Source organism: Blastococcus goldschmidtiae (assembly GCF_031845325.1).
Lineage (GTDB): Bacteria > Actinomycetota > Actinomycetes > Mycobacteriales > Geodermatophilaceae > Blastococcus > Blastococcus goldschmidtiae.
On the sequence record NZ_JAVREI010000008.1, the window covers coordinates 1 to 169,761 of the forward strand.

Below are 169,761 nucleotides of genomic sequence, written 5' to 3' on the forward strand. Positions count from 1 at the left end.
AAGGCCTCCTCTGGTGGCGGAGCGGTTCCTCGACAGCTCCACTCCACACCGGGAGGCCTTCGCCCATCTACAACTCAGATCGTGTCCTCGCAGGTCCTCGACCAACGTGCCTGGTCATCACATCTAGCGGCGCGCGAAGACGTAGGGCCGCAGCGGGGGCTCCTCGGCGACGTCGGGGGCGTTGCCCTCGGAGTTGCCGGCGTAGGCGAGCAGTCCGGCGAAGTCGGCGGCGAAGGTCGCCGGGTCGACCCCCGGCTGGAACGGCTGCGCGCAGGTGGTGAGCGGGATCCGGGCACGCGCCGCGGGACCGGGGTGGCCGAGGGCGTCGGCGACGATCGCGAATCCGATGGCATCGAAGCTGCCGATGGCGAAGTGGTCGGCGACGTTCGTCGGACAGACGTCCTGCAGCGCGATGTTGGCGATGCGCCCCTGTCCCGTGCGCAGGGCAGAGCTGGGCATCGGCCCGACGTTCGGCACGACGACCTCGTCGAGGCGGGTGTAGGCCACGGTGTAGTCGATGCCGGCGAAGGTCTCGGCACCGCTGTTGAGCGCGCGCAGGAACTGCGACTGCGAGGCCTGCTGGTGGAAGGCGGGGTTGCAGTCCCCGCAGGTGATGTCGGAGAGCACGGTGCCGTGGTTGGAGGGGCTCAGCCCGACGAGGTCGTCGACGACCTTCCGGGTGTCGGGCCAGAACCGCAGCGCCCAGCGGGGCACCATGCCGCCCTGACTCCAGCCGACGACGTCGACCTCGCGGTGGGACTGCCGGCTCATGGTGCGCAGCGCGTGGACGACGTACTCGCCGGCGACCTGGATGTCACCGGTGGCGTCGAACGGGAGCGTGATCGCGCACCAGCGGATGCCCATGGCGGTGAAGGCCCGCTGGTAGTTCCAGGAGAAGTTGGGCTCCGGCGTCACGGTGGTCCCGGGCACCAGCAGGACGGGGTCCTGCCGCAGGTGCTTCAGCGGACCGTTGCACGTCAGTGCGGCGTCGAGCTGCGCCCTCGGGACGCTGAGCGCCGGGCCGGGACGGTCCAGCGGCGCGAACTCGCCGGTGGCCGACGGCTTCGGCGCAGGCGTGGCCGCCGCCGTTCCGGCCGTGCCCACCACCAGGACGGCTGCGGCTGCCGCCACCAGCCAGGACCGGACTCCGCGCACGGGCACTCCTCGAGATCCGGACGCGCTCCGTCGCGCGCCGTCGGGGGCTCAACGAGCCGCACCACAGAAGGTTGTGCACTCACATCGTAGCGAAACCCGAGATACGGAGCGCATCACAAGCTTCCAGCACCAAACGGAATTGCCGGCTCACTGTTAGCGGAATCTCTATTCCAATTCGAACCAATCCGTGGAGCCGTCGGCCTTCTTCCGGAAGTAGCTGATCCGGCGCGATGCACGCAGAATCGTGCCATCAGGCAACTGGATTGAAGGGCCCGTGCCATCGAGATCCACCGACACATCTTCAGGCCCCATGATCCGACCCGGGTCGGCTCCGAACTCGCTAAGCACGGCGAGTGCTTGGCGCGCTGAAACACCCTCTAGTGCGTCACCTGAGCGACTGAACCAGACTCGCAGCCTTCGAACAGAACCCGACCAAGCAGCAGCGTTGGCGATGGCAGTCATAGGTTCCGAAGCAAGTACAGCGACCAGGGCGCCTACGGCTTCGAGCAAGAGCAACGATGAACCTGGTTCCGAGGCAACCAGCTGGAGACTGCTCTCGTTGGGCATGTCGGGTCTTACGCCATGAAGCGAGCCCCGCAACTCCGTTGGTCGCGCCAGAGAGCCTCTTTCACCACTAGAGACGTACTCGTAGTAGCCACCACCATCGCGCCGCTTCGCTGCAATAGATTCAGCCAGCGCCTGCTCCACGGGAAGCGAGCCGATCTTCGCTGTAGCCGTCGTACGACGAAGCTCGCGGTCGAACTCTTCAAGCGCTTGCGTGACGTAATAGGCTCGCGGGTCGCTCAGGGCGAGGATAAGTCCAGATTGCTCAACCGGGGATTGGCTTTGCCAACGCCGCTCAAGTTCACGAATCATCGGCATTTTGTTATCGACGAAAGCGCGGGACTCTACTAGGTCCGGAACGTACTCGCTCACTCATGCCTCCGCATGCATCTAAACGTCTCTTCATCGGGAGCCGTGCCGGCAGCAACATACCCATAGGCCGGATGGAACTGGCGTGCACATCGGCCGTGGCGTGCACTGCGGGTGCGAGTCTTACGACATACGGCTTGGCCGTCGGACGGGCGCCCGCCCCGAAACAGCTGTCTAGGTAGGTCGTTGACAACGATGGCGAATCGCTGGGGGCGTGTGGTGACCATGCCTGGGCTCCGGACGCCTTCATACGAGCGACATCCCACTCGACAACGATTAAGCGGTCTGCGGATCTGAGTAGCTTGACGCCTTGACGATCTATCCGTGCACGGAGGGCGGCAGCGCGCGCAGCATCCGGTCGACCGATTCGACCCTTCTAACGTCGAGATGGCGCTAGTGGGCAAAGCGGCCCAACTGGTCCCGCGCCGCAAGGACGACGACCCCGACGTCGTCGATCGGCGGAGGCGCCGAAGTCAGCCATCACCGACGGACCTTTTCCTCCACGAGTTCCAGCGCGCTCTCCACGACCGGGACGGCTAAGGAGCGGGCCAGTCCGAGGCCGGGACGCAAGGCCTTCCTGTGGACGACGAGCCGCAGGTCCGCCTAACTGGTGCATGCATCCAGGCGCGACTGAGCGTCCTCAGTCCATCAACGGGTCGGCGTCCTCGTCCGCGGTGAACGCCGCCCACAGCGCGGCGTACGCGCCCCCCGCGGCCAGCAGCTCGGCGTGCGGCCCGATCTCGACCAGCCGCCCGTGGGCGAGCACCGCGACCCGATCGGCGCGCGCCGCCGTCGTCAGCCGGTGCGCCACGACCAGCGTCGTCCGTCGCCGGGCCACGGCGTCTGCCGCTCGGGTCACGGCGGCCTCGGTGGCCAGGTCCAGCGACGCGGTCGCCTCGTCGAACAGCAGCACGTCCGGGTCGACCAGCTCCGCGCGGGCCAGGGCGAGCAGCTGCCGCTGACCGGCCGACAGCGACCGACCGCGCTCCCCCACCCGCGTCCGGTAGCCCTTGGGCAGGCCTGCCACCATGTCGTGCGCGCCGACGGCTCGGGCGGCGGCCTCCACCTCGGCGTCGGTGGCATCGGGCCGGCCGTAGGCGATCGCGTCGCGCACCGTGCCCGCGAAGAGGAACGCCTCCTGCGGCACGACGCCCAGCCGCGCCCGGTACTGCAGCAGGTCCAGCGAGCGCAGGTCCGCGCCGTCCACGCACAGCGCCCCGGACGTCGGGTCGTAGAACCGCGCGACCAGCTTCACCACGGTCGACTTCCCGGCCCCGGTCTCCCCGACCAGCGCGAGGGTCTCCCCCGGCGCCACGGTCAGGGTGACGTCGCGCAACGCCGGAGCGGACGCGCCGTTGTAGGCGAAGGTGACGTCGGCCAGCCGGACCTCGCCCCGCAGCGGGCCCACGGGTGCTGGGGCGACGGCGGCCGGGGTCGACGTCGGGGTGCGCAGCAGGTCCCGCACCCGGCGCAGCCCGACGGAGGCCTGCTGGTAGCTGTCGAACACCTGCGAGAGCTGCTGGACGGGCGCGAAGAACGTGTCCACGTACAGCACGAAGGCGATCAGCACGCCGGTGGTGATGTCGCCGGAGGTGAGCCGCGCGGCGCCCACCGCCAGCACCGCGGCGGCGGCCACCTCGGACAGGAACTCGACGAACGGGAAGTACGTGGCGATGTAGCGCTGGGCCCGCAGCCGGACGTCGCGGTAGCTGCGGGCGTACCCCTCGAAGACGGCGGTGGAGTGCTCGGTGCGGTCGAACGCCTGGGTCACCCGCACCCCGGCGACGTCCTCCTGCAGGCGGGCGTTGACCGCGCTGACCCGCTCGCGCGCCTCCGTGTAGGCCGGCACCGACCGCGAGCGGAACCAGACGGTGGCGATGACCAGCACCGGCAGCACGGCCACCAGCACCAGCGCCAGCTCCGCGTCGAAGACGAACAGCGCGACCAGCACCCCGATCAGGGTGAGCACGCTGACCACCGCGGTGGTCAGCCCCGTCTGCAGGAACGCCGACAGCGCGTCGACGTCGGTGGTCATCCGCGTCATGATCCGGCCGCCGAGCTCGCGCTCGTAGTAGTCCAGACCCAGCCGCTGGAGCTGGGCGAAGGTCTTCACCCGCAGCGTGTAGAGCAGCCGCTCGCCGGTGCGCCCGGCCAGCCAGGCCGAGCCGCGGGACAGCGCGAAGCCGACGGCCACGACGGCCAGCGCGATCCCCGCCACGGTCAGCAGCAGGCCCAGCGAGCCTTCGGTCACGCCGTCGTCGATGCCCTTCCGCACGAGGGCCGGGATCGCCAGCTGGGCGGCGGTGTCCCCGATCACCAGCAGCAGGCCGGCGGCCAGCGGCCAGCGGAAGGGCCGGATCAGCCGCCACAGCGAGAAGTCGGGGTCGGCGGCCCGGGCCCGGTCCGGCGGCACGTCGGGGAGCTCGTTCGCCGGGGGCAGCCGCTCGACCAGCTGCCGCAGCACCGGGGTCGGGGCGGCCGCGGCGGCCATCCCCGCGCCACCTCCCCCGCCCCCGCCTGGGGCACCGATGGAGCCGGCGGCGGCCCGCGAGGGACCGTCGTCCTCGGCTGCCGCCTCCGGCGCGGGCCACGCCTCCGGTGTCGTGCTCCCGGACGGCAGCTCGTCGGCCGGCGGCGGGGCATCTCCCTCGGCACCGGAGAGCAGCAGCCGGTACAGCGGCGAGCGCGCCTCGAGCTCGGCGGCGGTGCCGACGTCGACCACCCGGCCGGCGTCCAGAACGGCGATCCGGTCGGCCAGCGCCAGGGTCGAGCGCCGGTGCGCGACCAGCAGCGTCGTGCGCCCCTGCATCGCTCCGCGCAGCGCCTCGTGGATCCGCGCCTCCACCGCCGCGTCGACGGCCGACGTGGCATCGTCCAAGACCAGAACGCGGGGATCGACCAGCAGCGCGCGGGCCAGCGCGACCCGCTGCCGCTGGCCGCCGGACAGGGTCAGCCCCTGCTCCCCGACCACGGTGTCGTAGCCGTGCGGGAGCTCGCTGATGAACCCGTCGGCCTGCGCGGCGCGGGCGGCGGCGCGCACCTCGTCGTCCGTGGCGTCCGGGCGGCCGAAGGCGATGTTGGCCCGCACCGAGTCGGAGAACAGGAAGCTGTCCTCGAAGACGACGCCCAGTGCGGACCGCAGCCCTCGGGTGTCCAGGTCGCGGACGTCGACCCCGCCGATCCGCACCGCGCCTTCGGACACGTCGTAGAACCGGGGCAGCAGGTTCACCACGCTGGACTTGCCCGACCCGGCGGTGCCGATCAGCGCGAGGGTCTCCCCCGGCTCGATCCGCAGCGACACCTCCGACAGCACCGGCCGGTCGTCGTCGTGGCCGAAGGTGACGTCGTCCAGCTCGACGGCCAGCGGTCCGTCGGGCACCGCGCCGGTGCCGGACACGAGCTCGGGCCGGGCGTCGATGATCTCGAGGACCCGCTCGACCCCCGCCCGGGCCTGCTGCCCGATGGTGAGCAGGGCGGCCAGCTGACGGACCGGGGATACCAGCGCGGCCAGGTAGGTGGCGAAGGCGAGGAACGTGCCCAGGGTGATCGAGCCGCGCAACGCCAGCCAGCCACCCAATGCGAGCACTCCGACCTGTCCGAGCGCCGGTATCGCCTGCAGCAGCGGGTTGTAGCGCGAGGTGTACCGGACCACCCGCATGCGGGTGCCGTAGAGCCGGCGGGCGCCGGAGTCGATCCGGTCGAGCTCCCGGTCCTCCTGGCCGAAGCCCTTGACCACGCGGACGCCGGTGACGGCCGCCTCGACGTCGCCGACGACCACGCCGGCCTGCTGCTGAGCCGCCCAGTTCGCCGGGAAGAGATCGCGCCGCGAGCGCAGGGCCACCCACCACAACGCCGGGCCGACCGCGAGCGCGACGAGGGTGAGCAGCGGGGACAGGTACGCCATCACGCACAGCGAGACGACGAAGAGCAGGGCGTTGCCGGTCAGGTTGGGCAGGAAGGCCAACAGCCCCTGCACGAGCGTCACGTCGCTGATCGCCCGGCTGACCGTCTGGCCGGTCTGCATCCGGTCCTGGCCGGGCCCGTCGAGCCGGGCGAGGGCGGCGTGGACGTCGTTGCGCAGGTCCATCTGGACGTCGAGGGACAGCCGTCCGGCCAGGTACCGGCGGACGAAGCCGGCGGCGAACCGCAGCGCCCCGGCACCGACCAGTGCGAGCACGAACGGGGTGATGTCGACGGCGCGGCCGGCCTCGACACCGGCGACCACCCGGTCGACCACTTCCCGGACCAGCAGCGGCGCGAGGCCGGCCACCACCGAGGCGACCAGCGCGGCGGCGAACGCGCCGATCAGGTCACGGCGGTGCCGCAGGCAGTAGCCGACGAGCCGCTTGAGCCAGCCGCCCTCGGGCGGTGGGGGCTCGGCGTCACCGCGGGTGCCGGTCGGCTGGAGTTGGGTCGCCGTCACGAGGTGGCCGCCGCCCCCGGGAGGACGACGGAGAGAGACGGCACACCCTCAGTGTGCGACGAACCGCGAGGCCCTGCGCCACCCGCGTCAGCGGCATGCCGGAACAGCGACTGGTCAGCCGTTGGGCCGGAGCTTCCCCCCGGGCGCGCCGACCATCAACGTGACCAGCGTCCGGACCACCTCGGGCTCGAGGCCCTCGGTGTGCCCCTTGTCCTTGCGCAGCACGTCGGCCACCACCCGGTCGCCCTGCAGCCCCGGGTAGACGTACACCTCCGCTGTGCCCGGCCCGGGCGGCCCGCCCCACGCCCGGGTCGGTCCGCCGGGCCGCGTGTCGTGGATCCGCCCGGGCTGGTCGTCGACGACGTCGTCCAGCCGGACGCGGTTCCCACTGCCGAACCGCTCGGCCCACGGCGAGGTGTCGGGGAGCGAGACGATTTCGTGCTCCCCCGCGGTGTAGATGAAGGAGAATTCCGCCGACGGCAGGCCTTCCGCAACGGAGAACATCCGGGCCCGCACCTCCGGCGGAAGTGGCTGCTGACCCGGCTGCAGCGGCGGACCGAACCCCTCGACCAGCGGCGCCTGTCCCAACCGCCCGCCGGAGAGGCTCAGCCAGCCGTCGACCCGGTCGGCCCACCAGTCGCTACGCAGCAGCCGGTTCGACGTCATCCCGCCCTGCGAGTGGCCGGCGAGCCAGAACGACCGGACCTGCCCGGGGTACCGGGCGAGCACGTCCGCGACGACGGCCTGCAGGTACGCGTCGTCGGCCTCGGAGACCCACCTGCGGAAGGGGACCTTGGTCTGCGCGGTCGGGGTGGCGACCACCAGCCCGAACTCGTCGACGTGGTCGTGCACGGGGAAGTACTCGCGCTGCCAGGGCCCCAGCGAGCCGGCGCCGTGGAGGTTCAGCACGAACACGACGCCGTCCTGCGGCGGAGCATCGGGCCGGTCGAGGGTGAACGGGCGGCCGTCGAGGTCGACCTTCTCGGTGATCACGGCCCGACGCTAGAGGCGGTGGAGCGCCACCGGAAGGTCCACATCCGACCGCCTCTGCGCACGAACCGTCCGCTACTCGAAGTAGCGCCGCGGCGCCTCCACCAGCATCTGCCGGATCTGGTCCTCGGTGACACCCCGGTCCCGCAGCATGGGCAGCACGTCGCGACTGATGTGGGTGAAATTCCAGTTCGGCGCGATCTGCTCCTTGGCGGCCTGGGCCTCCACACCGGGGAAGTAGTCGATGTAGCAGCTCGCGTCGTGCGCCAGCACCATCCGGTCGGCGTAACCCCGCTCGGCGAGCGCGACGATCGTGTCCACCCGCGACGTCGTCGGGTTGTAGATGTCGAGCCCGAAGCGGTCCATGCCGAGCAGACAGCCGGCCTCGGCCAGCTCGCTCAGGTAGTCGAGGTCGTTGCTGTCGCCGGCGTGCCCGATGACCACCTTGGTGAGGTCGACGCCCTCGTCGCGGAACACCTGCACGGCCAACTTGCCCGCCTGGTTGCCGACGGAGGTGTGCACCGTGATGGGCGCCCCGGTCGCGCGGTGGGTGGCCGCGCAGGCGCGCAGGTTGCGCTCCACCCCGGGGGTCAGGCCCTTGGCCTCCACCACGCACTTGAGGAACGCCGCCTTGACCCCGGTGCTCGCGATGCCGTCGGTGAGGTCGGAGGTGAAGTCGTCGACCATCGGGTCGCTCGGCAGGTCGAGGAGCAGGCCCGGACCGCGGTACTCGTACTGGTGCGGCAGCTCGTCGTAGGTGTAGAGACCGGTGGCCACGATGATGTTGAGATCGGTCTGCTCGGCGACCCGCTGCACCCGCGGGATGTAGCGGCCCAGCCCCCACACCGTGGGGTCGAGGATCGTGTCGATGCCGAGCGCCTTCAGCTCGTTCAGCTTCTCGACGGCGTCCGCCACCCGCTCGTCCTCGTCCCACCAGTCGCCGTCGCCGTAGTTCTGCACGTGCTCGGTGGAGAGCACGAACACGTGCTCGTGCATGAGGGTCGGCCCCAGGTCGGCGGTGTCGATCGGGCCACGGACGGTCTCGACGGTGGGCATGGCTGTCCCTTCGGGTGGGTGGGCGGTGCTCAGCGCACCGGCTGCCAGTCGGTTCCTTCGCGCAGCGTCGGCTTGAGCACCTTGCCGCCGGGATTGCGGGGCAGCGGCTCGGACCGGACGTCGACGTACTGGGGGACCTTGAAGTCCGCGAGCCGCTCCCGGGCGAACGCGACCAGGCCTGCGGCGTCCAGCGTCCGGCCGGGCAGCGGGACCACGACCGCGCCGACCTTCTCGCCCATCATCGAGTCCGCGACGCCGATGACGGCGACCTCGCCCACGTCCGGATGCGCGGCCAGGGCGTTCTCCACCTCGACGCAGTACACGTTCTCGCCGCCGCGGTTGATCATGTCCTTCTTGCGGTCGACGATGTAGACCCGTCCGTCGTCGTCGATGCGGGCCAGGTCGCCGCTGTGCAGCCAGCCGTCGACGAAGGTCTCCGCCGTCTGCTCGGGCTTGGCCCAGTAGCCGGCCACGACGTGCGGGCCGCGGATCAGCAGCTCCCCCACCCCGCTCTCCGGGTCGGGATCCTCGACCTCGACGTCCACTACCGGGGCCGGGTAACCGACGGAGTCGGCGTGCTCGGCGGCGTCCTCGTGCGGCAGGTACGTGGACACCGACGAGGTCTCGGTCAGCCCGAACCCGTTGCCCACCCGCGCCGTCGGGAACGCCTGCTGGAGGCGGTGCACCAGGTCGGGGGCGATCGGCGCGCCGCCGTAGCTGAGCGACATGACCGAGGAGGTGTCTATGTCGGCGAAGTTCGGCTGCTGGAGCGCCAGCCAGTAGATGGCCGGCACGGTGGTGAGGACGTCGACGCGCTCGTCCTGGATCGCCCGCAGGAACTCCTGCACCTCGAACCCGGGCATGATCACCGACGTCCCGGCGACCGCGGTGACCACGAGCAGCTGGGAGTTGCAGCCGGTGACGTGGAACAGCGGGACGGAGATGAGCGTGGTGCGCGGCTCGCGGCCCAGGTCCAGGCAGCGCAGGCAGGTCTCGATGTTGGACAGGTAGTTCTCGTGGGTGGTCATCGCACCCTTGGGGAAGCCCGTCGTCCCGGACGTGTAGAAGATCCCGGCCAGGTCTGTGTGCTGCTGGTCGGTGGTCGCCAGCGGGTCGCCGTCCGGGAGCGGGACGCCCGGCTCGCAGACGAAGACGGCACCGGAGTCCTCGACGACGTACCGGACCTCGGGTTCGGCGAAGCGGGTGTTCACCGGGACGACGACGCCGCCGGCGAGCAGCGTGCCCCAGAACGCGTAGACCCAGTCGTTGCCGTTGGGTAGCCGGTTGGCGACCCGGTCACCCGGTTGCACCCCGGCCGCGCGCAGGCCACCGGCGACCCGGGCGGCGCGGTCCCACAGCTGCCGGTAGGTCACCCGCTCGCCGCCGAGCTCGACCAGCGCATCGGCGTCCGGCCGCTTCTCGACCGCCGACCGCAGGATCTCCGGCAGGTTGCGCGGCAGATCCCGGTAGCGGCGGATGCCGTCCGGGCCCGCCTCGATGCCGCTGCGGTCGAAGGGGTTCGGCATGCCGACCTCGCTGACGTCGTCGTCCGGCGCTGGTCAGCGGAGTCTGTCGCGGCCGAGGCCCCGCGTCCAGACGAGCGCGACCGGCCGGCGCGTTCAGATCCCCGGACCCGTCGAGGCACCGACGTCGCCGGTCAACCGTCCACGTAGCGGTCGCGCTCGACGACGAACTGGCCGGTCGCGGTGTTGGCGTCGACGAACTCCGGAAGCAGCGGGATGCGCACCGTCACCGTCACGCACACCGAGAACTCCTCCCCCGGCACCAGCGTCGGCGTGTACGAGCCGGCCGCGGCGCAGTCCGCGCCCGACGGCGCGTACGCCACCCGCACGTCGGTCGCGTCCACCGACTGGTCCTCCACCGCCAGCTGCGCGGCCCGCACTGCCTGCTCCTGACCGGTCGCCGGATCGGGCGCGGTCACCATCGCCCGGCCCGCCTCGCGCGCCGCCGCCGTCGCCGCAAACACCCCGCGCTGCACCGCCGAGAACCCCGCCACGATGTAGACCAGCGGCACGAACACCACCAGCGCGATGAACACGAACTCCACCAGCGCCGACCCGCGCTCACCCTCGACCTGCCCCAGCCGGGCGCGCAACCACCTCACGCGCCCTCCTTCACCGCGCGCCCGGTGACCTCCAGCGGCAGCAGGTTGCCCAGCGCCGACAGCAGTGAGGGCACCGACCCCGAACAGCGGACGACAACCAGCGTCATCCCGCTCGGGTCGGTCTCCTCCCCCGACGTGCACACCAACCCCTCGGCCGTCCGCTGGGTGGTCGCCCGCGCGACCACCTTCACCGTCCGCGCCGCACCCAGCGCCGAGTCGACGTCGGCGTTGGCCGCGAACCGGGCACCCTCCTGCGCGCTCGCCGTCACCACGTTGCGCACGTGCGCGTAGACCGCCACCTGCAGCACCGCCAGCAGCAGCGCCACGACCAGCAGCGAGACCAGCACGAAGTCGACGACGGCGCTCCCCCGCTCGCCGTCGCCGTCAGGAACGCGCCGATCAGCCACCGCTCGTGACAGAGGTGAGCGCGTTGCTCACCGCGTCCACGATCGCCGCCCGGAACGGGATGAGGATGGCCAGCACCAGCGCCGCCGTCATCACCGTGATCATCACCCAGCCCGGGACGTCGCCCCGCTCGGGATCATCGGCCTCGAGCCGCGCGGTCAGGGCCGCGAGGGCCGCCGTCAGATATGCGAACGAGCGCATGGCGCGTCCTTTCTCCGTGTCCACCGGCATCACTGCGCCAGCGAGACGATGCTGATCAACCCCGGGAACAGGGCGAAGAGGACGGTGACCGGCAGCACCAAGGAAACGACCGGGAGCAGGAAGGTCGACCCGAGATCCCCACTTCACGGCAATGACCGTGAGGCATCGAGGGCTCGCGCATCGTTACGGCACTCCCCTGTCGCGAGGGGGAGCAATAGGCCGGACGCCGACTCCCACACGAAGAAGCCATGATTCCGTTCCGCTGACCGGTACTAGGGGGGCACATGACGCAGCGTTGGGTGGATCAGGAGGAGTCCGAGGACTACCCGCCTAGGCATACCGGCACGAAGACGGGCCGCAGGTTCAAAACCGTCTTGGCGGTCATTGGGGCGTTAGCTTCGGTAGTCGCAATATTCACGGGCATCCTCACGATAGCCGAGAAGGAGGAGACGTACAGTCGGGCAGCCGTCGCCAACTTCGCTCGGCTGTACTTGGCCTTGGCACCTTCCGCTCCAGACCTATCGCTTGACACGCTCACGACGGAGAACTTTCGCAGCCTTGCTCAAGGATCGGAAAGCGAGTACGTCCCCTTTTGGGAGTCCGTCGAGACGTCAGCTTTAGAGTCAGTAAAAGTGGCAGAGCGCAAGAATTGGTACGAAGTGCGCTACACCATAACCTATCGAAACGGCCAAGTCGAACAAGTAGCATCGGCCTGGAACATTACATGCGAGAATGAAGTCCGCAGGTATGCGCCGTTTATCAATTGTGTGGGACGGGAGCTACTGCTTGACGACTTTGAGCCGCTGGACTAGCACAAGACTTTGTCGGACGAAAGCAGGTCGGTCTCAAGCAAGTTCCGGTACACGGGCTCGTTGCAGACGGCGCCGAACACCTACCTGTGCCCGCGCCTCCGCCGACCAGGTCGGACCTGCCGTTTAAGGTCAAGCGGCCCAAGCGGTGAGTCCGGCTACTCACCCGAGGGCCTTTTCCAGTAGAACTGCGCCTAGAGCTACCAAAGCCGAGATCGCAATCGGGGCTGTGACTGCAGATTGACGCCACCACGGGGTCGTGACTGAGTCGCTTTTCACGAACGGTTGGCGCTTGGCTCTTGAGGCAACGAAGTACCGCCCGCCCAATACGAGGTTCGTTAGAGCCATTACGAGAAAAAGCGCTGTGAGCGCCACCTTCCATGGTGTTGGTAGTGGCACCACCGCCACGGCCACGAGCGAATAGACCGGCAGCAGAACGAGCAAGAAGCGAAGCAGTCCGGAGGTGTAATCCCCCACCCTGCCGGTGCCGGGAGCGTTTCTCCACCATCGCTCGATGCGTGTCGCCCTGTCCTGCCCCGTGTACCCCTCCCAGATCAAAGACGCTGCCCCACGCCTGAAAGACATGGACAGGTTGTCATCTGTGCCATACCGAGCAGTGAGACGAATCTCTGCGAGGTCGTCGAACTCCTCGATCTCATCCAGGTCAGCGAACGACCTTCCAGGGCGTGCGGTGTGACCGCTTCGCCATTCCAGACTGAAGTGCTGCGACGCCGACTCGTCGCCGATCTGAGTGGCCAAGGAATGAACGTCGGCCTCAGTGACCTGCCGATAGGGCAGCCGAGTGTATCCAGTGACAATGCGCTTCTTGACAACCACCGCGGTACTCCACCTGTTCGCCTCGACTCCCAACCCGTCGAGGTTCGGAGACCTCGTGGGGGCAGTACGACGGCAGGCCTCGGTCCAGGGATGCTCCACCTGAAACGGCCCGTGGTTGGGAACGAACCGCCTCGTGGTGGAACTCGAGGACTGCCGACCCGGCTTGGGGAAGAAACCGGGACGCTGCATGAGTGCTCGTTCGGGAGCGCTCGTACAGGCGTTCGCCAGGGTACCCGCGCGTGAAGACAACTAAGCGATTCGTCACAACCTGGCGGCGTGTCGACTTGGCCGGAGGCCATCACCCCTGAGCGCCCCGCCGCTGGCCTCTGATCCGAGGGCGCCCAGCCGTCCTCACGCTGCGCGACAGTTGAGCCGCGCGAACGGCGAACGCCCGCGTACGGCGGCGCAGCCGTGACGGCGTAGCGACGACGCGTTCTCGCAGGTCAGGCCGCTACAGGCCCTCTAGCCGCGACGTTACCCATTCCAAGGGATCGGTTGCACGGAACGTCACCATCTCGTTACGTTCGGCCTGTAGGCGCTTGCAAGAGCAAGCACCCGACAGGAAGAGGAAGAAGGCGATGACCCTCAACTTGGTCGAGCAGGCACAGAAGGACGGGAAGCGCCGCGAGCTGCCCGGCCGGTTCAGCACCCAGCCGTACGAGGGGCGCAAGGGTCCGTCCGAGTACGGCACCGTGGCGAGCCAGCTCCACCGGGCCGCGCGCGCCGTCGGCTGCAAGGTCCAGGTGCGGCGCTTCGATCCTGACGCGACCAGCTGCCGGGTGACCTTCCGCGTCGCGAAGACGTGAGGCTGGTCGCCTACGAGCGCGTGAGCACGAACGTCCAGGCCGAACGTGGGTTCGGTCTGGACGTTCAGCACGCGCAGGTCCTCGAGTGGGCCGAGGCCAACGGGCACGACGTCGTGCTCGTATGCCGCGACGAGGGCGTCTCCGGCGCCACGGACGCGGCGGATCGGGCCGGCCTGGCGTGCGCCCTGGCAGCGATCCCCAGCGACGCGGACGTGATCGTCGTCGCCCGCCTCGACAGGCTGGCGCGCAGCCTCACGGTTCAGGAGGCGATCTTGGCGGCGATCTGGCGCGACGGCGGGCACGTCGTCGCGATGGACCAGGGTGAGGTTCAGCGTGACGATCCCGACGACCCCATGAGGACGGCCATGCGCCAGATGGCGGGCGTCTTCGCAGAGTTGGACAGGCGCCTGATCATCAAGCGCCTGCGCGACGGACGTCGGGCAAAGGCAGCCCAGGGCGGGAAGGCCGTCGGGCGCTACCCGTTCGGCTGGTGCAAGGACGGCGAAGTGGCCCGCGAGCAGCGCGTGCTCGACGCCATGCGCGACCTGCGCGGCGACGGCCACTCCTGGCGCGAAGTCGCGGACCGGCTCAACGCCGGCGGTCCGGTCTACCGACCCCGGAAGGCCGACACGTGGACGACGGCCGGGCTGGCGAAGGTCGGCCGGCGAGCTGGCGTCGCCTGACCGGCGCCATCAGGACGGCGAGCGCCCGTCCAGGCCCACGACGACGCCTACTGCGCGCAACTCGTCAGTGGGCCGAGTCGCATGGCGTCCAGGCCATCTCATCCGGAGCGCTGCCGATCTTGAGCAAAGCGTGAAGCGCACACCTGCGCCAGATCACCGACTGGCCCCGACGAGCGCGCGTCGACCGCGCTGGGGGAAGCGATCTCCTCCGTCAGAGCCCGAAGACGTCCTTCGGGTAGACGGTCTGGCACTTGGAGCACCTGAGCCGATTCGCCGAGATGGGGTGAACGGTCCACGTGTCGCAGACCCTGCAGTGGTGGCCCTTCGGCATGGTCGGTGCCTCGCTTCGACTGTCGACCGCAGTCAATCCACGGCCATTGAGGTGCCGAGTCTACTTTTCAGCCGCCTGACCAGGCAAGATGCCCGGCCCTCAGATTTATCCATCTCGATTGAGCTCCCGGAGGACCGCACATGACCACGTGCAGAGCCGTCGCCCGAGCGATCCAGCGCAACGAAATCACCATCGAGCAGGCCGAGGCACTGCTGCGCGACGTCACGGTCACCCGCCACCGCATGACCTGGGACGAGAAGATGCTCGGCGCCGACGGCTGGTGGGACGACAACGACCCTCAGCACCTCTCCGTGCTTCAGATGATGGACATCATCAGCTTGGACGAGGCGCAGCGGCTGTTCAGGTCGATGCGGAGGGCTTAGACCCTCAGTCGCTCGACGCCGTAAGCGTCAGCACCTCACCTAGCAAGACGTATGTCGCCAGGAACAAGTAGCGGGCCTCGTGACTGTCTACGTCCGAGTGCACGCCCGTCGAGACCCTGCCGTAGATGTCAGATAGTGACCTGCGGAGCCGGTCGGCGCGTCCGCCTCGCACACCACTTGTGTGCAGGAAAGCGTTGATGCGGTTCAGGACGGCATTCTTTTTTACACTCAGCTCCTGGCCGTTGAGGTCATAAGGCTCGTCGCGGGCAGGAAACACATGGTCCGCCACAGAGTCAATCAACCTTCGGCATGTGCTCATAGCTTGGCTGATGGCCTCGGGCTCGTCCGAGTGCAAACGCTCACTGACGCTCTCAACCTTCTTGAGCGCATCGCCGGCCAACGACGCCAGTGTCGCGTCTACGGCCACTCGGGATTGCTCGAAGAGGGATGCCTGAACCTCACTGAACTGCAGTTCGGCGTACACATCGCCCGCATACTCATAGAGCTGGGCATCGACTGCCGCCAGAATCTGCGCCATCTCACGCACGTTCTTGGTGTATCCGTTGATTGATCCCGCCCGCTCGCGCATCGCCGTGGCGATCATGTCGCCGGAGAGACTCACGCTGCTGCTAAATGCTTGGAGTGCGCCCTGGCTCGCATTCATCGTTGCCTCGACACTTGCCGAGGGCACCCAATAGCCGCGCTTCTTCTCGTCGTCCACCCAGCGACCGGTCCGCGTCATCCACTCCTGGCTCTTTTCAGTGCCAGGATTCGGCAGTCCATTTACCTCGAAACCAAGCCACTCCTGGGCCGCGGTATCGCGCATGAGCCGAGCCAGCCGCATGGCTTTCATGACCCGCTTCGGAGTAGACGTCTCCGACAACTCGATGTCGGAGAGCAGCGCCTCAGCCAGTCTCAGCGCTTCCTCCTGCCGATCCACCTCTCGAAGTCTGCCACCCGGTGTCCGTCACTCGCGGCGGTGGCCCCTGCCCCGCTCGTTACGATTGACACAGAGCGACGGCCTGGCGCCTACGAGCGAGGGCAGCAGCGGTGACTCCGGCGGCGCACCTGGCGCTGTGGCGGCCCTCCCGAATGCCGAAGTCGATCACCCTTCGTGATCACGCATCGGAGCGCCACCCATGGACAGAATCAAGGACCTGCTCGGCCGCATCACCGAGCTGGCCGACGACGAGCTAGAAGAACTGCGCGGGCTGATCCTCGACGCGGCGGACACCTTCAACGTGGACCCGACGCGCGTGCACGGCGTCGAGAGCACCGAGAAGCTGGAATCACTGGCCGCCGCCGCGACGACCGTCAAGCAGGAGGTGCGCCGCCGGGAGTCGAACGTCAAGGCCGCGCACGAAGCGACGCGCGTGCTCGCCAGCTTCCGCACCGAGCCGCTGCGCACGGCGGCGCGCGTTCCCGATGACCGGCTGCCCATCCCCCGGCGCTCCACCGGCGGAGCCGCCACACGCGCGCTGACTGCCAGCGGTACCGAGCTGGGCGGCACCCACGACTTCAGCGACGAGTTCCTGACGCAGCTGCGCACCTACCAGGGCACGCGCGGCACTCACGGCGACAAGGTGCTTGTGGCGACCGTCAAGGTCGATCGACCGTCCAGCCGCGTGCTGCGCACCACCGACAGCGCCGAGGTCGTGACGGCGGCGTTCGCAGCCGCCGCCGACGAGCACGCCGTCAGCCAGGTAGCCCTGACCGCCGCTGGCGGTCGAGGGCCGTTCACAGACACCGACTACACGTTGATCGGCTTCGAGTCCGCGGTGCGGCCCGTCAAGACGTCGCTGCCGACGTTCACGGTCCAGCGCGGTGGCGTGCGATTCGTCCGGCCACCGCGCCTGGGTGACCTCACCGGCAGCGTCGGGATCTGGACGATGCAGAACGACATCGACGCCCTCACCGACCCCGCGGTGCGCAAGCCCATGCTCCGCGTCCAGCCCGGCGGCGAGACCCTCGTGGACCTCCAGGCCATCACGTCGATCCTGGTCTTCGGCAACCTCATGCAGCGGGCCTACCCCGAGTTCGTGCAGCGGGTCATGGACCTGGCGACGGCCTTCCACGCCAAGATCGCGGAGCAGCAGCTGCTGACCCAGATCGGCAGCCTCTCCACCGCGGTCACCGGCCCGGCCAGCGACCTTGGCGCCACCCGAGTGCTCCTGCCGCTGCTGGACCGGACCGCGACCGCGATGCGGAACCGACTGCGGATGCCCGCCAACGCCGTGCTCCAGTTGATCCTCCCGGACTGGTCACGCGGCATCCTGCGCTCGGACCTGGCGCTGCAAGAGCCCGGCGACGCCACGCTCGGCGTCACCGACGCGGAGCTGATGACGTACTTCGCCACGCGGAACCTGTCGGTGACGTGGGCGATGGACGGCGAGGCCGGCCAGCACTTCGACCCGCAGGCGCCCGGCGCCGTCAACGACTGGCCCGGCGAGATCGTCTCCTACATGTTCCCCGCCGGAGCGTTCCAGTTCCTCGACGGCGGCACGCTCGACCTGGGCCTGGTGCGCGACAGCCAGTTGAACGCGGCCAACGACTTCTCGACGTTCATGGAGACGTTCGAGGCCGTCGCCTTCCGGGGTGGTGAGGCGTTCCGCATCTCGCAGGCCGTCACGCCGTCCGGCGTCGCACGGGCCGCCGCGTAGCCGATGGGCACCCGCGACCCGAAGTGCACCGAGGCCGGCTGCCGGTTCATCGCCGTGCCGGACCAGGACGTCTGCATCCGCCACGGCGGCGTCGTCCAGGTACGGCCGGTCGGCACCGCGCCGATGGACCACATGCCGCTATGCGGTGCGACGCGCCGTGACGGCGGGCTGTGCCGTCAGCCTCGCATGAAGGGCGCAACCCGCTGCCGTATCCATGGCGGGTCGACTCCCCAGGTGCGGCGCAAGGCGCAGGAGGTGGTCGCGCAGTCGATCATCGAGCAGAACGCTCGCTACTACGGGAGGCCGCGCAGCATCTCGGCGGTCGACGCGCTGACCGAGGAGCTCCACCGCGCCCAGGGGCACGTCGACTGGCTCGGCACCCAGCTCGCCGCGCGACCGCAAGACGCCAACCTGCTGGCGGTCTACGCCGCCGAGCGCGGGCACCTGGCGAAGCTGGCAGACGCGATGGTCCGAGCCAAGGTGGACGATCGGCGAACTGTCCTCACCGAGCAGATGATCGAGGGCCTAGATCTGGCACTGACCCGCAGCCTGCAAGAACTCGGCCACGACCCGAACTCGCCGGTCGTACGGAAGGTCGTCGCACGTCACCTACGCGGTATCTCCGGGCCTGGCCGCTCCCCCGAGGTCACCGCCATGGACGCGGAAGTCGTCTCCGACTACTCGCTACCGGAGCCTGTGCCTTTCTGATCCGACGGAACCGTCCCCGGACGCTAGGTTCATCTCGTGCGCCTACTGCGGTACCCACCGATCTTGCTCGCTGTCATATCGACAGTCGCTACGTCTTTTCTGGCGGCCCTCACGGGGCTCGCAGGATTTCTCGCCGGACGCCTGACCGATAGGGCCGAGAGCGCGGCCGATCAGGGCTATCGCGAGTCGGCGCTTGTACTAGTCGGTCTTTCCGATATCTTCGTGCAACTCACCTACGCTTTCTACGCGCTGGGCCTCGCCGCCATAGTAGTGACCGCTGCATCTGTCATATGGGTGCGCCTAAGGTATCGGCGATGGAGGGAGTCGCAAAGAATCGACACCGACGGAAGTATCCGCATCCTGGAGGATGTAAGTCACCACCTTGCTGGATTGAAGGCCGCACTCCATGACACAACCAGCTCCCTAGAGGATAAGACCGCTCAACTGGCCCGAGTAGACAGTCTCATCTCCCTCAACAAAGACCAGCTGGATGCTGTGACGAACACCGTCAAGAATGTAGCCGACGGCGCCGCACGACTAAGCAACAAGCTCGCAATTGCCCTGTGTGCAGTGAGCATTGTCGGCGGCGCAGTCCTGAGCTATCTGCTGACCGTACTCGTGTGAGCAGGCTCCTGAGAGGCCACGGCGCCGAGCCTTGATGCCGCGCTGAGCGGGAGAAGAACCGCGAACGCACCGCGATAGCCTTTATTTGATCGGTGCGACTGCGTAGTCCAGGCACTCTTCCTGGCGCACCTCGCCGACGACGGGTCCTTTCAGTCAGGGACGCCGGGCGCTGCCCCCGACAGCCCACCTTGAGAGGACTCCGGTTCCAGTCGCCGGTTGTGCCGCCAGACCACGGCCGACTGCAGGAGCGTGGCGATAGCGAACGCGCCGACGAGATAGGGCAGGTAGCCGAAGTAGCTGTCGTCCTCGTCCAACCTCCCAGCTGCCAGAGTCACCAGGGCGGAGCCCATCAGCAGGTCGCCCATCGTCCACCACGGCGGCGAAGGAGGGATGGAGAAACCGAGGCGAGGAATTCGCCGACCACCGGCGGCTCGCGTTCGGGTTCGTACGCCGGAAGACACCAGGAGCAGCGTGCCTGCGGCCAGCGCCAACCACCAGACCGCCGTGCTCGTCATGGTCGTTGTTCTACCGGAAGCGGTCCTTTCCAGCGAGCCCCAGCAGCAAGCCGCCCCGCACGGAACCCGGGCTACCGGTCCCTAGCGCGACGTCCATGCCCGTGGTCGTTCAGGCGTATTGCGTCGGGTCCAGGCACTCCTCCTGGCGCACGCCGCCGACGATGATCCGCGAGGGCCGTATGCGCTGCGCCTCCTTGACCAGCCGGCGCAGCGGGATCTCCCCGGCGCCCTCCGGGTTGGGCTGGCGGGTCTGCATCGGGACGACGTGGGGCGACGGCACCCGCAGCACGAAGCTAGCCTTAATGCACAGGTCGCCTTAGCGATTTCAGTCCTCGAAGGTGATAGCCGTGAATCCGCAGTAGTCAGCGTACGGATCGGTCGACAGGATAGACCTGCCGTCCTCGCCGGGAAGTAACGCCTCGCGTGCAACAGGGCTGCTCTCAATGCCCTCGACGTAGCTCTCATATAGAGCCACGCAACCATCCGGGGGTCCAGGCTCAATCGGATCAGGGATCCCCGTTACCGCGATAGCGGCAGCACCAATCGCCCCGAAGAATCCAAGGCCGGCGATACTAAGTGCGACCTTCTCGGTTCGTTTAAGCGCCACGCCGTCGAGCGTCTTCCTCGAGATCTGGCGGGTTTACCACATCGATGACGGCCCACATCGCAGCGTCTATTTGGTGGACTGCCCTCGTGGCACCAATTGCAAGCAGTACCCGACGGGCGTGCATCACCTCTTCCACCTGATCCTGAAAAGAGTGATCATCGAAGAGGAGCCGAAGTTGCACTCTCTGTCGCAGATTATCGCCCAGTGCCACGCTACGGCCAATGTAAGACTTTCGTTCGACATAGAGGGCAAACGAAAGGCATAGAGCCACTACTGCCAATGCGACGACAACTAGTCCGACGGGGACAATGATCCGTTCTGCGTATAGGGTCGTCGGCTCTTGACCATGCAGCGCAAGTGTCGCGACAGAAGTGACTATCGAGACCAAGCCAAAGGTTGCGATTCCCGAGATAAACAATAAAGACGAGGGCTCGTTACGCCGAGGATCGGAACGCTCGCGCCTCATCCTGTCGATCACCGTAGTGATCACCTCGCTAGTCCCGTCAGCATCGTTAGCTCCTATCCAGGATCGCTGGTTGCTTCGGCCTCCGCCATAGCGGTCACTTCGGTGTCGCGCCGTCGAGGCGTCTCCATCGCGCAGTGAACGCGTCGGCAGGGGCTCCCACGGGATCACCGTAGGGGCCCTATTCAGGTCGAGGTGCTCGTCACTGCTCAAGCCTAAAGTATTTCGCTGACAGTCGGCGCGGTACACACGTGTTCAACAGCGGCTTTGGCGGACTGAACCCATGTCACTTCGTACAGTTGTCGAGCGTCGTCTTCCCGGCCTGCCTTCCGACCATCATGTCGAGATTGTTTGCTGCGATATACCTCCCGCGCGGTACTGAACACCCTGCATCAATGCTGCCGAGTTGCCGGGATCAAATTTGAGATGCGGTCCCAGCGGGTGCGTACGTGCCATTCGGTTGGCGCGAGTAGGTCATCCCACTCCCCCTGTCGTAGAGCACGGGAGGGCGAGGGGTTGGAACCGGTTCCCGAGTCCCCGCTTGCCATGCTTCCTTGATAACCCACGAGCCCCCGTTGTAGACAACAGTCGCCACTACCCCGGCGGCGACGGCTGCTACGAACGGGGCCACGCCACGTTGCCCTTCGAGGACAACCCGCTCAACTTCTATCAATTCAATCTCTGTTCCATCCGCAGGTTCTTCTGCGAGAGGCTCTAGGCCCTCGGGATACGGGTTAGTGGGCGGCGGAATGTCTGGCGTCGTCATCTGCGAGCTCCTTCTACGTGGGCGTCAAAGGACCCTGCGAGTCTCGCAGCTGCCGCCTGGCAGGCCAATAGGCGTGTGAGCGGCGCGCGATCGACGTGGTTTGCTACCGCTTCGGTGCCACCGGAGACCAGCACGTTGAGCCCCGCAGCGATCGCGGCCTCCAGGAACCGGGCCGCCTGCACGGTGATGGTGCCCAGCGCGATCAGCTCGTCCAGCGAGTGCGCCTGGAGCACGAACTTGCGGATGTTGACTGCCATGTGCCGGCGGGTGATGTCCGGGATGACCACGTGCAGCCGAGAGCCGTCCGGCATCGTCGCGTCCACGAATGGTGTCGACATGTCGATCCGTCGACCCGAGGTGCGCAGCATCCGCTCGACCAGGTCGGCCAGCTCTCCCGGCGCGAGGATCGTCGTCGTCAGCTCCGACCGGCCCCGGCGGGCGATGAACACCCGGCCGGGCTCGTTGACCCAGATCTCCTCGATCTCCGGGTCGTCCAGGTAGCGCTGCAACGGCCCGAATCCGGCCACCCGGTCCAGCACGTCGCGGACCACGGACTCGGCATCACCGATCGGCGGCAGCGCCGAGGTCAGCGAGCGCTCGGAGTAGTCGGCGACGACGTCGCGCACCAGCAGCCGCACCGGCCCCGGATCGGTGAACGGGTCCAGACCGCGACGACGGATCAGCTCACGGACCTCCCCGTCCACCACGTCCAGAGCGCTCGCCACGGGCGGACTGTAGGAGAACCGATCAGTCCGAGGCGGGCCTGCGAGGGCAACCTGTGGACGACGGGGCGCATCTCCACCCGCCCGGGTGAACGGCCGGCCGCCTCGGACCGCCCGACGTCAGCCGGCGCCCTCGGCGATCTGCTTGATGGTCTCGAGCGTGATCGGGATTCCCTCGTGCGCGGCACGGGTCCGGGTGGCGATCTGTCGCTCCGCGGCCTCGCCGTACGCCTCGTGGAAGAAGGCGATCCCCGCGGGCAGGAACGCCCACGACTCCGTCAGCCGCGTGCCGCCGTCGACCCGCTCCATGCTGAACGACCAGCGGACGTAGCCCTTGCCGACCTCCCAGGCGAACTCCCCGCCGCGGTCGGCGACCGTCACCTGGTTGCGGGTCTCCCACGTGCGGCCGGCCGCTTCGTTGCGGCCGGTGAACCACGCACCCACCCGGGGCCCTCCGTCGTCCTCCCAGGAGCAGGCCCGGCACTGCACGCTCCACTCGCCGGTGCGGGTCACGTCGGACACGAGGTCGTACACCGCCTCGGGCGTGGCACGGACGACGACGGACGACGAGTGCGCGAGGTTCTCCACGACCGCAGTCTGCCGGGCGCCGCGTGCCACGGGGCAGCCACGCCGCGCCCTCCGGCGCGTAGCGTCGCCCCACGGAGCCGTCCAGGCTCCCGACGAGCGGAGCACACGCCATGGGTGACAAGTCCCCGAAGCAGTCGACAGCGAAGAAGCCCGCCGGGAAGTCCATCAAGGAGAAGCGGCAGGACAAGCGCAACGCCGCCGACACGTCGTCCCAGATGGACAACCTGACGCACGGCAGCAAGAAGCACTGAGCCGGTGGACGGGCGGCGCACCTCGGTGCGCCGTCTCCTCCGGCGTCAGGAGGGCCGGGTGCCGTCCGCCCGGATCAGCACGTTCCCGTGGTCGTCCTCGACCGTGTAGTGGATCGTCTGCACCCGGATCAGGCCGCCCTCGATCAGGTACGAGTCGGCCCCGTCGCGCACCCGGAACGGGCCCTCGTCCACGATCCACTCCAGGAAGCCCATCCGGCCCTCGACGAGCTGGGTGACGTAGGTCCACCCGCCGCCCGGGATCTCGTCCGTCAGCTGGCGGGCGAGCTCGCGCACCCCGCCGATGCCGTGGAACACCCCGCGCCCGGTGAGCACGACGACGTCCTCGGCGACGTTGCGTGCGATGTCCGCCTCGAACCCGTCCGGATCCGCGGCCAGCCGGAGGTGGTCCTCGAGCACCTCGCGCGCGGAACGCGCCGCCAGGTCATTCGGATCGGTCATGCCGGTCAGCTCCCTCCCCGGACCGCGACGGCGAACGGCTCGCCGGACTACCGCAGGGTGGCGACGACGACGTGCGGGCCGGGCTCCGCGAGTGCCGAGCGCACCTGCTCGGCCAGCTCCTCCGCGGTCGACGCCCGGGACGCCGGAACACCCATACCCTGCGCGATCGAGACGAAGTCCAGGGCCGGCCCGGTCAGGTCGAGCAGCTTCCGCGCCCGCTCGCCGTCGCTCGCCGCGCCCACCCGGGTCAGCTCGTGCTCGAGGATCGCGTACGAGCCGTTGTCGCAGATGATCGTGGTGATGTTCGCCTGCTCGCGGGCGTAGCTCCACAGCGCCGAGATCGTGTACATCGCGCTGCCGTCGGCCTGGATGCCGAGCACCGGCCGGTCGGGGCAGGCCACGGCCGCGCCCAGCGCCATCGGCAGCCCGTCGCCGATGGCCCCGCCGGTCAGCGACAGCCAGTCGTGCCGCGGACCGGCCGAGGTCATCTCGGTGAGGCCCGCACCCGAGGTCAGCGCCTCGTCGACGACGATCGCGTTCTCCGGCAGCAGCGCACCGACCACGGCCGCCATCGTCCGAGGGTTCAGCGGCCCGGTGGGCAGCTCGGGGGTCTCCCGCTCCATCACCTGCGGCTCGGCGCCGGGAGCGGCCAGCTCGGCCAGTGCCTCCAGCGCGGCGACGCCGTTCTCCCCGGGGACGCTGAGCACGTGCACCGTGCAGTCGTCGGGCACCGGGTGGCCGGGCAGGCCCGGGTAGCCGAAGAAGTGCACCGGTGCCGTGGCGCCGGCCAGGACGAGGTGCCTGGTGCCCTTGAGCGCCGCGATGGCCATCTCCGGCGGGTACGGCAGGCGGGTCAGCTCTGGGAGCCCGGCTCCCCGCGCGGTACGCGCGGTGAAGGTCTCCGTCACCAGCCGCACGCCGGTGCCGGCGGCGACCCGTGCCGCGGCCAGCTGGCCCTCGGGGGACGCCATCACGTCGCCGCCCAGGAAGAGCACAGTCTCCTCGCCGGTCAGGACCTCGGCGATGCCCTCGATCAGCGACGGCGCGGCGTGCGGCCGGGGCCGGACGTTCAGCGGCACGGCGGGCTCGGCGCCGTCCTCCCACGACACGTCGGCCGGGAGGATCAGCGTCGCGACGCCGGCCTTCTTGGCCGCCGCGACCGCTTCCGCGGCGTCACCCGCGACGTCGGCCGGCGACAGCGAGCGGCGGACCCATCCGGAGACAGTGCCGGCGATGGCGTCGATGTCGGACTCCAGCGGGGCGTCCAGCCGCTTGTGCGAGCGGGCATGGTCTCCGACCACGTTGACCAGGGGTGCCCGGCCCCGGCGCGCGTTGTGCAGGTTGGCCAGCCCGTTGCCGAGACCGGGGCCCAGGTGCAGCAGCGTCGCCGCCGGCTGCCCGGCCATGCGCGCGTAGCCGTCGGCTGCGCCGGTGGCCACGCCCTCGAAGAGGGTGAGCACGCCCCGCATCTCCGGCACGTCGTCCAGCGCCGCGACGAAGTGCATCTCGGAGGTACCGGGGTTCGAGAAGCAGACGTCCACGCCCGCGTCGACCAGGGTTCGGATCAGTGCCTGTGCGCCGTTCACGGCTCCGACCATGGCATGGCTCACAGCTGGCGGCCACACCGGGGCGGCTCAGCCCTCCGGCACCTCCGCGCCGCGCCGGCGTGCCAGCACCAGGCTTCCCACGGCGAGCGCCGCGAGCAGTGCGCCGCAGACCACGAGCCCGGTGCGCGAGGAGTCCCCGATGCGGATGAGCGCGTAGATCATCAGCGGCAGCACGACCGGCAGCAGCATCATGGCCCGCTGCCGCAGACCGAACGGGGCGCGCCCGCCCGGCGGCCGCTGGGCGGAGGGATCGGGGATCACGGCGGTCATCCTCCCCTGCCCCGGCGCCGCGACCGGGGAGCACCGCCCGGCCACTCGGTCAGAAGGTCAGGACGAGCCGTCCGCGGACGCCGCCGGCCTCCAGCATCCGGTGGGCCTCGGCGGCCTGCTCGGCGGGGAACGCCCGGGCCACCCGGAGGGTCACCGCGCCGTCCTCCACCTGCTGGCGCAGCCGGTCGAGCGCCGCGCGGTCCTCGGCCACCTTGCGCACCAGGGTCGGGAACACGCGCAGGTCGCGCTGCCCGTCGCCTCGGTACCCGCGCACGGTCGCCACCGCGCCGCCGTCCTTCACCGCGGGCAGCACGAGCTCGTCCTGCACCGAGCCGTCGGCCAGTCCGTCGACACCCTCGGGGTAGTGCTCGCGGATGCGGTCGGCGACGTCGTCCCCCCGGCGGACGACGACGTCGGCGCCCAGGTCGCGCACCAGCTGCTCGTCGGCCTCGGAGGCGTCGGCGATCACGGTGAGGCCGTCGGCCTTGGCCAGCTGCACCACGTAGCCGCCGTACGAGCCGGCCGCCCCGGTCACCGCGAGCACCTGGCCGGCCGTGAGCCCCATGAGGTCCAGCGACAGCCGGGCGGTGAGTCCGTTCATCGGCAGCGTCGCGGCGGCCACGGCGTCGACACCCTCGGGTGCGCGGACGACGGAGTCGCCGGGCAGCACCTTGTCCTCGCGGTAGCCGCCGTACGGCCCGAAGGGGACGACGACGCCCATCGCGAGGTCGCCGACGGCGACGTGGTCGACGCCCTCGCCCACCTCGGCGACGACACCGGCGACGTCCATGCCCGGGACCCACGGCGGGGTCTTGACCGGGTCGCGCCCGGCGTAGACGCCCGACCGGGCGTAGGTGTCGGTGGGGTTCACGGTCGCCGCCTGCACCCGGAGGCGCACCTGGCCGGGCCCCAGCGGCTCGGGCTCGACGTCGACGATGTGGAGAACCTCGGGCCCACCGAACTCGGTCACTCCGGCTGCGCGCATGGGGTCTGCATACTCGACGCCACCACGTGACACCAGAGATGCCTGCGGTGCCGTCGACGTGGTGTCAGACCAGCTCCTGGGCCTCAAGAAGCGTGGCCCGCAGGACCTGCTCCATCTCGTCGAACTCCGGCTGCCCGCAGATCAGCGGCGGCGCCACCTGCACGACCACGTCGCCGCGGTCGTCGGGCCGGCAGTACAGGCCGTTGGCGAAGAGGGCTCCGGGCAGGAAGCCGCGGACGAGTCGCTCGCGCGCGTCGAGGTCGAACGGCTGTCGGGTGGCCTTGTCCTTGACCAGCTCGACGGCCCAGAAGTAGCCATCCCCTCGGACGTCGCCGACGATCGGCAGGTCCAGCAGCTTGCCGAGGGTGGCCCCGAGGGCGGCCTCGTTGTCCAGCACCCGCTGGTTGAGCCCCTCGTTCGCCATGATGTCGAGGTTGGCCAGCGACACCGCCGCAGCGACGGGGTGGCCGCCGAAGGTGTAGCCGTGCGGGAACGCCACGCCGGGGCGGAGGAACGGCGCGATGACCTTCTCCGAGGCGATCATCGCGCCGATGGGACCGTAGCCGGAGCTCATGCCCTTGGCGCAGGTGATCAGGTCCGGGAGGTAGCCGAACTTCTCGCAGGCAAAGGTCGCACCGTGCCGGCCGAACGCGCAGATGACCTCGTCGGAGACCAGCAGCACGTCGTGCTTGTCGCAGATCTCGCGGACGCGTTCGAAGTAGCCCGGCGGCGGCGGAAAGCACCCACCGGAGTTCTGCACCGGCTCCAGGAACACCGCGGCGACGGTGTCGGCGCCCTCGAAGAGGATCGCCTCCTCGATCCGGTCGGCGGCCCAGCGGCCGAACGCCTTGGGATCCTCGGCGAACTCCGGATGCCGGTAGAGGTTGGTGTTGGGCACCCGGAACCCACCGGGGGCCAGCGGCTCGAAGTCCTTCTTCATCGCCGGCAGCCCGGTGATGGCCAGCGCACCGTGCGTGGTGCCGTGATAGGCGACCGCCCGGCTGATCACCTTGTGTTTCTGCGGCTTGCCGATGAGCTTGAAGTACTGCTTCGCGGCCTTCCACGCGGACTCGACCGCCTCACCGCCGCCGGTGGTGAAGAAGACCCGGTTGAGGTCGCCGGGCGCGAGGTGCGCGAGCCGCTCGGCCAGCTCCGCCTGCACCGGGGTCGTGTAACCCCAGACCGGGAAGTACGCCAGCTCGGCGGCCTGCTTGGCGGCCACCTCGGCCAGCTCCCGTCGACCGTGCCCGACCTGGACGACGAAGAGCCCGGACAGGCCGTCGAGAATTTTCCGGCCCTGGTTGTCCCAGAGGTAGGCACCCTCCCCGCGGGTGATGACCGGCACGGGCGTCTCCGGATGACGTCCCTGGCGGGCGAAGTGCATCCAGAGGTGGTCCGCCGCGCGGGCTGCCGTGTCGTCGGCGACCCCTGCCGGTGGCTGCTCGATCGAGGTGGTCATGGCGTGGCTCCTGTCCAAGTCTCGAGATCGTCGGTCACGCTCGGCACCTCACGCCAGGGCCGTCGCGAGCGGGACGGTCGCGATGCCGTGGGCCGCGCCGACGGGTGCGCTGACCAGCTGTCCGTCCCAGGTGGCCAGGCCCTCGGCCAGACCGTCGTCCGCCCGGAGCGCCGCGCGCCAGCCCTTGTCCGCCAGCTGGCGCACGTAGGGCAGGGTCGCGTTCGTCAGGGCGTTCGTGGCCGTGTTGGGCACCGAGCCGGGCATGTTGGCCACGCAGTAGAAGACGGAGTCGTGCACCCGGAAGGTCGGCTGCTCGTGCGTGGTCGGGCGGGAGTCCTCGAAGCACCCGCCCTGGTCGATGGCGATGTCGACGAGCACGCTGCCCCGCTTCATCCGGGCGACGAGGGAGTTCGTCACCAGCTTCGGCGCTCGGGCGCCGGCGACCAGGACGGCGCCGATCACCAGGTCCGCGGCCAGCACCTCGCGCTCCAGCGTGGTGGCGGTCGAGGCGAGGGTCGTGACTTGGTTGCCGAACCGGAGGTCGATCTGGCGCAGCTTGTCCAGGTCGCGGTCGAGGATCGTGACGTCGGCCCGCAGGCCCAGGGCGATCTGCAGAGCGGCGACGCCGGAGACGCCGGCGCCGATGATGACGACCTTGGCCGGTGGCGTGCCGGGCACGCCACCCAAGAGCATGCCCCGGCTGTCCGCGCCCGTCCGGAGAGCCTCGGCGCCGACCTGCGAGGCCAGCCGGCCGGCGACCTCGCTCATCGGTGCGAGCAGCGGCAGCCCGCCGGTGGCGCCGCGCACGGTCTCGTAGGCGATGGCGGTCACCCCACGAGCGAGCAGCCCGTCGGTGCACGGCCGGGACGCGGCCAGGTGCAGGTAGGTGAAGAGTGCCTGGCCTCGCTGCATCCGGTCGAACTCCGGGACGACCGGCTCCTTGACCTTGCAGACCAGCTCCGACTGGCCCCAGACCTCGTCGGCCGAGTCCAGGATCTTCGCGCCGGCCGTGGCGTACTCGGCGTCGGGAAAGGCCGAACCGGCTCCGGCGCCGGCTTCGACGAAGACGTCGTGTCCCGACGCCGTCAGGTCGCCGACGGCGTCCGGCGTCAGGGCGACCCGGCGCTCCTGTGGCTTGATCTCCCGGGGCACTCCGATGTTCACGTGCGTCTCCTGACGGTGGGGGGTTGGGTCGGTCAGCTGTTCTCGGGGAAGCCCAGGTTGATGCCGCCGTGGCTGGGGTCGAGCCACCGGGAGGTCACGACCTTGCCGCGGGTGAAGAAGTGGACGCCCTCGGCACCGTGGGCGTGGGTGTCGCCGAACAGCGAGTTCTTCCAGCCGCCGAACGAGTAGTAGGCCATCGGAACCGGCACCGGCACGTTGATCCCGACCATGCCGACCTCGATCTCGTTCTGGAACCGGCGCGCGGCACCGCCGTCGTTGGTGAAGATCGCCGTCCCGTTGCCGTACGGGCTGCCGTTGACGAGGTCGACGGCCTCGGCGTAGCTCGCCACGCGGACCACCGACAACACCGGACCGAAGATCTCGTCGGTGTAGATAGACATGTCGGTGCCGACGTGGTCGAACAGGGTGGGCCCGACGAAGAAGCCCTCCCCGTCGGCGTCGACGTCGCTCCCCCGGCCGTCGACGACCACGGTTGCGCCCGCGGCCTCACCGGCGTCGATGTAGCCGACCACTCGGTCCCGTGCAGCGGCGGTGACCAGAGGTCCCATGTCGCAGCCGCGGCGGCCGTCGCCGGTGCGCAGCCCGAGCGTGCGCTTGGCGATCCGGTCGACCAGGTCATCGGCGATGTCGCCGACGGCCACGACCACGGAGATGGCCATGCAGCGCTCGCCCGCCGAGCCGTAGCCGGCGTTGACGGCCTGATCGGCGGCCAGGTCGAGGTCGGCGTCGGGCAGCACGACCATGTGGTTCTTGGCGCCGCCGAGGGCCTGCACGCGCTTGCCCTGCCCGGTGCCGGTCTCGTAGACGTAGCGGGCGATCGGGGTCGAGCCGACGAACGACACAGCCTTGACGTCCGGATGGGTGAGCAGGCCGTCGACGGCCACCTTGTCCCCGTTGAGGACGTTGAAGACACCCGCGGGCAGGCCGGCCTCGGCCCACAGCCGGGCGATCCACAGCGCCGCGGAAGGCACCTTCTCACTCGGCTTGAGCACCACGGTGTTGCCGGCGGCGATGGCGATGGGGAAGAACCACATGGGCACCATGGCCGGGAAGTTGAACGGGCTGATGATCGCGACCGGGCCGAGCGGCTGGCGCACCGAGTAGACGTCGACGCCGGTCGACGCGTTCTCGGTGAACCCGCCCCTGAGCAGGTGCGGGATGCCGCAGGCGAACTCCACGACCTCCTGACCCCGGGCGACCTCGCCGCGCGCGTCGGCCAGGACCTTGCCGTGCTCGGCGGTGATCAGCTGGGCCAGCTCATCGGCGCCGGCGTTGAGCAGCTCGCGGAAGCGGAACAAGATGTGGCTGCGCCGGGCCAGGGAGGTGTCGCGCCAGGCCGGGAAAGCCGCCTTGGCTGCGGCGACGGCTGCGTCGACGTCGTCCGCGGATGCCAGCGCCAGTCGTGCGGTCGGAACGCCCTTCGCCGGGTCGGTGACGGCGGAGAACCGGTCGCCGGCGCCCACGTGATCGGCACCGCCCACCCAGTGGTGGAGGGTGTGCACCGGGAGATCCTGTGCGGCCCGCACGGCGTCGGCGCCCGTCGTCGTCATGGCCTCAGCGTGGCGACGAACCCTTCCGACGTCAGGTGACGGTCTGTACCGTTCTTGCGACGTCACCTGACACTCTGACAACTATCGAGGAACCCGGTGTACCCGACCCTGGACGAGGTGCTGGACCTGCCCGTGATGCGGGCGGCGCTGCCGCGGGTCCGTGCCGGCTCCGCGCGCCTGGGCGTCCCGGTGCGGTGGGTGCATGTGAGCGAGCAGCGCGACCCTGCCGGCACGCTGAAGGGCGGCGAGCTCGTCCTGTCCACCGGGGTGGCGCTGGCCGACCCCGCGACCGACCTGCCCGGATACGTCTCGGCCTTCCGCGAAGCCGGCGCGGTCGGGTTGGCCGTCGAACTGGGCCAGCACATCGGGTCGCTGCCGGACAGGTTCGTGCAGGCCGCCCGAGCGCTGGACTTCCCGCTCGTGGAACTGACGCGCAGCGTCCGGTTCGTGGAGATCACCGAGGTGGTCCACGGGCAGATCCTCGACAGCCAGTTCACGCGCATGCGGTTCACCCAGGGCGTCCACGACGCCTTCCGGTCCCTGGCCGTCGAGGGAGGAGGGGTCGCCCGAGTGCTCGCGGAGGCGGCGTCCCTCACCGGCCATCCGGTCGTGCTCGAGGGCCTCGGCCACCGGGCGCTGTCCTTCGCCCCCGCGGGCGTGCCCGCGGCAACGCTGCTCGAGGACTGGGCGGCGCGCTCACGCCAGGTGCCCGTGACCCCCCATCCGTCGACGGGCGGACCCGAGGGGTGGACGACGACCCCGGTCGGGCCGCGTGCCAGGCGCTGGGGTCGGTTGGTGGTGCCACGCCGGGTCGTGGACGACGACGCGGCGGAGACGCTGGCGATGGTTCTGAAGCACGCCGCCGACGCCCTCACCGTCGGTCGACTGCTCGGTGACGACCCGGTGGGCCCGGAGCTGGAGGCGCAGGGCGAGTTGCTGCAGGACCTGCTGCGCAGCACCACGCTGGACGAGCAGGCACTGCGGGCCCGCGCTCGGGCGCTGGGACTCCCGGCCGGTGGCGTGCTGACGGCCGTGGTCGTCGACGCCGAGCACGATCGCGAGCGCGACACGGTGGAGGACGCGGTCGTCGCGGCGCGGACAGCAGGTGTGCCGGCCGTGGTGGGACGCCTGGCCGCGGGACGGGTCGGCCTCGTGCTCTCCTGCCGGTCCCGGGACGGCGAGCCGGCGACGGTCGATCGGGTCGCGGCGCTCCTGCCGCCCGGCGAGGGGACGGTGATCGGAGCCGCGGGCCCGGTCACCGCGTTCTCCGACCTCTCCTCGGCATTGGACGAGGCCGCGTTCGTCGTGGACGTCGCCTCGTCCATGGATGCCGGCCGACCCCGCCGGGTCTGGCGCAGCGCCGATCTCGGTGCCCGCGGCCTGCTGTGGCAGCTGCGGGACGACGGCCGGCTGCTGTCGTTCGTCGACGCCGAGCTGGGGTCGCTGCTGGCCCTGGCGGAGCCGGCCCGCGGGACGATGCTCGAGACGCTGCTGGCCTACCTGGACACCGGCGGCGTGGTGACGCACTTCGCCGGCGCCCTCCGGCTCAGCCGTCCGGCCGCCTACGCCCGACTGGCCCGACTCCGCATCCTGCTGGGCCGGGACCTCGATCAGCCGCGGACACGGCTCTCGCTGCACCTCGCCCTGCTCGCCCTCCACCAGGAGGCCGACGTCGCCGCACCGCCCGCTCGCCGGCCCGGGTGAGCGCGGGTCAGCCGACCGTGCGCAACCCGCAGCCGTCCAGCGCCTCCAGCAGGTGGTCGTGCGGCAGCGCGTGGGCCACCACCCCGTCGCGGCCGGTCATCGTCCGAGCTGCGACGAGCGCGTTCAGGATCGCCTCCTCGGTCGCCTCGACGGCGGCGTCGAACAGCGGATCGATGTGCCCGTCGGACAGCATCGTGACCGGTTGGATCCTCGGAACGGTGGCACCGTAGTCACTCGCCCGGAGGCGGTTGCCGGTCGCGAAGGCGATCGCGAAGTCGCCGCTGAAGTGCTCGCCGGTGCCGCCCGTGCGCGCGATCCCGAGGACAGCCCGCTGCGCCAGGCGGTCGCACTGGTGCGGGAGCAGCGGCGCGTCGGTGGCCACGACGACGATCACCGAGCCGCCGCCCTCGGCCATGGCGCCGGCACCGGTGCCGGCGCCGGCGCCGCGACGGAGCTCGGGAGGAATCGGCAGCGGCACGACGTCGGCAGGGATGTCGCGGCCGACCGGCGCCCCGTTGACCGTCAGGCGACTGCGCCGGCCGTGGTTGGCCTGGACCAGCACACCGACGGTCCATCCCCCTGCGTCCTCGGCGAGCCGGCGCGAGGCGGTGCCCGTCCCTCCCTTGAAACCGTGGCAAGTCATGCCCGTGCCCCCACCGACGTTGCCCTCGTCGACGGGACCGTCCCCGGCCGAGGCGTAGGCGGCCATCGCGTCCTCGGCCGTCACGTGGAAGCCGTTGACGTCGTTCAGGACGCCGTCCCACGTCTCGGCGACGACCGGGATCGCCCAGAACAGCTCCCCTCCCGGTCGCTCCCGCGCCTGCAGCCGGGCGACGGCGTCCCGGACCACGCCGACGCTGTGGCTGTTGGTGAGCGCGATGGGCGAGCCGAGCAGCCCGCACTCGCGCACCCATTCCATCCCGGTGACCTCGCCGTTCCCGTTCAGGCGGTGGGAGCCGGCGAACACCGGCGCGTTCCAGATCCCGTCGGCCACGGGCAGGATCATGGTGACCCCGGTGCGCACCGGCCCATGGCCGGGCCGCAGCGCTCCGTCCCCCCGGACGACGGTGCACATGCCCACCCGCACCCCGGCGACGTCGGTGATGGCGTTGTGCGGCCCGGGGCTGCCCGTGCCGATCCGGATGCCGAGATCGCGCGCTCTCACTGCAGTGCTCCTTGGGTCGGGATCGGGTCCGCCGCGGCGGCCGGGGTCGTGGTGTCCAGCGCCCGTCGAGCGCGTCCGATCGCCGCCGGGTCCCACCCCTGACGGGGCACGGAGGACAGCAGTAACCGGGTGTAGGGATGTGTCGGCCTCGCGAGCACCTCCGTTGCGGCGCCGCGCTCCACGACAGCGCCCCGGTGGAGGACGACGACGTCCTCGCACACGTGCCGGACGACCGCGAGGTCGTGGCTGACGAACAGGTACGCGATCTCCCGAGCCGCTCGGATGTCGGACAACAGGTTCAGGATCTGGGCCTGGATCGAGACGTCGAGCGCCGAGACCGCCTCGTCGAGCACCAGGACGTCGGGGTCGGGAGCCAGTGCTCGGGCGATGGCGACCCGCTGGCGCTGCCCACCGGACAGCTCGCGGGGCAGGGCCTGCCGCTCCCGCGTGCCCAGACCCACCTGGTCGAGCAGCTCGCCGACCCGATCGCGGCGCGCGCGTGCGCCGCCCGTGCCGTGCAGGCGCAGGACCTCCTCGAGGCTGTCCGTGACGCGTACCCGCGGGTCGAGCGACAGGTACGGGTCCTGGAACACGATCTGGACGGCACGTGCCCGGGCCAGCCGGCCGCGTCGGCCCCGCGGCGGCCTGTCGCACGCCGTCCCGCCGACGCGGACCGAGCCCGAATCCGGGCGTTCGAGGCCGACCACCATCCTGGCCGTCGTCGTCTTCCCCGAGCCCGACTCCCCGACCAGACCCAGGGCGCCGCCCCGAGGGACGGCGAAGCTGACCTCGTCGACGGCCCGGACCTCCCCGTAGGTCTTGGTGAGCCCCCGCACCTCGAGCGCCCAGTCAGGCCCGGAGGCGGTCATGCCGGCTGCTCCTCGAGCACGGGGTGGTCCGGGTCGGCGCGACCAGGCCCGGAACGGCGTAGTTCGTCGCGCAGCTCGTCGGCGCGCAGGCACGCGACGGCAATGCCGCCGGCGCCCGGCTGCGACACGAGGTCAGGTACCACCTCGGTGCACGTCGGGCGGACATGGGGACACCGGGCCGAGAAGGAGCAGCCGGGAACCGCCTCGTCCAGGCCCAGCGGCCGGCCGGGCACTGCCTCGAGCCGGCCGACGGGTCCGGCCAGCGACGGCGTCGCGTGCAGCAGGCCCGCCGTATAGGGATGCCGAGGGGAGGCGAACAGCGAGGCCGCCGGCTGCGCTTCGATGATGCGGCCCGCGTACATCACGTACACCCGGTCGCAGACGGCGGCGGCCAGCTCCAGGTCGTGGGTGACGAGGAGCAGACCGGCCGAGCGCTGTGCGGTGATGTCGAGCAGGATCGACAGGACCTCGGCCTGGATCGTGACGTCGAGGGCCGTCGTCGGCTCGTCGGCCAACAGGAGCGCAGGTCTGCCGGCGAGCGCCCCCGCGATGGCGACCCGCTGGAGCATGCCGCCGGAGAACTCGTGCGGCCAGCACCTCAGCGCGCGTTCCGGTTCGCGAATCCCGACGTCCCCGAGCAGCGTGACCGCCCGCGCACGTGCCTCGGCCTGGGGCACACCGGCGGCACGCACCGCCTCGACCAGGTAGTCGCCCACCCGGTAGAGGGGGTTGACCGCCGCACGCGGGTCCTGCGGCACCAGGCCGACCTTCTCGCTGCGCAGCCGGCGCAGCGCGCGGGCCGACAGCGCGAACACGTCGTCCCCGACGGTGCGCACGCTGCCCTCGGCCGATGCCCGCGGCGGGAGCGCTCCCAGCGCCGCGCGGCAGGTGAGCGACTTGCCCGAGCCGGACTCCCCCACGAGGCCGACGACCTCGCCCTGAGCGACGTGCAGGGACACGTCGGACAGCAGCGGGCGCGCCGCGCGGCCCGCGGGCAGCGCGACGGTGAGGCCGTCGATCTCCAGCACGTTCATCGCACGTTCTCCCGTCGGGCGAGCCGGTCGGCCACGCCTTCGCCGACCACCGTGAAGGCCACGACCGTGACCACGATCACCGCCGCGGGCGCCAGGGCCTGGACGAGTGCACCCTCGAGAATCGCGGTCTGCCCGTCGGACACCATGGCCCCCCAGTCCGCCGTCGGTGGCTGGACGCCCAGGCCGAGGTAGGACAGCGCCGCCAGGTCCATCAGGGCGTAGCCGAAGTTGACGACACCCTGCGCGAGCACGATCCCCGCGATGTTGGGCAGCACGTGCCGGACGGCCACGGAGAAGCCGCTGAACCCGGCCACCCGGTAGGCCGCGACGTAGGTGCGCTGCTTCTCCTGCAGCACGAGGCTGCGCACCAGCCGCCCGACGTACGGGACGTACGCGATCGCCATGGCCAGCACCGGCGCGACGCCTCCGGGCCCCATCACCGCCACGACGAGGACGGCGACCAGCAGGCCGGGGAAGGCGAAGACCACCTCCTGCGCGCGGGACAGCACCGCATCGACCCAGCCGCCGCGCCAGCCCGCCAGCAGGCCGATCGCCACGCCGAACAGCGTGGACAGCGCGACCACGGCGAGGGGGCCCACCAGCGAGGTGCGGGCGCCGTAGAGCAGCCGGGAGAGCACGTCCCGGCCCGAGTCGTCGGCACCGAGCAGGTGCTCCGGGCCCGGTGGTGCCAGCGAGTCCGACAGCACGACGGCGTACGGGTCCGACGGCGCCACCAGCGGCGCGAACACCGCCGTCGCGGCCAGCAGGACGAGCACGCCGACCGCGACGGCGAAGCCGGGTCCCGACGCCTTCGCCCACCGCAGCCCTCGACGCCGGCCGACCGACGACCGGGTCGCGGGGCCACCGGCCAGGCCCGGGGCGACGGCGGTCACGACGCGTACGCCCGGGTGCGCGGGTCCAGCACCGGCAGCAGCAGGTCGACGACCAGGTTCGCCAGCACGAAGGCCAGCACCACGAGCAGGCAGATCGCCTGGACGACCGGGAAGTCGCGGGTGACCACCGACTGCACGAGCATCGACCCGATCCCCGGCAGCCCGAACGCCGTCTCGACGATCGCGGTGGCCACCAGCAGGCCGGAGACGATCGTCCCGGTGATCGTCACCACCGGGACCAGCGCGTTGCGGGCGACGTGCCGCCGCACCACCTCACCCTCGGGCAGTCCCCGCAGCCGCGCCATGTCGACGTGGTCGCGCCGCAGCTCCTCCACCATCGACGCCCGGGTGACGCGGGCGAGCAGGCCGACGAGGGAGAGCCCGAGTGCGATCGCCGGCAGGGTAAGGGAGTGGACGGTCCCGACCAGCCCCTCCCCTGCCCCGAAGGTCGGGAACCAGCCCAGGCCGACGGCGAACAGCGAGATCAGCCCGATCGCGGCGACGAAGCTCGGCGTCGCCACCGCCGCCGTCGTCCCGAACAGGACGGCGCGGTCGACCTTTCCCGGCCGCAGGGCGGACAGGAAGCCCAGGAGCAACCCGCCCACGACCATGATCACCGAGGCGTAGGCCACCAGGGCCACGGTGGTCGGCAGCCGCGCACCCAGCAACCCCCCGACCTCCTGGCGGAACTGCACCGACCGGCCGAAGTCGCCGGTGAGCGCGTCCCCGATCCACCGGCCGTACTGCACCAGCACCGGGTCGTCGAGGTGGTACTGCGCCCGCACCGCGGCCACAGCCTCCGGCGAGGGCGTGCGGCCCGAGAGGAGGAAGGACGTCGGGTCCCCCGGTGCGACGTGCATGGCGCCGAACACCAGGAACGACGTCAGCAGCAGGGTGACGCCCAGGCCGTAGAGCCTGCGGAGGACGAACCGGGACATGACCGGCCCCTAGCCGCGGGCGCCGAGCTGGGCCGCCCAGGGGTAGTACAGGTAGGCGTTGGTCGCCGGGGCGCCGCTGATCCGGTCGCTCAGGAAGACGCTGTTGGCCGAGTGGTCGACCGGGATCCACAGCACGTTCTCGGTGACGTTCTCCTGCAGTCGCACCACCATCTCCGCTCGGGCTTCGGCGTCCCCCTCCTGCAGGGCCTCGTCGACCAGTGCGTCGTAGTCGGCGTCGCTCCAGCCGCCGTAGTTGGCGAAGTTGTCGGTCTGCCAGTTCACGTAGATCTGCAGCGGGTCGGCCACGTCGGCATACCAGGTGGTGTGGAACAGGTCGATGCCCTCGCGAGCCTCGGCATCGCCGAACAGCGCGCTGTAGGCCTCCGCGGCGATCGGCTCGATCTCCACCTCCAGGCCGATCCGCTTCCCGGCGGCCTGCACCTCGTTGGCGAGCACCTGCTGCACCGGTGCGGGGCTCTGCGCGATCACGATCGGTCGGTCGGGCGCGCCGGCCTCGGCGACCAGTTCCTTGGCCCGCTCGATGTCCTGCTCCGGAGCCGGGAGCTCCTCCCATGCCGCGGCGAAGGTCTCCCCCGCAGCGCCCTCGCCCCAGGTCAGCTTCGAAGCGACCGCGCGCGACGGTTCGCTCGGGCCGGGGATGGCCGCGTCCGCGAAGCCCTCGCGGTCCAGCGCGAGCGAGAGCGCCTGGCGGATGCGGACGTCGCCCAGCGGGCCCTCGAGGTCGGCCACGATCAGGTTGCGGGTCGAGGTCTGCCGCCCGTAGTAGACGTTCCCGGCGCCGCTCTCCAGCACCTTTCGCAGCGCCGACTCGGGCACGCCGTAGGTGCCGTCGACAGCTCCGGTCACCAGGGCGTTGGCCAGCGCGGCGGCGTCGGAGAGGAAGGAGAACTCGATCGTCTCCGCCTGCGCGGCGTTCGCGCCGTCCCAGTACCCGTCGTGCCGGGCGAGGGTGATCGACTCGCCCTTCGACCACTCCTGGAGTGCGAAGGGCCCGGTGCACATCAGCCCGCCGTCCGGCGTGCCGTGGTCCTCGCCGGCCGCCTCGATGAAGGACTGCTTGCCGACGACCCCGCCGGCCACGGCCATCATCTGGTTGAACAGGACGTCGGGCTGGGTGAGCTTCACGGTCACCTCGAGCGGGCCGGTCACCGCCACGGATTCGACGTTGCTGTAGAAGCCCGACCAGTAGGAACCGACCTCCTCGTCGAGGTGGCGGTTGAGGCTGAACGCAACGTCCTCCGCGGTCATCGTCGAGCCGTCGTGGAAGGTCACGTCGGGCCGGATCGCGTAGACCCACGTGGTGGGGTCGGGGTTGTCGAAGCTCTCGGCCAGCCCGGGGCCGGGGGTGAACGACTCGTCGATGCGCAACAGGCTCTCGCAGACGTTCGAGACGACGGTGTTGGGCGGGTAGTCGTAGCTGTACACCCAGTCCAACGACAGCGGCTCCGAGCCGAGGGCCCAGCTGATGCGGTCGATCTCGCCGGCGGCGGCCGGTGTCGTGAGCACCAGCTCGGCGTCGCGCTGCTGCCCGCCGCCGTCCTCACCGCCGGAGGACGCCTCCGAGCAGCCGGCCAGCAGCACCGCGGTGGCCAGTCCCGCCGCCGTCACCGTCCCGCGGGCGGTCCTTGGTCCGGTTGCCATGAGAAGCCCCTCTCGTCGACCTGCTCGCCCACCGCCGGCGGCGGGAGCTACCTACTTGGTCCCTTGAACAAGGGAGCAAAGAACTAGCGGGTCGCCCTGTCAATAGGCAGCGGCCTCCCAGTTGAGACTGGGGATCTCCTCGTCGAGGGGTGTTGCGTTTTTTTGCTTGCGCGAGCAACATCGGGTCGTGGCACGGAAGAAGGATCAGCAGGCCCGGCGCGACGACCTCATCGCAGCCACGCGGCGCCGGATCGTCGACCAGGGGCTCGCCCCGGTGCGCATCCGGCACATCGCGGCGGAGGCAGGGCTCTCCCCGGGGCTGGTCAGCTACTACTTCCCCGACTTGGAAGACCTGTTCCGCGCGGTCTACCGCGATGCCATCGACCGCTTCAGCACCCAGCGGCGCGAGATGGTCGAGCACATGGCCGACCCACGCGAGCGCCTGACAGCACTCGTCCGGTCCGGCCTGCCGACCGGAGCCGACGACGAGACCTGCATCCTGCTCTACGAGTTCCACCCGCAGGTCGTCCGCAACCCGGCGGTCACGGCCCAGCGGGCACTGCTCTACGAGCGCCAGGTGAACCTCTACGAGTCGGTGCTCGAGGCGGGCAGCGCCGCGGGTGTGTTCGCGCTGCAGAGCCCGGCGGTATCGGTGGCCAGCAACCTGGTCGCGCTGGAGGACGCCTACGGCCACCACGTCGTCGCGGGCATCTCGATCGCCCGGGAGCAGGCGGAGTCCCACCTCCTCGACTACGCCTCGACCGCGACGGGCTGTGACCTCCGCGGCGCATGAGGCCGCGGGCCGGATCGACTAGCGCCGGAGGCCCGGAACCGGGCCGGTTCCGGGCCTCCGGTGTGCGGGCGGCTATCAGCCCCTGATCTTGTACTCCCGGAGCAGACCGCGGCTGATGATCGTCTTCTGGATCTCGCTGGTGCCCTCGCCGATGAGCAGGAACGGCGCCTCGCGCATGAGCCGCTCGATCTCGTACTCCTTGGAGTACCCGTAGCCGCCGTGGATGCGGAAGGACTGCGTGGTCACCTCGGCGCAGTACTCGCTGGCCAGGGTCTTCGCCATGCCCGACTCGACGTCGCTGCGCTTGCCGGCGTCCTTGAGCCGGGCGGCGTTGACCATCATCAGGTGGGCGGCCTCGACCTTGATCGCCATCTCGGCGAGCTGGAAGGCGATCGCCTGGTGCTGGGCGATCGGCTTGCCGAAGGTCTCCCGCTGCTGGGCGTAGGCGATCGCGCGCTCGAAGGCGCGGATCGAGATGCCGCAGGCACGGGCGGCCACGTTGACCCGGCCGACCTCGACGCCGTCCATCATGTGCGCGAACCCCTTGCCGGGCTCGCCGCCGAGGATGTCGGAGGCCTTGGCCTGGTAGCCGTCGAACACCAGCTCGGTGGTGTCGACGCCCTTGTAGCCCATCTTGTCGATCTTGCCGGGGATGGTGAGGCCAGGCTTGACCTCGCCGAAGCCGGCCGGCTTCTCGACCAGGAAGGTCGTCAGGTTCTCGTGCGCCCGCTCGGCGCCCTCGTCGGTGCGCACCAGCGCGGCGACCAGGGTGGAGCTGCCGCCGTTGGTCAGCCACATCTTCTGGCCGTTGATCGTGTAGTCGCCGTCGGCGTTCTTCGTCGCCTTGGTGCGGATGGCGGCGACGTCGGAGCCCAGGCCCGGCTCGGACATGGAGAAGGCGCCGCGCACCTCGCCGGTGGCCATGCGCGGGAGGTAGTGGTCCTTCTGCTCCTGCGTGCCGTGCTGGCGCAGCAGGTAGGCCACGATGAAGTGGGTGTTGATGACGCCGGAGACGCTCATCCAGCCGCGGGCGATCTCCTCCACCACCAGGGCGTAGGTCAGCAGCGACTCACCCAGGCCGCCGTACTCCTCGGGGATCATCAGGCCGAAGATCCCGAGCTCCTTGAGCCCGTCGACGATCTCCTGCGGGTAGATGTCGCCGTGCTCGAGCTCCTGCGCGTGCGGGATGATCTCGCGGTCGACGAAGCTCCGAACCGTCGACAGGATCTCGCGCTGGATGTCGGTCAGGTCCGCGGTCTGGGCCAAGCGGGTCATCGGTCTCCTCCGGGGACTCCGGTGTCCGTAGTTGACGGGAAGTATGAGCCACCCCCGCCGGGCGCCCGCCGCGTGGTGGCCAGCGCGCCGTCACGGCCGGGGAACCGGTGGGCGTGGTGGAGTATCACGACCGCCCGCCGAGGAGCAGGAGGAGACCCGATGAGCACTCCCGACGACGGCACGGCGTCCCCGCACGACGGTGGCCGTTATCCCGGCGAGCAGCCGCCGGGGCAGCCCGGATACGGCCAGCCCGGCTTCGGCCCGCCCCAGTACGACGAGACGCGGTACGGGCAGGGCCAGTACGGGCAGCCGCCGTACGGGCAGGACCAGTACGGCCGGAGCCAGTACGGCCAGGGCCAGTACGGCCAGCCGCCCTACGGGGCAGGTCAGTACGGGCAGCCGCAGTACGGCCAGCCGGCCTACGGCCATCCCTACGGCCGGCCGACCAACTCCCTGGCGATCCTCTCGCTGGTGCTGGCGTTCATCTTCGCGCCGGCCGGGCTGGTCACCGGCATCATGGCGCGGCGGCAGATCCGCCGGACCCAGGAGGACGGCGACGGTCTCGCGCTCGCCGGGATCATCGTCGGCGGCATCGTGACCGCCTTCTTCGTCATGCTGATCGTCGTCTGGCTGATCGCCGTGATCGCACTGGCCGACGAGGGCTTCGCCCCCTGAACGTCGCTCGCGGCGGGCCCCCTTCAGGGACCCGCCGCGAGCTTGCGAGTGGTGGGGTGAAGGGGGTCCTTCTACTCGGGCGGCGTGAAGGACGACGTCCGGGACAGCCCGGCGGCGCGGCCCTTGCCGGCGATGACCAGCGCCATCTTGCGGCTGGCCTCGTCGATCATCTCGTCGCCGAGCATCGCCGAGCCCTTCTTGCCACCGGCCTCCGACGTCGCCCAGTCGTAGGCGTCGAGGATCAGCTCGGCGTGGTCGTAGTCCTCCTGCGACGGCGCGTAGATCTCGTTGGCGGCGTCGATCTGGCCGGGGTGCAGCACCCACTTGCCGTCGAAGCCGAGCATCGCCGAGCGCTTGGCGACCTCCTCGAAGGCGGGCACGTCGCGCACCTGGAGGAAGGGGCCGTCGATCGCCTGGACGCCACGGGCGCGGGCGGCCATGAGGATCTGCATGAGGATGTAGTGGAACGGGTCACCCGGGTAGTCGGGGTGCAGGGCGCCCACGACCAGCGACTTCATGTTGATCGAGGCCATGAAGTCCGCGGGGCCGAAGATGATCGTCTCGATGCGGTCGCTGGCGAACGCGATGTCGTTGACGTTGATCAGGCCCTGGGCGGTCTCGATCTGCGCCTCGATGCCGATCTTCCCGACCTCGTAGCCGTTGGCCTTCTCGATCTGGGTGAGCAGCATGTCCAGCGCCTTGACCTGCGCGGCGTCCTGCACCTTCGGCAGCATGATCGCGTCGAGGTTGGCGCCGGCACCGCCGACGACCTCGAGCACGTCCTGGAAGGTCCACTCCGTCGTCCAGTCGTTGACGCGGACGGTGCGGATCTTGTCGCCCCAGCCGCCCTCGTTCAGCGCCGCGACGATGTTCTTGCGGGCGCCGGGCTTGGCCAGCGGCGCGCACGCGTCCTCGAGGTCGAGGAAGACCTGGTCGGCGGGCAGGCCCTTGGCCTTCTCGAGGAACCGGGGGTTGCTGCCGGGAACGGCCAGGTTGGAACGACGTGATCGGAGCTCGGCCACAGTGCCTCCGCAGATTGCGAGTCGACGATTCGGTTGCGGGGAGCGTAACGACGGCGTTTCCCCCCGCTCACCCGCTGTTGATCATCGTCATCTGGTCGGTCGACACGCCGGCGGGCGCTGCCACATGACGATGATCAACTGGAGGGTCGGCGGGACGACGTCCTCGGCTAGGTCGCCGGTTCGACCAGCGTCGTCGGCCGGCTGCCGCGCACCACGAGGGCGACCCCCGCGACCACGGCGACCATCCCGGGCAGCGCGAGCAGCGGCGGGGCCTGCTGCAGGAGCACCAGCGCGACGAGCGTCGCGCCCGGCACCTCCAGCAGGATCACCAGGCTGACCATCGTCGGGCCGACCGTCGAGAGCACCAGGTTGAGCAGTGTGTGCCCGAGCAACTGGGCGCAGACGGTGATCCCACCGATGAGCAGCCAGTCGCGGGTGCTCAGCCCGCCCAGCGGCACCCCGGCGACCAGCGCGCCCACGGCGATGGCCGCCGCGCAGACGGAGTACGCGACGACGGCGTAGGCCGAGGTCGACAACCGCTCCCGGGCGCGCGCGCCGGCCAGCACGTAGCCGCCGGCGAAGATCGCGCCCAGCACCGCCAGCCCGTCACCGATGAGCGCCTCGACGCTCACCGTCACGTCCACACCGGCGATCAGGGCGGCGCCCCCGACCGAGAGCGCCAGCCCCCACCACACCGTGGCCGGCAGGCGCACCCCGGCGAACCGGGCGGCCAGCGCCGTCCAGATGGGGGTCGTGGTGACCAGCGCGGTCGAGGCGGCGACGGTGGTCATGGTCAGGCTGGGCAGCCAGGCGGCGAAGTGCGCGGCCAGGAACAGCCCGGCGACGACCGAGCTGCGCAGGTCCCGGAGGGTCAGGCCGTGCAGGCTCGCGCGCTCGCGGGTGAGCAGCACCGGCAGCAGGACGGCGGCGCCGGCGGCGTTGCGCCAGAAGGCGACCGCCAGCACCGGCGCCACCACCAGCGCGGTGAGCGGCCCCGACATCGAGACGCCGAGGACGGCCACCCCCATCAGCGCGACGTCGCGGCTCCCCGGACGCTGCATCGCCCACGACGAGGTGGGCGCGACGCTCTGCGACATGCTCAGCCGGGCACCCGGACCCGGCCGGAGGCGACCGGCACGACCGAGCCGCGGACCGTGGCGCCCGCGGCCCGGCCGGCCTGGGCGGTGACGGTGCACTCCAGGACCGACGGGCGGCCCATGTGCTCGCCCTGCCGGACGGTGTACGACGACGTCCCCTCCGCCGCCAGGAGCCCGGTCTCCACCAGCCAGACGCCGGCGCCCAGGGCCGCAGAGCCGGTCGCCGGGTCCTCGCCCCAGGCCAGGTCGGCGGCGAAGACGCGCGCGTAGGCGGTGGCCGACGCGGCGTCCCACGACAGCACCGAGACGCCCTCGCCCACGGCGAACCGGCGCAGCGCGGCAGGGTCGGGGACGGCGCGGTCGACCGCATCCAGGCACACCGAGAGGTAGCCGAAGGGCAGCCCGCAGCCGGCGACCTCCACGGGCACGCCCGAGACGTCGGCCGCATCCAGGCCCAGGGCGGAGGCCAGCTCCTCGGCGGCGGGGCCGTCCGCCAGGGTCGGCGTCCCACCGGAGAGGGTCGCGCCGTCCTCGTCGACGACCACGTCCAGGACCCCCGCGCCGCACTCCTGCCGCACCGTGCCCGCGGGCAGCCGCCCGGCCCGCACCAGCGTGTGCGCGGCCCCGACGCTCGGGTGTCCGGCGAAGGGCAGCTCGGCGTAGGGGGTGAAGATCCGCACTCTGTAGTCCGCGCCGGGCTCGGTCGGGGCGCACAGGAACGAGGTCTCGGAGAGGTGGAACTCGTTCGCCAGCGCCTGGCACTGCGCGGTGGTGAGCGCGTCGGCGTCGTAGACCACCGCCAGCGGATTCCCCGCGAAGGCCCGCGGCGCGAACACGTCGACGATCTCGTAATCCAGCAGCTCCGGGCCGTTCACGGCGCCGACGGTAGCCTTCGCTCGGCGACCGGGCGTGCGAGGGCGCGCAGAACAGGCCGGCCCCGGGCACGGGGGACGACGAACACCAGCGAGGAGGGCCCGTGACCACGGTGAGCAGGGCCTACGTCTCCCGGCTCGCCGGGCTGACGGTGTTCGACCCCAACGGCGACCGCGTCGGCAAGGTGCGGGACGTCGTCGTCGCCCTGCGCGTGGGCACCGCCTGCCCACGCGTGCTCGGCCTGGTCGTCGAGGTCGTCGCGCGCCGCCGGATCTTCGTGCCGATGGGCCGGGTCACCGCGATCGACCCGGGCGCGGTGATGCTGGCCTCCGGCACGATCAACCTCAAGCGCTTCGAGCAGCGCACCGGCGAGACCCTCGTGCTGGGCGAGCTGTTCGACCGCTCGGTGCACATCCTGGACGGCGGCAAGCCGGCACACGTCGTCGACGCCGGCATCGAGCAGACCCGCACCGGCGAGTGGGAGCTGGCCAAGCTGGCCGTCCAGGAGCCCGGTCGGCTGGGCCGCCGCGGACAGCTGCACACCCTGGCCTGGGACGAGGTCGCCGGGCTGGCGCTGCCGCAGACCGGGCAGGGCGCGGAGACGCTGATCGCCACCTACCGGGAGCTCAACGCCGCCGACATGGCCCACGCGCTGCAGGAGCTGCCCATCAAGCGCCGGCACGAGGTCGCCGAGGCCATGGACGACGAGCGCCTGGCCGACGTCCTGGGCGAGCTGCCCGAGGCCGATCAGGTGACCATCCTGGGCACCCTCCAGGAGCGCCGCGCCGCCGACGTGCTCGAGGAGATGGACCCCGACGACGCCGCCGACCTGCTCTCGGAGCTGTCCAACGTCGACCGGAACCGGCTGCTCGAGCTCATGGAGCCCGACGAGGCGGAGTCGGTCCGCCAGCTGCTGAAGTACTCCGAGGACACCGCCGGCGGGATGATGACCAGCGAGCCGGTGATCCTCTCCCCCGACGCCACGATCGCCGAGGCGCTGGCCCGGGTGCGCGAGCCCGAGCTCACGCCGTCGCTCGCCAGCCAGGTCTACGTCTGCCGCCCCCCGTCGGCCACCCCGACCGGCCGCTACCTCGGCCTGGCGCACATCCAGCGGCTGCTGCGGGAACCGCCGTCCAGCCTGGTGAGCGGCATCCTCGACGACCTGGAGCCGCTGCGGCCCGAGGCGCCGCTGGCCGAGGTCACCCACTACTTCGCCACCTACAACCTGGTGGCCGCCCCCGTGGTCGACGCCCAGGGCCGGCTCGTGGGCGCGGTCAGCGTCGACGACGTCCTGGACCACCTGCTGCCCGACGACTGGCGCGAGCGGGCCCGTCGTGGCTGAGAAGCCACGCCTCGACGTCCCCAGCGGCGGACCCCGGCGGTTCACCGGCTTCCTGCGGCTCAACCCCGACTCGGTCGGCGCCTTCGCCGAGGGGATCGCCCGGTTCCTCGGGACCGGCCGGTTCCTGGCCGTCCAGACGATCATCGTGATCGTCTGGATCACGCTGAACGTGGTCGCGGTCAACCTCCGATGGGACCCCTACCCGTTCATCCTGCTCAACCTGGCGTTCTCCACGCAGGCGGCCTACGCCGCGCCGCTGATCCTGCTGGCGCAGAACCGGCAGGCCGACCGCGACCGCGTCCAGGCCGAGGAGGACCGGGCCCGCGCGGCCTCGACCCGCGCCGACACGGAGTACCTGGCCCGCGAGCTCGCCTCGCTGCGCGTCGCGGTCGGCGAGCTGGCCACCCGCGACTTCATCCGGAGCGAGCTGAACCGCCTGACCGAGGACTCCGGCGACGACGGCGAGCGGCGCGAGAAGAAGGCGAAGAAGAAGCGCGACCCGGTCGGCTGAGCCGCCTTGTCGTCGGTGGGCCAGGAGTCGGCTCGATCCTCAGCCGGTGACGGTGCGCAGCACGTGGAGCAGAGTCCCGGCCACCACGGTCGCCGGGACGAGGAAGGCCACCGCCCACAACCTGGTGCGCGACGAGCACGGGAGGACGACGACCAGCACCACGGCCACGACGGCATCGACGGCGGCCTGCACCGGGTCCAGCCGGCCCGACCCCGCCGGGGTGCCGACCGCTGCGTGCCAGAGGTCAGCGAACTCCCCACCTGCGATCGGCAGCCCGGCCGCCCCGGCGATCACCGCACCGGGCCCGAGGCCGGTCCTCCGGTCCGCCCACCGCACGGCTGCGGCGAAGACCGCCACCGCGGTTCCGGACAGGACGAGCCACACCGGGAGAAGGCTGTTCCAGCCGAAGCCGAGGACCGCCGCCGCCCAGGTGTAGTAGGCGACGGTCATCGCGGCGAAGAAGACCGCCGACCGGATCGCCGCGGTCGCCACCGACGGCGCGCTCCGGGCGATCAGCGCGACGGCCAGTACCCAGGCCGCGGGGTACGAGCCGAGATCGGCCGCCCAGCGCCACCCCGACTCGTCGGCCACCTTCGCCGCGACCCCGGCGAGGACGCCGAGCAGCAGGAAGCTTCCGACGGCGGGCAGCTCCGGCCGCGTGCCACGACTCGTGGGGGTCCCGGTCATCTGCGTCGATCGTGCCCGCGCCGGGCGGCCGGTCGGGGACGACGCGCGGTCAGCCGGGCGGAAGCGACTTGGTGAGGTGCACCAACTCCACCTGCGGCGTCAGGCGTGCACGCCGCTCCTCGCGATAACCCTGCCGCTCGTACAGCCGCAGGTTCGCGACGCTCAGGTGGCCCGTGAACAGCGTCGCCTTCGTCGTCCCGGGTGGAGCGGCCGCCTCCACCTCGGCCAGGAGCGCGGTGCCGATCCCCTGCCCCTGCCGGTCCGGCGCCACGGTCAGCCGGCCGACGTGCAGGACGTCGCCCTCGATCCGGCCGCGGACCGCCCCGACGATCCGTGTGCCGACGGTCGCGGTGAAGCCCGGCCCCGTGGCCAGTTCGGCGGCGAGCTGGTCCAGGGTCTGCACCATCGCCGGCAGCCCGGGATCGCCGTAGATGCGCGCCTCCGTCGCGTAGGCGGCCCGCTGCAGGGTCAGCAGCTCACCGGCGTTCTCCGGCCTGGCCGGGGCCAGCACCGGGCGGTCGCGCAGCCCGGTCGCGGTCAGCTCCAGCCCGATGAAGGCGGTGATCATCGTGCGGTAGACGCGTTCGACGAGTGCGGGGTCCGCGCCTGCCCGCTCCGCCGTCGCACGCACGCGTCGGATGACCGCCGCGACGCGGTCGGGCGCCCGGACGGCCGTCGCGTCGCGCTTGAGACGGCCGGCCCGTTCCACCAGGCCCTGCCGGACGGCGAGCCGCGCGACGATCTCGTCGTCGATGCCGTCGATGGCCCGGCGGAGATCGGTCAGGGAGTCCTGCTGATCGGTCATGTCGGTCGTCCTCGGGTCGGCCCCGGACCGGCGGGAGGACTTCTGGTCCAGACCGGGCTCCCGGAGCAGCGGTCTGGTCGTGCGACGACGGTCCGCCTACGGGCGGATCCACCACGAACGGGGCGTCGTCACGCCCGGACCCTAACGGCTCCGCGAGGGCTCAGCCGGCCAGTCGGTCCACGGCCCGGTCCAGCCGGCCCGTGACCGGACGCGCGCCGGACGCCGCGACCAGCCCGCTCACCGGCAGGTCGACGTAGATGGTCTCCGCCCGCGCGACCTCGTAGGTCTCGTGCCAGACGCCGACCGCGCCGGGGACCCTCCGGGTGCGCCGGTTGAACGCGGTCCAGGCCGGGCGGTGCCGGGCGCCGGAGTCGGTCGCGTAGCGGTACACGTCCTCGGTCCGGCGCCAGTACTGGACGAGCAGCGGGCCGCGCGGGCCCAGCGCCATGCGGTAGCCCAGGAAGCCGGACTCCGGGTCCCGCGAGAGCTCGGCCAGCATCGGACCCATGGCGGCGAGGGCCGGCAGCCAGGCATCCGGTCGCCACCACCGGTTGATGCGCATGCCGATCAGGAAGACCGTCAGGTCTCCCTCGTGCGTGTGGGTCCAGCGACCCCTGACGATCCGCGCCATGCCGTCCTCCTGGTTGGATAGTGTGAGTACCCAACACTAGGCAGTGGCACTATCCAATGTCGAGGGGGATCCGTGCAGATCTCGAAACTGGCCCGCCGGTCCGGCGTCCCGGTGGCGACCGTGAAGTTCTACCTGCGGGAGGGCCTGCTCCCCCCGGGCGAGCTGACCGGGGCCACGCGCGCCCGCTACGGCGAACAGCACGTCGAGCGGCTGGGTCTCATCCGTGCCCTGCTCGGCCCCGGTGGCCTCTCGGTCGCCACGGCCCGCACCGTCCTGGAGGCCGTGGACGCCCCCGCGACGTCGATGCACCAGGTCCTGGGCACGGCCCACTGCACACTGCCCGCGGTGGGCCCCGACGTCCCCCACGACCTCGGCCAGGCTCGCGAACTCCTGCGCCGCCACGGGTGGCGGGTGGACGACGACTCCCCCGCACTGCACGCGCTGGCCGCGGCGCTCGAGGCGCTGCGCGCGGCCGGGGCCCCTCCGTCCGACGAGCTGCTGGACCGCTACGCGGAGGCCGCCGGCCGGCTCGGCGAGCAGGACGTGGCCGACGTCCCGACCGGCTCCCTCGCCGAGGCCGTGCGCTTCGTGGTGGTCAACACCGTGCTGCTCGAGCCGGTCCTGCTGACCCTCCGCCGGCTGGCCCACGAGGACGCCTCCCGCCGCCGCTTCCCGACGGGCGGCGACGCGGCCGCGGCTGGCTGAACGTCAGGGGCGGCCCGCTCGTCCACGGCGACCGGCTCAGCGCGGGGTCCGGCGCCGCGTGCCGACCAGCGTCACGCCGACCCAGAAGCCGAGCGTCTGGCCGAGCAACCAGGTCGGTGCGCCGGCCGCCGCTGCGCTCCCCGACCCGGCACCGTCCACGGCCGCACGCGCCGCCACGACCGCGCCCGCGACGACGACGACGCCCCAGCCGAGGGCGACGAGGAACCAGCGGTCCAGGTGGTCCCACCGCCGCACGAGCAACCATGCCGCCGTCGGCACCCAGGCGACCGCCGCCAGCACGGTGCCCAGCCAGAACCCCTCCATGCGATCAGCCGGCCAGCACGTGCACGCCGGCGCCGGTCGCCCCGGCCAGAGCGATCACCACGATGAACGGCGCCCGCAGCGCCAGGGCGAGCGCGGCCACGGCCAGGCCCGCCAGCCGGCCGTCGACCACGATGCGGTCGTCGGTGGTCACGGCCTGGACGGCGACGAGCGCGGCCAGCAGCGCGGCGGGCACGAAGTCGACGACGCGGGCCACCCACGGCTGCTCCACCCAGGCAGCCGGCACCGAGAGCCCGGCCAGCTTGAGCAGGTAGCAGCCGACCGAGGCGACGACGACCGCCACCCACAGCGTGTTGCCGCTCATGCCGCTCGCTCCGCGGTGCGCGGCCGGCCGGCCAGGGCGACGGCGACGACCGCGGCGATGACCTGCACCCCCACCGGCACGAACGGCGTCAGCGCCAGCGCCACCACCGCTCCCCCGAGAGCGACCCGTCGCTGTGCCGCGGGCTCGGCCGAACCCCGCGCCGTCAGCCGCGGCCACAGCAGGGCGAGGAAGGCGGCCGGGACGACCGCGTTCAGCGCCGCCGCGGCAGGGCCGCCGAGGCCGGAGGCACCGAGCGCGCCGACCAGCGTCATCGCGTTCCAGCCGAGGTAGATCGTCGCGCCGGTGGCCCAGAACGCCAGCCGGCCGAGCTCGCGGTCGGGGGCGGCCACGGCCATCGCCGTCGTCTCGTCGATGACCCAGTGCGCCGCACCCGCCCGGCCGAGCGCGCTCCGGGGAGCCAGGAGCGGTGCCAGCCGCACGCCGTAGACGGTGTTGCGGGTGCCCAGCAGCAGAGCGCTGCCGATGGCGGCCGGCGCGCTCCCGCCGGCACCGAGGACGCCGACCAGCGCGAACTGCGACGCCCCGGAGAACATGAGCGCCGACAGGGTCATGGCCTGCCAGACGTCGAGCCCGGCGGCGTCGGCGGCCGCGCCGAACGCGATCCCGTAGAAGCCGACGGCAGCCCCCAGCCCGACGGCGTCGCGGAGCGTGCTGGACCGGCCGGGCGAGGACACGTCCGCAGAGGTTATGCGCCCCCGCCGACGGAGCCGTTCCCGCCGCGCGACCGCCGCCGGCGCACCGTGCGGTCGAGGATGCCCAGCGTCCCCTTGAGCGCGCTCTCCGGGACGATCGGGAAGATGAGGAAGGGCCGGTAGTCCTCGCGCAGGTCCGACCAGTCGCAGTACGAGGTGACGCGGGTGCCGCCGTCGACCGGCTCCAGCCGGTAGCCGTAGACGTGCCGCAGCGGCGGGCGGATGGTGCCCTCGATGGTCCAGGCGATCTCGCGGTCGGGCTCGAAGGCGGTGATCACGACCTCGACGTCGTACCTCCCCATCGGCAGGTCGCCGAGCGCCTCCCGGTCCATGTGCACGAGGAACCGGTCGCCGACGGCGGAGACGGGCTCTCCCTCGGCGTCCATGAGCATCCCCGAGGCGTCGATGTCGACGTGCCCCTGCGGATCGCACAGCACGGCGAAGACCTCCGCCGGGGAGGCCGGGACGAGGCGGGTCGCCTCGATCCGCTCGGCGGCGGGTTCGGTGGGGGCGGGCGCCTCGTCCGGGATGGTCACGGGCCCGAGCATGGCACCGACCTGAGCAGCAGATCACCCCCACGCGCGGGCGGACGGCAGGACGGGCCGCCGTACAGTGGCTGACGACCCGTGTGCGCACGAAGCGCCGAGGCCCGGAGGCCGGACGGGTCCCCCGTCGAAGGAGACAGACGCACCGATGTCCGACACCCTGACCGGCACGCCGGCGCTCGACGCCATCACCGCCGCTCTGGCCACCGTCCAGGATCCCGAGATCAACCGCCCGCTCACCGAGCTGGGCATGGTCAAGGACGTCCAGATCGCCGCGGACGGCTCCGTGCGCGTCGAGGTCTACCTGACCGTCGCCGGCTGCCCGATGCGCGAGACGATCACCAACCGGGTGACCCAGGCAGTCGGCGCCGTCGCCGGCGTCACCGGCGTGTCCGTGGTGCTGGACGTGATGAGCGACGAGCAGCGCGCCGAGCTGCGCAAGACCGTCCGCGGCAGCGACACCCCCGAACCGGTCATCCCCTTCGCTCAGCCCGGCTCGCTGACCCGCGTCTACGCGGTGGCCTCGGGCAAGGGCGGCGTCGGCAAGTCCTCGGTCACGGTGAACCTCGCCGCGGCGCTGGCCAAGCGCGGCCTGGCCGTCGGCGTCGTGGACGCCGACATCTACGGCCACTCGGTGCCGCGGATGCTGGGCACCGAGGAGAAGCCGACCCAGGTCGACAGCATGATCATGCCGCCGCAGGCCCTGGGGGTGAAGCTCATCTCGATCGGCATGTTCACCCCGGGCAACACCCCGGTCGTGTGGCGCGGGCCGATGCTGCACCGCGCGCTGCAGCAGTTCCTGGCCGACGTGTGGTGGGGCGACCTCGACGTCCTCCTGCTGGACCTGCCCCCGGGCACCGGTGACGTGGCGATCTCGATCGCGCAGCTGCTGCCGAACGCCGAGATCCTCATCGTCACCACGCCGCAGCTCGCCGCCGCCGAGGTGGCCGAGCGGGCCGGCGCCATTGCGACGCAGACCCATCAGCAGGTCGTCGGCGTCATCGAGAACATGTCCTGGCTGGACCTGCCCGATGGCTCGCGCATGGAGATCTTCGGCTCCGGCGGTGGCGAGGCGGTCTCCGACGCGCTGACCAAGACCCTCGGCGCCCGGGTGCCGGTGCTCGGCCAGATCCCGCTGGACACCCGGCTGCGCGAGGCCGGCGACGCCGGTGCACCGATCGTGCTGGCCGACCCCGACTCCCCGGCCGCCCAGGCGCTCATCAAGATCGCCGACGGGCTGGCCAGCCGTCAGCGCGGCCTCTCCGGCATGTCGCTGGGGCTCACCCCCGTCAAGCGGTAACACCGTCGTCCTCCGGACGACACCGCGACCACGTGCCGTCCCCTGCGCCGCTGAGCGGCTACGTCGTGCCTGCGCGGAACCCTCCGGGCTCCACTCGGCACGACAGTGCTGCCCCTGCCCTACCTTCATCCGCGTGACCGACGAGCTGATCTCCGAGAGCATCACCATCGACGCCCCGCCGGAGACCGTCTTCGCGATCCTCGCCGACCCCCGCCAGCACTCGCGGATCGACGGGTCGGGCTCGGTCGGCTCGGTGATCAGCGCGCCCGAGCGGCTCACCGGAACCGGCCAGACGTTCACCGTCCGGATGAAGCTCTTCGGCGTCCCCTACGTGATCCGCAACCGGGTGGTCGAGTTCGAGCCCGGGCGGCGGATCGCCTGGCGGCACTTCACGGCCAACCGCTGGCGCTACGAGCTGGCGCCCACCGCCGACGGCGGCACGATGGTCACCGAGACCTTCGACGCCTCGCGTGCGGACGGCGTCACCGACGCCGTCGTCCGCTGGGCCAAGTTCCCCGAGCGCAACCGCGAGGGCATCGTCGCCACCCTGCAGCGACTCAAGCAGGCCGCCGAACAGGATCGGGCGTCAGCCGGGTCGTGACGAGTGGGGGCCGGAGGCTCCCGCGAGGAAGGGCGGAGTCGCTCCGCTCCCGCCGGGACGGCACGTGGTCACGGTGTCGTCCGGAGGACGACAGATCACGTCGCGTCGGGGTCGAACGGGGGCGGCACCGCGCGGTCCCGCGGGCGGGCGGCCACCGGTGCGGCCGCCGAGGCGGCCGTGCTCCCGCTGCGCCCGGGGACCGGCTCGTCGTCCTCGAAGAGCTGGCTGCGGATGAACGTCCTCGGGTGGTACTTGCGCAGGTCGAGGTCGCGCAGCTCGGGCAGGTCGTCGCCGAGGCTCTCGTTGACCTGGGTGCGGACGCCGGTGAGGGCCGCCCGCACCTTCTTCAGCCCGGTTGCCGCGTCCTTGGCCAGGTGCGGCAGCCGCTCGGGCCCGAAGATGAACAGCGCGGCGAGCCCCAGGACGATGATTTCGCCCCAGCCGATCGAGTCGAACACCGCCGCTCTCCGTTCCTCCGGCCCGCTGTGCGAGCCCGTTCCAGCCTAGGCGGCAGCCCTCACGCGGCGTCGAGCGTCGCCCGCAGCTCCCGCGAGCTGCCACCGCGCACGATCTCGACGGTGACCTCCTCGCCCGGGGCGTGGCGGTCGACGGCCACGACGAGCTCCTCGGAGCTGCCGACCCGTTCGCCGTCGACCGCGATGATCACGTCCCGCTCCCGGATGCCGGCCTCGTCGGCGGCGCTGCCCGGCTCGACGTTCAGCACCAGGGCGCCGTCACGCGTGCCGTCGGTCACCGAGCGGGCGTTCACCCCCAGCGAGGAGTGCACGGCGCTGCCGGTGGAGATGAGCTGCTCGGCCACGTCGCGCACGGTGTCGATCGGGATGGCGAAGCCCAGCCCGATCGACCCGCCGGTCGTGCCCGCGCCCCCGAGCGAGGCGATGGCGGTGTTGATGCCGACCAGCGCGCCACTGGCGTCGACGAGCGCGCCACCGGAGTTCCCCGGGTTGATCGGGGCGTCGGTCTGCACCGCGCTGATGACGGCGTTGGTGTCGCTGCCCTCGCCGGCCAGGCGCACCGGCCGGTCCAGGGCGCTGACGATGCCGCTGGTGACCGTGCCGGCCAGGCCCAGCGGCGAGCCGACGGCCACCACGGGGTCGCCGACGACGACGCTGTCCGACGTGCCCAGCGAGGCCGTGACCAGGCCGGGCTTCTCCACCTTGATGACGGCGAGGTCGCTGGCGGGGTCGCGGCCGACGATGCGGGCGGCCGAGCCGCTGCCGTCGGAGAACACCGCCCGGATCTCGGCGCCCTCGACGTCGTCGGCCCCGGAGACGACGTGGTTGTTGGTGACGATGTAGCCCTCGTCGCCGTCGATCACCACGCCGGAGCCGGTCGCGCCGGCCTCCCCGACGCGTACCTCGATCGATACCACCGCGGGGATGACCTCCTCGGCGATGGCCGAGATCGAGCCGGGCTCGCGGGTGATGCCCGGATCGACCTGCGACAGCGTCGTGCCGGGCGAGAGCAGGGGGGACTCGGGGGTGCTGCGGGTAAGGAACCAGCCCACGCCACCGCCGACGGCCCCGACGAGCAGGACGGCGAGCAGGGCCAGGGCCGAGAGCCGGACGGAGACGTCCCGGAGCCGCAGCCGCTTCCGTCCCTTGTCGTCGACGACGACCGGGCCGGTCTGCTCCGCGGGCACCTCCGGGTAGACCGCCGGAGCACCGAGCCCGGCGGGTGCGTACGGATCGCGCCAGGGGTCGCTGCGCGCGTCGGCCTTCCACCACGGGCCCGTGGCGGTGCGCCGGCGCCCGGGGCGGCCGGACGGCGGCTCCTGCAGGCCACGGTGCCCCGGAGCGGGGGGCCCGAACGCGCGGAGCACCGCCTCCGGTGGGGGCGGCGGGACGGGACGGGCGGGCGGCCGGGGGCGGTCGCCGGAGAAGCTCCCGGGCACGCTGGCCGGACGGCCGAAGGCGGCCTGCTGGCCGGCGGGGGGCTCCGGGGCGACTACCCGTCGCGGCTCGAGGCGGTCGGGCACCTCGCCGAAGGGCCCGTCCTGCCCGGACGGCCGGGCGAACGCCGGGTCGCCCTCCGGGGCCGGGGTGCCGCGGTCGTCGGGGCTGCTCAGGGGGTGCCGCCCAGCGGATCGAGCGGAGACGTCGTCCCGACGTCCAGGGTGCGCACGACCGGCGGGACCACCTCGGTGTGCTCGCGCACGGTGGAGTCGGCCACGGTTCCGGGGGCCGGCGGGACGTCGGCGGGAAGGTTCAGCGCGAGGGCGGTGACGCCCGCGCCGAGGCCGGCGAGCGTGCCGACCAGCCCGCGGCGCAGCCAGCGGGCGTGGTGGGGGCGGTGCGGGCGGTCCTGCGGCGAGAGGTCGACCTCCCAGGTGCTCGCGCCGTCCTGCACGGTGAGGCGGGAGGGATCCGACCCCAGCGAGAGCGGGCCGCCGCCGGCGCCCGGCACGTCCGCGGTGAAGGGGATGGCGCACAGCCGCGACATGAGGTCGCCGGGCACCGCCACCTCCTGGGAGCCGTGCAGGGCGTCCTTCGCCTCCCGTTGGGCCTGCACCGCCATGCGGCACTGCAGGCAGCCGGTCAGGTGGCGGGCGGCCCGTGCGGCGGGACCGGCGGTCAGCTCGCCGTCGACGAGCGCCGCGATCGCCTCCTGGGCCAGGTGGCTCTCCGGGATGCTCACGCGCTGCCCCCTCCCAGGTACGCGTCGTCCTCGGCGGGCACCCGGCCCGGGGCCAGGTGCGCCAGGGCCTGTCGCAGCTGCACCCGGCCGCGGTGGATGCGGCTGCGCACGGTGCCGAGCTTGATGCCGAGCGTGGCCGCGATCTCCTCGTACGTCAGCCCCTCGATGTCGCAGAGGACGACGGCGACGCGGAACTCCGGGGAGAGCGCGTCGAGGGCCGCCTGGATCTGCGGGTCCAGGTGCGTGTCGGCGTAGACCTGCTCGGGGCTGGGCGCGCGGCCGGGCAGTCGCTCGGTGTCCTCGGGGAGGGCGTCGAAGCGGATCCGCTGCCGACGTCGGACCATGTCGAGGAACAGGTTGGTCGTGATGCGGTGCAGCCAGCCCTCGAAGGTGCCGGGTGAGAAGTCGGCGAGGGAGCGGAAGACCCGGACGAACGTCTCCTGGGTGAGGTCCTCGGCGTCCTGAGGGTTGCCCGAGAGCCGGTAGGCCAGCCGGTACACACGGGCCGAGTGCTCGCGCACGACCTGCTCCCAGGTGGGCGCCACCCAGCCCTCGGCCTCGGGTCGCACGGGCTCGGACACGGCACCAGTATCGCCGACGCGCGCCGGCACGACCGGATCGGCGTCGGAGGGTCGCTCGGACAGGGGTCGCTGGAGGCGCACATACCGTCCAACGGGTGGTCGCGCGGGCGGTGTTCCCGCAGCACCCCCTTCCCAGTCAACTCACAGCTCGGTCACGTCCCGGGCGTCCGCACGGCGTTCCGGAGCCGGTGACCACTACCCTCGGCCGGTGATGAGCGCCCACCCACCGCCGCCGGGGAGCGGCCCGGAGGGCGCCGCCTACGCCGATCGCTTCGCCGCCGAGTCCGACGGGATGGCCGCCGCGCGGGAGCGCGCCGCACGGCTGCCGGGGCCCCCACCCGTCGAGCCCGCGGTGGGCGCCACCCTCGCCGTCCTCGCCGCGAGCGTGGGCGCGCGGTCGGTCGTCTCCATCGGCAGCGGTGGCGGGCTCTCCGGTCTGTGGCTGCTGCGCGGGATGCGTCGGGACGGGGTGCTGACCGCGCTGGACGGCGATCCCGAGCAGCTGCGCGCGGCCCGCGCCGCGTTCGCCGGTGCCGGGGTGCCCTCGGGCCGGACCCGGCTGATCTTCGGGACGCCCGCCGAGGTGCTGCCCCGCTTCTCCCCCGGCGCCTACGACATGGTCGTGTGCACCGGCCCTCCGCGGGACTACGCCGACCAGCTGGGCGGGCTGCTGGACCTGGTACGCGTCGGCGGCACGCTGGCCTGCCACGGCCTGCTGGCCGGTGGGCGGATCGCGGACCGCACCGCGCGCGACCCGCAGACGGTCGCCTGGCGGGAGATCACCCGCGCCGTGCGGGAGAACGAGGACCTGACGTCCGCCGTCCTCCCCATCGGCGAGGGCCTGCTCGTCGCCACCCGGCGCTGAGCCACCGGCGCGACGGCGCGACCGGTCAGCGGAACGGCGCCTCCGCCACCGGCTCCCACGGGCCGCCCAGGTAGCGCCACAGGCCGAGGCCGCGGGCGTGCACCGTCCACGGCACGAACCCCGCGAGCAGCCGCTCGTGCAGCGCGCGGGCGACGGCGGGCTGCACCTTGTTCTGCACGGTCACGTGCGGCGCGTGCCGCTGCCGGTCCTGCGGGGTGAGCCACGGCTGCCACGCCGCGGCCAGCCCGCCCCGGACCGCGGCCACCTCGGCCGACCGCAGCGAGTACGCGACCCCGCGGCCGAGGAACCGCACCCCGGTGACGTCGACGTCGAAGGCGGGGCGCTCGGCGGCCGCGGCGAGATCGGCGCGGACGGCGTCCAGGTGCTCCCCCGGCACCGCGTGGAACAGCGTCACGTGCGCGGCCAGGTGGTTGCGCTCGGCCGGGAAGTGCTGTGCCCGCAGCCGGTCGAACCGCTGCTGCGCCGCGTCGTCCAGCAGCAGCGTGACGACCAGCGGCTCAGAGGGCGGCCCGGGCACCCTTGCCCAGCACGGTCACGCCGCCGGCACTGACGTGGTAGCGCTCGCGGTCGAGGTCGGGGTCCACGCCGATGCGCGCACCGGGTGGCACGACGACGTTCTTGTCCAGGATCGCCCGGCGCACGACCGCGCCCTCGCCGATAGAGACGCCGTCCATGACGACGCTGCCCTCCACGCGCGCACCGCGCTCGACCCGCACCCCGGGCGAGATGACGGAGCCGTGCACCGCGCCGCCGCCGATGATGGCGCCGGCGCTGACCATCGACTCCTCGGCCCGGCCGCCCAGGACGAACTTCGCCGGCGGCAGCTGCGGCGGCAGCGTGTAGATCGGCCAGCGGTCGTTGTAGAGGTTGAAGACGGGCGTGACCGAGACCAGGTCCATGTGCGAGTCGTAGTAGGAGTCGATGGTCCCGACGTCGCGCCAGTAGCCGTGGTCGCGCTCGGTGGCGCCGGGCACGACGTTGGTGGAGAAGTCGTAGACCCACGCCTCCCCCCTCGCGGCGAGCATCGGCATGATCGAGCCGCCCATGTCGTGCACGGAGTCCTCGTCGGCGGCGTCGGTGCGCAGCGCCTCGAGCAGCGCGTCGGTGGTGAAGACGTAGTTGCCCATGGAGGCGAAGCTCTCCTCCGGCGAGTCCGGCAGGCCGGGCGGGTCGGCCGGTTTCTCCAGGAACCCCTGGACCTTGCCGTCGGCCGCGGCGTCGATCACGCCGAACTCGGTGGCCTCGCGACGGGGGACGCGCAGCCCCGCGATGGTGACGCCGGCACCGGTCTGCAGGTGCTGGTCGATCATCTGCCGCGGGTCCATGCGGTAGACGTGGTCGGCTCCGAAGACGACGACGATGTCCGGGCGCTCGTCGTAGATCAGGTTGAGGCTCTGGTAGATGGCGTCGGCGCTGCCGGTGTACCACCTGGGCCCGAGCCGCTGCTGCGCCGGCATGGGTGCGACGTAGCCGCCGAGCAGCTGCGACATCCGCCACGTCGTGGTGATGTGCCGGTCGAGGCTGTGGCTCTTGTACTGGGTCAGGACGGCGATCTGCCGGATGTCCCCGTTGACCAGGTTGGAGAGCACGAAGTCGATGAGGCGGTAGTTGCCGCCGAAGGGCACCGCCGGCTTGGCGCGGTCCTGGGTGAGCGGAGACAGCCGCTTTCCCTCACCGCCCGCCAGCACGATGCCGAGAACCCGAGGACCGCCACGCATGCTCGCAACGTAACCGCTGGCCGCCGCGGACACGCCATCGAAGGCTCCCAGGCCACCCTTCAGGGGCCCACGGCGAGCGTGCGAGGCGTGGGGGGAAGGGTGGTCCTTCTGCCTTCGGGGCCAGTGCCGGCCCGGTGCGGCGAGGGGACGGCGCCCGTGCAGGACCCCGCGGCGAGCCTGCGAGCGGTGAGAGGCAGGGCGTCCTCCTAGGGTGAGCCGCGTGCGCATCGGCATCGTGACCCGTGAGTGGCCGCCGGACGTCTACGGCGGTGCCGGCGTCCACGTCGAGCACCTGGTCGCCGCGTTGCGCGCGCTGCCGGCCGGGTCCGGCGGGGTGGTGGCAGTCGACGTGCACTGCTTCGGCGCGGACCGGGACGACGCCACCGGGTACGCGGTGCCCGACGGGCTGCGCGCGGCCAACGGCGCGCTGCAGGCGCTGGGCGTGGACGTCCAGATCGCCGCAGCCCTGGGCGACGCCGACCTGGTGCACAGCCACACCTGGTACGCCAACGGCGCGGGGATGCTGGCCTCCCTCGTGCACGGCGCCCCGCACGTGGTCACGGCGCACTCGCTGGAGCCGCGGCGCCCGTGGAAGGCCGAGCAGCTCGGCGGCGGCTACCGGCTGTCGTCGTGGGTCGAGCGCACCGCCTACCTCGCCGCCGACGCGGTGATCGCCGTGAGCCGTGGCATGCGCACCGACGTGCTCGACGCCTACCCCGACCTGGACCCCGCACGGGTCCACGTCGTCGGCAACGGCGTCGACGCCGAGGCCTACCGCCCCGTCGACGCGCCGGACACCGTCCGGGCCCTCGGCGTCGACCCGGACCGCCCCTATGCGCTGTTCGTCGGCCGGATCACCCGGCAGAAGGGTCTGCCGCACCTGCTGGCCGCGGCCGAGCAGCTGCCCGCAGACGTCGGGCTGGTGCTCTGCGCCGGCGCCGCCGACACCCGGGCCGAGCGCCAGCAGGTGGCCGACGCCGTCGCCGCGCTGCAGGCCCGCCGCGAGGGCGTGGTGTGGATCGAGGCGATGGTCCCGCGCGAGCAGCTCGTCCCCCTCATCAGCCGCGCCACCGTGTTCGTCGTCCCGTCGGTGTACGAGCCGCTGGGCATCGTGAACCTGGAGGCGGCGGCCTGCGGCACCGCCGTCGTCGCCAGTGCCGTGGGCGGCATCCCGGAGGTGGTCGACGACGGGCGGACCGGGCTGCTGGTGCCCTACGACCCGGACGACGCCGACGCGTTCGCGAGCGGTCTGGCAGCGCGGATGACCGAGCTGCTCGGCGATCCGGAGCGGGCCGCGCGGATGGGCGCGGCCGGCCGGGAGCGGGTGCTCGCCGAGTTCGGCTGGCCGGCGATCGCCCGGCAGACCGCCGACGTCTACTCGGCCGTTCTCTCGGCGCGCCCGTAGCGGCCGCGCTGGTACCGTTTCCGCGCCGGCCCGTGCGCCGGTGACGCAGCAGCAGCGAAGTCCGGTGGAGATCCGGCGCTGTCCCGCAACTGTGAGAGGCCACTGGGTGGCCCGAGCCAGATCGCCTGCTCTGCGCCATGCAACCGACCCTCGCGGCAGGGGTCGCGCATCGGGCGTCGGGTCAGCTCGGGGCCGACGCTCGCCGCCTCCGCTGGAGGCACTTCTCTTGTCCGGTTCCCTTCCCCGCGCGGCGCGGTCGACGTCGCGCGACCGCCGGCGGCGGCCCTCCCCCGCCGCGCTGCTGGCCCTGCTCACCGCCCTCCTGCTCGCCCTCACCGCCTGCGGCGACTCGTCGTCCGACGGCGACGACGACAGCGCGGCACCGTCCTCGTCCGAGGCAGCGGACTTCCCGGTGACGGTGACCGCCGCCAACGGCGAGGTGACGCTCGACGAGCGGCCCGAGGCCATCGTCTCCATGTCGCCGACCGCCACCGAGATGCTGTTCGCCATCGGCGCCGGCGACCAGGTCGAGGCCGTGGACGACAACTCCAACTTCCCGGAACAGGCGCCGACCACGGACCTGTCGTCGTTCACGCCGAACGCCGAGGCGATCGCCGGCTACTCGCCGGACCTGGTGGTGCTCAGCAACGACACCAACGGCATCGTGGACGCCCTCGAGACCCTCGACGTGCCGGTGCTGCTGCTCGAGGCGGCCGAGGACCTGGACGACACCTACGCGCAGATGGAGCTGCTCGGCGAGGTGACCGGCCACGTCGAGGAGGCCGCCGACGCCGTGGCCGACGTGCAGGACCGCATCGAGGCCGCCGTCGCCTCGGTCCCCGCCGACGTGGAGGGCCAGCGGGTCTACCACGAGCTCGACCCGACCCTCTACTCCGCGGACAGCTCCACCTTCATCGGCAGCATCTACTCGATGCTCGGGCTGGAGAACGTCGCCGACGGCGCCCCCGAGCCCAGCGGCGGCTACCCGCAGCTCTCCGCCGAGTACCTCGTCGAGCAGGCGCCGGACGTCATCGTGCTGGCCGACACCAAGTGCTGCGGCGAGAGCGCCCAGACGATCGCCCAGCGGCCCGCCTTCGGCACGGTCCCGGCCGTGGTCGAGGGGCGCATCATCGAGGCCGACGACGACGTCGCGTCCCGCTGGGGTCCGCGGGTCGCGGACTTCGCCGAGACCGTCGCCGAGGCCCTGCAGGGCTGAGACCCGCCGCCCCCATGAGCGCCGTCACGTCCCGCACCCGGTCCGGCCGCACCCCGGCCGGGCCGGGCGCGGTGCGTCCCCGGCGGTCGGTCGCCCTGGTGTCCGGGGTGGCCGCACTGGCGCTGGTGGCCGCCGTGCTCGCCGCCACCTGGGTGGGCGCGGTGCCGCTGCCCCCCGGCGGCGTCGTCGCGACCCTGCTCGACCGCGCGCTCGCCCCGCTGGGCGTCGACGTGCCCGGCGGGCTGGAGGGCACCCAGGCCGCGGTGCTGCTCCAGTTGCGGCTGCCGCGGGTGGTGCTGGCCGTCCTCGTCGGGGCGGCGCTGGCCATCGCCGGGGCCGGGTACCAGGGCGTCTTCCGCAACCCGCTCGCCGACCCCTACCTCCTCGGCGCGGCGGCCGGCGCCGGGCTGGGCGCGACGCTGACCATCGCCTACTCCCCCGTGCAGTCGCTCGGGCCGGTGGGCATCGTCCCGCTCGCCGCGTTCGCCGGGGCGCTGTTCGGCGTCGGCTGCGCCCTGGCCCTCGGCACCGTCGCGGGCGGCTCGCACAGCCCCACGCTGCTGCTGGCCGGCATCGCGGTCGCCGCGTTCCTGTCCGCGGCGCAGACCCTGGTGCAGCAGCAGAACACCGACGACCTGCGCGAGATCTACGGCTGGATGATCGGGCAGCTCGGCAGCTCCTCGTGGTCCGACGTCGCGCTGGTCCTCCCCTACCTGGGCGTCTCCTGCGCGGTCCTGCTCTGCTGCGGCCGCGCGCTGGACGTGCTGTCCGTCGGCGACGACGAGGCCAGCTCGCTGGGCGTGCACCCCGGCCGGCTGCGGCTCCTGGTCATCCTGGCCGCCTCCCTCGCCACCGCCTCCGCCGTCGCCGTCAGCGGCCTCATCGGCTTCGTCGGGCTGGTCGTCCCGCACATCGTGCGCCGGCTGGCCGGTGGCTCCTACACCCGCGTCCTGCCGCTGTCCCTGCTGGTGGGCGGGGCGTTCCTCGTGCTCGCCGACCTGATCGCGCGGGTGCTCCTGGCGCCGGCCGAGCTGCCCATCGGCGTGGTCACCGCGTTCGTCGGCGCCCCCTTCTTCGCCGCCCTCCTGTGGGCCGGGGCGCGACGGCGATGAGCGGCTCCCTCCCCCCTCCCGGCGCCCGGGTCGAGGTCGTCGGCCTGAGCGCCGCCTACGGCCGCACCCGGGTGCTGGACTCCGTGCGCTTCACCGTCGAGCCCGGCGGATGGCTGGCCGTCATCGGCCCCAACGGCTCGGGCAAGTCGACGCTGCTGCGCTCGGTGCTCGGGCTGCAGCGGCACGAGGGCCAGGTGCGCATCGACGGCGTCCCGACCACCGGCATGGCCCGGCGCGAGCTCGCCCGGGTGCTGGCGTACGCCCCGCAGCTGCCGGTGCTGCCCGAGGGCATCAGCACCCGCGAGTACGTCACCCTGGGCCGCACCCCGCACCGGCCGCTGCTGGCCGCGCCACGCCGGGTCGACCGGGACGTCGTCGCCGACGTCCTGCAGCGGCTGGACCTCGAGCCGCTGGCCGACCGGCTCGTGGTCACCCTGTCCGGCGGCGAGCAGCAGCGCGCCGTCCTGGCCCGGGCCCTGGCCCAGCGGCCGCGGGTGCTGCTCCTCGACGAGCCGACGGCGGCATTGGACCTCGGCCACGCCCAGCAGGTGCTCGACCTGCTCGACCGGCTGCGGCGCCAGGACGGGCTCACGGTCGTGAGCACGCTGCACGACCTCACCCTGGCCGGCCAGTACGCCGACAGGCTCACCCTGCTCGCCGCCGGCCGGGTGGTCGCAGAGGGCACCCCCGCCGAGGTGCTGACCCCGGCGGCGCTGTCGGCGCACTACGGCGCCCGCGCACAGGTCCTCTCCGGCCCGGACGGCCTCGCCGTGGTGCCCATGCGGGAAGCTCCGCTCTGGCCGGAGCTGAACACGGCTGATGAGTGAGACGGCATCGGGCTGCCTGTCCGTCGCAGTCTCGCCCAGAAGGCGGCTTAAGGGACAGCCGTCACCATCCGCGGTTCGGTGTCAGGTCGTCGGTTGCCGCGACGGGCCAGGCTTCCAGGCCCGGAGCCTGGAGCAGGGCTTCGATGAGCTGGTTGGACCCGCCGATCACTGTGGAGTCGCAGTCGATCTCGCTGCCCAGGCACCAGGTGCGATCGGCAGGCCACAGCAGGTTGGGTGACTGCCGCTCCTCGTGCCCGTCGGGCTCCTGCACGCCGATGCTGAGCGCTGCCCGCAGGGGGCCTCGAAAGAGGAGGTAGTCGCGGCCGGGAAGGCGGAACAGCGGACCGGCCAGCAAGTCCTGCGGCAGGGCCCCGGAAGGCGCGACTGCTGGTGCCGCAAGCCCACCAAGGAGGGTCCTGCGCTGCAGGCGCATCGGGCCCGCGTTCAGCCACGACCATCCCTCCCAGACCGCGTGGTAGCAGTCCGACCCGGCAGGGGTGAAGCGGTCCAGCGCATCCAGCAGCGCGACCAGAGTCGACGTCGGGACGTTGCCTTCTGCGGGCTCGCGGCCGTGCCACGTCGCGGTGGACGACCGCGCCGTCTGCCGGAACGGCCAGCGGCCCGTCGTCCGCATCTCGTTGATGGTTGGTGCGATGGAGCTCCAGAGCATGGTGGCGTGCGGCGTCTGACCAGTCCGCTGGCACGCCTCTGTCCAGGTCACCGGATGACCTTGCTCATCCTGGGCGGGGTGTAAAACGCGGGCGTAGGCGTCGAACCCTGTCGGAACGACGTCGCACACCCGACTCCCGAAGTCGCTGATTCGAGCTGCGATCCAGTCGCCGACGGACACATCAGCGACCGGCTCAAGTCCATAGAAGCTCACTCGGCCATCGTCCCTGGAAGATCGTCGCCAATGCCCAGATGCGAACAGAATGTCACCCCCGCGGATGTCCCTTAGTGGGCCGCTCAGGGACACGGCCGGCGCGCCGCGAGGGCGGCTTTACGGACACTCGGAGAGAAGCACGCCGGAAGTGCAACGCTTCGTGCCCCTACATCGACAGAGGGGTGTGATGACCGCACCGGCCGACGAGCGCCTCGGCTTCGAGGACGCCTACGCCGCACACCGCGTGCCGCTGCTCCGCCTGGCTCTGCTGTTGACGGGCAGTCGCGAACAGGCTGAGGACATCGTCCAGGCGGTGTTCACCGCCGCGTATGGCCGGTGGGACGACATCGACGAGCCCAGGGCCTATCTCCGGCGCGCCGTGGTCAATACGAGCAACGATTTCCACCGGCACCGGGCGAAGGCCCGTCGCCTTACGCCTATCCCTGAGCCGGTCACCGCCATCCCCGATGTCGACGAGACCTGGGCGGTGCTGATCCGTCTGCCGGTCCGGCAGCGGACGGTGGTCGTCCTCCACTTCTACGAGGACCAATCCTTGGCCGACATCGGGCGGCTTCTCGGCCGCCCGGCGGCCACGGTGCGGTCCGACCTGCGCCGGGCACTAACGACCCTCCGGACGGAGCTGTCATGACTCGCGACGAACTCACTGTCGATCCGGACCTGGAGCGTCGGTTGAAGCGGACGCTGCACGCCGTCGCCGAGACAGTTGCGGAGCCCGCCGATGCGCCGGGCTTCGCGCCGAGCGCAGTCCCGGTCGTCTCGCACCGCAGGCGACGACGCGTCGTCCTCGCCGCCGGTGCCAGCTTCGTCGCGGTCCCCCTCGCCGCCTTCATGTACGGCCGGCTCGGCAGCGAGTACGTGCAGGAACTGCCTCCTCCTGGTGTGGTCCAGAGCGGTGAAATCGACGGCATCCGCTACTGGCTCGTCGCGCCCCTCCACGAGGACGTCTGCGGTGAGCGGATGCCTGGCATCGAGTTGCTCTCGGATGCCCGCAATCGGGTTGGTGGGGAGTGGAACTCGGGCGGTATGGCCTACGGGGAACCGGTTGGCGACGCCCAGGGGTGTCAGACCATGGACGAGGAGCCGTGGCTCGCCGATCCGTCCAGGGCGGCCGTCTCGTGGATGCGGCTGGGCGGGGAGCCGACGGACTCCGAGGAATCGGGCCCCTGGGGTGGCATGATCGCCGTCCACCCGACGGTGCGGTCGGTGACCGTTCAGGCCGAGGGGCAAGCCGAGCAGCGGGTGTCCACCGTTCCGTTGGACGACGATCCGGGTGGTCCCCGCTACGCCGCCGTTGCAGTTCCCGAGGACGCCGGACGGGTCACCGTGTCCTTTACGAACCCAGAAGGCGACCCGACGGTGATCGACGCCACCGACCTGTCGGAGCTCGGAGAGCCAGTCGACTGACCGTGGAGGCCGTCCGGGTCGCCTTGACCGAGGTGGACCACCGCAATCTTGGCCTTCCCGACCGCGTGTCCCATTGTGGGCCGCTCAGGGCGCGCTTCGCACGCTCCCGAGCCAGACCTCTGGCTGTATCTCGGGCGGTCACGTCCGCGGGGTCCGCCCGATCTGTCAGCCTCATGTGCCGTACTCAGCTCGAGCCGAGCCCTCGACTGGGCGCTGCGCCGGCCGCCCGGAACCGGAGGACGTCGCCGGGACGGAGCTGGGCGGCCAGCGGCAGGTCCGCGGTGACGACGACGGCGAGCACCGGGTAGCCGCCGGTCACCGGGTGGTCGGCCAGGAAGAGCACCGGCGCCCCGTCGGGCGGCACCTGCACCGCACCGGACACCAGCCCCTCGCTGGGCAGCTCGCCGTCCCGTGCCCGGCCCAGCCGCGGTCCCGTCAGCCGGAGGCCCACCCGGTCGCTGTCGGGGCCCACGACCCACTCCTGCGTGGTGAGCGCGGCCCACGCCGCGTCGTCCAACCAGTCCCGTCGCGGCCCGGGCAGCAGCCGGAGCACCGGCCGGTCCGGCGGCGGCCCGACCGGTGCGACGTCGACGAACGGTTCCTCGCCCGCCAGGTCCCCCACCGGCAGGACCGTGCCCGCGGTCAGCGGCGGTGGGCCGAGGCCGGACAGCGTGTCCGTGCTCCGCGAGCCCAGCACCGGGGGGACGTCCACCCCGCCGCGCACCGCGAGGTAGCTGCGCAGCCCCCGTCGCGGTGGGCCGAGTGCGAGCACGGCACCGGCGCGCAGCGTGGTGGGTGCGGCGAAGGGCGCCGGCCGACCGTCCACCTCCACCGGCACGGGTGCACCGGTCACCGCCACCAGCAGCGTGCGCCCGGCCCGCACCCGCAGCCCCCCGGCGGTCACCTCCAGGAGCGCCGCCTCCGGGCGGTTGCCGACGAGCCGGTTGGCCAGCTCGGCGGCGGGTGCATCGGCGGCGCCCGACCGGGTCACCCCGATCGCGGCGTGCCCCGGGCGGCCGCGGTCCTGCACCGTCGTCAGCGGTCCGGGCGCGAGCACGGTCAGCACGTCAGCTCCCCTCGCGGAAGCGCACCCGAGCGCCCGGGATCAGCAGCGCCGGCGGCTCGCGGTCGACGTCGAAGAGGACGGCGGCGGTCCGGCCCACCAGCTGCCAGCCGCCCGGCGAGGCGCGGGGGTAGATCCCGGCGTACGGACCGGCCAGTGCCACCGCTCCGGCCGGCACCCGCGTGCGCGGTGTCGCCCGGCGGGGGACGTGCAGCTCCGGAGGCAGGCCGGTGAGGTAGCCGAACCCGGGCGCGAACCCGCCGAACGCCACGGTGAACTCGACGTCGGTCACCACCGCCACGAGGTCGGGCACGGAGCGACCCACCAGGGCCGCGACCTCGGCCAGGTCCGGACCGTCGAACGCGACCGGCAGCGTGATCACCGGGGCGGGGTCCGGTGGGGCCGCGTCGTGCCGCGGCAACCGGTGCAGCGTCGCGACGTCGAGCTCCGTGGGCGGCCGGTCCAGGACGACCAGCACGGTGCGCGCGGCCGGCACCAGCTCGCGCTGACCGGTCAGCGGCGCGCGCTCCAGCGCCCGGCGGACGCCGGCCACCGCGGCGGTGCCGTCGACCTCGACGAGCAGCGCGCGGTCGCCGTACGGCAGCACCCGCATGCCGCTTCCGGTCCGTTCCACCGGATCATGATTGCCGACCGCCCGCGCGACGCCGGATCGCGATCGCGGCGGGTCACCCCGAGAACCAGGAGGAACCCGCCGTGGCGGAGCTCGCCCCGCCCGTCGTCGTCGTGGGCCTGGTGGCCGCACCGGGGGCGGCGGCCGACCTCGCCGCGGCCCTGTGCGACGACCTCGCCGCGGAGCTCTCCGCGCAGCACCCGGAGGTGGCCTGGCGGGTGCTCGCGGTCGAGGACGGGCTGGTCCGGCCGCCGGCGGACGACGCCGAGCTGGTGGGCGCCACCCGTGACCGGTTGCTCCGGGAGGACTGGGACCTGGCGGTGTGCCTCACCGACGTGCCGCTGGAGAGCGATCGCCGCCCGGTCGTCGGGCACGCCAGCCCCGTCCACGGAGTCGCGGTGCTCTCCCTGCCCGCCCTCGGCGCGGTGGCCCGGCGGCGACGGGCGCTGCAGACGACGGTCGGGCTGGTCCAGGCGCTGGCCGGGGGCGGCGAGCCCGACGACGCCGACGACCGCGCCGCGATCAGCCGCCGGCTCCGGCAGCTCGCCGTCGACCCCGCGGACTCGACCGAAGGCGTGCGCTTCACCGCTCGCGTGCTGACCGGCAACCTGTCGATGCTGGTCGGGATGGTGCGCGCCAACCGGCCGTGGCGGCTGGCCGTCCGGCTCTCCCGCGCGCTGACCGGCGCCATCGCGGCCGGGGTCTTCGCGCTCGTCACCCCGGACATCTGGCAGCTGGCCGACGCCTTCGGCGCAGTGCGCCTGACCGTCGTCGCGGTCGGCTCGGTGGTGGCCACGGCCGTGACCCTGATCGTGGGCGCGGAGCTGTGGGAGCGCGTCCGGTCCAGGCGGTCACGCAAGCAGGTCACGCTGTTCAACCTGGCGACCGCCGCGACCGTCGTCATCGGCGTGCTGTCGCTCCACGCCGCCCTGTTCGTCCTCGCCCTGCTCGGCGCCCTGCTGCTCGTCGTCGACCCGCTGTTCTCCGAGGCGCTCGGCCATCCCGCGGGCCTGACCGACCACCTGGAGCTGGCCTGGCTGATCAGCTCGCTGGCCACCGTCGGCGGCGCCCTCGGGGCCGGGCTGGAGAGCGACGAGTCGGTGCGCGAGGCGGCCTACACCTACCGGCCCGGTGGGGACGCCGCCGAGCCGGTCGAGGCCCAGCCCGCGGGCTGACCGCTCACCCGGCGAACGGGCCGAGCGCCACACCCGCCCCGGCCAGCGCCGTCCGCACCGCGCGGGCGAGCTCGACCGCGCCCGGGGTGTCGCCGTGCACGCAGATCGACTCCACGGCGGCCGGCACCACGCTGCCGTCCACGGCGAGCACGGTGCCCTCGACGGCCATCCGGACCGCGCGCTGCGCCACCTCGGCCGGTTCGTGCACGAGCGCACCCGGCTCGCGACGCCGCACCAGCCCGCCGTCCGGCGTGTAGCCGCGGTCGGCGAAGCCCTCTGCCACCGGCCGCAGCCCGGCCGCCTCCGCCGTCCGCAGCAGCGCCGAACCGGGCAGGCCCAGGACCGGCAGCGCCGGGTCGTGGGCGACGACGGCGTCGACGACGGCGCGGGCCTGCTCGGTGTGCGTGCCGGTGGCGTTGTAGAGCGCGCCGTGCGGCTTCACGTAGCGGACCCGGGTCCCCTCGGCACGCGCGATGCCGTCGAGCGCGGCCAGCTGGTACAGGACGTCGTCGGCGAGCTCGGCGGGCGCGACGTCGATGAAGCGGCGGCCGAAGCCGGCCAGGTCGCGGTAGGAGACCTGCGCTCCCACGGCGACGCCCGCCCGCGCGGCGCCGGCGCAGACGCGCCGCATCGTCGTCGGGTCCCCGGCGTGGAAGCCGCAGGCGACGTTGGCGCTGGTGACCACGCCGAGCAGCGCCTCGTCGTCGCCCAGCCGCCAGACGCCGAAGCCCTCGCCGAGGTCGGCGTTGAGATCCACGGTGCCGCTCACCGGCGCAGTGTCGCACCGCGCCGGTGAGCCGACCGGCTCACTGCTCGGGCTTGAGCAGCACCTTGATGACGCCGTCGCTCTTCTCCTGGAACTTGCGGTACATCTCCGGGGCCTGCGACAGCGGCACGCGGTGGGTGGCGAAGGTGTCGCAGCCGAGCGGGTCGTCGTCCCCGAGCAGCGGCATGATCTCGGGGATCCAGCGCTTCACGTTGCACTGCCCCATGTGCAGCGCGATCTGCTTGTCGAACAGGGTGAGCATCGGGATGGGGTCGGCCGCACCCCCGTAGACACCCGACAGCGAGATCGTGCCGCCGCGGCGCACGATGTCGATGGCCGAGTAGAGGGCGTTGAGCCGGTCGACCCCGGCGGTCTTCTGGATCGGTGCGGCCACGGCCCTGGGCAGCAGGCCGGCGGCCTTCTGCACGAACTTCGTGCCGGGTGAGCCGTGCGCCTCCATGCCCACGGCCTCCACGACCGAGTCCGGACCCCGGCCGTCGGTCATGTCCCGGATCGCGTCGCCGAGGTCGTCCTCGTGCTCCCGCAGGTCGACGACCTCGATGCCGCGGGCCCGCGCGCGCTCGAGGCGCTCGGGGACCATGTCCACCCCGATCACCCGGTAGCCCTTGTGCTGGGCGATGCGGCAGGCGAAGTCGCCCACCGGGCCGAGGCCGAGCACCACGAGCGTCCCGCCCTCGGGGACGTTCGCGTACTCCACGCCCTGCCACGCGGTGGGCAGGATGTCGGAGAGGTAGGCGAACCGGTCGTCGGGCGGGCCCTCCGGCAGCGGGATGTGCGTGAACTGCGCCTGGGGCACCCGCAGGTACTCCGCCTGGCCGCCGGGCACCTGGCCGTAGAGCTTCGAGTATCCGAAGATCTGCGCACCCATGCCGGTGTCCCGCATCTGCGTCGTCTCGCACTGGGTGTACAGGCCCTCCCGGCACATCCAGCAGTGCCCGCAGGAGATCTGGAACGGGATGGAGATGCGGTCGCCCACCTTCAGGTCGCCGACCGCGGAGCCCACCTCGACCACCTGGCCCATGGTCTCGTGCCCGAGGATGTCGCCGACGCCCATGAACGCGGCGAGCGGCTCGTAGAGGTGCAGGTCGGATCCGCAGATGTTCGTCGTGGTGACCCGGATGACCGCGTCCGTCGGCTCCTGCACGAAGGGGTCGGGCACCTCCTCGACGCGTACGTCCTTCTGCCCGTGCCAGGTCACTGCCTTCATCGAGGAACTCCGTCCGTGTGGGTCCGTCCGCGCCGTCGGCGCCGGATCGCTCCTGTCCGGGGTGCCCGTGGTCGGTGGAGGGAAACGGGCGCGCGGCACGCGACTCCACCGGAATGCCGTCCTCGGGCCGGGCGCTGGACCTGGCATGGCACCGGCCGAGCCGCTGACGCTCTTCGACCCCGAGCCGCCTCCCACCCCCGCTCCGCCGAACCGGCTCCTGCGGGTGCGCCGGATCTACGCCGAGCCCGCCGCCGTGGACAGCCCCCGTGGCCGGCAGGTGCTCGGGCGCTTCCCGGACGCCGAGGTGGTCGAGGTGCCCTCGCACTGGCAGATCCCCGATCTGCACGGCAACGAGGGCAACGTCGAGCGCTGGGTGCGGGTGAAGACCGAGACGCTGGTGCTCGGCGTCAAGAAGTCGCTGTCCGCCCGCCCCAACGGCCGCTCGGCGAACTGGATCGCGCCGTCGACGGCCAACGGCTGCGCCATGGCGTGCGCCTACTGCTACGTCCCGCGACGCAAGGGCTACGCCAACCCGATCACGGTGTTCACCAACATCGAGCAGATCACCGGATACCTGCGCCGGCACGTGGCCCGGCAGGGACCCAAGGCCGAGCCCGACCAGGCCGACCCGCACAGCTGGGTCTACGACCTCGGCGAGAACAGCGACTGCTCCGTCGACGCGCTGGTCAGCGACAACGTGGCCGACCTCGTCGCCACCTTCCGCGAGCTACCCACGGCCAAGGCGTCCTTCGCGACCAAGTACGTCAACCGGCAGCTACTCGACCTCGACCCGGCCGGCCGCACCCGCATCCGCTTCTCGGTCATGCCCGAGGACGACGCCCAGCTGCTCGACGTCCGGACCAGCCGGGTCGCCGAGCGGATCGCGGCGGTGGACGACTTCGTGGCGGCGGGGTACGAGGTACACCTGAACCTCTCGCCGGTCGTGCTGCGGGACGGCTGGGAGGCCGCCTGGGCTGCGTTGTTGCAGCGACTGGACGACGAGCTCTCCCCCACCTCGAAGGCGCAGGCGGCCGCGGAGGTCATCCTGCTCACCCACAACCGCGACCTGCACGAGGTCAACCTGGGCTGGCATCCGAAGGCCGAGGACCTGCTCTGGCGGCCGGACCTCCAGCAGGCGAAGCGGAGCGAGAGCGGCCAGGACAACGTCCGCTACCGCAACGACGTCAAGCGCGACGGCGTACAGCGACTGCAACGACTGGTCGAGCGCCATGCACCCTGGCTGCGGATCCGCTACGTTTTCTAACGCCCCGGGGCTCACGATGAGGGCAGTGTCGCCATGGCGACATGTCGACACTGCGTGTCAGCGGCCTGACAGCGCGTGTGCGATCCTTGGCTCCGCAACGGATGGCCTGTGGAGGGAAGTCGGCACGGATGCTGAGCTCCGCACTGCCCGCGCACGCACTCGTCGAGGCGCTGCCCGACACCGTCGTCGTCGCCGACGGGGACGGACGCATCGCCTATGTCAACCAGGCGGTCTCCGCGCTCCTCGGGCACAGCCCGGCCAGCCTGATGGGCCGGTCCCTGACGGTGCTCATGCCCGAGCGCTTCCGCGGTTTCCACGGCGAAGGCTTCCGGCGCTTCCGGCTCACCGGCGAGGGCGAGCTCGTCGGTGCGACGACCCAGGTCCCCGCCCTGCACGCCAGTGGCAGCGAGATCGCGATCGACCTCACCCTGGCGCGGCTGGAGCCGGCCCCGGGCTCGGATCCCGACGGCGCGGTGGTCGTCGCCGTCCTGCGTGACGCCAGCACCACGATCCTGCTCGAGCGACAGTTGCAGGTCAGCCGGTACCTCACCGCGACGCTGCGGGTGACCGCCGCCCTCGCCGGAGCCGCGGACTCCGACGTGGCCTTCGAGCAGCTCCTGCCCACCCTCTGCACGGAGCTCGACTGGGACGCCGCCACGCTCTGGCAGCCCGAGAGCGGCGGGGGTCACCTGGTCCACTCGCGCACCTGGGAAGCCCCCGGCGCTTCCATCCCGGCGCTCGTCGCCGACTCGGCCACGCGGACCTTCGTGCGGAACCAGGGCCTTCCGGGCCTGGCGTGGCAGCACCGGGCCCCTGTGGTGGTCGAGGACCTGTGGACCGATCCCCGCTTCCTGCGCCCCGACGCCGCGCGCGCCGACGCCCTGCGCACCGGAGTGGCATTCCCCGTGATGCGCGGGGACACCCTGCTGGCGGTGTGCGAGCTGTTCTCCCGCGAGCAGCGGACGGTGCCGACCGAGCTCCTCGACGTGCTGACCCACGCCGGCCGCCAGATCGGCCAGTTCCTCGGCCGGCTGCGCGCGGAGTCCGAGGTGCGGGAGCTCGCCGAGACGCTCCAGCGCAGCCTGTTGCCCTCCCACCTGCCCACCGTGCCCGGGATCGAACTGGCGGCCCGCTACCGGGCGGGCGGGAGCTCGGCGCTCGCGGGTGGCGACACCTACGACGTGATGCCGCTACCCGACGGCCGGTGGATGGTGCTCATCGCCGACGTCTGCGGCACCGGCGCCGAGGCGGCCTCGCTGACGGCGCTGACCCGGCACACCGCACGGGCCGCGTCCGCCGCCGGCTCCCCGGCCGCGGTGCTCGATGCGGTCAACACTGCGCTGCTGCGCGAGCAGGACACCGGTCCGCTCCGGTTCGTGACGGCCGTCTGCCTGGTCCTGGAGAGCGCTCCGCAGGGGCGCCGCGTCAGCCTCAGCATCGCCGGGCACCCGGCGCCGCTGCTGCGCACTGCCGACGGCGCGGTCGTGGCCCTGGGGCAGCCCGCCCCTCCGCTCGGCGTGGATGACGACACCGTGTTCACCGACCACTCCGTCGACCTGCCGGCCGGGTGCACGCTGCTGCTCTACACCGACGGGGTCACCGAGGCGCGCGACGACGCCGGTGAGCAGTTCGGCGAGGACGCACTGAGGCGGCTGCTCGCCGGGCCCGGCTGCTCGGAGGCCGAGGGCACCGCCGCAGCGGTGGTGGCCGCCGTCGAGGCGCAGGTGGCGGGCTCCCGCCACGAGGCCGACGACATGGCCCTGCTCGCGTTGACCGTTCCCGCCTGATCCCGCCCGTCCCGGAGCCGTCCGTACGACTCAGCCGGTCTGACCGGTGTCGGCGTGGGCCACGCCCACCGGCTTGGACTCCGGCGATCCGCGTTGGCGCAGGTACACCGCAAAGATGGTCAGGGAGCCGACCGCCAGCATCTCCGACTGCCAGTTCTGGAAGCTCCGGTTCCAGAAATCCGCCTCACCGAGGTAGCCGACGAGCGTCACCGGGTCCTGCCTCTGCCCGAGCCGCTCGCTGTTGAATGCCGCCCAGCCGGTGACCGCCGAAGCCGCCCAGGTGAGGAGGAACAGCGCTCCCATGACCAACCCCAGGGACCGTGAGAACACCGCCGTCAGCCACCCGCCGGCGTGCACCGGCCCGGGGGACCCCGCACTCGCGTGCCGCCCCAGCTGCTGGTCCCGGTCGCTCTCGGTGCCCTCCTTGCCTGGCTCTTTGGACTCGCTGGAGCCCTTCTGGACCAGCCACACCGTGGCGAACACGTAGAGGAAGAACTGCAGGTACTCCGACTGCCAGTTCTCCATCACGTCGACGAGGAACGACGACGAGGTGGCGTAGTCCAGCAGCCCGACCCGCCCCAGTCCGTTCGCCTCCTGCTCGGCGTTCACCTGCGCCACGCCGGACAGCGCCTGCCCGCCGAGCGTGATCAGGAACAGGCCGCCGAAGGTCAGGCTCAGGGCGTTGTTCCGCAGGAAGCCGTAGGTCGGTTCGTCGACGCCGCTCATCGGCCCATCGCCGCCAGCACGAAGGCGTAGCCGATCCCGAGCAGGATGACCGCGAGGTAGACCAGGTAGACCGCCCTGACGCCCTTCACGACCCCTCCACCTCGCAGTCGTAGGGCATCTCCCCGCGCGGCTCGCACGCCGCCGCGGTGACCAGCCAGCGGCCGCCGGCCCCGCTCAGGAAGACGACGTCCCCGCCGATGCGGACCTGTGCGTCGTCCCCCCACACGACGACCGACGTGACCTCCCCGCCCGGGAGCGGTAGGTCGGCGATCGCCTCCGGGCAGGGGGCCGCGGCGTCACCCTCCAGCGCGGCGCGGGTGGCCGGCGCGAGCAGGTCGCAGCGGCCCTGGGGATCCTCGCCGGGGTCCTGGAAGGCGGTGGCTACCGCCCGCACGTCGTCCTCGGCCGCCGCCGCGCATCCGGTCAGCAGCAGGGCGCCGGCCCCGGCCAGCGATGCGACAGCTCTGCGCACAGCATCTCCTCGCGCAGTGGACGCCCGGCGCGCTGCTCGACCGGACGCCAGAGCCGCTACCCGCGCCGCGCCCTCCGGTACACACCGTCCCCCGACCGGGCGAACGCCTTCCCCTGGTCCGGTTACCGTGGCCGACGTGGCGCGGGTGGCGGTGGTGGGCGCCGGGCTCGGCGGCCTCGCGGCAGCCGCCCGGCTGGCCGCGCAGGGCCACGCGGTGACCGTGCTGGAGCGCTCGGGGCGAGTGGGCGGCAAGCTCGGCCTGCTCACCGTGGACGGGCACGCGTTCGACACCGGCCCGAGCCTGGTCACCCTGCCGCAGGTCTACCGCGACCTGTTCGCCGCCACCGGCGGGCCGCTGGAGGAGTCGGTCGATCTCGTGCGGCTGGACCCGGCGGTGGCCTACCGGTTCGCCGACGGCACCCGCCTGGCGTTCCCCGGTGAGCCGTCCGCCGTGCCGGCCGCACTGGACGCCGCGCTCGGTGCGGGCGCCGGGGCCCAGTGGTCCGCCCTGATGGCGCGCGCGGAGCGGATGTGGCGGATCAGCGAGGGCCCCTTCCTGCGCACGCCCCTGGCCGGGCCGGCCACGCTCGCCCGGCTCGCCCGCCGGCCCTCCGACGTCGCCACCATCGCGCCGTGGCGGTCGCTGCGCGGGCTCGGCGCGGCCTACCTCCGCCATCCGCACCTGCTGACGCTGCTGGACCGCTACGCCACGTACTCCGGCTCCGATCCGCGCCGGGCACCGGCCGTGCTCGCCACGGTGGCGTACGCCGAGCAGGCGTTCGGCTCCTGGTACGTGCGCGGCGGGCTGCACCGGCTGGCGCTGGCCGTGGCCGAGCGGGCGGCCGAGCGCGGGGCCGTGCTGCGCACCGGCTGTGCGGTGCGCCGGGTGGTCGTGGCCGGAGGCCGGGCGGCCGGGGTCGAACTGGCCGACGGCGAGGTGGTCGCTGCCGACGTCGTCGTGTCCGGAGTGGACGCGGCGGGCCTCTACGCCGACCTCGTGCCTACCTCGACGACCGCCGCGCCCCGCCGCGCGCTGGCGCGGGCCACGCCGTCCCTGTCCGGCTTCGTGCTGCTGCTCGGACTGCGTGGCCGGACGCCGGGGCTCGCGCACCACACGGTGATGTTCCCGGCCGACTACGACGACGAGTTCGATGCCGTCTTCGGCACCGGCCGGCACGCGGGCCGGCCGCGGCCGCCGGCCGACCCCACCGTCTACGTCAGCGCCCCCGACGACCCGGCGCTGCGACCCGACGACGACAGCGAGTCGTTGTTCGTCCTGGTGAACGCGCCCAGGCACGAACCCGGGCGCGGGGTCGACTGGGACGAGCCCGGGCTGGCGGAGCGGTACGCCGACCGGGTGCTGGAGGTGATGGCCGAGCGCGGGCTGGACGTGCGCGACCGGGTGCGCCGGCGGGTGGTGCGCACGCCCGCCGACCTGGAGCGCGACACGGGCAGCGTGGGCGGGTCGATCTACGGGACGTCGAGCAACGGCGCGCGGGCGGCCTTCCTCCGCCCGGCCAACACCTCCCCGGTGCCCGGTCTCCTCCTCGTCGGCGGCTCGGCGCACCCCGGCGGCGGGCTGCCCCTGGTCACTCTCTCCGCCGAGATCGTCGCGGGCTTGGTCGGACCCGCCTGACGCGCTCCCGTGCGAAGCTCGGACATGCACACCTACCCGCCGTCGTGCGGTCCGGAGTCGGGCCAGCTGACCGCGTTCCTGGACCACTACCGCGCGACGATCCTGCAGAGGGCCGACGGCCTGGACGCCGCCCAGCTGGCACAGCCGCTGGCCCCGTCCTCGCTCACCCTCGGCGGCCTGCTCAACCACCTGGCCTACGTCGAGGACCTCTGGTTCCAGGTCCGGTTCGCCGGCAACCCGGCGGACCCGCTGTGGGCCCACGTCGACCGGGCGGCCGACCCCGACCACGAGTTCCGCACCGCGGCCGACGTACCGCCGGACGAGCTGCGCCGTCGCTACGAGGACGCCTGCGAACGGAGCCGGGGGGTCGTCCGGACCACCGACAGCCTCGACCAGCGCGCGGCGCGGCCCCGGTCCAACGGCCAGTACGCCGACCTGCGCTGGATCCTGCTGCACATGCTCGAGGAGACCGCCCGGCACGCCGGCCACGCCGACCTCCTCCGGGAGGCGATCGACGGCACGGTGGGCGACTGACTCAGCTGCGCGCGGCTCCGTACCCGAGCAGCGCCGCCAGGCCGAGAGCGCTGCGCGGCTGGTAGGACGCACGCCAGAGGCCGCCGTGCGCCGCCTCGTACGCCTCGTCCTGCCACGGGTGCTCGTGCACCGGCCCGCCGTCGGTGTGCAGGTCGTGCACCAGCAGCGCGGCCATCAGCACGTTCGACGTCGCCGGCTCGAAGATCTCCACGCCGAACCGGTGGGCGCCGGCGTATGCGGCGGCCAGGGCGCGGTTCTTCACCACCGACCGGGTGCGCGTCGGCGGCGCCACGTTCATCGACACCGTGCTTCCGGCCGCCCGCGCCGTCGTCGCCCGCCAGCGCTGCAGCCGCTTGGCCAGTGCGTAGTTGGGACCCTGCTGGGCGACCAGGCTGTCGGCGATCCCCGGATCCGTCCCCGGCACGTACGCCCGCTGCAGCAGCCGCCCTCCCGACACCGTGCGCAGGGGCCGGCCCAGCAGCTTGGCTCCCCGCGAGCGGGCGGCGTAGGCCTGCACGGACTGCGCCACGGCCTCCGCGGGAACGGCGAAGACGTCGGTCGGCGTCGCCAGGAACGCCAGCGCCAGGTCCGGCCGGGCCTCCGCCAGCCGCACGGTGAGCACGTCGACGGCGGTCGACACCCGCACGTTGGTGGCCCCGTCGGCGTAGACGTAGTTGCCCAGCACGGGTCGCCCGGCCAGCGTCGCGGCCCAGTCGGCGACTGCGGGCCCCTCGGCGATCAGGTCGGCCCCGGCGCGGGCCGGGTCGACGTCCGTCGCCGGCTCGTCGACCGGCACCAGCAGGGTGCCGGCACTGCCCCGGACGGTGTCCAGCACCCGCTCCCACAGCGGCGCGCGGGGCAGGTCCACACCGGCCACGCGGGCGCCCCACCGGAGCAGCGCGGTGAGCGGGCCCATCTCGGCGCCGGCGCCGAGCACGACCACGGTGGTGTCGGGCAGCGCCAGCCACTCCGGGTGGGCGGCGACGGTGCGGACCGCCTCGGCGCACGAGGGCTCGATCACCCCCGCGGCCACCCACTGGTCCAGCCGGTGCAGCAGTGCGTCGCCCCGCAGCCGGCCGCCACGGAACGGCAGGGAGAACTCCCGCTCCGGTTCGGCGCTGCCGCGGACTTCCACCGTGTGCAGCGCCCGGCCGGCGGGTGCGCCCACGAGGTCGTCGAGCCCGGTCTCCCCCTCCGGACCGGCCACCCGCATGTTCCGGTGCAGCGAGGCCAGCCCCTCCTCAGCGATGGTTCGGGCGGCCGGCGCCGACGGCAGCCCGGCCTCCACCAGCCGGCGGAAGTGGGTGAGGTACCCCGCCCGCCAGTTGGTCTCCCGCTCGGCAGCCAGCGCCCCGGCGGTATCCACCGGGCGCAGCGCGTCGGCGGTCACGACCCGGCCCAGTGCCGCGGTGCTCCGCCGGCCGTCCGCACCTGCCGGGAACACGACGCCCCGCTCGTCCTCGCTCATCGGTCCCTTCCCATGGGGTCAGCTTCTCCCGGCGCCCCGTCCTCGAGCCACCGCAGCAGCGTGCGGGTGCCGAACCCGGTCCCGCCCTTGACCGTCTCGGCGTGGTCGGAGCCCGACCGCGCCGGGCCCGCGATGTCCAGGTGCGCCCACGGGAGGTCGCCGGCGAAGGGCTGCAGGAAGAGCGCGGCCGTCGTGCCGCCCGGGTTGCCGGGGGCGTTGTTCGCGTCAGCGACCGGGCTGTCCAGCAGGTCGGTGTACTCCTGCGCCAGGGGCAGCCGCCACAGCGCCTCCCCCACGGCGGCGCCGGCGGCGGACAGCGCGTCGGCCAGCCCGTCGGCGCTGGCGTACAGCCCACCGGTCCGGGCGCCGAGCGCCTGCTTCATCGCGCCGGTCAGGGTGGCGACGTCGACCAGCACCGTCGCACCGAGCTCGAGCCGCGCGTACGCCAGTCCGTCGGCGAGGACCAGCCGCCCCTCGGCGTCGGTGCTGCGCACCTCGGTGGTGCGCCCGCCGACGTGCCGGACGACGTCCGCCGGCCGGTACGCCGAGCCGGACACGGCGTTCTCCGCCGCCGGGACCACCGCGGTGACCGCGACCGGCAGTTCGAGCCGGGCAGCGGCGTCGACGGCGGCGAGCACGGCGACTCCCCCGGCCATGTCGGTCTGCATGTGCCGCATGCCGGCGGTGGTCTTGATCGACAGACCACCGGTGTCGAAGGTGATCCCCTTGCCGACCAGCACCGGATGCGCCGGGCCGGCCGACGGCGGGCGGTACGTCGCGACGACGACGCAGGGAGGAGACGCCGACCCGCCGCCCACGGCGAGCACCCCACCGAACCCGCCGACCGCGAGTTCGTCGGGACCGAGCACGGTCACCGTGACGTGCGGCAGCGCCCCCAGCCGGACACGTGCCTGCTCGGCGAGCCATGCGGGGTCCTTGACGTTCGGGGGCGTGTTCACCAGGTCGCGGGCCCAGGCGACGGCTCCGGCCGTGACCGTCCCGGCGGGAACCGCCGCCTGGACCTCGGGAGCGGCGGCCGCGACGACAGTGACGGTGGCCAGCCGCCGCGGCGGGCGCGACGACGAGTTGCGGAACCGGTAGCCGGCCAGCACGGCGGACTCCACGGCCGCGCGCACCTCTGCGTGCCCGGCCGGACCCGCTGCTCCGTCGAGCGGGAGCACCAGCCGGGTCGCTCCGTGCTGGGCCAGCGTCTGGGCGCGGCGCACGCAGACGGCCACGTACCGGCGCAGCTCCGGCAGCGTGCCCGCCCCGGCGCCGACGGCGACGACGCTGCGGGGCCGCCGGCCGGCGATGGGCACGTTGGTGATCGCGCCGGCACGGCCGGTGTTGCCGGTGTCGGCCAGCGCGCCGGTGAGCAGCTCGGGGCTCACGACGGGCGCGGGCCCGGTCAGCCATCCCGGCAGCGCGGCGCGTTCGCCGACGGGTACCGCGAGTACGTCGTCGGTGCCGAGGACGGGCAGCGCCGCGAGGAGCTCGATCCGCGGGAACGGCGCGGCCCCGGTCACCGGCTGATCGCCGGTGGCCGGGGCCGTGTCGTCCTGCGCTGTCCTGCCCGGGGGCAGATCGGCGGAGGTGGTCAGCTGGTCGCGCCCTTCAGTGCCTCCGACAGCGCCGCCGCCTCGTCGGGCGACAGCTCGACGACGAGGCGACCGCCTCCCTCGAGCGGGACGCGCATGACCAGGCCGCGGCCCTCCTTGGTCACCTCGAGGGGACCTTCACCCGTACGCGGCTTCATGGCCGCCATGCGTGCCTCCTTCGCCGGCCACACCGCTCCCCGCCGGGGCGGGAGGTGGGGTGGCGTCCATCGCTGCTGGAACTCCGCTGCCCATGATCCCGTATGGCGCGCCGTCGTCCAACACGAGGGCTCTTCAGGGTGACGCGCGGAAGCAGTCGGCGACGTGATCGTCGACCATCCCGGTCGCCTGCATGAGGGCGTACGCGGTCGTGGGGCCCACGAAGACGAACCCGCGGCGTTTCAGCTCGCGGGCCATCGCCACCGACTCGGGGCTGGTCGCGGGCACGTCGGCGAGGGTGGCCGGCCGGCTCCGCGGCCCCGTCGGCGCGAAGGACCACAACAACTCCGAGAGGCCCTCCGGCAGCTGCTGCGCCGTCCGGGCGTTGCGGACGGCAGCGGCGATCTTGGCGCGGTTGCGGACGATGCCCGCGTCGGTCATCAGCCGGGCCTCGTCGTCGGCGTCGAACTGCGCCACCGCGTCGATGGAGAACCCGGCGAAGGCCGACCGGAAGGCCGGCCGCTTGCGCAGGATGGTGATCCACGACAGGCCGGACTGGAAGGCCTCGAGACAGAGCCGCTCGAACAGGGCGTCGTCGCCGTGCAGCGGCGTCCCCCACTCCTCGTCGTGGTAGGCGACGTACTCCGCGGTCGACTCGGCCCAGGCACAACGCTGCACGCCGGCGACGGTAGCCCCGGGCACCGACGGTTCAGCGGGCCGTGGCGGCCGGCTCCCCCACCTCGGGGGCCGACGGCGTGGCGGGACCGCGGCCGGTCGCCAGCACGCAGCCGGCCAGCACCAGCGGCAACCCGAGGGCGATCCCGAGCGTGAACGGCTCGCCGAGGAGCCCGACGCCGAGCAGCACCGCCACCGCCGGGTTGACGAAGGTGATGACCAGGGCGCGCTGGGGACCCACCTCCCGGATGAGCGCGAAGAACAGCGCCAGGGCGACCGCCGTGCACAGCACCCCGAGGGTGGTCAGCGACAGCAGCGCCTCGCCCGATGCGTCGACGGCGTCCCCGAGCTGCGGCAGGGCGAACGGCGCGTACACCACGGTGGTCACCGCCAGTGCCACCGAGGCGGCCGCCACCCCGGGCACCTCGGGCAGCTTGCGGCTGATCACCAGCGGCGCGGTCGCGTAGCCCACGGTCACCAGGGCCACCGCGAGGACCGGGAGCAGGGCCGCCCCCTCCGGGTCCAGGCCGAGCAGCGCGGCGATGCCGGCGACGCCGAGGACCATGCCCACCATCCGCACCGGCGTGAGCCGTTCCTCCTCGCCCGCGAGCCGCCCGGCGAACGCGGCGACGAACGGGACCGCGGCCACCAGCAGCCCGGTCAGGGAGCTGGACAGCGACTGCTCGGCGTAGGCGAGCAGCAGCCACGGCGCCGTCATCTCCAGCACGGTGAAGACCAGCAGCCAACGCCACTGGCGCAGCGCGGGCCCCAGCCCGCCGCGACGGAGCGTCCACGGCAGCAGGAGCGCCGCCCCGATCGCGCACCGCGCGAAGACCACGACGACCGGCGAGACCTCGTCGACGGCGACCTTGATCAGCAGGTACGGAACGCCCCAGATGAGCGACATGGCGACGAACAGCGCCCATCCGCGGCGGCTCACCGGGGAGCGGCCCCCTCGGACCGGGCCGCGACTGCCGCGAACCGGCGCAGCGAGCGGCGCACGCCCCAGCGCACGAACGGCCGGACGGCGTACCAACCGGGCGTGAGGACCACCCCGGACCAGCCCCACGGCAGGTAGAAGCGCTCGGTCCAGACGAACGTGGCGTGCTCGCCGCGGGGCTCGATCTCGAAGATGCCCGGACCGCGGATGACCCGGCCGGTGTGCTGCACCTCGACCAGCCTCGGCGGGTCCCACTTCGTGATGACCATGGTGTCCAGCAGCCCGAGGTGGCGTCCACCGGGCAGCGGCAGCCCGGTGCGCGCCGCGAGCCGCCCACCGACGCCCTGGGCCGGTCCGCCGACCGTCTCCACATCGGTGGCCACCATCCACTCGCCCTGGCCGACCCAGTCGGTGAGCACCTCCCAGACCCGCTCGGGCGACGCCTCGACGTCGATCCGCTCGACCAGCTCAGGCATGCGGGCTCTCCTCGTCGTCGTCCCGGGGTGGTGTCCGCCCACTCTTCAGCTCGCCCGGGGAGACCGGATGCAGCCGCGCGGTGAGCGCGGCGATCTCGACGTCGCGGTCGTCGAGGGTCCGCGCGAACTGCTCGAGCAGCCAGTCCACCTCGGTCATCCGGTAGCCGCGCAGGCTCACCGTCATCCGCAGGCCCCGCACGTCGTCGCCGGTCATCGGCCGGGCGACCGGCAGCTCCACCGGCGAGCGGCCCGGATCCGCCGGGGGCCGGCTCTCGCCGCGGCCCAGGAGCAGCGAGGCACCGAGGAAGAGCAGGGCGGCGATCACCAGGACGCCGACGAGGGAGAGGACGAGGTCGGGCACGTCAGGCGTCGGACGGGCCGACCGGGGCGCGCATGCCGCCGCCGCCCTCGCCCTGGACCCGGCCGGCGTCGGCCGCCTGGATGGCCGCCACGACGGCGCCGACGTCGTCGGTGACGGTCAGCAGCTCCAGGTCGGCGGGGCTGATCGTGCCGGTGGCCGCCATGGTCCGGTGGATCCAGTCGAGCAGCCCCGACCAGTAGTCGGTGCCGAACAGGATGACCGGGAAGCGGGTGACCTTGCGGGTCTGCAGCAGCGTCAGCGCCTCGAACAGCTCGTCCAGGGTCCCGAACCCGCCGGGCAGGATGACGAAGGCCTGCGCGTACTTCACGAACATCGTCTTGCGGACGAAGAAGTAGCGGAACGAGATGCCGACGTCGACCCACTCGTTGAGCTCCTGCTCGAACGGCAGCTCGATGCCCAGCCCGACCGAGAGCCCGCCGGCCTCGCACGCCCCCCGGTTGGCCGCCTCCATGGCGCCCGGGCCGCCCCCGGTGATGACCGCGTACCCGGCCTGCGCCAGCGCCGCGCCGATCGCGACGCCCGCCGCGTAGTGCGGATGGTCGGCGGGCGTCCGTGCGCTGCCGAAGACGCTCACCGCGCGCGGCAGCTCGGCCAGCAGCCCGAAGCCCTCGACGAACTCGCTCTGGATCCGGAGCACCCGCCAAGGATCGGTGTGCACCCAGTCGCTGGGGCCCCGCTTGTCGAGGAGCCGCTGGTCGGTCGTCGTACCGACCGTCCCCGGGTCGGGTTCTCCGCCGCGAAGCATGACCGGCCCGCGGTGCCGGGCCCGCCGGCGCGGCGCCGGCCTGCCCTGCGCGCCGGGTGCGCCCTGCGCGCCGGGTGCAGCCTGCGGATCCGGTGCATCCTGCGGATCGGGTGTGTCCTGCGGGGCGGGCGGAAGGGTCATACGGTGCTCCCGGACAGGTAGGCGACGAGCGCGTCCTCGGTCGGCTGCAGCCGCTCGACCAGCACGTGCTCCTCGCGGGTGTGGGCCAGGGTCGGGTCGCCCGGTCCGTAGTTGACCGCGGGGATGCCGAACGCGGCGAAGCGCGCCACGTCGGTCCACCCGAGCTTCGCCCGCGCCGGGCGGCCCACGGCCGCGACGAAGGCGGCCGCGGCCGGCTCGGCGAGCCCGGGCAGCGCCCCGCCGGCGTTGTCGACGACGGTGAGCGTCACGCCGGCCGCGATCGCGTCGGCGAAGACCTCTCGGACGTGCGCCTCGGCGGCGTCCTCGTCCCGGTCCGGGGCGTAGCGGAAGTTGACCGTCAGGGATGCCTCGTCGGGGATCACGTTGCCCGCGACGCCGCCGGAGATGCCCACGGCGTTGAGCCCCTCGCGGTAGGTGCAGCCGTCGATCTCCACGTGGCGGGCCTCGTACGCCGCCAGCGTGGCCAGTGCGCCGCCCAGCGCGTGCACCGCGTTCTCCCCCAGCCAGCTCCGCGCGCTGTGCGCCCGGCGGCCCTTGGTGTCCAGCCGGGCCCGCAGCGTGCCCTGGCACCCGGCCTCGATCTCCCCGTCGGTCCCCTCCAGCAGGATCGCCAGATCGCCGTACAGCCAGCCGCGGCGCTCCCGGGCGACCCGGCCGAGGCCGTTCTTCACGGCCTCGACCTCCTCGTTGTCGTAGAAGACGAAGGTCAGGTCGTGCGCGGGCGCCGCACCGGGGACGCCGAAGCGCCCGGCGACCCTCAGCATCACCGCGTCACCGGACTTCATGTCACTGGTGCCGCAGCCGTAGAGCCGGTCGCCGTCCAGCCGGCTCGGCACGTTGTCGGCGATCGGCACGGTGTCCAGGTGACCGGCCAGCACGACCCTGGTCGGCCGCCCCAGGTTGGTGCGGGCCAGGACGGCGTCGCCGACCCGCTCCACCTCCAAGCCGCCCAGGGCGCGCAGCGCCGCCTCCACGAGGTCGGCCAGCGGCCGCTCGTCGCCGGAGACGGAGGGGACGTCGACCAGCGCACGGGTCAGCGTGAGGACGTCGGCGGAGAGGTCGAGCGCAGGAAGGTCACTCACGCCCTGGAGCCTAAGGGGCGGGCCCGACCGTCGGCCCCGCCCGGAGGCTCGTGCCGAGCGTGCGAGGCATGAGAGGGGCGGGGTCCTTCAGCGGTAGCGTCCTACCCGTGACTGCCGCGCCCGTCTCCGCATCCGCCGCCGGCCTCGCGACCGTGACCCCCGCGGGCACGGTCCTGGACACCTGGTACCCCGAACCCCGGCTGGGTGCTCCGCAGGGGGCGAAGGCCGGCACGACCCGGCTCGGCGCGCTGGAGCTCTCCGGCGAGCTCGGCCCCGACTACGGCGGCCTGGTGCGCCGCGACGCTGCCCGGGGCGTGGAGATCATCGCCGTCCGCACCGTCATCCCCGACCTCGCCGCCCCGCCGGTGGACACCCACGACGTGTGGCTGCGGTTGCACCTGCTCTCGCACCGGCTGATCACCCCGAACAGCGCGAACATGACCGGCGTCTTCGGGCTGCTCACCAACGTGGCCTGGACCAGCGCCGGCCCCGTCGAGGCAGCCGGATTCAACGCCCACCGGCTGCGCGCCGCCGTCGGCCACGTGACCGTGTTCGGCGTCGACAAGTTCCCCCGGATGGTCGACTACGTCATCCCGACCGGCGTCCGCATCGCCGACGCCGACCGGGTGCGGCTGGGCGCCCACCTGGCCGAGGGGACGACGGTCATGCACGAGGGCTTCGTCAACTTCAACGCCGGCACGCTGGGCGCCTCGATGGTCGAGGGCCGGATCAGCCAGGGCGTCGTGGTGGGCGCGGACAGCGACATCGGCGGCGGCGCCTCGATCATGGGCACCCTGTCCGGCGGCGGCACGGAGGTCGTCTCCATCGGCACCGGCTGCCTGCTGGGGGCCAACGCCGGCATCGGCATCTCGCTCGGGAACGACTGCATCGTCGAGGCCGGCTGCTACGTCACCGGGGGCTCGCGGGTCACGCTGCCCGACGGCTCGGTGGTGAAGGCCCGTGAGGTGTCCGGCCGCGACGGCCTGCTGTTCCGGCGCAACAGCATCAGCGGTGCGCTCGAGGTCGTCCTCCGCGAGGGCCGGACGTGGGGCGCGCTCAACGCGGAGCTGCACGCCAACTGACGCGGCCGCTCCCGCGCTGCACGGATCACAGCCGGTGGTCCAGGGAGTGCACAGCTTCGCGGCCTAGGGTCGGTCGCGATGCCCTCGCCTCCGTCCACCGCGATGCGGATGGCCGCGCCTGCCCGGCGCCGCCCCGCCCGGCGGCCGTCCACGCGGCGGCGCCGCGGGACCGGCGACCGGAAGGACAACTGGTGGCCGCTGGTGATCGTCACGACGCTGGTGGTGGTCGGCATCGCCTGGGCGCGCTCGGCCGGCGACGTCCCCGCTGAGGGGACCTGCACCGTCGACGGCGGCTCGGTCACCGTGACCGCCGAGCAGGCGCGCCACGCGACCACGATCGCGCGGGTCGCGCGGGACCGCGGGCTGCCCGACCGGGCGGTCGTCATCGCCTTGGCCACCGCCCAGCAGGAGTCCGGCCTGCGCAACCTCGACTACGGCGACCGCGACTCCCTGGGGCTGTTCCAGCAGCGGCCCTCGCAGGGCTGGGGCACCCCCGAACAGGTGCAGGATCCCGTCTACGCCGCCGGCAAGTTCTACGACGGCCTGGTGCAGATCCCCGGCTGGGAGTCGGGCGAGCTCACCAGGGTCGCGGACGCGGTGCAGCGCAGCGCGTTCCCGCTCGCCTATGCCAAGCATGAGGACATGGCCCAGGAACTGACCGAGGCCCTGACCGCGAACACCCTCACCTGCACCTGAGCCGACGCGTTCACCGGCCCACGTAGGCCGCCAGGTGCTCGCCGGTCAGCGTGGAGCGGGCGGCGACCAGGTCGGCCGGCGTACCCTCGAAGACCACCCGCCCACCGTCGCGCCCGGCGCCCGGCCCGAGGTCGATGAGGCAGTCGGCGTGCGCCATGACCGCCTGGTGGTGCTCGATGACGATGACCGAGCGGCCCGAGTCGACGAGCCGGTCGAGCAGACCCAGCAGGTTCTCGACGTCGGCCAGGTGCAGACCCGTGGTCGGCTCGTCCAGGACGTAGACGCTGCCCTTCTCCGCCATCTGGGTGGCCAGCTTGAGCCGCTGCCGCTCGCCACCGGACAGCGTCGTCAGCGGCTGCCCCAGGCTCAGGTAACCCAGCCCGACGTCGACGAGCCGGTCGAGGATCGTGTGCGCGGTCGGAACGCGGACCTCGCCGCTGCCGAAGAACTCCTCGGCCTCGGCGACCGACATCGCGAGCACCTCGGCAATGTTCCGGCCGCCGAGCGTGTACTCCAGCACCGACGCCTGGAACCGCCTCCCCTCGCACTCCTCGCACGGGGACTCGACGGTGGCCATGACGCCCAGGTCGGTGAAGATGACGCCGGCGCCGTTGCACGTCGGGCAGGCGCCCTCGGAGTTGGAGCTGAACAGCGCCGGCTTCACCCCGTTGGCCTTGGCGAACGCCTTGCGGATGGGTTCCAGCAGCCCGGTGTACGTCGCCGGGTTGCTCCGCCGCGACCCGCGGATCGCGCCCTGGTCGACCACCACGACGCCGTCGCGGCCGGCGACCGAGCCGGTGCTGATCTTCCCCTTCGCTCCGCAAGCTTCGCGAACGAGCGAGCTCTTGCCGGAGCCGGCCACACCGGTCAGGACGCAGAGCACCCCGAGCGGGATGTCGACGTCCACGTCACGCAGGTTGTGCATCGACGCGCCGCGGACCTCCAGCGCACCGGACGGCGATCGCACCGCGTCCTTCACCGACGCCCGGTAGTCGAAGTGCCGGCCGGTGCTGGTGTCGCTGGTCCGCAGCTCCTCCACGGTGCCCTCGAAGCAGACGACGCCGCCGGCGGAGCCCGCGCCGGGGCCGAGGTCCACGACGTGGTCGGCGATGGCGATCATCTCGGGCTTGTGCTCGACGACGAGCACGGTGTTGCCCTTGTCGCGCAGCTGCAGCAGCAGACCGTTCATGCGCTCGATGTCGTGCGGGTGCAGGCCGATGGTGGGCTCGTCGAAGACGTACGTGACGTCGGTGAGCGACGAGCCGAGGTGCCGGATCATCTTGGTCCGCTGCGCCTCGCCGCCGGACAGGGTGCCCGCGGACCGGTCCAGCGACAGGTAGCCCAGCCCGATCTCGGTGAACGAGTCCAGCAGGTGCTGCAGCCCGGTCAGGAGCGGAGCCAAGGAGGAGTCCTCGAGCTCGCGGACCCAGTCGGCCAGATCGCTGATCTGCATCGCGCAGAGGTCGGCGATGTTCTCGCCCCTGATCCGCGACGACCGGGCCTCCGCGGTGAGCCGCGTGCCCTCGCACTCGGGGCAGGGCTGGAAGGTGATGACGCGCTCCACGAACGCGCGGATGTGCGGCTGCATCGCGTCGACGTCCTTGGAGAGCATCGACTTCTGGATCTTGGGGATGACGCCCTCGAAGGTGAGGTTGATGCCCTCGACCTTGATCTTGGTCGGCTCCCGGTAAAGGAGGTCGTCCAGCTCCTTCTTCGAGAACTTCCCGAGCGGCTTGTCCATGTCGAAGCCGGCGCCGCTGAAGATGCGCCCGTACCAGCCGTCCATGCTGTAGCCGGGCACCGTCAGCGCACCCTCGGCCAGCGACTTGTCCGCGTCGAACAGCGCCGTGAGGTCGAAGTCCGAGACCGAACCCATGCCCTCGCACCGTGAACACATGCCCCCGAGGTAGACCGCGTCGCGCACCACGGCCTTCTCGACCCGGCCGCCGGACTTCTCCGTGCTCATCACGCCGCTGGCCTTGCGGGTCGGCACGTTGAACGAGAAGGCGGTGGGCGGGCCGATGTGCGGCGTGCCCAGCCGGCTGAAGAGGATCCGCAGCATGGCGTTGGCGTCGGTCGCGGTGCCGACGGTGGAGCGCGGGTTGGCCCCCATCCGTTCCTGGTCGACGATGATCGCCGTCGTCAGCCCCTCCAGGAGGTCGACCTCGGGCCGGGCCAGCGACGGCATGAAACCCTGGAGGAAGGCGCTGTAGGTCTCGTTGATCAGCCGCTGCGACTCGGCCGCGATGGTCGCGAAGACCAGCGAGCTCTTCCCCGAGCCCGAGACGCCGGTGAACACGGTGAGCCGCCGCTTGGGCAACTCGACGCTGACGTCCTTGAGGTTGTTCACCCGCGCACCCAGCACGCGGATGACGTCGTGGCTGTCGGCGGCGTGCGTCGTGGTCGGCTCGGTCGTCGAAACGGTGGTCATCGGGTCTCCCTCGGTACGGGGGCGGTCGGGACGTCGGAGCTACGACCGGTCCGCGCCGCTCAACTGAGCTGCTGGAGGCGGATCATGTTGCCCGCGGGGTCACGGAAGGCGCAGTCCCGTACACCGTACGGCTGATCGGTCGGTTCCTGGACCACCTCGGCGCCGCCGCCCTCCAACGCGGCGAACGTGGCGTCGAGATCCCGGGTCGCGAGGTTGACGCCGAAGAAGCTGCCCTTGGCCATGAGCTCGAGGATGGTGCGCTGCTCGTCGTCGGTGAGGCCGGGGCTGGCGGTCGGGGGGTGCAGCACGATGTTCGTGTCCCGCTGCCCGGGCGGGCCGACGGTGATCCACCGCATGCCGCCGTAGCCGACGTCGAGGCGGACCTCGAAGCCGAGGACGTCGCGGTAGAACGCCAGCGAGGCGTCCGGATCGGTCTGCGGGAGGAAGCTGGAGTGGATGGTGATGTCCATGGCCGTCACGCTAGGGACGGCGGGGGCTCCCGTGCTTCTCGGATCCTGATCGATCACGGAGCCTGACCGGTCGGGTCACCTGCTTGGCCACGCACGAGGGCATGCCGGCGGTCGCCCGCGCCTGCTCGCGGCGGTAGACGCTGGGCGGCATCCCGACCAGCTCGGTGAAGCGGGTGCTGAAGGTGCCCAGCGACGAGCAGCCCACGGCGAAGCAGACCTCGGTCACGGTCAGGTCGCCGCGGCGCAGCAGTGCCATCGCCCGCTCGATGCGCCGGGTCATCAAATAGGCGTAGGGCGACTCCCCGTACGCCGCCCGGAACGCGCGGCTCAGGTGCCCGGCCGACATGTGCGCGCCCCGGGCCAGCGCCTCGACGTCCAGGGGCTGGGCGTACTCCCGGTCGATGCGGTCCTTCACCCGGCGCAGCCGGGCCAGGTCGCGCAGGCGCTGCTCCGCGATCGGTTCGCTGCCCACGCGCAGGATGCTGCCACGGCGGCGAAACGCGGTGGACCGCTCCGCTCCCCCGACGGAGGGAGACCGCCTCAACCCGCCGCGCCGGCGGGCCGACACCCTGGCATGACGATCGCACCCTCCACCCCGCCCCGTCCGGCCGTCGCCGCGGGTCCCCACGTCGCCGCGGTCGCCGACGTGACCGCCCTGCTGCCGACCCGCGAGGACCTGCTGGTCCGGCTCGACGAGACGCTCCCGGCCGCCCGACGGTGGCCGACCACGCTGCTAATCGTGGGTCTGCTGCGCCGCGACGACGGCTGGCCGACCCCCGCCACCACGCTGTCCGCCGTCACCATGCTGCTCGCCCGCTCGCTGCGCGGTGACGACTGGCTCGGGGCCTCGGGCGCCGCCGAGTTCGCCATCGTGCTCGCCGGTGACGAGAGCGCCGCCGAGGTCGCCGCCCATCGGCTGACCACCGCCGTCGCCGCGCTCGGCATCCCGGCTCTGACCGCGGCCGCCGGCATCGCACCGCTGCGCACCGGCCTGACCGCGAACGAGGTCTTCCGGCGCGCCGCGCTCAGCCTCACCGCCGCCCGGCGGACCGGTCCGACGACGGTGATCCGCTACCGCGAGCCCGTCTGAGCCGCCCGGCGGGCGGGCAGCGGGATCAGCCGGCCAGCCGCTCCACCGCGGCGTCGATGCGCTCGTCGGTGGCGGTGAGCGCCATGCGGACGTGCCGCGCGCCGGCCGGCCCGTAGAAGCTGCCGGGGGCGGCGACCACACCCAGCCCGGCCAGCCAGCCGATCGTCGCCCAGCAGTCCTCGTCCCGGGTGACCCACAGGTAGAGGCCGGCCTCGGAGTGGTCGATCCGCAGCCCGGCGGTGCGCACCGCCCCGGCCAGCCGGTCCCGGCGGGACCGGTAGCGGTCGCGCTGGGCGTCCACGTGCGCGTCGTCGGCCAGCGCCGCGGTCATCGCGGCCTGCACCGGGGTGGGCACCAGCAGCCCGAGGTGCCGGCGCACCTCCCAGACGCGGCGCACCAGCGCCGGGTCCCCGGACAGCAGGCCGCCCCGGTACCCCGCGGCGCTGGACTGCTTGGACAGCGAGTGGACGGCGAGCAGTCCGGTGTGGTCGTCGCCGGCGATCGCCGGGTGCAGCAGCGAGCGCGGCTCGACGTCCCAGCCCAGAGTCACGTAGCACTCGTCGGCGGCGACGGGCACACCGTGCGCGCGACCCCAGTCGACCCAGGCGCGCAGTTCGTCGTCGTCCATCACCCGGCCGTGCGGATTGCCCGGTGAGTTCAGCCAGACCAGGACGACGCCGTCGGCATCGGGCGGCGGGACGTCGGTCCGCCGGATCGTCAGTCCCGCGACCACGGCCCCGACCTCGTAGGTGGGGTAGGCGACGGACGGGATGAGCACGGTCCCGCCACCGGAGAGCCCGAGCAGGGTCGGCAGCAGCGCGACCAGCTCCTTGGAGCCGACCGTGGGGATCACCGACGGGTCGGCAGCGAGCGGATCGGCGACCGTCACGCCCAGCCGGCGGCTCAGCCAGCCGGCCGCCGCGGTGCGGAGTGCGGCCGTGCCCAGCGCGGCGGGGTAGCCCGGCGCGTTCCCGGTGGCCGCGAGCGCCTCCCCGAGCAGCGCCGGGGTGGCGTCGACCGGGGTGCCGATCGAGAGATCGACGACCCCACCCGGGTGCTGTGCGGCCCGCTCACGGGCTGCGTCGAGCGCGTCCCACGGGAAGTCCGGGAGGACGCGCGGTGCGCCGGGGAGCTGGGCGGTCAGTGCCCTTCGCCCTGGGGCGGGAGGGCCGCGACCAGGGGGTGGTCCTTGTGGATCTTGCCGGTCTTGGCGGCGCCGCCGGGGCTGCCCAGGTCGGAGAAGAACTCCACGTTGGCGTTGTAGTAGTCCTTCCACTTGTCCGGGACGTCGTCCTCGTAGTAGATGGCCTCGACCGGGCAGACCGGCTCGCACGCACCGCAGTCGACGCACTCGTCGGGGTGGATGTAGAGCATCCGGTCGCCCTCGTAGATGCAGTCCACCGGGCACTCGTCGATGCACGCCTTGTCGAGGACGTCGACGCAGGCCTCGGTGATGACGTAGGTCACGGTGGTTCCTCCCGGGGGACGGTGCGGGCGGCGATCGCTGGACGGTCGACCTCCTGAATTAGTATCACCCTCTCGCGCCCGGACGGCCGGGAAGGGTGCCCTTTCCTCGGCGCGCACCCCGTGGGGGGACGGCCGCGAACGGCGGGAGGAGCACGCGCGTGATCGACGTGCGGACCCTCGAGGAGGTCGCGGCCCGCACCTGGCGCGGCCTCGAGGAGGAGCGCCACGGCGACTGGCTGCTGCGGGCGGGCGGCGGCTTCAGCGGGCGGGCCAACTCCGTCCTGGTCGTCGGGCAGTCCCCCGGGCCGCTCCCGGACGCCGTCGCCTCCGTCTCGCGCTGGTACACCGACCGCGGCCTGCCGCCCCGGGCCCAGTTGCCCGGCCCGGCCGGCGCTGCCGACGCGGCGTTCGCCGCGGCGGGGTGGACGCGCGGCGAGGACGTCCTCGTCCTCACCGCCCCGCTGCCGGACCGGCCGGCTCCCGACGTCCCGGTGGAGCTCTCCCCCGCGCCCGACGACGCCTGGCTGGCCGGGTACCGCTACCGCGGCGCGGCCCTCCCGCCCCCGGCCCGGGCGGTGCTGACCCGCGCCGAGTGCCCGATGTTCGCCTCGGTGCGACCCGCTCCCGCGCCCGCACCACCGGCCGCCGTCGCCCGCGGGGCGGTCGCGGACGGTTGGCTGGTGATCACCGCCGTCACCGTCGCCGAGCAGTTCCGACGCCACGGGCTGGCCCGCGCGGTCATGGCCGCCCTCGCCGCCGCCGGGCGCGAGCGGGGCGCGCACTCCTGCCTCCTGCAGGTCAGCGACGACAACGAGCCGGCGCTGGCGCTCTACGCGCGGCTGGGGTTCACCGAGCACCACCGGTACCACTACCGGACCGCGCCCGCCTGACCGTCGGGGTGGCGAGAACCCGGCCGGCGGCGAAGGCCGCCGCGACCACGCCGCAGCCCAGGAACGCCAGACCCACCGCACCGGTCACGCCGGTACCGATCAGCACCAGGTCGCCCTCGGGACGGCGCACCGTGGCGGCCAGCGCCACGACCAGCCAGACCACGGCCGGCAGGACGGCGACCGCCCGGGAACCCGACAGCCGGTGCGCCAGCCGGACCAGCAGCAGATTGCCGGCCACGGCCCCGAGCACCGACAGGGGAACCGGTACCGGGCCCGCTTTGAGCGGCAGCCAGAACACCTCCACCAGCGCCAGCCAGGCAGCAGCGGCGAGCGCCAGCACCGCCCAGCCGGTCGTGACGGCGATCCGGGCGATCACCTGTCCGGACCGGCGAAGAGGTCGTCCTCCCAGCCGTGCGGACCGCTCCCCGGGCCGCGCTCGCCCCGCACCAGCCGGTAGTGCTCGACGGCGGCCAGCTCCAGCCCGAGGTTGTTCGACAGCGCGAAGAACGGGCCGTCCACGAGGATCTGGGTCGGGTGCGCCCTCATGGCGGCGTCCTTGTGGGCGGCGAACGCCCCGCCGTCCACCTCGGTGGTCACGACCTCGTCCGGCACGCCGAAGGGCAGGTCGTCGGCGCTCGTGGCCCCCTCGAAGAAGGTCGTGTCACCGGCGGCCGCCATGGCGTCGATGCCCTGTTGCAGGACCGAGCGCGGCATGGCGTTCCAGTAGACCTTGGCGATCGTCCACGCCGGGCCCAGGTCGGCCCGGAAGCCGGGGTCCGCGGCCAGGTCGGCCGCGCGCATCGCCACCCGGTGGGCCTGGATGTGGTCCGGGTGGCCGTAACCCCCGAAGTCGTCGTAGGTCACCAGCACCTGCGGCCGGATCTCGCGGATCACGGCGACCGCGTGCGTTGCCGCCTCGTCGAGGTCGGCGTTCCAGAAGGCGCGGGGGTGCTCGTTGGCCGGCGTCCCCATCATCCCGGAGTCCCGGTAGCGGCCGGCGCCGCCCAGGAAGCGGAAATCGGTGACGCCCAGCGCGGCCATGGCCGCCCGCAGCTCGCCGATCCGGTAGCCGCCGAGCTGGTCGGCCTGGTCGGCCGCCAGCTGGGCGAGCCCGGGGACGAGGATCTCCCCCTCCTCGCCCAGCGTGCAGGTGAGCAGGGTGACCGTGGCGCCCTCGGCGACGTAGCGCGCCATCGTGGCGCCGTTGTTGATCGTCTCGTCGTCGGGGTGGGCGTGCACGAACAGCACGCGCCGGTCAGCCATCACACCGTGATCCTGCCGGATCGCACCGCGGCCACGTGTCGGGCCCCTGGACGCGCAGGGGCCGTCGCACCTGCGCGGACGGCGTCCTCCCTCACCCGACGGCGTCCTCCCTCACCGCACACCATGAGGGAGGACGCGCTGGGATCAGGTCACCTGATCCCAGCGGTGGTCAGCCGGCGTCGACGGGGACGACGGTCCGCGCCTCGGCGAAGTGGCACGCCGCGGGGTGCCCCTGGCCGCGGTCGACCAGTGCCGGCGCCTCGGTGGCGCAGATGTCCTGCGCCTTCCAGCAGCGGGTGCGGAACCGGCAGCCCGAGGGCGGATCGGCCGGGCTGGGCACGTCGCCCTGCAGCAGGATCCGCTCCTTCTGCCCGCGCAGGTGCGGCTCGTGCACCGGCACCGAGGACAGCAGCGCCTGGGTGTAGGGGTGCGAGGGCGCCCCGTAGACCTGCGCGTCGGTGCCCTCCTCGACGACGCTGCCCAGGTACATGACCGACACCCGGTCGGAGATGTGGCGGACCACCGACAGGTCGTGGGCGATGAACACGTAGGACAGCCCGAACTCGTCCTGCAGGTCGCCCAGCAGGTTCACCACCTGCGCCTGCACCGAGACGTCGAGCGCCGACACCGGCTCGTCGCACACGATGACCTCGGGCTGCAGGGCCAGGGCGCGCGCGATGCCGATGCGCTGCCGCTGACCCCCGGAGAACTGGTGCGGGTAGCGGTTCACGTAGTCGGGGTTGAGCCCGACCCGCTCCAGGAGCTCGCGGGCCTTTTTCCGACGGTCCTTCCTGGGGACGATGTCGCTGTGCACCGCCCAGCCCTCGGCGACGATGTCACCGACGGTCATCCGCGGGTTCAGCGACGAGTACGGGTCCTGGAAGATGATCTGCACCCGGCGCCGGTAGTCCTTGAGCTCCCGCCGGCTCATCCGGGCGACGTCCTGACCGTGGAACAGGATCTGCCCGTCGGTCGGCTTCTCCAGGCCCATGAGCAGCTTGGCCACGGTGGACTTGCCGCAGCCGGACTCACCGACCAGACCCAGCGTCTCGCCACGGTTCAGCGTCAGGTCGACCCCGTCGACGGCGTGGACCTGGGCCACGACGCGCCGGGCGATGATGCCCGACGTCAGCGGGAAGTACTTGACCAGGCCCTTGACCTCGAGCAACGGGGACGGGTCGGGCGGGGAGAACGGATCACGCTGGGGCGCCGTTGCTCCGGGCACGGAGGACCTCCTCACGGTAGTGGCACGCGCTCGCGCGCCCGGGGGCGCCGACGGGCAGCAGCAGCGGGACGTCGACGGCGCAGTTCTTGCCCGGAGGCGCCCCCTCGAGGACGCGGCGGGGACAGCGCGGGTGGAAGGAGCAGCCGGACGGGATGCGGGACAGGTCCGGCGGCGTCCCCACGATGGGCCGCAGCCGGGTGCCCTTGTCCTCCACCGACGGCACCGACGCCATGAGTCCCTCGGTGTAGGGGTGGCTGGGGTCGGAGAAGACCTCGGCGACCGTGCCGGTCTCCACGACGGTGCCGGCGTACATGACGATCACCTTGTCGGCGACCTCGTTGACGACGCCGAGGTCGTGGGTGATGAGCAGCAGGCCCATGCCCGTCTCGTTCTGCAGGTCCTTGAGCAGGTCCATGATCTGCGCCTGCACGGTCACGTCGAGGGCCGTCGTGGGCTCGTCGGCGATCAGCAGCTTCGGGTCCAGGGCCAGCGCCATGGCGATCATGACGCGCTGGCGCATGCCCCCGGAGAACTGGTGCGGGTAGGAGTTCGCCCGGCGACGCGCATCGGGGATGCGCACCCGCTCCAGCAGCTCGACCGCGGCCTCGCGGGCCTCCTTGCGGCTGGTCCCCCGGTGGGCCCGGAACATCTCGGCGATCTGGGCACCCACGGTGAACACCGGGTTCAGCGACGACAGGGCGTCCTGGAAGATCATCGAGATGCCGGGGCCCCGGACGGCGCGCTGCTCCTCGGCGGTCGAGGTGAGCAGGTCACGGCCCTCGAAGAGCACCCGGCCGTTGGTGATGTGGCCGGGTGGGGTGTCCAGGATCCCCATCACCGCCTGGACGCTGACGGACTTGCCGGATCCCGACTCGCCGAGGATCGCCACGGTCTCGCCGGGCGACACGGTGTAGCTGATCCCGTTGACGGCGTTGACGACCCCCTTGGGGGTGCGGAACTCGACGGCCAGGTCGTCCACCTCGAGCACGGGGGCGGACTCTCCGGACGACCTGCCGGACGGCATGGCGGACGACATCGCGGACGACGTGGGAATCACCGCTGCTTCGGGTCGAGGGCGTCGCGCAGGGCGTCGCCGATGAGGATGAAGGAGAGCACGGTCAGCGAGAGGAACGCGCTCGGGAAGAAGATCAGGTGCGCGGCCTCGCGCAGCCGGTTCTGCGCCGAGTTGATCTGCAGGCCCCAGGAGATCTCGGGCAGCTGCAGACCGATGCCGAGGAACGTCAGCGTCGCCTCGGCGGCGATCAGCGTGCCGATGTAGATCGTCGAGTAGACGAGCACCGGCGCGATGGCGTTCGGGAGGATGTGCCGCACCATGATCCGCCAGGTGGAGGCCCCCAGCGCCCGGGCGGCCTGCACGTAGTCGGCCTCCTTGACCGAGACGACGGTGGAGCGGACCAGCCGCATCGCGGTCATCCAGCCGAAGACGATCAGTGCCAGCGCCACTTCCCGCACCCCGCGGTCGGGCAGCACCGCGAGCAGGATGAACGCGCCGAGGATCAGCGGCAGGCCGTAGAAGATGTCGGTGACGCGGGCCAGCAGGTTGTCGAGCCAGCCGCCGTAGTAGCCGGCGAGGGCGCCCACGACGACGCCGATGATCAGGGTGCCGAGCATCGCCAGGATGCCGATGGTCACCGACACCTTGGCGCCGTACACGACGTTGGCGTAGTAGTCGCAGCCCTGGACGTCGTAGCCGAACCACGCCTGCGCGCTCGGGCCGTCCGCCGACCGCGACAGCTGGCAGGCCCGCGGGTCGGTGTTGGTGAACAGCTGCGGGAACGCGGCCATCACCAGGAAGACGAGCAGCAGGAAGGCACCGATCAGGAAGAACGGGTTCTTCCTGAGGCTCTTCCACGCGTCCGACCACAGGCTGGCCTCGGCGAGGGGCGCATCGCCCCCGGCCTCCGCCTCCAGGGTTGCGGTCACGCGCTCGGTCTGAGGGTCAGTCATAGCGGATCCTCGGGTCCAGCAGGGCGTACAGGACGTCCACCACCAGGTTGAAGAAGATGTAGAAGAAGACGAACAGCGTCACGATGCCGACGACGACCGAGCCCTCCTGGCGCAGGACCGCGTCGTACACCGCCCGCCCCAGACCCGGGATGTTGAAGATCGACTCGGTCACGATGGCCCCGCCCATCAGCGCGCCGATGTCGGCGCCGATGTAGGTGACCACCGGGATGAGGCTGTTGCGCAGCGTGTGCTTGCCGATGATCACCGAGGGCTTGAGGCCCTTCGCCCGCGCCGTCCGCACGTAGTCGGCCTGCAGGTTGTCCGCGAGGCTCGTCCGGGTCAGGCGGGCGACGTAGGCCAGCGACAGGCTGGCGAGCACCAGACCCGGCAGCAGGTAGCTGTACCAGCCGTCGTTGATGCCCGACGTCGGGAACAGCCCCCACTTCAGCCCGAAGAGGTACTGCGCGATGAAGCCCAGGACGAAGACCGGGACCGAGACGATGAGCGTCGTCGAGATCAGCACCACGTTGTCGAACCAGGACCCGCGGCGGATACCGGCCAGGATGCCGGCGAGCAGACCGATGACCGCCTCGAAGAGGACCGCCGCCGCCGCGAGCTTGGCGGTGACCGGCAGCCGCTGCTCGATGGTGTCCCAGACCGGCCGGCCGGAGAAGTCCGTGCCGAAGTCACCCTGGACGAGACCACCGACGTACTTCCCGTACTGCAGCCACAGCGGGTCGTCGAGGTTGTAGTCGTCCCTCAGCTGCGCCTGCACGGCTGCCGAGAGCGGGCGGTCCCCGGCGAGCGCGCGGATCGGGTCGCCCGGGAGCGCGTAGACCATCGCGAAGATGAGGAACGAGGCCCCGATCAGGACCGGGATGGTGAGCAGGAGCCGCCGGGCGACGAACCGGCCCATGGCACTGCCTCCTGGAAGTCGTGAGTGTCCGGCCGACGGGCCGGGACAAGGCTAGGCCCCCCGACGCGCAGGTGCGCCCGGTCCCGCAGGACCGGACGCACCTCCGCAGCGAGGGTGTTGCTGGGCAGTCGTCAGTCGTTGACGGTGACGGCTGCCGTGTCGACCCGGCCGAACGCGTCGATGACGACGTTGCTCACGCGGTCGGAGTGCGCGCCCTGGTTGAGCCGGTAGAACAGCGGCGCAGCCGGCAGGTCCTCGATCAGGATGTCCTCGGCCGCCTGGTAGGCCTCGATGGCCTCGTCGACGGAGCCGGCTGAGTTGCCCTCAGCCAGCGCCTCGTCGAATTCCGGGTTGCTGTAGAAGGTCGTGTTCGACCCGGCCGGCGGCAGGGCTGCCGTCGAGTACAGCGGGCCCAGGAAGTTCTCCATGACCGGGTAGTCCATGATCCAGCCGGCGCGGAACGGGCCGGTCATGCCCTGTGCGTCCTGGAGCGGGAGGTACTCGGCGAACTGCAGGTCACCGCGCAGCTGGTACTCCACATCCAAGTTCTCCCGGATCTGGTTGCCGACGGCCTGCATCCACTCCTCGTGGCCACCACCGGCGTTGAACCACAGGTCCACCGGCTGGCTGCGGTCGAAGCCGGCCTCGTCCAGCAGGCGGTTGGCCTCGTCGACGTCCAGCTCGCAGACCTCGCACGCGTCGTCCCGGTACCCCTCGACGACGGGGCTCACGTAGGAGGTCGCCGGGGTGCGGGTGCCGTTGAAGATCGCGTCGGAGATCGCCTGCCGGTCGATCGCCATGGAGAACGCCTTGCGGACGTTCGGGTCGGCGAAGCGCTCGTCGTAGGTCGGGAAGCCCAGCGAGGTGATGTCACCCTGCGCCGTCTCGAGGTAGCGGTCGCCGAACTCGTCCTGCGCGGACACGATGGCGTCCGGCGGGAGCTGGTCGACGATGTCGAGCGAGCCGCCCTGCAGGTCGGTGTAGGCGGTGTTCTGCTCGGTGTAGACCCGGTACTCGACCGCGTCGGCCTGGGCCTCGTCCTCGCCGGCGTAGTCCTCGTACTTGGTCAGCGTGATGCCCTGACCCTCGACGAAGGGCTCCTCCGCCTGGAACGGGCCGTTGCCGATCGGCTGCTCGCCGAAGCCCTCGGGGTCCTCGAAGAACGCCTCGGGCATCGGGTAGAAGGCGGTGTAGCCGACCGTGGTGGGCCACTGGGCGTAGGGCGCCGACAGCGTGACCTCGAAGGTCTGGTCGTCGATGACCTCGAGGCCGCTCAGCTCCTCGGCCGCGGGCGGCTCACCGGTGGGCTCGCCGTTCTCGTCCTCGGGGGCCTGCAGGTCCTCGTAGCCCTCGATGTTGCTGAAGAAGTACGAGTTGCCCTGGGCGTTCGGGCTGTAGGCCGTGTAGTTCCAGGCGTCGACGAACGACTGGGCCGTCACCGGGGTGCCGTCGTGGAAGGTCCAGCCGTCGTTGAGCGTGACGGTCCAGGTCTGCTGGTCCTCGGACTCGATCGACTCGGCGACACCGTCGAAGGTGGCCTCGTTCGTCTCGTTGTCGTAGTTGACCAGCCCGGTCCACAGCGAGTCGACGACCTGGCCGCCCTCGGTCTCCGTCGTGTTACCGGGGATGAGCGGGTTCTCGGGGTCGCCGATGTACATGCTGAACTCGCCGCCGCCGTCGGCCGATGAGCCGCCGGAGCCGGAGCCGTTGTCGTCGCCGCCGCCACAGGCGGAGAGCAGCATCGCGCCGGCCAGGGCCAGGGCGAGCGCACCGGGGCGCTTGTTGAGCTTCACGTAGAGGGCCTCTCTCATTCCGCGGCTGCGGAGTCTCGGACTGGTCGGCCAGGAGCCGGCGCGCGAGGCGTGGCTTCCCGGCGATCGTGTGTCGGACATGCACGTGTACGGGCGGAGAACCCGACGTGCACGGGGAGCAACGCTAGGCACCCTCCGGGGTGCTTGCTACCGACGTCATCCATTTGTGACCTGCGGCCGGTGCCTCACGGACGCCGGAAGCTGTGCGTGGAGTGGCTCCACCGACCGGATGCGCTCCGGCGCCCGGGCCGTCCGTCCGGACCATTTGCGGGCCACGTCATCCCGCTGACGGCGGCCCGCCAGGTGTCGCAGCCGATGGCGGCGGGTAGTGGAGGGTCGGTACGCGTCGACGAGAGGGCGTGCTGATGAGCAACGAGGACAAGACGAACAACAAGATCGAGGAGCTCGGCGGCAAGGCCAAGGAGGCGGTCGGCAACGCGACGGACGACAAGGACCTCCAGGCGTCCGGCAAGAAGGACCAGTCGAAGAGCAACCTCAAGCAGGCCGGCGAGAAGGTCAAGGACGCCTTCAAGTAGGCCCCACGACATCCACCACGGAGGCCGCACCCCGACCGGGGTGCGGCCTCCGTCGTGTTCAGGAGCGGCTGAGCAGGTCCCGCACGGCGGGGAGCAGGGGGCGGTCGGCGGCGATCCAGTCGATGCCGTCCAGCTCGTCGGCACCCACCCACCGGAGCGCGGCGTGCTCGTGGGCGACCGGCTCCCCGGAGACGACCCGCCCTGACCACACCCGCATCGTCGAGGCCCCGCGCGGTCCCCCGGCGACCACGCCGTCCAGCGGCACCTCCCCGAGGAAGTCCCCGGGTTCCACGACCACGCCCAGCTCCTCGGTGCACTCGCGCACGAGCGCGGCGAGGTCGGACTCGCCGGGATCCACCTTCCCCCCGGGGAACTCCCAGCAGCCGTCGTACGGGCCACCCGAGCGCTGGGCCACCAGCACCCGGTCGCCGTCGACCAGTGCGGCGCCGACCACCTGGACGACGCCGTGTGCGCGTGACCGGGCGGCCGCCGCATAGGCGTCCAGGTGGGTCCGCATGGCCCGCTCGAGCCGTCGGCCCAGCAGCCGGTCGGCCACCGCACCCAGCGGACCGGGCAGGCCGGTCCCGCCGTCGATCCGCTCATCGACGCGCGTGCCCTCGGGGGTGGCGGTGAACCGGCGCGCGTGGGTCACCCAGCGCCTCCCCGCCCCGGGCCCCGCGACGTGGACGTCGCAGTACGGGCGCTCGGACTCGACCTCCGTCAGCGGCGCCGGCCAGGGCCGTCCCAGGGTGCGGGCGACGTCGAAGGCCACCGTCAGCGGCGCCTCCACCAAGGTGGTGAAACGCAGCCGGAACACACGGCCACTGTTCCAGACCACGGCAGGATGGCCTCCGTGCGCATCAACGCCCGGGTCGACTACGCCATCCGAGCAGTCGTCGAGCTCGCCGCGGTCGCGCCGGACTCCATGACCGCGGACGCCATCGCCACCGCCCAGGGCATCCCGAGCCGTTTCCTCCAGGCGATCCTCACCGACCTGCAGCGGGCCCGGCTGGTCACCAGCCAGCGGGGCCGGGACGGCGGGTACCGGCTGGCCCTGCCGGCCTCCGAGATCTCGATCGCCCGGATCATGCGGATCGAGCAGGGATTCCTCGCCGAGGTGCACGGTCAGCGCCCCGAGGACGTGACCTATCCCGGCGCCGCCGCCACCCTCGCGCCGGTGTGGGTGGCGGCGCGGGAGGCCTACCGCCGGGTCCTGGAGGGCGTGACCGTCGCCGACGTCGTCAGCGGCCGGCTCCCCGAGCACGCCGCCGAACTGGTCGCGATCGACGAGGCCTGGCGCTCCTTCCGCAGCTGACCGCCGTCCTCCGGGTGCTCCACGGCGCCGCGGTGTGAGCCGCTCCACGCCACCGCCCCGGGCCGGCTGTGGCACCATCGACCTGTGACCGGTCGCGGCGTGCTCCTCGTTGCCCGGCTGCACATCGATCTCGCGCGCGTCTCCAGCGCCGCCTGTCACGCCTCGCGCTGACCCAGGCCCCTCCCGCGCAGCATCCACTGCGCATCGACCCGGCAGCGCCCTCCCGATCCGCGGCTGCTGCCGTACCGGGGAAGGCGCAGGAAGAAGTACCGAGACGTGACGACCCCCACCCGCACGAGCAACCGCCCCAAGCGCGGCGAGGGCCAGTGGGCTCTGGGCTACCGTGAGCCGCTCAACCCGAACGAGCGGATGAAGAAGGACTCCGACGGCCTCGAGGTGCGCCAGCGGATCATCGACATCTACTCCAAGACCGGCTTCGACGGCATCGACCCCGGTGACCTCCGCGGCCGGATGCGCTGGATGGGTCTGTACACCCAGCGCGCCCAGGGCATCCCCGGCGGCAAGACCGCCGTGCTGGAGCCCGAGGAGCTCGAGGACAAGTACTTCATGATGCGCGCCCGCATCGACGGCGGGCAGCTGACCAGCGACGCGCTGCGGGTCATCGGCGGCATCAGCACCGACTTCGGCCGGGACGTCGCCGACGTCACCGACCGGCAGAACGTGCAGTACCACTGGATCCGCATCGAGGACGTGCCCGAGATCTGGCGCCGGCTCGAGTCGGTCGGGCTCAGCACCATGGAGGCCTGCGGCGACGTGCCGCGCGTGATGCTCGGCTGCCCGCTCGCCGGCATCCTCGAGGACGAGGTCCTCGACGCCACCGACGTCATCGCGGAGACCGTCGAGAAGTACGTCGGCAACCCGGAGTTCAGCAACCTCCCGCGCAAGTGGAAGACCTCGATGTCGGGCTGCGTCGACCACTGCACCGAGCCCGAGATCGACGACGTCTCGTTCGTCGGCGTCGTGAACGAGGCCGGCGAGGCCGGCTACGACCTCTGGGTCGGCGGCGGCCTCTCCACCAACCCGATGTTCGCGCAGCGGGTCGGCGTCTTCGTCCGCCCCGACCAGGTGACCGAGGTCTGGGCCGCGTGCACCAGCGTCTTCCGCGACTACGGCTACCGCCGGCAGCGCAACCGGGCCCGCATCAAGTTCCTCATGGCCGACTGGGGGCCGGAGAAGTTCCGCCAGGTGCTGCAGGACGAGTACCTGCACGCCGCCCTGCCCGACGGCCCCGCTCCCGCGCCGGCCAAGCACGACCAGCGCGACCACGTCGGCGTGAGCCGGCAGAAGGACGGTCTCAACGCCGTCGGTTTCGCGCTGCGCACCGGGCGGATCACCGGGTCGCTGCTGACCACGATCGCGAAGCTGGCCGACGAGTACGGCCAGGGCCGCATCCGGACGACGACGCAGCAGAAGCTGGTCATCCTCGACGTCCCGGACGAGAAGGTGGAGGCGCTGGTCGCCGCCCTCGCCGAGCACGACCTGCAGGTGCGCCCCAGCGCCTTCCGCCGCGGCACGATGGCCTGCACCGGCCTGGAGTTCTGCAAGCTCGCGATCGTGGAGACCAAGCAGCACGCCCAGGACCTCTACGCGGAGCTGGAGAAGCGGCTCCCGGACTTCGACGTCCCGATCGGGATCAACGTCAACGGCTGCCCCAACAGCTGCGCCCGCTTCCAGACCGCCGACATCGGGTTCAAGGGCTCGATGGTCAAGGACGACACCGGCGAGATGGTCGAGGGCTTCCAGGTGCACCTGGGCGGTCACCTCGGCGTGGAGGCGACCTTCGGGCGCAAGTTCCGCGGCCACAAGGTGACCAAGGCGGAGACGGCCGACTACTGCGAGCGGGTGCTGCGCGGCTTCCTCGACCGCCGCACGCCCGGCGAGTCCTTCGCCCACTACGTGTCGCGCGCCGAGGAGGATTGGCTCCTGTGACCGAGGAGGCGGACGCGGGAAGGACCCGGCAGCTGCCGGTGTTCCACTGCCCGTACTGCGGGGACGAGGACCTCACCCCGTACGAAGGTGAATCGGCCGACGGCTGGCGTTGCAGCGCTTGCCTCCGGGCGTTCTCCGTCCGCCTGATCGCAACGGGAGTGCAGCACTGATGACGACCGCCATCGCAGCGACGCCGGAACTGGCCGCCGAGGCCGACGCCCGCTTCGGCGCCATCGCCGACCCGGTCGAGCAGGCGCTGGCCGCCCTGCAGTGGGCCGGTGAGACCTTCGGCGACCGGTTCGCGATCACCTCGTCCATGGCCGACGGTCTGCTCGCGCACCTCGCCAGCCGGGCGATCCCCGGGGTGCACGTGATCTTCCTGGACACCGGCTTCCACTTCGCCGAGACGATCGGCACCCGCGACTGGATCACCGGCGTGCTGCCCGTGACGCTCGTCAACGTCACCGCGCCGCAGACCCCGGCGGAGCAGGAGCTGTCCTTCGGGCCGAAGCTCTACGAGCGCGACCCCGACCTGTGCTGCGCCATGCGCAAGGTCGAGCCGCTGGCGAAGACCCTGTCTGGCTACACGGCCTGGGGGTCGGGCGTGCGCCGCGACGAGTCGGCCACCCGTGCCGACACGCGCCTGGTCGACTGGGACGCCAAGCGCGGCATGGTGAAGGTCAACCCCATCGCCGCCTGGACCCAGGCCGACGTCGACGCCTACATCACCGAGCACCAGGTACCGGTCAACCCGCTGTTCGAGCTGGGCTACGGCTCGATCGGCTGCGCGCCCTGCACCCGGCCGGTGGCACCGGGCGAGGACCCCCGCGCCGGCCGCTGGGCGGGCTCGACCAAGACCGAGTGCGGGCTGCACACCTGAGCTGACGGCATGCCCCGGCCTCCCCGGCTCTCCCCCGACGCCGTCACCGCCGCGCTCGCCGGCCTGCCGCTGTGGTCCGGGGACGCCGGCGGGCTGCGCCGCTCCGTCGAGCTGCCGAGCTTCCGGGACGCCGTCGCCGCCATCGTCGCGATCGCCGACGTGGCGGAGGAGCTGGACCACCACCCCGACGTCGACCTGCGCTGGCGCACCCTCCACCTGGTGCTGGTCAGCCAGTCCGAGGGCGGGGTGACAGAGCTGGACCTCCAGCTCGCCCGGCGCATCGACGCGCTGCTGCCGGGCTGAGCGCCGGTCCCGGGCCGCGCTCAGCCGCCCAGCGGGCAGAACACGTCGACCCGGTAGCCGTCCGGATCGGCCACCGTGGCGTAGCGCTGACCCCAGGGCGCATCGTAGGGCTGCTTCACCACCGTGTGCCCGGCGGCGACGACCCGTGCCACCGTCCGGTCGACGTCATCCGGCGACCCCGTCCTCATCGCGAAGCCGGCGACCGTGCCCGGTCGCGGCGGCTCGCCGTAGAGCTCGGTCATGACGGACGCGTCGTCGATCATCAACCGGACGCCGGAGTCGTCCTCGGCCTCCAGATGCGGGTCTCCGGGGGCCGACTCCGGGAACCGAAAGCCGAGGAGTTCGTAGAAGGCCCGGGCGCGCCCGAGATCCCCTGCGCTCACCGCCACCGCGTAGATCGTCATGCCCGGTGGTGTACACCCGCCTACCGACAGGATTTCAGCCGCCGACGGGGAGGACCAGCAGGCCCGAACAGCCGGTCGGCCTCCTCGTTCCGCCGCACCCTCGAGCGACCCTGGCGCCGTAGCCTGCGCCGCAAGTACCGGGCGCTCCTTCTGGACGTGTACGGCACGCTGGTGCACGAGGACGACGACATCCTCCGCCCCATCTGCGAGCAGGTCGCCGAACTGGGGGGCGTCGAGGCCGGCGCCGTGGCGCATGAATGGTGGCGGCTGTTCCGCGAGGCCACCGTCGCTGCCTACGGTGACGCCTTCCGCCTGCAACGTGACCTGAGCCAGGACACGCTCGCGGAGACGATGCGGCTCTTCGGAGTGCACGGTGATGCCGTCGCGCTGTGTCGTGAGCAGGTGAACTTCTGGCGGTTTCCGCCGATCTTCGAGGACACCCCGCCGTTCCTGGAGGAGGTCCGGGTCCCGGTGTGCATCGTCTCCAACATCGACCGGCACGACCTGGAGTCGGCGATGGCGCATCACGGGATGGTCGTGCAGGCGGTGGTGACCAGCGAGGATGCGCGCGCCTATAAGCCGCGTCCCGAACCGTTCGCGCGTGCGTTGAGCGCACTCGGCCTGCGGCCCGAGGACGTGCTGCACGTCGGTGATTCGCCGTCGGCCGACGTCGGAGGTGCAGGAGCACTGGGCATCGACACGGCCTGGATCAATCGCTCGGGTCGGCGTCCTCCGGAAGGCTGCCGGCCTACGATCACCGTCTCCTCCCTCCGAGAGCTGCTCCTGCGGCTCCGGGGATGAGCGGCTCAGCTACGCCTGCGCGCGGACCCGCCTGGGCTGCTCAGCTCTCGACCGGGAGCACCAGCAGACCGAACAGGCGGTCGGCCTCGGCGTCGGGGTCGACCGTGAGCCCGGTGTGCACCGGCCCGGGCTGGATGACGGTGCTGCGCGGGGCGGTCAGCCAGCGGAACCGCGAGCCGAGCGCCTCCCGGCCGGCCGCGCCCGCGCCCGGATCGGCGGCGCACACGTCCGCCGCTGCCTGCAGCGCCCTGCCGATCGCGGAAGCGTCGGCCGTGGGATCCAGCGCGCGCAGCCGCTCGGGGTCGAGGTGGACCCGCGAGCCGAGGTAGTCGCGCTGGCGGCAGTAGACGAGGACGCCGGCGTTGAGGAACTCCCCGCGCTCGACGCGCGGCACGACCCGCAGCACCGCGTACTCGAACGTCTCCCTGGGTGTCGTCGCGCTCATCGCTGGGTGACCCCTTCCGGCGGCGGAGGCCCCAGCCACGACGGCCGGTTCTCCCCCCGCGGCGTCCGGCGCCGGCCCCCTCCCCCGGCCTCGGCGGCCGCGACCAGCCCCGGCAGCCAGGCGTCGCGGGCGGCCAGCCGGGCCAGCAGCTGCTCGACGTAGCGGACGCGCAGCTCGGCAGGGGGGTCTCCCTGGAGCCACTCGTCCGGCACCTGTGCCAGCACGCCGTCGAGCAGCTCGTGGGTGACCAGCGGCGCCAGCGCGGCCTCGGCGGCGGGCACGTCGGGCGCGCACTCGATCAGCGCGTGCGCCGACGCGTCGTAGGGCCGGGCCACCGCCGCGGCCGCTCCCGGCCAGTGGTGGTGGAAGGTCAGCGCGGCGCCGTGGTCGATCAGCTGCAGCCGGTCGTGCCAGAAGAGCATGTTCGGGTTCCGCCAGGAGCGGTCGACGTTGCCGATCAGCGCGTCGAACCACAGCACCCGCCCGGCGAGCCCGCCGTCGACACCGTCGGCGCCGGCCTCGAAGTCCAGCGCCCCCGGCAGGTAGTCCAGGCCGAGGTTGGTGCCGGCGGAGCGCTGCAGCAGCTCCTGCACCTCGACGTCCGGTTCCCCCACGGCGAGTTCCGGCGCGACGTCCACGGTCACGAGCGCCGGCACCGGCAGTCCCAGCGCCCGGGCCAGCTCGCCGCAGACCACCTCGGCGACGAGCACGTTGACGCCCTGTCCGGCCGCCCGCCACTTGACCACGTAGATGCCGAGGTCGTCGGCCTCCATGAGCCCCGGCAACGAGCCACCCTCGCGCAGCGGGGTGACGTAGCGGGTGGCGGTGACGGCGGCGAGCACAGTGCGGGCGACCCTACCGGGCGGCGGACCGCCAGTAGCCCGACATCAGCTCGTGCGACCAGGCCGGCTGCCGCACCTCACCGCGCGGTGCGAACTCGGCCAGGTACGGCTTCACGTCGAGGACCGGCGTGCCGTCGATCGCGTCCAGCGCATGCACGCTGAGCGTGAGGCCGTCGACGCCGAGCAGCCGGCACACGCTGACCCCGATCCGGTTGGGCCGGCCCTTCGCGCGCTGGGCGAAGATGCCGACCCGCGGCCAGTCGGGGTTGTTCCGCGGGTGCCGGGCCCGCAGTTCCACCCCGGCCGGGTCCACGCGGTCGAAGACGTACACGACCTCCACGTGGGAGAACTCCGACAGGCCCTCGAGGACGTCGGGGGTGAAGCGGTCGGCGTCGAGCGTGATCATCGCCGTCACGGTGTCCCAGTCGTCGTCCAGCGGCTCGGTGCGGGGAGAGGCGACGCGGCCGATCGGGGTCATCTCCATGCCGGCAGCCTGCCAGCCGGGCGCCCGGTCCCGAGCGGGGCGAGACTGCACGACGTGGGACTCCTCCGCGCGACCGATCCGGCGGCGCTGGCCGATGCGCCGCTCACCTACGCCGAGGTCGGCGGCACGGGTGCGGCGGAGTTCCCCACCGGCTACCGGTCGGCCGTCCACTCCAGGGTCGTCGGCTCCGGCCGGGCGGACTTCGAGCGCGCGGTCGCCGCCGTGTTCGACTGGCGCGCCCAGCGCAGCGTCGGGTTCCGGGTGCGCGCCGACGGTCCGGCGCAGCGGCCCGGCACCGTCGTCGTCCTCACCGCGGGCGTGCCCCGCCTCGGCTACGACCTGCCCTGCCGGGTGGTCTGGTCGCAGACCGACGGCGACGAGCGCGGGTTCTCCTACGGCACGCTGGCCGGGCACCCGGAGAGCGGCGAGGAGCGGTTCACCGTCCGGTTGCTCCCCGGTGGCGACGTCGTCTACGAGATCCGGGTGTTCTTCCGCCTCGCCTCCCCCGCTGCCCGACTGGCCGGACCGCTGAGCCTGGCGCTGCAGCGGCTGGGCACGCAGCGGTACCTCGCCGCGATCGGCAGCGCGGCGCGCGGCTGACCCACCGCCGGCACGTCCGCCGTCACCGATGAGTCCACGGCCGCCGGCTGGTCGGTACTGCACATCCACCGGGGCAGGGAGCAGACGCATGGGGCTGGCAGCGGACGTCGAGGCGGTGGTCGCCGCCGCGGTGGCCCACGGGCAGGTGCCCGGGGCGGCCTGGCGGGTGGACCGCGGCGACGAGGTCGCCGTGGGAGCGGCGGGCACGCACACGCCCGGCGGGGACGACGCGGTGCGCGCCGACGCCGTCTTCCGGCTCTCCTCCACCACCAAGCCGGTGGTCGCCGTCGCGGCCCTGACCCTCGTCGACGCCGGTCTGCTCGACCTCGACGGACCGGTGGACCCGCACCTGCCCGAGCTGGCCGGCCGGGTGGTGCTGGCCGACCCGGCCGACGCGTCGGCCGGTACCGTGCCGGCCCGCCGGCCGATCACCGTGCGGGACGTCCTGACCTTCCGGCTGGGACTCGGGATGGACTTCACCGCCCCTTGGCCGACACCGACGCTGGCCGCGCTGGCGGCCACCGGTCTGCCGGCCGGCCCGCCGCAGCCGCAGGCCGCACCGCCGCCGGGCGAGTGGCTGCGCCGCGTGGCCACGGTGCCGCTGGCGTACCAGCCCGGCGAGCGCTGGCTGTACCACCTGGGGGCCTCGGTGCTGGGCGTCCTGGTGGCCCGGGCGGCGGGCAGGCCGCTGCCGGAGGTGCTCGCCGAGCGGGTCCTGGAGCCGCTGCGCCTGTCGGACACGGGCTTCGGCGTGCCTCCCTCCGCGCGGAGCCGGCTGGGGCCGCACTGGACGCCGCCGGACGAGCACGGCCATCGGGAGTGCTACGACCCGCCCGACGGGCAGTGGAGCCGGCCCCCCGCCTTTCCCGACGGCGGCGACGGGCTGGTCTCCACGGTCGACGACCTCGCGGCCGTCGCCGCGATGCTGCGGCGCGGTGGGCGTGCACCGGACGGCCGGCCCGTCCTCCGGGAGGCCACGGTGGCGGAGATGCTGACCGAGCAGGTCGGCCCCGTGGACGACGAGGGCGGCGGCTGGGGGCTGGGGCTGGGCGTGCGGCGGACCGACGAGCCCGGTGGCCGGTCGGCCGGCTCCTACGGCTGGGACGGTGGGCTGGGCAGCTCGTGGTGGACCGATCCGCGCACGGGGGTGTCGGCGGTGCTGCTGACCAACCAGATGTGGTCCTCCCCCACCCCGCCGCCGCTGTTCGACGCGTTCCGGGCGGTCGCCTTCGGGGCGCGGTAGACGTCCGCGCTAGACGTCCCGCCGCTCCAGCAGCACGGCGCCCACGACCCAGGCCCCGACGGCCCAGGCCGCCACGACGCCCATCCCCACCGGCCAGCTGGTCGGCACCGAGAAGAAGGCGTCCTGGCCCACCCGCAGCATGGGCAGCGCCTGCGACAGCCGCTCGGCCCACCGCGGACCGGACAACGCCAGCACGGGCGGCAGGACGAGCACCAGCGCCGTCCCCACCATGACCGCGCCGGCCGTGGACCGCAGCACCGCACCCAGGGCCACGCCCAGCACCCCGACCAGCGCCGTGGCCACGATCTGCAGGCCGAGGGTGCGCAGCACCGCCGGATCGGTGGGCGCGACACCACCGGGGACCGCGGTGAGCGTGCGAGCGGCCAGGAAGCACCCGGCGGCGAGCACGACGCCGAGCTGCAGGCACCACCCGGCGATGGCGACCGTCTTGGCCAGCAGCAGCCGCGTGCGCCGGGGGACGGCGGTGAGGGTGCTGACCGCGCTGCCCGAGGCGAACTCCGCGGTGACGGCGAGCACCCCGACCACCAGCAGGGCCAGCTGACCGACCCCGAAGCCGATCAGCGCCGTCTGGACGGCGGTCTCGGGCCGGTCCGCGGTGTCGGTCCCGGCGGCGGCCAGCGCCCCGGCGGCACCGACGGCGAGCACGAACACCGCCGTGGCCCACCCGGTGGAGCGCACCGACCACAGCTTGGTCCACTCGCTGCGCAGCACCGCCGAGAACGGGACGCCCCGGCTCACGGAACGGCCGCCCGGTACTCGACCTCGTCGCCGGTGAGACCGAGGTAGGCGGCCTCCAGCGAGGCGGTCACCCGGGTCAGCTCGTGCACCCGGACACCGGAGAGGAAGGCGACGTCGCCCACCTGGTCGGGGTCCAGGCCCTCCACCCGCAGCGAGCCGTCGATCTGCAGCTCGATGGTGGCACCGGCGCGCTGCAGGGCCGCGGCGAGCACCGGCGCCTGCGGGCTGCGCACCCGGACGGCGGAGTGGGCGCCCAGGAGGTCCTGCATCGGTACGTCGGCCAGCAGCCGGCCCCGCCCGAGCACCACCAGGTGGTCGGCGGTGTCCTCCATCTCGCTCATCAGGTGGCTGGAGACCAGCACGGTCCGCCCCTCGTCGGCGAGGTCGCGCAGCAGCTCGCGCACCCAGCGGATCCCCTCGGGGTCCAGCCCGTTGACCGGCTCGTCCAGGAGCAGGACGTCGGGGTCGCCGAGCAGCGCGGCCGCGAGGCCGAGCCGCTGCCCCATGCCCAGGGAGAAACCGCGCACCCGCTCGTGGGCGACGCTGCCCAGCCCGACCAGCTCGACGACGTCGTCCACCCGGTGGGCCGGCAGGGCGTTGCTCCGGGCCAGGGCCAGCAGGTGGGCGTAGGCGGTGCGCCCGGGATGACGGGCCCGCGGGTCGATCAGCGCGCCCACCCGCCGCATCGGGTGGGCCAGCTCCCGGTACGGCCGGCCGAGCACCCGCGTCGTCCCCGAGGTGGGGCGGGTGAGCCCGAGGATGCAGCGCATCGTCGTCGTCTTGCCCGAGCCGTTGGGGCCGAGGAAGCCCGTGACCCGGCCCGGGTGGATGGTCACGGTGAGGTCGGAGACGGCGACCCGGGAGCGGTACTCCTTGGTCAGCGCCACGACCTCGATCACGGGCGACAGCATGGCCAGCCGGCAGCCCCCGGCGGAAGAGGCGCGCCCCTACTGCTCCCGGCGCACCTGCGCCCGTTCCCGCTCGATGAGCTCCTTGCTCCGCACCAGCCGGATGAGGGTGACGACGAACAGCCCACCGGCCATGTTCAGCAGAACCGTGTACCAGAACCAGGCCAGCCAGTCCGCGTAGCCGAACGGGGCGCCCGCGTGCAGCGCCCCGAAGATCAGCAGCGAGTCCAGGACCGAGTGGAACAGCATCAGCCCGGCGAGCAGGAAGCCGCCGATGACCGAGGCGACGATCTTCCCGGCCTCCGAGTCCGCGCCGTGCTGCATGCGGGTCATCAGGGTGATCACGCTGCCCGCCAGGAAGGCCAGGCAGACCGTCTGCGGGTCCAGCGGCGCCTCGACGAAGTGGATCGCCGACTCCACGGCGGCCTCGGTCAGCTCGGGGAACGCCACCACGACCACCCACATCACCAGCCAGCCCCCGACCAGGTTCGCCACCAGCGTCCCGGCCCAGAGCTTGGCCAGCTGCGCCATGCTCGCCCGACCGGCGAATACCGCGGTGACCGGGACCAGGAACCCCTCCGTGAACAGCTCGCTGCGCCCGAGCATCAGCGCGATGAAGCCGATGCTGAAGGCCAGCCCGGCCAGCAGCTCGCTGCCCGTGGCCTCCAGGACCGCGAGCAGGGCCAGCACGCCCACCGCGATCTCCAGCCCGCCGGCCAGCCCGGTGGCCAGGACCTCCCGCCACCTGCGGTGCAGACGTTGCGCACCCTCGCTGACGATCGTGTCGAACGCCTCGGCGATCTCGTCCTCGGCGGGGGCGTCGGTCTCGCCGAGCTCCGCACGCTTCTGGTCCTGGTCGTCCACGGTTCTCCTTCGGATCGGACACCGGGGCCGGGATCCGGGCGGCGCGTGCTCGCGCGGGCCTACCCGGAGCGAACCCGACCCCACACCTGAGGTCGCCGGGAGCGGCCCGGACCAGCAGGATCAGCGACCGTGGACCGCGACCTGCTCGAGTACGCCGTGGAGCTGGTCGAGGAGGCCGGCGGCCTGGCGGCCCGGTGGTTCACCGTCGCGAGCCCGCGGACCGCGGCCGGCGGTGCGACACCGGTCGAGGTGGAGGTGGAGCGGCTGCTGCGCACCCGCATCGCCGCCCGGTACCCCGACGACGCGGTGCTCGGGAAGGAGTCGGAGATCTCGACCGGCACCGACGGCCGCCGCTGGGTGCTCGACCCGATCAACGGCACCAGCCTCTTCGCCCAGCGGGTGCCGACGTTCAACGTGCTGCTGTCGGTCGAGGACGCCGACGGGCCGGTCGTCGCGGTGGCCGGCTACCCGATGAGCGACGAGGTGCTCTACGCGGGCCGGGGGCTGGGGTGCTGGCACGCGCTGGCCGGCCGGCCGGTGCGCCAGGTGCGGGTCAACGACCACGCGCGGCTGCGCGGCGCCCTGGTCGAGATGCTCAACCCGCTGGCGTGGTCGGAGGAGCTGCTGCTCACCCTGCACCGCGAGCTCTACCTGCAGCCCTGGACCAAGGGCGACGTCGACCTCGCCACCGGCCTGGCCGACGCGCTGGTGATCGCCGGCGCCCCGATGGGCTACGAGGACCTCGCCGTCCTGCCCCTGCTCGTCGGCGAGGCCGGCGGCCGGGTCACCGACCTCTCCGGGCGCGATGTCCTGCGCGGCGACGGCTCGGTGCTGGCCAGCAACGGCCGGCTGCACGACGCCCTGCTGGAACTCGTCGCCGGGCTCCCGCACGGGCGCGACTTCGCCGCGCTCCGCCACGGGGACCGCTGACGCCGCACGTCCCCCGCCCCTACTTGAGGAAGGGCACCCGCTTCAGCAGCTTGAGCCCGGTGGTCATCACCGACGCGTACTTCTCCAGCGGCTGCCCGGGCATGGGGCCGATCGGCATCCCGCGCTGCACCGCCACGGTCTGCGACTCGGTGTACTTGAGGATCCCCTCGCGACCGTGCCGCCGGCCGACGCCGGAGTCCTTCATGCCACCCATCGGCGCGTCGTGCGAGGCCCAGGCGGCGGCGTAGCCCTCGTTGACGTTGACGGTGCCGGCCTGCACGCGGGTCGCCAGCTCGGCGCCGCGCCGCGGGCTGGTCCAGATGCTGGCGTTGAGGCCGTAGTCGGTGTCGTTGGCCCGGCGCACCGCCTCGTCGGCGTCGGCGACCCGCGTCACCGCGACCACCGGCCCGAAGGTCTCGTCCCGGGCCAGCTCCATCTCGTCGGTCACGCCCTCGAGCACCGTCGGCTCGTAGAACAGCGGGCCCAGTTCCGGCCTCGGCTTGCCGCCGGCGAGCACGCGCGCGCCCTTGGTGACGGCGTCGTCGACGTGCCGGGTGACGACGTCGAGCTGGTCGGAGCTGACCAGCGAGCCCATGTCGGCGTCCCAGTCCAGCCCCGCGCCCAGCGTCATCCTCTGCACCCGCTCGGCGAACGCGGGGACGAACCGGTCGTAGATCGGGTCCTCGACGTACATCCGCTCCACGCTGATGCACAGCTGGCCGGAGTTGGAGAAGCAGGCCCGGATCGCGCCCTCGACCGCCTTGTCCAGGTCGGCGTCGGCCAGCACGATCATCGGGTTCTTGCCGCCGAGCTCGGCGGAGAAACCGATCAGCCGGCGCGCGCACTGCTCGGCGACGATCCGGCCGGTCGCGGTGGACCCGGTGAACATCAGGTACTCGACGCCTTCGATCAGCGGCGTCCCGAGCACCTTGCCCGCGCCGGTGACCACCTGCAGCAGGTCGCGAGGCAGGCCGGCCTCGAAGAGCAGCTCGACGGCGATCAGCGCGGTGAACGGCGTCTGGGCGTCGGGCTTGAGCACGATGCCGTTGCCCGCCAGCAGCGCGGGGATGGCGTCGGACACCGCGAGGGTCAGCGGGTAGTTCCACGGGCTGATGACGCCGACCAGGCCCTTGGGGTGGTGGTGCTCGACGGTGCGGGTCAGCACCGGCAGCGCGCCCTGCCTGCGGGTCGGGCGGAGGTGCTTCGCCGCGGTGTTCGCGTAGTACCGCGCGGTCATGGCGACGTCGGCCAGCTCCTCGAAGGCGGCGATCCGGTTCTTGCCGGTCTCGACCTGCGTGATGTCGAGGATCTGCTCCTGCCGCTCGAGGACGAGGTCGTGGTACCGGAGCATCACCGCGCGCCGCTCGGCCAGGGGACGCGCGGCCCACGCCACCTGCGCCGGCCGCGCCCGGCGCTGCGCCTCCGCGACGTCCTCGGCGGTGCAGGTGGGCACCTCGCCGATGAGCGCGCCGGTGAACGGTGCGTGCGACGCCTGCCGTGGGCGCCCCGGTGCTGCGGTGACCAACGCCGACAGGCGGGACACCAGCTCCGGGTCGAGGGCCGGGGACGGGTGCGGGGCGGTCGTCGTCATGCCGTCACGATGCCGCAGGTCAGGCCGGTCCGCCGCTGGGGCCGAAGCGCTCCACCCGGATCGACGACGCCGGCCGGCCCGATGCCACGAGCAGCTGGGTGGCCGCCTCCGCGAAGGACGCCGAGCCGCACACGTAGACGGTCTGCTCCGGCTCCCACAGCGGGAGCAGCTCCTCGGCAGCCAGCCGGCCGGCCGGGCGGATGCCGCGCTGCTCGCGACTGAGGGCGATCAGCGCACCGGCCGCGGCCAGCTCGTCGGCGTAGGGCAGCTGGGCCAGGGTGCGCGCGGAGACGGCGATCCGCAGCAGGTCCTCGCGACCGATCGCGCGGGCGTGCCGCAGCATCGACACGAACGGGACGACGCCGGAGCCGCCGGCGACCAGCAGCGCGGGGGTCTCGCCGTCCCACACGAACCAGCCCCCGATCGGCCCGCGCACCTCCAGCTCGTCGCCGGGCTCGACGACGTCGGCGAGGTAGGTCGACACCTCGCCGTCGTCCAGCCGCTCGACGAACAGCTCGACCAGCGGATCGCCGGGGGCCGACGCCACCGAGTACGAGCGCTGGGCGGTGTAGCCGTCCTCGGCGGTCAGCCGCACGACGTAGTGCTGGCCGGGCAGGTGGTCCACCCGGTCGTGCACGTCCAGCCGCAGTTCGACCGAGCGCTGGATCGGGCGCCGCACGCCCGCGACCGTCGCCGTCCGCCAGCCGCCCGCCGGCGCCGAGGGGACTCCGGCGCCCAGCACGCCGGCGTCCTCAGTCACCCTGGTACCGCTGCTGGCGCCAGGGGTCGCCGAGGTCGTGGTACCCGTTCTGCTCCCAGAAGCCGGGCTGGTCGCGCTGGAGCAGGGTGAGCTTGCTGATCCACTTCGCGCTTTTCCAGAAGTACAGGTGCGGCACGAGCAGCCGGACCGGCCCACCGTGCTCGATCGGCAGCGGCTTCCCGTCGTACTCCCAGACGATCCACGCCTTGCCGCCCGTGACGTGCTCCAGCGGCAGGTTCGTCGTGTAGCCGGTCTTCGACGTCGCCATGACGAAGCGCGCCTCGGCCGTCGGGCGGGCGGCCTCGAGCAGGACGTCGACGCCGACCCCGGCGAACCAGGTCCCGAACTTCGACCAGGTCGTCACGCAGTGGATGTCACCGCGGTACTCCGACCCGGGCAGCGCGTGCGCCTGGTCCCAGTCCCACGTCGTCGGCGACTCGACCGCGCCGTCCACGGTGATCGACCACGTCTCCGGCGCGATCCGCGGCGTGGGCTCGGCGGTGAGGACCGGCCAGTCGGACCCGGCGTCGTACTGACCGGGTGGGAGGCGGGCATCGCGGTCGCGGCGGCGGCCCAGGAAGCCGCGGGTGGGTCCAGGCATGCGGCCCACTCTTCCCCATCGGGCGGGCGGCAGGAACCGGCCCGGAGACGCGGTCGGTCGGGACGACCGACGGCGCTGGAACGGGCGCGGAAAGCCGGGCCGACCTCTCAGTGAACGCTGTCCGACGCGGTTAGGGAACCCTTACGAGAGGCGTGTCACCGGGGCCTGACGTGGTGGCCGGTCGCCGAAGGACTAACTTTGTGCCGTGGTGACGGTGACGGACTCGACGCAGCGCAGGGCCCCCAAGGCGGCGAAGACCACCTCGGTCTTCAAGAAGGCCGTCATGGCGATCAGCGGCATCATCCTGGTGCTCTACCTGATCGCGCACATGATCGGGAACCTCAAGGCCTACTCGGGCGAAGAGGAGTTCAACCACTACTCCGAGTGGCTGCGCACCATCGGCAACCCGGCCCTGCCGGGCGCCACCGCGCTGTGGATCATCCGGATCGTCCTGCTGGCCGCCGTCGCCGCCCACATCTGGGCCGCGGTCTCGCTGTGGCGCCAGGCGAAGCGCGCCCGTCCCTCCGGCTACGTGACCAAGAAGGCCGTGGCTCAGAGCTACGCCTCCCGGACGATGCGCTGGGGTGGCGTGATCATCGCCGCCTTCATCATCTGGCACCTGCTCGACCTGACCTGGGGCACCGTGAACAGCGCGGCCGACTCCGGGCCCTACGACAAGCTGATCGCCAGCTTCTCCAACCCGGTCTCCACCGCCTTCTACGCGATCGCCGTCATCCTCGTGGGCATGCACCTGCGCCACGGGATCTGGAGCGCCACCCAGACCCTCGGGCAGAGCAACCGCCGCCGGGAGGTGACCGTGAACTACGCCGCCACCGCCATCGCCACGGTCCTCACCCTCGGCTTCCTGCTCGTGCCCTTCTCCGTCCTCTTCGGTCTGATCGACTAAGGATCCCTAGGCATGCCTCTCGAACTCTTCACCGAAGGCGACCCGATCGCCGACACCAAGGCGCCCATGGACGTGCCGATCGGCGAGCGCTGGAGCGAGCGCAAGTTCCGCGGCCGGCTGGTCAACCCGGCCAACCGCCGCAAGCTGACGGTCATCGTCGTCGGCACCGGCCTGGCCGGTGGTTCGGCCGCCGCGACGCTCGGCGAGGCCGGCTACAACGTCAAGTCCTTCTGGTACCAGGACAGCCCGCGCCGCGCGCACAGCGTCGCCGCGCAGGGCGGGATCAACGCCGCCAAGAACTACCGCAACGACGGCGACAGCGTGCACCGGCTGTTCTACGACACGGTCAAGGGCGGCGACTTCCGGTCCCGCGAGAACAACGTGCACCGCCTCGCCGAGGTCAGCGTCAACATCATCGACCAGGCGGTCGCCCAGGGCGTGCCCTTCGCCCGCGAGTACGGCGGCCTGCTCGACAACCGGTCCTTCGGTGGCACCCAGGTGTCGCGCACCTTCTACGCCCGCGGCCAGACGGGCCAGCAGCTGCTCTACGGCGCCTACCAGGCCCTCGAGCGGCAGATCGCGGCCGGCAGCGTCGAGCAGAACGCGCGCACCGAGATGCTCGACCTGATCGTCGTCGACGGCCGCGCCCGCGGCATCGTCGCCCGCGACCTGGTCACCGGCGAGATCAGCACCCACTTCGCCGACGCCGTCGTCATCGCCAGCGGCGGGTACGGCAACGTCTTCTACCTCTCGACCAACGCCAAGGGCTCGAACACCACGGCGATCTGGCGGGCGCACAAGCGGGGCGCGTACTTCGCCAACCCCTGCTACACCCAGATCCACCCGACCTGCATCCCGGTCAAGGGCGACTACCAGTCGAAGCTGACCCTCATGTCGGAGTCGCTGCGCAACGACGGCCGAGTGTGGGTGCCCAAGGAGCGGGGTGACACCCGGGACCCCCGCGAGATCCCGGAGTCCGAGCGCGACTACTACCTCGAGCGCCTCTACCCGGCCTTCGGCAACCTGGTGCCCCGCGACATCGCTTCGCGCCAGGCGAAGAACGTCTGCGACGAGGGCCGCGGCGTCGGCCCCGGCGGGCTGGGTGTCTACCTGGACTTCGCCGAGGCGATCGAGCGGCTGGGCCGCCCGGCGGTCGAGGCCAAGTACGGCAACCTCTTCGACATGTACGCCCAGATCACGGGCGAGGACCCCTACGCGGTCCCGATGCGCATCTACCCCGCCGTGCACTACACGATGGGCGGCCTGTGGGTCGACTACGACCTGCAGTCCACGATCCCCGGCATGTTCGTGATCGGCGAGGCGAACTTCTCCGACCACGGCGCGAACCGGCTGGGCGCCAGCGCACTCATGCAGGGGCTGGCCGACGGCTACTTCGTGCTGCCGTCGACGATCAGCAGCTACCTGGCCGACGGGCCCTTCGACAAGGTCGACGACAGCCACCCGGCCGCCGTCGAGGCGCTGCGGGGCGTGCAGGAGCAGACGCAGAAGCTGCTGAGCATCAACGGCACCCGCACCCCGGCGTCCTTCCACCGGGAGCTGGGCCAGCTGATGTGGGACCTGTGCGGCATGGAGCGCACGGACGAGGGGCTGCGTAAGGCCATCGACCGCATCCGGGAGATCCGCCAGGAGTTCTGGAGCAACGTCAAGGTCAGCGGTGACTGGCACTCGTTCAACCAGACGCTCGAGCACGCCGGCCGCGTCGCCGACTTCATCGAGCTCGGCGAGCTCATGTGCGTCGACGCACTGCACCGCCGGGAGAGCTGCGGCGGGCACTTCCGGGCGGAGAGCCAGACCCCCGAGGGCGAGGCGCTGCGCGACGACGAGAACTTCGCCTACGTCGCCGCCTGGGAGTGGACGCCGGAGGGCCAGCCCCCGGTCCTCCACAAGGAAGACCTCCAGTACGAGTACGTCCACCTCGCCCAGCGGAGCTACAAGTGACAGCCACACACGAAGGCGCCATGCGCTCCAGCGTCGGCGACCCCGGCGCGGGCAAGCGCGGCATGAACCTGACGCTGCGCGTCTGGCGGCAGCAGGGGCCGACGGTCAAAGGCAAGATGGTGACCTACAAGGTCACCGACATCTCCCCCGACATGTCGTTCCTCGAGATGCTCGACGTCCTCAACGAGCAGCTGATCATGCAGGGCGACGACCCGGTCGCCTTCGACCACGACTGCCGCGAGGGCATCTGCGGCATGTGCGGTCTCATGATCAACGGGCAGGCGCACGGTCCGCAGCAGACCACCACCTGCCAGCTGCACATGCGCTCGTTCAAGGACGGCGACCAGATCGACATCGAGCCCTGGCGGGCCACGGCCTTCCCCGTGATCAAGGACCTCGCCGTCGACCGGCGCGCGTTCGACCGGATCATCCAGGCCGGTGGCTACATCAGCGTCCCGACCGGCACCGCGCCCGAGGCGCACGCCGCCCCGGTGCCGAAGAAGGACGCCGACAACGCCTTCGACGCCGCCACCTGCATCGGGTGCGGTGCCTGCGTGGCCGCCTGCCCGAACGCCTCCTCGATGCTGTTCACCGCCGCCAAGATCACCCACCTCGGGCTGCTCCCCCAGGGCCAGCCCGAGCGCGACGACCGCGTGGTCAACATGGTCGCCCAGCAGGACCGCGAGGGCTTCGGTGGCTGCACCAACATCGGCGAGTGCTCCGCGGCCTGCCCGAAGGGCATCTCGATGGAGACCATCTCCCGGCTGAACCACGACCTGCTCGGCGCCCTGCGCGCGGGGGCCCGCCCCAAGAGCTGAGACCGGCGAGCACGCGAGAGGCCCCCTCCGAGTCGATCGGAGGGGGCCTCTCGCGTGCTGCGGCGCCGGGGGCAGGGGCGCCCGCGTCCACTCCATCGGCCACCGCGCCGGGGAACTGGAGCATGCGGTCACCCGCTCTCCCCCCACGGGGTGACGGTCCGGCGGGCCGGGAGCCCTACGGGGCCGGCGCCGGCCCCTGAGCCGCGCCCGGGGCCCTGCCGCGGCGGGGCCGGCTGCCCTACGGTGCCGGGCATGGCGACCTGGGACGACATGGCCCGGATCTGCCTGGCGCTGCCGGCCACCAGCGAGGGCAACTCGCGCGGATGGCGGCAGTGGAAGGTGCGGGACAGGTCGTTCATGTGGGAGCGGCCGCTCGGGAAGAAGGACCTCGCCGAGCTGGGCGCCGCGGCCCCGGCCGGACCCGTGCTCGCCGCCTACGTCCCCGACGAGGGTGCGAAGGCCGCGCTGATCGCCGAGGAACCGGAGCTGTACTTCACGACCTCGCACTTCGACGGTTACCCGACGGTGCTGTGCCGCCTGGACCGGATGGACGAGCGGGACCTGACCGAGCTCGCGGCCGAGGCGTGGGCCTGCCGGGCGCCACGGCGGCTGCTGGCCGAGTACCCGGACCCGCCCGCGGCCGGCTCCTGAGCCGGATCAGGTCCGCGCCGGCACGATCCGCTCGATGACGTCGGCCGGCATCAGCCCGGCCTTGCCGAAGCGCCGGGCGGCCTCCAGGAACTGCGGCGAGCGCGTGCCGAGATCGACGAGCATCTCGCGGGCGGCGTCCTCCCGGCCGGCCAGTGCGGCGACCACCGCCCGCCACATCAGCTGGTCGGGCTCGGTGGCGGCATCCATGGGCCGCAGCAGCTCCAGCTCCCGGTCGGCGGTGACCGGGTCACCGTCGATGGCGAGCTGGAACGCGCGGACGACGTCCTGGTAGCGGGCGCGGGTGACCAGGAGGTCGGCGAGCGCGGTGATCGGGTCGGCGTCGTCGTCGACCCGCAGATCGACCACCATGTCGTGCCAGGGGCGTCCGGTGGTGGTCGCCCGGATCACCATGATCGCCGCCGAACGCCGGCCCCGGAAGTCGCCGCCGGCCTCCTCCCCCGCCTGCAGCGCGCTGAGCAGCCGCTCCGAGAGCAGGCCGCCGGAGCTCTCGAACCGCTCCACCATCGACTCCCACACCTGCTCGGACGCGGCCATGTTGGCCAGGGCCACGCAGGTGTCCCCCACGAGGTGGCCGGCCGCGTCGACGCACTGCCCGCCGGTGTAGGCGGCGAGGTCACCGTTGACCCCGAGGACGGCCACCTGCCGGCGCTCCGGCTGCGGGTCGACGCTGCTCAGGGCGGTGAGCACCTCCTGCGCGGTGAAGCCACCGCGCAGCAGGTCCAGCCCGACGGAGCCGTACATGGGCTCGGCCATCGACTGGGTGGCGATGACCCCGTGGCCGGGCAACGCGAAGGGCACGCTGTTGCCGACGGCGAAGGCCTGGGACTGGGTGGCCACACCCAGGTCCCCGGTCGCGGGGTCGCGGGCGACGATCGAGAAGGTCACCGGGACGGCCTGCCCGGACCGGCCGGTCGGACAAACACCGATCCCCCGTGAGAGGGCCGATCGCCGGGGATCAGGCGCGCACCGGCTCAATCGCCTGTGCCAGCAGCTCGACCGAGCGCAGCCGTCCCTCGACGGTCGAGGACTGGTGGGCGACGATCAGCTCGTCGGCGTCGGCGAACTTCCGGAAGTCCTCGACGTACTCGGCGAGCTGCCCGGGCGCGCCGACGGCGGTGTGGGTGAGCATCGCGTCCACGTGGTGCCCGGCCCCCTGCGCCAGCAGCTGGTCGGCCTGCTCGTCGGTCAGCGACCGGCCCTGGCCGAAGAACGCGACGGCGCGGCTGCGCCGGACGGCCCGGAGCTGCTCGCGGGCCGCGTCCTCGGTGTCGGCGGCGACGACGTTCATGCCGGCGATGACATGGGGGCTGTCCAGCTGCTCGGACGGCGTGAACTCCCGGCGGTAGACCTCGACCGCCGGCCGGAGCATGTCGGGCGCGAAGTGCGAGGCGAACGCGAAGGGCAGGCCGAGCGCGGCGGCCAGCGTCGCGCCGAACATGGAGGAGCCGAGGATGTAGAGGGGAACGCGCGAGCCCTTGCCCGGGATCGCGTCGACGCCGGCCACCCGGGTCTCGCCGGCCAGATAGGCCTGCAGCTCCAGCACGTCCTGCGGGAAGCGGTCGGCGGAGTCCGGACGGCGGCGCAGGGCGTACATGGTGTTCTGGTCGCTGCCCGGCGCACGGCCCAGGCCGAGGTCGATCCGGCCGGGGTACATCGCGTCGAGGGTGCCGAACTGCTCGGCGATGGTCAGCGGCGAGTGGTTGGGCAGCATGACGCCGCCGGCGCCGAGCCGGATCGTGCGGGTGTGGGCGCCGACGTGCGAGATGAGGACGCTGGTGGCCGACGACGCGATCCGGGGCATGTTGTGGTGCTCGGCGTACCAGACGCGCTCGTAGCCGTGCTCCTCCGCCCGCTGGGCGAGGGCGACGCTGGCGGCGATGCTGCTGGACGCGGTCTCGCCGCGGTTGATCGGCGCCAGGTCGAGGACGGACAGCGGGATGCGCATGGAGAGGTGCCCTTCACGTCGGTTGTCCTGCGCAACCCCGCCGCAGCGCGGAGGCTTCCCGCGGCCTCCGGCGGCGTGATGTCAGCGGCTCTGCAGCGCGTCCAGCGCCACCGCCATCGCGGCGGCCACGCGGAAGTCCAGCCGCGGGTCGGGCACGGTGACGTCGTACCGGTCGCGGACGGCCTTCTGGCGCTCGCTCACCAGGACCGGCGCGCCGGTGGTGGAGTCGGTGAAGTCGAAGTGGAAGACGAAGGGCACCGGCAGGCTGCCGGCGTACGGGACCGCCCCCCAGGCCCGGCGCACGACGGCGAGGACCGGCCGGCGCTCCCGCCCGACCGCCTCGAGCCCCGGGGCCGACAGCTCCCAGGTCGACCGGAGCAGGCTCGCAGCGAACCTCTTGCTGAAGCTGCCGAGCACCCGGCCGTACTCGTCGAGCACGTCGTGCCGGGCGTGCACGTCGAGCCGCTGCCGCGCCTTGAACGAGAAGACGGCCTGGCTCCTGGACTCGTCGGAGTAGAAGACCACCTCCTCCTTGAGCTTCATCCGCCGCTGCTGGGCCAGCGCCAGCAGCGCGCCCGGGGCCCCGTCGGGGTCGGCGGCGAGGATCTCGTACCGGTTCACCATCGGCGTGATCCGCTGGGTGACGAAGAATCTCGGCACCACCATCGGCGCCGGCGACGACGAGGCCGGGGGCATGCTCACGCGGATCTCCTTGCGGTTGCGGGGAACGGATGGTCCTGGCGGTCAGCATGGCAGTGGGAGGCAACGGATCCATCTCCACCGGATGTTCGGTGCACCGTCATCCGACCGTCATCTCGGGTCGCCACTCTTCTGACATGACAGCGAGCCTCTTCGTGACCGGTACGCCCGTGGTGTGGAGCGGTCGCGACCCGTGGGATGCCGAGGCGCCAGGTCCCGACCTGGTGCACGCCGTGGCCAAGCCCGCGGTCGACGGCCTGGAGTCCTCGGTCTGCGGCCTGCTGGTCACCGCCACCGCGGACCGGGACTGGTCCGCCGATCCGGCCACGGCCCGTTGCGCGGAGTGCGCCCGCATCGCCGATCACACGGGCGGCGGCGTCGCCCGGTAACCGTTGACGGCGGCGTGGAGGCGCCGGGCCAGCCGCTCGAGCGGGCTGAGCGCCTCGTCGGGCCCGTCATCGGCGGGCGGGGGCAGGAGCACCCAGAGCAGCAGGTAGAGCAGGACCCCGCTGCCGCCCACGAGCGTCAGGCCCACGAACCCCACGCGCCAGAGGACGGCGTCGACACCGATGTGCTCGGCGAGGCCACCGCAGACCCCGCCTGCCATCCGCTCGGTGCCGCTGCGCCGGGCCTCCGGTCGAGGGCCGGGCGGCGGGGTGCGGTGGTCGGCGGGCGAGGCGGTGGACGCGGCATCGGTCATGGGCACAGCCTGCCGACGGCGGGGCCCGCGAACCATCCGGTGACGCCCGGATCCGTCCCTGATCCCGGGGTCAGGGTGCGCCCCTGGCCCGGGTGGTCGCGGAGCCGACACGCCGCCGCACGCGGACGTACCGTCGAGACGTGACTGAGCTTGCGGCACCGACAGTCGACCTCGACGACCGCTTCGCCCGCGCGTTGCCGGAGATGGCCGTGCCGTGGCAGGCCGAGGAGGCACCCGATCCGCGGCTGCTCGCGCTGAACGAGCCGCTGGCCGCCGAGCTCGGGCTCGACGCCGCCGCGCTGCGCACGCCCGAGGGCCTGCGCCTGCTGGTCGGCACGGCGGTCCCCGACGGCGCGCGGCCGGTCGCCCAGGCCTACTCCGGCCACCAGTTCGGCGGCTTCACCCCGCGGCTGGGCGACGGCCGGGCGCTGCTGCTCGGCGAGCTGGTCGATCCCGCAGGCCGGCTGCGTGACCTGCACCTGAAGGGCTCCGGGCGCACGCCGTTCGCCCGCGGCGGCGACGGGCTGGCCGCGGTGGGCCCGATGCTGCGCGAGTACGTCGTCAGCGAGGCGATGCACGCCCTCGGCATCCCCACCGCCCGCGCCCTCGCCGTGGTGGCGACCGGCCGCCGGGTCCGCCGCGAGACCCTCCTGCCTGGCGCCGTCCTGGCCCGGGTGGCGAGCAGCCACCTCCGGGTCGGCAGCTTCCAGTACGCCCGCGCCACCGACGACGTCGACCTGCTGCGTCGCCTGGCCGACGTCGCGATCGAGCGGCACCACGGGGATGTCGCCGGAGCGGAGAACCGCTACCTCGCGCTGTTCGAGGCGGTGCTCGACGTCCAGGCGACGCTGGTGGCGCGGTGGATGCTGGTCGGCTTCATCCACGGCGTGATGAACACCGACAACATGACGATCTCCGGCGAGACGATCGACTACGGCCCGTGCGCCTTCATGGAGGCCTACGACCCCGACACCGTCTACAGCTCCATCGACGAGGGCGGCCGGTACCGCTACGGCAACCAGCCGCTCGCGGCGGAGTGGAACCTGGCCCGGCTGGCCGAGGCCCTGCTCCCGCTGCTCTCCGACGATCCGGAGCAGGCCGTCGCGCTCGCGGTCGAGTCGCTGAAGACGTTCCGCCCGCGGTACGACGCCGCCCTCGCCGACGGGATGCGGGCCAAGCTGGGACTGCCCGCTGACGCCGACGAGGCCCTCGTGACGAGCCTGGTCGAGGACCTGCTCCCCCTGCTGCAGGCCGACCACGTCGACTGGACATCGTTCTTCCGCCGGCTCGCCGACGCCGCCCGCGGGGACGCCGAGCCCGTGCGGCTGCTGTTCCTGGACCTCGCGGGGATCGACGGCTGGCTGGCGCGCTGGCGGGTCATGGGGCCCGACGCGGAGGCGATGGACCGGGTGAACCCGGTGTACATCCCGCGCAACCACCTGGTGGAGGAGGCGCTCGACGCCGCGACCGCCGGGGACGGAACGCTGGTCGAGGAGCTGCTGGAGGTCCTCGCCGCGCCGTTCGACGCGCGTCCGGACCACGAGCGGTACGCCGAACCGGCACCCCGCGACTTCGGCGCCAGCTTCCGGACCTTCTGCGGAACCTGACGCCCGCCCACGCCGGATGGGTGGTGCTGGCGTGACCACCGGCGCGGTCGGGGCCTCAGGGGAACGACGGAGGACGCGTGACCGGCTGACGGGGCCTGCGGAGCGCCACGTGCGCCGATGACAAGGGATATTGGTGGGCCGGGCAGGCATCCGCTCCCGGGAGGACCGAGAGCGACGGGGGTACGTGATGACGAGCGCCACTGCTCCGGTCGACCCACGTCGCTTCGCTGCCGGCACCGCAGGAGGCGACGAGGCACCTGCCCGGGAGCCGCACTTCCGACCCGACATCCAAGGCCTCCGTGCGGTGGCCGTCGGCCTCGTCGTCGCCGACCACGTGCTGGGGTGGCCCGCGGGTGGGTTCATCGGCGTCGACGTCTTCTTCGTCATCTCGGGCTTCCTCATCACGAGCCTGCTGGTGCGCGAGCGCTCGAGGACGGGCCGGATCTCGTTCCGGGCCTTCTACGCCCGGCGCGCGCGGCGGCTGCTCCCCGCTGCCCTCCTGACCCTGGCGGCCACGACCGCGGCCGCCTGGTTCCTCTTCCTCAGCGGCCGGTTCCAGGAGACAGTCCACGACGTCGTGTGGGCGGCGCTGTTCAGCGCCAACATCAAGTTCGCGCGGGACGGGACCGACTACTTCGAGGCGGCCTCGGCGCCGTCGCTCGTGCAGCACTTCTGGTCCCTGGCCGTGGAGGAGCAGTTCTACCTCGTCTGGCCGGCCCTGATCCTGCTCGCCTTCGCCGCCGCCACGGTGGGCCGTCGCGCGCGTCCCGGCGGTGGCTTCCGGCGCTTCCCCGCGGCCGCGCTGTGCGTCCTGCTGGGTGCGGTCACCGCGGCCTCCTTCGCCTGGTCGCTGCACGCGACCGCCGCCTCACCCGTGACCGCCTACTTCTCCACCTTCACGCGCGCCTGGGAGCTGGGGGTGGGTGCGCTCGTCGCGGTGGTGGCGACGCAGCTCCAGCGCCTCCCGTCCCTGCCCGCCGCGGTGCTCGCCTGGAGCGGTCTGGCGTTCGTCCTCGCCGCGGCGTTCACCATCGACGAGGGGACCGCCTTCCCGGGCGGCGCCGCTGCGCTACCCGTCCTGGGGGCCGCGCTGCTGCTCGCGTGGGGCGGTGCACCCGGTGGCCCGGGCGCGCAGTTCGCGCTGGGCAGCACGCCGGCAGGCTTCCTCGGCGCCATCTCCTACTCGCTGTACCTGTGGCACTGGCCGGTGCTGATCATCGCGGGGACGCTCCTCACCCCCGATTCGGTGATCGTCCACGCCGGTGTCATCGCCACGTCGCTGGTGCTGGCGACCGTGTCCTTCTACTGCGTCGAGCAACCGGTCCTGCACACCAACTGGTTGCTCCCCTCACACCGGTCGGTCGACGCCGCCCGAGCCCGACCGGTCTTCGTACGGGCCCGGAATGTCGGCCTGGCAGCCGCTGCCGCGGCGTTGCTCGGGGTGGGCGCGGTCGCCGTCGGTCCGTGGAGCGACAGCGGGAACGCCCGGGCCGCCGCCGCCGACGCCGTCGCGGCGGCCAACCGGACCGCCGCCGCTCAGGGCATGCCGTCACTCACACCGCTGCAGCAGGACATCCAGGCCGCGACCCTCGCCACCGAGTGGCCGGAGGACCTCGAGCCGGGTCTCGACGAGCTCCCCGGCTACCTGTCCGAGCAATGGGGGCAGGGGTGCCTGCACGTCACCGAGGACAACGTCGGGAAGTGCCTCTACGGCGACCCGGACGCCGAGCAGTCCGCCGTCGTGCTCGGCGACTCCTTCGCCGCGGCCTGGCTGCCGGGGCTCCGGCAGGAGCTGGTCGGGAAGGGGTGGTCGGTGCAGAGCCTGACCTACGGCGTCTGCCCCAACATCACCGCGCCGACCCTCTACGGCGGCCAGACCTTCACCGACTGCATCGAGCACCGGGACTGGGCGATCGAGCACATCGTCTCCCGCCCGCCGACCCTGGTGGTGCTGAGTCACTCCTGGCGGGCGAACCTGCGGCCCGGCGCGGACGTGGGCGCGACCTACCGCGGTGGGCTCGAGGAGGTGGTGCGGACGGTCCAGGCCTCCGGCGCGAAGGTGGTCATCCTGGGCGCACCGCCGGGTGCCGACAGTCTCCTCACCTGCCCGACGAGCCTGAACGGCCCGGACGACTGCCTTCGCGGGCCTGCGGACACCTTCGCGTCGCAGATGGCGAGCGAGCAGGAGGTCGCCGCCGCGACCGGGGTGCGGGCCATCGACCCGGAGCAGTGGTTCTGCAGCGGAGGTCGCTGCCCGACCATCGTGGGCAGGACCCCCGTGTACGCCGATGGCCTGCACCTCACGGCCGAGTACTCCGAGCGCATCGGACCCGACGTCGTCGCGGCCATCCTCCAGCCGTGAGCGACCTCGCGCCGGGATACCTTCTGGGTCCACCTACGAGCACAGGGATGGTCATGCGCCGCTCGGTTCTTCCCGCCTTCGCACTGGCGCTCACGCTGACCGCCTGCGGTTTCAGCGGCGCCGCGGACGGGGATGCCGCCGGTCCGGAGCCCGCGGGGCCGTCGGCGAGCGACGCCCCCGCCGAGCCAGGGACCGAGGAGCGCGAGGCGGAGCTCAACGAGCGGGGCAACGTCCTGATGGGGATCGGCGAGGAGGCTCCCATCCGCCCGTCGCTCGACCCGGACGAGCCGCCGGTGCTGACGCTGAGCGTCGAGGAGGTGATTGTCGACCCGGTCTGCGAAGAGGACTTCGAGGAGCCGCCCGAGAACGGCCACTACGTGGCGTTCCGCCTGAGCGCGGAGTCGACGCCGACGTTCGACCCGCGGGTGATCACGACCATCGCCGACTACGACTTCCGCGTCATCGGGCCCGACGGCAGCACCTACGACCCGGTCACCCCCGAGGCGCGCGGCTGCTTCGGTCCGCCACTGCAGATCCGCAACATGCGGATCGGCGCGGACCACGAGTACCGGGGGTGGATGGTGGTCGACGTGCCGGTCACCAGCGGCTCCCTGGTCTACGCGCCCGGTGACGGTCCGAACGGATGGGAATGGCAGTTCTGACCCGGGGCTGACACCCGGTCCCACCGCGCGCGATCCGCTCCGGGTGGGCAGGCTCGTCGGGTGGACAGTCGCGAAGTACTGATCGTCGGGGCCGGCAATGCCGGCATCTCGCTGGCTGCGCGGCTCCTCCGCGACGGCGTCCGGGGGGTCGCGGTCGTCGCCGCCCAGCCCGTGCACCGCTACAAGCCGCTGCTCAACTACGTGGCCGCGGGCGAGGCGACCATGGCCGATCTCGAACGGCCGATGGCGGACGTCGTCCCCGAGGGCTGCGAGTGGGTCCGCGACAGCGTGGTGGCGGTCGACCCGGCGGCGATGATCGTCCGGACCCGCTCGGGACGCACGCTGCACGCCGCGACGCTGGTTCTCTGCCCCGGCCTGGAGGAGGACTGGGACGCCACCCCGGGGCTGCAGGCCGCCTACGCCGACGGGTGGGCGGCGTCGTCCTACGTGCCGGGCAGCACGCCCACGGTCTGGCCGCGGCTGACCTCGCTGCGCAGCGGCTCGGTCGTCTTCACCGTGCCTCCGGAACCCGCGTCGTGCGGACCCACCGCGCTCAAGCCGCTGCTCATGGCCTGCGACCACTGGCGGCGGTCCGGCACGCTGGGTGCCCTCCAGGTCCGGCTCCTCCTGCCGGCCGCGACCGCGACCGGGCTGCCGCGGGCCGACGAGGTGCTGGAGCACGCCTTCGCCGACTACGGCATCGAGGTGCTGCGCGAGGCCCACGTGGAGCGGGTCGACGCCGACGCCCACGCCCTCGCGGTCGTCTCGTCCACCGGTCAGCAGGTGCTCGAGGACGTCGCCTTCGCCCACGCGGTGCCCCACTACCGCGCGCCGAAGTGGATCGCCGACGCCGGCCTCGCCACCGATCCGGCGCCGGGACTGGTCGACATCGATCCGCACACGCTGCGCTCCCGTCGTGCCGAGTCGATCTGGGCGATCGGCGACGCCGCGGACGCGGACACCCGTCCCTCGGGGGGCGCGCTGCGCAAGCAGGTCGACGTCCTGGCGCAGAACCTGGCCGCGGCCCGCGACGGGAAGCCGCTGAAGCGGTACGACGGCTACACCGTCATGCCCATCACCGTGAGCCGGCGGAGGCTGGCGCTCAACGAGGTCGACCGCAACGGCGAGGCGAGCCCGTCGGTGCCGTTCATCGACCCGTTCGTCCCCCGCCGCGCGGCCTGGCTGTTCGACCGCTACGGGCTCCCGCAGGTCTACTTCCGCCGCATCCTCCGCGGCCGCGTCTGAGCCGACCCCCGGCTCGTCGGCCGGCCGCGGGGCCGGTTCTTTCGGCATACTCCGGTCCACCGCACCCTCGAGGTGCTCGTCGGGCGGGGACACGGGGGCGTGCCGCCGGACGATCGGTCGTCGGAGCGCGGGCTCCACCGTGTCGACGGTCCCCGGAGACGAGCGCGACCGTGAGCACTCCCGAGCCGACCGGGCTTCCGTCCGCTCCCGCGCCCGGCCGTCGCGCGTTCCTGCTGCTGGCTGCCGCGGGCCTCGCGACGGCCTGCGCGCCGTCGGGCCGGGCGCCGGTGGCGAGCGAGCCGGCGCGTACGAGCACAGCCGTCGCCCCACCGAGCGGGCCGTCCGAGCCGGCGCCGGGCAGGTCGGGAGGTCCGACGCGCGACGACGTCGTGGCCCGGTACGCGGGGGTGGCGCCGACCGCCTTCGGGCTGCACGTCCCCGGCGTCGTGACCCGGCTGCCGACGCAGGAACGCGTCATCGCGCTGACGTTCGACGCGTGCGGCGGCGCCCGCGGCAGCGGCTACGACGGCGCGCTCATCGAGACCCTGCGGTCGACCGGGACGCCGGCCACGCTGTTCCTGAACCAGCGGTGGATCCTCGCCCATCCCGACCTCGCCGCGGCCCTGGCCGTCGATCCGCTGTTCGAGCTGGCCAACCACGGCACGGCCCACCTGCCGCTGTCGGTGCGGGGCACCGCGGCGTACGGGATCCCCGGCACCGCGGGGCCCGGTGAGGTCTTCGACGAGGTCTCCGGGAACCGGCTGACCCTGACCGAGCTGACCGGCGCACCCCCGCGCTTCTTCCGGTCCGGGACGGCGCACTACGACGACGTCGCGGTCCGGATCGCCCGCGACATCGGCGAGACGGTGGTGAACTTCGACGTCAACGGCGATGCCGGCGCGACGTTCGGTGCGGAGCAGGTGACCGCCGCGCTGCGGTCGGCCTCCGCGGGCTCGATCGTGATCGGGCACATGAACCAGCCCACCGGCGGCACCGCGGCCGGGGTGGCGGCCGCGGTCCCCCGGCTGACCGCGGCCGGATTCCGGTTCGTGCGGCTGTCGGACCAGCTGTAGTCCCGACTGTTGGTGGTGCCCTCTCCTCCTGTGCGCGCGGCGCTCGCCCCCGGGTCATGTCGCGGCCGGAGCCTCGTGGTGCCCGAACGTCGACCGTCCCAGGAGGAAGCCATGACCACGCCCTCAGCCAAGAACCGGACCGCGACCGACACTGCTGCCGACGGCGCGGAGCGCCCCGCGGACGCCGGCACGCAGCCCACGACCGGAGCCGCGACCGGCGGTCCCACCGAGATGGAGGAGCTCGCGCGCACCCGCGACGAGGCGGAGGACCGGGCCCGGGAGCTGCTGGCCGCGCAGGTGCTGCAGGAGTCCCGGAACGGCTCGCACGACGAGCGGGCCCGCCAGCTCGTCCTCGCCGTCCGCCGTGACCTGCTCGTGGAGCTACGCGAGCAGGAGCAGGAGCAGGCCCGGCGTCAGCTCGCCTCGGCGGCCGACAGCAGCGAGGACGCCGTCGCGGGTCTCGTGCAGGGCGTGACGACGATCGTGCGCAGCCTGGTGCCGGCCGTGCTCGTCCGCCCGGAGGAGGTCATCGAGACGACGTACGCGCTGGCCGACCAGAGCCTGCGCGTGACCCGCCGTCTCGCCCTCGTGATTGCCCAGAGCATGCGCAGCCTCGTCACCGCCTGACGGAGTCGCGAGGCAGGCCCGGGTGGCCGCTGGAGCACGAGCCCGGCGGTCACCCGGACGTCTCCTGGGGGCGGTTGTCACACCGTCGGACCGGCCGGTGTCTCCATGTCGACAGCACGACACGACGTGGAGGTGGACATGGCGAGCAGCACACGGGTACCCGCGACCGAGATCACCGGCATCTACGGGACCCTGCTGAAGACGATGAGCCGCAAGATGCTGGGCCAGGTGCCGGACGCCGCGGGAGTGATGTGGCACTACCCGGCCCTGCTCAAGGACCTGATGAAGTTCGGCCGCAGGAGCGAGTCGTGGAACCGGCTGGACCCGAATCTGGCCTCGCTGGCCACCATGGCCGCGGCGGCCGAGGTCGGCTGCAGCTTCTGCCTCGACTTGCACTACTTCATGAGGCACAACCGCGGGCTCGACGAGGCCAAGGCGCGGGAGGTTCCGCGGTGGCGGGAGTCCACCGTCTTCACCTCCCTGGAGCGGCAGGTCATGGAGTACGCCGAGGCGATGTGCCGGACCCCGCTGACCGTGACCGACGAGATGTCGGCGACCCTGCTCGACGCGCTGCGGGCGCCCGCGCTGCTGGAGCTGACTGCCAGGATCGGCGCGATGAACCTCACCGGGCGGTCCAACGTCGCCCTCGGCATCCGCTCGCAGGAGTTCGCGGCCTCCTGCGGCCTGCCGCCGCTGGCGGCCGCCTCGACGGACGGCGTCGCCTCGGCATGACCGACGATCCGTTCGACGACCCCTTCACGGCCCACCGTGGCCTGCTCTTCACCGTCGCCTACGAGATGCTCGGCTCGGCCGCCGACGCCGACGACGTGGTGCAGGAGACCTGGCTGCGGTGGGCCGAGGTGGACCGGGCAACCGTGCGGGAGCCGCGGGCCTACCTGGTGCGGGTCGTCACCCGCCAGGCGCTCAACCGGCTGCGCACGGTGTCCCGACGCCGCGAGGACTACGTCGGCGAGTGGCTGCCCGAGCCACTGCTCACCAGCCCGGACGTCGCCGACGACGTCGAACTGGCGGAGAGCGTGTCGATCGCCATGCTCACGGTGCTGGAGACGTTAGGGCCGACCGAGCGCGCCGTCCTGGTGCTGCACGAGGTGTTCGACGTGCCGTACGACGAGATCGCCGAGGCCGTGGGCAAGTCACCCGCAGCGGTCCGGCAGATCGCGCACCGGGCGCGCGAGCACGTGTCCGCGCGTCGCCCACGGACGGCGGTGAGCCGGACCGAGCAGCAGGAGGTCGTCGACCGGTTCCTCACCGCCGTCACAGCGGGCGATCTCCAGGGACTGCTGGACGTGCTCGCGCCCGACGTCATCGTGATCGCCGATGGCGGAGGCCTGGCGCCCGCCGCCCGGCGCCCGTTCGCCGGCCGGGAGCGGGTGGCGAACGCACTGTCCCGGTTCGCGGAGTTGGCGCCCGGTGTCGAGATCACCACGCCGCTGCTCAACGGCGCGGTCGCCGCCCGGATCGACGCGGGCGGCGAGTTCGACACGGCGATCACCTTCGTGGTCGAGGACGGCCGGATCAGCCGCATGTACGCCATCCGGAACCCGCACAAGCTGGGCCGGCTCGACGAGGTGGCCGAGCTGCGGCGGTGACGGCCTTCGCCCGACACGTCACCGAGGCCCGGTGCGCGCCGAGGCGGCGCCTTGCTACCGCTGCTCAGCCCTACGCTGCCGGGCGTGACCGCTGATCGGCCGGCACGGGTGGAGGACGTCCACGAGCTCGCCCTGGCGCTCCCGCACGTAACCGTCGTCCGCGGGGGACGCGGCAACGCCGTGTACCAGGTCGGTGGGAGGTCCTTCGTCTTCTTCCGCACCCCGCGGCCGGACGCCGTGGACACCCGGACCGGGGAGAGGCTGCCCGATGTCATCGTCTTCTGGGTCGAGTCCGAGGCCGACAAGCTGGCCCTGGTGCAGGACCCGACGACGCCGTTCTTCACGACCCCGCACTTCGACGGGCACGACTCGGTGCTGGTGCAGGCCGGCCGGCTCGGCGAGATCACCAGGCAGGAGCTGGCCGAACTGGTGGAGGATGCCTGGCTCGCCCAGGCGTCCGCCCGCAGGAGGGCGGCCTGGCTGGCGGAGTAGCGCTGTGCCGACCTCCGCCTCGGCGGTACCGACGCGTCGGTCACGGGCGGAGAGACCTACTGGCGAGCGGGAGGCGGACGACGAACCGCGCGCCCGGGGCGGCGTCCCCGATGCCGACCGTCCCGCCGTGTCGGGTGACGACGTCGCGGACGATGGCCAGACCGAGCCCGCTGCCGCCGGCGTCCCGGCTTCGGGCGTCGTCCCGGCGGGTGAACCGTTCGAACACCCGGTCCCGCTGGTCGGGCGGAATTCCCGGGCCGTTGTCGGCCACGGTGAGCACCGCGCTGTCGCCGGCGGTCAGCGTGATCACCACGGTCGTCCGGGCGTGCCGGACGGCGTTGTCCAGCAGGTTCTGCACGACCCGGGCAAGGGCGTCCGGGTCACCGACGACCCGGGCGCCAGACACCGCCGACGTGTCGAGGCGCAGTCCGGTGTTCCCGTGGGCGCGGTGCGCGGTCTCCAGGACGATCTCGTCCAGGTCCACCACCTGGTGGGCCAGGGGGATGCGCGCGTCCAGCCGCGCCAGGCGCAGCAGGTCGTCGACCAGCCGGGACAACCGCTGAGCGTCCTCGGTGAGCGCCGGTAGCTCCTCCTGCCACCGATCGCCATGCAGGGCCGCGACCTCCAGTTGGGTGCGCAGCGAGGCCAGCGGGCTGCGGATCTCGTGTGCCGCGTCGGCGACGAACTCCCGCTGTCGTCGGGTGGCGGCCTCGGCCCGGGCCAGCAGGTCGTTGAACGTCACCGCCAGGCGGGCGAGCTCGTCACCGCTGGGGGGGACGGCCAGCCGCCGGTCCAGCGCGTCGCCGGGGAGGCCGGCGACCTGCCTGCGCAACTCCTCTACCGGGCGCAGCGCGCGCCCGGCCAGCACCCAGGTCAAGACCGCGAGGACGGCCACCACGGCAGGGACACCCATGCCGAGGGCGGAGGCGAGTTCGGTCACGGCCTCCTCGGGGTCGTCCAGCGGCAGGCCGACCTGCACGGAGACCCGCCCGCCGTCGGCGGTGGCGACCGGCAGTGTGAGCACCCGGTAGCGCTCGTCCTGCTCACCCGGCAACGCCACACCGACCTGGGTGCGCACCTGCACGCCGGTCCCGGCCGGGAGTGCGAGCAGCGGCCGGTCGGCCGGCGGCCCGGGCGAGGACGCGAGGACCTTCCCCTCGTCGTCGACCACCTGCACGACCTCGTCGTCGTCGACGGTGAGCAGCGGCTCCAGCGGCCGGCCGGAACCGAGTGCCGCGGCGACGGCCTCGGCTCTGTCGAGCGCCGCCTCCTCCACGCTGGCGAGGAGGGCCGACTCCAGCCGGACGGTGAGGAGCACTGCCGAGAGGGTGATCGCCGCGGTGATCACCGCGACCGCGGCCGCGGTCAGCCGGGCCCGTAGCGAGCGCCGACGCAGCCAGCCGGTCAGGCCGCGCGGTCGGGGGCCGGTCATCCGCCGGCTGCGTCGATGCGGTACCCGACGCCACGCACGGTCTCGATACTGCGCCGCCCGAACGGCGCGTCGATCTTGCGCCGCAGGTAGCCGATGTAGACCTCGACGATGTTCGGGTCGCCGGCGAAGTTCTCGTCCCATACCTCAGCCAGCAAGTCGGACTTGGAGACGGCGTCACCCACCCGCCGCATCAGGTGCTCCAGCAACGCGAACTCCCGCGCCGTCAACGGCACCTCGGTGTCGCCCCGCCACGCGCGGTGGGCGGCCGGATCGAGCACCAGGTCGGCCACCGTCAACCGTGCGGGCCGCTCGGGTGACCCGCGTCGGACGAGAGCGCGCAGCCGGGCCACCAGCACGACGAAGGGGAAGGGCTTGGTGAGGTAGTCGTCGGCCCCCAGGTCCAGGGCGTCGGCGATGTCGTACTCGCCGTCCTTCGCGGTCAGCATCAGGACCGGCGTCCACACCTTGCGATCGCGCAGGTCGCGCAGCACGTCGTATCCCGAGCGGCCCGGCAGCATGATGTCCAGGACGATGGCGCTGTACTCGCCGTAGAGCGCTCGGTCGAGGCCCGTGAGCCCGTCTCCGGCGACATCGACGGCGAATCCCTCGGCACGCAGGCCGCGGGCCACCGCTGCTGCGAGGTTGCGCTCGTCCTCCACCACCAGGACCCGCACACCGACCTCCCGATCGTCGCCCCGTTCCACTCCGTGTCCGTTGTGCCAGGCCGCTCCTGAGAGCCGGCTGAGAGGGGCTGGTTGTTCCCCGCTGCTCTCAGCGTCCCCTCAGCAGGCTGCGCCCACCCTGGGGTCATGGCCCCGACAGGGGTGTTCATGCACCTCCGGAGGAGACATGAAGAAGAGCACCCGTTGGACCGTGGGCGGCGCGGCCGCCCTGGCCGTGCTGGCCGGCGGAGCCGGTGTCGCCGTCGCCGCCGGGGGCGATGACGAGGACGCCCGTCCCGACGTCGCGATCACCGGCGAAGCACTGGACCGCGCCAGCGAGGCCGCCCTGGCCCACCTGGGCGAGGGCGAGGTCACCGACACCGAGGTGGGCGACGAGGAGGGTTACTACGAGATCGAGGTCACCCTCGACGGCGGCGGCCAGGTCGACGTCCACCTCGACGAGGACTTCACCGTGCTCGGTGACGAGCGCGACGGCGACGAGGCGGGCGACGAGGACTGACGTCGCCGGCACCGACCGGACGTAGGCGCAAAGCTGCACAGGAGACCACATGAACGCGAAGCTCAAGACCACCCTGCTCGGAACCGCCGCCCTCGGCGCGGTGATCGTCGGGGGGACTCAGATCGCTCAGGCCGACAACACCGACGCGCCGCAGGTGAACGCCGTGGCGAATGACGAGGTCCCCGAGGACGACGCCGGCGAGCAGGACGAGCAGGTCACCGGCCCGACCCGTGACGACGCCGCGGCCGCCGCCGTCGAGGCCGCCGGTGGCGGCGCCGTCACCGAGGTCGAGGTCGCCGACGAGGGCGACAGCGGCTACGAGGTCGAGGTGAAGTTCGACGACGGGACCTTCGTCGAGGTCGCTCTGGACGACGGCTTCGATGTCGTCTCCGTCGAGGACGATGACGACTGACATGGCGTGAACGAGCGGCGAGCAGGCCTCGGCTGCACCACGTGGACCAGGGCGTCCTCCCTCGGGAGGGCGCCCTGAGTCCTCTCCACAGCCCCGGCGGTGCGCATCGGCACCGGATCTCCCGCCAAGGAATCGGCGGGGCACCGGGGATGTGGAGCTGCGTGCGCTCCGGCAGCGGCTTGCCGACCGGCAGGGCGCGCCGCCGAGGGATATCGCGGACAGTTGCGGACCGGGTGCGGACTCGGTCGCATCAGCAAGCCACTGACCTGCACAATGCCGCCAGCTACACGTTGAAGCGGAACGTTCCCTGCGTGATTGAGCGATCTTGGACATGACTGAAAACGACGGTTGACCTGCACTTTTACCGTTGGTTGGTGCGGGTCACCAACGGCCTCGAATGAAATTCCTGTGGACTGAGTGTTGCCTGACGTCTACGCGCTCGCGCGTGTCGCGGGCCGATTCGAGACGAGCGAATCCGCACTCTCCGTGACCGTGGCGACGTCGCCTCCGACGTCCGTTGCGTATGTGCTCGATGGCAATGTGCGTGCCGGTACACGAGGCGCGGGGGGCTCACCGCCCCATACGAGGTCCGGCTCCCGGACGTGGTCCGAGGCTTGGCGGTGGCGGTGGCACATGGAGCGGCCACTGGTTCGGGGTTGTGCGAGCGTCGCCTGCTCGGCGGGCAGTCCGCTCGGCGTTCCGGCGGGCGCGCCACGCGTCGTGCTCCTGGGCGAGCCGCTCGGCAGGCTTCGCATGCGCCGGCTCGGCCGCTGGGATGGTGAGGTGTTCGGCCCGGAAGGTGGCGATGCGCGCCCGGGCCTCGGTGAGCTCCTGCCGGGTAGCGGCGATGTCTCGGTCCAGCTCGGCGAGCCGCCCCCCGGGCTCGGGCGTCCAGGCGGCTGGTTCCAATCCTCGGAGTCGCTGGTCGCGTTGGCGGTGGGCCTCGGCCAGCGCGGACCGGGCCTGCTCGTACTGCTGCCGGGCGGCGACCGCGGCCGCGCCTTGGGCGTCCCCCTCTGGGTGGGCGGCTTCGGCGGCGCGTTGAGCGGAGGTGTCGAGCGCGGTCCACACGGCGGGCCGGTCGTCGAACCAGCCAGCCACGCGCGCAAGCTCCTTCGCGTCGCCGGGCAGGGAGGGAACGTGGGCGCGCCACCGGTCGGCCCAGTCGGCGAGCTGCTCGCCGGCGCGGGCGACCGCCCCCCGGCGCAGCCCGAGGCGGCCGGACCCGTCGAGCACGACCTTCGCCGCCGCGCGGGCGGCGCCGCGTTCGCCGTCCCAGGAGCCCAGCAGTCTGTCGCGAATCCGGTCGGCCTCGGTGGCGACCGCGGCCGCGCTGGCCTGCACCCGCTGGTCGGCCTGCTGGGCGGCGATCGCCGCCCGCTCCCGGGCGGCCTCCAGCTGCGCGAGTTCGCCGGCGTGGGGAACTTCGAGCGTGACCACCTCCCGTAGCTGGTCGCGCTGCGGCTGGCAGAAGGCCAGCCGGTCCAGGCAGTTCTGCTCGACGGTCCACGCCCGGTGCAGGTCGGCCACGACGTGCTCCATCGGACGGGGTGCGGAGTAGCGGGCGGCCTCGGTGGCGGCCTGTTCGGCGGCGTGGGCGGGGCCGAGGTCGGCACGGTCACGGGCGAAGACGGCGACCCACTGCTCCCTCGCCTCGTCCGCGTCGGCGGCGACGAGGTGAGCGGTGTTCGCCTCGCGTCCGCGGGTCATCCCGACGTACGCCGACGCGGCACCGGTGTGCTCCCCGACCACCAGATGGGCAGCCGTGACGCTGTCACCCTGCGCGCCGTGCGCGGTGGTCGCGTAGGCGAGCTCCAGGTGGGCGGTGACGTAGCCGCCCGGCAGCCACCGCTGCCGCGTGGCGGTCGGGGTGGCAGATGCAGGAACAAGTCCGGCCGGGGTGACATCGGCGGGGGTGACACGCAACCCGCCGTCCCGGCCGACGCCAGTGACGATCCAGACGTCGCGGTTGGCGACATCGAGGTCGCGGTCGTTGCGGCGGCTGGCGACACGGTCGCCGACCCCGATCCGCTCCCCCGCGGCGGTGGTGACGACCAACGTGTCGTGGACGCGGCCAGCAGCGATCAGCCGGCCGCGGATGGCGGCGTTGAGCATGGCGGCCTGGTCGCGGGTGTCGACCACCACCGCCACCTGGCGGCTGTCGGCGTACGACGCCACGGTGCTGCCGGCGATGGCCTCCCGCAGCGCGTCGGGGTCAGGGTGCAATTGGATCTGCCCACGGGCCAGCAGGGCCTCGAACACCTTGCCGGAGTCGTCGCCGACACGCATCGCAAGGGTCAGGTCCGCGTAGCCGACATCCGGCAGGGTGCGGCCGTCCGGGCCGATGCGGGTGAAGCGATGCACCCCCTGCAATGTCAGGTAGGCGTCGACGCCGACCTGGCCGACCGCGAGATGGAGAACGCCGCCGCGGCCGACCGCGGCCAGCTGGTGCCGGTCGCCGAGCAGCGCCACCCGAAGCCGGCACTCGTCGGCGATCGTCAGGACGGCTCGGGCGGTGTCCTGGTCGAGCATGCCCGCTTCGTCCACGACGAGAAGGTCACCGGGCCGCAGCCGGGCGGCGCCGGCCGGGCCGCTGTAGGCGCGGCCGGTGACTGGGTCGGTGTCGCCGACCGCGAGCCGGGCCCAGGCGCCGTCGTCGTCCCAGCGCCAGCCGTACTCGTGGGCCAGCCGGGCCGCCGAACCCGCGTCCGCGCCGATCTCCGCTGCGGCGACCTTTGCGGCCTTCAGCGTCGGGGTGACGACCACCAGCCTCCGCCCTTGCTTCTCGAGCAGACTGTGGGTCGCGGCGAGCGTGGTGGTCTTCCCGACGCCGGCCGCGCCCTCGATCACGACCAGCGGCCGGTCGCCGACCAACGCGGTCACGGCGGCGGCTTGGCCAGCGTCCAGCCGCCCAGCACCCGGCGTGAGCGCGACCGGAGGTGTCAGGTCGGTCGGCAGGGGTGTCAGGTCGGTGTGAGATGTGCCGGCCGTCGCGCGGACGGCGAGCCGGGCGGTCAGGTCGGTCTCCACGGCGAGCACCGGGCGGGAGGTCCAGGCCCGGATGTGCTCGGGTATGCCGTCGCGGTCCAGCAGTGGCACGCAGCGGCCCAGGGCGCGGGCGGTGAGATCCTCGGCCAGCTCGATGCGTACCGCTGGCTCGGTGACGATGCCTTCGGCGCCGATCAACCGCTCCACCTCCCCGCGCACGTCCGCCGCGTTCCAGGCCGACCTGCGGGCCGCGAGCCGGGTCAGCGCCCGCCCCACGAGCTCGTCCCTGTTCAGCGCGCCAACCGGGGTGGAGGCCAGGGGCACGGGTCCTCTCGGGGGCCGGAAGCCGAGGCGGTGCAGCTCCGTGCGCCAGCGTTCGGTCACGTTCATCCCCGGCTGCGGGGTGACCCTGTCCGGGCGGTCCTCGGCCCAGGCGCGCGTGTCCCAGGAGCGGCGCAGGGCGGGGCCGGGGTGCTCGCCCGGGTGTGCGGCGGTCCATTCCCGTTCGTAGCGGTCCGCATTCCGGGCGATCTGCGCGTGCCGGGCGCTGAACGGGCCGACATAGTCGGAGAGCTCCAGTATTTCTCCGGTCGCGTCCTTGGTGTACCCGTTCGCGGCGAACGCGGCATTCAATTCCGGGTCGGTGTCCACCGCCGCATGCCCGATCCCGTTGATCGCGGCGAGGGAGTCCCGCACATCCACGGTGAACAGGCCGCGCCATTTCCCGGCGGCGAACACCCTGGAGAGAAACTGGAGGTGCAGATGCCAGTGCGGGTCCCCGGCGCGGGAGGTGAAGTGCCGCACCGTCGCCGCCTCCAGCACCTCCACCGGCATCGGCGCCTGCCCACCGCGCGGACCGACCCGGGTGGTGGCGTGCTCGGACAGCCAGGCGATGATCTGCCCTGCGGCCCGGTCCTGCGCCGCCTCGTACGCCCTGGCGATGTCCGGGTCCAGCGCCGCCGCGATCGACCAGGTCTTCGGCCCGTTCACGATGACCTCGACGAAGCGGACGGCGTGCTCGTCCTGGCGCAGCTGCCCTCGCGGCTCGCCGGTGGCCGGGTCGCGTCCGGCCACCCAGCTCTCGTACGTCTCGCCGGTCAGCGGGGCGAGTTCGGTCACCCGACCGTCGCCGGCCGTGAAGCGGCGGGCCACCCCGGTTCCCTCCGCCAGGTAGTAGTCATCCGCCCGGCTGCGGTCGGCCTCGACGTAGTGCCGGGCGGCCGCAGAGGCGCCGGCGTAGACCTTCATCCCGCCCTGCATTTATCAACGCCACCCAATAATGTCCAACGCGCCACCCTTAGAAACGCCTATGGGCCCCGCGAAGCGGGGCCCGGTCTACCTCTGAAGGTAGTATGCGTGCCGTCTTCTTGGCGTCTTCGTGGGAGAGTTTCCAATGCGGCGGAGTAGGTCGACTTGAGTCGATGCGCGAAGTGTCGAAGTTTGGGTTAATCGGAGGCGTTGATAACCGTTGAATGGTTGGGTTTCGCAAAGGTGGTTGAGCGATGGGCCAGCTGCTGGCGGCTGCGGCGTGGCTGCCCAGGCGCAGCCGTCGTCTGCCTGGCTCTCCGGGTTACCTCGGTTGACGGCGGTGGTCTGGGCGCCGGCGCACCGAGGAAGGAACCGCCTTGCCCAGGGGCCGCTGTGGCGGGGACTCCGGTCGTGCGCCGGTTGTGGTCCCCTTGCGGGAATGGTCACCGGGCGGCCCTTACGGCACACCGTCGAGGGCTCGCCCGGCTGAGCTGCGACGTTCTCGTTCGCGGGTCCGCTTGCGGTGACGGTCCTACGGCGGGATGCCCGGTGCGACCCACGCCCGCTGCGGCGTGTCGACGGGCGTTCACTGCGGTGAACGGCCGTGCGCTGGTCCACCCTCGGGGCCATGACCCACTACGAACACGGAACCCTGCTGGTCAGCATCACCGAGGGCCGTCCGGGAAAGATCGACTTCCTGACGACCGGAGACGACGAGACCGTGAATCCTGAGAGCGCCAGCCTCCGCCGCCAGATGGACGCCCTCGACGTCCTGTCGGCGGGCGGCTGGGAACTGCTCGGGCCGCCGGCCGTCACGCCGTCGCAGGGCGGTCTGATGAAGGAGTACCTGCTCCGACGCCCGAAGGCCTAGCCTGCTCACGCAGGGGGCTGCTGCACGCGTCCTTCTCCGACGGGGGTTCGCTGATCGGGCGGCGTCCCCGGGGCAGGGGAGTCCGCGCGGGGCCTTCCCGGTTGCGGGCGCCGCTCCCCGGTCTCAATCTTCCCGTGTCCATCGCCCACCTACGTGAATCCTCGTTCCCTGAGGTGGGAGAACCAACCTGGCAGCCCTCGTGGTCTGGGAGCCCGGACAGCTCAATCTGATGACGTGAGGCCCCGGATGTTCGCACCGGGCGGTTGCCTTGCAGTCCGCTCATGCAACCACCTAGTGGTGCCAGCAGCCATGCCCCGCGACTTGGGCGTCTGGTGCACGGGGACCACGATCAGCGAAGCCTCACCCTCCAGGGACCACTTGATGGCGTGATAGACCGCTGACAGCGATTCGGTGCTGTCCACGGCGACCGGCCCGGGCGCCACAAGCCGAGCCTCGTGCCACGGCCCCTCCAGGTCAGGCAGGTCCTCCGAGGTCCAAGCGAGATACACACTCATGCCTTCATCTTTCATGACATGTACGGATTCTTCTTGGCGTGATGCCTCCGCGCCCGCGCGGCAGCCTGACGGCACACCGGCCGCCCGCACCCAGCTCATGTCCGCTCGAGCCGCAGCGAGAGGTAGGGCGCGGTCGCGCTGCCCTCGGCCCTCGCGATGTCGGCCGGCGTGCCGGTCGCGACAACCCGACCGCCGGCATCTCCTCCGCCCGGACCGAGATCGATGACCCAGTCCGCGGTGGCGATCGCGTCGAGGTCGTGCTCGACGAGGACCACCGTGTTGCCGGCGTCGACGAGCCGGTGCAGCTGGCGCAGCAGCAGAGCGATGTCTGCGGGGTGGAGTCCGGAGGTCGGCTCGTCGAGCAGGTAGAGGGCATGGCCGCGGTGAGCGCGCTGGAGCTCGGTGGCGAGCTTGATGCGCTGTGCCTCCCCGCCGCTGAGCTCGGTCGCCGGCTGTCCAAGTCGCAGATAGCCCAGACCCACCTCGCGAAGCGTCTGGAGGCTGCGTGCGGCGGCCGGTACGTCGGCCAGGAACGTGGCGGCGTCGTCGACGGACAGGTCGAGGACCTCCGCGATGCTCTTGCCGCGGTAGGTGATCTGGAGCGTCTCGGGGTTGTAGCGATCGCCGTGGCACGTCGGGCAGGGAGCGTAGGTGCCAGGCAGAAACAGTAGCTCGACGGAGACGAATCCCTCGCCCTGACAGGTCTCGCAGCGGCCCCCGGCGACGTTGAAGGAGAAGCGGCCGGCGCCGTAGCCGCGGGCCCGGGCCGCGTCCGTGGCGGCGTACAACTTCCGCACGGCATCGAACATCCCCGTGTACGTCGCGAGGTTGGACCGCGGCGTCCGGCCGATCGGGCGCTGATCGACCAATACCAGTCGGTCGAACGACTCACGAGCAGTCGGGTCCTCGGCCAGGACCTGGGTGACCAGGGTCGACTTGCCGGACCCGGACACCCCGGTGACGGCGGTCAGCACGCACAGCGGGATATCGACAGACAGGTCGCGCAGGTTGTGGCGATGTGCGCCGGTCAGTCGCAGCCAGCCCTGCGGGGCCCGCGCATCGTGCACGGGCCGCTCAGCGCGACCGAACAGGTAGGCGCTGGTGACCGACTCAGTCACGTCCTCCAGGCCCGCGACAGGGCCGCTGTGAAGCACTCGACCTCCGGCCTCGCCCGCACCCGGGCCGATATCGACGACCCAATCTGCTCGTCGTACGACGTCGAGGTCGTGCTCCACGACGAACAGTGTGTTGCCGGACGCCTTGAGGCGGTCCAGGACATCCAGCAGCGGCTCCGCGTCGGCCGGGTGCAGGCCGGCGAAGGGCTCGTCCAGGACGTAGACGACTCCGAACAGACCCGAACGCAGCTGGGTGGCGATCCGCAGGCGCTGCGCCTCTCCGGGCGACAGCGTCGTCGAGCTCCGTCCCAGGCTGAGATAACCCAGGCCCAGATCGAGGAGCACCTCGACGCGCGCGACCAGGTCAGTGCAGATCCGCGCCGCGACCTCGTCGGCACCCGCGGGCCGCTCAGCGACCGGACGCAGCAGAGCCACCAGCGCTGTGAAGGGCAGGTCGTTGACCTCGGCGATCGAACGCCCGAGAAAGGTCACCGCGAGGGCCTCGGGCCGTAGTCCACTGCCCTGGCAATCCGGGCAGGGCGCTTCCTCCACGAACCGCATGGCCCGCTCGCGCATCCGCTCGCTCGTGGAGTCGGCCAGCACGTGCATGACGTGGCTGCGCGCGCTCCAGAACTTCCCGTAGTAGCCGTGGTCGACGCGACCTGGTTCCGGCTCGATGAGCACCGAGGGCTGCTCGTCGGTGAACAGCAGCCAGTCGCGGTCCCGCTTCCTGAGACTGTGCCACGGCTTGTCGACGTCGATGCCGAGCCCCATCACGATGCTGCGCAGGTTGGCGCCTTGCCACGCGCCCGGCCAGGCGGCGATCGCCCCTTCACGGATGCTCAGTGACGGGTCCGGGACAAGCAGCTCCTCGGTGACGTCGTGGACGACGCCCAGGCCGTGGCAGCGCGGGCACGCGCCCGCGCTGGTGTTGGGCGAGAACGCCTCGGCCGCGAGGTGATCGGCACCAGCCGGGTAATCGCCGGCCCGCGAGTAGAGGATCCGCAGCAGGTTGGACAGCGTGGTGATGGTGCCGACCGACGAGCGTGAGGTGGCCGCGCCCCGGCGCTGCTGAAGCGCGACCGCAGGCGGCAGGCCGGTGATCTCCTGGACGTGCGGGGCACCGACCTGCTGCAGCAGCCGGCGCGCGTAGGGCGCGACCGACTCGAAGTAGCGGCGCTGCGCCTCGGCGTACAGCGTTCCGAAGGCCAGTGACGACTTCCCCGACCCAGAGATCCCGGTGAACGCCACCATCACGTTGCGAGGAATGTCCACGTCAATGTTGCGCAGGTTGTTCTCATTGGCACCGCGGACACGCACAAAGCCATCGGTCGCATCGGTGGTCACGTGCTGCCCCTGTCGGTCGCTCTCGGTTTGCTCTACAACGAAGTATCGCGTTCCCCGAAGAGTGCTTGAGACTCCCACGGCGAAACGGGCCCGCCCTCCGAAGCCCACTGTGAGTTGGTGTACGCAAGCATCAAGGTCGGCGAGTGGGTGAGGAGCACCTCATGCGTGACGATGATCTCGGCAATGCGGATGAGCAAGCAGCCGAAGACACAGCAGATCGGTCGGTCGGAACGCTGGAGTTGTTCTTCGACCTGGTCTTCGTCTACGCGATGTCGCAGGTCACTGTCCTGATGCTCGCGGACATCTCCTGGGCGGGGTTCGGCCGCGGGATTCTGGCGCTCGCTGCTGTGTGGTGGGCGTGGGCCTGCTACGCCTGGCTGACGAACACCTCCGACCACGACGGACCCGGGCCTCGCCTGCTGCTCTTTCTCGCGATGGCGGCCATGCTGATGGCCGCGGTCGCGCTGCCGCAGGCGTTCGGCGCGCGGGCGCTGGTCTTTGCGCTTGCATTCCTGGCGGTCCGACTGATCCACGTCGTGCTGCTGGCTCTTGACGTGCGGGGCGAGGCGGACGTGGGTTCGGCCGCGCTGCGACTAGTCCCCACCCTGGTCGCCGGCCCGGCAGTGCTGGTGGCCGCGGCGTTCTTCGACACGCCAGAACGAGAGTTGCTGTGGATCGTGGCCGCGGTGATGGATCTGTCGGGGCCGGTCCTGGTCGGGACCACCGGCTGGAGCGTGACACCTGCCTACTTCGTGGAGCGGCACGGGCTGATCATCATCATCGCGCTGGGTGAGGCGATCGTCGGGGTAGGCGCTGGCGCCGAAGCCGCTCTTCCGCGCCCGAGTGTTGTGACGGCCGTCCTCCTCGCCGTGCTGATCGCGGCCGGTCTGTGGTGGTCCTACTTCGGTTATCTGCGCGGCGGTGCCGAACGACGGCTGCGCGGCACCACTGATCGGGAGCGGTCAAGGCTCGCGCGCGACTCCTACAGCTACCTGCATCTGCCGCTCGTGGCCGGGGTGGTGTTCTTCGCTCTCGGGGTGCACGAAGCAGTCGCGGCACCGGGGGAAGCACTCCCCTTGTTGCCGGCCGTCGCCCTGGCCGGTGGCGTCGCGATGTTCTACGTCGGCGACGTCGCCTACCGATGGCGCGACCACCACCACCTCGCCACCGGTCGCCTGGTGGCCGCAGTGGGGGCTGCTTCGCTGATCCCGGTCGCGGTGGTGGCGCCTGCTTTGGCGGCGCTCGCCGGGCTAACCCTGATCTGCTTGCTGCACACCAGCTGGGAACTCTGGCACCACCCGGCGATCGGCCCGGTCGACGACTCCTGATCGTCCAGTGCCATCGCCGCGCAGACTCTCGCAACTACGGCTTGGGACTACCTCACCGGACGGCGTTTCGCAGGGGCTCGCCGACGGAGGCACGGCGCAGTCGCCACGCGCGTGTCGCCAGGTGGAGGTTGAGTTGTGCCTCGACGTCGTTGAGGTCGTGGCCCGAGATCTCGGTGATGCGGCTGATTCGGTAGCGCAGTGTGTTGCGGTGGATGGTGAGCGTCGTTGATGTGTCGGCGTACTTGCCCCCGTGGTCAAGGTAGGCCGCTAGCGTGGGGACGAGCTCGGTGCCGTGGCGACGGTCGTAGCTCAATAGGTCGCCGAGCCAGTCCCTGATGAGGCGCTCGACTTCCTCAGCGTTGCCGTCGAGGGCGAGCAGCCGGTCTACTCCCAAGTCGGCGTAGGCGATGAAGCCATACGGATTGTGGGACTGCTGACGAGCCCTGAGTGCTCGTTGGGCTTGCTCATACGCACGTGGGATCTGTTCCGGCGAGTTGGCCGGCTCCCCCTTGGCGATCACACCGTTGGTGTCGCCGTAGGCGCGCGACAAGTCGTTGAACAAGCGGCCCATGTCGCCACCTCGATGGGCGAGGGCGACGACCAGTCCCCGGTTCCGGACGACCAAGCAGGGCAGTCGCTGACGAGCCATGGCCATCCGGAGGTGATCGACGTCGCGGTCGTGCCCGCGGTGACCCCGCTCGGAGGACCATGCGCACACGATCAGGTCGTGCGGAACGCCAAGGTCGTGGCCCTGAGCGGATGCCCGGTCCACGGCAACGTCGGCCGGGAGCCCTTCAAGAAGGTCGTCGAGGAGGTCTCGACTCAGTCGGTTCTCCAGTTCATTCATCGCTGCGGCCTTAGCCCTCAGCAGCCCCAGTGCGACGCCCGCGTACCGCAGAGCGAATGATGCGTCGTCTCGGTCTTTGTCCGGTGGCACCTCCAGTTCGATCGTGCCGAGTTCGGGGCCTCCGCCGATGACCTCCTCGAGCGAGGTTCGCTCGAGGACCGGTTGGTACTGGCCGGCGACCGTGATCCGGGTCGTCTCGTGCCCGAATCTGTCCCGCAGCACGACAGCGGAGCCAGTGAGCCGGCTGAGTGAGGTGGCCACGTCGAGCTCAGTCCCGGTCGTGGATAGTCGGGCGAACTCCTCAAGCACCCCCTCACGGTGCTGCAGCGCCGCGACGGTGCGCGCCATCTCGTTATTGGCTGCATCGAGTTCGTGGGCGCGTCGGCGGTGGCGCTCGTGCACCTGCGCGTCCGCGAGCGCCGTCCCGAGGAGATCGCCCAACCGTGCGATGACGAACAGTTGTTCGGGGTCGGGCCGGGCGAAGCTGCGAAGGACCAGTTGGCCCGGGGCGCCGTTCAAGACCGCCACAGCCGTCGTCGACGTCCAGGAGTCGCCGTTGTCCTGCACGAATACCCGTTCACCGGTTGAGGGGCTCGGTTCCGCCGGCTTCGTTGGCTCCCCGGGGGGCAGGGTGATCCACTCCCGGTCCCGCTGGAAGGTGACGTGAACCAACTGGCAGCCGGTCACCGACTCGACCTCACGCTTCAGGACGTTGATGACCTCGTCCACGTCGTGACGTTGCATCATCGCCATGGACATCACCAGCAGCCCATCGAGGCCGGTGAGGGCACGCCGCAGATCCAGCTCGCCGGTTGGCACAACGGTTCCGGTTGGGGCGGGCTCGCAGACGGTCATCTCTTGATCCCTGGCCGGCCCGCCCGGGATCCCCCTGTGCCGTAGGGACCCCACAGGTCGTCGTGCTGAGCGGCGACGCCTCGGTACATGCAGCACGGATGTATCCCGGGATCCAGTCCGAGTCCGTGAGAGCTCATCGGTCCTCATCAACTCTCGGGGGCAGCGTCGAACTCTCGGGGGCAGCGTCGCGCTCACCGTACCCCTTGCCCAGCGCACCCACCCGCGGGGAGTTGTGCACTCGAACCAAGTCATGCCCCGGGACTTTGGCCTGGTGGGCCCATGACGTCTTGGTGGTCGGCGACGAGCGTGGACTGGTCGGAGTCGCCGACACAACGATTGGAGAATCGCCATGAAGGCTGTCGTCTATCAGGGACCCAAAGATGTCGCGGTCACGGACGTTCCGGACGCCGAGATCGAACGGCCCACCGATGTGCTGGTCAAGGTCACAACGACCAACATCTGCGGCTCGGACCTGCACATGTACGAGGGGCGGACCTCCTTCGAGAAGGGCCGGACGTTCGGCCACGAAAACATGGGAGAGGTGGTGGAGATCGGCAAGGGAGTAGAGAAGATCAAGGTGGGCGACCGGGTCGTGCTGCCCTTCAACATCTCGTGCGGGTTCTGCAAGAACTGCGAGCGCGGGCTCACGAACTACTGCCTGACGACGCAACCTGACCCGTCGGCCGCCGGTGCGGCCTACGGCTTCGCCGAAATGGGCCCGTACGGCGGCGGGCAGGCAGAACTGCTCCGGGTGCCCTTCGGCGACCACAACGCGCTGCGCCTGGGTGAAGACGCGCAGGACAAGGAGAACGACTACGTCATGCTCTCCGACATCTTCCCCACCGGCTACCACGCCACCGAGATGGCCGGCGTGATCCCGGGCGACAGCGTCGTGATCGCCGGGGCCGGCCCCGTGGGACTGATGGCCGCCCTGTCCGCGACGATCAAGGGCGCCGCGAAGGTGATGGTGGTCGATCGCCACCCCGACCGGCTCGCGCTGGCCGAGCAGATCGGAGCGATCGCCATCGACGACTCCAAGGTCGACCCCGTGCAGGCTGTGCTGGACGAGACCATGGGGCTCGGAGCCGACCGTGGCTGCGAGTGTGTCGGCTACCAGGCCCACGACCCTGAGGGCAACGAAGACCCGGCTGCCACCTTGAACATGCTCATCAACTCGGTCCGGTTCACCGGCGGGATCGGCACCGTCGGCGTGTTCGTCCCCGAGGACCCGGGGGCCAAGGGCGAATTGGCCAAGCAGGGCAAGGCGGCCATCGACTTCGGCACCCACTGGTTCAAGGGACAGACCATGGGCAACGGTCAGTGCCCGGTCAAGAGGTACAACCGCCGGCTGCGAGACCTCATCGCGGCTGACAAGGCGAAGCCGTCCTGGATCGTCTCCCACGAGATCTCGCTGGATCAGGCTGCCGACGCCTACAGGAACTTCGACTCCAGGTCCGAGGGTTGGACCAAGGTCGTCATCAAGCCCGGCATGTCGAACGGAAAGAAGGCAAACTGATATGGCAGCAGATCTTCAGGGCAAGAGGGTCGCGATCCTCGCCGCCGACGGCGTCGAACGCGTTGAGCTCGAGCAACCCCGCGAAGTACTGGACCGCGCGGGCGCTCAGACCGAGGTCCTCTCGATCCACGACGGCGAGATCAAGGCCCGTGAGAACGACCTGGATGAAGCGGGCACGTTCACCGTCGACGGGCTGGTCGCCGACGCCTCGGTGGGCGACTACGACGCCCTGCTGCTTCCCGGCGGCACGGTTAACCCCGACCAGCTCCGGGTCGACGAGGGCGCCGTTTCCTTCGTCCGCGACTTCGTCGAGAGCGGCAAGCCAGTGGCGGCGATCTGTCACGGGCCGTGGACGTTGATCGAGGCCGGCGTGGCCGCGGGTCGCACCCTGACGTCGTACCCGAGCATTCGCACCGACCTGCGCAACGCCGGCGCCGACGTCGTCGACCAGGACGTGGTGATCGACAAGAATCTCATCACCAGCCGCTCGCCGGAGGACCTGCCGGCGTTCTCCGAGGCGATCGTGTCCCAACTCGCGGGCACCACGACAAAGGAAGAGGAGAAGTCATGAGTGTGACCAAGGGATTGCTGGTCAGGTTTGACGCGTTGCCCGGCAAGGAGGACGACGTGAAGGAGTTCCTTGACAGCGGCCGTGCGCTTGTCGAGGACGAGCAGGCGACCACCGCGTGGTTCGCGATCCGCCTCGGGCCGACCTCGTTCGGGATCTTCGACGTGTTCACCGATGACGCCGGACGTGACGCCCACCTGTCCGGCCCTGTTGCGGTAGCTCTCGGCGAGCAGACCGGCACGTTGTTCTCCGAACCGACGATCGAGAAGCTCGACGTACTGGGCTCCAAACTCCCCGCCTGACACCACAGACCGGGAGTACTGACCCCGACATGAGGGGTCGCTGCACGCGGTGACTTCGGGCTGACACAGCCCGCTGACGTCGTGGCAGCGGCCCCTTCTCTTGCGGCCTATCGCACATCCCCAACAGATCGAGGAACCGCGATGACAGGAACTGACGACGGCGTTGCCCCGACGCGTTCACCCGAGGTAGCAGTGATCGGGGGCGGGATCGTTGGTCTGTCGACGGCGTACGCGCTGCGGGAGCAGGGCGTGCCGGTGCGCTTGTACGAGGCCGGTCTGCCCGGAACGGGTCAGTCCGCAGGCGAGTCGCGGATCTTCCGGCATGCCCACGACGACCCGCGACTCGTCGCTTTCGCGCGCGAAAGCCGCGGCGTATGGGATGAGTGGGCCGAACACTTCGACGTCGAGCTGGTCTCATCAGACGGTGTCGTGGCGATCGGCGACAGCGCCCTGGCGCGGCTGCGGGTGCTCGACCAGGTCGGCGGCGTGGAAGCACGCGAGATCGATGCAGCCGAGCTCGCCCAGCGAATGCCGCTGCTCGCTGGGTACTCGGGGCCAGCGGTGCTCGACGAGTCGGGCGGCGCGATCCGCACCCGCACCGCGATCACGGCACTCGCGGGTGCCCTCGCAGATGCCGTCATCACCGCAGAGGTCATCTCCATCGATCCCCGCGCCGATGGGACGGTCGAGGTGCGCAGCGTCACCGACCGGGCTGTCTACTCCAAGGTGGTCGTGTGCGCCGGCCGCGAAACCGCCCGCCTGGCCCGCAGCGTCGGCCTGTCGCTGCCGGTTCGCCTTGCCGCACACGTCCGGCTGACCTTCGACGTGAAAGCCGCCGCCCCGGCACGCGTCGCGTGCCTGCAGGACAGCAGCGGCGTCTTCGGCGAAGTCGGCGTGTACGCGACGCCGCTACCGGGCAACAGCAGTTATTCGGTCGGACTCAGCGAGACCGTCGGCGTCCGCGACGACGGGACGTTCATCGACCCTGCGGCGATTCGATCGCTGGACGAACGCGCGCGCGAATACGTGACACGGGCGCTGCCCGGTCTCCACCCAGAGCCGCGCGACTTCCTTCACTGCTGGGTGACCGACCTCCCGTGGAGTGAGGACGGCGTGGCCGTGTGGGAGGCAGGTCCCGTCCTGTTCGTGGCCGGTCACAATCTGTTCAAGCAGGCACCATCGCTGGGGCGCGCTCTCGCCCGAGCCGCGACAGGTGAAGGTCTCGCCGCCGAGCTCGAGCAGGGGGCGCGCCTGGGTGAGCCACAGCAATAGGCTCCCGATCCATTCGACGTAGCATCCACGGGTCCTTCTGTGCGCGGCAGCCAACTGGCAAGGGCAAGCGTAGGTTGAGGTATGGATCAACAAGACCTTCCCTGTTCACCCAGTGCACACCCCGCCCGCTCATCGGCATGAGCGTGCACAAGGGAAGCGGCCGCGGGGGAGTGCCGGCGCCTGTAGCTCTCGCCGTGCCCGGGATGCGACGAGGGCTCCGGCGACGCCGGAGCCCTCGTACTCGAATCTGTTGAGCTCGAGCTCTACGTGCACAAGTGACTACAGGTCGTAGTAGTGATCGACGCACCCATGCTGAACTGCGCAAACGCGAGTTCGGCTGGCGCTGGGGCGTCCGTGAGGCCGCACGTTGCCGAGTTCAGCTCGGGACCAGGGCGGTGACCTTGGCCAGGTCGTCGGCGTGCAGGTCGCGCTCGACCTCCAGGTCGTAGTCGGTCTGGATGTTGATCCAGAACCGGTCGTCGACCCCGAGCGCCTTTGACAGGCGCAGTGCGGTGTCGGTGGTGATGGCGCGCTCGCCCCGCACGATCTGACTGATCCGTGTCTGGGGGAGACCGGTGGCCTGGGCGAGGCGCTACTGGCTGATGCCCAGCCTCGCGAGCCGCGAGGTCCCGGGCCTGTGCACGCATCCCCGATCCTCCTGACAGTGGTCGTCGGGGGACAGGTGTGCAGACAGCGTTCGGCCAACACCAGGGACCGTCGTCCAAGACGCTGATGTCGCTGGACGAGGACGGTGACGAGGAGCCAGGCGCGGCAGACACGCTCCCGGAGCCCGGAGCTGGCTGAAGGTGGCCCAGGCACTCCATCGGCCCCGCTCACGGCCAAACACTCACGCGTTGGGCATCCCGGAAGCCGATCCCGCACCGGGTCGCTCCGCGAGCCCATCCCGCACCGGGTCGCTCCGCGAGCCCATCCCCAAACGGAACTGCCGGAGTGCGACGGCCGGTCACTTCCCAGCCAGCTCCCCATAACCGCTTCCTTGGCCGGCTGGGGTGGGTCGGGGGAAAGGTGGGCCGGAGGCCCAGCCCGGAGGGCCGCGCAGCGCCCTTCCGGCGCCCCAACGCAGCCGGCATGCTGACGCGGAGGGAGCGGCTCCCGCAAACAGGGCTCGTTGTCCGAGATTCCCGATACCCTGTGATCATGAGTTCCGCCGACGGCTGGGACCTGACGGTCCCCGAAGATGCAGCCGAGCTGCTCGCCGAGCTGCGCCGTCACGGCGTGCGGCCCGGCCAGCGCCTGCATGTGGTGCGCGCGGATGAGGAGGGGGCGCGATCAAACGGCGAAGATGCTGCCCGGCCCACCCGCGCGAAGCTCGACTTCATCGGCTCCGTGCACGGTGGTCCCGCGGACCTGTCCACCCGCACTGACGAGTACCTGCAGCGAGGCTTCGGCCGCGAGTGATCCTCGTCGACACGAACGTCCTCGTCGCCGCTGCCCGGACCGCAGACACAAACCACGTTGCCGCGGCGCGGCTGCTTGAGACCCTCGACGAGCCGCTGCTGGTTCCACCCACCGTGCTGGCGGAGGTCTGTTACCTCCTCAACGAGTGGAGTGGACCCGGCGCCGAGGTCCGGTTCCTTCGCGACCTCCGATCCGGCGGGCTGCAACTGGCAGAGCTGACCACTGCCGACGTTGCACGCATGGCCGATCTGGTTGAGCGGTACGCGGACCTCCGTCTCGGCGGGACCGACGCCTCGCTCGTCGCCATCGCCGAGCGCCTGCGCATCGATCGAATCGCCACTTTCGACCGGCGCCATTTCACGGTCGTCCGCCCCGCCCACGTCGCGTCGTTCACGCTGCTTCCCGAGGTCAGGACAAGCTGACCGGGCGCCCGCCGGCTGGGCGCGGCGCGCGGTCGAACTCCGCGGACGGCGTCGCGGCCCGGGCACGGCGCAGTGTCAGGCCCTCGGACTACGTTCGGCCGCGTCGGTTTCCGGTGAGGTCCATGCGGATTGAAGGGCGGAGCCATGGCGAGCATCCAGGACCGGTGGCGTCGTAGGGACCCGGCCACCGGCCGCCTGGTGCCCACGGAGCTGGACGGCAAGGGGCTGCGCTACCGCCCGCAGTTCCGGGATCCGTCGGGCCGCCAGATCATGAAGGGGTTCGCGCTCAAGCGGGACGCGCAGCGTTGGCTGACCGAGCAGACCGCCCACATCGTCCGGGGCACCTACGTCGACCCGAGCGCCGGCCGCACGACGTTCGCCGGGTTCTACGCGGACTGGTCCAGCCGCCAGGTGTGGGCACCGGGGACGGTTCTCGCGATGAACCTTGCGGCCGGTTCGGTGCCGTTCGCCGACGTCCCGCTGAGATCGCTGCGCCGCTCGCACGTTGAGGGCTGGGTCAAGGGGATGGTCAATCGCGGTCTTGCCCCCGGCACCGTGCACACGCGGGTGAACAACGTGCGCGCCGTCCTCCACGGCGCGGTCGCCGACAAGCTGATGGCGAGTGATCCGAGCGTCGGCGTCGCGCTCCCCCGGCGCCGGCGGGCGGCAGCCGCGATGACCCTGCCCACCCCGGCCCAGGTCGGCGCCGTCCTCCAGGCCGCCGACGACGCCTTCCGCCCGTTCGTCGCGCTCTGCGCCTTCGCCGGTCTGCGGCTTGGCGAGGCCGCCGCTCTGCAGGTGGGGGACATCGACTTCCTGCGGCGCACGCTCACCGTCACCCGCCAGGTACAGCGAGGCGGCCGAGGCCGGGTCGAGTTGCGGCCGCCCAAGTACGGCAGCGAGCGGATCGTCTTCCTCGCTCCGGGGCTTGTCGACTTCCTGGCGGCGCATGTCGCCGCGTTCTGCCCGGGTGGTGGATGGCTCTTCACCGGTGAAGCGGGACAGCCCCCGCACCAGAACACTGTCGGCTACCGCTGGCGCACCACCACCGCGGCCACCGGCATCGCGGGGCTTCGACTGCATGACCTCCGGCACTTCTACGCCTCGGGCCTGATCGCGGCCGGCTGCGACGTCGTCACCGTGCAGCGGGCCCTCGGGCACGCCTCCGCCACCACGACGCTGAACACGTACAGCCACCTGTGGCCGAGCGCCGAGGACCGCACCCGGACCGCCGCGCAGGCCTTGCTCGCAGATTCTTGTGGACTGAGTGTGGATTGGGAGGGGTCGACAAGCCGTTGACCTGCGGTTTTATGCCGATCTACACGTTGAAGCGGAACTCCACGACGTCGCCGTCGGCCATGACGTACTCCTTGCCCTCCATGCGGACCCAGCCCTTGGACTTGGCCTCGGCCATGGAACCCGCCTCGACGAGCTGGTCGAAGGAGACGATCTCGGCCTTGATGAAGCCGCGCTGGAAGTCGGTGTGGATGACGCCCGCGGCCTGCGGGGCGGTCGCGCCGACCGGGATGGTCCAGGCGCGCGCCTCCTTGGGGCCCGCGGTCAGGTAGGTCTGCAACCCGAGGGTGCGGAAGCCGACCCTGGCCAGCTGGTCCAGGCCCGGCTCGTTCTGACCGATCGACTCCAGCAGCTCGGCGGCCTCCTCGGCCGGCAGCTCGATGAGTTCGGACTCGGTCTGCGCGTCGAGGAAGATCGCCTCGGCCGGTGCCACGAGCGCCCGCAGCTCGTCGAGCATCTCGCTGTTGGCCAGCTCGTCGGAGTCCACGTTGAAGACGTAGAGGAACGGCTTGGTGGTCATCAGGCCCAGCTCGCGCAGCGGAGCGGGGTCCACGCCGGCGGCGAAGAGGGTCTTCCCACCGTCGAGCACCTGCTGCGCCTCGAGGGCGGCCTTGTGCAGCTCGGCGCGCTCCTTGTCCTTGCGCATCTCCTTCTCCAGCCGCGGGATCGCCTTCTCCAGCGTCTGCAGGTCGGCCAGGAGGAGCTCGGTGTTGATCGTCTCGATGTCGTCGGCCGGGCTGACCTTGCCGTCGACGTGCACGACGTCGGGGTCGGTGAACACCCGGATCACCTGGCAGATGGCGTCGCTCTCGCGGATGTTGGCCAGGAACTTGTTGCCCAGACCTGCGCCCTCGCTGGCGCCCCGCACGATGCCGGCGATGTCCACGAAGGACACCGTCGCCGGGATGATCTTCTGCGAGCCGAAGATCTCGGCGAGCGTCGCCAGCCGGGGGTCGGGCACGCCCACGACGCCGACGTTCGGCTCGATGGTGGCGAACGGGTAGTTCGCCGCGAGGACGTCGTTCTTGGTCAGGGCGTTGAAGAGAGTCGACTTGCCGACGTTGGGCAGTCCGACGATCCCGATGGTGAGGCTCACGAGCGTCGAGGTTACGTGCCGTGTCCGCGCCGTCCGGACGTCGTCGGCCCCCCGGCCCTGCCCCTTCCGGAGGAGCGGTGCTCCAGTTCCGTGCCCGGGGGGCCGACGACCGACGTGGACCGGTCGAAGGGGACACGTCATGAGCAAGAGCCGCACCGACGCCGAGCAGCAGATCGCCGAGCTGCTGCGCACGGCGAAGAAGTCACTGCACCTCTCCGTGGCGTTCCTGTCCCGGCTGGACGGCACCACCCAGCACCTCGAGGTGGTGGAGTCCTCGGTGCCGTTCCTGTTCCAGGAGGGCGCCACGCAGGTCCAGGAGACGACGCTGTGCCAGGCCATCCTGGACAAGAAGCTGCCGGTGGTGATCCCGAACCTCAAGGACTTCCCGCGGGCGATGGAGCTGCCCGCCGCACGGATGCCACGGATCCGCAGCTACGTCTCGGTGCCGGTCACGCTGTCCGACGGCTCGCTGTACGGGACGTTCTGCGCCGCCGGCTTCACCTCGGACAAGGACCTCACGAAGCGGGACAAGTCGCTGATGGACGTCCTGGCCTCGGCCGCGTCGGTCATCATCGAACCGCAGGTCAAGGAGGAGGAGCGGCGCACCGCGATCGAGCAGCGGCTCGGCCCGGTCGTCGCCGACGGCGGCCCGGTGGTGGCGCTGCAGCCGATCGTCGACCTGGCCACCGGCCTCCGCGTGGGCTCCGAGGCGCTCAGCCGCTTCCCCGCCGCGTGGGAGACGACCCCCGACGTCGTCTTCGCCGAGGCGCACAGCGTGGGCCGCGGTGACGAGCTCGAACTCCTGGCTCTGCGCCGCGCCGCCGACCACCTGGACGACGTCGACGGCTACGTCGCCATGAACGTCTCCCCCGGCACCCTGATGACGCCGGAGTGCGCCCGGCTGCTCTCCGAGCTCCCGCTGGACCGGATCCTGCTCGAGCTCTCCGAGCACGACCAGGTCGACGACTACGACGCACTCGCCGCAACGCTCGCCCCGTTCCGGGCCGCGGGTATGAAGCTGGCCATCGACGACGTCGGCGCCGGCTTCTCCTCCCTCCGGCACATCGTGATCACCTCGCCCGACGTCCTCAAGATCGATCGCAGCCTGGTCACGGGGCTGGACACCGACCCCGTCCGGACGACCCTGATCCGCTCCCTGGTGGACTTCGCCACGGGGCTGCAGGCCCGGGTCGTGGCCGAGGGCATCGAGACCGCCGAGGAGGCAGCCGCGCTCCGCACGCTGGGTGTGGACTACGGGCAGGGCTGGCACTTCGGCCGGCCGGCCGTCCCCGGACCGCGCCCCGCGCACGACGCCGAGCTCGCGACCGCGAGCGGCATCCCGCTGCCCCGGCAGCGTTCCGAGCACACCGGGCCGATCGACCAGGCGCTGTCCGCCTGACCCTCAGTCGCCCGGCGGAGGAAGTATCGGCGGTGCGGTCGGCGGCGGTGCGGTCGGCAGCGGTGCGGTCGTCGGCGCCGCCGGGCCGCCGCCTCCCTCCTCGTCGACCTCGGTGATCTCTGCGGCGACGTTGCACTCCGCCAGGTTGACCTCCAGCCGGTCCTGGAGCGGCTGGAGCTGACGCACGATCTGGTCGAGCCGGCCGGCGTTGAGCTCGCTGAGGGCGTCCCCGAGGTCCTCCACCACGTCGAACACGTCCTGGGCGGCGTTGACCGTGCGCAGGCACGCGGCGTTCACCACGACCTCACGGGCGGTGTCTGCCGGCCCCTCGCCCGGCGATGCGTCCGCGCCACCCGGCGCCGTGGTGCCCGCCGCGTCGCCCGTCGCGGCGAGTGGCACGGTCCCGCCGCCGCTGAGCAGGCCCACGAGCAGTGCCCCGGCCAGCAGCCCGACGACGAAGGCGAGACCGGCCGCCCACCAGCGCGCCGCTCTGGAGAGCCACTGTTGTCCGCCCGGTGACCTGGTCGCGGAGTCGGCCATGCTCGTCCCTTCGTCGCCAAGCACGTCCTGAGTCCCGCCGCTACCCTCCGATCACGGGAACCAACCCGGGAGGCCGCCAGGCTGGAGGCCACGTGGACGCGCCGGCAACGCCCCCTTGGCGGGTGCCGTGAGCGCGCCCGCCGCCGGCGGTCCGCGTTCCTGGCGGCCGCTCCGCGCCCTGGCCCGTGGCTACCGCACCGCTGTCGTCTCCGGCCGCTGGTTCGTCGTGCTCGCCTGGATCATCGGGACGGTCGTGGTCTCGACGAATCTGCCGGCGCAGACCAGCGGGCCAGGTGGCGGAGGCATCGGGTCCCTCGTCCCCGAGGACAGCGAGGCGTTCGCCGTCCAGGAGCGCAGCCTGGACATGTTCCGGATCCCGGTGCTGTCCCAGACGGCGGTCGTGGTGACCGACCCCGGGGGGCTCAGTGCCCTGACCCAGGCCGATGCCGCTCTCTGGGCGCTCTCCTACAGCCAGAGGTTCCTGGACGGCACCGCACCGACCGGCCGCGGCAACATCGCCGCAGCCGTGCCCATCCCGACCTCGACGCCCGACACCCTGGTGACCTACCTGTACGTCACGGGCGGCACGTCGCTGGCGCAGGCCGCCGCCTTGGCCGATGAGTACGCAGCCCACTTCAACAACCAGGACTCGGTGCGCACGTACGTGACGGGGGTGACCCCCGCCCAGGTCCGCCAGGCCCACTACCTCGAGACCCGGCTGCACGTGTTCGAGATCGCCACCCTCGTGCTGATCTCGCTCGTCGTGGGAGTGGTCTTCCGCTCGATCGTCGCGCCACTGGTCGTGCTGTTCACGGCCGGGCTGGGCTACCTGGTCGCGATCCGCTTCCTCGGCCTGATCGCCGCACAGTTGGGCTTCTCCCTGCCCGACCAGATGCAGCCGCTGATCGCCGCACTTCTCATCGGCGTGATCACCGACTACTGCGTGCTGTTCTTCTCCGGCCTGCGGCGCGAGCTGGACGCAGGCGCATCCCGCCTGGACGCCGCGCGACGAGCGGTCGCCGTCGAGGGGCCCATCATCGCCGTCGCAGGCATCACGGTCGCCGCCGGAACGGCGGCGCTGCTGGCGGCGGACTACAACCTCTTCCGGGCCTTCGGGCCCGCGCTGTCCCTCGCCGTCATCGTCGGTGTGCTCGTCTCGCTGACCCTCGTCCCCGCGCTGCTGGCCATCCTGGGCAAGTGGCTGTTCGTGCCCAACCAGGGGCGGGTGGTGTCCCAGGGGGCCGGGCGAGGCGCGGGCCCGCTCGTCCGCATCGTGATCAGCCGCCGGGGCGCGGCCGTGGCAGCGGCGCTCAGCCTGGCCGTGCTCACCCTCGCAGCCCTGCCGCTGACCCACATGCGACTGGACCTGTCCTTCACCGGCGGACTGCCCGACGACGACCGGGTCACCCGCGGTGCCGTGGCCCTCGAGGAGGCGGGCATCCGGGGCGTCGAGGCGCCCACCGAGATCATCATCGAGCAGCCCGGTATCGCCGGCCGGCGGGATCGGCTCGAACGCCTGCAGCAGCTCATCGAGTCCCAGCCGGGCGTGGCCGAGGTGCTCGGCCCGGCGCAGAATCCGCTGCCCGACAGCTATGGCGTGGTGTTCACGCCCGACGGCGGCGCGGCCCGCTTCGTCGTCATCCTGGACAGCGACCCGCTGGCTGCCCCGGCCATCGCCGACCTGGACCGCCTCGAGTCGCGGATCGCCGACCTCGCCGCGGAGGCAGGTCTGGGCGACGTCGACCTGTCGGTGACCGGCCAGACGGCGATCGCCGGCGAGCTCGCCGACATCACCTGGGACAACCTCCGCGTCACGCTGCTGGCCGTGGTGATCGTCGAGCTGGTCATCCTGATGGTCTTCCTCAGGGCGATACCGGCGCCGGTCGTGCTGATGTTCACCAGCGCGCTGAGCGTCGCGTCCGCGCTCGGGCTCACCGTCCTGGTCTTCCAGGACTGGCAGGGCGACCCCGGGCTGACCTTCTACGCGCCGTTCGCCACGGCCGTCCTGCTGCTCGCACTCGGCTCGGACTACAACGTCTTCGCCGTGGGTTCGATCTGGGAGGCGGCGGCGCGGATGCCCCTGAGCAAGGCCATCGCCGTGGCCATGCCCAGCACCTCGCGGGCGATCAGCGCAGCCGGCGTCATCCTGGCCGCCACCTTCGCGATGGTGGCGATCATCCCGCTCGACACGTTCCGGCAGGTGGCCTTCACGATGGCCGTGGGCCTGCTCATCGACACCTTCCTCGTCCGGCCGGTGCTGACTCCCGCCGTCCTCACCCTGCTGGGTTCGGCCTCGAGCTGGCCCAGCCGCCGGATCCGCACCGAGGCGGTGTCGGCGGAGGAGCTGCACCGCACCGCCGTGGCCGCCGCCCGCGAGCCGCACCAGCCCCGGGCCGGGAACGCGGCCGAGAAAGAGATGGCCGGCCGGTGAGCACCGCCGTGCCGCAGACCGGGGGGACGAGGGCACCGGGCCGTCGGCTGCCACGCAGGTCCACGCTGCTCCTCGCCGCCAGCGTGCTCGCCGGGATGCTCCTGCTGCTGTGGGGCGTCGACCGGCTGGCCCGCTGGGGTGCCGAGGCGGTGCTGGCCGACCGGATCGCGGCCGAGACCGGGGTGCGGACCACCCCGGAGGTGGAGATCGACAGCCGCTTCGTCCTCCTGCAGATGCTGCGCGGGCGGTACGAGGACGTGGAGGTCGGGCTCGAGGGGATCGCCTCCGGCCCGCTGCGCATCGAGCGGCTGGACGCCGAGCTCACCGGCGTCCGGCTGTCCTTCCACGACCTGCTCTACCGCAACCCCGTCCCGATCTACGTGGAGAGCACCCGGGAGCGGGCCACCCTGCGGTACGAGGACCTCAACACCTATCTGGAACTCACCGGCCGGCCGGTGCGGATCGAGAACGCCTCCGACGGCGAGGTGCAGCTGACCGGGTCGGTCCAGATCTTCGGGCAGGAGGTCTCCGCCTCGGCCCAGGCCGGGCTGACGGCCGAGGACGGCCGGATCCTGGTGCAGCCCACGGAGCTGCAGACCGGGACGGCGTTGGACGGGGCCAGCCGGCTGCTCCTGCAGCAGCGGTTCGGATTCGCCGTGCCGGTGGACTCGCTGCCCTTCGGGCAGCGCATCACCGCCATCGAACCGCAGGAATCGACGGTGGAGATCGAGGCACGCGGTGACGGGGTGCTCGTCAACCCGTGACGCGGTGACGACCCACCACTGCGGTCAGCGACGATATGTTGCGCCCCGGTGGAGATTCCCCATCCGTCGAGCAGCGTGCGAGCCGTCGTCCTAGCCTCGATCCATGTCCATGACAAGCAGTTCGAGGCTCGCAGGTGGGGTCGTCGCCGCCGGACTTCTCCTGCTCCCCCTGACCGGCTGTTCGGCGGACGCAGAGGACACCACTGCCGCCGATCTGACCAGCGCGGCGGAATCGGCGGGTTCGGCGGCATCGTCGGCCACGGAGTCGGCCGGCGCGGCCGCGTCGTCAGCGGCCAGCGCGATCAACGAACGGGTCGAGTGCTCCGGCAACTCCTGCTCGGTGACCGTGAGCACCGGTTCGGACGTGGAGGTCCTCGGGACGCAGCTTTCCCTGCAGAGCGTCGAGGGAGGTCAGGCGACCGTGAGCGCCGGGGACCGCACCGTGACCTGCGGCGAAGGAGAGACCGTGAGCGTCGGGCCGCTCAGCCTCGAGTGCTCCGACATCACCGACGACAGCGTCACGATGAGCGCTTCGCTGGGCTGAGGTGAGGAGCGGTCCCGGCGCTCAGGCGCCGGGACCGGGGAGCAGCCCGCGCTCGACCGCGACCATCACCGCCCGGGTCCGGTCGTCGACGCCCAGCTTCGCGAACACCCGCAGCAGGTGCGTCTTCACCGTCGCCTCCCCGATGAACAGCGCGCGCCCGATCTCGGCGTTGGTCAGCCCGCGAGCCACCCCGGCCAGCACCTCCAGCTCCCGCGCCGTGGGCGCATCCACCGCGGGGGCCCGCATCCGTGACACCAGCCGGGCGGCCACCGGCGGCGCGAGAACGGTCTCGCCCCGCGCGGCCGCGCGCACGGCGTCGGCCAGCTGCGACAGCGGGGTGTCCTTGAGCAGGTAGCCGGTGGCGCCCGCCTCGACCGCCCGCACGATGTCCGCGTCGGTGTCGTACGTCGTCAGCACGAGCACCCGCACCGCCGGGTGGTCGGCCGCGAGCCGGCCGGTCGCGGTGGCGCCGTCCATCCGCGGCATCCGCAGGTCCATGAGGACGACGTCCGGGGTCAGCGACGCCACCATCGCCAGCGCCTCCTGGCCGTCGCCGGCCTCACCGACCACGTCGATGTCCGGCTGGGCCGCCAGCCAACCGACCACGCCTCCGCGGACGACGGGGTGGTCGTCCACGACCAGCACCCGGATCACGGCTCGACCCGCGGTCATCGGACCGGCACCCGCACCGTCACCCGGGTCCCCTCCCCCGGGGCCGAGCGGACGTCGACGGCACCGCCGACCTCCTCCGCCCGGTCGCGCAGGCCGGCGAGCCCCACGCCCGCGGACGCAGCAGGGTCGAAGCCCACGCCGTCGTCCTCGACGTGCACCGACACCTGCGCGCCGTCCCCCGAGCCGACCCGGCTGATGCGGAGCACCACGGCCGAGGCCGCGGCGTGCCGGCGCACGTTGGCCAGCGCCTCCTGCGCGCCACGCAGCAGCACGATCTCCTCGGCCCGGCTCAGCGCGGTGCCCGTGCTCCCGAGCGCCGCGGTGTCCACCCGCGTGACGATGCCGGTCTCGCGGCCGAACCGCTCCGCCAGCCGCTGCAGCGCCTCGACCAGCGTCGCGGAGTCCAGCGCGACCGGGGCGAAGGCCGCGACCATGGCGCGGGCCTCGGCGAGGTTCTCCCGGGCGACCTCCTCGATGACCGCCAGCCGCTCGGCCGCGGCATCCGGGTCGCCCGGCAGCACGGCCACCGCGGTCTGGGCCAGGACGACGATGCTGGTGTAGCCCTGCGCCAGGGTGTCGTGCACCTCGCGGGCCAGCCGCTCGCGTTCGGCGACCATGCCCTGCTGGTGGTGCAGGACCGCGAGCTCGGCGCGGGTGGACTCCAGCTCCCGGATCAGCGCCGCCCGCTGATCGCTGTGCTCGAGCACGCTGAACACCCACGCCCCCATCGCGAGGCTGAACGCCACCCCGACCAGCGTCTGCAGGTCGAAGGGCTCGGTGCCCTGCGCCCAGTGCACCGTGGGGCCGAGGGCCGCGGCGACACCGAGCGCCAGCGTCCAGAGCACACCGCTGCGCAGGCCCGCCACCATGAACCAGACCTGCGGGAAGGCCAGGAAGAGCAGGAAGAGCAGTTCCGGCAGGATCCAGGCCAGCACGCCGATGACGACCACCAGGACCAGCAGGTAGCGGGCCGCCCGCCGGTGGTCGCGCCGGACCAGCGCCGGGCCGCCGACGGTCGCGTACGCCAGCAGGAGGACGGCGAGCGCCGCGAGCAGGACCGCCTCGCGGGCACCCGACTCCTCGAGCACGGCGTCGACCATCGCGATCGCGACGAGGACGGCGACGACGACGTGGTGGACCACCAGGGTGATCCGCCAGCCCCGCTCGGACAGCGGGCGGCCGCCGGCGCCACCCCCGGTCGGGGAGGCGACGGCGGGCCGGCCGGACCCGAGCGTCATCCCTCGCCCCGACGCCAGCGGAACGTGCGCACGCACACCATGACGCCGATGATCACCCATGCGACCAGCACCAGGGCAGTCGTGCCGTGCTCCCATCCCCCGGCGATCTCGAACGCAGCCGCCTCCTCGGGCAGGAACGCCGACCGCATGCCCTGGGTCAGCCACTTCAGCGGGAACAGCGCCGCGGTCTGCTGCATCCAGCCCGGGAGCTCCAGGAAGCCGAAGAAGACGCCGGAGAAGAACTGCAGCACCAGTGCCAGCGCGGCGATGCCGGTGGACACCGACGCGGCGTTCCCCCGCAGCGCCGAGACCGCGATGCCCAGCACCGTGCCGGCCAGCGAGCCGAGCGCTCCGACCCACAGGAAGGTCGCCCAGTGGGCGGCGTCCACGGGCATCGGCACGTCGTAGGCGTAGCGGGCCACCGGCAGCAGCAGCGCCAGCTGCGCGGCCGTGGTCACCAGCACCTGCCCCGCCTTGCCGGCGAAGTAGGCGGCCGGCGGCGTGCCCAGGAGCTGCAGCCGCTCCAGCTGACCGGTCTCCCGCTCGTCGGCGATCGCCGTCCCCACGGCCTGGAAGCTCACCAGCATGATCCCCGTCGCGGCGATCCCCGCCAGGAAGTACTGGGTGAAGGGGACGCCGCCGGGCCGCTCGTCGGAGCCGAGGATCGCCGCGAAGATCACCAGCATGACGACGGGATAGGCGAAGGAGAACGCCACCTTCTGGCGGTCGCGGAAGAACAGCCGCAGCTCCAGACCCACCCGGGACGCCGCGATCCGCGTCGTCGACGGCGGCGCCGGGCGGGTGGGGGTCAGGACGGCGGTCATCGGAGGTCTCCTACGGGGGCTGCAGTGCCGGCGGGGGTCGCCGTGCTGGCGGGGGTGGCACCGACGAGGCGCAGGTAGACGTCCTCCAGGCCGGGGCGGTTGACCGTGAGATCCGGGACCTCGGCGTGCGCGGCGAGCAGGTCCCGGAGCACGGCGGCGGGCGTTTCGGTGGACACCCGGCGGCGGACGCCCGCCTCCAGCCAGCTGACGGTCGACTCACGGCGCAGCTCGGCGCCCAGCTCGTCCGGGGGTGCGACGTCGACCAGGCGGCCCCCGGAGATCACCCCGACCCGGTCGGCGAGCTCTGCGGCCTCGTCCAGGTAGTGGGTGGTGAGCAGGATCGTCGTCCCGTCGGCGCGCAGACCCCGGATCAGCTCCCAGAACTGCCGCCGGGCGACCGGGTCCATGCCGGTGGTCGGCTCGTCGAGGAAGAGCAGCTCCGGCCGGCCCTGCACGCCCAGCGCGACGGCCAGCCGCCGGCGCTGCCCCCCGGAGAGCCGCTCCACCCGGACGGCCGCCGACTCCGTCAGCCCGACCGCGGCCAGCAGCCCGTCGGTCGGGCGGACCGACCCGTGGTAGCCGGCGAAGTGGTCGAGGGTCTCGCGCACCGACAGCGCGGGGCCCGCACCCTCACCCTGGCTGACCACCCCGACCCGGTCCCGCCAGCGACGGCCGGCGACGGCGGGGTCCTCCCCCAGCACGTCGACGTCCCCGGCGTCGCGGGGCCGGACACCTTCGAGGATCTCGATCGTCGTGGTCTTGCCTGCACCGTTGGGCCCGAGCAGCGCGAAGCACTCGCCCCGCTGGACCTCGAGGTCCAGCCCGTCGAGGACCGGACGCCCGCCGTACCGCTTGCTCAGGCCGCGCACCGTCACCGCGGCCGGCTCCGGACCGTTGCTCGTGGGCAGCGGCGCGAGCTGTGTCGTCGTCATGCGCCGAGCCTGTCGACGCACGGGCCCGAGCGGGACCGCCGAAGCGCTGGTCCGTCGTCCACCGACCGGTGGACCGGCCGGCTCCGCCGATCAGGCCGGTCCGGGCGGGAGGAGTGCCGATCCGTCGACCTCCGGGCGCGGCACCGACGCCGCCAGCCGCTGCGGCGCCAGCAGGCAGTAGCTGTCGGTCAGCAGCTCCCCGACCTCCTCCCAGTCGACGCCGTCGTCGAGCCGCAATCCGACCTCGTCCCCGCGTCAGGGGGCCGCGAAGAACGGCGGGCCGGTCCGGCGCAGGGTCTCCAGCTCCAGCCCCGAGGACCGGAAGGTGAGGATCCGGCACGGTCCTGCCGTCCCCGCCGCACGCGCGTGGGACTGCGGGCGCCCGCCCTCGATGGTCAGCAGGTGGGCGAAAGTCCTCGACCGGACGCGCCAGCGGGTGCCTACCCAGGCCGGCTCCTCGTACGCCTCCGGGAGCGCCAGCGCGATCGCCCGCACACCGGCGAGCAGCTCGGTCTCCACGTCGCCTCCTTCCACCGGCCGGACCCGCCGTCAGAGTGGACGACGGGTCCGACAGCGGGAACTCAGCGGCCCAGCGCCTGGAACCTCCGGACGCTCAACGCGGCGAACACCACGGTGAGCACCACCGGCCAGGCGACGGCGAGCACCATCGCGTTCTCGGTCGCCCAGCCACCGCCGGTACCCGCCGGTGAGCCCACCAGCTCCCGGACGGCGGTGACCGTGCCGGCCACCGGGTTCCACTCGGCGACGGCCGCCAGCCAGCCCGGCATCGCCGACGCAGCGACGAAGGCGTTGGACAGGAAGGCGAACGGCCACACGAGGATCTGCACCGTCATCACCGTCGCCGGATCCTTCGCGAACAGGCCCAGGTAGATCCCGATCCAGAGGAACGCCACCCGCAGCAGGAGGAGCAGCCCCACCGCGGCGAGCAGCCCGCCGACGCCGTCGGGCCGCCACCCGATGGCCAGTCCGGCCCCGACCAGGACGACGAGGCCCACCGCGGAGGACGCCATGTCGGCCAGACAGCGCCCGGCGACGACCGCCGACGGTGCCATGGGCAGCGAGCGGAACCGGTCGGTGATGCCGCGCGCGGTGTCGGTGACGACGGCGGTCATCGTCGCCTCCACCCCGAAGACCATCGCCAGTGCGAGCACCCCGGGCACCAGGAAGTCGCGGTAGCTGCCGCCGCCCGGCACAGCCATCCCGCCGCCGATCAGGTAGGTGAACATCAGCAGCATCAGCACGGGGAAGAGCACGCCGACCAGCAGTGCACCCGGCGACCGGCGCCAGTGGGCGACGTCGCGACCGGCCACCGTCACGGCGTCGGTGACCGCCCAGCACACCCGGTCGCCGACCGACTCCTCCTGCGCCGTCCGCACCGCGGTCATGCCGGCACCTCCGCCCGCGCCCGGTCGGCGCCGGTGATCCGGAGGTAGGCCTCGTCCAGGGTGGCCGACCGGAGGACGACGTCGTCGACGTCGATCCCCGCTCCGTCCAGAGCCCGGACGACGTCGCCGACGACGCCCGGCCGCCGGGATACCGGCACCACGACGCGCTCACCGCCCCCCTCCGCACGCGGGACGGGCGGGCCGGCCGCCGCCCGCTCGGCCAGCAGCGCCGCCTCACCGGCCCGCCGGGGATCGCTCACCACCAGCTCGAGCCGGTCCCCGCCGATCGCGGCGGTCAACTCGCGGGGTGCCCCCTCGGCGATCACGCGTCCACCCGCGAGCACGCACACCCGGCCGGCCAGGCGGTCGGCCTCCTCCAGGTACTGGGTCGTCAGGAGCACCGAGGTGCCGCCGGCCACCAGCCCACCCACCGCCTCCCACACGTCCCGGCGGCCGGCCGGGTCCAGGCCCGTGGTCGGTTCGTCGAGGAAGAGCACCTCCGGCGCCAGCACCAGCCCGGCGGCGATGTCCAGCCGCCGCCGCATGCCCCCGGAGAACTCGCGCACCGGCTGCGCGCCCGTGCCGGCCAGCCCCACCTGCTCGAGCAGCTCCTCGGCCCGGACGCCGGCGGCCCGGCGGTCGAGGTGGTGCAGCCGGGCGAAGAGCACCAGGTTCTGGCGTGCGCCGAGGGCGTCGTCCACCGCCGGCTGCTGCCCGATCAGCCCGATCCGCCGCCGCGCGGCCCGGGGGTTCCGGACGACGTCCACCCCCGCCACCTGCACGGAGCCGGCGTCCGGCCGGGTGAGCGTCGTGAGCACCCGCACCGCCGTCGTCTTGCCGGCGCCGTTCGGACCCAGGAGCGCACACACCGTCCCCCGCGCCACCGTCAGGTCGACGCCGCCGAGCACCACCTTCTCGCCGTACCGCTTGGTCAGTCCCGCCACCGCAATCGCGTCCGCCACCACTCTCACCTCCGTACGCTGTACGCCAATAGACCCGGGCGGTAACGTACGCCGTACGGAGATATTCCGCCAGGGGCTCTCCGGGGCGATCGACGAGTGCGGGAGAGTGAGGCATGGCCACCGACTTCACCGCCGGCGCGGACCCGGCCCGCACCATGGCGCTGCTCTGGCGCGGCCCCCGGGACGACGTTCCCCGCCCTGGCCCACGGGCCGGGCTCGACGTCGACCGCATCGTGGCCACGGCGGTCCGGCTGGCCGACGCCGACGGGCTCCCTGCGCTCTCGATGCGCCGGGTGGCCGCCGAGCTCGGGGCCGGTGCGATGAGCCTCTACACGCACGTGCCCGGCAAGGCCGAGCTGATCGCCCTGATGTACGACTCGGTGCTCGCCGGGCTCTACCCGGAGCCGCCGTCCGGGAACTGGCGCGCGCGGCTGACCGCCGTCGCGCAGGCCAACTGGGACCTGTTGGTCCGGCACCCCTGGGTGGCCACCGTGGGCACCGGCCGGCCGATCCTCGGCCCGAACCTGATGGCCAAGTACGACGCGGAGCTGGCCGCCGTCGACGGGCTCGGCCTGGGCGAGGTGGAGATGGAGCTGGTCACCATCCTGGTGACCGGCTTCGTGAAGGGCATCGTGAGCGGCCTGCACGAGAAGGTGGCCGCCGAGCAGGCCAGCGGCCTGACCGAGGAGCAGTGGTGGGCCGCGACCGAGCCGCACCTGGACCGGGTCTTCGACCCGGAGAGGTACCCGACCGCGACCCGCGTCGGGCCGGTGTCCGGCCCCGAGCTGGGGGCCTACCCGGCGGAGCGGGCCTACGCGTTCGGCCTGGAGCGGCTGCTCGACGGGGTCGCGGCGATCATCGACCGCTGAGCCACGGCGATGTCCGAAACCCGCCGGTCGCGCCCGCCTCCGGGTGCCATGCTCGTGCCCATGACGACGGCGATGGACCACGAGAGCCGCTACCGGGCCGTGGCCGGGCGCGACGCGCGGTTCGACGGCTGGTTCTTCACCGCGGTGCGCACGACCGGCATCTACTGCCGCCCGTCGTGCCCGGCCCGCACGCCCAAGCCGTCCAACGTCTCCTTCTTCGGCACCGCGGCCGGGGCGCAGGCCGCCGGCTACCGCGCCTGCCGCCGCTGCCGACCGGACGCCGCGCCCGGTTCGCCCGAGTGGGACGTGCGCGCCGACGTCGTCGCCCGGGCCATGCGACTGGTCGCCGACGGCGAGGTGGAGCGCTCGGGCGTCCCCGGCCTGGCGCGCCGACTGGGCTACTCCGAGCGCCAGCTGCACCGGCTCGTGGTGGGCGAGCTCGGCGTCGGCCCCCTCGCGCTGGCCCGGGCGCAGCGAGCGCAGACCGCCCGGCTGCTGATCGAGACCACCGACCTGCCGATGGCCGACGTCGCCTTCGCCTCCGGGTTCGCCAGCATCCGGCAGTTCAACGACACCGTCCGCGAGGTCTTCGCCGCCACCCCGACCGAGCTCCGGCGCCGTCCGGCCCCGGCCGGCGGCGGCACGCCGGGTTCGCTCACCCTGCGGCTCACCGCCCGCGCGCCGTACGACGCGGCCGAGGTGCTGCTCTTCCTCGGCGCGCACGCCGCGCCCGGACTCGAGGAGTGGGACGGCACCACCTTCTCCCGCGTCCTCGACCTGCCCCACGGCCCGGGCGTCGTCGCCCTCTCCCCCGCCCCCGGCGGAGGCGCCGTCACGGCACGTCTGCACCTCGCGCAGCTGCGCGACGTCGGGGTGGCGGTGAGCCGCTGCCGGCGGATGCTCGACCTGGACGCCGACCCCGTGGCCGTCGACGCCGTGCTCGGCACCGACCCGGCGCTGGCGGACGTGGTGGCCGGCGCCCCCGGACGCCGGGTGCCGGGCTCACCCGACGGTCCCGAGCTCGCCGTCCGCGGCGTCCTCGGCCAGCAGGTCTCGGTGGCCGGCGCCCGCACCCTGACGGCGCGACTGGTGACCGCCGCCGGCGTTCCGCTGGCGATCCCGGTCGGCAGCCTCACCCACGCCTTCCCGCGCCCGGACGCGCTCGCCGCGGCCGACCTGGGCGCCGTCGGTCTCACCGGTTCCCGCCGGGCGACGGTGCGCGCGCTGGCCACCGCCCTGGCCGACGGCGACGTCGCGCTGGACCCGGGCGCCGACCGCGACGAGGCGGTCCGGGCGCTGCTCGCCGTCCGCGGCATCGGCCCCTGGACGGCGGCGCTCGTCGCGCTGCGCGGTCTGGCCGACCCCGACGTGTGGCTGCCCGGCGACCTCGCGTTGCGACGCTCCCTCGCCGCCCTCGGCAGCACCGACGCCGAGGCCGCCACCCGTTGGCGCCCGTGGCGCTCCTACGCGGTGATGCACCTGTGGGCGCTCGCCGCGCCCTCGTTCTTCACCCGCCCACCCCTCCCT

General features: G+C 72.3%; 177 protein-coding genes and 1 pseudogene. 73 read left to right on the forward strand and 105 right to left on the reverse strand.

The features are described 5' to 3' along the window. Positions 1–123 precede the first annotated feature (123 nt). The 9 genes from RM425_RS12370 to RM425_RS12410 form a co-directional block, all read right to left on the reverse strand. Complete coding sequence (locus RM425_RS12370; RefSeq protein WP_311345514.1) at positions 124–1,155, reverse strand: lipase family alpha/beta hydrolase; 1,032 nt, start codon at positions 1,153–1,155, stop codon at positions 124–126. 165 nt (positions 1,156–1,320) lie between these two features. Beyond that, positions 1,321–2,091 (reverse strand): hypothetical protein, encoded by a 771-nt coding sequence (locus tag RM425_RS12375; protein ID WP_311345515.1) that lies wholly within the window; start codon positions 2,089–2,091, stop codon positions 1,321–1,323. A 637-nt stretch (positions 2,092–2,728) separates the two neighbouring features. Beyond that, positions 2,729–6,511 (reverse strand): ABC transporter ATP-binding protein, encoded by a 3,783-nt coding sequence (locus RM425_RS12380; RefSeq protein WP_311345516.1) that lies wholly within the window; start codon positions 6,509–6,511, stop codon positions 2,729–2,731. 114 nt (positions 6,512–6,625) lie between these two features. Beyond that, positions 6,626–7,504: a hypothetical protein gene (locus tag RM425_RS12385; RefSeq protein ID WP_311345517.1), complete on the reverse strand. Its 879-nt coding sequence runs from the start codon at positions 7,502–7,504 to the stop codon at positions 6,626–6,628. 72 nt (positions 7,505–7,576) lie between these two features. Beyond that, positions 7,577–8,557, reverse strand: a complete 981-nt coding sequence (locus RM425_RS12390) for a phosphotriesterase family protein (RefSeq protein WP_311345518.1) — start codon at positions 8,555–8,557, stop codon at positions 7,577–7,579. 29 nt (positions 8,558–8,586) lie between these two features. Continuing rightward, positions 8,587–10,083: a class I adenylate-forming enzyme family protein gene (locus tag RM425_RS12395; protein WP_311345519.1), complete on the reverse strand. Its 1,497-nt coding sequence runs from the start codon at positions 10,081–10,083 to the stop codon at positions 8,587–8,589. A 131-nt stretch (positions 10,084–10,214) separates the two neighbouring features. Next, positions 10,215–10,682, reverse strand: coding sequence for a hypothetical protein (locus RM425_RS12400; RefSeq protein WP_311345520.1), 468 nt, complete (start codon positions 10,680–10,682; stop codon positions 10,215–10,217). Continuing rightward, the gene (locus RM425_RS12405) at positions 10,679–11,089 is read right to left on the reverse strand and encodes a TadE/TadG family type IV pilus assembly protein (protein ID WP_311345521.1); all 411 of its coding nucleotides are present in this window, start codon (positions 11,087–11,089) and stop codon (positions 10,679–10,681) included. The genes RM425_RS12400 and RM425_RS12405 overlap by 4 nt, the downstream gene beginning before the upstream one ends. Continuing rightward, positions 11,082–11,288 (reverse strand): hypothetical protein, encoded by a 207-nt coding sequence (locus RM425_RS12410; RefSeq protein ID WP_311345522.1) that lies wholly within the window; start codon positions 11,286–11,288, stop codon positions 11,082–11,084. The genes RM425_RS12405 and RM425_RS12410 overlap by 8 nt, the downstream gene beginning before the upstream one ends. Before the next feature lie 299 nt (positions 11,289–11,587). Between RM425_RS12410 and RM425_RS12415 the strand changes: the two genes are divergently transcribed. Continuing rightward, complete coding sequence (locus tag RM425_RS12415; RefSeq protein ID WP_311345523.1) at positions 11,588–12,100, forward strand: hypothetical protein; 513 nt, start codon at positions 11,588–11,590, stop codon at positions 12,098–12,100. 159 nt (positions 12,101–12,259) lie between these two features. On the opposite strand, the gene RM425_RS12420 is transcribed toward RM425_RS12415, so the two are convergent. Beyond that, positions 12,260–12,934 (reverse strand): hypothetical protein, encoded by a 675-nt coding sequence (locus tag RM425_RS12420; RefSeq protein WP_311345524.1) that lies wholly within the window; start codon positions 12,932–12,934, stop codon positions 12,260–12,262. 578 nt (positions 12,935–13,512) lie between these two features. On the opposite strand from RM425_RS12420, the gene RM425_RS12425 reads away from it, so the two are divergent. The 3 genes from RM425_RS12425 (at position 13,513) to RM425_RS12435 (ending at position 15,137) form a co-directional block, all read left to right on the forward strand. After that, positions 13,513–13,740 (forward strand): hypothetical protein, encoded by a 228-nt coding sequence (locus RM425_RS12425; protein WP_311345525.1) that lies wholly within the window; start codon positions 13,513–13,515, stop codon positions 13,738–13,740. Next, positions 13,737–14,423 (forward strand): recombinase family protein, encoded by a 687-nt coding sequence (locus RM425_RS12430; protein ID WP_311345526.1) that lies wholly within the window; start codon positions 13,737–13,739, stop codon positions 14,421–14,423. Before RM425_RS12425 ends, RM425_RS12430 begins: the two co-directional genes overlap by 4 nt. Before the next feature lie 471 nt (positions 14,424–14,894). Beyond that, a complete protein-coding gene (locus RM425_RS12435; protein ID WP_311345527.1) occupies positions 14,895–15,137 on the forward strand; it encodes a hypothetical protein in 243 nt (80 codons plus the stop codon). Between the two features lie 4 nt (positions 15,138–15,141). Here the strand turns inward: RM425_RS12435 and RM425_RS12440 are convergent, their stop codons facing one another. Next, entirely contained in the window at positions 15,142–16,077 is a 936-nt protein-coding gene (locus RM425_RS12440; protein WP_311345528.1) for an AbiTii domain-containing protein, read from the reverse strand. 199 nt (positions 16,078–16,276) lie between these two features. Here RM425_RS12440 and RM425_RS12445 point away from each other — a divergent pair, with 199 nt between their 5' ends. From RM425_RS12445 to RM425_RS12455, 3 genes are all read left to right on the forward strand, one after another. Further along, positions 16,277–17,797 (forward strand): major capsid protein, encoded by a 1,521-nt coding sequence (locus RM425_RS12445; protein WP_311345529.1) that lies wholly within the window; start codon positions 16,277–16,279, stop codon positions 17,795–17,797. A 3-nt stretch (positions 17,798–17,800) separates the two neighbouring features. Then, positions 17,801–18,505: an HGGxSTG domain-containing protein gene (locus RM425_RS12450; RefSeq protein WP_311345530.1), complete on the forward strand. Its 705-nt coding sequence runs from the start codon at positions 17,801–17,803 to the stop codon at positions 18,503–18,505. A gap of 63 nt (positions 18,506–18,568) precedes the next feature. Then, the gene (locus RM425_RS12455) at positions 18,569–19,129 is read left to right on the forward strand and encodes a hypothetical protein (RefSeq protein WP_311345531.1); all 561 of its coding nucleotides are present in this window, start codon (positions 18,569–18,571) and stop codon (positions 19,127–19,129) included. Between the two features lie 149 nt (positions 19,130–19,278). Here the strand turns inward: RM425_RS12455 and RM425_RS12460 are convergent, their stop codons facing one another. The 5 genes from RM425_RS12460 to RM425_RS12480 all read right to left on the reverse strand — a co-directional run bounded on the left by RM425_RS12460 (position 19,279) and on the right by RM425_RS12480 (position 22,790). Next, positions 19,279–19,644 (reverse strand): hypothetical protein, encoded by a 366-nt coding sequence (locus RM425_RS12460; RefSeq protein ID WP_311345532.1) that lies wholly within the window; start codon positions 19,642–19,644, stop codon positions 19,279–19,281. Between the two features lie 109 nt (positions 19,645–19,753). Then, positions 19,754–19,933 carry an ATPase, T2SS/T4P/T4SS family gene (locus RM425_RS12465; RefSeq protein WP_311345533.1) on the reverse strand — a complete coding sequence of 60 codons (180 nt, stop codon included), beginning with the start codon at positions 19,931–19,933 and terminating at the stop codon, positions 19,754–19,756. 36 nt (positions 19,934–19,969) lie between these two features. Continuing rightward, positions 19,970–20,251: a hypothetical protein gene (locus tag RM425_RS12470; protein ID WP_311345534.1), complete on the reverse strand. Its 282-nt coding sequence runs from the start codon at positions 20,249–20,251 to the stop codon at positions 19,970–19,972. Positions 20,252–21,476: 1,225 nt separating this feature from the next. After that, positions 21,477–22,205 carry an ATPase, T2SS/T4P/T4SS family gene (locus RM425_RS12475; RefSeq protein WP_311345535.1) on the reverse strand — a complete coding sequence of 243 codons (729 nt, stop codon included), beginning with the start codon at positions 22,203–22,205 and terminating at the stop codon, positions 21,477–21,479. Positions 22,206–22,322: 117 nt separating this feature from the next. Further along, positions 22,323–22,790, reverse strand: a complete 468-nt coding sequence (locus RM425_RS12480) for an SRPBCC family protein (protein ID WP_311345536.1) — start codon at positions 22,788–22,790, stop codon at positions 22,323–22,325. 110 nt (positions 22,791–22,900) lie between these two features. Here RM425_RS12480 and RM425_RS12485 point away from each other — a divergent pair, with 110 nt between their 5' ends. Beyond that, positions 22,901–23,041, forward strand: a complete 141-nt coding sequence (locus tag RM425_RS12485; RefSeq protein ID WP_311345537.1) for a hypothetical protein — start codon at positions 22,901–22,903, stop codon at positions 23,039–23,041. Positions 23,042–23,086: 45 nt separating this feature from the next. Here the strand turns inward: RM425_RS12485 and RM425_RS12490 are convergent, their stop codons facing one another. The 7 genes from RM425_RS12490 to RM425_RS12520 all read right to left on the reverse strand — a co-directional run bounded on the left by RM425_RS12490 (position 23,087) and on the right by RM425_RS12520 (position 30,556). After that, positions 23,087–23,500 carry a nuclear transport factor 2-like protein gene (locus tag RM425_RS12490; RefSeq protein WP_311345538.1) on the reverse strand — a complete coding sequence of 138 codons (414 nt, stop codon included), beginning with the start codon at positions 23,498–23,500 and terminating at the stop codon, positions 23,087–23,089. A 47-nt stretch (positions 23,501–23,547) separates the two neighbouring features. Continuing rightward, positions 23,548–25,086 carry an acetolactate synthase large subunit gene (locus tag RM425_RS12495; RefSeq protein WP_311345539.1) on the reverse strand — a complete coding sequence of 513 codons (1,539 nt, stop codon included), beginning with the start codon at positions 25,084–25,086 and terminating at the stop codon, positions 23,548–23,550. A gap of 48 nt (positions 25,087–25,134) precedes the next feature. Next, positions 25,135–25,377 (reverse strand): hypothetical protein, encoded by a 243-nt coding sequence (locus tag RM425_RS12500; RefSeq protein WP_311345540.1) that lies wholly within the window; start codon positions 25,375–25,377, stop codon positions 25,135–25,137. Between the two features lie 49 nt (positions 25,378–25,426). After that, a complete protein-coding gene (locus RM425_RS12505; protein ID WP_311345541.1) occupies positions 25,427–26,362 on the reverse strand; it encodes a quinone oxidoreductase family protein in 936 nt (311 codons plus the stop codon). Between the two features lie 64 nt (positions 26,363–26,426). Continuing rightward, on the reverse strand, positions 26,427–27,821 hold the full coding sequence (locus RM425_RS12510) for an aspartate aminotransferase family protein (protein WP_311345542.1): 1,395 nt from the start codon (positions 27,819–27,821) through the stop codon (positions 26,427–26,429). Between the two features lie 48 nt (positions 27,822–27,869). Then, a complete protein-coding gene (ald, locus tag RM425_RS12515) occupies positions 27,870–28,985 on the reverse strand; it encodes an alanine dehydrogenase (protein ID WP_311345543.1) in 1,116 nt (371 codons plus the stop codon). A 32-nt stretch (positions 28,986–29,017) separates the two neighbouring features. Further along, positions 29,018–30,556: a CoA-acylating methylmalonate-semialdehyde dehydrogenase gene (locus RM425_RS12520; RefSeq protein ID WP_311345544.1), complete on the reverse strand. Its 1,539-nt coding sequence runs from the start codon at positions 30,554–30,556 to the stop codon at positions 29,018–29,020. 96 nt (positions 30,557–30,652) lie between these two features. On the opposite strand from RM425_RS12520, the gene RM425_RS12525 reads away from it, so the two are divergent. Then, positions 30,653–32,260 carry a PucR family transcriptional regulator gene (locus RM425_RS12525; RefSeq protein WP_311345545.1) on the forward strand — a complete coding sequence of 536 codons (1,608 nt, stop codon included), beginning with the start codon at positions 30,653–30,655 and terminating at the stop codon, positions 32,258–32,260. 7 nt (positions 32,261–32,267) lie between these two features. Here the strand turns inward: RM425_RS12525 and RM425_RS12530 are convergent, their stop codons facing one another. Genes RM425_RS12530 through RM425_RS12555 form a run of 6 tightly spaced genes read right to left on the reverse strand, consistent with a single transcriptional unit; the run spans position 32,268 to position 38,821 of the window. Further along, entirely contained in the window at positions 32,268–33,425 is a 1,158-nt protein-coding gene (locus RM425_RS12530) for a DmpA family aminopeptidase (protein WP_311345546.1), read from the reverse strand. Beyond that, on the reverse strand, positions 33,422–34,294 hold the full coding sequence (locus tag RM425_RS12535; RefSeq protein WP_311345547.1) for an ABC transporter ATP-binding protein: 873 nt from the start codon (positions 34,292–34,294) through the stop codon (positions 33,422–33,424). Before RM425_RS12535 ends, RM425_RS12530 begins: the two co-directional genes overlap by 4 nt. Continuing rightward, positions 34,291–35,328, reverse strand: a complete 1,038-nt coding sequence (locus RM425_RS21810; protein WP_311345548.1) for an ABC transporter ATP-binding protein — start codon at positions 35,326–35,328, stop codon at positions 34,291–34,293. The genes RM425_RS12535 and RM425_RS21810 overlap by 4 nt, the downstream gene beginning before the upstream one ends. Next, complete coding sequence (locus tag RM425_RS12545) at positions 35,325–36,221, reverse strand: ABC transporter permease (protein ID WP_311345549.1); 897 nt, start codon at positions 36,219–36,221, stop codon at positions 35,325–35,327. Before RM425_RS12545 ends, RM425_RS21810 begins: the two co-directional genes overlap by 4 nt. Further along, positions 36,218–37,159 carry an ABC transporter permease gene (locus RM425_RS12550; protein WP_311345550.1) on the reverse strand — a complete coding sequence of 314 codons (942 nt, stop codon included), beginning with the start codon at positions 37,157–37,159 and terminating at the stop codon, positions 36,218–36,220. The genes RM425_RS12545 and RM425_RS12550 overlap by 4 nt, the downstream gene beginning before the upstream one ends. Before the next feature lie 9 nt (positions 37,160–37,168). Continuing rightward, positions 37,169–38,821, reverse strand: coding sequence for an ABC transporter substrate-binding protein (locus tag RM425_RS12555; RefSeq protein ID WP_311345551.1), 1,653 nt, complete (start codon positions 38,819–38,821; stop codon positions 37,169–37,171). A 187-nt stretch (positions 38,822–39,008) separates the two neighbouring features. Between RM425_RS12555 and RM425_RS12560 the strand changes: the two genes are divergently transcribed. Then, positions 39,009–39,614 carry a TetR/AcrR family transcriptional regulator gene (locus RM425_RS12560; RefSeq protein ID WP_311345552.1) on the forward strand — a complete coding sequence of 202 codons (606 nt, stop codon included), beginning with the start codon at positions 39,009–39,011 and terminating at the stop codon, positions 39,612–39,614. A gap of 75 nt (positions 39,615–39,689) precedes the next feature. On the opposite strand, the gene RM425_RS12565 is transcribed toward RM425_RS12560, so the two are convergent. Next, the gene (locus tag RM425_RS12565; RefSeq protein WP_311345553.1) at positions 39,690–40,889 is read right to left on the reverse strand and encodes an acyl-CoA dehydrogenase family protein; all 1,200 of its coding nucleotides are present in this window, start codon (positions 40,887–40,889) and stop codon (positions 39,690–39,692) included. A 159-nt stretch (positions 40,890–41,048) separates the two neighbouring features. On the opposite strand from RM425_RS12565, the gene RM425_RS12570 reads away from it, so the two are divergent. Next, on the forward strand, positions 41,049–41,564 hold the full coding sequence (locus RM425_RS12570) for a DUF4190 domain-containing protein (protein ID WP_311345554.1): 516 nt from the start codon (positions 41,049–41,051) through the stop codon (positions 41,562–41,564). A gap of 71 nt (positions 41,565–41,635) precedes the next feature. Here RM425_RS12570 and RM425_RS12575 read toward each other — a convergent pair whose 3' ends face one another. The 3 genes from RM425_RS12575 to RM425_RS12585 all read right to left on the reverse strand — a co-directional run bounded on the left by RM425_RS12575 (position 41,636) and on the right by RM425_RS12585 (position 44,558). Then, positions 41,636–42,586 carry an HpcH/HpaI aldolase/citrate lyase family protein gene (locus tag RM425_RS12575; protein ID WP_311345555.1) on the reverse strand — a complete coding sequence of 317 codons (951 nt, stop codon included), beginning with the start codon at positions 42,584–42,586 and terminating at the stop codon, positions 41,636–41,638. A 167-nt stretch (positions 42,587–42,753) separates the two neighbouring features. Then, positions 42,754–43,683, reverse strand: coding sequence for a DMT family transporter (locus tag RM425_RS12580; RefSeq protein ID WP_311345556.1), 930 nt, complete (start codon positions 43,681–43,683; stop codon positions 42,754–42,756). 2 nt (positions 43,684–43,685) lie between these two features. Next, positions 43,686–44,558, reverse strand: a complete 873-nt coding sequence (locus RM425_RS12585; RefSeq protein WP_311345557.1) for a PhzF family phenazine biosynthesis protein — start codon at positions 44,556–44,558, stop codon at positions 43,686–43,688. A gap of 101 nt (positions 44,559–44,659) precedes the next feature. Here RM425_RS12585 and RM425_RS12590 point away from each other — a divergent pair, with 101 nt between their 5' ends. Continuing rightward, positions 44,660–45,898 carry a magnesium transporter MgtE N-terminal domain-containing protein gene (locus tag RM425_RS12590; RefSeq protein WP_311345558.1) on the forward strand — a complete coding sequence of 413 codons (1,239 nt, stop codon included), beginning with the start codon at positions 44,660–44,662 and terminating at the stop codon, positions 45,896–45,898. Beyond that, the gene (locus tag RM425_RS12595) at positions 45,891–46,409 is read left to right on the forward strand and encodes a DUF1003 domain-containing protein (RefSeq protein ID WP_311345559.1); all 519 of its coding nucleotides are present in this window, start codon (positions 45,891–45,893) and stop codon (positions 46,407–46,409) included. The genes RM425_RS12590 and RM425_RS12595 overlap by 8 nt, the downstream gene beginning before the upstream one ends. A 39-nt stretch (positions 46,410–46,448) precedes the next feature. Here the strand turns inward: RM425_RS12595 and RM425_RS12600 are convergent, their stop codons facing one another. The 3 genes from RM425_RS12600 to RM425_RS12610 form a co-directional block, all read right to left on the reverse strand. Continuing rightward, positions 46,449–47,096: a hypothetical protein gene (locus RM425_RS12600; protein WP_311345560.1), complete on the reverse strand. Its 648-nt coding sequence runs from the start codon at positions 47,094–47,096 to the stop codon at positions 46,449–46,451. A 49-nt stretch (positions 47,097–47,145) separates the two neighbouring features. Next, positions 47,146–47,901, reverse strand: coding sequence for a GNAT family N-acetyltransferase (locus tag RM425_RS12605; RefSeq protein WP_311345561.1), 756 nt, complete (start codon positions 47,899–47,901; stop codon positions 47,146–47,148). A gap of 160 nt (positions 47,902–48,061) precedes the next feature. Continuing rightward, complete coding sequence (locus tag RM425_RS12610) at positions 48,062–48,532, reverse strand: DUF4188 domain-containing protein (RefSeq protein WP_311345562.1); 471 nt, start codon at positions 48,530–48,532, stop codon at positions 48,062–48,064. 72 nt (positions 48,533–48,604) lie between these two features. On the opposite strand from RM425_RS12610, the gene RM425_RS12615 reads away from it, so the two are divergent. Next, positions 48,605–49,237: a MerR family transcriptional regulator gene (locus tag RM425_RS12615; RefSeq protein ID WP_311345563.1), complete on the forward strand. Its 633-nt coding sequence runs from the start codon at positions 48,605–48,607 to the stop codon at positions 49,235–49,237. 36 nt (positions 49,238–49,273) lie between these two features. Here the strand turns inward: RM425_RS12615 and RM425_RS12620 are convergent, their stop codons facing one another. From RM425_RS12620 to RM425_RS12635, 4 genes are read right to left on the reverse strand one after another with little or no spacing between them, the layout of a single operon-like run. Further along, positions 49,274–49,561, reverse strand: coding sequence for a hypothetical protein (locus tag RM425_RS12620; RefSeq protein ID WP_311345564.1), 288 nt, complete (start codon positions 49,559–49,561; stop codon positions 49,274–49,276). A 4-nt stretch (positions 49,562–49,565) separates the two neighbouring features. Then, positions 49,566–49,883, reverse strand: coding sequence for an AzlD domain-containing protein (locus RM425_RS12625; protein WP_311345565.1), 318 nt, complete (start codon positions 49,881–49,883; stop codon positions 49,566–49,568). Next, positions 49,880–50,578 (reverse strand): AzlC family ABC transporter permease, encoded by a 699-nt coding sequence (locus RM425_RS12630; protein ID WP_311345566.1) that lies wholly within the window; start codon positions 50,576–50,578, stop codon positions 49,880–49,882. Before RM425_RS12630 ends, RM425_RS12625 begins: the two co-directional genes overlap by 4 nt. An 11-nt stretch (positions 50,579–50,589) precedes the next feature. Then, positions 50,590–51,132, reverse strand: a complete 543-nt coding sequence (locus RM425_RS12635) for an SRPBCC family protein (protein ID WP_311345567.1) — start codon at positions 51,130–51,132, stop codon at positions 50,590–50,592. A gap of 157 nt (positions 51,133–51,289) precedes the next feature. Here RM425_RS12635 and RM425_RS12640 point away from each other — a divergent pair, with 157 nt between their 5' ends. Further along, complete coding sequence (locus RM425_RS12640) at positions 51,290–52,441, forward strand: Mrp/NBP35 family ATP-binding protein (protein ID WP_311345568.1); 1,152 nt, start codon at positions 51,290–51,292, stop codon at positions 52,439–52,441. 133 nt (positions 52,442–52,574) lie between these two features. Further along, positions 52,575–53,042, forward strand: a complete 468-nt coding sequence (locus RM425_RS12645; RefSeq protein WP_311345569.1) for an SRPBCC family protein — start codon at positions 52,575–52,577, stop codon at positions 53,040–53,042. Between the two features lie 95 nt (positions 53,043–53,137). Here the strand turns inward: RM425_RS12645 and RM425_RS12650 are convergent, their stop codons facing one another. The 4 genes from RM425_RS12650 to sigE form a co-directional block, all read right to left on the reverse strand. After that, positions 53,138–53,500: a twin-arginine translocase TatA/TatE family subunit gene (locus RM425_RS12650; RefSeq protein WP_311345570.1), complete on the reverse strand. Its 363-nt coding sequence runs from the start codon at positions 53,498–53,500 to the stop codon at positions 53,138–53,140. Between the two features lie 59 nt (positions 53,501–53,559). Then, a complete protein-coding gene (locus tag RM425_RS12655; protein WP_311345571.1) occupies positions 53,560–55,041 on the reverse strand; it encodes a S1C family serine protease in 1,482 nt (493 codons plus the stop codon). Positions 55,042–55,127: 86 nt separating this feature from the next. Beyond that, positions 55,128–55,700 (reverse strand): anti-sigma factor family protein, encoded by a 573-nt coding sequence (locus RM425_RS12660; RefSeq protein ID WP_311345572.1) that lies wholly within the window; start codon positions 55,698–55,700, stop codon positions 55,128–55,130. Continuing rightward, complete coding sequence (gene sigE, locus RM425_RS12665) at positions 55,697–56,281, reverse strand: RNA polymerase sigma factor SigE (RefSeq protein ID WP_311345573.1); 585 nt, start codon at positions 56,279–56,281, stop codon at positions 55,697–55,699. Before sigE ends, RM425_RS12660 begins: the two co-directional genes overlap by 4 nt. Before the next feature lie 211 nt (positions 56,282–56,492). Between sigE and RM425_RS12670 the strand changes: the two genes are divergently transcribed. Then, complete coding sequence (locus RM425_RS12670) at positions 56,493–57,146, forward strand: O-methyltransferase (RefSeq protein WP_311345683.1); 654 nt, start codon at positions 56,493–56,495, stop codon at positions 57,144–57,146. A 25-nt stretch (positions 57,147–57,171) separates the two neighbouring features. On the opposite strand, the gene RM425_RS12675 is transcribed toward RM425_RS12670, so the two are convergent. Next, the gene (locus tag RM425_RS12675; protein ID WP_311345574.1) at positions 57,172–57,684 is read right to left on the reverse strand and encodes a 2'-5' RNA ligase family protein; all 513 of its coding nucleotides are present in this window, start codon (positions 57,682–57,684) and stop codon (positions 57,172–57,174) included. Continuing rightward, a complete protein-coding gene (glgC, locus tag RM425_RS12680) occupies positions 57,665–58,885 on the reverse strand; it encodes a glucose-1-phosphate adenylyltransferase (protein ID WP_311345575.1) in 1,221 nt (406 codons plus the stop codon). The genes RM425_RS12675 and glgC overlap by 20 nt, the downstream gene beginning before the upstream one ends. A 220-nt stretch (positions 58,886–59,105) precedes the next feature. On the opposite strand from glgC, the gene glgA reads away from it, so the two are divergent. The 4 genes from glgA (at position 59,106) to RM425_RS12700 (ending at position 63,445) form a co-directional block, all read left to right on the forward strand. Next, positions 59,106–60,290, forward strand: coding sequence for a glycogen synthase (gene glgA, locus RM425_RS12685; protein WP_311345576.1), 1,185 nt, complete (start codon positions 59,106–59,108; stop codon positions 60,288–60,290). A 226-nt stretch (positions 60,291–60,516) separates the two neighbouring features. Beyond that, positions 60,517–61,506 carry an ABC transporter substrate-binding protein gene (locus RM425_RS12690; RefSeq protein WP_311345577.1) on the forward strand — a complete coding sequence of 330 codons (990 nt, stop codon included), beginning with the start codon at positions 60,517–60,519 and terminating at the stop codon, positions 61,504–61,506. A gap of 14 nt (positions 61,507–61,520) precedes the next feature. Continuing rightward, positions 61,521–62,618 (forward strand): FecCD family ABC transporter permease, encoded by a 1,098-nt coding sequence (locus RM425_RS12695; protein ID WP_311345578.1) that lies wholly within the window; start codon positions 61,521–61,523, stop codon positions 62,616–62,618. Further along, entirely contained in the window at positions 62,615–63,445 is an 831-nt protein-coding gene (locus RM425_RS12700; protein ID WP_311345579.1) for an ABC transporter ATP-binding protein, read from the forward strand. The genes RM425_RS12695 and RM425_RS12700 overlap by 4 nt, the downstream gene beginning before the upstream one ends. A gap of 61 nt (positions 63,446–63,506) precedes the next feature. On the opposite strand, the gene RM425_RS12705 is transcribed toward RM425_RS12700, so the two are convergent. Continuing rightward, positions 63,507–64,328 carry a hypothetical protein gene (locus RM425_RS12705; protein ID WP_311345580.1) on the reverse strand — a complete coding sequence of 274 codons (822 nt, stop codon included), beginning with the start codon at positions 64,326–64,328 and terminating at the stop codon, positions 63,507–63,509. A 187-nt stretch (positions 64,329–64,515) separates the two neighbouring features. Between RM425_RS12705 and RM425_RS12710 the strand changes: the two genes are divergently transcribed. Both RM425_RS12710 and RM425_RS12715 read left to right on the forward strand, forming a co-directional pair. Continuing rightward, positions 64,516–64,977 (forward strand): RNA polymerase sigma factor, encoded by a 462-nt coding sequence (locus RM425_RS12710; RefSeq protein WP_311345581.1) that lies wholly within the window; start codon positions 64,516–64,518, stop codon positions 64,975–64,977. After that, positions 64,974–65,753 (forward strand): hypothetical protein, encoded by a 780-nt coding sequence (locus RM425_RS12715; RefSeq protein WP_311345582.1) that lies wholly within the window; start codon positions 64,974–64,976, stop codon positions 65,751–65,753. Before RM425_RS12710 ends, RM425_RS12715 begins: the two co-directional genes overlap by 4 nt. A gap of 184 nt (positions 65,754–65,937) precedes the next feature. Here RM425_RS12715 and RM425_RS12720 read toward each other — a convergent pair whose 3' ends face one another. Continuing rightward, positions 65,938–66,819 (reverse strand): 5-oxoprolinase subunit C family protein, encoded by an 882-nt coding sequence (locus RM425_RS12720; RefSeq protein WP_311345583.1) that lies wholly within the window; start codon positions 66,817–66,819, stop codon positions 65,938–65,940. 1 nt (position 66,820) lies between these two features. Then, complete coding sequence (locus tag RM425_RS12725; RefSeq protein WP_311345584.1) at positions 66,821–67,450, reverse strand: 5-oxoprolinase subunit B family protein; 630 nt, start codon at positions 67,448–67,450, stop codon at positions 66,821–66,823. 80 nt (positions 67,451–67,530) lie between these two features. Between RM425_RS12725 and RM425_RS12730 the strand changes: the two genes are divergently transcribed. Then, complete coding sequence (locus tag RM425_RS12730) at positions 67,531–68,622, forward strand: hypothetical protein (RefSeq protein WP_311345585.1); 1,092 nt, start codon at positions 67,531–67,533, stop codon at positions 68,620–68,622. 4 nt (positions 68,623–68,626) lie between these two features. On the opposite strand, the gene RM425_RS12735 is transcribed toward RM425_RS12730, so the two are convergent. Both RM425_RS12735 and RM425_RS12740 read right to left on the reverse strand, forming a co-directional pair. Further along, positions 68,627–69,391, reverse strand: a complete 765-nt coding sequence (locus tag RM425_RS12735; protein WP_311345586.1) for a LamB/YcsF family protein — start codon at positions 69,389–69,391, stop codon at positions 68,627–68,629. Between the two features lie 37 nt (positions 69,392–69,428). Then, complete coding sequence (locus RM425_RS12740) at positions 69,429–70,616, reverse strand: zinc-dependent alcohol dehydrogenase (RefSeq protein WP_311345587.1); 1,188 nt, start codon at positions 70,614–70,616, stop codon at positions 69,429–69,431. Between the two features lie 145 nt (positions 70,617–70,761). On the opposite strand from RM425_RS12740, the gene RM425_RS12745 reads away from it, so the two are divergent. Together RM425_RS12745 and RM425_RS12750 are read left to right on the forward strand one after the other, a co-directional pair. Continuing rightward, positions 70,762–71,880, forward strand: a complete 1,119-nt coding sequence (locus tag RM425_RS12745) for a spore photoproduct lyase family protein (protein ID WP_311345588.1) — start codon at positions 70,762–70,764, stop codon at positions 71,878–71,880. Between the two features lie 128 nt (positions 71,881–72,008). Then, positions 72,009–73,667, forward strand: a complete 1,659-nt coding sequence (locus tag RM425_RS12750; RefSeq protein WP_311345589.1) for a SpoIIE family protein phosphatase — start codon at positions 72,009–72,011, stop codon at positions 73,665–73,667. Between the two features lie 30 nt (positions 73,668–73,697). Here the strand turns inward: RM425_RS12750 and RM425_RS12755 are convergent, their stop codons facing one another. Both RM425_RS12755 and RM425_RS12760 read right to left on the reverse strand, forming a co-directional pair. Then, positions 73,698–74,393 (reverse strand): DUF6766 family protein, encoded by a 696-nt coding sequence (locus RM425_RS12755; protein WP_311345590.1) that lies wholly within the window; start codon positions 74,391–74,393, stop codon positions 73,698–73,700. A gap of 85 nt (positions 74,394–74,478) precedes the next feature. Next, positions 74,479–74,865 (reverse strand): hypothetical protein, encoded by a 387-nt coding sequence (locus RM425_RS12760; RefSeq protein ID WP_311345591.1) that lies wholly within the window; start codon positions 74,863–74,865, stop codon positions 74,479–74,481. Positions 74,866–75,001: 136 nt separating this feature from the next. Here RM425_RS12760 and RM425_RS12765 point away from each other — a divergent pair, with 136 nt between their 5' ends. Together RM425_RS12765 and RM425_RS12770 are read left to right on the forward strand one after the other, a co-directional pair. After that, complete coding sequence (locus RM425_RS12765) at positions 75,002–76,501, forward strand: phytoene desaturase family protein (protein WP_311345592.1); 1,500 nt, start codon at positions 75,002–75,004, stop codon at positions 76,499–76,501. A 9-nt stretch (positions 76,502–76,510) separates the two neighbouring features. Then, entirely contained in the window at positions 76,511–77,035 is a 525-nt protein-coding gene (locus RM425_RS12770) for a DinB family protein (RefSeq protein ID WP_311345593.1), read from the forward strand. Between the two features lies 1 nt (position 77,036). On the opposite strand, the gene RM425_RS12775 is transcribed toward RM425_RS12770, so the two are convergent. From RM425_RS12775 to dapE, 9 genes are all read right to left on the reverse strand, one after another. After that, the gene (locus RM425_RS12775; protein WP_311345594.1) at positions 77,037–78,503 is read right to left on the reverse strand and encodes a hypothetical protein; all 1,467 of its coding nucleotides are present in this window, start codon (positions 78,501–78,503) and stop codon (positions 77,037–77,039) included. Continuing rightward, a complete protein-coding gene (locus tag RM425_RS12780; protein ID WP_311345595.1) occupies positions 78,500–80,029 on the reverse strand; it encodes a leucyl aminopeptidase family protein in 1,530 nt (509 codons plus the stop codon). The genes RM425_RS12775 and RM425_RS12780 overlap by 4 nt, the downstream gene beginning before the upstream one ends. 71 nt (positions 80,030–80,100) lie before the next feature. Then, positions 80,101–80,268, reverse strand: coding sequence for a DUF3117 domain-containing protein (locus RM425_RS12785; RefSeq protein ID WP_012947303.1), 168 nt, complete (start codon positions 80,266–80,268; stop codon positions 80,101–80,103). Positions 80,269–80,392: 124 nt separating this feature from the next. Continuing rightward, positions 80,393–80,935, reverse strand: a complete 543-nt coding sequence (locus RM425_RS12790) for a DNA-3-methyladenine glycosylase I (protein ID WP_311345596.1) — start codon at positions 80,933–80,935, stop codon at positions 80,393–80,395. Positions 80,936–80,966: 31 nt separating this feature from the next. Next, positions 80,967–81,872 (reverse strand): DMT family transporter, encoded by a 906-nt coding sequence (locus RM425_RS12795; protein ID WP_311345597.1) that lies wholly within the window; start codon positions 81,870–81,872, stop codon positions 80,967–80,969. Further along, complete coding sequence (locus tag RM425_RS12800) at positions 81,869–82,348, reverse strand: SRPBCC family protein (protein ID WP_311345598.1); 480 nt, start codon at positions 82,346–82,348, stop codon at positions 81,869–81,871. The genes RM425_RS12795 and RM425_RS12800 overlap by 4 nt, the downstream gene beginning before the upstream one ends. Further along, a complete protein-coding gene (locus tag RM425_RS12805) occupies positions 82,341–82,709 on the reverse strand; it encodes a DivIVA domain-containing protein (RefSeq protein ID WP_311345599.1) in 369 nt (122 codons plus the stop codon). The genes RM425_RS12800 and RM425_RS12805 overlap by 8 nt, the downstream gene beginning before the upstream one ends. A gap of 1 nt (position 82,710) precedes the next feature. Next, positions 82,711–83,616, reverse strand: coding sequence for an LOG family protein (locus RM425_RS12810; protein WP_449495087.1), 906 nt, complete (start codon positions 83,614–83,616; stop codon positions 82,711–82,713). Then, entirely contained in the window at positions 83,613–84,719 is a 1,107-nt protein-coding gene (gene dapE, locus RM425_RS12815; protein ID WP_311345600.1) for a succinyl-diaminopimelate desuccinylase, read from the reverse strand. The genes RM425_RS12810 and dapE overlap by 4 nt, the downstream gene beginning before the upstream one ends. A gap of 107 nt (positions 84,720–84,826) precedes the next feature. Here dapE and dapD point away from each other — a divergent pair, with 107 nt between their 5' ends. Together dapD and RM425_RS12825 are read left to right on the forward strand one after the other, a co-directional pair. After that, positions 84,827–85,801, forward strand: coding sequence for a 2,3,4,5-tetrahydropyridine-2,6-dicarboxylate N-succinyltransferase (gene dapD, locus RM425_RS12820; protein ID WP_311345601.1), 975 nt, complete (start codon positions 84,827–84,829; stop codon positions 85,799–85,801). 78 nt (positions 85,802–85,879) lie between these two features. Then, a complete protein-coding gene (locus RM425_RS12825; RefSeq protein WP_311345602.1) occupies positions 85,880–86,497 on the forward strand; it encodes a hypothetical protein in 618 nt (205 codons plus the stop codon). A 10-nt stretch (positions 86,498–86,507) separates the two neighbouring features. On the opposite strand, the gene RM425_RS12830 is transcribed toward RM425_RS12825, so the two are convergent. From RM425_RS12830 to RM425_RS12840, 3 genes are read right to left on the reverse strand one after another with little or no spacing between them, the layout of a single operon-like run. After that, a complete protein-coding gene (locus tag RM425_RS12830; protein WP_311345603.1) occupies positions 86,508–88,928 on the reverse strand; it encodes an excinuclease ABC subunit UvrA in 2,421 nt (806 codons plus the stop codon). Between the two features lie 59 nt (positions 88,929–88,987). Continuing rightward, a complete protein-coding gene (locus RM425_RS12835; RefSeq protein WP_311345604.1) occupies positions 88,988–89,398 on the reverse strand; it encodes a VOC family protein in 411 nt (136 codons plus the stop codon). Between the two features lie 10 nt (positions 89,399–89,408). Beyond that, entirely contained in the window at positions 89,409–89,870 is a 462-nt protein-coding gene (locus tag RM425_RS12840) for a helix-turn-helix transcriptional regulator (RefSeq protein ID WP_311345605.1), read from the reverse strand. 102 nt (positions 89,871–89,972) lie between these two features. Here RM425_RS12840 and RM425_RS12845 point away from each other — a divergent pair, with 102 nt between their 5' ends. After that, positions 89,973–90,488, forward strand: a complete 516-nt coding sequence (locus tag RM425_RS12845; protein ID WP_311345606.1) for a nucleotidyl cyclase domain-containing protein — start codon at positions 89,973–89,975, stop codon at positions 90,486–90,488. A 25-nt stretch (positions 90,489–90,513) separates the two neighbouring features. Here RM425_RS12845 and dapC read toward each other — a convergent pair whose 3' ends face one another. Beyond that, positions 90,514–91,632: a succinyldiaminopimelate transaminase gene (gene dapC / locus RM425_RS12850; protein ID WP_311345685.1), complete on the reverse strand. Its 1,119-nt coding sequence runs from the start codon at positions 91,630–91,632 to the stop codon at positions 90,514–90,516. Next, the gene (gene fdxA / locus RM425_RS12855) at positions 91,629–91,955 is read right to left on the reverse strand and encodes a ferredoxin (protein WP_311345607.1); all 327 of its coding nucleotides are present in this window, start codon (positions 91,953–91,955) and stop codon (positions 91,629–91,631) included. The genes dapC and fdxA overlap by 4 nt, the downstream gene beginning before the upstream one ends. Before the next feature lie 158 nt (positions 91,956–92,113). Between fdxA and RM425_RS12860 the strand changes: the two genes are divergently transcribed. Beyond that, the gene (locus RM425_RS12860) at positions 92,114–92,845 is read left to right on the forward strand and encodes a GNAT family N-acetyltransferase (RefSeq protein WP_311345608.1); all 732 of its coding nucleotides are present in this window, start codon (positions 92,114–92,116) and stop codon (positions 92,843–92,845) included. On the opposite strand, the gene RM425_RS12865 is transcribed toward RM425_RS12860, so the two are convergent. The 7 genes from RM425_RS12865 to RM425_RS12895 form a co-directional block, all read right to left on the reverse strand. Further along, complete coding sequence (locus RM425_RS12865; protein WP_311345609.1) at positions 92,802–93,221, reverse strand: hypothetical protein; 420 nt, start codon at positions 93,219–93,221, stop codon at positions 92,802–92,804. The genes RM425_RS12860 and RM425_RS12865 overlap by 44 nt on opposite strands. Further along, a complete protein-coding gene (mshB, locus tag RM425_RS12870) occupies positions 93,218–94,108 on the reverse strand; it encodes an N-acetyl-1-D-myo-inositol-2-amino-2-deoxy-alpha-D-glucopyranoside deacetylase (protein ID WP_311345610.1) in 891 nt (296 codons plus the stop codon). Before mshB ends, RM425_RS12865 begins: the two co-directional genes overlap by 4 nt. 169 nt (positions 94,109–94,277) lie before the next feature. Beyond that, entirely contained in the window at positions 94,278–95,333 is a 1,056-nt protein-coding gene (locus tag RM425_RS12875) for an ABC transporter ATP-binding protein (protein WP_311345611.1), read from the reverse strand. Beyond that, complete coding sequence (locus tag RM425_RS12880; protein ID WP_311345612.1) at positions 95,305–96,321, reverse strand: ABC transporter ATP-binding protein; 1,017 nt, start codon at positions 96,319–96,321, stop codon at positions 95,305–95,307. The genes RM425_RS12875 and RM425_RS12880 overlap by 29 nt, the downstream gene beginning before the upstream one ends. A gap of 65 nt (positions 96,322–96,386) precedes the next feature. Further along, on the reverse strand, positions 96,387–97,301 hold the full coding sequence (locus RM425_RS12885) for an ABC transporter permease (RefSeq protein ID WP_311345613.1): 915 nt from the start codon (positions 97,299–97,301) through the stop codon (positions 96,387–96,389). Then, a complete protein-coding gene (locus tag RM425_RS12890) occupies positions 97,294–98,217 on the reverse strand; it encodes an ABC transporter permease (protein ID WP_311345614.1) in 924 nt (307 codons plus the stop codon). Before RM425_RS12890 ends, RM425_RS12885 begins: the two co-directional genes overlap by 8 nt. A 131-nt stretch (positions 98,218–98,348) precedes the next feature. Further along, complete coding sequence (locus tag RM425_RS12895; RefSeq protein WP_311345615.1) at positions 98,349–100,028, reverse strand: peptide ABC transporter substrate-binding protein; 1,680 nt, start codon at positions 100,026–100,028, stop codon at positions 98,349–98,351. A gap of 365 nt (positions 100,029–100,393) precedes the next feature. Here RM425_RS12895 and RM425_RS12900 point away from each other — a divergent pair, with 365 nt between their 5' ends. Next, a complete protein-coding gene (locus RM425_RS12900) occupies positions 100,394–100,564 on the forward strand; it encodes a CsbD family protein (RefSeq protein ID WP_311345686.1) in 171 nt (56 codons plus the stop codon). A 58-nt stretch (positions 100,565–100,622) separates the two neighbouring features. Here the strand turns inward: RM425_RS12900 and RM425_RS12905 are convergent, their stop codons facing one another. Continuing rightward, positions 100,623–101,381, reverse strand: a complete 759-nt coding sequence (locus RM425_RS12905; protein WP_311345616.1) for a (deoxy)nucleoside triphosphate pyrophosphohydrolase — start codon at positions 101,379–101,381, stop codon at positions 100,623–100,625. Between the two features lie 27 nt (positions 101,382–101,408). Here RM425_RS12905 and RM425_RS12910 point away from each other — a divergent pair, with 27 nt between their 5' ends. From RM425_RS12910 to RM425_RS12925, 5 genes are all read left to right on the forward strand, one after another. Further along, positions 101,409–101,879 (forward strand): RrF2 family transcriptional regulator, encoded by a 471-nt coding sequence (locus RM425_RS12910; protein ID WP_311345617.1) that lies wholly within the window; start codon positions 101,409–101,411, stop codon positions 101,877–101,879. Positions 101,880–101,978: 99 nt separating this feature from the next. Next, positions 101,979–102,050: a putative leader peptide gene (locus tag RM425_RS21675; protein WP_396137046.1), complete on the forward strand. Its 72-nt coding sequence runs from the start codon at positions 101,979–101,981 to the stop codon at positions 102,048–102,050. A gap of 105 nt (positions 102,051–102,155) precedes the next feature. Next, complete coding sequence (locus tag RM425_RS12915; protein WP_311345618.1) at positions 102,156–103,829, forward strand: nitrite/sulfite reductase; 1,674 nt, start codon at positions 102,156–102,158, stop codon at positions 103,827–103,829. 169 nt (positions 103,830–103,998) lie between these two features. After that, a complete protein-coding gene (locus tag RM425_RS12920; RefSeq protein WP_311345619.1) occupies positions 103,999–104,709 on the forward strand; it encodes a phosphoadenylyl-sulfate reductase in 711 nt (236 codons plus the stop codon). 9 nt (positions 104,710–104,718) lie between these two features. Further along, positions 104,719–105,012, forward strand: a complete 294-nt coding sequence (locus tag RM425_RS12925) for a 4a-hydroxytetrahydrobiopterin dehydratase (RefSeq protein WP_311345620.1) — start codon at positions 104,719–104,721, stop codon at positions 105,010–105,012. Between the two features lie 20 nt (positions 105,013–105,032). On the opposite strand, the gene RM425_RS12930 is transcribed toward RM425_RS12925, so the two are convergent. After that, positions 105,033–105,416: a VOC family protein gene (locus RM425_RS12930; RefSeq protein ID WP_311345621.1), complete on the reverse strand. Its 384-nt coding sequence runs from the start codon at positions 105,414–105,416 to the stop codon at positions 105,033–105,035. On the opposite strand from RM425_RS12930, the gene RM425_RS12935 reads away from it, so the two are divergent. Beyond that, a complete protein-coding gene (locus RM425_RS12935) occupies positions 105,309–106,217 on the forward strand; it encodes an HAD family hydrolase (RefSeq protein WP_311345622.1) in 909 nt (302 codons plus the stop codon). The two genes, RM425_RS12930 and RM425_RS12935, sit on opposite strands and share 108 nt — an antisense overlap. 40 nt (positions 106,218–106,257) lie before the next feature. On the opposite strand, the gene RM425_RS12940 is transcribed toward RM425_RS12935, so the two are convergent. Genes RM425_RS12940 through RM425_RS12950 form a run of 3 tightly spaced genes read right to left on the reverse strand, consistent with a single transcriptional unit; the run spans position 106,258 to position 107,988 of the window. Next, a complete protein-coding gene (locus RM425_RS12940) occupies positions 106,258–106,662 on the reverse strand; it encodes a DUF3037 domain-containing protein (RefSeq protein ID WP_311345623.1) in 405 nt (134 codons plus the stop codon). Next, on the reverse strand, positions 106,659–107,504 hold the full coding sequence (locus RM425_RS12945) for a HipA family kinase (protein ID WP_311345624.1): 846 nt from the start codon (positions 107,502–107,504) through the stop codon (positions 106,659–106,661). The genes RM425_RS12940 and RM425_RS12945 overlap by 4 nt, the downstream gene beginning before the upstream one ends. Before the next feature lie 13 nt (positions 107,505–107,517). Beyond that, entirely contained in the window at positions 107,518–107,988 is a 471-nt protein-coding gene (locus RM425_RS12950; protein ID WP_311345625.1) for an SAM-dependent methyltransferase, read from the reverse strand. 54 nt (positions 107,989–108,042) lie between these two features. On the opposite strand from RM425_RS12950, the gene RM425_RS12955 reads away from it, so the two are divergent. Together RM425_RS12955 and RM425_RS12960 are read left to right on the forward strand one after the other, a co-directional pair. Continuing rightward, on the forward strand, positions 108,043–108,588 hold the full coding sequence (locus RM425_RS12955; protein WP_311345626.1) for a DUF1990 family protein: 546 nt from the start codon (positions 108,043–108,045) through the stop codon (positions 108,586–108,588). Positions 108,589–108,676: 88 nt separating this feature from the next. Next, positions 108,677–109,831 (forward strand): serine hydrolase domain-containing protein, encoded by a 1,155-nt coding sequence (locus RM425_RS12960; RefSeq protein ID WP_311345627.1) that lies wholly within the window; start codon positions 108,677–108,679, stop codon positions 109,829–109,831. Between the two features lie 9 nt (positions 109,832–109,840). On the opposite strand, the gene RM425_RS12965 is transcribed toward RM425_RS12960, so the two are convergent. Genes RM425_RS12965 through RM425_RS12975 form a run of 3 tightly spaced genes read right to left on the reverse strand, consistent with a single transcriptional unit; the run spans position 109,841 to position 112,362 of the window. Beyond that, on the reverse strand, positions 109,841–110,590 hold the full coding sequence (locus tag RM425_RS12965; protein ID WP_311345628.1) for an ABC-2 transporter permease: 750 nt from the start codon (positions 110,588–110,590) through the stop codon (positions 109,841–109,843). Beyond that, positions 110,587–111,489 carry an ABC transporter ATP-binding protein gene (locus RM425_RS12970; protein WP_311345629.1) on the reverse strand — a complete coding sequence of 301 codons (903 nt, stop codon included), beginning with the start codon at positions 111,487–111,489 and terminating at the stop codon, positions 110,587–110,589. Before RM425_RS12970 ends, RM425_RS12965 begins: the two co-directional genes overlap by 4 nt. Before the next feature lie 48 nt (positions 111,490–111,537). Beyond that, positions 111,538–112,362, reverse strand: a complete 825-nt coding sequence (locus tag RM425_RS12975) for a formate/nitrite transporter family protein (protein WP_311345630.1) — start codon at positions 112,360–112,362, stop codon at positions 111,538–111,540. 129 nt (positions 112,363–112,491) lie between these two features. On the opposite strand from RM425_RS12975, the gene RM425_RS12980 reads away from it, so the two are divergent. Continuing rightward, positions 112,492–113,292, forward strand: a complete 801-nt coding sequence (locus RM425_RS12980) for an inositol monophosphatase family protein (protein ID WP_311345631.1) — start codon at positions 112,492–112,494, stop codon at positions 113,290–113,292. Between the two features lie 19 nt (positions 113,293–113,311). Here the strand turns inward: RM425_RS12980 and RM425_RS12985 are convergent, their stop codons facing one another. Genes RM425_RS12985 through RM425_RS12995 form a run of 3 tightly spaced genes read right to left on the reverse strand, consistent with a single transcriptional unit; the run spans position 113,312 to position 116,244 of the window. Continuing rightward, positions 113,312–114,883: a succinic semialdehyde dehydrogenase gene (locus RM425_RS12985; protein WP_311345632.1), complete on the reverse strand. Its 1,572-nt coding sequence runs from the start codon at positions 114,881–114,883 to the stop codon at positions 113,312–113,314. 19 nt (positions 114,884–114,902) lie between these two features. Continuing rightward, positions 114,903–115,643, reverse strand: coding sequence for an FAD-binding oxidoreductase (locus RM425_RS12990; RefSeq protein ID WP_311345633.1), 741 nt, complete (start codon positions 115,641–115,643; stop codon positions 114,903–114,905). After that, a complete protein-coding gene (locus RM425_RS12995) occupies positions 115,636–116,244 on the reverse strand; it encodes a sulfite oxidase-like oxidoreductase (RefSeq protein ID WP_311345634.1) in 609 nt (202 codons plus the stop codon). The genes RM425_RS12990 and RM425_RS12995 overlap by 8 nt, the downstream gene beginning before the upstream one ends. Before the next feature lie 205 nt (positions 116,245–116,449). Between RM425_RS12995 and RM425_RS13000 the strand changes: the two genes are divergently transcribed. The 4 genes from RM425_RS13000 (at position 116,450) to RM425_RS13015 (ending at position 120,579) form a co-directional block, all read left to right on the forward strand. Next, a complete protein-coding gene (locus RM425_RS13000) occupies positions 116,450–117,151 on the forward strand; it encodes a succinate dehydrogenase cytochrome b subunit (protein ID WP_311345635.1) in 702 nt (233 codons plus the stop codon). 12 nt (positions 117,152–117,163) lie between these two features. Next, positions 117,164–119,110, forward strand: coding sequence for a fumarate reductase/succinate dehydrogenase flavoprotein subunit (locus RM425_RS13005; RefSeq protein ID WP_311345636.1), 1,947 nt, complete (start codon positions 117,164–117,166; stop codon positions 119,108–119,110). A 20-nt stretch (positions 119,111–119,130) separates the two neighbouring features. Then, on the forward strand, positions 119,131–119,928 hold the full coding sequence (locus RM425_RS13010; RefSeq protein ID WP_311345637.1) for a succinate dehydrogenase/fumarate reductase iron-sulfur subunit: 798 nt from the start codon (positions 119,131–119,133) through the stop codon (positions 119,926–119,928). 252 nt (positions 119,929–120,180) lie between these two features. Beyond that, positions 120,181–120,579, forward strand: coding sequence for an MmcQ/YjbR family DNA-binding protein (locus RM425_RS13015; protein WP_311345638.1), 399 nt, complete (start codon positions 120,181–120,183; stop codon positions 120,577–120,579). 6 nt (positions 120,580–120,585) lie between these two features. On the opposite strand, the gene RM425_RS13020 is transcribed toward RM425_RS13015, so the two are convergent. From RM425_RS13020 to RM425_RS13030, 3 genes are all read right to left on the reverse strand, one after another. Beyond that, a complete protein-coding gene (locus RM425_RS13020) occupies positions 120,586–121,485 on the reverse strand; it encodes a DUF1028 domain-containing protein (RefSeq protein ID WP_311345639.1) in 900 nt (299 codons plus the stop codon). A gap of 70 nt (positions 121,486–121,555) precedes the next feature. After that, complete coding sequence (locus tag RM425_RS13025) at positions 121,556–122,545, reverse strand: LLM class flavin-dependent oxidoreductase (RefSeq protein WP_311345640.1); 990 nt, start codon at positions 122,543–122,545, stop codon at positions 121,556–121,558. Between the two features lie 81 nt (positions 122,546–122,626). Beyond that, positions 122,627–123,241, reverse strand: a complete 615-nt coding sequence (locus RM425_RS13030; RefSeq protein WP_311345687.1) for an LURP-one-related/scramblase family protein — start codon at positions 123,239–123,241, stop codon at positions 122,627–122,629. Between the two features lie 140 nt (positions 123,242–123,381). Here RM425_RS13030 and RM425_RS13035 point away from each other — a divergent pair, with 140 nt between their 5' ends. After that, complete coding sequence (locus RM425_RS13035; RefSeq protein WP_311345641.1) at positions 123,382–123,633, forward strand: hypothetical protein; 252 nt, start codon at positions 123,382–123,384, stop codon at positions 123,631–123,633. Here the strand turns inward: RM425_RS13035 and RM425_RS13040 are convergent. Further along, positions 123,606–123,944, reverse strand: a complete 339-nt coding sequence (locus RM425_RS13040) for a PspC domain-containing protein (protein ID WP_311345642.1) — start codon at positions 123,942–123,944, stop codon at positions 123,606–123,608. The genes RM425_RS13035 and RM425_RS13040 overlap by 28 nt on opposite strands. 140 nt (positions 123,945–124,084) lie before the next feature. Here RM425_RS13040 and RM425_RS13045 point away from each other — a divergent pair, with 140 nt between their 5' ends. The 9 genes from RM425_RS13045 to RM425_RS13085 all read left to right on the forward strand — a co-directional run bounded on the left by RM425_RS13045 (position 124,085) and on the right by RM425_RS13085 (position 133,622). Continuing rightward, positions 124,085–125,551 (forward strand): protein adenylyltransferase SelO, encoded by a 1,467-nt coding sequence (locus tag RM425_RS13045; protein WP_311345643.1) that lies wholly within the window; start codon positions 124,085–124,087, stop codon positions 125,549–125,551. Positions 125,552–125,738: 187 nt separating this feature from the next. Further along, positions 125,739–127,913: an acyltransferase family protein gene (locus RM425_RS13050; RefSeq protein WP_311345644.1), complete on the forward strand. Its 2,175-nt coding sequence runs from the start codon at positions 125,739–125,741 to the stop codon at positions 127,911–127,913. Positions 127,914–127,966: 53 nt separating this feature from the next. Beyond that, a complete protein-coding gene (locus tag RM425_RS13055; protein ID WP_311345645.1) occupies positions 127,967–128,575 on the forward strand; it encodes a hypothetical protein in 609 nt (202 codons plus the stop codon). Positions 128,576–128,635: 60 nt separating this feature from the next. After that, positions 128,636–129,820: an NAD(P)/FAD-dependent oxidoreductase gene (locus tag RM425_RS13060; RefSeq protein ID WP_311345646.1), complete on the forward strand. Its 1,185-nt coding sequence runs from the start codon at positions 128,636–128,638 to the stop codon at positions 129,818–129,820. A gap of 170 nt (positions 129,821–129,990) precedes the next feature. Continuing rightward, positions 129,991–130,893 (forward strand): polysaccharide deacetylase family protein, encoded by a 903-nt coding sequence (locus RM425_RS13065; protein ID WP_311345647.1) that lies wholly within the window; start codon positions 129,991–129,993, stop codon positions 130,891–130,893. Positions 130,894–131,004: 111 nt separating this feature from the next. Further along, positions 131,005–131,520 carry a hypothetical protein gene (locus tag RM425_RS13070; RefSeq protein ID WP_311345648.1) on the forward strand — a complete coding sequence of 172 codons (516 nt, stop codon included), beginning with the start codon at positions 131,005–131,007 and terminating at the stop codon, positions 131,518–131,520. A 138-nt stretch (positions 131,521–131,658) separates the two neighbouring features. Beyond that, positions 131,659–132,252 carry a carboxymuconolactone decarboxylase family protein gene (locus RM425_RS13075; RefSeq protein ID WP_311345649.1) on the forward strand — a complete coding sequence of 198 codons (594 nt, stop codon included), beginning with the start codon at positions 131,659–131,661 and terminating at the stop codon, positions 132,250–132,252. Next, positions 132,249–133,130 (forward strand): RNA polymerase sigma-70 factor, encoded by an 882-nt coding sequence (locus RM425_RS13080; protein ID WP_311345650.1) that lies wholly within the window; start codon positions 132,249–132,251, stop codon positions 133,128–133,130. The genes RM425_RS13075 and RM425_RS13080 overlap by 4 nt, the downstream gene beginning before the upstream one ends. Positions 133,131–133,214: 84 nt before the next feature. After that, positions 133,215–133,622: an MmcQ/YjbR family DNA-binding protein gene (locus tag RM425_RS13085; RefSeq protein WP_311345651.1), complete on the forward strand. Its 408-nt coding sequence runs from the start codon at positions 133,215–133,217 to the stop codon at positions 133,620–133,622. 40 nt (positions 133,623–133,662) lie between these two features. On the opposite strand, the gene RM425_RS13090 is transcribed toward RM425_RS13085, so the two are convergent. Both RM425_RS13090 and RM425_RS13095 read right to left on the reverse strand, forming a co-directional pair. Further along, complete coding sequence (locus RM425_RS13090; protein ID WP_311345652.1) at positions 133,663–135,054, reverse strand: sensor histidine kinase; 1,392 nt, start codon at positions 135,052–135,054, stop codon at positions 133,663–133,665. Then, positions 135,051–135,728, reverse strand: a complete 678-nt coding sequence (locus RM425_RS13095) for a response regulator transcription factor (protein WP_311345653.1) — start codon at positions 135,726–135,728, stop codon at positions 135,051–135,053. The genes RM425_RS13090 and RM425_RS13095 overlap by 4 nt, the downstream gene beginning before the upstream one ends. A 175-nt stretch (positions 135,729–135,903) precedes the next feature. Here RM425_RS13095 and RM425_RS13100 point away from each other — a divergent pair, with 175 nt between their 5' ends. Both RM425_RS13100 and RM425_RS13105 read left to right on the forward strand, forming a co-directional pair. Further along, positions 135,904–136,236, forward strand: coding sequence for a PepSY domain-containing protein (locus RM425_RS13100; RefSeq protein ID WP_311345654.1), 333 nt, complete (start codon positions 135,904–135,906; stop codon positions 136,234–136,236). A 49-nt stretch (positions 136,237–136,285) separates the two neighbouring features. Next, entirely contained in the window at positions 136,286–136,648 is a 363-nt protein-coding gene (locus tag RM425_RS13105; protein ID WP_311345655.1) for a PepSY domain-containing protein, read from the forward strand. A 570-nt stretch (positions 136,649–137,218) separates the two neighbouring features. On the opposite strand, the gene mobF is transcribed toward RM425_RS13105, so the two are convergent. Beyond that, positions 137,219–140,884, reverse strand: a complete 3,666-nt coding sequence (mobF, locus tag RM425_RS13110; protein ID WP_311345688.1) for a MobF family relaxase — start codon at positions 140,882–140,884, stop codon at positions 137,219–137,221. Positions 140,885–141,512: 628 nt separating this feature from the next. On the opposite strand from mobF, the gene RM425_RS13115 reads away from it, so the two are divergent. Then, on the forward strand, positions 141,513–141,755 hold the full coding sequence (locus tag RM425_RS13115) for a hypothetical protein (RefSeq protein WP_311345656.1): 243 nt from the start codon (positions 141,513–141,515) through the stop codon (positions 141,753–141,755). A 610-nt stretch (positions 141,756–142,365) separates the two neighbouring features. Here the strand turns inward: RM425_RS13115 and uvrA are convergent. Continuing rightward, positions 142,366–144,732, reverse strand: coding sequence for an excinuclease ABC subunit UvrA (gene uvrA / locus RM425_RS13120; RefSeq protein WP_311345657.1), 2,367 nt, complete (start codon positions 144,730–144,732; stop codon positions 142,366–142,368). A 161-nt stretch (positions 144,733–144,893) separates the two neighbouring features. Between uvrA and RM425_RS13125 the strand changes: the two genes are divergently transcribed. Next, positions 144,894–146,060, forward strand: coding sequence for a low temperature requirement protein A (locus tag RM425_RS13125; RefSeq protein WP_311345658.1), 1,167 nt, complete (start codon positions 144,894–144,896; stop codon positions 146,058–146,060). Between the two features lie 52 nt (positions 146,061–146,112). On the opposite strand, the gene RM425_RS13130 is transcribed toward RM425_RS13125, so the two are convergent. Continuing rightward, complete coding sequence (locus RM425_RS13130) at positions 146,113–147,762, reverse strand: PucR family transcriptional regulator (protein WP_311345659.1); 1,650 nt, start codon at positions 147,760–147,762, stop codon at positions 146,113–146,115. Between the two features lie 349 nt (positions 147,763–148,111). Between RM425_RS13130 and RM425_RS13135 the strand changes: the two genes are divergently transcribed. From RM425_RS13135 to RM425_RS13150, 4 genes are all read left to right on the forward strand, one after another. Then, positions 148,112–149,278: a glutathione-independent formaldehyde dehydrogenase gene (locus RM425_RS13135; RefSeq protein ID WP_311345660.1), complete on the forward strand. Its 1,167-nt coding sequence runs from the start codon at positions 148,112–148,114 to the stop codon at positions 149,276–149,278. 1 nt (position 149,279) lies between these two features. Further along, positions 149,280–149,849: a type 1 glutamine amidotransferase domain-containing protein gene (locus RM425_RS13140; protein WP_311345661.1), complete on the forward strand. Its 570-nt coding sequence runs from the start codon at positions 149,280–149,282 to the stop codon at positions 149,847–149,849. Beyond that, positions 149,846–150,148, forward strand: a complete 303-nt coding sequence (locus tag RM425_RS13145; protein WP_311345662.1) for a putative quinol monooxygenase — start codon at positions 149,846–149,848, stop codon at positions 150,146–150,148. The genes RM425_RS13140 and RM425_RS13145 overlap by 4 nt, the downstream gene beginning before the upstream one ends. Positions 150,149–150,289: 141 nt before the next feature. Then, a complete protein-coding gene (locus RM425_RS13150; RefSeq protein WP_311345663.1) occupies positions 150,290–151,420 on the forward strand; it encodes an NAD(P)/FAD-dependent oxidoreductase in 1,131 nt (376 codons plus the stop codon). A gap of 376 nt (positions 151,421–151,796) precedes the next feature. Here RM425_RS13150 and RM425_RS13155 read toward each other — a convergent pair. Beyond that, positions 151,797–152,000 (reverse strand): annotated as a pseudogene (locus RM425_RS13155) (HigA family addiction module antitoxin); the annotation flags it as partial. 578 nt (positions 152,001–152,578) lie between these two features. Between RM425_RS13155 and RM425_RS13160 the strand changes: the two are divergent. The 3 genes from RM425_RS13160 to RM425_RS13170 all read left to right on the forward strand — a co-directional run bounded on the left by RM425_RS13160 (position 152,579) and on the right by RM425_RS13170 (position 154,560). Beyond that, complete coding sequence (locus RM425_RS13160; RefSeq protein WP_311345664.1) at positions 152,579–152,839, forward strand: hypothetical protein; 261 nt, start codon at positions 152,579–152,581, stop codon at positions 152,837–152,839. Continuing rightward, entirely contained in the window at positions 152,836–153,261 is a 426-nt protein-coding gene (locus RM425_RS13165) for a type II toxin-antitoxin system VapC family toxin (protein WP_311345665.1), read from the forward strand. The genes RM425_RS13160 and RM425_RS13165 overlap by 4 nt, the downstream gene beginning before the upstream one ends. Positions 153,262–153,405: 144 nt before the next feature. Then, positions 153,406–154,560 (forward strand): tyrosine-type recombinase/integrase, encoded by a 1,155-nt coding sequence (locus tag RM425_RS13170; protein WP_311345666.1) that lies wholly within the window; start codon positions 153,406–153,408, stop codon positions 154,558–154,560. 19 nt (positions 154,561–154,579) lie between these two features. Here RM425_RS13170 and ychF read toward each other — a convergent pair whose 3' ends face one another. Then, positions 154,580–155,653, reverse strand: coding sequence for a redox-regulated ATPase YchF (gene ychF / locus RM425_RS13175; RefSeq protein WP_311345667.1), 1,074 nt, complete (start codon positions 155,651–155,653; stop codon positions 154,580–154,582). Between the two features lie 139 nt (positions 155,654–155,792). Here ychF and RM425_RS13180 point away from each other — a divergent pair, with 139 nt between their 5' ends. Then, positions 155,793–157,052, forward strand: a complete 1,260-nt coding sequence (locus tag RM425_RS13180) for a sensor domain-containing phosphodiesterase (RefSeq protein WP_311345668.1) — start codon at positions 155,793–155,795, stop codon at positions 157,050–157,052. 3 nt (positions 157,053–157,055) lie between these two features. Here RM425_RS13180 and RM425_RS13185 read toward each other — a convergent pair whose 3' ends face one another. Beyond that, positions 157,056–157,592 carry a hypothetical protein gene (locus tag RM425_RS13185; protein ID WP_311345669.1) on the reverse strand — a complete coding sequence of 179 codons (537 nt, stop codon included), beginning with the start codon at positions 157,590–157,592 and terminating at the stop codon, positions 157,056–157,058. Positions 157,593–157,719: 127 nt separating this feature from the next. On the opposite strand from RM425_RS13185, the gene RM425_RS13190 reads away from it, so the two are divergent. From RM425_RS13190 to RM425_RS13200, 3 genes are all read left to right on the forward strand, one after another. Then, positions 157,720–160,023 carry an MMPL family transporter gene (locus RM425_RS13190; protein ID WP_311345670.1) on the forward strand — a complete coding sequence of 768 codons (2,304 nt, stop codon included), beginning with the start codon at positions 157,720–157,722 and terminating at the stop codon, positions 160,021–160,023. Beyond that, positions 160,020–160,787: an LmeA family phospholipid-binding protein gene (locus RM425_RS13195; protein ID WP_311345671.1), complete on the forward strand. Its 768-nt coding sequence runs from the start codon at positions 160,020–160,022 to the stop codon at positions 160,785–160,787. The genes RM425_RS13190 and RM425_RS13195 overlap by 4 nt, the downstream gene beginning before the upstream one ends. A 103-nt stretch (positions 160,788–160,890) precedes the next feature. Continuing rightward, entirely contained in the window at positions 160,891–161,331 is a 441-nt protein-coding gene (locus RM425_RS13200; protein ID WP_311345672.1) for a hypothetical protein, read from the forward strand. 21 nt (positions 161,332–161,352) lie between these two features. Here the strand turns inward: RM425_RS13200 and RM425_RS13205 are convergent, their stop codons facing one another. The 8 genes from RM425_RS13205 to RM425_RS13240 all read right to left on the reverse strand — a co-directional run bounded on the left by RM425_RS13205 (position 161,353) and on the right by RM425_RS13240 (position 167,374). After that, positions 161,353–162,003, reverse strand: coding sequence for a response regulator transcription factor (locus RM425_RS13205; protein WP_311345673.1), 651 nt, complete (start codon positions 162,001–162,003; stop codon positions 161,353–161,355). Beyond that, positions 162,000–163,241, reverse strand: coding sequence for a sensor histidine kinase (locus RM425_RS13210; protein WP_311345674.1), 1,242 nt, complete (start codon positions 163,239–163,241; stop codon positions 162,000–162,002). Before RM425_RS13210 ends, RM425_RS13205 begins: the two co-directional genes overlap by 4 nt. Continuing rightward, on the reverse strand, positions 163,238–164,065 hold the full coding sequence (locus RM425_RS13215) for an ABC transporter permease (RefSeq protein ID WP_311345675.1): 828 nt from the start codon (positions 164,063–164,065) through the stop codon (positions 163,238–163,240). The genes RM425_RS13210 and RM425_RS13215 overlap by 4 nt, the downstream gene beginning before the upstream one ends. Continuing rightward, on the reverse strand, positions 164,062–164,997 hold the full coding sequence (locus RM425_RS13220; RefSeq protein ID WP_311345676.1) for an ABC transporter ATP-binding protein: 936 nt from the start codon (positions 164,995–164,997) through the stop codon (positions 164,062–164,064). Before RM425_RS13220 ends, RM425_RS13215 begins: the two co-directional genes overlap by 4 nt. Positions 164,998–165,087: 90 nt before the next feature. Further along, positions 165,088–165,234 carry a hypothetical protein gene (locus RM425_RS13225; RefSeq protein ID WP_311345677.1) on the reverse strand — a complete coding sequence of 49 codons (147 nt, stop codon included), beginning with the start codon at positions 165,232–165,234 and terminating at the stop codon, positions 165,088–165,090. Between the two features lie 18 nt (positions 165,235–165,252). Beyond that, a complete protein-coding gene (locus tag RM425_RS13230; RefSeq protein WP_311345678.1) occupies positions 165,253–165,516 on the reverse strand; it encodes a hypothetical protein in 264 nt (87 codons plus the stop codon). 62 nt (positions 165,517–165,578) lie between these two features. Beyond that, positions 165,579–166,403, reverse strand: a complete 825-nt coding sequence (locus tag RM425_RS13235) for an ABC transporter permease (RefSeq protein WP_311345679.1) — start codon at positions 166,401–166,403, stop codon at positions 165,579–165,581. Then, a complete protein-coding gene (locus tag RM425_RS13240) occupies positions 166,400–167,374 on the reverse strand; it encodes an ABC transporter ATP-binding protein (RefSeq protein ID WP_311345680.1) in 975 nt (324 codons plus the stop codon). Before RM425_RS13240 ends, RM425_RS13235 begins: the two co-directional genes overlap by 4 nt. 104 nt (positions 167,375–167,478) lie before the next feature. Between RM425_RS13240 and RM425_RS13245 the strand changes: the two genes are divergently transcribed. Both RM425_RS13245 and RM425_RS13250 read left to right on the forward strand, forming a co-directional pair. Then, the gene (locus RM425_RS13245; protein ID WP_311345681.1) at positions 167,479–168,234 is read left to right on the forward strand and encodes a TetR/AcrR family transcriptional regulator; all 756 of its coding nucleotides are present in this window, start codon (positions 167,479–167,481) and stop codon (positions 168,232–168,234) included. A 60-nt stretch (positions 168,235–168,294) separates the two neighbouring features. Further along, positions 168,295–169,761 (forward strand): AlkA N-terminal domain-containing protein (locus tag RM425_RS13250; RefSeq protein ID WP_311345682.1); only part of this gene is annotated, 1,467 nt, incomplete at its 3' end.

Bases quoted from the DNA above. Each gene is read 5' to 3' on its own strand.
- RM425_RS13235 (WP_311345679.1), bottom strand. From the start codon at position 166,403: ATGACCGCGGTGCGGACGGCGCAGGAGGAGTCGGTCGGCGACCGGGTG.
- glgC (WP_311345575.1), bottom strand. From the start codon at position 58,885: ATGCGTGGCGGTCCTCGGGTTCTCGGCATCGTGCTGGCGGGCGGTGAG.
- RM425_RS12605 (WP_311345561.1), bottom strand. From the start codon at position 47,901: ATGACCGATCAGCAGGACTCCCTGACCGATCTCCGCCGGGCCATCGAC.
- RM425_RS13115 (WP_311345656.1), top strand. From the start codon at position 141,513: ATGACCCACTACGAACACGGAACCCTGCTGGTCAGCATCACCGAGGGC.
- RM425_RS12950 (WP_311345625.1), bottom strand. From the start codon at position 107,988: ATGGAGATGACCCCGATCGGCCGCGTCGCCTCTCCCCGCACCGAGCCG.
- RM425_RS13100 (WP_311345654.1), top strand. From the start codon at position 135,904: ATGAAGAAGAGCACCCGTTGGACCGTGGGCGGCGCGGCCGCCCTGGCC.
- RM425_RS12450 (WP_311345530.1), top strand. From the start codon at position 17,801: ATGGGCACCCGCGACCCGAAGTGCACCGAGGCCGGCTGCCGGTTCATC.
- RM425_RS12920 (WP_311345619.1), top strand. From the start codon at position 103,999: ATGACGACCGCCATCGCAGCGACGCCGGAACTGGCCGCCGAGGCCGAC.
- RM425_RS13170 (WP_311345666.1), top strand. From the start codon at position 153,406: ATGGCGAGCATCCAGGACCGGTGGCGTCGTAGGGACCCGGCCACCGGC.
- RM425_RS13040 (WP_311345642.1), bottom strand. From the start codon at position 123,944: ATGACCGATGCCGCGTCCACCGCCTCGCCCGCCGACCACCGCACCCCG.
- RM425_RS13210 (WP_311345674.1), bottom strand. From the start codon at position 163,241: ATGACGCTCGGGTCCGGCCGGCCCGCCGTCGCCTCCCCGACCGGGGGT.
- RM425_RS12505 (WP_311345541.1), bottom strand. From the start codon at position 26,362: ATGCGCGCAGCCGGAGTGACCGAGTTCGGTGGGCCCGAGGTTCTCCAC.
- RM425_RS12710 (WP_311345581.1), top strand. From the start codon at position 64,516: ATGACCGCACCGGCCGACGAGCGCCTCGGCTTCGAGGACGCCTACGCC.
- RM425_RS12425 (WP_311345525.1), top strand. From the start codon at position 13,513: ATGACCCTCAACTTGGTCGAGCAGGCACAGAAGGACGGGAAGCGCCGC.
- RM425_RS13035 (WP_311345641.1), top strand. From the start codon at position 123,382: ATGACAGCGAGCCTCTTCGTGACCGGTACGCCCGTGGTGTGGAGCGGT.
- RM425_RS13220 (WP_311345676.1), bottom strand. From the start codon at position 164,997: ATGACGACGACACAGCTCGCGCCGCTGCCCACGAGCAACGGTCCGGAG.
- RM425_RS12625 (WP_311345565.1), bottom strand. From the start codon at position 49,883: ATGAGCGGCAACACGCTGTGGGTGGCGGTCGTCGTCGCCTCGGTCGGC.
- RM425_RS13140 (WP_311345661.1), top strand. From the start codon at position 149,280: ATGGCAGCAGATCTTCAGGGCAAGAGGGTCGCGATCCTCGCCGCCGAC.
- mobF (WP_311345688.1), bottom strand. From the start codon at position 140,884: ATGAAGGTCTACGCCGGCGCCTCTGCGGCCGCCCGGCACTACGTCGAG.
- RM425_RS12535 (WP_311345547.1), bottom strand. From the start codon at position 34,294: ATGACCGCCTCCGGGCCTGACTGGGCGCTCGAGGTGCGGGGGCTCACC.
- RM425_RS12620 (WP_311345564.1), bottom strand. From the start codon at position 49,561: ATGGAGGGGTTCTGGCTGGGCACCGTGCTGGCGGCGGTCGCCTGGGTG.
- RM425_RS12520 (WP_311345544.1), bottom strand. From the start codon at position 30,556: ATGACGACGACGGGCGCCGACGCCGTGCGGGCCGCACAGGATCTCCCG.
- RM425_RS13055 (WP_311345645.1), top strand. From the start codon at position 127,967: ATGCGCCGCTCGGTTCTTCCCGCCTTCGCACTGGCGCTCACGCTGACC.
- RM425_RS12825 (WP_311345602.1), top strand. From the start codon at position 85,880: ATGCCCTCGCCTCCGTCCACCGCGATGCGGATGGCCGCGCCTGCCCGG.
- RM425_RS12410 (WP_311345522.1), bottom strand. From the start codon at position 11,288: ATGCGCTCGTTCGCATATCTGACGGCGGCCCTCGCGGCCCTGACCGCG.
- RM425_RS13090 (WP_311345652.1), bottom strand. From the start codon at position 135,054: ATGACCGGCCCCCGACCGCGCGGCCTGACCGGCTGGCTGCGTCGGCGC.
- RM425_RS12745 (WP_311345588.1), top strand. From the start codon at position 70,762: ATGGCACCGGCCGAGCCGCTGACGCTCTTCGACCCCGAGCCGCCTCCC.
- RM425_RS13135 (WP_311345660.1), top strand. From the start codon at position 148,112: ATGAAGGCTGTCGTCTATCAGGGACCCAAAGATGTCGCGGTCACGGAC.
- RM425_RS12510 (WP_311345542.1), bottom strand. From the start codon at position 27,821: ATGACCACCTCGATCGAGCAGCCACCGGCAGGGGTCGCCGACGACACG.
- RM425_RS13185 (WP_311345669.1), bottom strand. From the start codon at position 157,592: ATGGCCGACTCCGCGACCAGGTCACCGGGCGGACAACAGTGGCTCTCC.
- RM425_RS12935 (WP_311345622.1), top strand. From the start codon at position 105,309: ATGCGGGTCTCCGGGGGCCGACTCCGGGAACCGAAAGCCGAGGAGTTC.
- RM425_RS12775 (WP_311345594.1), bottom strand. From the start codon at position 78,503: ATGAGCGAGGACGAGCGGGGCGTCGTGTTCCCGGCAGGTGCGGACGGC.
- RM425_RS21810 (WP_311345548.1), bottom strand. From the start codon at position 35,328: ATGAACGTGCTGGAGATCGACGGCCTCACCGTCGCGCTGCCCGCGGGC.
- RM425_RS12890 (WP_311345614.1), bottom strand. From the start codon at position 98,217: ATGGGCCGGTTCGTCGCCCGGCGGCTCCTGCTCACCATCCCGGTCCTG.
- RM425_RS12550 (WP_311345550.1), bottom strand. From the start codon at position 37,159: ATGTCCCGGTTCGTCCTCCGCAGGCTCTACGGCCTGGGCGTCACCCTG.
- RM425_RS13160 (WP_311345664.1), top strand. From the start codon at position 152,579: ATGAGTTCCGCCGACGGCTGGGACCTGACGGTCCCCGAAGATGCAGCC.
- RM425_RS12740 (WP_311345587.1), bottom strand. From the start codon at position 70,616: ATGAAGGCAGTGACCTGGCACGGGCAGAAGGACGTACGCGTCGAGGAG.
- RM425_RS13005 (WP_311345636.1), top strand. From the start codon at position 117,164: ATGCCTCTCGAACTCTTCACCGAAGGCGACCCGATCGCCGACACCAAG.
- RM425_RS12610 (WP_311345562.1), bottom strand. From the start codon at position 48,532: ATGGCGCGGATCGTCAGGGGTCGCTGGACCCACACGCACGAGGGAGAC.
- RM425_RS12885 (WP_311345613.1), bottom strand. From the start codon at position 97,301: ATGACTGACCCTCAGACCGAGCGCGTGACCGCAACCCTGGAGGCGGAG.
- RM425_RS12925 (WP_311345620.1), top strand. From the start codon at position 104,719: ATGCCCCGGCCTCCCCGGCTCTCCCCCGACGCCGTCACCGCCGCGCTC.
- RM425_RS13180 (WP_311345668.1), top strand. From the start codon at position 155,793: ATGAGCAAGAGCCGCACCGACGCCGAGCAGCAGATCGCCGAGCTGCTG.
- RM425_RS12695 (WP_311345578.1), top strand. From the start codon at position 61,521: ATGAGCGCCGTCACGTCCCGCACCCGGTCCGGCCGCACCCCGGCCGGG.
- RM425_RS12995 (WP_311345634.1), bottom strand. From the start codon at position 116,244: ATGCCTGGACCCACCCGCGGCTTCCTGGGCCGCCGCCGCGACCGCGAT.
- RM425_RS12830 (WP_311345603.1), bottom strand. From the start codon at position 88,928: ATGACCACCGTTTCGACGACCGAGCCGACCACGACGCACGCCGCCGAC.
- RM425_RS12570 (WP_311345554.1), top strand. From the start codon at position 41,049: ATGAGCACTCCCGACGACGGCACGGCGTCCCCGCACGACGGTGGCCGT.
- RM425_RS12460 (WP_311345532.1), bottom strand. From the start codon at position 19,644: ATGACGAGCACGGCGGTCTGGTGGTTGGCGCTGGCCGCAGGCACGCTG.
- RM425_RS12985 (WP_311345632.1), bottom strand. From the start codon at position 114,883: ATGACGACGACCGCCCCGCACCCGTCCCCGGCCCTCGACCCGGAGCTG.
- RM425_RS12910 (WP_311345617.1), top strand. From the start codon at position 101,409: ATGGCCTCCGTGCGCATCAACGCCCGGGTCGACTACGCCATCCGAGCA.
- RM425_RS13075 (WP_311345649.1), top strand. From the start codon at position 131,659: ATGGCGAGCAGCACACGGGTACCCGCGACCGAGATCACCGGCATCTAC.
- RM425_RS13080 (WP_311345650.1), top strand. From the start codon at position 132,249: ATGACCGACGATCCGTTCGACGACCCCTTCACGGCCCACCGTGGCCTG.
- RM425_RS13125 (WP_311345658.1), top strand. From the start codon at position 144,894: ATGCGTGACGATGATCTCGGCAATGCGGATGAGCAAGCAGCCGAAGAC.
- RM425_RS12930 (WP_311345621.1), bottom strand. From the start codon at position 105,416: ATGACGATCTACGCGGTGGCGGTGAGCGCAGGGGATCTCGGGCGCGCC.
- RM425_RS13205 (WP_311345673.1), bottom strand. From the start codon at position 162,003: ATGACCGCGGGTCGAGCCGTGATCCGGGTGCTGGTCGTGGACGACCAC.
- RM425_RS13130 (WP_311345659.1), bottom strand. From the start codon at position 147,762: ATGACCGTCTGCGAGCCCGCCCCAACCGGAACCGTTGTGCCAACCGGC.
- RM425_RS12700 (WP_311345579.1), top strand. From the start codon at position 62,615: ATGAGCGGCTCCCTCCCCCCTCCCGGCGCCCGGGTCGAGGTCGTCGGC.
- RM425_RS12555 (WP_311345551.1), bottom strand. From the start codon at position 38,821: ATGGCAACCGGACCAAGGACCGCCCGCGGGACGGTGACGGCGGCGGGA.
- RM425_RS12940 (WP_311345623.1), bottom strand. From the start codon at position 106,662: ATGAGCGCGACGACACCCAGGGAGACGTTCGAGTACGCGGTGCTGCGG.
- RM425_RS12800 (WP_311345598.1), bottom strand. From the start codon at position 82,348: ATGCCTGAGCTGGTCGAGCGGATCGACGTCGAGGCGTCGCCCGAGCGG.
- RM425_RS13015 (WP_311345638.1), top strand. From the start codon at position 120,181: ATGGCGACCTGGGACGACATGGCCCGGATCTGCCTGGCGCTGCCGGCC.
- RM425_RS13215 (WP_311345675.1), bottom strand. From the start codon at position 164,065: ATGACCGCCGTCCTGACCCCCACCCGCCCGGCGCCGCCGTCGACGACG.
- RM425_RS13245 (WP_311345681.1), top strand. From the start codon at position 167,479: ATGGCCACCGACTTCACCGCCGGCGCGGACCCGGCCCGCACCATGGCG.
- RM425_RS13150 (WP_311345663.1), top strand. From the start codon at position 150,290: ATGACAGGAACTGACGACGGCGTTGCCCCGACGCGTTCACCCGAGGTA.
- RM425_RS12750 (WP_311345589.1), top strand. From the start codon at position 72,009: ATGCTGAGCTCCGCACTGCCCGCGCACGCACTCGTCGAGGCGCTGCCC.
- RM425_RS12835 (WP_311345604.1), bottom strand. From the start codon at position 89,398: ATGGACATCACCATCCACTCCAGCTTCCTCCCGCAGACCGATCCGGAC.
- RM425_RS12600 (WP_311345560.1), bottom strand. From the start codon at position 47,096: ATGACCGGGACCCCCACGAGTCGTGGCACGCGGCCGGAGCTGCCCGCC.
- RM425_RS12895 (WP_311345615.1), bottom strand. From the start codon at position 100,028: ATGAGAGAGGCCCTCTACGTGAAGCTCAACAAGCGCCCCGGTGCGCTC.
- RM425_RS12640 (WP_311345568.1), top strand. From the start codon at position 51,290: ATGTCCGACACCCTGACCGGCACGCCGGCGCTCGACGCCATCACCGCC.
- RM425_RS12490 (WP_311345538.1), bottom strand. From the start codon at position 23,500: ATGACCGATCCGAATGACCTGGCGGCGCGTTCCGCGCGCGAGGTGCTC.
- RM425_RS12900 (WP_311345686.1), top strand. From the start codon at position 100,394: ATGAGCAACGAGGACAAGACGAACAACAAGATCGAGGAGCTCGGCGGC.
- RM425_RS12485 (WP_311345537.1), top strand. From the start codon at position 22,901: ATGGGTGACAAGTCCCCGAAGCAGTCGACAGCGAAGAAGCCCGCCGGG.
- RM425_RS12390 (WP_311345518.1), bottom strand. From the start codon at position 8,557: ATGCCCACCGTCGAGACCGTCCGTGGCCCGATCGACACCGCCGACCTG.
- RM425_RS13025 (WP_311345640.1), bottom strand. From the start codon at position 122,545: ATGCGCATCCCGCTGTCCGTCCTCGACCTGGCGCCGATCAACCGCGGC.
- RM425_RS12785 (WP_012947303.1), bottom strand. From the start codon at position 80,268: ATGGCGGCCATGAAGCCGCGTACGGGTGAAGGTCCCCTCGAGGTGACC.
- RM425_RS12565 (WP_311345553.1), bottom strand. From the start codon at position 40,889: ATGACCCGCTTGGCCCAGACCGCGGACCTGACCGACATCCAGCGCGAG.
- RM425_RS12715 (WP_311345582.1), top strand. From the start codon at position 64,974: ATGACTCGCGACGAACTCACTGTCGATCCGGACCTGGAGCGTCGGTTG.
- RM425_RS13200 (WP_311345672.1), top strand. From the start codon at position 160,891: ATGTCCATGACAAGCAGTTCGAGGCTCGCAGGTGGGGTCGTCGCCGCC.
- RM425_RS13105 (WP_311345655.1), top strand. From the start codon at position 136,286: ATGAACGCGAAGCTCAAGACCACCCTGCTCGGAACCGCCGCCCTCGGC.
- RM425_RS12435 (WP_311345527.1), top strand. From the start codon at position 14,895: ATGACCACGTGCAGAGCCGTCGCCCGAGCGATCCAGCGCAACGAAATC.
- RM425_RS12670 (WP_311345683.1), top strand. From the start codon at position 56,493: ATGAGCGCCCACCCACCGCCGCCGGGGAGCGGCCCGGAGGGCGCCGCC.
- mshB (WP_311345610.1), bottom strand. From the start codon at position 94,108: ATGGCTGACCGGCGCGTGCTGTTCGTGCACGCCCACCCCGACGACGAG.
- RM425_RS12810 (WP_449495087.1), bottom strand. From the start codon at position 83,616: ATGACCCTTCCGCCCGCCCCGCAGGACACACCCGATCCGCAGGATGCA.
- RM425_RS12845 (WP_311345606.1), top strand. From the start codon at position 89,973: ATGACGATCGCACCCTCCACCCCGCCCCGTCCGGCCGTCGCCGCGGGT.
- RM425_RS12395 (WP_311345519.1), bottom strand. From the start codon at position 10,083: ATGCCGAACCCCTTCGACCGCAGCGGCATCGAGGCGGGCCCGGACGGC.
- RM425_RS13070 (WP_311345648.1), top strand. From the start codon at position 131,005: ATGACCACGCCCTCAGCCAAGAACCGGACCGCGACCGACACTGCTGCC.
- RM425_RS12755 (WP_311345590.1), bottom strand. From the start codon at position 74,393: ATGAGCGGCGTCGACGAACCGACCTACGGCTTCCTGCGGAACAACGCC.
- RM425_RS12500 (WP_311345540.1), bottom strand. From the start codon at position 25,377: ATGACCGCCGTGATCCCCGATCCCTCCGCCCAGCGGCCGCCGGGCGGG.
- RM425_RS13030 (WP_311345687.1), bottom strand. From the start codon at position 123,241: ATGCCCCCGGCCTCGTCGTCGCCGGCGCCGATGGTGGTGCCGAGATTC.
- RM425_RS13145 (WP_311345662.1), top strand. From the start codon at position 149,846: ATGAGTGTGACCAAGGGATTGCTGGTCAGGTTTGACGCGTTGCCCGGC.
- RM425_RS13010 (WP_311345637.1), top strand. From the start codon at position 119,131: ATGCGCTCCAGCGTCGGCGACCCCGGCGCGGGCAAGCGCGGCATGAAC.
- RM425_RS12960 (WP_311345627.1), top strand. From the start codon at position 108,677: ATGGGGCTGGCAGCGGACGTCGAGGCGGTGGTCGCCGCCGCGGTGGCC.
- RM425_RS12580 (WP_311345556.1), bottom strand. From the start codon at position 43,683: ATGTCGCAGAGCGTCGCGCCCACCTCGTCGTGGGCGATGCAGCGTCCG.
- RM425_RS13050 (WP_311345644.1), top strand. From the start codon at position 125,739: ATGACGAGCGCCACTGCTCCGGTCGACCCACGTCGCTTCGCTGCCGGC.
- RM425_RS12445 (WP_311345529.1), top strand. From the start codon at position 16,277: ATGGACAGAATCAAGGACCTGCTCGGCCGCATCACCGAGCTGGCCGAC.